We start from the raw sequence: 227,369 nt of genomic DNA, 5'->3' as shown, positions 1-227,369 counted from the left end.
AAATCAGGTCGCCACGCTGCAGACCCAGGTGGCTCAGAGTAAAGAGCAGGAACAGGAACTGCAGCGCCAGCTCGACGCGATAAGCGCTGCCTGGCAACGCCAGGGCGAAATCCTCAAGCCGTTGCCCGAGGACGAGCAGGCATTGGCTGCCGCGCAGACCCGACAGATCGCCGAGCGCGTCGAGGTCGACCGCACCCTGAGCCAGCTCGATAGCCTCAAGCAGGATCTGGAGCGTGCTCGCCAGGACACCAGTATTGCGACCCAGAAACACGTGGCCGCGCTGCAGCAGCAGGGCACCGTGGAGCGCGACCGCGATCTTGCCCAGGCCGCGCAACAGGCCCTGGACGAACAGCTCGGCGCCCAGCGTGAACACCGGCAGCAGGTCGAGGCCGAGCTGGCCGCGGAACTGGCTGCTTTCGGTCACTCCTTGCCCGATGATGGCACTGCCTGGCTGGCTGCACGCCGGGCCGATGCGCAGCGCTGGCATGAGGCGCAGCAGCGGCGTCAGACGTTGGCGCAACAACTGCCAGGCCTGCAGCACCAGGCCAGCGAGGCTGAGAAGCAGGCGCAGCAGTGGCTGTCGCGTTGGCAGGAGGCGGGTGGAGAGCCATTCGGCGCAGTGCGCGAAGATCAGGCTGACGTCCGCTTCGATTCGGCTCAGGCCGCCTGGCAAGCTGCCGAGCGCCGCGGCCTCGAGCTGCGCATCACCCTGGATGGCCTCGTGCAGCGCCAGGCCGTATTGCGCGAGGCTGAGCAGGCCGCTGCCGGAAAATGGCAGGAGGTTCTGGCGGACAGCCCCTTCAGTGATGAAAGCGGATTTCTCGCTGCCTTGCTCGACGATACCCAGCGCGAGCAGTTGCAGGCGCTCAAACGGCGTCTGGACAAGGCCCGAACCGAAGCCCAGGCGCTGTATGCCGCGGCGCAGGTTCAACTGGCCGCACTGCGTGCCGAACCGCAGACCGAGCACAGCATCGAGTATCTGGACGAGCATCTGCAGGCCTTGCAATCGACCTTGAGACAGCTTGGTCAGCGGCAGGGCGAGATTCGCGGACAGTTGCAGGGCGATGACCAGCGCCGGCTCAATCAGCAGGCACTATTCGAGACCATCGCCACGCAGCAGGGCGAGTACGACAGCTGGCAGCAGCTCAACAGCCTGGTCGGCTCGGCCGACGGCGCCAAATACCGGCGCTTCGCCCAGGGCCTGACCCTTGGACACCTGGTGCATTTGGCCAACCAGCAGTTGCAGCGCCTGCACGGTCGTTACCAATTGGCGCGCAAGGCACTTGGCGAGCTGGAGCTGGAAGTGATCGACACCTGGCAGGGCGATGTGGCCCGCGACACGCGCACGCTGTCCGGCGGGGAAAGTTTCCTGGTCAGTCTGGCTCTGGCCCTGGCGCTGTCCGATCTGGTCAGCCACAAGACCCGTATCGACTCGCTGTTTCTAGACGAAGGTTTCGGCACCCTGGATGGCGAGACGCTGGAAGTCGCTCTGGATGCTCTGGACAACCTCAATGCCAGCGGCAAGATGATTGGCGTGATCAGCCACGTCGAAGCGCTCAAGGAGCGCGTCGCGGTGCAGCTCAAGGTGAACAAGGGTGTGGGCATGGGCTATAGCAGCCTGGATAAACGCTATGCGCTATAAAGCACTGCTGCTGTGCATGCTGGCGGGGATCGCCCAGGCAGAGGATCTGCACCGTGACTTTGGTCTGCAGGCCATGGACGAGCGTGGTTGTGTGCTTGGCAACGCGGCCGTGCAGGCGCCGACCTTGACCTTGATGGCGGCTGCCTATGGCGAGTCCGAAGAGCGTAAGGAAATGGCGCTGGCGCAGATGAAAAAAGCGCTCGAGGCTGGCTGCCCGGTCGATGAACCCGACCAGGTGGGCCTGTCCGCTCTCAACGGCGCCATCCTTTATGGCGAGCCCGAGTTGGTGGCCATGCTGCTGGAACACGACGCCGATCCACGGCGCAAGATCGTCAGCCCGAAGACCACCATCAACGGCCTCGACTCCTTCGCCTTTCTCGATATGCTCGAGGCGCGTGATAGCAAGCGTGATCGCTCGGCCATTCGGGCGTTGCTCGAGGGCGAACGTTAAGGATGTCTTGGTGCTCCCGCCTGGCGGCTAGGTGGCGGAAGCGGACGGTCGGTGGCCCGCGTTGAACCATGGATCACGGCCTTCGGCCCCGGATTACGCCTGCGGCTAATCCAGGCTACATTCTAGGTGGCGGAAGCGGACGGTCACCACCCCGTAGGGTGGATGTCGCTCTTTTCATCCACCATTGCGATTGCAGAGCGGTGGACGGATCGGGCCGCGCAGGTGAAGCGTCGTCCACGAAGGGACGTTTCCGCCTTTTTGTAGCACTCTATGGATGAGCCATCGCGGTCAACGCGTTTTCCTGTGCACACCCCGTTGCAAATTCCGAGCGGAACCATCTGGGCGCCTGGGTCATCTGTTGTAGGTATTTTTTCATCGCCCTTGGCGGGCGGCGTGCAGATTCCTTCAAATTTCAGGGACGCCCATGCATAGACGTAACCTTCTGAAAGCCTCCATGATGATGGCCGCTTGTGCCGGTCTTCCTGCCGGGCTGTTCAGCCTGCGCAGCTTCGCTGAAACTGCCGATGGTGAGGCCGAAGCATTCGATTTCAAACAGTTGCAGGCTCGCGCCAAGCGCATGGCCGGTAGTGCCTACAAGAGCACCGCCGAGGTGTTGCCCAAGACCCTCGCCGAGCTGACCCCACAGCAGTTCAACGCCATCCAGTACGACCCGGCGCATTCGCTGTGGAACGAGCTGGGCGGTCAATTGGATGTGCAGTTCTTTCATGTCGGCATGGGTTTTCGTCAGCCGGTGCGCATGCATGCCGTCGACGCCAAGAGCCGGGTTGCCCGGGAAGTGCATTTCCGCCCGGAACTGTTCGAGTACGGCAAGAGCGGAGTGGATGTGGCGCAGCTCAAGGGTGACCTGGGCTTCGCCGGACTCAAGGTGTTCAAGCAGCCGAATATCGCCAAGTACGACATCCTGTCCTTCCTGGGTGCCAGTTACTTTCGCGCGGTGGACAACACCGGCCAGTATGGTCTGTCGGCCCGTGGCCTGGCGATCGATACCTTCACCGATACGCCGGAAGAGTTTCCCGATTTCACCGAGTTCTGGTTCGAGACGCCGGACAAGGACGCCACCCGTTTCGTCCTGTATGCGTTGCTCGATTCGCCGAGCGCCACCGGTGCCTTCCGCTTCGATATCGATTGCCAGGAAACTCAGGTGGTGATGGATATCGATGCTCACATCAACGCGCGCAAGGCGATCAAGCAGCTCGGTATCACGCCGATGACCAGCATGTTCGCCTGCGGCGGCCACGAGCGACGCATGTGCGATTTCATCGCCACCGCCATCCACGACAGTGATCGCCTGTCCATGTGGCGCGGTAACGGCGAGTGGGTCTGCCGGCCACTGAACAACCCGGAAAAGCTGCAGTTCAACGCGTTTGCCGATACCAACCCGAAAGGCTTCGGCCTGGTGCAGAACGATCACGACTTCAAGTCCTATCAGGACACCGTGGTCTGGTACAGCCGTCGGCCGAGCCTGTGGGTCGAGCCGACCACCCAGTGGGGAGAGGGCAGCATCGACCTGATGGAAATCCCCACCACCGGCGAGACCATGGACAACATCGTCTGCTTCTGGAACCCCAAGCAGGCCATCGAGCCCGGCACTTCGCTGAACTTCGGCTACAAGCTCTACTGGGCCGCACTGCCGCCGGTCAAACCGACCCTGGCGCAGGTGCTCGCCACCCGTTCCGGCATGGGTGGTTTCACCCTCGGCTGGGCGCCCGGCGAACACTGGCCAACGGTCTGGGCACGGCGTTTCGCCATCGATTTCACCGGTGGCCCGCTGGAGAAAATGGACTGGAAAGAGCGCATCGAAGTGGTGGTCGAGGCCTCCCACGGCGAAGCCAAGGATTTCAATATCCTCGCTTTGCATCCGGAGATCACCGGTTTCCGCGCCCAGTTCGACTGGTTCCCGACCAGCGACAGCGTCGAGCCGGTGAACATGCGCGCCTACCTGCGCCGGGTCGACAACAAGGAAGTGCTCAGCGAAACCTGGCTGTACCAGTACTTCCCGCCAGCGCCGGCAGAGCGTCGCTACCCGGATACGCCAAGCTGAGGCCGAACGCCCTCACGTGAAGCGAGGCGTGGCAGACGCTCCCTTTGGGCGGCGCTCTGCCCACGCTTCCGGCCGGCCTGATAGACTGGTGCACTTTCCCGAATTCCAAGAAGTGCGCCATGGCCCAGCCGTCCACGACCTACAAGATCGATCTGAACCTCACCGATATCGATCGCAGTATCTACGAGAGTCTGCGTTTCACCGTGGCCCGCCATCCCTCGGAAACCGAGGAACGTCTGGCGGCGCGGTTGATCGCGTATGCCCTGTTCTATCAGGAGCATCTGGCTTTCGGTCGCGGCCTGTCGGACGTCGACGAGCCGTCATTGTGGGAAAAGAGCCTGGACGGTCGCGTGCTGCACTGGATCGAGGTCGGTCAGCCGGACAGCGAGCGCATCACCTGGTGCTCGCGGCGTACCGAGAAGTTCAGTCTGGTGGCCTACGGTAACCTGCGCGTGTGGCAGACCAAGTGTCTCGACCCGGTGCGCACTCTGAAGAACATCAATGTGGTCGCCCTGGATCAGGAAGCGTTGGCCGATCTCTCCCTGGATCTGCCCCGTTCGCTGAGCTGGAGCGTGATGATCAGCGATGGCGAGCTGTTCGTGACCGATGAGCGCGGCCAGCACGAAATTCCTCTGGAGTGGCTGGTCGGCGAGCGAACGCTGAGCAACTGACCTGAGCCGCGCCGAAGGCGCGCGCCCTCCGTTTCAACCGCAAGAGTAGAATCCGACGTCCATGCGTATCGAGTCCCGCCCGCTTCCCGCTTCTCTGCCCGATCTGGGTAATCTGCCGCCTTTGTTGACCCGTCTTTACGCGGCCCGCGGGGTACTCTCGGCAGTGGAACTGGAAAAGGGCCTGGCACGGCTGATTCCGTTCACCCAGCTCAAGGGTATCGATGCGGCGGTGGCGCTGCTGGTCGAGGGGCTGCGCCAGCGGCAGCGCCTGCTGATCGTTGGTGATTTCGACGCCGATGGCGCCACCGCGAGCACCGTCGGCATGCTCGGTCTGCGCATGCTCGGTGCCGCCCATGTCGATTACCTGGTGCCGAACCGCTTCGAGTACGGCTACGGCCTGACCCCGGAAATCGTCGCGGTGGCGCTGACCCGCGAGCCGCAGTTGTTGATCACCGTGGACAACGGCATTTCCAGCATCGAAGGGGTGGCCGCTGCCAAGGCTGCCGGCCTGAAAGTGCTGGTCACCGACCATCACCTGCCGGGTAACGAACTGCCTGACGCCGATGCCATCGTCAATCCCAATCAGCCCGGCTGTACCTTCCCGAGCAAGTCGCTGGCCGGGGTCGGGGTGATTTTCTATGTGCTGCTGGCGCTGCGTGCGCGGCTGCGCGAGTTGGGCTGGTTCACCGCCGAACGTCCCGAGCCCAACCTGGGCGAGCTGCTCGATCTGGTCGCCCTGGGCAGCGTGGCCGACGTGGTGCCGCTGGACGCCAATAACCGCATTCTGGTGCACCAGGGCCTCGCGCGCATTCGTGCCGGCCGGGCGCGGCCGGGGTTGCGGGCGCTGCTGGAAGTCGCCGGAAAACAACATGGGCGTATTACCTCGACCGATCTGGGCTTCATTCTCGGCCCCCGCCTGAATGCCGCCGGACGCCTCGACGACATGAGCCTGGGTATCGAGTGCCTGCTCTGCGAGGACGAAGCACTGGCCCGCGACATGGCCGTGCAGCTCGATCAGTTCAACCAGGATCGCAAGGCCATCGAGCAGGGCATGCAGCGTGAGGCGCTGGCTCAGCTCAAGGATCTGCCGCTGGAAAACCTGCCCTTCGGGCTGTGCCTGTTCGAGGCCGATTGGCACCAGGGCGTGATCGGTATCCTCGCCTCGCGCCTGAAGGAACGCTATCACCGCCCGACCATCGCTTTCGCCGATGCCGGGGAGGGCATATACAAGGGATCCGCACGCTCGGTGCCGGGCTTCCATATCCGCGATGCACTGGATGCCGTGGCGTCTCGCCACCCGGGCCTGATCAGCAAGTTCGGCGGCCATGCCATGGCCGCCGGTCTGTCGCTGCCGGCAGAGCACTTCGAGACCTTCGCCGCGGCGTTCGACGAAGAAGTTCGTCGTCAGCTCTGCGAGGACGACCTGACCGGGCGGCTGTTGTCCGACGGCGTGCTGAGCATCGACGAATTCAATCTGCCGCTGGCCCGGGAACTGCGTAATGCCGGGCCCTGGGGCCAGCACTTTCCCGAGCCGCTGTTCCACGGCGCCTTCCAACTGGTGCAGCAGCGTATCGTCGGTGAACGCCACCTCAAGGTGGTGCTGAAGAGCGAGTGCGGCAGCCTGCAGTTGGACGGCATCGCCTTTGGCGTCGACCGTGAGGTGTGGCCCAATCCGACCGTGCGCTGGGTCGAGCTGGCGTACAAACTGGACGTCAACGAATTCCGCGGTCAGGAATCGGTGCAGTTGCTGATCTCCCACCTGGCGCCGCGCTGACAGGCCGTCGATCTCCCGCACCACCCATCTTGAACGTTGCCCACAGGTCGAGTGTCTATCGGCCTGTGCGTTGCGGCCGTTTGCGCAATATTCTGACGCAATCTGTAACCGACGGCACAGGGTCTGTTGCCATTTCAGCACGACCGCGCCGGAGCCCGTTTTGCCGCGAGGAAAGGCACGAGCCGCGAAGTTTGGCTGGCCAAATGAGTCGGCGAGAAACGCAGCATCGCGGCAAAACGGGCCCGGCCCTGTGGGTTGCGCGGGAAATCTCGCCATGCGTTGTTGGAGGACTTGGCAAGGGGGCAACCATTCCCTGCGTCCTCCGCCTAGCGGATCGCCGCCCGGCCTGGCGTGATTTCTCGCGGCAACGCGGCTTGCGCTGAAATGGCAACAGACCCTTAGGCTTCGCAGTAGATTCACCCATTACCCTGAACGTTTGGAGATATCCATGAATACGCGCGGCTTGCTCGACCAACTGCTGAAGTCCGGGCAGGAGTTGCTGCAACAGAATACCGGCGGCAAGTCCTCTTCGGGGCTGGGTGGCGCGCTGGGCGGATTGCTTGGCGGCAGCAGTGGCGGCGTCGGCAAGCGTGACAACGGCGGTATCGGCTCGATGCTCAAGGGTGCTGGTGGTGGCGCGGCGCTGGCCATGCTGTTGGGCAACAAGAGCGCCCGCAAACTCGGCGGCAAGGTCATCACCTATGGCGGCCTGGCCGCGCTCGGTGTGATCGCCTACAAGGCCTACGGCAACTGGCAGGCCAAGCAGGCCGGTGCGCCACAGGGCGAGCCACAGACCCTCGACCGTCTGCCGGCTCCCCAGGTGGAACTGCACAGCCAGGGCATTCTCAAGGCGCTGGTAGCCGCGGCCAAGGCCGACGGCCACGTCGACGAGCGTGAGCGCGAGTTGATCGAGGGCGAGTTCAGCAAACTGGCCAGCGACAGCGAAACCCAGCGCTGGCTGCAGGCCGAACTGAACAAGCCCTTGGATCCCGCCGATGTGGCGCGCTCGGCCAGCACGCCGGAAATGGCCGCGGAAATGTACGTGGCCAGCGTACTGATGGTCGATGAAGAGCACTTCATGGAACGCGCCTACCTGGAAGAACTGGCCCGCCAGCTGAAGCTCGACCCGGCGCTCAAGGCCGAGCTGGAAGCCCAGGTTCGTCAGGATCTGCAATAACCCCCCCTTCACTGTGCTGCCGACGGTTCCACGCCGTTCGGCAGCCATATCTTCCTTTTTCCTGACATGCGGCCCGATTGATACGCTCCATCGTGCTGCCAGAGAATTCTGAGTCAGGTATACTCCTCGGCTTTTCCGAAGTTTTACCTGCGAGTGCCTCCAGCCATGGAAATCAACCCGATCCTTAACAGCATCAAGGACCTGTCCGAGCGCACCCAGACTATTCGGGGGTATCTTTGACTACGATCACAAGCATGATCGTCTCGTCGAAGTAAACCGCGAACTCGAAGACCCGAACGTCTGGAACAAACCGGAATACGCCCAGAACCTGGGTCGTGAGCGTGCCACGCTGGCGCAGATCGTCGAGACCATCGACGACCTGACGGGTAGCCTGGCCGATTCGCGCGACCTGCTCGACATGGCCGTCGAAGAAGACGACCAGGGCGCGGTCGACGACGTCGCCGCGGAAATCGAGCGTCTGCGCGAAATCCTTGAGAAGCTGGAATTCCGCCGCATGTTCAGCGGTGAGATGGACCCGAACAACGCTTATCTGGACATCCAGGCCGGCTCCGGCGGTACCGAAGCGCAGGATTGGGCCAACATCCTGCTGCGCATGTACCTGCGCTGGGCCGACAAGCGAGGCTTCAGTGCCGAGATCGTCGAGCTGTCCGAAGGCGAAGTCGCCGGTATCAAGGGCGCCACCGTGCACATCAAGGGCGAGTACGCCTTTGGCTGGCTGCGCACCGAGATCGGCGTGCACCGCCTGGTACGCAAGAGCCCGTTCGACTCTGGCGCCCGTCGCCACACCTCGTTCTCGGCGGTGTTCGTGTCGCCCGAGATCGACGACAAGGTCGAGATCGAGATCAATCCGGCCGACCTGCGCATCGACACCTACCGCTCCTCCGGTGCCGGTGGCCAGCACGTCAACACCACAGACTCGGCGGTACGTATCACCCACGTGCCAACCAATACCGTGGTGGCGTGTCAGAACGAACGTTCCCAGCATGCCAACAAGGACACCGCCATGAAAATGCTGCGGGCCCGGTTGTACGAACAGGAAATGCAGAAGCGCAACGCTGCTTCTCAGGCGCTGGAAGACACCAAGTCCGATATTGGCTGGGGTCATCAGATCCGCTCCTACGTGCTCGATGACTCGCGCATCAAGGATCTGCGTACCGGCATCGAGCGTAGCGACTGCCAGAAGGTTCTGGATGGCGACCTCGATCAGTACCTCGAAGCCAGCTTGAAACAAGGCCTGTAATACCTTTTGGTTCCGCCCCGGTGGGGCGGCGACTACCCCGTGATGGAATCCCGACGAACATGAGCGACCAACAACCCGACCAGCAGCAACTGCAACAGGAAGAAAACAAGCTGATTGCCCAGCGCAAGGACAAGCTTGCTGTCATCCGTGAGCAGGGCAATGCCTTCCCCAACGACTTCCGTCGCGACAACCTCTGCGCCGACCTGCAGAAACAGTACGTCGACAAGACCAAGGAAGAGCTCGAAGCCGCTGCCATTCCAGTCAAGGTTGCCGGTCGCATCATGCTCAACCGTGGCTCTTTCATGGTCATCCAGGACATGAGTGGGCGCATCCAGGTCTACGTCAACCGCAAGACGCTGCCCGAGGAAACCCTGACAGCGGTCAAGACCTGGGACATGGGCGACATCATCGCCGCCGTTGGCACCTTGGCCCGTAGCGGCAAGGGCGACCTGTACGTCGAGATGACCGACGTGCGCCTGCTGACCAAGTCGCTGCGTCCGCTGCCGGACAAGCACCACGGCCTGACCGACACCGAACAGCGCTATCGCCAGCGCTACGTCGACCTGATCGTCAACGAAGAGGTTCGTGAAACCTTCCGCGTACGTTCCCAGGTGATCGCTCACATCCGTCGTTTCCTCGCCGAACGCAACTTCCTCGAAGTGGAAACGCCGATGCTGCAGACCATCCCTGGCGGTGCCGCGGCCAAGCCGTTCGAAACCCACCACAACGCGCTGGACATGGCCATGTTCCTGCGCATCGCGCCTGAGTTGTACCTCAAGCGCCTGGTGGTTGGCGGCTTCGAGAAGGTCTTCGAGATCAACCGCAACTTCCGTAACGAAGGCGTTTCGACCCGGCACAACCCCGAGTTCACCATGCTCGAGTTCTACCAGGCCTATGCCGATTACGAAGACAACATGGATCTGACCGAGGAATTGTTCCGCGAGCTGGCCCAGAGCGTGCTCGGTACCACCGACGTGCCATACGGCGACAAGGTGTTCCACTTCGGTGAGCCGTTCGTGCGCCTGTCGGTATTCGACTCGATCCTCAAGTACAACCCGGAAATCACCGCCGCCGACCTGCAGGATGTAGACAAGGCGCGTGAGATCGCCAAGAAAGCCGGTGCCAAGGTGCTTGGCTTCGAAGGCCTGGGCAAACTGCAGGTGATGATTTTCGAAGAGCTGGTCGAGCACAAGCTGGAGCAGCCGCATTTCATCACCCGTTATCCGTTCGAAGTGTCGCCGCTGGCCCGTCGCAGCGACGATGATCCGAGCGTCACCGACCGCTTCGAGCTGTTCATCGGTGGCCGCGAGATCGCCAACGCCTACTCCGAGTTGAACGACGCGGAAGATCAGGCCGAGCGCTTCCAGCAACAGGTGGCCGACAAGGACGCCGGCGACGATGAAGCCATGCACTTCGACGCCGACTTCGTCCGTGCGCTCGAATATGGCATGCCGCCGACCGCAGGTGAGGGCATCGGCATCGATCGTCTGGTGATGCTGCTGACCAATTCGCCGTCGATTCGCGACGTGATTCTGTTCCCGCACATGCGTCCGGAACTCTGAGCGTTCAAACAAGCCGCCCTCGGGCGGCTTTTTGTTGTCCGTGATTCAGCGCCTATCCTGTGAGTGGGTGCCCGGTCGGTGTGCTTGACGCGTTGCGTCAAGGGAACGGACTATGCTCGTGGCGGCCTCACGATCGTCTCAAGGAGAGCATGATGAAAGCCTGGCGTGCACTGGTGATGCTGTCGTTTCTATTGTTGGGTGGCTGTCTGGTGACCTTCAAGGAGCCGATTCCGGCCAATGAAGTGGCACCGATCCCGCTGCTCGGCGTCTGGTCGCGTACCGATGAATGGGGCGAACTGCGCTACCTGGATATCAGCCGCTCGGGCTCCAATCTGTACAAGGCCGATACCTATATCGACAGCACCGACAATGTCGCCAGCCTGCAGAGCTACAGCTTTACCGTCGCTCACCATGGGCGACGCTGGTACCTGTCGGCCGGGGTGCCCAAGCGCATGGGCGCGAATTTCGCCATCGGCGGTTTCGAACTGACCCACGACAATGAGCTGGTACTGTTCAACCTCGATGTCGAACGCATTCTTCAGGCCATCGATAACGGTGAGCTGAAAGGCAGCAGCGTGGAGATGCCGCAGGGCGACGGCGTATTGGTCACCAGCGGGCTGGAGCAGGTGTTCGCCTACCTCAATGACCCGGCCAACTCCGATGTGTTTGTCGAGGTGGCGCGCTATCAGCGAACCGGCCCGTAAGAGCCTTTTTACGATCTGCTGCGCGTCGGCCCTGCGGCGTTAAAAACAAGGTCGGCAAGCCGCTTGCGGCTAACGCACTTTCTATAGTGCGACCCCGAAGGGGCGAGCGAAGCGAGTCATGCTCATTTACAGCTAGTAAACTCGAATGCGAGCCCAGTCCGCTTCCTTGCTTGTTTTTGCCTTGCATGGCTCTAGCTCGCGAGTTCGGAAACAGGCTCTGAGCGCCGGTTCGGCAACTTCAGTAATCCAGCGGAGATTTCCATGAACAGCCACACAGGACTCGACGGTTACCAACTGGTCGTGCGCGCGCTGTCCGATCGTATCGTCGAGGCGCAGACGCCGATCCGCGTGCTCGACGCGGTGAAGTGGGACGACTCCATTCGCCAGACCTTTCTCAAGCACAAGGGCAGGGAACTGCCCGCCATCGACCGCGCCTACTACGATAGCCGCCCGCTGGCATTCGACCCGGCGGCGAAGAAGCTGGAGTTCCAGAACATCGAGCGCGACGTCACCCGCCAACTCGGCCAGTTCAACCCGGTAGGGCAGATCATGCGGCGCATGTGCCGCGAATACCGAATGGTCATTCGCATGCTGGAGGCCCGTGGTACCTCCGATTTCGGGCTGATTTCCCAGGAACTGTACGGTGCCGCGTCCGACGCCTTCCACGCCGGCGACCCGACCCTGGCGGATCTGGGGCTGATGTTTTCCGGTTACCTGAACAACATCGACAGCCGCGGCGATCTCAAGGACGAGCCCAAGACCCTCAGCGCCAAGGACACTGTCGCGCTGCTGCAGAGCCGGCTGAACCTGGTGTTCGGCGAGAGTGACAGCACCATTCGCGTGTTCGAGTCCGACGGCATTCTTGCCGATGCCGCCGCGGGCGCCGATTACATCAAAATTCGCGCTGACGCCATGTTCAACGAGCGTGACGTCAAGGCGCTTGAGGTGCACGAAGGCCTGGTTCACGTGGCGACCACGCTCAACGGCCAGAACCAGCCGATCTGCACCTTTCTGGCCAAGGGCCCGCCCTCGTCGACGGTCACCCAGGAGGGCCTGGCCATTCTGATGGAAGTGATCGCCTTCGCGTCCTATCCCAGCCGCCTGCGCAAACTCACCAACCGCACCCGCGCGATCCATATGGCCGAGCAGGGCGCGGATTTCCTGCAGGTCTGCGATTTCTACCGGGAGCAGGGCTTCAGCCTGGAGGACAGCTACAGCAACGCCAGTCGCGCCTTCCGCGGATCGGCTCCGAACGGGCTGCCCTTCACCAAGGATCTGTCCTACCTGAAGGGTTTCATCATGATCTACAACTACATCCAGCTCGCCGTGCGCAAAGGCAAGCTGGAACAGATCCCTTTATTGTTCTGTGGCAAGACCACGCTCGAAGATATGCGTACGCTACGCCAACTGGTCGATGAAGGCCTGGTGAGCCCGCCCAAATACCTGCCACAGCAATTCCGTGACCTCAATTCGCTGTCGGCCTGGATGTGCTTCTCCAACTTCCTCAACCACCTGAGCCTGGATCGGATCGAAGCCGACTACGCCAATATCCTGTAGCAGCCACGAGCTGCAAGCGATAAGCGGGAAGCGAAGGGTGACGTACCGGGATGCTTATTCCTATTGCCTTATCAGGTTCGAACTGGCCGGCTATTGCCGGCGCCGGATTCAGGGTAGTCGCCTTCGGCCTGGGCTCTAATCGTCACGGCGTTGAGCACTGATAGGGCGGCTGTTTTATCTTTACAGGTGCTTTGCAATGATCAATATCCGGGTCATGACGATGAGCGATTACGATGCGGTTCTCGCGTTGATGAGCATCACCCCCGGCATCTCCTTGCGCGACGCCGACTCTCGCGAATCAACCGCCCGATACCTCGAGCGCAATCCGGGCATGAGCTTCGTCGCAGAAACCGACTCGGGCCTGTGCGGCTGCGTGATGTGTGGCCACGACGGTCGTCGCGGATATCTGCAGCATCTGCTGGTATTGCCCGAATACCGGCGCCAGGGCATCGCCAATATGCTGGTGCAACGCTGCCTGTCCAGCCTTGAAGCGCTGGGTATCGGCAAGTGCCATCTCGATGTGATCAAAACCAACGATGCCGCCGCCCGTTACTGGAAGAATCAGGGCTGGCAGTTGCGTCAGGACATCGACCGCTATTCGTTCACCCGACCGGGCAACGAGAACGCGTAATGCAATCGCGGGTCATGACGCCATTTCGACGAGCCACTGCCTAAACCACGCTGCCGGGCCTGAGTCCACGCTTTATGCAGCTCAATCGAGAGACCCCATGAGTGACGTTCGCAACCCCATCCCCCTGATCCTTACCGCTATCGGCAGCATCTGTGCGACGGTGGCCGTGCTCGGCTACTACGGCTACCTGCATTTCGCCAAACCGGAGGATGCCTTGCTGCTGTCCGAATTCACCATGCTCAAGACCGTTCCTGGCGAGGACTACAAGGTGAGCCTGAAACCGGCCGATCAGGTTGCCCAATGCATCGACGGCGTCTTGGTGCTGTTCGACCTTCAGCAGAAGGGGCTCAGCGGTGTACTGGTGGACGACCGTAAACGGGCAGTGCGCTGTAACGATTGACGAGCCCAGAAACAACAAGCCCCGTAAAAACGGGGCTTGTTGGGTGGCGCATCTGCGTTCCCCGAGAGGAACGCAAATACGCCTGGGCAGGCTGGGGGCCTTTAGTTGTTAGCGGATGAACGCGGAGCAACCGGCTTGTTGTCGTTGGAAATGGTCACTTCCACACGACGGTTCTGAGCGCGGCCGGCAGAGTCGGCGTTGCTGGCAACCGGGTATTCCTTGCCGTAACCCTGGGCAACGATGCGCTCCGGGCCTACGCCCTGACGTACCAGTGCGGCACGTACGGAGTTGGCGCGACGCTCGGACAGGCCCTGGTTGTACTCGGCGGAACCGGTGCTGTCGGTATAGCCTTCGACGATCACCTTGCGATCCGGGTTTTCCTGCAGGAACTGGGCGAGCTTGGTGATGTTGTGCATGCCACCAGGCTTGAGCTCGGAGCGGTTCAGATCGAACAGCACATCACCGAAGGTGACCAGTGTGCCGCGTTCGGTCTGCTTGGCGTTGAGGCTGTCCTGCAACTGCTTGATCTGCGCGTCACGCGCTTCCAGGCGAGCCTGGGCACGCTGGGCGCCAGTCTTTTCCAGGTTCTGCTCGGTAGTGCGCAGAGCGATGGTCTGGCGTGCGACTTCGATACGCTGGTTGGCCAGGTAGGAGAGTTGGTCGACTTTCTTCTCGTTTTCCTTCTCGCGGTAAGCGCGCTCGGCTTTCTCCAGGGCTTCACCAGCATCCTTGGTTTCCAGCGCTGCGACTTTCACCGATTGCGGGTCGGTCTGCAGAGAGGAGTAGCTGCTGCGTGCCTGTTCCAGGTTCACGTTAGGCTGGGTCGAGCAGGCAGCCAGGCCAACGCTCAGAGCCAGCAGGGCGGGAATCATCACTTGATTACGCATGGTCGTTCATCCTTTATTCAATTGGCGAAGTCTGTCGAGGCTGTTACTGACCCTGGGTCGGAGCCGTCTGGGTTCCACGCAGACCTTCCTGACGCAGCTCCTCGATACCTTGTTGAGCATCCTGCAGCGCCTTCTCGGCCTTGGCCGCCTGGGTTTTACGAACGGCAACGCGTGCGTCCCACTCGGCTTGTTCGGCCAGACGCTTGGCTTCTTCGTAGTTCTTCTCGACGACTTCCAACTCGGCCTGCTTCAATTTGTCCTGAGCCGATTTGGTTTCGACTGCGGCGAACTCGGTACCGCCGGAACTCACGGCTTCATTGACCGCAGACTTGGTCACAGCCAGTTGCTCACTGGGCGGGTTGCCTGCGCAACCGACGAGTAGCAAGCTGCTGCCGATGGCCAATGCCGCGACTTTCCAGCCGGCCAGTTGAGTACGAGCGTTTGAAGCGGTTTTAGTGGACATGGTGTGCAACTCCATTGGTAAATTCCTGGCAAACAGTCGGTTCCCACAATGGTCACCTGCCGTCCGGATACTCATGAGCGGTAGCTGCTGAGTAAGTTGTTCTCCGGCGACCAGCGGTCATCACGGCATAACCCTGTGAGTTGGCTGAGACAGGAAACGTTCAGCAAAAAAATGCGTCTTGCCAGGATCGCGTCGCCAGAAAAACGTCGAAAGCCACGCCGTCCGGTGCTTTGGCGGTATCTGAGTGGTTAGCGTGAACAGGCTATTGATTGCCTGATTCATCCTTGTCGGGGCTCGTCTCCTGCAGGTAATGGCGTGCCAGTTCCAGAAAGCGCGGGGTCGGGCCGATGTCCTCGTAGACCGGATTGCCTTCCTCGTCGGTGGCCACCACATGTGTGCCCTGCACGTACGGCAGGCTGGCTTCGAGGTCTTCCAGGGCTGCACCCAGCAGTTCGGCCAGCAACTCTTCCGGTCGCCGTTTGGGGTACATGTGGCTGAGCGCGGCCAGGCGCGCAGCCGACTCCACATCCAGGTACACCTGATAGGGCGTACTGACCAGGCGGCCGGTAGCGTTCTGTTCCCATTGCTGGACGAGTTCGCGGATCTTCATAGGTACCTCGAGGTGGGGCGGTTCTCTGTTACAGACCTGAGCCCTCTGTCTGCGTTCCAGTTGGTACGCGAAGGCGTCGTTCTGCAGCTTTGCTCGCAGACCTGCTTGTCAGGCGCTGCCAGGCTGGGCAATCTGAACGCTCACGCAGCGGCGCAAGGGCACTGGTATGACGCAAATCGACGCACGTCTACGCGAGGACGTTCACCAGCTTGGTGAGTTACTCGGCACCACTATCCGCGAGCAGTACGGCGATGCCTTCCTCGACAAGATCGAGCGCATCCGCAAGGGCGCCAAGGCGGCGCGCCAGGGCTCGGCGGACGGCGCCCGGCAGCTCAGCGATACCCTTGACCAACTGAACGACGACGAACTGCTGCCGGTGGCTCGTGCGTTCAACCAATTCCTCAATCTGGCTAATATCGCCGAGCAGTACCATCGCGTGCGTCGGCGAGAGGTGGGCGAGGAGCAGCCCTTCGAGAACCGCATACTGGATGAGTTGCTGCAGCGTCTGCGCGCTGGTGGCCATGACCGCGAAGCCTTGGCACGCCAGGTCGGTCGGCTGGATATCGAGCTGGTACTCACCGCTCACCCGACCGAAGTCGCGCGACGCACCCTGATTCAAAAATACGACGCCATTGCCGCGCAACTGGCGGAGCAGGATCACCGCGATCTCTCCGACGCCGAGCGCGAAGCTATCGCTATCCGCCTGCAGCGGCTGATCGCCGAGGCTTGGCATACCGAGGAAATCCGTCGCGTGCGGCCAACCCCGGTGGACGAGGCCAAGTGGGGCTTCGCGGTCATTGAAAACTCGCTGTGGTATGCGCTGCCGACGGTGCTACGCAAGGCCGACCAGGCGCTGCAGCGGGAAACCGGGCTGCGTCTGCCGTTGGAAGCGGCACCGATCCGTTTTGCGTCGTGGATGGGCGGCGATCGTGACGGCAACCCCAACGTGACCGCCAAGGTGACCCGCGAAGTGCTGTTGTTGGCGCGCTGGATGGCAGCCGACCTGTACCTGCGCGACATCGACAGCCTGGCTGCCGAGCTGTCCATGCAGCAGGCCAGTGACGAATTGCGTTCGCGTGCCGGCGACAGCGCCGAGCCGTACCGTGCACTGCTCAAACAGGTACGCGAGCGCCTGCGGGCGACACGCGCCTGGGCCCATGAATCGCTCGCCGGTTCGGTCAGCCCGCCGGCCGCCGTATTGCAGGACAACGCCGAACTCTATGAGCCGCTGCACCTTTGCTATCGCTCGCTGCACGAATGCGGCATGGGTGTTATCGCCGACGGGCCGTTGCTCGACTTTCTGCGCCGGGTCAGCACCTTTGGCTTGTTCCTGGTGCGTCTCGACGTGCGCCAGGATGCAACCCGCCACGCAGCGGCGCTCGGTGAAATCACCGATTACCTGGGCCTCGGCCGTTACGAAGAGTGGGATGAAGAGCAGCGTCTGCACTTTCTGCAGAGCGAACTGAGCAGCCGTCGGCCGCTGCTGCCTACCGATTTCCATCCCGCAGGCGAGACTGCCGAGGTGCTGGCGACCTGCCGTGAAGTGGCGGCTGCACCAGCGGCGTCCCTCGGCTCCTACGTCATTTCCATGGCCGGTGCCGCCTCCGATGTGCTCGCGGTGCAACTGCTGCTCAAGGAATCCGGGCTGCGCCGGCCGATGCGCGTGGTGCCATTGTTCGAGACCCTGGCGGATCTGGACAACGCGGCAATCGTCATCGAACGGCTGCTTGGGCTGCCGGGTTATCGCGCCAACCTGCATGGCCCTCAGGAAGTGATGATCGGCTACTCCGATTCCGCCAAGGACGCTGGCACCACGGCCGCAGCCTGGGCGCAGTACCGCGCTCAGGAAAGCCTGGTGGATATCTGCCGACAGCATCAGGTCGAGCTGCTGCTGTTCCATGGCCGCGGCGGCACCGTAGGGCGCGGCGGCGGCCCTGCTCACGAGGCGATTCTGTCGCAACCGCCGGGTTCGGTGAACGGGCGCTTCCGCACCACCGAGCAGGGCGAGATGATCCGCTTCAAATTCGGCATGCCGGACATCGCCGAGCAGAACCTCAACCTCTATCTCGCCGCCGTGCTGGAAGCCACCCTGCTGCCGCCACCCGCGCCAGAGCCGGCCTGGCGCGCGCAGATGGATCGGCTGTCGGCCGATGGCGTGGTGGCCTACCGGGGCGTGGTGCGCGAGCATCCGCAATTCGTCGAGTACTTCCGCCAGGCGACACCGGAGCAGGAGCTTGGCCGTCTACCGCTGGGCAGTCGACCGGCCAAGCGGCGTGAGGGCGGTGTGGAAAGCCTGCGGGCGATCCCGTGGATTTTCGCCTGGACGCAGACGCGCCTGATGTTGCCGGCGTGGCTGGGCTGGGAAGCCGCCTTGAGCGGCGCTCTGGAGCGTGGTGAAGGTGAGCTGTTGCGAGATATGCGCGAGCACTGGCCGTTTTTCCGCACCCGCATCGACATGCTGGAAATGGTGCTGGCCAAGGCGGATGAGTCGATCGCCAGGCTGTACGACGAGCGCTTGGTCGACTCCGAACTGCATCCGTTGGGGGCGCACTTGCGCGACCTATTGTCGCAGGCTGGCGCTGTGGTTCTGGGTTTGACCGGGCAATCGCAGTTGCTTGTCCACAGCCCGGAGACCCTGGCGTTCATCACTGTGCGCAACACCTACCTGGATCCGTTGCATCTGCTGCAGGCCGAACTGCTGGCCCGCTCCCGGCAGCGTGAGCAGGAGGCGGGAAGTGCTCTGGAACAGGCGTTGCTGGTCAGCGTAGCCGGTATTGCGGCGGGTTTGCGCAATACGGGCTGAGGTGTTTGCGGGCTGTTCAGATGTATGGGGTAAGTATGCAGAAAATGTCGCAAACAGCAGCAAAAAAGCATACAAAAGCGGTGTTTTGAGTGGATATTGCTGATTTTGAAATCGGCTGTCTGGCAGTTCTCTGAAACTGTGGCAGCAAGCTGCGGGGCGTTGCCTGGAAATGAGGCCTTGGTCGCATTTGTCTGCGACTTTCGATGGCTTGTGCGGCATAGGGGTGCTGTGTATCTTGATCGACCTTCTGGCAGTTCGGCCTCTGGCTGGCCTGTCGAATTTTTTCGAGATTGGCCCCACGAGGCGAGTCCACCATCACTACCAAGAACTTGAGGAGCACATCGATGCGCGTGATTCTGTTGGGGGCGCCCGGTGCCGGCAAAGGTACTCAGGCTGGTTTCATCACCAAGAAATTCTCGATTCCACAGATCTCCACGGGTGACATGCTGCGTGCAGCGGTCAAGGCCGGCACCGAACTGGGCCTAGCCGCAAAAAGCGTGATGGATGCTGGCGGTCTGGTCTCCGATGAGCTGATCATCAATCTGGTCAAAGAGCGCATCGCTCAGCCCGATTGTGCCAATGGCTTTCTGTTCGACGGCTTCCCGCGCACCATTCCTCAGGCTCAGGCTCTCAAGGACGCCGGCGTACAGATCGACCACGTGGTCGAAATCGCCGTCGATGATGAAGAAATCGTCGGTCGCATCGCCGGTCGCCGTGTGCATCCGGGCTCTGGCCGCGTGTACCACACCGAGCACAATCCACCGAAGGTCGCCGGCAAGGACGACGAAACCGGTGAAGAGTTGATCCAGCGCGACGACGATAAGGAAGCTACCGTGCGTCATCGTCTGTCGGTCTACCATTCGCAGACCAAGCCGCTGGTGGATTTCTACCAGAAGCTTTCGGCCGCCGAAGGCACGCCGAAGTACAGCGCCGTCGCTGGTGTTGGCTCGGTCGAGCAGATCACCTCCAAGGTACTGGCGGCGCTCAGCTGAGCCATGCTTACCTGACATCAACGGCCCGCTTGCGGGCCGTTGTCGTTTTTGGGCATGTCGATGGCTTGGCGGGTTAAGCCAATGTCGTTCCTGGCCAGAGCCTTTCGAACATCAGGCCGCCACCTTTGGCATGCATCACTGTTCCAGGGTAAGCAGCGTAAGGCATCCGAGCTGCTCTCCTGGTTTCATCGACCGTCAATTACAGTTGAGGAAGGCGGCTTTACATCAACCACCCCCACAGAGTGCACTCCATGACCAAGAACAGAAGATTTGCCTGCTTGCCTATCGCCTTCGTGGCTTCGGCATTGAGCGCATCCGTCGCATTCGCCGACGGTGCCCCGGAAAAGAAGGGCGAGTGCTCGGTTGACCAATTCACCATGGCGCTGCGTTATCAGCAGCAATCAGCGGAAGTTCGGGCCTTGCAGATGCAGGCTTACAACATCGCCACCGAGAAGCTGGATGCAGCTGTGGCCGCGGCAGACGATCCTTCGAAACTGGCCATCGTCACCGACGTGGATGAAACGGTCATCGACAACTCCGCGCTGTTGGCACGTGACCTTGCCAATTGCCACACTTACGACGGCTGGGATACCTGGCTACCCTGGGAGCGTGATGGCAATCCCGTGCTGATTCCGGGCGCCAAGAAATTCCTCGAGCACGCCGACAGCCTTGGCGTCACCATCCGCTATGTGTCGGATCGTTCGGAAGAGCAGAAGGACTACACTTTGAAAGCTCTGGAGAAGCTCGATCTGCCTCAGGTCAGCGCAGAAAGCGTACTGCTGCTCGGGCCACCTAAGGTCGAGCGCCGGGCAATCGTCGCCAAGGATTACCGGATCGTGATGCTGCTGGGCGATACCCTGCACGATTTCGATGGGCGTTTCCGCAAGACACCGGTGGCGCAGCAGCGTGCGGGTGTCGAGGCAGAGGCCGAGAAGTGGGGCACCGAGTGGATCGTGTTCCCGAACGCCGGTTATGGCTCCTGGTCGGAAGAATCCCTGCAAGCCTGGGACGCAAAGCCCGTGATCGAGAAATGGTGAGTTAGAAGTAGCGACAAGCTTCAGCTTCAAGCGGCAGGCGTATCGCGAAACGCGGATTACGCCTGCGGCTGGCTCAGGCTACGGAGCCCACACGGGGGTAATGCTGAACCAGGTTGCCGCTGTGCTGGAAAAAAGCGCCTCAAACCGTTTTAATGCCCGCCCGCTCAGCCACCTCTACAGATCGCCATGACCACTCTGCTGGCCCTCGATACCGCCACCGAAGCCTGTTCCGTCGCCCTGTTGCACGACGGCCGGGTGACGAGTCACTACGAGGTGATCCCGCGCCTGCACGCGCAGCGGCTGTTACCCATGATCAAGGCGCTGCTCGACGGGCAGGGCGTCGCGTTATCGGCGCTGGACGCCATCGCCTTCGGTCGTGGCCCCGGTGCCTTCACTGGTGTACGCATCGCCATTGGCGTGGTGCAGGGCCTGGCGTTCGCCCTGGATCGCCCGGTGCTGCCGGTATCCAACCTGGCGGTGCTGGCGCAACGCTCCCTGCGTGAGCATGGCGCCAGTCAGGTCGCTGCGGCGATCGATGCGCGAATGGACGAGGTTTACTGGGGTTGTTACCGCGCCGAGCAGGACGAGATGCGCCTTGTTGGTCGTGAGGCCGTGCTGGCACCCGAACAAGCGCAACTGCCGACCGATGCCGCAGGCGAGTGGTTCGGTGCCGGCACCGGCTGGGGAACCTTCGCGCCGCGTATCGCCGCGCAGGTTTCTGCTCGGGATGACGGCCTGCTGCCCCACGCCGAAGACCTGCTCAGCCTCGCTCGTTTCGCCTGGGCGCGTGGTGAGGCGGTGGTTGCCGATCAGGCGCAGCCGATCTACTTGCGCGATCAGGTCGCTACGCCAAAGATGCCGCCGCCGGCCGGATTTTGAGACGCCGACAGGCGGCAGTATTTCGAGCCGTCCTTTTGTCGTCAACTTCTCGACATGCATTGCCAAGGGCGTGTGGTGCAGCTAAATTGCCAGCATTTCCGCACGCCTTTCTGCCGAGCCTCTCTTGATGCGTATCGACGGTAACATCGCGCCTTACTCACCGGATCGTGGCCCCCGCTCGGGGACTGCGGTCACGCCCTATCGTGAGGCGAACCGGGAAGAGGAAGTAAAGCGCGAGCAGCCGGCATCTACGGCCGCCACTCAAGGCTTCGAGCAGACCCCGCAGATTCGTCGCGTGCAGCAGACCAATGCCAGCACCGACAACTTCCCCGTGCGCTCGCTGGATAGCACTTACCAGCCAGCCATGAGCAACCGTGCTGCCCAGGCCATTGCCAGTTACAGCAGTACCGAGGCCTACGCTCGTGACATGGATGTCGAGCAGGTGCTGGGGCTCGACCTGTACGCCTGATCGATTTCCGATCTGCACCTCTCGCGCCACACAGGGCACAATAGCGGTCTTTGACTGATCAACGTCCTCTGATGCTTCCCTATTTCCTCGGCTGCCCTTCCTGGAGCGAAACCGCCTGGCGCGGCAGTTTCTACCCTGCGGATCTCAATCTGGCTGACAGCCTGGAGCACTACAGCCGTGTATTCAGCGCGGTGGAAGGCAACACCACCTTTTATGCCAGGCCTTCGCAAGACACTGTTGCGCGCTGGGCGCAGCGCATGCCCGCGCATTTTCGGTTTTGCGCCAAGGTGCCCAGGGATATCAGCCACGAAGGTGATCTACGGGATCAGCTCGATAACACCCAAGCGTTTCTCGACCTGCTGGCACCGCTGGGTGAGCGGGTGGCGCCCTTGTGGTTGCAGCTTCCGGCGATGTTCGGGCCGTCGCGCTTGAGTGAGCTGGCGGTGTGGCTGGATGAGTTCGCACATCGTCGATTGGCGGTGGAGGTGCGCCATCCGGCGTTCTTCGACAAGGGAGATGAGGAGCGCGCGCTCAACCGGCTGCTGCACGAGCGCGGTGTGGAGCGTATCTGCCTTGACTCCCGTGCGCTGTTCAGTTGCCGCTCCAGCGATCCGGCGGTGTTGCATGCGCAATCGAAGAAACCGCGCTTGCCGATTCGTCCGGCAGCATTCAGCGACAGCCCCCAGGTACGCTTTATCGGCGGGCCGGATCTCGACGCCAATCAGCCATTTCTCGAGCCCTGGCTGGACAAGGTCGCCGCCTGGATCGAGCAGGGTCTGACGCCCTACGTATTCCTGCACACGCCGGACAACCACCTTGCCGCCGCCCAGGCGCTGCGCTTCCATCAATTACTGAGCGAGCGGTTGCCGGGCTTGCCACCGCTGCCTGAGTACACCGACAGCGAGCCCAGGGCCGAGCAGCTCGGCTTGCTCTAAACGGCTAGGCAATCAGGCAGCGACAAGGCGCAAGCGGCCGGTCGATGATCCGCGTTGAACCATGGATCACGGCCTTCGGCCCCGGATTACGCCTGCGGCTAATCCAGGCTACGTTCTTGCTCTAAACGGCTAGGCAATCAGGCAGCGACAAGGCGCAAGCAGCCTGTCGTAGGGTGGACGACGCTTCACCCGTCCACCGCTCTGCAATCGCAATGGTGGATGAAAAGAGCGTCATCCACCCTACGGCTGCTTACGCCACTTTGTTGCCTGTCAGGCCAGGCGCAGGTGGTTGTCCCATAGCCCTGCCGGGAGTTCCAGCGGCTGCATGGCGATGCGCTCGCTGCGGCAGTCATACAGGCGGCAGCGGCCAATGCCGGCGCTGACCACGAAGCCGTTTTCCACGGCGCCGACGCCGGCACAGTCGGGCAGGGCGGCATCCAGGCGTACGGCGCCACTATCCAGATCCCAGATGAACAGGCGATTGCCTCGAGGTGCGGTCATCGCCAGCAGGCGCAGCTCGCTGTGCACCGCCACGCTGGCGGTGTACTGGTTCATCATCTGGCGCTGCGCATCGGCCATCGGGAAGTGCTGGAACGGCTGACCGGGGCGCTTGATCGCCACCAGTGGCACCGCATCCATGGCGTCGCCCATGTACTGCTGGCCGCTGACGATGGTGCCGTCGCTGGCCACGGCCAGGTGGCGCACGCTGTTCATCTGTTCGGGCAACTGCTCCTTGCTGTGCAGGGTGCCGTCGCGGGCCATCAGTACCAGGCTGGCTTCCATGGCATTCAGGTTCATCTCCACTCGGCTTTCCGCCTCGGTACGGATGCCGCCGTTGGCGACCACCAGGGTCTCGCCATCGGGCATCCACAGCACCTGATGCGGGCCGAGGCCATGGGTGGACAGCTCGTCGCGACGCAGCAGGCGCTCGCCTTCCAATCGATAGGCGCCGAGTACACCGCGGCCCGGATCGCGGGTGTCGTTCTCGGTGGCGTACAGCCACTCGCCAGCCTTGTGGAACACCGCGTGGCCGTAGAAATGCCGATCCTTTTCGCTGCGCAGCGTCTGCAGCAGGCGACCGTCGCGGGTGTCGATCAGGTAGCTCTCGGTGCTCGGTCGGCGACCGACGAACAATGCCATGGGCAAGCTGGGATGGGGCACCACATCATGGCAGCGCTCGGTGACTTGAGTGGCGAAGGCGCGCTCGCCATCGAGCCGGTAACCGACGGCGTAATGCTTACCGCCCTGGTCGTTACGGGCCGACAACAGCAGCGGCTGGCCGCCGGTGTGGCTCAGCTTCCAGCCGCCCAGCGCGCCGGCCGCCAGAACCGCTGCGCTCAGGCCGAGAAAGGCTCTGCGTTTGATGCTCATCGGTCAGTCCCCGTCGTTGGCGTTGAAGCCCAGTTGGATACCCAGTGCACGGGCCAGTTCTCCATCATGCAGGCGGTGCAATACGTTGAGGCTGTCGTAGAATTCGTTGAGGGCCTTGCTCCCGGCTTCATCGCCGAGCAGTTCGCCCAACGGGCGCTGCAGGCCGGTGAGCTTCTGCCGGGTATCGGCATAGGCTGCATCGATACGTTGCTTGAGGGCGTTCTGGTCGCTGCCGAGCAGGGCCTGGATGCCGTCCTTGTTCGCGCCCCGCCAGATTCGCTCGGCACCGGCCAGGCTGGCACCGATGTTGGCCAGACTGGCCTGGCTGCGCCAGGCTTCGGCCTGATAGGGCTGCGGTAGTCCCTTGCTCTGTCGGCCCATCGGCGCGCCGAGCTTCTTCTTCAGGCTGTCGATGGCGGTGATCTGGGTACGCAGGATGTCGGAGATCGCCTCGCCGGCCTCGGCATAGCGCTCGTTGGGGAAGGTCTTGAACTGGCTGAGCGCGCCATCCTTGGCCTGCCACTGCTCCAGTACCGTATTGGCCAGAGCCTGCTGATGTTCGCCGATGGCAACCAGCAGTGGGCAGTAGCGAGCTTTCTGCTCACTATCCTGCAGGTCGATCTCCGGGTCGTAGATCAGGTATTCGTAAGCGGTGAGCCCTTGGACGACGACGCTGGATTTCTCCAGGTCGGCAGGACTGAGCTGTGGCTTGCTTTTGACCAGTGCCTGCACCTGACGCGCCACCAGATTCTTCTTGTCCGGCCAGAACTGCACCTGCCAGGCGCGATTGCCCTCGGCCAGTGGCCCGACCACCAGGGGTTGCAGACCTGCCCAGGCGCTCTGGGTGGTGAGAAAGGCCTGGCGCGCCGCCGATAGATCCTGGTCGCCGGCGCAGAACGCCTTGGAACTGGTGGCCAGGCCTGCATTGGCCTCCCTCCAGGTGCTGTGGGCCGGCAGCAGCACACCTTCGGCCAGCGCAGCGCTGACCGTGGCCTGAGGGTCGGCGGGTGAGCAGGCGGCCAGGGTCATGCCCAGCAGGGCGATGGTCAGCGGAGAACGGATCATGCGCAGCTCCTTTACAGTGAGTTCAGAAAGGCCAGAAGCGCGGCGCGCTCCTCGCTGGAAAATGTCAGTACATGGCGCTTGGCCGCTTCGCCTTCGCCGCCGTGCCAGGCAATGGCTTCGAGCAGGTTGCGTGCGCGGCCGTCATGCAGGAACTGGGTGTGGCCGCTGACGTTTTCGGTCAGGCCAATGCCCCACAGCGGCGCGGTGCGCCATTGTCTGCCGCTGGCGCGGAATTCGCTGCGGCCATCGGCCAGGCCGTCGCCCATGTCGTGCAGCAACAGATCGGTATAGGGACGAATGGTCTGGTTGGCCAGTTCCGGCTCGGCGGCATCGGCGGCGGAGACGAACTGCGGTGTGTGGCAGCCCTGGCAGCCGGCGCGATGGAACAGGGTCTTGCCCGCCAGCACCTGGGCGTCGTCGGCCTTGCGGCGGGCCGGCACAGCGAGGTTACGGGTGTAGAACAACACCATGCTCATGATGTTGTCGCTGACTTCCGGCTCGCCGCCGTGGGGCGCCTGGCGGCAGGCTGTCTGCGCATCGGTACACTGATCGCGTGGCAGCAGGCTGCTGGTCAGGCCCATGTCATGGGCGAAGGCGTGAGCATTCTGCTGATTCAGGGTTGGCTGCCCGGCTTTCCAGCCGAAACGGCCAAGCACGGTCTTCTGCTGAGCGTCGTCCCATACCCAGTTGGGCTGCCCGGCGATGCCATCGCCATCACGATCCTCGGGATCGGCGTTGGCCAGAATGGCCGCATCCGGGATCGCCTCGAGCAGGCCGAGGCCGATCATCGGTGGCGCGACTCGCGCGGAGAACAGCGTATCGGGGTGCATCGGCCCGTAGCCGAGCTGGCTGATGTTCAACTGCGGTTTGCGCAACTCGAGGGTGTAGCCGTCATCGAACTGCACGCTGTGGGTGCTGTACTCGACGCGCACCTTGCCCTCGGGGGGCACGCCCGGGTTGGCCATGTCCTGCAACTGGGCACCGTACTTCGGCTCGGGTAGCACGCCCTGGCGCTCGATGATCCACTCGTCCGCGCTGCCGGCGGGAATCGACAGGCGCACCAGCATCGACACGGCATTCACGCTGCCGGGTTCGGGCGGATGGCCACGGCCATCGCGGATATGGCAGTTCTGGCAGGCGTTGGTATTGAACAGCGGGCCGAGGCCATCCCGTGCGGTGGTGGTGGACGGTGCGATCACCCAGGGGTTGCGGAAGAAACTGTTGCCCACGCTGAAGTCCAGGCGACGTTCGGCCTTCAGGTTGGCGGAGGGCAGGGAGAAGGCATTGTGGTCGCTGCGCGATACCGTGGCCGTACCGCCGGAGAGGGCTTCGCCGGGCTCGGCCTGGGTGAAGCGTGGCGACTGGTCGCAAGCCACCTGGGCGCCTGCCAGGATCAGGAGCAACAGCGGCAGCGGGCGACGGAGCGGCGCAAGCATCACAGGGGTTCGCGACAGAAAAATCAGGGCGGCAATATTAGCAGGCTAACTAGCTTTAAATAAGACAGATTTGCGTTAGGGTTCGTTGAAACCGCCCATGGCCGTGTACGTCGTAAGAGCAGGCGTCGCGATGCTACGGGCCGGTGCATTTGGATGAAGCTGCGGGGCCGCTCATACCGACTTCACGATGTGTTCGCGCAGCCACTGATGGGCCGGGTCGCGGTGGATACGTTCGTGCCAGAGCATGAGCATCTCGAAACCTGGTACCTCCAGGGGAGGTTCGACCACTTGCAGCGCGGCGTTGTCGCGTACCAGCCGCGACGGCACCACCGCCACCAGATCGGTGCTGGCCAGCACCGCGCCGAGGAACAGGAAGTGCGGAACGGACAGGGCGACCCGTCGGCTCATGCCCCGTTCTGCCAACTGCGTATCCGTCACCCCCTGAAAGCCGCCGCCGTCCGGCGACACGATTACCTGGTCGAGCTTGCAAAACTGCGCCAGTGTCGGGCGGCGCTGCAAGCGAGGATGTCCGGCGCGGCCGGCGAGTACGTAGCGCTCGCTGAACAGGAAGCGGTGGCGCAGGGACGCAGGCGCTTCGTCACGGGTACGCAACGCCAGGTCGATTTCTCCCCGTTCGGCTTGCCCGGCGATGTGCGATGGCGGCATGTCCAGCACGGCCAGGCGGGTGCCGGGCGCGGCTGAACGCAAGCCGGACAACGCCGGCAGCAGGATGGTCGACTCGCTATAGTCGGACGCGGCTACGCGCCAGGTGTTGTCGGCCTTGGCCGGATCGAAGGGGCTGGACGGCGACACCGCCCGTTGCAGCGACTCCAGCGCCTGGCGCAGCGGTTCGCGCAACTCCTCCGCCCGTGCCGTTGGCCGCATCCCCCGTGGCCCGGGCAACAGCAACGGGTCGCCAAGGGCCTCGCGCAGCTTGGCCAGATGCACGCTGACCGATGGCTGGGACAGGTGCAGGCGCTCGGCTGCCCGGGTGACATTGTGCTCGGCGAGCAGGGCATCCAGGGTGACCAGCAGATTCAGGTCGAGACGCCTCAAGGAATTGTGCATGGCAATACCTGGAATACTGGAAATCAATTTCAACTATATCTCAGGGGGGCTTAGGGTGTGCCCATCTATTTACTGGAGCAGCGTGCCATGAATGTCCTTCTCGTCTATGCCCACCCCGAGCCTCGATCCTTGAACGGTTCGTTCAAGGACTTCGCCATCCGACGCCTGGAGGCTGCCGGCAATACCGTGCAGGTGTCCGATCTGTACGCCATGCAGTGGAAGGCCATGCTGGACGCGAATGACAGCGGTACGCGGCACAGTGCTGCGCGCTTCGATCCGGCGCTGGATTTGCGGCGGGCACTGGAGAGCGGCACGCTGCGTGCCGACATCGCCAGCGAGCAGGAAAAGCTGCGCTGGGCGGATGCCGTCATCCTGCAGTTCCCGCTGTGGTGGTTCTCGATGCCAGCCATCCTCAAGGGCTGGGTCGATCGTGTGTATACGGATGGCTTCGGCTTCGGCGTGGGCGAACACTCGGATACGCACTGGGGCGATCGCTATGGCGAAGGCGTACTGGCGGGCAAGCGCGCCATGCTGGTGGTGACGATCGGAGGTTGGGCGCCGCACTACGGGCCCCGCGGAATCAACGGCCCGATCGACGACATTCTGTTCCCGATCCAGCATGGCGTCCTCTTCTACCCGGGCTTCGAGGTACTGCCGCCCCATGTGATCTACCGAGCCAACCGGATCGACGAAGCCGGTTTTGCGCAGGCCTGCACTGCGTTGGGAGAGCGCCTGGATGCACTCTGGACGACTGCGCCCCTGGCGTTCCGCAAGCAGAATGCCGGGGACTATCTCATTCCGGAGCTGACGCTACGGTCTGAGCTGGCGCCAGGACGATCCGGTTTCGAGGTTCATGTCGAGCGGGAACCACGCTGTTCTGGGCGTGAACCCGCCGAACAGGACGTCGTCAGCCTGGCGAAATGAAAAAAGCCGATGCGAATCGCTTCGCATCGGCCTGGTTTACCGCGTGTCGCGCCGGATCAGAACTCGTGGTCGGCGGTGTCCGGATTGAGGTCGCTGATGCCCAGCTTGGCGGCCGCTTGCTCGATGGCGCCGGTCTGCTTGACCAGGGCAGCGATGGCATCACGCACCAGTTGCTGGCCTTCGGCATTGTCGGCAGCGATCAGTTGGTCGAAGTGCTGACCGTTGTTGGCGCTGTCGACCAGGGCCTGCAGCTTGGCTTCGGTGGCCTCGAGGTCGGCCTTGAGGGTGCTGTCGGCAGTTGCATCGGCCTTGGCTACCAGCTCGGACAGGCTCGGCCCGTTCAGGGTGCTGCCGTCGGCTTTCTTGTACTCGCCCAGGTAGACGTTGCGGATGCCCTTGCCATTGTAGAAGTGCGAGTTGTGGGTGTTGTCGCTGAAGCAGTCGTGCTCGTCTTCGGTGGAGTTGGCTTCCAGCGCGACCTTCATGCGCTCGCCTGCCAGCTCGCCGAGGGACAGGCTTCCCATGCCGAACAGGATCTTGCGCAGACCGTTTTCGGCGGACTCGCCTTCCAGGGTGGCGCGGTAGTTGTCGGCAACACCGGCTTTCCACTGGCCGGCCATTTCGTCGAGGTCGGCAACCAGCAGTTCGGTGGCGGCCTTCAGGTAGGCGCGACGGCGCTCGTTGTGGCCTCCAGTGGCGCCGTCGCCGACCAGGTAGTCGCTGGCCGGACGCTCGCCAGCGCCCGGGCCGGTGCCGTTCAGATCCTGGCCCCAGAGGAGGAATTCGATGGCGTGGTAACCAGTGGCGACGTTGGCTTCGGAGCCGCCCAGCTCGTTCAGGCTGGCCAGCAGATCCGGGGTGATCTCGCTGACGTCGAGCTTGTCTTCGCCGACCTGGATCTCAGTGTTGGCGATGATGTTGGCGCTGGCGCCGGGGTTGCCCAGGGCGTGCTGGTAGTCTTCGGCGACATAGTCGATCAGGCCTTCGTCCAGCGGCCATGCGTTAACCTGGCCTTCCCAGTCGTCGACGATGGTGTTGCCGAAGCGGAACACTTCGCTCTGCATGTACGGCACGCGTGCGGCCAGCCAGGCTTCGCGTGCGGCTTTCAGGGTTTCGTCATTCGGTGTGGCGAGCAGGGCATCGATGGCGGTCTGCAGGGTCTTGGCGGTGCTGGCCGCATCGTCGAACACGGCGGAGGCGATGTCGGCGTAGTGCTTGACCACGGCTTTCGCTGCAGCTTCGTCGAAGGCACCGGCCGCTGCTGGAGCACTGCTGGTGCTGGCTTCTGGCGCCGGGGCGGCGGCTTGGTTGGCAGGCGCCTTGTCTTCGCCGCAACCGGCGAGGGCAATGGCGATGGCCAGCAGGCTGGCAGAAGCCAGGGGCATACGAATCATGACGAAATCCTTTGCGTGTTGATGGGGCGTACGTGGCGGTGCACGTTAACCGGCACATAATGCGAAAGATTTGCATTTTGCGCAAAGGGTCGTGTGACATATTTGGAAAAAGACAGCCGTACTACGCGCTTCCCTCCATACACGAACCATTGTCTGATCAGGCCGCATGGCCGCCTCCGTCGGGTTGCTCGGGAGCCGTCCAGCCCAGCTTGGCCAGCGTCCGATGAGCCTGCTGAATCAGGGGATCCGCTTGTGGGTGAAGGATTTCCAGTGCGCTCATGCCTCGATAATCGATGCTGGCGAGTGCCTGGCCAACGGCAGCGAAATCCACCGTACCGTGACCGAGCGGGTCGTGGCGCCAGGCCTGGCGGGTAGTGTCCGACAGATGCAGGTGATCCAGGCGCGGTGCGCACAAGTGCAGCGCGGCGGCCAGATCCTCGCCGATGAAGTGCCCGTTGGCGACGTCGTAGCACAGTGTCAGGGCCGGGCTGTCGAAGTCGTCTGCCCAGGCGAGCATGTCCTCTGCTCGCGGCAACACGCCCATGGGGATGTTTTCCAGCAGCAGTTTCACGCCGTGTGCTTCGGCGTAAGGCAGCAGGGCTTCGAGGCTGCTGCGCAACCAGCCTTCTAGCTGCTCGCGTGGCGGGGCGTTGAGCGGGTTGTAGCGGCCGCTGACGGTGACGATGCCGGTTATGCCAAGGTGGTAGGCGATATCAATGAGCGAGCGTTTGAAGGCGATACTCATCGCGCGGATTTCTTCACGCGGGCTGGCCAGGTTGTGATCCAGGCTCTGCGCGGTCAGGGCGAAGATGTGCAGATCGTGGGTTTCCAGCAAGCGCCGTAGCCGGGACAGCTCGGCGGGCGTCATGCGTTCGGTGTCCAGGTGGGTTGGACTGACCATGACATCGAAGGTGCGGTAGCCCAGGCTGGCCAGACGCTGCAGTGAGTCCTCCATGGGGATGTGCCAGGTGTCGCTGATGGTGTTGATGGCAAGGGGAAAGTGACTCATGGTTACTCCAGCCGGGGGCTCGCACCCCCGTACCTTGGTTATTGTTGGATGCGCCGGGGAGCGAGGAAGAACAGTGCGACCAGGGCGACGAAGTACATCGCCGGGATCATGGTGAACAGTACGGTGTAGTTGTTGTTCGTCACGGTCAGTACATGGCCGACGATCTGCGTCATGAACATGCCGCCAACCGCTGCACACATGCCGCCGAAACCGAATACGGTGCTCATCATGTGTTTGGGCGTGTAGTCCATCACCAGGCTCCAGATATTGGCGTTCCAGGCCTGGTGCGCGCCGACGGCGAGGGCGATGGCCAGCACCGCGACCCACAGGCCGCTGGCGTTGGCGGCGAAGATCACGCTGATGATGGTGGTGGCGAACACCAGCATCGACAGCAGGCGTGCCTTGACCGCCGCCATGCCCCTGCCGATCAGCCAGGACGAGAGCACGCCGCCGCCGACGCTGCCGACATCGGCGGTCAGCCAGATGATGATCAGCGGAATGCCCAGTTGAGTGACGCTGATCCCCAGCTCGTACTGCTGGTTGAGGAACGGCGGCAGCCAGTACAGGTAGAACCAGAACACCGGGGCGGTCAGGGTGTAGCCGATGGCGAAGGCCCAGGTGCCGCGCATGGTGAGGATGCGGCTGAACGGCACGCGCACCGGCTCGGGTTCCGGGTCGCGCAGGATGTAGGCGCGCTCGCTGTCCTTGAGGCTCGGGTGGTCTTCTGGGTTGTAATACTTGAGCCCCCAGAACAGCAGCCACACGAAGCCCAGGGCAGCCATGCCCATGAAAGCCGCCTGCCAGCCCCACAGGTGCAGGATCAGCGGCAGCAGCATGGGCGTGAGCATGGCGCCGACATTGGTGCCGGCATTGAAGATGCCCGTGGCGATGCCGCGTTCGCCGGCCGGGAACCAGGTGCGGGTGGTTTTCACGCAGGCCGGGTAGTTGGCGGCTTCGGTGAGGCCGAGGACGAAACGACAGAGCATGAAGCCGAATGCCGAAGTGGCCAGGCCGTGGGCACCGGTGGCCAGGCTCCAGAGCAGCACGGCGAGGAAGAACGCCTTCTTCACCCCGACCCGGTCGATGAAGCGCCCCTGCAGGACGAAGCCCACCGCGTAGCCGACCTGGAACCAGAAGTTGATGTTGGCGTAGTCCATCGCCGTCCAGTTCATTTCCTTGGCCAGCACCGGTTGCATCACGCCCAGTGCGGCGCGGTCGATGTAGTTCAACGTGGTGGCGAAGAACACCAGGGCGAGCATGCCCCAGCGGGTCTTGCCAACGGCAAGGGCGCTGCGCATCTTGCTGGCCATGGAGGCATGCGGCGAGGCGGCTCGGAGCCGCTCGGTGTGTGTCTGATTCATGATCGATTACCCGTTCTTGTTGAAATTGTTGGCGAGCGGTTGTGCTGCTTCGGGGCAGGCAAGGTGTGAATGGATGGCTACATGGTGGGGCTCTCCAGGCAGGTGTCGGTGTTGGTGGCTGGCACCGGGGGGTGAGGGTGCGCACCGGACAGTGCCAGGCCGGCCAGATAGCCGAACGTCATGCCAGGCCCGAGAGTGATACCGCCACTGGGGTAGTGGCCGGCCATCACGCTGTTCATGTCGTTGCCCACGGCGAACAATCCAGCAATGGGCCGGTTGCTGGCATCCAGAACGCGTGCTTCGGCATCCGTGTGCAGGCCGGCAAAGGTGCCAAGGCTTCCGGCTACCAGTTTCACGGCGTACAGATGCCCGCGCAGCGCACGCAGGGATGGGTTGGGCTGTTGCAGGGGGTCACCCTGGGCCTTGTTGTAGGCCGAGTTGCCGCGCTGGAAGTCCGGGTCTTCACCCCGTACCGCGAAGCGGTTGAAGCGTGCCAGGGTGGTCTTGAGGCCGTTGGCGTCGATGCCGCAGTGACTGGCCAGATCACCAGCATCGTTACCGCGCAGCAGATAGCCACAGCGCTGGTAGTAACGATTACTGAACGGCAAGGGTTTGGCCCAGCCGATGCCATAGCGCCAACGAGCGTGTGCATCGGCAATCAGCCAGGCTTCGACCGGCTCGCCGACAGGCGTCGCGGCGATCAGGGCATTCATGAAATCGTGGTAGCAATCGGCCTCGTTGGTGAAGCGGCGACCGTCACGGCGCACGGCGATGAAGCCGGGCTTGGCCCTGTCGATCAGGTGTGGGAAGTGGCCGATGCTGCCATCGCTGCGTGGCACCAGAGAGGTGGGTGCCCAGGCGCCGGCGTAGGGCAGGTTGGCGTCTACCCGAGCGCCAACGGTTTCACCCAGGCGCAAGCCATCGCCACTGTTTTCCGCAGGGGCGGCGCTATGGTGCTGGCTACCGTCTGGGGCATGGGCAATCAACTGGGCGATTCGTTGCCGATCATGGGGAAAGCCGCCGCACGCCAGTACCACACCGCGTCGTGCGTTGACCTGTAATTCGCCTTCCCTCTGATGCAGAACGGCACCGCTGACACGCCCGTTGCTGTACATCAGCCGTTGGGCGGGACTGCTGGTCAGCAGCCTTACCTTGCGGTCGAGGGCGCTACGCAGCAGGCGCGCGACCAGGGCATTGCCATTGACCAGGTGCTGACCGCGCCCGTACCGTAGACAATCACCCAAGTGACGCCACAGGCGGCTGGCAACGTGCATCGCAGCCTTGGGGGAACGGCGAGAATTGAAAAAGGCGTTCAGATCCGCACCACCAGCGATGCCCATGCCGAACAGGCTGACGATATCCAGTGGCGGGCGCAGGAGGGGCAACCAGTCACCCAGCAGCCGCCCATCGAAGGCTTGCGCGCACAGTGAGCGGCCGCCCGAAGAGGCACCGTCACCGGCATGCATGTCGGGCATGCGACTGCCGGAGTAGAACTGCACCGCAGTGCGGGTGTGTAAGAATTCGACCATCTCCGGGCCACGGGCGAGAAATGCACGCTGGCGCTCGTCGAGATGAGTGGTGCCGAGTTGTGCCATCAGGTAGCGCTCGGGGGCGTCATCCGCTTCGCTGATGTCTTCGGCTCGTGCCAGCGGATTGCGCGGTATCCACAACCAGCCGCCAGACCAGGCGCTGGTGCCACCCAGTTGTGCAGCCTTTTCCGCCACCAGTACGTCCAGGCCGTGCTCGGCAGCGGTTACCGCTGCAGCCAGGCCTGAGGCGCCGGAGCCGATCACCAGTACGTCGCAGTCGAGCTGTCGCATGGCCTGTCTCTCATTGTTCTTGTGTTTTTGGCCGAGCGAACCCGTACGACAGACCTGGGCCTGTCGTAGGCGTGGTTCGCTATCCGGTTTTCAGGCGCTCGGCAGCGTGCGCCCGGGTGGCATCACTGCAGTGGCGAGAAGCCGGTCGGGCGCAGGATTTGCGAGTCGAGCGTGACCACCGCATCCAGCTCCTTGTTCTTGCGTCCGAATGCTGCCCAGCGTGGGTCGGCGGCCATGGCGGCACGACGTCTCGCACGTTCGTCCAGGCTGTCGTAGGCCCAGATATGCACCACCTGGTTGGCCTCGCCGAACTCGGTGGTGAAGAAACCCACCAACTGCCCCAGGTGCTCGGTCTGTACCGCCAGTGCGTCGCTCTGGTACAGCGCCAGCCAGTCGGCCAGCCTGGTGGGCTTGAGGGTGTAGGTGCGCAGTTCGTAGTACATGTTCAGTTCTCCTGACGTTGCGAAACCACCGAGTGCAAGCGCTCGGCGATGTGGGTGGCGGCGATGTAGCCGAAGGTCAGTCCGGGGCCGAGGGTGATGCCCGGCCCCGGGTAGGTGCCGTCCATGATCGAGTTCATGTCGTTACCCACGGCGTACAGGCCGGGTATGGCGGTACCCGAGGTGTTCAACACGTTGGCATGGCTATCGGTAACCAGGCCGCGCGCCGAACCAAGGTCGCCGGTGTGGATGCGTATGGCGTAGAAGGGCGCGCGTAGCAGGGGCGCCAGGCAGGGGTTCGGCCGGTGCTGCGGATCGCCCATGTAGCGGTTGTAGCTGTTGCCGCCCTTGCCGAATTCCCGGTCGACGGCTGCGCGCGCATCGGTATTGAAATGCTCGAGTGTCTGTTGCAGAGCCTGGGGATCCATTCCCAGGTCGCGCGCCAGTTGTGCGGCGCTGTCGGCCTTGTACAGGTAGCCCGCTTCGATCAGGGCGCTGTTGTCCACCGGGCTCGGGCGGGCCAGGCCCATGCCGTACTTGCTCATGGCCGTGGCATCACAGATCAGCCAGCAGACAGGGTTGCCGGTGGCGAACATGGTCTGTACGAAGTGGTGATAGGAGTCGGATTCGTTGACGAAGCGCTGCCCAGCCGCGTTCACCGCGATCACGCCGGGTTTGGCGCGGTCGGTGACCAGATGCGGGAAGCGCTCATGCTCGCCATTGGCGTGCACCACCTCGGAAACCGGCGCCCAGAAGAAGTTGGCGGCCAGCGCCTCGCCATTGGCCGCCGCCACCGCTTCGCCCAGGCGCAGGCCATCGCCGCTGTTGGTGCCGGGCGACATGCTCAGGTGCGGCTGTTCGCTGGCAGGGCGGTAGACCGCAGCCAGCGGAGCCGCGGCGAAACCGCCCATGGCGCAGACCACGCCACCACGTGCGCGAACCTCTTCCACTCCATCGGCATGTTTGATGCGTGCCCCGAGCACTGCCCCGTTTTCGACGATCAGCGCCTGCGCTTCGCTTTCCAGCCATAGCGTGACGCCATTGGCGAAGGCCGTGGTGGCGAGCCGTGCGATCAGGGCGTTGCCAGTGGTCAGGCGCGTGCCGCGTGGATGCTGGAGGCGATCCCGTGCATAGCGGGCCATCAGTTTCAAGCAGTGCCAGAGCGACTTCGGCGAACGGCGGAAGCTCAAGAAATGCTGAATATCGACGCGGTTGACCATCATCGCGCCGAACAGCAGCATGCCGGCTGGCGGCATTTTCAGGTGTTTGAACTGCTCGCCGAGCTCGCTGCCATCGTATTCGAGCACTTCCAGGGCACGGCCATATTCGGTGCCGCCCGGAGCGTCCGGATAGTAGTCCGGCGAGAGCAGGCGCAGGCTGTATTTCAGTTGTGAATGCTGCTCCAGCCAGCGCAAGGCTTCATGCCCGCGTTCGATGAAGGTGTCCACCAGCGCTGCCTGGTAGCCACGGCCGATGATGCTCCGCAGATAACTGCGCATGGCCTCGGGACTGTCGTCGACGCCGGCCTCTCTGGCCTGGTCGGTACCGTGGATCCAGACCGCGCCACCGGAGATAGCCGAGGTACCGCCGAAGTGTTGCGCTTTCTCCACCAGCAGAACCTTGAGGCCTTTGCCGGAGGCGGTCACGGCCGCGGCAAAACCCGCGGCACCACTGCCGAGTACGATCAGGTCATAGTCGCTGGTGGGGTTCACCGGTTGTGTTGTAGCGGGTATCCGCGTCGCTATGTTCACGACAAGCTCCTCACAAATGCAGTGGCGTCACACCCATGAAGTGGCCGAGGTTGCCGAGCTGGGCCAGTGCCATCTGCGGGCCGGTCTGGATCGAACAGCCGCGGGCTTGAGCGCATGCCAGCAAGGGCGTGATTTCTGGCGAGGTGACGACATCGGCGACATGAGTGGATGGCGCCAGGGTGTCGAGCAATGCCTGCGACAGTGGCAGTTCGCCGCTGTCGCCCATGCCCACCGGAGAGGCATTGACGAGCAGCTCGAACGCGCTCAGCGAGCTGCTGGCGCTGATACCTACGGGTATGTTCGGGAAAGCGCTGCCGAGCAGTTCGACCAGGGCGCCGCAGCGCTCGCTGCTGGGATCGAGCAGATCGAGACTGCTGACACCGGCCTGGCACAGCGAATAGGCAATGGCACTGCCGACACCTCCGGCACCGATTACCAGTGCGCGTTTGCCTGTTGCCTCGAAACCCTGCTGGCGCGCGGCATTGAGAAAGCCGTCACCATCGACGTTGTCGCCAACCAGGCTGCCATCGGCTTCGCGGCGGATCACGTTGACCGAGCGCAAGGCATGGGCGCGTTCGCTGAGTGTGTCGAGGTGTTCGACGACCTGCTGCTTGTAGGGCACGGTGACAACGCAGCCGCGCAGGTTCTGCCAGCCACGCAGGGTGTCGATGAATGTCTCGAGCGACTGGCCACGTAGATCGATGGGTAGCATCGCCAGGTTCGCGCCTTGAGCGGCGAACCAGCTGTTGAAGTTTGCCGGGGATTTGACCTGGGCGATGGGCGAGCCAACGATGGCGATCAGTTCGGTGGAGCCGGTAATCATGGGCGGTACCTGCTAATTGGAGTTGTTGTTGGCACCGATGGTGTGTCGTGACCCAGGCAAGTACAACGCGCTTGATAGCTGTTCAGCTTGTTAATCGCACTGGCAGTGCGATAATCGCATCAATTTGATTAATGAGGTGCTGATGAAGACACCCGTGATCCATTCCCGCGACCTGATCGCCGGCCTGCAGAAGGGACTCGCGCTGATGCAGTTGTTCAGTGTCGATACGCCTCGCCTGACGGTGCCCCAGGCGGCCCGTGCAGCGGGCCTGACCAACAGCGCGGCGCGGCGCTTTCTGTTGACCCTGGTACACGATGGCTTTGCCGAGACCGACGGCAGGAGTTACTGGCTGACTGCCCGGGTGCTGCGCATTGGCCAGGCTTATGTGGACTCGGCGCAATTGCCACGCATGCTCAGGCCTATTGTCGAACAGGTGGCGCGAACTACGGGTGAGCACGTGTCGGTGGGCGTGCGCGATGGCGACGATATCGTGCATATCGTGCGTAGCCGCTATAGCCATATTTCCTCGTTGTCGATTCGGGCAGGATCACGGGTGCCCATGTACTGCACGGCCAGTGGCCGTATCTGGCTGGCCAGCCTGGAGGCCGAGGCTCTGGCAAGCTACCTCCAGCGAGTCGCGCTGCAACCGCTGACGCCCTATACACAGACAGGGCTGAAGGCGTTAGGGGACGAGGTGGCCAAGGTCGCACAGCAGGGCTACGCGACCATCGACGGCGAGTACGAAGTGGGCATGCGTGTTCTGGGGGTGCCCTTGTGCGATCGCCATGGCGACTTGAAGGCGACGCTGTCGATCACCACCCACGCGTCACGAGGCGACATCAAGGACATGTGCCAACGCCATCTGACCACGCTGTATGAGGCCCAGGCATTGCTCAGGCCGATACTGGACTGATTACAGTGCTGCCGGATTGACCCGGTGCAGGGTACGCCTGGAGTGCTTCAGGTACTGGGTCAGCTCCCGTGCCGGCAGCGGTTTGCTATAGAAGTAGCCCTGACCTTCATGGCAGCCCTGGGCGATGATGTAGGCTTCCTGGCTCGCGGTTTCCACGCCTTCGGCGATGACCTGCATGCCCAGGCTCTTGCCGAGCTGAATGATGGCGCGAACGATGGTGGCATCGTCTTCGTCTTCGAGCAGATCCTGCACGAAGCTCTTGTCGATCTTGATCTTGTCCAGCGGCAGGCTCTTCAGGTAACTGAGCGACGAGTAGCCGGTACCGAAGTCATCGATGGCTATCAGCGCTCCCGAGCGGCGCAGGCTGAGCAGGTGTTGGGCGGCGGTACTGATGTCTTCCATCAGGCCGGTTTCGGTCACTTCCAGTTCCAGGCTGCGGGGGGGCAGGCGGTACATCTGCATCAGGTTGTTGACCACCCGCGGTAGCTCGGCGTGATGCAACTGCACGGTGGACAGGTTGACTGCCATGCGCAGGTCGGCGTAGCCCTGATCATGCCATTCGCGCAACTGCCGGCAGGTCTGATCCAGCACCCATTCGCCAATCGCGATGATGCTGCCGTTCTGCTCGGCCAGTGGGATGAACAGATCCGGTGCGACCAGGCCGTGCTGCGGATGCTGCCAGCGCAGAAGGGCTTCGACGCCCACCACGCTGTGATCGCGGAAACTGATTTGCGGCTGATAGACCAGGTGCAGTTGATTCAGCGCCAGGGCGTCGCGCAGATCCTTTTCCAGTTCGCGGCGCCGACGCATCTCGCTGTCGACGCTGGCGATGTAGAACTGGTAGCGGTTGCGCGAGCGGCTCTTGGCCAGGGTCATGGTCTGTTCGGCTTTCTGCAGCAGCTTTTCGGGGCTGCCCCCGTCTTCCGGGAACAGGGTGATGCCGATGGTCGCGCGCAATTGCACCTGGTGGTCGTCGAAGGCGAACGGCGCTTCGAGATCGTCCAGCACGCTTTGCGCCAGTTCCGCGGCCTCGTAGGGTTGCTCGATATCGGCCTGCACCAGGGCGAACTGATCGCCACCGAGGCGCGCCAGGGCGCCCAGGCGGCCGCTGTGGCTGCGTAGGCGATCGGACAACGCCAGCAGCAACTGGTCGCCGGTCTGGTAGCTGAATTGTTCGTTGATGCCCTTGAAGTCATCCAGCCCGACACACAGCACGGCAACCCGGCGCTGCAGGCGCCCGGCGTCTTCGAGGATCTGCTCGAGCTGTTGTTGCAGTTGCTGGCGATTCGGCAACCCGGTGAGAAAGTCGTACTGGGACATGCGCTGCAAGCTGTTTTCGGCTTCGCGGCGCAGGTGAGTATTGCGTTCGATCGAGGCGAGCAACTGGTTGGCGGTGTTTATCCACAGCCCGAGCTCGTTCTTCTCGTTGCCGGGGAGCATGGGCAACTTGTTCTCGCTGGGGCGATCCGGGTTGATGCTGCTCAGGTGCTCGATGATCTTGGTCAGCGGCTTGGTCAGCAGCCAGTAATAGACGAGGTACAGCACCAGGCCCATGGCCAGCGCGCGCAGTACGCCGGAAATGAAGATGATCACCGAGTTGGTGATGAAGCTTTCACCATACAGGGCGGTGTCGAGCGTGATGTTCAGGTCGCCGTAGTATTCGTTGTAGGGCTCGCGGCCGACCAGGCGGGTGGTGAAGTGCTGTTCCTCGCCGAGGATCGGATCGGTCAGCCGGCGGATGGACGGTTCGGCCAGCGCTCGGCTTTTCTCGGCCAGCATCTGCTCACCGGGATGGCCGATGGAGGCCTGACGCACCGATTCATGTTGAAACAGGCCTTCGACGACCTGCATGCCCATCTCACGATCCAGGCTGTAAACCGCCTGAGTCGAGGGGTCGCGAAACATGTCGAGGATGCGCTGGGCATCGCTGGTGATCGCATGGCGGGTCTTGTAGATATCGAACACGATCTGCCCGAGGCTCAGCACCACGCCAACGGCAAGCGCGGATAACAGCACCACGCGAAGCAGTTTCACGGACAGACTGTGCTTGAGTTCCAGCTTCAAATGGCAGTTCCTTGTGCGATACCGATCGCCGGATAGGGATTGAGTATTGGCAAAGTCGTGGTGGCAGTCAAAGACCTGAGTTGCACGGCGTTTATCCAATCGTGTCGGTTGCCTGCGACACTGCGTTGTTTCGGAGACAGCCTCCAGGATTGAGTCACGCCTGTCGATCCTGACGCATCTGCCGCATGCTGCAATAGGCACCTGCAGATAAAAATGCCCCCCTGATTCGCATCAGGAGGGCATCTCTATGCAGCACCGTGCGCTTGCAGGCAAGCGTGGCGGCGGGGTCAGGCAGCGAAGTTTTTCGCCACGAAGTCCCAGTTGACCAGGTTCCAGAACGCCTCGACATACTTCGGACGGACGTTGCGGTAGTCGATGTAGTAGGCGTGCTCCCACACATCGCAGGTCAGCAGCGGGGTATCGCCTGCGGTCAGCGGGCAACCGGCGCCGATGGTGCTGGACAGTGCCAGGGAACCGTCGGCCTTCTTCACCAGCCAGCCCCAGCCGGAACCGAAGGTGCCGATGGTGACCTTGCTGAACTCTTCCTTGAACTTGTCGAAGGAGCCGAAGGCCTTGTCGATGGCCGCGGCCAGTTCACCAGTCGGTTGACCGCCGCCGTTGGGGCTCAGGCAGTTCCAGTAGAAGGTGTGGTTCCATACCTGGGCCGCGTTGTTGAAGATGCCGCCAGAGGAAGTCTTGACGATTTCTTCCAGGCTCTTGCCTTCGAACTCGGTACCGGGCACGAGGTTGTTCAGGTTCACGACATAGGTGTTGTGGTGCTTGTCGTGGTGGAACTCCAGAGTTTCCTTGGAGATATGCGGCTGCAGGGCATCGTGTGCGTAAGGCAGCGGCGGCAATTCGAAAGCCATGGTTATTCTCCTAATCAGGTCTGTTGCGATGAGCGCAAGGCCGATCACGGGCGGCCAAACATACGTCGGCGGATTTGTACCCTTTGCGACGCAGGGCAGGGATCATAGCACCGGGGCTACTGCATAACCACGCAGCAACTGTGCGGGAAAGCGGTGCTAGAGCCCTCGTCGGCGATCAAGCGGATCGCCAGTGAAACCACCTCAGGCCAGTTTCATCAACGCCACGCCAGCGAGAATGGTCAGGCAGGCCAGCAGGCGGATCGGCGGCAGGCTTTCCTTCAGCCACAGGCGGCCGATCAGCAGGGCGAACACCACACTGGTCTCGCGCAGGGCCGATATCAGCGCCACCGGTGCCAGGGTCATCGCCCAGATGACGATGCTGTAGGCGAACATCGACATGGCCCCACCCAGCAGCCCGGCACGCCAGTGTGGGCCCAGCTCGCGAACGATGCGCGGGCCGCGTTGGCCGAGAATCACCAGCGCCATCACCAGGCCGTTCACCGCGAACAGCCACAGCGAGTAGGACAACGGGTCGCCATTGGCACGGGCACCGCTGGCGTCGGACAGCGTGTAGCCAGCGATGAACAGGGCGGTCATCAGGGCGCTGAACAGCAGGCCTCCATTGGCTTTGGCGCTACCACCGCGTACCGCCATCAACCAGATGCCGGCGACCAGCACCGCCAACCCGAGCAATTGTCCGGCTGGCAGGACTTCACCCAGCAGCAGAACCGACAGTCCGGCCACCAATAGGGGAGAACTGCCCCGGGAAATGGGATAGACCTGGCCGAGGTCGCCGTATTGATAGGCGCGGCTGAGAAAGACGTTGTAGCCGATGTGCAGCAGGGCCGAGAGGATGATCCAGGGCCAGGCCGCGGCATTCGGCATGGCCACGAATGGCAGTGCCAGCAAGGCGACGGCCCCGGCGCCGATCTGGATCAACGAGGCGGTGAGAAACCGATCCAGGCCGATTTTCAGCAGCGCGTTCCAGCCCGCGTGCAGGGTCGCCGAGGCGATCACCATGAGAAAGACGCTGGTTTCCACAGAGGCTCCGGCAGGTTGCGACGAGGCACGCAGCATAGCACTGGGGCCTTGAGGCCCGACCAGGCTTAGAACCTGTTCATGATCTTTTGGCTCGACTGCACCACTTTTGACTGCAGAGCGGCGGAAGTAGACGCTCACTATGTAGGGTGGATGACGCTCTTTTCATCCACCATTGCGATTGCAGGGCGGTGGACGGGTCGGGCCGCGTAGGTGAAGCGTCGTCCACCCTTGTCATGAAGCCCACCAAATCGAGTGTCCGCTCTCGCCTTGTAGCATCCTTTTTGTTCTGTCTATAAAAGATCGTGAGCAGACGCTTACAGCGGGTTGACGATCAGTTGCCAGGCAATCGCGAACATCATCGCCGCCACGACCAGATCGATGATTCGCCAGGTCAGCGGACGAGCCAGCCACGGTGCCAGCCAGGCTGCGCCGAGCGCCAGGCACATGAACCATATCAGCGAAGCGCTGGCCGCTCCGGCTGCATAGGCCTCGGGTACTCTCTGCTGAGCGCCGAGCGAGCCGATCAGCAACACGGTATCCAGATAAACGTGGGGGTTGAGCAAGGTCACGGCCAGAGTCGCCAGCAACACTGCGCGCAGCGAGCGGGGCGTGCCGCCCTGTACCTCGAGTGCGTTCGGCCGGCAAGCGCGCAGCAGTGCCTGGGCACCGTACCAGAGCAGGAAGGCCGCGCCGCCCCAGCGGGCGATACTCAGCAGCAGTTCGCTTTGCAGCAGCAGGGTCGCCAGGCCGAAAACGCCTGCGCTGATCAGCAGGGCATCGCAGACGATGCACAGCAGCGCCACCGGCAGGTGGTGCTCGCGACGCAGGCTCTGAGCGAGGACGAAGGCGTTCTGCGCGCCAAGGGCGATGATCAGGCCGGCGGTGATCAGGAGACCGTTGCTGTAGCTTTGCCACATGACGAAAGCAATCCTTGAACGAGGGAGATGGCTATCAGTCTGCGGTGATTAGTTGTATAAGAAAAAACAATATTGCTGATCGCTCATTAGGAAAATCGATTGCTCGATTACAAGTTGCTGGCCGCTCTTGCCGCGGTCGTCGAACAGGCTGGCTTCGAACGTGGCGCCCAGGTGCTGGGACTGTCGCAATCGGCGGTGTCCCAGCGGATCAAACTGCTGGAAGCGCGCATCGGTCAGCCGGTACTGCTGCGGGCCATGCCGCCGACCCCCACCGATGTTGGCCGTCGGCTGCTCAACCATGTGCAGCAGGTGCGTCTGCTCGAACGCGATCTGCAGGAACAGGTACCGTCTCTGGAGGCGGATGGTGAAACCCAGCGGCTGCGCATCGCCGTCAATGCCGACAGCCTGGCGACTTGGTGGGCGAGGGCGGTGGCGGACTTCTGCGCCACTCATCGCGTGCTGCTGGAACTGGTCGTCGAGGATCAGGAGGTGGGCCTCAAGCGCATGCGCGCCGGCGATGTCGCTGCCTGTGTGTGCGCGGCGGAGCGGCCGGTATCCGGCGCCCGCAGCCTGCCGCTAGGTGCCATGCGCTATCGAGCCATGGCCAGCCCGGCATTCATCGCTCGACACTTTCCCGCTGGCGTCACGGCCGAGCGGCTGGCCCATGTACCGGCAATCGTGTTCGGCCCGGATGACCAATTGCAGCATCGCTACCTGAGCGAACTCGGCCTGTCGGGCAGCTTCCTGCATCACCTGTGCCCGTCCTCCGAAGGCTTCGTGCGCCTGACCGCCGAGGGTCTGGGCTGGGGCATGGTGCCCGAGCCGCAGATGCACGAGGCGCTGGCTAGTGGTGAGCTGGTCGAGCTGCTCGTCGACCGGCCGATCGATGTGCCCCTGTACTGGCACCACTGGCGCAATGGCGGCGAATTGCTCGACCGGCTCACCGGGCATCTGCAGCGGCACGCGGGCGATTATCTGGTGCCACTGGGGTAAGAACCTGTTCAAAGTCTGCTGCGCGTCGGCCATGCTGCGTTGAAGTCGGGCTCAGAATGCTCATTTACAGCAAGTAAACTGCGCTTCTTCACCCGACTTCGCCTTGCCTGGCTCTAGCTCGCGAGACTTTAAACAGGTTCTAAGTGGTCTGCTGCGACCCTGCGTCAGGCTTTATAGTGCGCCGACGAGCGAGCGGAGGACGTGATGAAGATTCTGGTCACCGGAGCAAGCGGTTTCATCGGTGGGCGCTTTGCCCGTTATGCCCTGGAGCAGGGCCTGGACGTGCGCGTGACTGGACGCCGGGAAGACGCGCTGGAGCATCTGGTACGCCGCGGCGCGCACTTCGTACTCGGTGATCTGAGCGATCCGCAGTTGGCGTTGTCACTGTGCAGCGATGTCGAGGCCGTGGTGCATTGCGCCGGCGCCGTGGGTGTCTGGGGGCGCTACGACACCTTTCATCGCGGTAACGTGCTGCTCACCGAAAACGTTATCGAGGCGTGCCTGAAACGCCGGGTTCGACGGCTCGTTCACCTGTCCTCGCCATCGATCTATTTCGATGGGCACGATCATGTCGGTCTGAGCGAAGAGCAGGTGCCGAAGCGCTTCTCCAGCCACTACGCGCGTACCAAGTTTCTCGCCGAGCAGCGCGTGTTCGGGGCCCAGGAGTTTGGCCTGGAGGTGCTGGCGCTACGCCCGCGCTTCGTCACCGGGGCGGGCGATGTGAGCATCTTTCCACGGTTGATCGCCATGCAGCGCAAGAAGCGTCTGGCGATCATCGGCAATGGCCTGAACAAGGTCGATTTCACCAGCGTGCACAACCTCAACGAGGCGTTGCTCAGCGCCTTGCTGGCCGCCGGGCCGGCGCTGGGCAAGGCTTACAACATCAGCAATGGGGCACCGGTGCCGCTCTGGGACGTGATCAATTACGTGCTGCGCCAACTGGAGTTGCCAGCGGTCACCCGGCATGTGCCGGTCGGCCTGGCGCGCAGCGTGGCGACGCTCAATGAAGGGATCTGCAGCCTCTTGCCGGGGCGCCCCGAACCGACGTTGTCACGCCTGAGCGTGGACGTGATGAGTCGCAACTTCTCTCTGGACATCAGCCAGGCGCAGCAGTATCTGGATTACGAAGCGAAAGCCGGCTTGTGGCCAGCGCTGGATGAGTTCTGTCGCTGGTGGCGGGCTCAGGCGTAGATTCTCTGGCCGCGATAAATCCGTATCGAGCTGCTTGCATGCGGCATACCGTTGTCGACGCGTGGCGTCGGCAGCTCCTCGACCATTGGTGTGTCGCTCAGTTGCGCGAGGCGCAGGCCCAGTTCGCGAGTTTCTCGGTCATTGGAGGTCAGGCAGGCGGCTAGCATGGCGGGTACTGCGTCCTGCTGGCTGAGGCGGATTTCCACCGAGAGCTCCTCACGCAAGCGGCGGCGCAGGTTCTTCATGCAGTCCAATATTTCTCGATTCAGTTCCATGTGCTACCCCGTGCTGGTGAAAAGAGGGCTGTCATTCAAGCCGGGTGATCACGACCGCCGATGTGCTGGCGGTCTTATTCGTTAGCAAGGTGTGTACCAGTTCACAGGCTGCGGAACTGGCCGGCTATACGCGGGTCTCTGTGCCCAATACGCCCCGCAGCGGTGCAACCGCTTCCAGGTGGCACGACACTGAAGCGCCACGTGCGAATCGGTATACTGCGAGGCATTCTGCCTCCACCGTGGTTTTCTCAAGGTTTTTCTACATGCGCAACGATGCCCACGACGAATTCGATGACGTGCCCAGCCTGACGCCGGATCGGCGTGATCAGGATGATTTCGACCCCGAGCCGCAGCCCTATGTGCGTGCTGGCGCGCCTGCCAAGGCTGCCGCCGCGCCGCGTGCTGCCAGTACCGGCCCGCTGTGGGCGCTGGTTGGCGCGTTGAGCATCGCCCTGGGCGGCGTGGGCTGGTGGAGCTTCCAGCAGATCAGCCTGATGGAGCAGCAATTGGTCGCGACCCAGGAAAGCTTCGCGCGTATCAGTGAAGAGGCGGCAGGCCGCATCCAGGATATTTCCGGCAAGGTGGTGGCGGCTGAATCCAGCGTCACCAGCGGCAGCGAGGCGCTGAAGCTGCAGGTACGCCAGTTGGAGAACAAGGTCGCCGAGCTGACCAAGCAGCAGCAGGCTGCTGGCGGCCAGCAGAGCGGGCAGGACAAGCGCATCGAGCAACTGGCCGCCGATCTCAAGGCTCAGCAGGGCGACAGTGGCAAGTACGCTGACGGGCTGAAGGCGCTGGGCGGCGAGCAGGGTACGCTGAAGAGCGAACTGGTTGCCGTGAAGAGCGAGCTGGCCACGCTGAAGAGCGGCCAGGCGGATGCCGGCAAGCTGGCAGCGCAGGTCAAGAGTCTGGCTGGTGACGTCGAGGCGCTGAAGAAGGCCGGCAACTCCAACCAGGCCATCGACCGCCTGGAGCAGGATCTGCTGGTGCTCAAGAGCCAGTTGGACAATCGTCCGGCTGCCAGCGGTAACAGTACCGCCGAGTTCGATGCGTTCCGCGCGCAGACCACGCGTAGCGTCAATACCCTGCAGGCGCAGATTCAGAACCTGCAGCAGCAGATCGACGCCCGCTAGGATGATCCATCGACGTGCCGGGTGACGTACCTGGTGCCGATACGAAAAGGCCCGCGTGAGAACGCGGGCCTTTTTCATGGTCATCCCTGGCGGCCACCCTTCGGGTCGTCGCAAGCGACGTTAAAAATGGCTCCCGACCATTTCTTATTGCGCAGCGGAAAATTACAGACGCGGGTAATCGATGTAACCAACGGGGCCGGATCCGTAGAAGGTTTCGTTGTGCGCCTCGTTCAGCGCTGCGCCCTGGCGCAGGCGTTCCGGCAGATCCGGGTTGGCGATGAAGGGCACGCCGAATGCCACGGCGTCGGCCTTGCCGCTGGCCAGCCAGGCATTCGCCTGATCCTTGGAGAAGCGTTCGTTGGCGATGAACACACCGCCGAAGGCTTCCTTCAGGCTTGGCGACAGGCTGTCATCGGCTTCCCGCTCGCGGGCGCAGAGGAAGGCGATGTTACGTTTGCCGAGCTCGCGGGCCACGTAGGTGAAGGTTTCCGTGCGGTTGGAATCCCCCATGTCATGGCTGTCCGCGCGGGGTGCCAGGTGCACGCCCACGCGGCCTGGTTCCCATACGCTCAGCACTGCATCGGTGACTTCCAGCAGCAGGCGTGCGCGGTTTTCCAGGGAGCCGCCATAGTTGTCGGTGCGCTGGTTGGTGCTGTCCTGCAGGAACTGATCGAGCAGGTAGCCGTTGGCCGCATGGATTTCCACGCCGTCGAAACCGGCAGCCTTGGCGTTTTCCGCGCCCAGACGGTAGGCGTCGACGACGTCGGCGATTTCTTCGGTTTCCAGGGCTCGTGGGGTGACGTAGTTCTTCGTCGGGCGAATCAGGCTGACGTGGCCGGCAGGCTTGATGGCGCTGGGAGCCACCGGCAGTTCGCCGTTCAGGTACGACGGATCGGAAATCCGTCCCACGTGCCACAGTTGCAGAACGATCTTGCCGCCGTTGGCGTGCACGGCCTTGGTCACTCCGCTCCAGCCACGTACCTGGTCATCGGACCAGATGCCCGGGGTGTTCGGGTAGCCCACGCCCATGGGGGTGACCGAAGTGGCTTCGCTGATGATCAGGCCGGCCGAGGCGCGCTGCACGTAGTACTCGGCCATCAGGGCGTTGGGTACGCGGCCCTCGTCGGCGCGGCAGCGGGTCAGGGGCGCCATGATGATGCGGTTGGCGAGTTGCAGATCGCCGATCTTGATGGGGTCGAACAGTGTGGTCATGGTCAGGATCCTCGGGTCATTCGCTGAATACGGGTTGAGGTGCGGGTGTACGGGTAGAAAAACTCAGCAGAGTGGCGATCAGTGCCAGACCGGCCAGCACGGCGGCCGCCAGCGGCACGCTGGTGAGGCCATAACCGCCAGCGATGACCAGCCCGCCGACCCAGGCGCCCAGGGCATTGCCCAGGTTGAAGGCGCCGATGTTCAGGGTCGAAACCAGGGTGGGTGCGGCGGCGCCGTAGGTCACCACGTTGACTTGCAGGGCAGGCACGGCGGCGAAGGCGGCCACGGCCCAGATAAACAGGGTGATTTCCGCCGGGATCAGCGCCTGGCTGCTCCAGCTGAACAGGGTGGAGACCACTGCCATGGCGACGAACACGCCGAGCAGGGTGCGCTTCAGGTTGCGGTCGGCGAGGCGTCCACCGAGTACGTTGCCCAGGGTCAGGCCGAGGCCGATCAGCAACAGCGTCCAGGTCACGCCTCTGGGCGAAACGCCAGTGACCTCGCCAAGCAGCGGGGCGATATAGGTGAACAGGGCGAACATCGAGGCAGCGAACAGCGCCGTGGTGCTCAGCGCCAGCCACAGGCCACCGCCACCCAGGGCGGCGATTTCACTGCGCAGGTTGGCGCGCGGTTCATCAGTGCGGCGCGGCAGTGCCATCCACAGGCCGATCAGTGCTATCACGCCGATCAGGGTCACCGCCCAGAAGGTCGAGCGCCAGCCAGCGGCTTGCCCCAGGGCGGTACCCAGGGGCACGCCCAGTACGTTGGCCAGGGTCAGACCGGTGAACATCATCGCCACTGCCGAGGCGCGGCGATTGGCCGGCACCAGGCTGGCCGCCACCACCGAACCGATGCCGAAGAACGCGCCGTGACACAGGGCGGTGATCACCCGGGCGATCATCAGCATGCTGTAGTCACTCGCCAGGGCGCAGAACAGGTTGCCGACGATGAAGATGCTCATCAGCGAGAGCAGGGCGGCCTTGCGTGGCCAGCTGGAAGTGACCAGCGCCATGAAGGGGGCGCCGAGGGCCACACCCAGGGCATAGCCAGTGACCAGCCAGCCGGCACCGGGAATCGAGACGCCGAGATCGGCGGCGACCTCGGGCAGCAGCCCCATGATGACGAATTCGGTGGTGCCGATGGCGAATGAGGATAAGGCGAGAACGAGTAAGGCTGCGGGCATGCCATCAGTTCCTGGAAAGAGGTTGTGGTTCAGAGTTCTTGGCCGATCAGGCGAAGGAAAGTGGCGATGGTTTCGTCGTTGCGCTTGAAGAAATGCCATTGACCGACCTTGCGGCTGGTCACCAGGCCGGCCCGCTGCAGAGTCGCCAGATGGGCAGATACCGTGGATTGCGACAGACCGGTGCGCTCGTCGAACTTGCCGGCACACACGCCGATGTCGAACGGGTGATCCTGCTCGGCGAAATGCGCCTCTGGCTCCTTGAGCCAGCGCAGTATGTCCCGGCGTACCGGGTGGGCCAGGGCCTTGATCACTTCGTCCAGATCGATGTCGTCGGTGCTCATCGGTTTTCCTGATGGGGGTGCAACGCTATATCGCGATGCAGCGAACTTTATATCGGGACTTGGCGATATACAGATCGTTCAGGCGGATAATGCATATCGACCGGCGTGATGGGAGGGGCCCTCGCTAGCGGCGTGCCGAGGCTCTAAGAACCTGTTCACGATCTTTCGAGCAATGACAGCAGAAAGGCGGGAGCGGACGCTCACTCCGTAGGGTGGATGACGCTCTTTTCATCCACCAGCCCGTAGGATGGGTGAAACCCATCAATTTCCGATGGGTTTCACCCATCCTACGACCGTCCGCTTGCGCCACATTGCCGCCGATCTATAGGGATACGGGTTCCTGTTTGCCAAGTGCACAAAGATCGTGAACAGGCTCTAACAGCTACCTGCGTTGCCATCGCGGCGTTAAAAACAGGCTGGATCGCCAGCCCGGTCAAAATGCTCATTTACAGCTTGTAAACTCCGCTTTCTCGCCTGTTTTTGCCTTGCGCTGACTGCCTCGCCGACGTTTTCAACAGCCTGTTAAGCTTTACGCCATGAACTACCTCGCACATTTGCACCTGGGCGGTAACGCGCCCGCCGAATTGCTCGGCAGCCTGTATGGCGATTTCGTCAAAGGGCCACTGAGCGGGCAATGGCCGGCGTCCATCGAGGCGGGTATTGCCCTGCATCGGCGTATCGACGCCTTTACCGACAGCCATCCGTTGCAGGCGCGGGCGCGGGCACGCTTTCCCGCCGAGCGGAGGCGGGTTGCCGGGATTCTCCTCGATCTGTTCTTCGATCACTGCCTGGCGCGAGACTGGCAGCGCTACAGCGAGCAACCTCTGCAGCAGTTCACGGCGCGCGTCTACGGGGTTCTGGCTGCCGAGCTGCGTTTACCTGGCAATCTGCAACGCATGGCACCGCGCATGGCGGCCCAGGACTGGTTAGGCAGCTACCGGGAATTCGAGGTGCTGGAGCAGGTGATCGCCGGTATGTCCCGGCGCCTTTCCCGGCCTGGCTTGTTGGACGGTGGCCTGGAGGATCTGCGTCGTCTGTACGAGCCGCTGAGCGAGGACTTCAGTGCTTTCTATCCGGCGCTGATGGTCTTCGCGCGCGAACAGCGCGAGCAGTTGTAGTCAGTCTTCGCTCTGCAGGCCGAGCCGTTCGAGCAATGCAGGATTGAGCTTGTTGCGTCTGGCGCCTTCGAGGTGCGCGCGCAGGCGATCGGCTGCACCGAGGCGGTCGCCGCGTTCGATCAGGTCGAGAATTTCCAGATGCTCCAGCACCTGCTTCTGCCGCAGTGGGCGGGGCAGATCCACGCTGTATTCGACCAGACGCCGCAAGCCATTGAGGCGTTTCAGCGATTGCAGCAGAAAGCGATTGCCCGAGAAGCCGGCGAGGATCTCGTGGAATTTGGAGTTGGCCTCGAACAGCTCCTGAGTGGTCATGCTCAGGTAGCCGCTGCTGGCGATGTATTCCTGTTGCTGGCGACACAGCGCCAGCACTTTCTGGTCGACCTGAAAGGTCGGTGAGAGCAGGCCGGCCGGCTCGATGGTCACCCTGAAGGTGAAACTTTCCTCGTAGGCCTCTACCGAGTCGATCACCGGCAGCATTCGCCAGCCCTGGCCCGTGCGCTGCTCGGCCCAGCCTTCCTGCTGCATGCGCAGCAACGCCGAGCGCAGTTCGGTGCGCGAGATGCCGAACTGGCGCATCAGGTCGATTTCGGTGAGGTGCTCGGGCAGTTGCCTAGACAGGCGCAGCTCGACGAATTTCATGTACACCGAATCCTCTTCGGCTTCGGCGATCTCCAGTACCAGATCATTGAGATCGTCGGCCGCCCGAGCAAGGAAGAAACCACGGTTACGGTCGTACTTGAGCATGCCGCGCTCGGTGAGATGGCTCAGTACGAATTTCACCGGTGTGCGCGAGGTGTTCAAGGTCTGCGCCAGCTGTGATTCCGCCAGGTGATGGCCAACGGGCAGGCGCTCGCGGCGAACGTAGGCGATGACCTCGCGGGCGACGCGTTTCTGTAGGGCAGTGAGAGCCATCGAGTGAGTGTTTTCCTGAGCCATGGCGGTGGCGTTGATTCTCCGTGGGGGCACTACCGGTCTGGCTGAACGTGCCAGTCAGGCACTGCATTCTGCTACGTAATCTGCCTCGCGCAAAGGTGCTGTAGCGAACCGTTACTTTAAACGTATATTGTTTTTTGTTTCGATTAAGATCAATATTGTCTTCCCTGATATACCGGTAAGGCCCGTTACAGAGCGCTATTTGTTGGTTTTTATCGGCTGTATGAGCTTTGTTGCGATAAAAGGCATGACCGCTTGCCGTGCTTCCACTTCTCTCCAATGCCCGGCGGGGTTCGATCGTCACTCGCATCGGCGCACCCGATCGAGACTCAGGCCAGCAGGCTCTTTTCTTGCGGGGCGCTCCTCCACCGGGGTTACCGCCGCACTGCAGTTGCATGTACCTAAGGGGAAACAATGTTCAAAGGCCACTGGCTGAATTACCTGGGAACGCCACTGGTCGGCGCTATCGGTGCCCTGATCGCCAGCGCCATCGGTTGGCCGCTGCCGTGGATGATCGGTTCGCTGGTCGCGGTAATCCTGGTGCGCTGCACCACCGCCTGGCAGTTGCAGGTACTCCCTGGAGGTCGCAAGTTCGGGCAATGGATCATCGGTATCGGCATCGGCCTGCACTTCACGCCGGCGCTGGTCGAGCAGATTGCCGGGCACCTGGTGCCGATCATCATCGGTGCGTTCATCACCGTACTGAGCAGCATCATCGGCGTATGGTTCATGCGCCGCACCGGGGAAACCGCAGCGACGGCCTACTTCTCCAGCATGCCTGGCGGTTCGACGGAGATGGTCAACCTCGGGGCTCGCAACGGCGCGGAGCTTACCCGGGTCGCCGCGGCGCAGAGCCTGCGGGTAGTCGCGGTCGTGCTGCTGGTACCCGCGCTGTTCAAGTTTCTGGTCGGTGACGGCGAGGCCTTCCCACACCCCATCCATGCCGACTGGCCCTGGCTGGCGCTGATCCTGCCACTGGCGGGGACGGCGGGCTGGTTGATGCAGCGTTTCAGGCAGCCGAATGCCTGGTTGTTCGGGCCGCTGCTGGTCAGTGCGGTTATCAGCATCGGCTTCGATCTGCACAGCACCCTGCCCGCAGGCGCCAGCCAGGCCGGGCAGTTGATGATCGGCAGCGCACTGGGTTGTTTCTTCAATCGCGCCTTCTTCCGCTACGCGCCTTCGTTTCTGGCCCGCACCCTGCTCACCACGCTGGCGATGATGCTGGTGGCGTTCCTGGCAGCGGTGCTGATCGGCTGGGGGAGCGGGTTGGGTTTCCAATCCCTGACCCTGGGCATGATGCCGGGCGGGATCGCCGAAATGAGTCTGACGGCGGAAACCCTGCAACTGGCGGTGCCGCTGGTTACCGCGATGCAGGTGGTTCGGCTGTTCGTGGTGTTGTTTCTCGCCGAGCCGATCTTCAGGCGTTGGCAGCGACAGAGCGAGCGCAGGTGCCCCTGATGGCGTTTCATCCTTCCGTTCTCGGCCGTCTGTAGCGCCGGATCAGTGCTTTCTCCAGTTCGGCGATGCAGAACAGCAGGGCGCCGGCCGCCAGTACCCGCAGCCATTCGCTGGCGCTCAGACCGGTAGCGCCGAACACCTGTTGCAGCGGCGGGGCGTAGGTGAACAGCAGCTGCAGCACCACGCAGGCGGCAATGGCGATCAGTACGGCGGGGTTGCCCAGCAGCCCTTCGCGGTTGAGCACCGAGTCGAAGATGTGGCGGCTGTTGAACAGGTAGAAGATCTCGCACATCACCACGGTGTTGACGGCGATGGTGCGCGCGCTTTCCAGGCTGGTGCCGCGTTCCAGCTCCCAGAGGAACAGGCCCAGGGCGCCGGCCATCATCAGCACCGAGACCATCAGCACGCGCCAGACGAAGAACCCCGACAGCAGCGGTTCGGCGGGATCGCGCGGGGCGCGCTTCATCAAGCCGCTCTCCGAGGGTTCGAAGGCCAGGGCCAGGCCCAGGGTGCTGGAGGTGACCATGTTGATCCACAGCACCTGCACCGGGGTCAGCGGCAGGGTCAGCTGGAACAGGATCGCGCTGATGATGATCAGCGCTTCGCCGCCGTTGGTGGGCAGCATGAACAGGATGAATTTCTTCAGGTTGTCGTAGATCGCCCGGCCTTCGCGCACCGCCCCGGCGATGCTGGCGAAGTTGTCGTCGGCCAGCACCACCTCGGCGGCTTCCTTGGCCGCTTCGGTGCCCTTGCGGCCCATGGCCACGCCGACGTCGGCGCGTTTCAGGGCGGGCGCGTCGTTGACCCCGTCGCCGGTCATCGCCACCACCTGGCCGCTGGCCTGCATGGCCTGCACCAGGCGCAGCTTGTGTTCCGGGCTGGCGCGGGCGAACACCTCGACGGTGGACAGCACCTGGGCCAGGCGCTGGTCGTCGAGCAGTTCGATCTCGGCACCGGTCATGGCCGGGCGGTCGATGCCGATGCCCAGTTGCGCGCCGATGGCGCGGGCGGTGTCGACATGGTCGCCGGTGATCATCCGTACCGAGATGCCGGCCCGGCGGCATTCGGCGACCGCGGCGATGGCTTCCTCGCGTGGCGGATCGATGATGCCGACCAGGGCCAGCAGGCTGAAACCCTGCTCGACGTCGGCGATGTTCAGGCTGCGTTGTTCGGCCGGCGCCGTACGCGCGGCGATGGCCAGCAGGCGCAGGCCGCGGGCGGCCAGGTCGGTGGCCTGGCGGCGCCAGTAATCGGCGTCGAGTGGCTGTTCACTGCCGTCGCCGCCGCGCTGGCTGGCGCACATCTCGAGAATGCGTTCCGGTGCGCCCTTGAGGTAGATGATGCCGTGGCCCTCATGGTCATGGTGCAGCGTGGCCATGAAACGGTGTTCGGACTCGAAGGGAATGACGTCGCTGCGCGGCAACTGGCCGTGCAGTTCGGCAACGTCCAGGCCGGTCTTGAGCGCCAGGGTCAGCAGGGCGCCCTCGGTCGGGTCGCCGTGCAGCAGCCAGTGGCCGTCGTTGTCCTGTTGCAGCCGGGCATCGTTGCACAGTAGGGCTGCACGACCGATTTCCTGCAGTTCGGCATCACCGTCGCCGACCGCCTGGCCGTGGCGCTGGAAGCCACCCTCGGGCGCGTAGCCGACGCCGCTGACATCGACGATGGAGGTGGCGCTGACCACACGCTGCACGGTCATTTCGTTGCGCGTCAGGGTGCCGGTCTTGTCCGAGCAGATCACCGTCACCGAGCCGAGGGTCTCCACCGCCGGCAGGCGCCGCACGATGGCGTTGCGCTTGGCCATGCGCTGCACGCCGAGGGCGAGGATCACGGTCATGATCGCCGGCAGGCCTTCGGGGATCGCCGAGGCGGTCAGCGCCACCACCATCATGAACATGTCCGCCGCCGGCTGGCCGCGCCACAGGGTGCCGAGGACGAAGGTCGCCGCGCCGAACAGGACGATGGCCAGGGCCAGCCAGCGGCTGAACCGGTCGATCTGCCGCAGCAGCGGCGTGGACAGGCTTTGCACCTGGCGCAGCAGGGTGCCGATACGCCCCAGTTCGGTGTCGACCCCGGTGGCGACCACCAGGCCGACGCCCTGGCCACTGCTGACCAGGGTGCCGGAATAGGCCATGCCGCGGCGGTCGCCGAGGGCGGCGTCGGGCGCCACGGCGTCGACGGATTTCTCCACCGGCACCGACTCCCCGGTGAGGGCGGCTTCCTCGACGTTGAAATTCTTCACGCTGAGCAGGCGCAGGTCGGCCGGCACCTTGTCGCCGGAGGCCAGCAGCACCACGTCGCCGGGCACCAGTTGCTCGGCGGGGATCTCCCGGCGTTCGCCGCCACGCAGCACCATGGCATGGGCCGAGAGCAGGTCGCGGATGGCATCCAGGGCGTTCTCGGCCTTGCCTTCCTGGATGAAGCCGATGACTGCGTTGACCAGCACCGCGACGAGGATCACCGTGGTATCCAGCCAGTGGCCCAGCAGTGCGGTGACCAGCGACGCGGCGAGCATCATATACAGCAGCACATTGTGGAATTGCGCCAGCAGGCGGCGCAGGGGGCCACGGCGTTTCGGCGGTGGCAGACGGTTGGCGCCGTGCTGGTGCAGGCGCCGGGTGGCTTCGTCCTGGCTCAGGCCATCGTTGCCGCTGGCCAGTTCGTCCAGCGCATGTTGTTTATCCAGGGCATGCCAGCGGTGCTCTGCAGCGGCGGGGTTTCGCTGGGGCATGTCGGTGTTCTCCATTGGTTTGCATGGGGGCAACGGTAGCCCGGCTGCCTGCCCGCGGTCTGACCTGGATCAAGATTCGACGCCGCGTTACGGCGTTCAATGGGTATGAACCCAGGGTCAGCGAGGTGACCAACAATGAAAAAACTACTGGTGGCAACCGACCTCTCGGAACGCTCCGCGCCAGCTGTGCAGCGTGCTGCACAGCTGATGCACAAGCAGGGCGGCGGCGAATGGACGTGGTTGCATGTGGTGGATGACGATGCGCCCGAAGACTTTGTAACGGCACATGTGCAGCGTGCCGAGGCGCTGTTGCAGGAGCAGGCACAGCAGGTCGCCGAGCAGGCAGGCAGCCGTCCGCGGGTTCTCGTCTTGCGGGGGCAGGTGGAGCAGGTCATCACCGAGATCGCCGAACAGTTGCAGCCCGATCTGATCCTGGTCGGCCAGCATCGGCCTGGTCGTCTGCTCGACCTGTTCAGAGGTACCACGGTGGCGCGCCTCATCCGTGCATGCCATGTGCCGGTATTGCGTGTGGCCAACGAGGTGCGGGGGGACTATGCGCATACCCTGCTGGCGCTGGATCTGTCGCCGGCTTCGCTGCAGGCCTTGCAGCGTGCCCGCGAGCTGGATCTGCTCGACCTCGAGCACTGCGACGCGGTCTATGCCATCACGCCGATCCCGGTGAGTGTGGTGGCCGAAGTGGGCAACGACCGACGCTTGCTGCAGGCCCAGGCCCGCGAGGCGCGCGAGCAACTGCTGCGCGGCCTGGAGGGGGTTGGCGTGAGCTTTCCCGAAGCACGTCTGCACTTACCTCTGGGCGAGCCGGGGCATGCCCTGGAGCTGGTGCGCAAGGAGACCGCGGCGGATCTTCTGGTGATGGGCACCCATGCCCGCCAGGGGATTCAGCGTTTTCTGCTCGGCAGCATTGCCAGTCGTATGCTGGCGGACAGCCACGGCGACGTGCTGGTGGTGCCACCGCACGCCTGACTCAGGCGGCCTGCTGCACAGTGGCTTCGCCATACAGCGCCTGAGCGACGGCCGCCTGGGCGCGACGGGCCAGTTCGTTGCGATTGCCTGACTGGCTGTCGATGGGCTCCAGCAACTGGATCTGCACCTCGGCGATATCGCTGCTCATCAGGCGCAGCAGGTGCGAGAGCATGTCGTCATCACCGATGAAGGGCGCCACAGGACACACCTGCCCATCACGCAGGTAACGGATGGCCACCGGCTGCAGATCGATGCCGCTTTCGATGGCGCTGCTCAGCAGGCGGCCGTGAAAGGTACGCAGCGCCGTTCCATCACAGGTGGTGCCCTCGGGAAAGATCAGCAGATGCCGACCGCTGTTCAGGTGCCGCCCCAGTTGCTGGTTCAGCAAGCCGCCATCGCCCGCGCCGCGCCGAATGAACAGCGTGCCGGCCCTGTGCGCCAGCCAGCCGGCTACCGGCCAGGTGCGCACCTCGGCCTTGGACAGGAACGACAGCGGTGCCAGCATGCCGATCAGCGGAATGTCCGTCCAGGAGATGTGATTGCTCAGCCACAGCATGGGCTTTTGTGGAAGTTGCCCGTGGACGCTGACGCGAAACGGCAGGGCGTTGCCGAGGCGGGCGAGGAGCCAGCGAGTCAGGCGCTGGCGCAACCCCATTAGGTCACGGCGGCTCAGGCGTTCGATGGGAGCCAGTAGGGCGGCGAGCAGAGTGGCTACAGCGATTACCGCCAGCAGGCGGGTCAGGCGCACATACAAACGCAGTTTGCTCATCGGTGTTTCTGACCTGCTAAGGCTAGTAGTCGGAGGGGCCCTGATCGAGAACTGGCAGCGACCGGCGCGGCATTATCTACCGCGCATGGCCGCCATCGACAAGCGTCTTCTCAGAGCCTGTCCATGATCTTTGTGTACTTGGGAACCCATATGCCTATGAATGACGGCAATAAGGCATAAGTAGGGTGGATGACGCTCTTTTCATCCACCAGCCCGTAGGATGGGTGAAACCCATCAATTTCCGATGGGCTTCACCCATCCTACGACCGTCCGCTTGCGCCACTTTGCTGTCATTGCACATGAAATTTCGTCGAAAGATCGTGAACAGGTTCTTAGACCGCTGCCTTGAAATGCCGCGCATAACGCGGGCACAGTTCGTCGCGCTTGAGCAGGATGAACACGTCGGCGACCTGGAAATCCTTGTCCCAGCACGGCTCGCCGCAGACTTTCGCACCCAGGCGCATGTAGGCTTTGAGCAGTGGTGGCATCTCGGCGATGACGTTACCTGACAGCTCCAGAGCAGGCAGTGGCGTTTTCGGTTCTGCGCGCAGATTTTCGGTGCACAGGTAGCGTTCGCGCAGACGCTGCATGATCGCCTGCGCCTGGATGCCGCCGTCCTGCATGGGAATGCTGGCGCAGCCCATCAGGTAGCGATAACCGCCCTCGTTGAGTACCTCGGCCAGCTCGGCCCAGAGCACGGCGATGGTACCGCCATTGCGGTAGGCGCTGTCCACGCAGGTGCGGCCGATCTCCAGCACCGGCCCTTGCAGGTGACGCAGGCCATGCAGGGCGAATTCCTCTTCGCTGTAGAAGCGCCCGAGGCCGGCGGCTGCCTGGTGGTCGAGCAGGCGCGTAGTCGCCACCAACTCGCCGCTGTTCAGGTCACGTACGCCGATGTGCCGGCAGTGCAGGTCATAGTCATCCATGTCCAGACCCAGTTCGGCGCCTTTCAGCTTGGCGTCGAACTCGGCGCTGAATACACGGAAGCGCAGGGCCTGTGCCTCGCGCAAGGCGCACGGAGTGGTCAGGCGCTCGGCCTGCAGACGACGGGAAGTGGTGCTGCGCGCGGGTGCCATGGCGTTCTGGGTCATGCCTTACCTCCGTTGCGGGTCGGGGCAGCGCTGCTGCTCACTCGAACCGGATTGGCCTGCTGACCTGAGTAAACTCAGGAAACAAACGCAGGCTAGGCAGGGCTGGTGTCACCACTGTGAAGCTTTGGTGATGCTTGTGTGACAGCCCCCGCGGAGGGCACATCGGTGCTGGCGAACGATCGGGTTCAGTCTTGCCGCAACCTTGCTTACCATGTGCGACCGATAGCCTTTGAGCGCACGCACCGAATGTTCTTCATCAGAAACCTGGGTTTGCCCTTCATCCTCATAGCCGGTGGCCTGGTCGCGCTGATGGGCCTGGTGTTGCTGTCCCAGCAGAGCGGCTCGTTCGCGTCCTGGGCGCAGACCGCGCGGGCGATTTTTCCCTGGATGATCCTGCTGCCGGCGTGCGGTGCGTTGTGGGCCACGCAGCGGTTGCTGCAGATCTGGCGCTGGCGCCGCGGCACCCTGGATGGCGGCTGTGAGCGCTGCACGGGCGTGATGGCAGGCGACCGCTGCCGGATGTGCGGCCAGCGGCGTTGATTTGCCATGCGCACCGCGCTTTGCAAGGCGTACCCGGACGGCTATCGTGGCGCATCCCCACCTCTCTGCCGAGATGCCATGTGCCCGTCGTCCCATTTTCCTTCTGTGCGTGATTGATGGCCGGTCAGGTATTTCCCTGGCGGGAAGGTAATCGCTTCACCCTGCTCAACGATGGGCCGGTCTTTTTCCCGCGGATGATCGCGTGCATCGACGCCGCCCTTGAGACGGTCGAGATCGAGCAGTATCTGGTGGTCAGTAGTGCCTGCACCGACGCCCTGTTACGTGCCCTGTGCGAGGCCGCGCGACGCGGCGTGACGGTGCGTTGCCTGTTCGATGCCTTCGGCTGCCAGGGCCTCAGTCTGCGCGACCGCCAATCGATGCTCGATGCCGGCGTACAACTGCGCTGGTACAACCCGCTGCGCTGGCGCCGTGGCATGCGCAACCTGTACCGCGATCACCGCAAATTACTGGTGATCGACGAGCGAACCGCCTTTGTAGGTGGAACCGGTTCCACCGATGAGTTCTGGACGCCCGGCGAGCCGGTGAGCGCCTGGCATGAAGTGATGGTGGAAATCGACGGGCCGCTGGTGGCCGACTGGCTGCAACTGTTCGACCGCCAGTGGCAGGCCAACAATGCCCGGTTCGCCTGGCGCCCGTACCTCACACCGCATCGCAAGCCGCTGCCCCATCTGCCGCCAGCCGGGCCGGGCTGGGGCAGGGTCGCCTATGCCGATGCCCGTCAGCATCGCGACATCCTGCAATCGCTGATCCGTGCACTGAACGGTGCGCAACGGCGCGTGTGGCTGGCCACCCCGTACTTTTTGCCCACCTGGAAAGTCCGCCGTGCGCTGCGCAAGGCAGCGGCGCGGGGCGTCGACGTTCGCCTGCTGCTCAGTGGCCGGCACACCGATAACCCGCCCGTGCGCTTTGCCGGGCAGCGTTACTACCCGCGGCTGCTCAAGGCGGGCGTGCGTATCTTCGAGTTTCGTCCGCGTTTCCTGCATCTGAAGATGGTGCTGGTGGACGACTGGAGCAGCGTCGGTTCCTGCAACTTCGACCACTGGAACCTGCGCTTCAACCTCGACGCCAACGTCGAGACCCTGGATGCGGACTTCACCCAGGCGGTGCTGCAGAGTTTCGAAACCGATTTCCCGCAGAGTCGCGAGGTCGATTTGCAGATGTGGCAGGCGCGGCCGTTCTGGAAACGTCTGCGTCAGCGCCTGTGGGGCTGGCTGGATCGCCTGGTGGTCAATCTGCTCGATCGGCGTCGTTGATACGAGCCAGCATGCGCAGGTAAAGGCGTATGGCCTGCGGGTTAATCTTCCGGTATCTGATCCGTATTCAACTCCCATAAGACATCGAGAACGTGCTGCGTCGAGCGTTCCAGATCTTTGCTTCGATGGGCGATCCCGAGTTGTCGCCACAGCGTAGGATGTATGGAGCGCATGAGGATTCTTGCGTCGGGTTGCGGTGTCGACGCTTCGTGGGGAAGCAGCGTTGCGCCATATCCCGCAGCGACGAGACTTTTGATCGCATCGTTGTAGTTCAACTGAATACGAGGTACCGGCTGCTTTTCAGCATGGACAAACCAGTCGGCAACCAGCCTCGATAGCTGAGTACTTTTGTCATTCAGAATCAGCGGTTGATCCACCATCCATTCTGGCGTCACCCTATCGGGGCAATCCCAGCGAGCGGGTACGAAAGCCATCACGGGATCACGTCTCCACGGCTCGATATGCAGGTTTTTAACGGCTGACTGCGGCAGTGCGACCAAGCCAATTTCCAATTGGCCCTCGGCAAGGTTCTTCAGTGTTTCCTGTGATGTCAGTACGGATACCTGAACATCTATTGCCGGGTGGCGCTCGCTCAATATCTCCAACGCCTGCGGCAACAGTTGGGCGAGTGCGCCTGTAGAGGCGCCTAGTCGTACACGTCCGGTCAGTCCTTGCACCTGTCGCTTTACTTCGTCCAGCGCTTGCTCGGCATCCGCCAGTAAGCGGCGTGCACGTTCAATCAATGTGTAGCCAATCGCAGAGGGCTGAATGTTTCCTCGAGTACGGGTGAGGAGCTTGCCGCCAACACGCGATTCCAGCTCCGATATATGCAGGCTGACGGTTGGCGGCGCGAGATTCAGCAGTGTGGCCGCTTCGGCAAACGAACCCAAGTCAGCGACGGCAACCAGTGTGCGCAGGCGATCCAGGCTGATTTCACGCATCAGTAGCTCGATTCAGAAAATATGAATTATAGGTTTTATAAATTCAACTTTTACAACTTTATTGGTTCTTGGAGGATGAGATTTCTTCTCCAAGAGTTGAAGACTCATGAAATATCCGACTGTATTTATCGACGGCGACCAAGGCACCACCGGCTTGCAGATTCACCAGCGTCTGCGTAATCGAAGCGATCTCAAGTTGATAACGCTGGCTCCCGAGCATCGTAAGGACTCCAGGCGTCGTGCCGAGGCCATCAATACCTGTGATTTTGCGATTCTTTGCTTGCCCGATCCGGCGTCCCGTGACGCTGTGGCAGCTATTGAAAACCCTGATGTCAGGGTCATTGATGCAAGTTCCGCGCATCGTACTCATCCAGATTGGATCTATGGCTTTGCCGAGATGGATTCCGGACAGCCTCGGCGAATCGCGATGGCGAACCGGGTCAGTAACCCAGGTTGCTACCCCACTGGCGCGATTGGATTGCTAAGACCATTGTTGAGAGCTGGCTTAGTGCGACGAGATTATCCCGCGGTCATCCATGCCGTATCCGGGTATTCCGGGAAAGGCCGAACCGGCATTGATGAGTACGAAGGAGAGCAGTCCATACTGGCTCCGGCATTTCAGGTCTATGGTCTTGGCCTCGCTCATAAGCATGTTCCGGAAATTCAGCAGCAAAGTGGGCTGACAGAGCGGCCTGTCTTCGTGCCTGCCTATGGGGCCTTTCGGCAGGGCATCGTGCTAACCGTTGCACTGCACAGCCGCTTTCTAGCCGAGGGCGTCAACGCCCGGCAGCTACATGAGTGCCTAGAAATGCACTACCGCGCTACGAAGCACGTTCAAGTAATGCCGAGGCATGAGGCGAATGAGCTGACTCATCTGGATCCTCAATCACTCAATGGAAGCGATGGAATGCGACTAGCCATCCTGGATAACGAGGGATCGGGACAGGTTTTACTGGCGGCAGTTTTCGACAATCTTGGGAAGGGAGCAGCCGGGGCTGCGGTGCAGAATTTAGATCTGATGATGAGTGGTGTGTGAGCGGAGTGATCTGCAGGTGTATCTGGGTATCGCTTTCTACAGACAGTGGGCATCTCCCAGTAGGGAGTTCGTGGGGATCAGATGTCCTCGATTGCTGCGTTCGCCCAGCTACTCCAGTAGCCGGGCGAACGGCGCTATCGCCGCTTAGCGGTAGCGTTCCAGCCAATGGGCGTAGGGGGCTGGCAGTGTCCAGGAGGCTTTGTCGACGCCCAGTTCCTTGGCGGCGAAGTATGGCCAGTGCGGGTCGGCCAGGTGGGCGCGGCCGATCGAGACCAGGTCGAGGTGGCCGGCTTTCAGCGCGTCTTCCGCCAACTGCGGCGCACCGAAGCCCCAGGCGGAGGTTACGGGCAGGTCGGCTTCGCGGCGCACGCGCTCGGCGATGGGGCCCATGAATGCCGGGCCCCATGGGATGTTGGTATCGGGGATGGTAAAGCCGACGCTGACGCTCAACAGATCCAGGCCGCCAGCCTTGAAGCGGCGAGCCAGTTCGATGGATTCGTCGAGGGTCTGCTCGTCACGGCCGTCGTACTCGAGCACTCCGAAGCGGGCGGTCAGCGGCAGGTGCTCCGGCCAGACTTCGCGGACGGCGGCGAGGGTTTCCAGCATGAAGCGGCTGCGGTTTTCGAAGCTGCCACCGTAGGCATCGGTGCGCTGGTTGGAGTGCTCGGAGAAGAAGCTCTGGCCCAGGTAGCCGTGGGCGAAGTGCAGCTCGATCCATTCGAAGCCGGCGTCACGGGCGCGGCGGGCGGCGTCGACGAAGTTCTGGCGCACACGGGCGATGTCTTCCAGGGTCATGGCGCGCGGCACTTTCGGCAGGTTGGCACCAAAGGCGATGGCGGACGGCGCGATGGTTTCCCATCCGCGCGAATCGTTGTCCGCGATGTGGTCATCACCTTCCCACGGGCGGTTGGCGCTGGCTTTGCGGCCGGCGTGGGCGATCTGGATGCCTGGCACGGAGCCGGCAGCCTTGATGGCTTTGACCACCGGGATGAATGCCTGGGCGTGCTCATCGCTCCAGATGCCGGCGCAACCCGGGGTAATGCGGCCTTCCGGCGCCACGGCGGTGGCCTCGACGACCAGCAGACCAGCGCCGCCACGGGCCAGGCTGGCCAGGTGAACGTGGTGCCAATCGTTGATGACGCCGTCTTCAGCCATGTACTGGCACATCGGCGGGATGGCGATGCGGTTGCGAAGGGTAACGTCTTTCAGCTTGAAGGGTTCGAACAGCGCAGACATGGACAGACTCCGGATGGTTCGTTCATTTACGTTTGTTCGATCATAATCGAACTATGGCAATTGTCGATAGCCTCGTTATCATGTGCAGCATGCGAGCCTTCAAACATCCCGATCCCAGCGACCTGACTCTCGAGCGTCTGCTTTACGCCCTGAGCGATCCTGTCCGCCTGGAAATCGTTCGCTGCCTGTCAGGTGTGCCGGAAGCCACCTGCGGTGAACTCGATGGCGGCCGCCCGAAGTCCAGCATGTCCCACCATTTCCGGGTGCTACGCGATGCCGGCCTGGTGCATACCCGCAATATCGGTACCACGCACATGAACTCGCTGCGCGCCGATGAGCTGAATACACGCTTCCCTGGACTGCTGGCCGCCATCCTGCTGCAGCAGTGATCGCGGGCTTTTGCGATACCTTTCATTCGAACTGATGATTTCTCCCTGCGGCCTCAGCTGAAAAGGTTGCCGCTGCACACGCTCATACCCGCTGCGTACGCACATCGATGGAGACCTCGATCTGGTTTTCCAGATGGGCCTCGACAGGCCACGGAGCCCTATGCACGTTTTCGCAGCGTCACGAGTGGATCGAGCGCCCTCATCGAGAGTGTGATTGGCCCAAGGGGGTCAGGAAGCGAGTGGCGTGACGAGCGGTATCCATACAGTGCGAACCGATTTACATGTCTTTGCCTCACAAGCTTATGGACAAATATATAAATAGATTCACTGCTGAAACAGGTTGTCAGCTCGACCTCGAAAGAGGCCCGACGGGCATATGTTTCAAAGCCATGTCTGCGAGCGGTCAATGCGTAGGGCGCAGGTATCTGAGCACCGCACAACTCGCCAACTGTGCACTGGTGCAAGCGGTGTTTCTCGACTTCATCGCCCAAACAAAAAGGGCGTTGGAGTCGGGGGACAAGGGAATCGCTGGCAATATCCATCCCTGTGACGATGAGGCCGATTCGACGTCGGGGTTATGACTGCGCCGTAATTGAAACGCCTGCAGTAGAGGGTTAGTGGATGGTTTGTTCGTTAGCAGGGTTTCGATGGGTAGCTTGACGGGTATGGCAGTGGCTTTTTGCGTAAACCCCATGGAGTAAGGCAGTTCTGCAGCTACCTTGCCTGACGCGCCCTGCTTACAGTGCAGCGTCGTTCGCTTACGCAGGCCTTTACCTCATGAATCTCTGGTTTCGTCTTTTTCTGATGCTCCTGCGCCGACCATGGCGCCGGCCGGTACCTGCTTTTGAAACCACTGTCGTACGCATGCGCGTCTGGCCGCTGGATCTGGATCTGAACCGCCATGTCACCAACGGTCGCTACTTCACTCTCTCCGATGTCGGGCGTATGGATTACGTGCTGCGCAGTGGCGCGTTTCAGGTTGCCCTGCGCCATCGTGCTCTGCCCATCGTCGGCGACGTGTGGGGCAAGTTCCGCCGCGAGCTGAAGCTGTTCGAAGCTTTCGAGATTCACACCCGTATGCTGGGTTGGGATGACAAGTGGAGTTTCGTCGAGCACCGTTTCGTCAAGGCTGGTCGGGTGGTGGGCGTGGTCATCATGCGTGGGTTGTTTCGGGGGCCGAAAGGCAACGTGCCGCCGGCAGAATATGCCCGCGAACTGGGTTTGCCGGAGCAATCCCCGGAACTGCCGTCCTGGCTGACGAACTGGTCTGAGAGTTGCGAGCAACTGAGCAACCAGTTGCGTAGCGAGCAGGAGTAAACAGGCTGAACATCGCGTAGCCATGGAGCCTTCAGGCTGCTCGGAGGGTTCAGATTACCCTCTAGACGTAAACCGGCTCTATCGATTGTGAGACCCCGTCTCCTGGGGCAAAGGGCAACATTCCCCGGAGCGTTGCCTGAGGCCCAACCGAGTGATCGGCAGGTTATCCCAGTGAAGCGAAACACCTTTCCACGCAGTATGATGGCGCATCGCTATTTCATGCGGTGCGCTTGTCACGCTCCGGCATGAGGCTTTGCATCGGAGAGGGCATGGGCACGGAACCGCTGAGCAAACCGCAACTCAAGGAGCTGGTGCGACGCGTCATCGTTGCCCAGGGAAATGCCTTCATCAAGGAGCTGCTGCGTGGCACCAGCGCCAGGATCGGGGCGACCAAGGAAGACTTTGCCGCCAACCTGGACGCCGCCATCGATGCCGATGAGCTTACCCAGGAAAACCTAGAAGCCTGGCTGGCGGAAGTCGAGGGTTGGGGCGATCAGCACCTTTACCTGATCGAGCCCCCGCAGATCGAGCCCGGCGCGCTCGCCGCCGGTATCGCGGCAAGCCCACATGCCGGTGCACTGAGTGCGAGCGCCAGTCTGGAGTTTCCCGAGACGCTGGAGCTGAAGCATATCGGTCTGGGCAACGGCGGTCTGTCGATGGTCTGGCATCAGTGCAAGGCCGGTTGGAATCGCTGGAAGCCAAAGGACTTCGTTGTTGAAGAAGGGCTGGAGCGTTATCGCTTCGATGCTTATCGGCAACGCCTCGACCGCAGTGTCGTCCGCTACGAATGGCGTTTCGGCGATCCCTATTGCGCGATTCTGATCCACCGCAACCCCGACATCGACCACAAGGCCGTCTTCCAGGATATCCGCGCGACGCTGGCGGCCATCGGCTGCTCGGATACTGCCCCGGTGCCGATTCCGCTCAACCAGGCGGTGAAGGTGGCAGCGGCGAAAGGAAAGGGCGTGCATTCGACCCGCTTCGAGCTCGATGGCGGCTATGTGGAAATGGCGTCGACCCTGGCAGAAGGCGGAATCGAAGCCGTGGAGCCGGTGCGCGTGGTGCTACAGGCCGTGGATACGGGCCAGTTCGACCGGGCGCAGGGCATGCTGCATTTTGCCGCCGAGGAGCATGGCACGAGTCGGCGAATCGCCGTTCAGGTCTATGGCCGCGAGGCCAGGTTGCGGATCTGGGCGCAGTGCAAGCGCGAGGACATCGTGCGCATCGTCGAGCTGCTCTGGGAGTACAACAACGCGCCATGAGTCCATCATCACTAAGCCGCTGGCAGGCGGAAATCAACCGGCGCCTGGAGCAGGGCGTTGACCTGGAATTCACCCTGGAGCAGTTCGCACAGGCGGTCGATGCTCTGGAAAGCGACAAAGCCCTGCAGGCCTTCTTCGACAGCCTCGTCGCATCCGCGGCGGCGCGCAGAATCGAGGCCTATCGTTGCCCCGTTCGCGAATGCGGCAGGGTTCTGCCGCCTGGTGTATGCCCGGTCTCCTGCCCGTATTGCCACACGGATTATCAGCAGGAGGGTTGCGAGGCCATCGTCGAGTATTTCTATCGGCTGGCGGGACAGAGCAGCCGCGATATCAGGTGGGTGATCGTCATCCATGGCATGAACAGCCGCGCCAAATGGCAGGAAGAATTCAGCTGGGAAATCGCCAATCGCCTCAGCTATTCAGCGCCTGTGCTCATCTACAAATACGGCTGGGCGACCATCGACGTATTCGCACGCTGGCTGCATCGCCGGCTGGCCAAGCGCCTGGGTGAGCGGATGAGGATCGCCATCGGGCAGGCAGAGAAAAGCCGGCATCCGTCGAGGCCGGACATCATTGCCCACAGTTTTGGCACGCTGCTTTTATCGCGCGTACTGGAAGACCCGGATTTCGCCGACCTGAAGTTCGGCCGCATCATCACCGCAGCGAGCATCGTACGCCCGGATTTCGATTGGGATCGCCTTGTCGCCGAGGGCCGCATCGAGGCCATTCTGAATCACGTCGGCGCCCAGGACGGCGCAGTGCCCTATGCGCAATACGCCATTCCCGGAGCGGGCCCTGGCGGAGTGGCGGGCTATGACGCAAAAGCGGTTCTCAATGTGCGTACCGAGGATTACCGTCATTCGGGGTTCTTCATCCCCGAGAATCTGCGCGTGCTGATTTCACGTGAAGGGTTGTGGCACGGTTTTCTGACCCGCCCGCTGACGCACTTTCGTCCGGTTGGTGCCTTCGTGCCCGGACGTGAGTGGCGACCGGCTCCCGTGCTGGCACGCATCCTCACACGGTCGATGGCGTATACGGTTTTTTGCCTGCTGGCGCCGTTCTCATGGCTGCGTCGGCGGCTGGATCCTTGAGACCGTTTGTACGGACGAATGGCGCGCGGCAGTGATGACGGCCGAACGCCAAGGGGCATCACGGCTCCTTGACGTTCGATAGGGAGTAGGGCGCCGCCTGCGCGCCCTGGTATCAGTTGCTTGGCCGCTGTTTGGTCGAATCCAGCTCGGCTTTACTGGCGGTGGTGATCTCGGTGATTTGCGCCGATTTGGCGATGGCGAAGTCGAAAGTGTCCTGCATCTTGGCAATGGCCTCGGTCGGTGTGCCCTTCAGCCCGCCACTGGCTGCCCAATCGAGGTTCCAGACGCCAGATAGATCATCGGCACCCGCCACGTCGTGGGTTTCGATGGCGGTGAATACATCCGGATGGCGCTGCATGTATTTGGCCGCCTCGACAACATCGCCAGGAACCTTGCCCGAGGTATCGTTGGCCAACTGCGAGATTTCTCGTCCGGTAATGGCAGACTTTCCGTTCTGGCGCATGTAGTCGGCGATGGTCTTGCTGGACTTGGCGATATCCAGCTTGGCATCGAATACCGAAGTCGAGGAATTTTGCGTATTCGGATTGCCGCCAGTGGGTGACACGGTAGTAGACATCGGCCCTGCTCCCTCAATGGATGTATGGCGCGTGGCAGTTGATGCTGCCGTCGTTCCGGACGTTAGCAGCAAGCAAATGGCTCGCGCGCATTGCATTCACAGCAATTCGCAAATCGCTGAATATTTCACAGCGTTTCACAGCTTTGGGAGCCGACCCTAGAGACGCGGAGCGCTTTTCACGGTCGAAAGCGCTCTTTCAATCGCCTCGTGTGGCGTCGAGGCATGGGGCTGCTCGACGTAGGTATATTTGCTGTTATCCAGAACCAGCACCTGAGCTTTTTGGGTCAACCTGTCGACGTCATAACCCAGGTCGATACAGGCACCCAGAACGGCCAGCATGGCCTGCTCCAGTACCATCTCACTATGCGTCGCCATATCTGCACCTCGGTCATGGCCTGTAGCCGGCCGGAAGAAAGGTCAAAAGAATCTGCTACCACTGGTGAGGTATGACTGTGTGGGAGCCAGAAGGATTCAGCTGATATGAGCGTGCGCCGCAGTTCACCGATGAAACGTCATCCCGGCAGCCTGTAGAGCTCGATACGGTCTTCTTCGGCCAGAACGTTTACGCCTCGCAAATCCTCGCCAACGTGTACGACCTGCATCAGCTTGCCCAGCAGGCCGGTTGATGAAGCGTCATCGTATTTTCATGCGCAGCGGTTTTCATGGAGCGCGTCCCGCTACCGATGCGTATTTACGTTCAGGGCGTGATCCGGACGGAGCGCAAGCGCTCCGTATCCACTTTTGCCAGTTCATCCAGTAGCGAGGCTTGCGAGCAGCCATGCAAGCACCGGCAGTCACTGCACTTTTCTGGTGTCCCGCAGAAGGATTAGACAATGACCGTCAAGGCTACGAGCAATGCAGGCGTCAACGCGGATGGAGATTCGAACTCCGTCAAAAACTGGGAGCAGGCTGCCGAGCAGGCCAAGCAAGCAGGCATACGTTGGGAGAAGCCCGAGGACGACAAGCGCTCCGCGAAGGAGATCATCGACGATAGCCCGCTGCTCAAGAATCTGGGTAACCAGAGCGGCGTGAAGGACATGCTCAAGGAGCGTGTCGGTGATTTCGAGAATGATCCTGACGCCGCCTTTCGGGCCGTTCAGGTGCTCGAACATATCGAGAAGATAGACGGCGGTGGCAATCGCATCGTCAGCGATAACATCGATAACGGCCGAGTGGATGGCTTCACCAAAGGTGGCGATGCCAAGCACGGCACCGAAGCCGGCCGGCTGCAGGACTTCGGTAAATATGGCTTCGGCCATCTCGAAGGCAAGCTCAACGACGTGAGCACCGCTGCCGATGACAAGGAAGCCCGTGAGCAGGCCGAGGCGCTTGGCATTCAGTGGGAGCGCCCGGAAGGCGACAAACGTTCGGCGCAGGAGATCATCGACGATAACCCGCTGCTCAAGAACCTGGGTAACCAGAGCGGCGTGAAGGACATGCTCAAGGAGCGTGTCGGTGATTTCGAGAACGATCCCGATGCCGCGTTCCGTGCGGCGCAGGTTCTCGAACACATCGAAACGCTCGACGGTTCGGGTGACAAGATTGCCGGCAAGGATGTCGGCAATGGCAGCGTCGATGGCTTCACCAAGGGCGGTGACGCCAAGAACGGCACCGAGGCGGGCCGCCTCCAGGACTTCGGCAAGTACGGTTTCTCGCACTTGCAGGGCGAGCTGCGTAATCCCAGTTCGGCTGCGGACAACAAGGAGGCCAGGGCGCAGGCCGAACAACTGGGCATCGTCTGGGAGCGGCCGAAGAACGACGAGCGCAGCGCACAGGAGATCATCGACGGCGATCCCCTGCTCAAGAACCTGGGCAACCAGAGCGGCATCAAGGACATGCTCAAGGAGCAGGTCGGTGATTTCGAAACCGACGCCGATGCCGCCTACCGCGCCTCCCAGGTGCTGGAGCACATCGAGACACACGATGCCGATGGCAAGGTGCTCACTGGCGGCGACATTGGTAACGGCAGTATCGACGGCGTCACCAAGAGCGGCGAGGCCAGGCATGGCACCGAGGCCGGGCGCCTGCAGGACTTCGGCAAGCATGGGTTTTCCGCCCTCAAGGGGCCTGAGCCGACTGAGGACAGCAAGATGGATTTCGCCCGTAAAGCTGCCGGGCTGCCACCGGCAAGCGAACTCGATATCGCCAATCTCGAGACCACCACTGTCGATCCCAACGACAAGAACCGCAAGCTCACGGTCAGCGAGATGACCTGGCAGAACCTGATGAAGGACTGGAAGGCCGGGATCGACAACGGCAGTATCGCCAGGGATGACGACCGCGCCAAACTGTACAACGCCTTACGCGCCCAGGTCGCTACTGAAAATGGTCTGGACATGGTGACGCTGGACATCTCCATGGGCAAAAACACCGCCAAGGCCAATGGCGATGATTTGTCCTCGATCATCGATCGGGACAAGGTCGACGAGCAGGTTGCCCAGCTGTTCGGCTCCGAAAGTGTCCAGAAGGATTTCCAGGCTCAGCAAGACAAGGCCGTGGACGCGCTGCCAGACAAAGACGGCGTGCGCGAGAAACTCGAAGACACGGCATTTTCCGAAGAGTATTCACGTTATATCGCTGACCTGAAGGAGAAGGGGCTGGGTGATCTGGCCGAAGCGGATATCGCCAAGACCTACGCTTCCATCGCGGCGTTCGATCCGGACAAGGCTGCACAGTTTTCGCAGCACATGATGATCGATGCCACCACCATGGATCTCGACAAGCTGATGGCGGATCCTTCGCTCATCAGCGATGACAACACCGCCCTGGCTACGCAGGACGCTATCAAGACGCTCCTCACCACGCTGAAGAAAGGCGGCGTCGACATGACCCGTCGTACCGTGGAAACGGAGCGTTTCGTTCAGGAGTTCCTGGGTAACAAGCAGACCGCCAAGGCCTTTGGCGAGGCGTTGAAGGAACTGGGCGCGACCTTCGCCAAGAATGGCACGGTGACCACTGCGGATATCGACAAGGTCATGGGCAAGGATATCTACAAAACCCTGGGCGAGGGCGCCCATGGCAGTATGCTCAAGACCATCACCGAACTGAACGCCAATGGTGCGCTGGGCTCCACGGGCGGTCTGATTTCCCTGGCGTCGGGCATCTACCAGCTTGCCGGCAAGGGCGGTACCTTGGCTGATACGCCGGAAGAGCGTCTGGCCATTGCCAAGGACTTCGTCAGCGTACTCGGCGCTGGCCAACATTTCGTCAACCTGGGCAGCAATATCTACGACAGCATCCGCGGCACCCAGGTCAATCAGATGCTCGGGCTGGACAAGTCGTTGCCACAGATCTTTGGCAAGGATGTACCGGAAGGCGCCGGGCGCAATATCAGCCTGGTCGAGGGGGAGGTGAAGAAGCTTTTCGAAGACTTCAACGCCGCCATCGATGCCGCCCCCATCGACAACAAGGAGAAGCTCGCGGAAAAGCTGAACATGTCCGACGAGCAGCTCAAGACGCTCAACGATGGTTTCCGCGATGGCTTCGCCAAGAATCCCGGACTCAATGGCAGCACACCGACCACCCGGGGTATTTCTGCATTCCTGCGGATCATGGATGCCGGCGCCAACACCTTCACCGGCATTGCCGATCTGGTGCTGGGCGGCTTGAAGATCAAGTCGGGAGTGAGCAGCAACGATCAGGTCGCTGTAGCGCAAGGTGCGATCACCGTCGCCGCCGGAGCATTCAATTTCGCGGGCGGTGGTGCACAGATGGCCGCCCTGATGGGTTCGAATGCCGCCAGGGCCATCGCCGGTCCGTTGTTATGGGTAGGTGCTGCATTGACCGTGGCGCTGACGCCGTTCCTGATCGTCGAGGACATCAAGCACAACAACCGCATGGATGCTCATCGTGCCGATCTCGATCAGTTGTTCAAGGATCTGGACGAGCAGGGCCTGCTGACCGAAAACGGCCTGCTTCGCTACGAGTTCCTGGATGACTACATGTACAACTACGCCCAGCGGGACGCGCCGGATGACCAGAGCATCTTCGAGTACCGCGAAGAAGAGTACGAGTTCTACCGTGAGGAAGGCCGCCTACCTGAAAACGGTTGGGATCACCTGGTGCACGACGACTACAAGGGGGATGGTGCCAACCTCGATACACAGATGGCGTAGGTCATGTAACCGCCTCTGATCACCTCGTGCTCGACCGGCCCAGGAGCAACTCCACCGGTCGAGCTCCCTGCGAGAGACCCTGGATCGACGACGCGATTGCCCACCTTATGGTCGCTCGAAAAGAGATGAATCCACTTCTGGCTGAAAACAGACGCTAGTCACCATCAGGATCCGGCGTAAGCCTCTCCAGTTGCGGACATGCCCATTCCACGAAGGCTCTGACGCGCGGCGAGAGCTGCAAGGAGTGCGGGTAGACCAGTTGAATTGGTAAATCCGCCGGTTCGAAATCCCTGAGGACTCTGACCAGGCGGCCGTCAGCCAGCTCGTCCGCCACCTGGTAATGCATCAGCCGGGTAATGCCTACGCCTTGTACGCTGGCCTGGCTGGCGGCACGAATCTGATTGCATACCAGCCTCGGCGTAATGTTTTCGACCAGCTCTTTGCCTTTGTGGCGGTAGTACCAGTGCCTGCCTTGCGAGGCCAATGTGATGCAGGCGTGCTCGCGCAGCGATTCCGGCGTATCGATGGCAGGGGCGGTGTGCAGGTAGTCCGGGCTTGCGCAGGTGACCAGTCGCGTGGTGCCGATCCTGCGCGCAATCATGGCCGAGTCGGGCAGGTGGCCGATGCGCAGCGCCAGGTCGAGGCGGTCATCGAGCAGGGGAACGATATGGTCGTTCAGGCTCAGCTCGACCGCTATTTCTCCGTGATCCTTGAGAAAGGCGTTTACCAGCGGTGCCACGTAGCGCTGCCCGAATTCCATGGGTGCGGTCACCCGAAGCAGGCCGCGAGCGACGCCATCACGCGCTTCCAGCCGCTGTTCCATGTCATCGAATTCGGCGAGCGTGCGGCGGCTCCAGGCCAGGTATTGCTCGCCTTCGTCGGTGAGGGCCATGCGCCGCGTGCTGCGGTTCAGCAAACGAACTCCCAGGTAGCGCTCCAGCGCAGCCAGCGAGCGTACCAGCGACGCGACGGACTGGCCCGTCGAATCGGCCGCTCCACTCAGGCTGCCGCTGTCGACGATCCGCACGAAATTGGCCATTGCCTTGAGCCTGTCCATTGTCACCCTTCGATTTGTGCGATTACCGCATAGGTCTTGTCAGGTTCACACCATAGGTGGAACACGGGCTTGGGCGGAAACTGCAGGGACTGATCTCACCCGGAGTTTCAATCATGAACCAGCGATCTAGCCCCGCCCGAATCATGGCATACGACCATATCGGAATTCGCGTCAGCGACAAGAACCGTGCGCTGTCTTTCTACCAGATGCTCGGCTTCGTGGAGAGTGCGAGCTTTCCGCAATTCGAGGCCAACGAGATGCTCACCGCGGATGGTGTGCGTATCAACCTGATCTTCAACGGCGTGCGCGTGCCCAAGGCCCACAACGCGTTGCTGGATGCGCCGATAAAGCTGCCCGGAATGACTCACCCGGCCTTCATTGTCGATGATCTCCAGGCCCTCCAGCTCTGGCTGGAGGCGCAGGGGATCGTCATCACCGAGGGACCGCATCACATCGGCCCTCGGCGTATCGCGCTGTTCATTCGTGACCCGGATGGCAACGTCCTTGAATTCAATCAACTGGTCGATGGAGATGCACAATGAAACTGTACGATCTGGACGGCTCTGGCAACTGTTACAAGGTCAGGCTTTTCGCCGCTCTGGCCAATATCGAGCTGGAAATAGAGGCAGTGGATTTTCTCAGCGGTGCGCACAAGAAGCCGCCGCTCGCCGACCTGAATCCGTTGGGCCAAGTGCCGATTCTGCAGGATGGGTCGCGGGTCTTCCGCGATTCGCAGGCCATTCTGGTTTACCTCGCGGGCACATACGGTGGCCTGGCGTGGTGGCCGGCTCATCCCCAAGGCCAGGCGGATATCGTTCAGTGGCTGTCTTTCGCCGCCAACGAGGTTCAGCACAGCCTGTGCACCGCACGGCTGGTGCAGAAGTTCGGCTATGACCTGGATCAGCCCGCTGCTCTGGCGAAGTCGCCAGGGGTTCTCTCGCTGCTCGACAAGCATCTGGAGCACCATGACTGGCTGGCGATCGGGCGGCCTTCGATTGCCGATTGCGCGGTCTATCCTTACGTGGCGCTGGCCCCGGAAGGCGGTGTGGATCTCGCCCCGTACCGCCACGTCGCACGCTGGATCGCACGACTGGAGGCCTTGCCGGGGTACTTGCCCAAGCCGCGATAGTGGGAGGGACAATGGTGGCGCGCAGGTTACGCCTTGCCCAGCATCATCGGCGGCGGAAGATCATGCCGCCATGGTGGAGGGTGTTCTGGTCGACGAATTCGCCATCGGCGGTGAAGCCCGTGTCGTCCCAATAATCGATGTGAGTGCCTTCCACTTCATAACGGCCTTGATAGGCGCTTTCCTGATTCCCCCTGGCTTCGTCATAGCGGCCATTGGGCAGCAGTTCATGGCGGATATGTCCATCATCTGTTACCCACATTCCGACATATGAGTGTTTGGGCATTGTTTTCTCCACGCTCCGCTGTCTGTGTTCGTCGCCCGTGGCGGTCGGGGTCGAGCCGAGCACCGGTGCTGGTGGGAACAGGTAAAGCGAGCCGAGCAACAGGCCGCTCATGATCGCTGGTCGATAAGTCATATCGCTCTCCGGTTACTGGCTGCGCCAGCGTCTGTAACGGCCGCCACGGGCAGTTCGCTCACTCGGCCGCAGGTGCAGGAATGCGCTGCAGCACGTCATCGTAGGGCACCAGATCGAGGAACGCGGTGACCTCCACCGCCTTGCCGTTCTGCATGTGGAAGATCCACGCATAGCTGTTCTCGTAGGCTTGGCCGTCGCGCGCAACCCCGGCGCCATCCCAGTTGATGATCACATGGTCTCCATCTGCCCAGACCTGTTTGCTGACCGGTTTGATTGAGGTGGATAGACGCGACACGAAGGGGCGAACGGCCTGCTCGACGAAATGCTCACGGCCTTGAAAGACGCCAGCACTGGGTCCGGATCCTTTTATCGTCCACGTCACGTCGGGCGTCAGCACGTCGCTGAAGAACGTCGTTCCGCCGGCAGCCCAGCGATCGAACGCCTCGGTGACGATTTGCTTGTTGCGTGTTTCGACATCACGTTCTACGGCCGCACTGGCGACGCTCGAACATAGAACCAGGCTGATCAGCAGCGTGGATGCCAGAGTGGCTGAGCGGATACTACGCGGGGGCGGTGGGTGCATGGTGGGGCTCCTTGGTCTCATCGTCGTTTCTAGGGGCGTGGCCGGGATGAGCCAATCGGTTTCATTCCGGGTGAAATGAGTCTGCCTCCATGGCGGTGCCTGCCCGTAGCCGCATCGTCCTGCTTCCTTGTACGATCGTCCGAGCGGATAGGGGAGCGCTACACACTGATCTTGCAAGGAGGAGGCATGAGCCCTGTTGAAACGCTGATCGATATCATCAGCCGCCATATGCCGTCCGACGGCATGCATCGAACACCGATTCCGGGTGTGAGCCTGGCTCGTTCGAGCATACCGACGGTGCCAATGCCCGTGGTCTATGAACCGACCCTGTGCCTCATCGTGCAGGGGCGCAAACGCGTGATGCTGGGTACCACGGCCTATGTGTACGACGCGGCCAACTACCTCATCGCATCCGTGCACCTACCGGTGTTCGGCGCGGTCATCGAGGCTAGTGAGGTGGCTCCCTATCTGTGCCTGGTGCTCAATCTGGATATGGCCACGTTGAGCGATCTGGCGCTGCGCTATCCCTCTGCGGACGCCAGCGATGCTGCGCCCGCCGCGGGCATTGTGCTCAACGATACGAGCCCCGAACTGCTGGATGCGGCGGCTCGGCTTGCCAGTTTGCTGGACAAACCCGGTGATATCGAAGCGTTGGCTCCGCTGGTGACGCGCGAGATGCTGTACCGACTTCTGACCGGGAGCGGCAACGGCGTCATACGGCAAATGGCGCAGGCCGACAGTCGTCTGAATCAGATCGCCAAGGCCATCGTCTGGTTACGCAGCCATTACAGCGAACCCTGCCGAATCGAGGAAATTGCCGATATCGCTGGCATGAGCCGCTCCACCTTCCATGCACATTTCAAGGCCGTTACCTCGCTGAGCCCGCTGGAATTCCGTAGCCAGCTGCGGCTGCAGGAAGCACGCCGGCTGATGGTCGCCGAAGCGGTCGATGCTGCTGGTGCCGGATACCGGGTGGGCTATGAAAGCCCCTCGCAGTTCAGCCGGCATTACGCCCGCATGTTCGGCCTGCCACCGGCCAAGGACGCCGGACGGCTGCGCAGGGCTGCGGAAATGTCTGCGGGATGATTGGGCTCGGAGTCGAGCCGCTTACGCTTTATTCCTGGCCTCTAAGAATAGGTGCAGTTCTAAGGACGGATCATCCACTCACCGAGATCGCATAGCACTTTGACGAGGTGTCGCGTTAACGCTGCATTGGCGGTGGCTATTACCCTACGACAAGAGCGTCGGGGGCATTTTTCAAGATGTTTCGCGCTGAAATGGAGGTGAACTAACGCTCCGGCAGCATGATCCTTTTCTATGCGCAGTCAGCGCGAGCCTGATGGGCCGATGCCCCCGCACAGAGCCTCCAGGATCGCTGAACGATAAGGAGCCGCCCGTGAACGTCACTGCCCACCCCGTCTACCGAAGCACACCAAGCCCGCTGCACGCGATCTTGCTTGCCGGAACCGTCCCCCTGTTTCTCGGCGCTTTGCTGAGTGACATCGCCTACTACAAGACCTTCCAGATTCAGTGGAGCAACTTCGCCGCCTGGCTTATTGCCGGTGGGCTGTTGTTCTGCGGGCTGGCACTGTTGTTCGCGCTGGCCAATCTGATCCGCGCTGACCGCAAGGCCGGGCGACCGGTCATGTATTTCCTGTTGCTGCTGATCACCTGGGTGCTCGGGCTGGTCAATGCCTTTGAACATGCGAAAGACGCATGGGCCGTCATGCCGGCGAGTCTGGTGCTGTCGGTCATCGTGACCCTGCTGATCAGCGTTACCGCGTGGATCGGTCTCAGCGGCCTGCGTTCGGGAGGTGTCGAATGAGAAATGTAAGCGCACTGACTGCCCTGAGCATGGCGCTGTTCCTGAGCGCATGTGGCGGCGAAGCGGAGACCACCATGGATCGCGGCCCGGATCCCAAGTTGCCGGAGCCACAACGCGGTCTGTTGCCGAGCATGAAGATTGCCGAACCGGAGGAGTGGGGCGATCAGAAGCCCACGGTGCCTGAGGGATTCAGCGTCACGGCGATCGCGACCGATCTGAAGATTCCTCGTCAGACCCTCGTCCTGCCCAATGGCGATATCCTCGTCGCGGAAGGCCGCGGGGGTAACGCCGCGAAGCTCAAACCGAAGGACGTGATCGCCGGCTACATCAAGGCCCAGGGCAATACCAAGGTCAAGGGTGGCAATCGCCTGACGTTGTTGCGTGACGCCGATGGCGACGGCACCTACGAGGTGCAGACGGTGTTCGCCGAAAACCTCAACGCGCCGTATGGTCTGGCCTTCGCCGATGGCAAGTTGTACGTGGCCAACCAGGATGCGCTGGTCAGCTTCGATTACGAAGAAGGCCAGACCGAAGCGGGTGGCCCGCCGACCAAGGTCACCGACCTGCCGTCCGAGATCAACCACCACTGGACCAAGGCGCTGACCATCAGTCCGGATGGGCGCTATCTCTACGTGGGTATCGGCTCCAACAGCAATATCGGCGAGCGCGGCATGGAGGTCGAAGCTGATCGAGCGCTGGTCTGGCAGGTCGATGCCGAGACCGGAGCCCACAGGCCTTACGCGACCGGTTTGCGTAACCCGACGGCGCTGACGATTCAGCCTGAGTCCGGGCAATTGTGGGCCGTGGTCAACGAGCGCGATGAACTGGGGCCTGACCTGGTTCCGGATTACCTGACCTCGGTGCGTGAAGGCGAGTTCTACGGCTGGCCCTACAGCTACTGGGGCCAGAACGCCGATACGCGCGTGAAGCCGGACAACCCGGACAAGGTAGCCGCAGCGATCAAGCCGGATTACAGCCTGGGCTCCCACGTCGCCGCACTGGGTGTCGACTTTTCCATACCGGAGATGGGCGAGCAGTTCGCCAACGGCGTTTTCGTCGGCGAGCATGGCAGCTGGAACCGCGACAATCCGGTGGGCTACAAGGTGATCTTCGTGCCGTTCGATGACGGACGTCCTGCCGGTGAGCCGATCGACTTCGCCACGGGCTTCCGGGATGACGAAGGGAAAACCCGCGGCCGGCCGGTTGGCGTCACCGTCGATCCAAGCGGCGCCCTGATCATCGCGGACGATCTTGCCAATACGGTGTGGAGGGTGACGCGTAATCAGTAAGTCGTGAGCCCCGGGGCGGGCAAGCCGCCCAGGGGGCTGGATTGAAGAGGCGGCTGCCGTCCATCGCGAAATCGCTTCGTGGTGGACGGTCGATTGTGCGTTACCAGCCCGTGCTGAAGCATGGGGCGGTCGGTAATGACATGGCTACCGCTGCAGGTATGCAAAGACTTCCAGTCCAAAGCGATTTACTGTTGCTGCGTCAGATAGCGCAGCGGCGGGGAGGTCGAGTCATGGGCACGCATACGAACGGGCGGGACTGGGTGCTACGCAGTCACGCGCCAGGTCGGGTGGAGCGCATAGAGGCCTATTTCAGCGGCCACGGTTACGACCCGCATCGCCACGACTCCTACGCCATTGGCCGCACGCTTTCCGGCGTGCAGAGTTTTCGTTACCGCCGCGCGATGCGCCACAGCCTTCCCGGCGGCACGCTGGTGCTGCATCCGGATGAGCTGCATGACGGCATGGCGGGTACCGAGGACGGCTTCCGCTATCGCATGCTCTATATCGATCCATTGCTAATCCAGCAGGTGCTGGGCGGCAAACCGCTGCCCTTTGTCGCGGGTGGGCTCAGCGACGACCTGCGCCTGCGCTGGGCAACCGAGTCGTTCATGCAGGCGATGGATCATCCTCTCGAGCCCCTGGAAGAAGACGATGCGATCTACGACCTCGCTCGTGCGCTGGAAGCGGTCGCCGGGAAAAACCGGGGGCGTCGCGCCTTCGACTATCCCGCTGCGCAGCGGGCGAGGGAGTACATCCATGGCCGCAACGGCGCCAGCATTACCCTGGATGAACTGGAGCATGTCAGCGGGCGGGATCGCTGGAGCCTGTCCCGGGATTTCCGTGCGTTGTTCGGCACCAGCCCCTATCGCTATGTGACGATGCGCCGGCTGGATCGCTGTCGAGAGTTGCTGTTGGCGGGTATCGGCCTGGCCGATGCGGCGCTGATCGCCGGTTTTTTCGACCAGAGCCACATGACACGTCATTTCGTCAAAAGCTTCGGCCTGTCCCCGGCCCGTTGGCTGAGCATGGTGAAGCCGCGTTAACAGACCCCGGCTTGCAGGATCGTACAAGAAGGCTTCCCGGTGCCTCGATAGATTGGTGAAAAACCAAACGAGGAGCCTCCCATGTTCAAGCAAACCCAAGCATCGCAACAGCCAGTCAACCTTGAGCAGAAGTTGGGCCTGATCACCGAGCAGTGGTCACCCCGGGTAGTCGCTGAAATGAATGACTACCAGTTCAAGGTGGTACGCCTGCAGGGCGATTTCATCTGGCACTCGCATGTCGAGACGGATGAAGCCTTTCTCGTCCTCGACGGCCAATTGCGCCTCGATTTCCGTGACGGGCAGGTAACGCTCGGCAGTGGCGAGCTGTACGTGGTGCCCAAGGGCGTCGAGCACAAGCCTTACGCCGAGAAGGAGGTGAAGCTGCTGCTCATCGAACCGCGAGGCGTCTTGAATACGGGCCATGAGGGGGGTGAGCGTACGGCGCAGAATGATCGCTGGATTTAGGGTCTGTTGACCCTGGAGTGCACACCTGAAGCGGCTGGCGCTCATGGCGAACGCCAGCCCATCGCTGCTGCGGCAGATTGCTGCCTCAGGTTCCGCTTTTCACCTTGGTCCAGATCCGTGTGCGGATGCGGTCGATGTTCAGTGGCATGGCTTCCAGCGCATAGAGTTTCTCCATGACGTCATCAGGCGGGTAAACAGTGGCGTCGGCCTTGAGTGCCGGGTCGACCAGGGCGTCGGCTTTGCTGTTGCCGTTGGCGTAGTGCACGTAGTCGCTGATGCCGGCGATCACCTCGGGTTCGAGCAGGTGGTTCATGAAGGCGTAGGCGGCTTTTTCGTTGGGCGCATCCTTGGGGATGGCGACCATGTCGAACCACATCGGCGCGCCTTCCTTGGGTATCACGTAGGCGACATCGACGCCGTTGCCGGCCTCCCTGGCGCGGGCGCTGGCCTGCATGATGTCGCCGGAGAAACCGACTGCCATGCAGATGTCGCCATTGGCCAGCTCACTCACGTATTTGGAGGAGTGGAAGTAGGCGACGTTGCGGCGCATCTCCATCAGCAACGCTTCGGCTTTCTTGTAATCCTCGGGCTCCTGGCTATGGTGCGGCAGGCTCAGGTAGTGCAGGGCGATGGGCAGCATTTCCGGGCCATTGTCGAGAATCGCCACGCCGCACTTGCTCAGCTTGGCCATCAGTTCGGGCTTGAAGATCAGATCCCAGGAGTCCAGTGGCACGTCGTCGCCGAGTACGGCTTTGACTTTCTCCACGTTGTAGCCGATGCCGGTGCTGCCCCACAGGTAGGGGAAGCCGTGCTGGTTGCCGGGGTCATTGCCTTCCAGCGCCTTGAGCAGCGTCGGGTTGAGGTTCTGCCAGTTGGGCAGTTGGCTCTTGTCCAGTTGCTTGAGCGCGCCGCCCTGGATCTGCCGGGCCATGAAATGGTTGGAGGGGAAGACCACGTCGTAGCCGGAGCGGCCGGCCATCAGTTTGGCGTCGAGGGTTTCGTTGCTGTCGTAGACGTCGTAATGGGGTGCGACGCCGCTGGCTTGCTGGAAGTTCTTCAGGGTGTCGGGGGCGATGTAGTCCGTCCAGTTGTAGATGCGCACGTCCTGCGCCGCCTGGCTGACCGAGGCGACGAGCATCAGCGGGATAAGCGATTTCAGCATGGGAGACCTCAACTGTTGTTGTCGATGTTTGTGGAGGCAGCAGTCAGAAAATCAGTACATAGGTTTTGTGCAGCGTTTCTTGTATGTCCCACGCCTAGGGGTTGTTCCCGTTTCAGCGCGCCCGCGGTCGTTCGTGCATGCATTCACAGATGCGGGTTTTCACGCCGCTTCCGTATTCTGCGTAAGTGACCGAGGCGATGTTCATGGCTCGAGCCAGCCTGGTGAAAGGGAAGAGTCATTTCATGAAACCTTCCATCAGTCCGGCCACGCGCTGCGCCATGTAGCGCTGCCACGGGCGACTGGACGGGTCGGCCAGCAGTCTGTCTTCGCGCACGAAGCTGCGGATGATGGCGTTGTAACCCAGCCAGCGGCAGGGCTCCGGCTCCCAGCGCGGCAGATCCTGCACACGGGTGTCGTGACGCACCCAGGGCTGGCGGGTGAGCAGGCTGTCGTTGTCGAGAATCAGGTCGGCCAGGGTGCGTCCGCCAAGATTGCTGGCGCCTACGCCTTCGCCCCCGTAACCGCCGGAAAGGGCGATGCCGTTGCTGCGGTCGCAGAGCATGTGCGGATGAAAGCGCCGCGCCATGCCCAGGTTGCCGCCCCAGGCGTGGGTGATGCGCACGGTGCGCAGTTGCGGAAACAGTTCGCTGAACAGGTAGCGGCGCAGGCCGCGCTCTTCGTCGTTGAGGTTGAAGTCGCTGCGCAGGCGGCTGCCGAAGCGATAGCCGCCGCGGGCGCCGAAGATCAGGCGGTCGTCGAGGCTGCGCTGGCCGTAGGTGACCTGGCGGCTGGTCTCGCTGAAGGCCTGGCCACGCTCCAGGCCAATCTCCGCCCAGGTCGAGGCCGGTAGCGGTTCGGTGGCGACGATCAGGCTTTGTACCGGTATCTGGTGGCGGCCGAGTGGTGGCAGGTTGGTTGCATAGCCTTCCACGGCAGGCACGATCCAGTCTGCGCGCACTTCGCCCGCTTCGCAGCGCACGCTGCCGGCCTGCCAGCTCAGGGCTGGGGTGCCTTCGTAGATGCTCACGCCCAGCGCTTCTACACAACGGGCTAGGCCGCGCACCAGCCGGGCCGGCTGAATGGTCGCGCAGTGTGGTGTATGGAGCGCGCCATAGGCGCCGGGGATACGCAGTTGCTGGGCGAGTTCCTCAGCGGGCAGCCAACGGTAGTCGTCGTCGCCCAGGCCTTCTTCACGATAGCCACGCAGGTATTCGCGCAGGCGCAGCTCCTGCTCCGGGTAGCGGGCCGCGCAGTACAGCACACCGCCTTTGCGGTAGTCGCAGTCGACTCCTTCGCGTTGCAGCACCTGGCCGACTTCATCGGGAATGCCGTGTAACAGGTCGTAGGATTCACGTCGGCTTTGCGGGGAGAGGCCGGCGAGCAGCCGATCTTCGCCGAGCAGGTTGCCCATCAGCCAGCCGCCGTTGCGACCGGAAGCACCGAAGCCGGCGATCTTCGCCTCGAGAATGACGATGCGCAGGTTGGGTGCCTGGCACTTGAGGTAATAGGCCGTCCACAGGCCGGTGTAACCCGCACCGATGATGGCCACATCGGCCTGGATATCGCCGGGCAGCGACGGGCGCGGCGTCAGCGGTTCATCCAGTTGATCCATCCACAGGCTGATGTTGCGCCAGTCGTTCATGCACCGCTTCCACGCAGAATGTCTGCAACAAGACTAGAAGCCTGTTCAGGCGTTGTCTTGCGCGCGTACCCGCGCGTACATGTCTTTCAGGTAGGCCTTGGGTGAGAGCCCAATGTGGCGGCGAAAGGTGCTGTAGAAGGCGGTCAGGGAATTGAAGCCGGCCTCGAAGGCCAGCTCGTCCATGCGCCGCAGGTCATTGCCTGACTGCAGGCGTTGCAGCAGATGCTGCAGGCGCGCCTGGTTGACGTAGCGGTAGAAGCTCTGGCCGAGCACCTGGTTGAGCAGGTAGGAAATCTGGTTGCGGCTGTAGCCGGTGGCCGTGGCAACCTGCTGCAGGCTCAGAGCCGGGTCGAGAAAGGGCTGCCGACGCAGGAAGTAATCCTGGATATCCTGCGCCATGAAGCCCAGTTGTCGGGTCGACAGTCCCAGTTTGCTGATCGCCACGCTGGTCTGGATCGGTGGCCGTGCGTCCTGGCCTTCATGCACCAGGGAGGCATATTCGTTGACCCGCCAGATCAGCCCGTCGCGCACGGTGATGGCTTCGGCGGTGCGAAACGACACCAGACCCTCACCACCATGCAGCGTGGTGCGGTACTGAATGAACGCCGTGTGGCCGTCGATGCGGATGCGATCGGTGTGTTCGAGCGCTTCGTCGGGATGGCGAGGCATGGTGCTGAGGACGTAGTCGCGCAGCTCGCCCAGCCCCATGCGGCGATTGAGGAAGAAGTCGTTGTACTCAATCTCGGGATGATAGAGCGCCATCACCGCATCCAGGTCGCGGTACTTCCAGCTGAAGTGGTAGCGCAGCACGATTTCGCGGGTGCGTTCGGTCTGGGCGGGGTCGTCGGGGAGATCGTCGAGCATGCCGGGTTCGTCCAGGAGGCAGGGCTCAGCTTGCCCGACTCCTGAAGCGGCCTCAAGTGGGCGGGTGAGGGCGATCAGGATAAGCTGTGTGCAATAAACGTGAGTAAAATTTGTTTTTAACGTTAATAGATTGAGTTTGTTTCACTTGGCATGGGCCTCGACAATGCACGCCATCATTTATGCATTGGAGATATCGCCATGGCCCTGGCACATAGCCTCGGATTCCCCCGAATCGGACGTGACCGCGAACTGAAGAAAGCCCAGGAGGCCTTCTGGAAGGGCGAGCTGGACGAAGCCGGCCTGCGGGCCGTGGGTCGTGAGCTGCGTGCGCGGCATTGGCAGGTACAGAAGGACGCCGGCATCGAGCTGCTGCCGGTCGGCGACTTCGCCTGGTACGACCAGGTGCTGGCCCATTCCCTGACTTTCGGCGTGATTCCCGAGCGTTTCCGCCCAGCCAGTGGCAAGCCGACCCTGGATACCTTGTTCGCCATGGCTCGTGGCGTGAGCGGGGATGCCTGCTGTGGCGGTGCCCATGCGCAAGAGATGACCAAATGGTTCGATACCAATTACCACTACCTGGTACCCGAGTTCACCGCTGACCAACAGTTCGCCCTCAGCTGGGAGCAACTGTTCGAGGAAGTGGATGAAGCCCGTGCCCTCGGCCATGACGTCAAGCCGGTGGTGATCGGCCCGCTGACCTACCTGTGGTTGGGCAAACTCAAGGGAGACGCCCAGGGTTTCGACAAACTGGAACTGCTCGAACGCCTGTTGCCGCTCTATGGACAAATCTTCCAGCGTCTGGCCGAGCAGGGCGTGGAGTGGGTGCAGATCGACGAGCCGATCCTGGTACTCGACCTGCCTCAGGACTGGAAGAACGCCTTCGAACGCGCCTACAACATCCTGCAGCGCGAGCCGCTGAAAAAACTGATCGCCACCTACTTCGGCGGCCTGGAAGAGAATCTCGGCCTGGCGGCCAATCTGCCGGTGGATGGTCTGCACATCGACCTGGTGCGCGCGCCGCAGCAGTACCCGACCATCCTCGACCGCCTGCCGGCTTACAAGGTGCTGTCCCTGGGCGTGGTCAACGGCCGCAACGTGTGGCGCTGCGATCTGGAAAGCGCCCTGGCGGTGATCGGCCATGCGCACAGCCGGCTCGGTGAGCGTCTGTGGATCGCGCCGTCCTGCTCGTTGCTGCACAGCCCGGTCGATCTGCAGCGTGAAGATCAACTGGATGCCGAACTGAAAAGCTGGCTGGCCTTCGCCACGCAGAAATGTGCCGAAGTGGCAGTGTTGGCGCGTGCCGTCAATCAGCCGGATGCCCCCGAAGTGCGCGCCGCGCTGGCCGAGAGCCGCGCCGTGCAGGCCAGCCGTGCGGCTTCACCGCGCATCCACAAGCCTCAGGTGCAGGCACGCCTGGCTGCGGTGACCGCCAACGATAGCCAGCGCGCGTCGCCGTTCGCCCAACGTATCGCCAAACAGCGTGCCGGCCTCGACCTGCCGCCGTTCCCGACTACCACCATCGGCTCGTTCCCGCAGACCTCGGCGATCCGCCTGGCACGCCAGGCCTTCAAGCAGGGCAAGCTATCGCTGGGGGATTACACCGATGCCATGCACAGCGAGATTCGCCATGCGGTAGAGATTCAGGAGCGCCTGGGGCTGGACGTGCTGGTGCACGGCGAGGCCGAGCGCAACGACATGGTCGAGTACTTCGCCGAGCAGTTGGATGGCTACCTGTTCACTCGTTTCGGCTGGGTACAGAGCTATGGTTCGCGCTGCGTGAAACCGGCGGTGATCTTTGGCGACCTGAGCCGGCCCCAGGCCATGACCGTGGAGTGGATTCGCTATGCGCAGAGCCTCACGGGCAAGGTGATGAAGGGCATGCTGACCGGCCCGGTGACCATGCTGATGTGGTCGTTCCCACGCGAAGACGTCAGCCGCGAAGTGCAGGCTCGGCAACTGGCCCTGGCGATTCGCGACGAGGTCGTCGACCTCGAGCAGGCTGGCATCCGTATCGTGCAGATCGACGAAGCCGCGTTCCGTGAGGGACTGCCGCTGCGCAAGGCCGACTGGCAGAACTATCTGGACTGGGCCACGGAATCCTTCCGGCTGTGTGCCAGTGGTGTGCGCGACGAGACGCAGATCCACACCCACATGTGCTACAGCGAGTTCAACGACGTGATCGAATCCATCGCCGCCATGGATGCGGACGTGATCACCATCGAGACCTCGCGTTCGGACATGGAGCTGTTGGAAGCCTTCGAGGCCTTCGAGTACCCCAACGAAATCGGCCCGGGCGTCTATGACATCCACTCGCCGCGGGTGCCGGACACCAGCGAGATGGTCAAGCTGATGCGCAAGGCGGTGCGCCGCATTCCTGCCGAACGTCTGTGGGTCAACCCGGATTGCGGCCTGAAAACTCGCGGCTGGCCGGAGACAGAAGCGGCGCTGGTCAATATGGTCGCCGCGGCCCGGCAACTGCGCACGGAACTGGCCTGAGCCAGGGTGGGAGGGGCTTCTGCGTCTTCGACGCAGCGCTGTCGCGCAGCAAACAGGCATGTAGGATGGGTGGCAACCCATCAATTTGCCGATGGGTTAGCACCCATCCTACAGACTAAAGCGCCTCCCACGAGCGAGTGTTCAGTCGGCCAGATACTGGTCGGCCGAGGTGACGGTCGCATAGGCGAACGCCAGTGCGGCCATGTAGGCAGCCTGCACCTGGGCTGCAGGGACGTGGCTGCCTTCGAATTCCTGATCGCGTGTCGCGCAGGCGTCGTGGATCACTGTGGTGGCATAGCCGAAATCCGCGCTGGCGCGGGCGGCGGCGTCGATGCACATATGGCTCATGGCGCCGACCAGGGTAACCTGTTCGATGCCAGCCTTGTCGAGCAGCGCCTTCAGGTTCGTGTCGCGAAATGCATTGACCTTGTGCTTGAGCACCACGTGTTCATCCGCCAGCGGCTGCACGCTGCCATGGATGTGCGCACCCTCGGAGCCGGCGGTGAAGAAGGGCGCGCCATCATTCTGGAATTCATGACGCACATGCACCACCGTATCGCCTGCCGCGCGAGCGGCCGCCAATACGCGTGCGGCGTTCTGCGCTGCCGCGTCGATGCCGTGCAGCGGCCATTTGCCGTCGGCGAAGTAGTCGTTCTGGATATCGATCAGAATCAGTGCGCGCTTGCTCATGGTGTTCTCCGTGGATGGATGCCATACACCTTAGCCGGTGCTCCAGCGATATGGGAGGCGGGTGACTGGCGAGCCTGAGGTGTTTTCCCGGGTATCGCTGCGCTCCACCCGGGCTATGCCCAGGTGCCGGTTTTCAGACCGAGTCTTCGGCCGCCTTGCCGGCGGGTTTTTCGCGGGTCGGCATGGCGAGAATTTCCGGCAGTACCTCGCGAGCGAATACACCATGCAGGCGCCACAGCTCGGCGACCGGATCAAGATGGTGATCGACGCGGATGTCCCACAACGGATACTCCTCGCGGTCGACGATATAGATCACCGCCGAAGATTCGCCATGGCGATCGCCTCCGCGTTCATCCCCTGCGGCGAGAGCGTCGATCAGGCGCTCGACCAGTGGGCGATGTTCACCGTGGCGAAAGGCATCGGCCACAGCGTCCAGCACCTGCGGCCCGACCAGGCGGTTGCCCTGTACGGAAAACTGTTCGCCAGATAGCGAACCGGCCCACGGGATGCATTGATCGCCCGTCCAGCACACGCTGTCGCCATGCCGGTCGATCAACGCCAACTGGCGCAGTTCCATGCACGGATCGGTGTCCATCAGACGTTTCAGGGCTGCGGGCGCCGAATGGCCCTGGCGTAACAGCGCCAGCCCGTCGAGGCCCAGGTACGGATTGACCTGGGCCTGGGTCGCTACCGCGCCAGCTCTGGCGGCGGCATGGCTGAGCAGTTTGCCCACGGCGGGCATGGCGGTAGCGGCGGCAACCCCGAACTGGCCGGTGCGCGGGCAGCGGGCAACGATGGAAAAGGTCATGGGCGACTCCTTTGTGCACGTGTGGCTTAGGCCACAGGCTGCCCGCTATCGTTCCGCTTGCCTCTCGTCGTAGAACTATCGGTATTTGTTGATAAGCATTATCATTCGCCGGATTGCCGCCACGCTTCTGGCGGTATCGTCACGAGCAGCCCCACCCCATGGTCGATCACCCGTCTTCGTCCGAGCCTCGCCAGCCCGACCCGTCCGCGACGGAGCCGGTGCAGCGCGATGCCTTTCTGCGCATCTTTCTCGCCCGTCGCGAACAGATGGAAGCGCTATTGCGGCGACGTGTCGGTTGTCGGGCGACTGCGGCGGATCTCGTGCAGGAGTTGTTTCTGCGCTTCTGGCGACGACCCAGTGCACCGCTCGAGGACATGGGCAGTTACCTGATCCGCAGCGCCCACAACCTGGCCATCGACCATTTGCGCAGCGAGGGCGCGCGCAGCCGTAACGAAGCGGGCCTGCTGCCCGAGCAGCGCGGCGACACCGGCATTTCGCCAGACGCAGCCCTGGAGGCGGGCAATGATCTGCGCCGCGTGGACGCGGCGTTGCGAGCATTGCCCGAGCGAACTCGGCATATCTTTCTGCTCAACCGTATTCACGGTCAGACCTATGGGCAGATCGCCCGCAGCATGGCGCTTTCCCAGAGTGCGGTGGAAAAACATATGATGCGCGCCCTGGAAGCCTGCAAGGCCAGCGTCATCGATACGCCGGCCAGCCATACATCTGGAAGCGCCGCGCCATGAGCCACGAGTCACACCTGCAGGAGGAATCACTGTCGGCCATCGAACAGGACGCCTGGCTGTGGCTCGGCCGTCTGCAGGGGCAGCCTGGCGACAAGGTGCAGATGGCTTTCGAGCAGTGGCTGGCCGCCTCGCCGGAGCATGTCGATGCCTTCGTGCAGATGCAGTCGCTCTGGCACCTCAGTCGCCCGGTTGCGCAGAATCTGGCCAATGAAGAGGCGCAGGCATTGCAGCAGTACCTGCGTCCGGCGCCACGGCGGCGACGCTATTGGGCAGCGGCGGCATTGAGTTTGGCAGCCAGCCTGGCGCTGATGGTCTGGGGTAGTGGCTGGCAGCCGCTGCATTGGGTCGATGACCTGGGCGCGGACTACGTATCGGCACCAGGGGAGGTGCGCAACCTGACCCTGGCGGATGGGTCGACCGTGGTGCTCGATGCGGACAGTGCCATCGCGGTGCGTTACGACGCCGGCGGGCGTCATGTCGAGTTGCGCCGTGGCACTGCCTACTTCCGCGTTACCCCAGCCGCCGTACCCTTCGCGGTAGCTGTGGCAGGCGGGGAAGCGCGGGTGCTGGGTACTCGTTTCGAAGTGCGCAAGTTGCAGGATGGTGGCCGTGTCACCGTCCTGCAGGGTCGCGTAGCGGTGCGCGGCAGTCCAGCCGAGGCGCCGCAGATTCTCACCGCCAACCAGCAACTGAGTTTCGCAGCCGGTTTCAGCGAGCACTTGCGCAGCGTGGATGCCGAGGCGACGACATCCTGGCGCGATGGACGTCTGAGTTTCTATCGGGTGCCGCTCGGCGAGGTGCTGAGCGAACTCGAGCGCTACTACCCCGGACGCATTCTGCTACTCGATAGCGAACTGGCCCAGCGCCGCGTCAGCGGCAGTTTCTCCAGTAACGATCCGCTGGAGGTGCTCGCCGCTCTGCAGAATGTGCTGGGTTTCGAGCAACATCAGTTGTTCGGGCGTCTGCTGATCCTGCGCTGAATTGGCCGGCAGGCAAAAAAATCGCGAACGCAACTGAGGTAAACCCATCCGGCATCCGTGTAGTGGTTTAAATGCGACTAGTTCGCAGACGAGAAGCCAATACAGCAAGGGTGAGCCAACCGATGAAATACCGTATGACGCGCCTGCAGGGTGCTACCTGGAAACGCCTGGGCATGACCGCTCTGCTACTGGGCGGCGGCGCCTTTGCGATGCCGCAACTGGCATTCGCGCAAACCCCGGCGGAGGTCGATGGGCAGGCGCAGCGCTATGAGTTCGCCATTGCCTCCCAGCCACTACCACGTGCGCTGGATGCCTTCAGCAAGGTCACCGGCCTCAACCTGGTCTACACCGATGAAGCGCCTTACGCCGTTCAGTCACCCGCCGTGCAAGGGCGCATGAGCGCCGATCAGGCGCTGGTGCAGTTGCTTGCCGGCTCCGGTTTCACCTATCGGCATGCCGGCGGGGGGACTCTCATGCTGCAGCCCGTGAGTGAGCCAAATGCGCTGAACCTCGATGCCGTGCAGATCCAGTCGCAACGTAATGCTGCACAGAGCTACCAGCCGCCAGCGACCACCCGCTTGATGCGTAGCGACACACCCTTGCTGGAGATCCCTCAGGCGGTCGCGGTAGTGACTTCCCAGGCGCTGCAGGATCAGCAGCCGCAGAATCTCGACGATGCCCTGGCCAATGTCAGCGGCATCACCCAGTCCAACACCTTGGGCAGCACGTTGGATGCGGTGATGAAGCGCGGCTTCGGTGACAACCGTGACGGCTCCATCCTGCGTGACGGCATGCGCACCATCCAGGGTCGCAACTTCACCGCCACCGCCGAGCGCGTCGAAGTCCTCAAGGGCCCATCGTCGATGCTCTACGGCATTCTCGATCCGGGTGGCGTGATCAACGTGGTCAGCAAGAAGCCGCAGCTCGAAAGTTACCGCGCCATCACCGGCCGTGCCTCGACCTTCGGCCATGGCAAGAACGGCAGTGGTGGCACCCTGGATCTCACTGGCCCGCTGGGTGAATCCGGCCTGGCCTACCGGCTGGTCGCCGATTATGACGATGCCGACTACTGGCGTGACTTCGGCCATAACCGCGACAAGACCTTCGCGCCGTCCCTGGCCTGGTACGGCGAAGACACCACCATCACCCTCAGCCATGAATACCGCGAGTATTCGGTGCCCTTCGATCGCGGCACGCTGTTCGTCAATGGCAAGCCATTGAACATTCCTGCCGAACGCCGTCTGGACGAGCCATACAACGTGACCGAAGGCCGATCCAACCTGAGCATCTTCGACCTGTCCCATCAGCTCAGTGATGATTGGAAGGCCCATTTCGCCTACAGCTACAACCGCGATACCTATGACGACTATCAGGCGCGAGTCACCAGTGTGGATACCACCACTGGCACCGTTGGACGCCGCCTGGACGGTACGCGCGGCGCGGTCAGCACCTCGCACTTCGCCACCGTCGATCTGGACGGCAAGGTGATGCTCGGCGGCATGCAGCACGACCTGCTGATGGGCGTGGATCACGAATACCGCAAGTTCTACCGCGCTGACCTGATCCGGCAGAGCACCAGTATCGTGTTCGATCCGTTCAACCCGGTTTATGGTCAGGTGCCTGTTCCTACCACCGTGGTGGCTTCGGACAGCGACCAGACCGACCGTGTGGTCACCCAATCAGCCTTTATCCAGGATTCGATTCACCTCAACGATCAATGGATCTTCGTAGCCGGCGCCCGCTACCAGCTCTACGACCAGCTCGCCGGGCGTGGCCGTCCGTTCACCAAGAACACCGATATCGACGGCCAGGTCTGGGTGCCGCGCGTCGGGCTGGTGTACAAGCTCAACGACGAACTATCGCTGTACGGCGGTTACACCGAGTCGTTCAAACCCAACTCGACCATTGCACCGCTGAGCAACGGTGCGACGATCAATGGCGTGCAGCCGGAGGAAGGCAAATCCTGGGAAATCGGCGCCAAGCTGGATATGCCGGGGCGCATCACCGGTACCCTGGCGCTGTTCGATATCGTCAAGGAAAACGTGCTGGTGACCGAGACCATTGGCGATGAGAGCTTTGCCCGAGGTGCGGGTGAGGTACGTTCGCGAGGCGTGGAACTGGACGTTACCGGTCAGCTGACCGACAACCTCAGCCTGATCGGTACCTTTGCACTGACCGATGCCGAGGTGACCAAGGATCCGGATCTCAAGGGCAACGGCTTGGTCAACGTTGCCAAGCATACGGCCTCGCTGTCCGCTGTATACGATTTCGGCGCGCTGTTCGGTGGTGATCGTCTGCGGGCTGGCGCCGGTGCTCGTTACGTCGGCGATCGCGAGGGCAACGAGGAAAACACCTTCACGTTGCCGTCCTACACGGTGGCCGATGCCTTCGCCAGCTACGATACCCGCCTGGGCGACAACAAGCTCAAGCTGCAGCTCAACGTCAAGAACCTGTTCGACAAGACCTACTACAGCTCTTCAGTGAACACCCTCAACGTCTCGGTTGGCGACCCGCGTCAGGTGCAGGTGTCCAGCACCCTGGAGTTCTGAACGCGTCCACAATCGCTTCGCTCCGGGGGAGTGGCTCCGGCAGAGTTGATGGCTTACGCGACCGTGTAGGAGCCGCGACCCCGCGGCGAATGGTAGCCATGACGCGTTATTGCGATATGGCCGCCATCGCATCGCCCGCAAGCGGGCTCCTACACGGTTTCTGATAATCACTCGACCGTGTAGGAGCCGGCTTGCCGGCGATTGCTTGAGCACGCACCCTAGAAACGCAGGGCGTAGGGTGGATCGGGGCGCGTAGCTGACGCTCTTTTCATCCACCATTGCGATCGCGTAGTGGTGGACGGATCGGGCCGCGTAGGCAAGCGTCGTCCACCCTACGGTCTAGGGAAGCCACAAGTTGCAAGGGAGAGCAGTGAACTGCTCTTGCTTGCCGCTTGCGGCTGCTTTATTGCACTTCCACCGCCAGGCTTTCGGCGATCTTCTTGCTCCAGATCGCCGGGCCGGTGATGTGTACCGACTCGCCATTGCTGTCGACGGCGACGGTCACCGGCATGTCCTTCACGTCGAACTCGTAGATCGCTTCCATGCCCAGTTCGGCGAACGCCAGCACCCTGGACTTCTTGATCGCCTGAGCTACCAGGTAGGCGGCACCGCCGACGGCCATCAGGTACACGGCCTTGTTGTCCTTGATCGCTTCGATGGCGGTCGGGCCACGTTCGGATTTACCGATCATGCCCAGCAAACCAGTCTGCTCGAGGATTTGACGGGTGAACTTGTCCATTCGCGTGGCGGTGGTCGGGCCGGCTGGGCCAACCACTTCGTCGCCGATCGGGTCGACCGGGCCAACGTAGTAGATGAAGCGGCCTTTCAGGTCGACCGGCAGTTCTTCGCCCTTGTTGAGCATCTCGACCATGCGCTTGTGCGCGGCGTCGCGACCGGTGAGCATCTTGCCGTTGAGCAGGATGGTTTCGCCCGGCTTCCAGCTCTGCACGTCTTCCGGGGTCAGGGTGTCGAGGTCGACGCGGCGGGCCGAAGGGCCAGCTTCCCAGACGATTTCCGGGTAGGCGTCCAAGGACGGCGCTTCCAGCTCGGCCGGGCCGCTGCCATCGAGCACGAAGTGGGCGTGGCGGGTGGCGGCGCAGTTGGGGATCATGCACACCGGCAGCGAGGCGGCGTGGGTCGGGTAATCCATGATCTTGACGTCGAGCACGGTGGTCAGGCCGCCCAGACCCTGGGCGCCGATGCCCAACTGGTTGACCTTCTCGAACAGCTCCAGACGTATTTCTTCGATCTTGTTCTGCGGGCCGCGGGCTTTCAGCTCATGGATGTCGATGGACTCCATCAGCACTTCCTTGGCCATTACCGCGGCCTTCTCGGCAGTACCGCCGATACCGATGCCGAGCATGCCCGGCGGGCACCAGCCAGCGCCCATGGTCGGTACGGTCTTCAGCACCCAGTCGACGATCGAGTCGGACGGGTTGAGCATGGCCATCTTCGACTTGTTCTCGGAGCCGCCACCCTTGGCGGCCACGTCCACTTCCACGGTGTTACCCGGGACGATGGAGTAGTGGATCACTGCCGGGGTGTTGTCCTTGGTGTTCTTACGGGCGCCGGCCGGATCGGCGAGGATCGAGGCGCGCAGGACGTTCTCCGGCAGGTTGTAGGCGCGGCGTACGCCTTCGTTGATCATGTCGTCGACGCCCATGGTGGCGCCGTCCCAGCGCACGTCCATGCCCACGCGGATGAACACGGTGACGATGCCGGTGTCCTGGCAGATCGGGCGGTGGCCGGTGGCACACATGCGCGAGTTGATCAGGATTTGCGCCATGGAGTCGCGGGCGGCAGGCGACTCTTCCTTCAGGTAGGCCTCGTGCATGGCCTGAATGAAGTCGACGGGATGGTAATAGGAAATGAACTGCAGGGCGTCGGCGACGCTCTGGATCAGATCGTCTTGCTTGATCACGGTCATGCGGGGCGCTCCCTTATAGGGCAGGAACTTGAGCGCCGGAACATGGCCGGCGCGTTCTAAAAGGCGCGGCAGTATACCGCGGGGTCGACGCCTGGGACACCCGTCAGGGCCCGGCGGTGATAACGCGAAGCGTTGCTAGGCTTTTTCACGGCGCGCGAGTAGAGTGGCGGCTAGTTGCCACTATGGGATGGAGCCCATGATCCCAAGCAACCGCCGATTGACTCAACGTACGTTACAGAATCTGCTGATAAAGCGTTTCGGCATGGCTGTGGCTACTTATCTGATGATCGCTGCGCTGGCGGGGATCGCCTGTTACCACGACCTTTTCGGCGTCCGTGGCAGCACGGTTGCGGGCTTGCTGGGCATCGCGGCCGCCAGTCAGTTGCTGTTTCTGGCCCTGTTTCTGTCCGGCCGCAACCTGACCTTTCGCGACCCCAGCCTGACCGAGGCGCAGGTGCTCGTCGCCCTGGGGTTGATCACGGCGATGGTCGCGATGCTCGACGAAGGGCGCGGCAGTCTGCTGCTTATCTATCCCATGGCGCTGCTTTTCGGTCTGTTCCAGCTGCCGCCGCGGGTATTCTTTCGCTGCGCCGGCCTGGCGTTCTTCGGTTTCGTCGTCATCAATCTGTACGAGGCCTACCAGATGCGCATGCGCGATCCCGGCCTGGCCACGCTGCAGGTCTGTGCGCTGGGGTTGGTGCTGTTCTGGCTGAGTCTGTTCGCCTCCTATATGCAGAGCATGCGCCAGCGTATGCGGCAGCGTCGTTTCGCGCTGCAGGCGCACCAGGAAACCCTGCGCGGCATGATGCGCCAGCTGGAAGACCTGGTGGCTACCGATGAGCTCACCGGGCTGTGCAACCGCCGGCATTTCCTGCGCATGGCGGCTCGCGAGCTCGAAGGGCTGGCACCCAAGCGGCGGCACGGCCTGGCGCTGATCGATCTCGATCACTTCAAGGGCATCAATGACCGGCATGGCCATGCCGCGGGCGATCGTGTGCTGCAGGCTTTTGCAGGCGTGGCCACGGCCTGCCTGCGTGAGGGCGACATCATCGCCCGTTACGGTGGAGAGGAGTTCGTGCTGCTGGTGCCCAATACCGACACCGATGCTTTCCTGTCCTGCTGCGAGCGTTTGCGGGTGGCGTTCAGCGAGGCCGAGCCGATCGGTGTTAAGGTGCAGAATCTCAGCTTGTCCGTGGGAATGACCCTGGTGTCCATGCACGATAACCTCGACGAAGCCCTTCATCGCGCCGACCAGGCGCTGTACCAGGCCAAGCGCACCGGGCGCAATCGCTGCGCCTCGACCTGGGAACAGGCGGATGCCTGATCTGCTGGTCGGTGACCGACGAGTGACCGTCGATACCGGAAGTAACCTGCTCGACTCGCTGTTGGACGCCGGCATCGCCGTGCCTTACAGCTGTCGCGCTGGTAGTTGCCAGGCCTGCATGGTGCGTTGCCTGGCGGGCGAACCGCTGGATGTGAAGCCCGAGGCCCTCGATCAGGCGCGTCGGGATCAGGGTTGGCGCCTGGCGTGCCAGTGCAGCATGGTCGAGGATCTGCAGATTCAGATATTCGACCCCAGAAGCGATGGGATTCCTGCGCAGATCCAGGCGTGCGACTGGTTGAGCGATCATGTATTGCGCTTGCGCCTGCTCCCGCAACGGGCCGTGCGCTACCGCGCAGGGCAGCATCTGCTGCTGTGGACGGCCGACGGAATCGCCCGGCCGTACTCGCTGGCCAGCCTGCCGCAGGAAGACACCTTTCTCGAATTTCATGTGGATTGTCGCCAGCCTGGTGCGTTCAGCGATGCCGCACGACAATTCAAGGTGGGAGAGCTGCTGCGTCTGGGCGCGCTGAGCGGCGGTGCGCTGCATTACGATCCGGACTGGCAGGCCCGGCCGCTCTGGTTGCTGGGTGCCGGAACCGGCCTCGCGCCGCTATACGCCATCCTGCGCGAGGCATTGCGCCAATCGCATCAGGGGCCGATCCGGGTCATGCATGTGGCGCGGTCGACTACCGAGCACTACCTGGCCGGCTCGTTGCTCGAACTGGCCGAGCTTCATCCACACATACAGCTCGACCTGATCGAGGCGGCAGCGTTGCCCGGTGCCCTGGCGGTGCTGCGTCCTGGCTCACGGCAGACCATCGCTCTGGCCTGCGGCGGGCCCGACACAGTGGACGCCATAGCTAGACGCCTCTATCTCGCCGGCCTGCCGCGCAGCCAGTTATTTACCGACCTGTTTCTGCCTCACGCATAGGAGGCTGCTCCCGTTTCAGCGCGACCGCGCCGATACGCCAATAGACGCTTGCGCCGCAAACGAAAAGGCCCGCATTGAATGCGGGCCTTTCTGCTGGTGCTGATGATCGTCAGACCAGTGCGTCACCGACATGCAGGATCTTCATGCCGTTGGTGCCACCGATGGTGTGGTAGCTGTCGCCCTTGGTCAGAATGACCCAGTCACCTTTTTCGACCAGGCCACGCTTGAGCAACTCGTCCACCGCTGCCTGGCTGACTTCGCCTGGTGGCAGTGCCGCCGGATCGAAGGGGATGGTGTACACGCCGCGGAACATCGCGGAGCGCGCCTGGGTGTCACGGTGCGGGGAGAACGAGTAGATCGGTACCGAGGAGCGGATACGCGACATGATCAGCGGTGTGTAACCACTTTCGGTGAGGGCGATGATGGCCTTCACGCCCGGGAAGTGGTTGGCCGTGTACATGGCGGCCAGGGCGATGCTCTCGTCGCAACGCTCGAAGGTCTTGCCGATACGGTGGCTGGAGCTCTTGCCGGTAGGGTGACGCTCTGCGCCGAGGCAGATGCGCGCCATGGCCTGCACGGCTTCCAGCGGATAGGCGCCAGCGGCGCTTTCTGCCGAAAGCATGACCGCGTCGGTGTAGTCGAGCACGGCGTTGGCCACGTCGGACACTTCGGCACGGGTCGGCATCGGGTTCTGGATCATCGACTCCATCATCTGGGTCGCAACGATCACTGCCTTGTTGTGGCGGCGTGCGTGCAGAATGATCTTCTTCTGAATACCTACCAGCTCGGCGTCGCCGATTTCCACACCCAGGTCGCCACGGGCAACCATCACCACATCGCTGGCCTTGATCAGGCCGTCCAGGGTTTCGTCGTTCGCGACCGCTTCGGCGCGTTCGATCTTGGCGACCAGCCACGCCTTGCCGCCGGATTCGTCACGCAGCTGGCGAGCGTATTCCATGTCCGCAGCGTCGCGTGGGAAGGATACGGCCAGGTAGTCCAGATCCATTTCTGCGGCGAGTTTGATGTCAGCCTTGTCTTTTTCAGTCAGGGCTGGCGCGGTCAGGCCACCGCCACGTCGGTTGATGCCTTTATGATCGGACAGCGGGCCGCCGATCAGCACCACGCAGTTGAGGGTGTCCGCGGTGGTGGTTTCGACACGCATGACCACCCTGCCATCGTCGAGCAGCAGTTCGTCACCGACGCCGCAATCCTTGACCAGATCCGGGTAGTCGATACCCACGACTTCCTGGTTGCCGTCAGTCAGCGGATGGCTGGTGGAGAAGGTGAAGCGATCACCGACCTTCAGCTCGATGCGCTTGTTGGCGAATTTGGCGATACGGATCTTCGGACCTTGCAGGTCGCCCAGCAGGGCAACATGGCGACCGTGCTTGGCTGCGATGTCACGTACCAGCTTGGCCCGCGCCTTGTGATCTTCCGGCGAACCGTGGGAAAAGTTCAGGCGGGCAACATCCAGCCCAGCGAGAATCAGTTGTTCGAGTACTTCCGGTGAGTTGCTGGCTGGGCCGAGGGTGGCAACGATTTTGGTGCGGCGAGCGGTCATGCGCGGACTCCTGAGTTGAAGCAGACCGCGAGGCTACTACGCCGCAACGCTGTAGTCATTGTTCCTCTGCACTACTTTTCGGCAGGCAGCTTGATCACCAGCAGGTCGCAGTCCACCGATTCGAGCAGTCGCTCGGCGGTGTGGCCGATGAGAATGGTGTCCAGACGACCGCGGGCGATGGCACCCATCACCAGCAGGTCGATTTCGTGCTTGTGTACGAATCGCGGCAGCATGTTTTCCGGTGCACCTTCGAGCAGGTGGGCCGAGTCGGGCTCGATGTTGTGCTGGCGGATCAACTCATCGAAGGCCTTGTGATGCTGTTGCGCTTCGTCGGCAACGAACTGCTGGTAGGAGGCCAGCAGCTCGGCGTTGTTGAGCAGCGTCCGTGGCAGAGGTGCGTGGCAATGCACGAAGTTGGCACGCAGGCCGAGGGCAGAGGAGAGCGCCTGGCTGATGTTGATCAAGTGGTGATCCAAGGTCGCGGGTTTGTCGTCCTTGTGCAGGGGATCGACTGCCGTACACAGATTGCGTCCGCGCCATTCGGCGTGATGCACCAGCCACAGAGGGAACGGAGAATGGCGCATCAACTGCCAGCAGCTATCAGTGAGCAACAGACGGCGCAGCAGGTTGTTGTGGGCGGCGGATTTCAGTACCAGATCCGGGTGCAACTCGGCAGCCACTTCGAGCACCGTTTCGTGCAGGCGCTTGCCCCAGCGTACTTCCTGTTGTAGTGGCAGGCCTTCATCGCACAGCGGGGCCAGCAGCTCTTCCAGCCATTTGCCGCGCTGCTCCAGCAACGCCTCGCGAGCTTTGTTCTGCAGGCTGTTTTCGAGCAGGCTGCCATCCAGCGCGGCGCTATACTCCACCACCAGAATGTGCAACCGGGCCTGAGTTCCGCGTGCCAGCCAGGTGGCGCGCTCCAGGGCAGGATGGCTAGGTTGGTTGGCGTCGATCACGACCAGTAGCTTCTCGAGTTTCATGGGGTCGACCTCGCTGGGTAAGTTAAGCCGCATTGCATCCCATCGTTCGATGACATGCGTTGACCTGTGTCAGCGTAGAAGATCGAGCCCGCTCGTTCCGGCCCAGTTGTCATGTAACGCGATGCAGCATGTTGCCACTGTTCAGTTTTTCCAGGCTTCGCCGATACGTTGCTCATTGGAGGAGAAACTCATGCGTATTCTGTTGCTGCTGAGCTGTGTGCTGGTCATCTGCGGATGTACCCGCATGTCGCTCGATCATCATCTGAACAAGGCCTATCGCGCCTACGAACTGGGCGAGTGCGACGATGCGATACGCGAGTTGTCCCAGGCCGAGCGTGCGAGTCGTTCGCGCAGTTACATCCAGCCGGAAATTTCCCTGCTGCGTGGCCATTGCCTGGAACGGCAGAGTCTGTACGTCGATGCGGCGCAGACCTATCAGTTCATCATCGGCCGCTACCCCACCAGTGAGTACGCGTTCCGTGCTCGGGCGCGGCTGGAAACCCTGCGTCAGCTCGGTCATCATGGTCTGCCGGAGCCCGCCAAGGTATCGCCTGCTGGAGCGCTTTGACGGCCTACACACGATCGAGCGGGGATTGCCGCGATGCGCGCCTGGATTGGTCTTCTTTTACTGCCTACGCTGGCCTTCGGGCAGGTTTATCGCTGGGTGGATGAGCAGGGCCAGGTGCATTACGGCCAACGGCCGCAAGCGACTGATGCCAAGGTCGTGGACATCCGCCCGCAGGTGATGGAGCGCGATGCCGCCACCCGGGAGCGAGAGCAGCGCAGCGAGCGCTTCTTTCAGGCCCGTCGTGAGGAGCAGGCCCAGGCCGCTCAGGTACGAAAACAGCAGCAAGCTGATAGAGCGAAGGAGTGCACGACACTGCGTAATCGTCTGGCCTCCATGCCCGAGGGGCGACGCTACTATCAGCCTGGCGACAATGGCGAGCGCCGCTATTACAGCGACCAGGAGCTGGATGCGGGGCGTGATTACCTGCGTAGCCAGTTATCCGAGCGGTGTAATTGAGGGCTGGTCAGCTCGATGCACTGCCGCCATACTTATCCGACACTCATAGCGCTTCGCCATTATGAATGCCAATCGCCATATAGAACGGCACCAGTTGCCGTACTACCTCAACGTTTTCAACGCCTTTACCGATAAACCAATCGGCCACTTGGGCAATGTCTCGTTGGATGGGTTGATGTTGATCAGCCAGTTGCCGGTGCTGGTAGGCGGCTGTTTCGACATGCGCCTGAAGATTCCGGGACAGAATGCCGTTCGGCATATCGACTTCAGTGCCACCTGCCTCTGGTGCCGAGAAGATGTCACGCCAGGCAGCTTCGACTCCGGTTTCGCCCTGACTGCACCGCCGACCGAATACGTCGAGATGGTCGAGGCCTTGCGCTACTACTTCAGCTTCCATCCGCTCGCCGCCTCGGTCTGATCATCGGCTGAACGTTCGCTGCAATCCTGTGTCTGTTTATACACGCGGCCCTAGTCTGCTCTGAGCCCCAATCTCGGCTTTTCTCCATTCGCGTGTCAGCATTTGCTTACATGTGCTGTAAGCATTAGTGGCGGTTTGCCGCTGGGAAGCTGACGGGGTTTCTTCGTTTTTTATTAAGTAACTGATATTGAAGGATTTTATATTTTCAGTCGGTGTAGATTTTAGGCCTGACGGAATATTCGTGCCGTTGTGATTAATCCCAGGGTCGCTAATATCTGAACCGTGCTTAGGGACAAGCGCAGGTTGTTAAGGAAAACGACCAGGACATCGCGGGATGCGATTCATCAGGATGATGAGCTGGGAATATCAGGGAATAGGGACAAAAGAGTGGGCGGGTAAAACCGCCCCTTTTTTTCGTCTGCAGAAAAGTGCCTGGCTGCTGGCGCCCAGGTAGCGCCCATAAAAAATGGTCGGGAGCCATTTTTAACGTCGCTTGCGACGGCCCGAAGGGGGCCGCCAAGGATGGCAGGCCATAAAAAATGCCGCGACCCTTTCAGATAGCGGCATCCTTAGCGACGGTCTACGCCGTCGAGCCCTGAGCTTAGCGCTCCAGGTGCTGCAGCTTGTCTTTTACGCCATCCCACTCTTCGGCATCGGCCAGTGCGTCTTTGCGCTCGGTGATGTTCGGCCAGACTTCCGCCAGTTCGGCGTTCAGCTCGATATATTCCTGCATGCCATCCGGTATCTCGTCTTCGGAGAAAATGGCCTGCGCCGGGCACTCTGGCTCGCAGAGCGCGCAGTCGATGCATTCATCCGGGTGGATCACCAGGAAGTTCGGGCCTTCGTAGAAGCAGTCCACCGGACAGACTTCCACGCAGTCGGTGTACTTGCACTTGATGCAGTTGTCGGTGACGACGAAGGTCATTTCTAGTTTTCTCCTCGGGCTACGGCAGCGAGCCGCTCCTTGATTCAGCAGCTCTCAGGCTCGGAATAGGGCTGTCAGGCCAGGCTAAAGGCTGCAGCGCTTCCGGAGCGCGCGGGATTCTAACAGCTTGTTGGCTTTGGCGTTAGACTCGCGCTTTCCATGCATATAACAGTTCGAGCGCCTTGCGCGGGCTGAGATCGTCCGGATCGACCTTTTGCAGCTCTTCCAGCACGGGGTGCGGCAGGCTGGCGAACAGATCGCTCTGCAGGGGCGCGGCCGGTTGTCCCAGGCCTTCTGTCGGCAGGTTGTGGGGCAGGCTGGTGGTTTCCAGGCGCGCGAGGTGTTCGCGGGCGCGCAGTATTACCGTATCCGGGACACCCGCCAGTTGCGCTACAGCAAGGCCATAACTCTGGCTGGCCGGACCGGGCAGCACGTGGTGCAGGAAGACGATGCGCTCGTTGTGTTCGGTGGCATTGAGGTGCACGTTGGCGACCACGGGCTGGCTTTCCGGCAATACGGTCAGCTCGAAGTAGTGGGTGGCGAACAGCGTATAGGCACGCAGGTTGGCCAACTGCTCGGCAGCCGCCCAGGCCAGCGACAGGCCATCGAAGGTGCTGGTACCGCGACCCACTTCATCCATCAGCACCAGGCTGCGTTCGCTGGCGTTGTGCAGGATGTTGGCGGTCTCGCTCATTTCCACCATGAAGGTCGAGCGCCCGCCGGCCAGGTCATCGCTGGAACCGATCCGGGTAAAAATGCGGTCGACCATCGACAGCTCACAGCGCGCTGCAGGCACGAAGCTGCCGATATGGGCGAGCAACACGATCAGCGCGGTCTGGCGCATATACGTCGATTTACCGCCCATGTTCGGGCCGGTGATGATCAGCATGCGCGTGGCGTCATCGAGCTTCAGATCGTTGGCGACGAACGGCGTGGTCAACACCTGCTCCACCACCGGATGGCGGCCTTGCTCGATCAACATGCATGGCTCGTCGACGAAGCGCGGACGGTTGAAATCCAGGTTCAGCGCGCGTTCGGCCAGGTTGCTCAGCACATCCAGTTCGGCCAGCGCAGCGGCGCTGTCCTGCAATGGGCCGAGGTGGCCGATCAGCCTTTCCAGCAGTTCGTCGTACAGTTGTTTCTCGCGGGCGAGGGCGCGGCTCTTGGCCGACAGTGCCTTGTCTTCGAACTCTTTGAGCTCGGGGGTGATGAAGCGCTCGGCGCCTTTCAGCGTCTGGCGGCGGATGTAGTCGGCAGGGGCCGATTCGGCCTGCTTGCTCGGCAGCTCGATGAAATAGCCGTGCACGCGGTTGTAGCCAACCTTGAGATTGGCCAGGCCGGTGCGGGCTTTCTCCCGGGTCTCCAGATCCATCAGGTACTGGCCGGCGTTCTCGCTCAGCGACTGCAGTTCGTCCAGCTCGGCGTCATAACCGGTCTTGAGCACGCCGCCATCGCGGATCACCGCCGGTGGATTGTCGATGATGGCCTTGGCCAGCAGCTCGGCCAGTTCCGGATAGGTGCTGACGGTGGTGGCCAGGGTGCCCAGATGCGGCGACTCCAGCTCGGCCATCGCACGTTGCAGTTCCGGCAGTGCGGCGAGGGCATCGCGCAGGCGGGCCAGATCCCGTGGGCGCGCGTTGCGCAGGCCGATCCGCGCGAGGATGCGCTCCAGGTCGCCGATTTCCTTGAGCTGTGGCTGCAGGTTTTCGAAGCGGTAGCGATCCAGCAGGCAGGCGATCGACTCCTGGCGCGCTTCCAGCACGGCGCGGTCACGCAGCGGGCGGTTCAGCCAGCGGCCGAGCAGGCGGCTGCCCATGGCGGTCTGGCTGCGATCCACAACGGACTGCAGGGTATTGTCGCGGCCGCCGGCCAGGTTGATATCCAGTTCCAGATTGCGGCGGCTGGCACCGTCGAGGATCACCGTGTCGTCGATGCGCTCGTGGCGCAGGCTGCGCAGGTGCGGCAGGGCGGTACGCTGGGTCTCTTTGGCGTAAGCCAGCAGGCAACCGGCAGCGCCAATGGCCAGGGTCAACGTCTCGCAACCGAATCCCTTGAGATCCTGGGTACCGAATTGCTGGCAGAGGCTCTTCTGGGCGGTATCGCGCTCGAAGTCCCAGGGCGCGCGGCGCCGCGAGCCGCGGCGTTTTTCGGCAGGCAAGCCTTGGGGCCAGTCATCGGGGATCAGCAGCTCGGCAGGGTTGAGGCGCTCGAGTTCGGCCAGCAGGTTTTCCCAGCCGCGGATTTCCATCACGCTGAAGCGTCCGCTGGTGATGTCCAGCACGGCCAGGCCGAACAGGCGCTCGTCCCCCAGCACGGCAGCCAGCAGGTTGTCGCGGTGTTCGTCGAGCAATGCCTCGTCGCTGACGGTGCCTGGAGTGATGATGCGCACCACCTGGCGTTCCACCGGGCCCTTGCTGGTGGCCGGGTCGCCGATCTGCTCGCAGATGACCACCGACTCACCGAGCTTGACCAGTTTGGCCAGATAGCCCTCGGCGGCGTGGTAAGGAATGCCGCACATCGGAATCGCCTGGCCGGCGGATTGGCCGCGGGCGGTCAGGGTGATGTCCAGAAGCTTGGCGGCTTTCTTCGCATCTTCGTAGAAGATTTCGTAGAAATCGCCCATGCGGTAGAACATCAGCTGATCGGGGTGCTGGTTCTTCAGTCTCCAGTATTGCTGCATCATCGGCGTGTGGGAACTGAGGTCGCTTTGGCTCATCGTGTCGAGTGTCCGGCTGAATAGCAAAACGTCTAGTGTACGGTATCGACCCCATTATCTTTAACCCCGGGGCGCAGATGAATCTCGATGATCAGCCCGTGATCAGGCTCGCCTGGCGCAGGCCATGGGTGAGGGCGTGGATTCTCGCTCGTTCTGAGGGTGCCTGTGTTCGGATTGAGCGGTTTCGAGGGCATTCGCGACGTTTGCAATACACGACAAGCATGGCGAAACTATTGCGCTCAAGGAGAACCATCTCTGATTCATAAAAGGAAACTTCGACATGCGCTTGCTGATTGCCCTGATCCTGCCGTGGCTGACATTTTTCACCATCGGTCGACCGATTGCAGGAATCATCTGCCTGATTCTTCAGATAACGCTGATTGGCTGGCTACCGGCGACGATATGGGCGGTGTATGCCTTGAGCCAATACAATACTGACAAGAAGATCGAAAAGGCCTTTGGCCAAAGAAATTGATCGCTGATGCGAGTGCTCAGCCTCTATTGAAGAGGCTGTTACACGAGCAGGAAATAGAGTAGCCAAAGCCGTGGAACTGAACGTTTCGCGGCTTTTTTGTTGCCTGCCATCCCTGGCAGCAACCCTGCGGGCCGTCGCGGAGCGACGTCAAAAATTGCTCCCGGCCATTTTTTGTTGGCGCAGGCAGGACACGTAGTTGTCTGTCGAAATGATCAGGATGCGCCTGTGGTGGTGGATGTGCTGATGTAGGGTAGTGAACCCTCTGGTTTATTTTGGAGAAACTCGTGAGCGCAGATGATTCATCCCCAACTCGCTTGGCCGCCCGCCTTGGTGAAACGCTGCTGGCGCAAGGTGCCCAGGTAACCACTGCCGAGTCCTGCACGGGCGGTGGGATTGCCGAAGCGATTACCCGCATTCCCGGCAGCTCGGCCTGGTTCGAAGCGGGTTTCGTTACCTACTCCAATGCCCAGAAAACTCGCCAGTTGGGCGTGCCCGAGGCGCTTTTCAGCACGGTGGGCGCGGTCAGTCGTGAGGTGGTCGAGGCCATGGTGCGTGGCGCCCAGATGCAGAGTGGTGCGCGCTATGCCACGGCGGTCAGCGGTGTGGCCGGCCCCGATGGCGGCAGCGCGGAAAAACCGGTCGGTACGGTGTGGATTGCCTGGGGGGATGGTGACCGCGTGTTCAGCAGGCGTTTCCAGTTTGCCGGCTCGCGTGACGCCGTGCGTCTGCAGACCGTGGAGGCGGCGCTGCATGGATTGTTGCGACTGCTGGCACAAGAAAATCCATCGGCGGGGTAGGCGAGTGACGAACCCTGTGGAATAATACTGTCTACTTATACAGTTATTGGCCGTCAGGCCCTTCTGATCACGTGAGGAATGTAATGGACGAGAATAAGAAGCGCGCGTTGGCGGCTGCACTGGGCCAGATCGAGAAACAGTTCGGCAAGGGCGCGGTCATGCGCATGGGCGATCATGATCGTCAGGCGATTCCCGCTATTTCCACCGGCTCTCTGGGCCTGGATATCGCGCTGGGCATTGGTGGCCTGCCGAAAGGTCGGATCGTCGAAATCTACGGTCCGGAATCCTCGGGCAAGACCACGCTGACCCTTTCGGTGATCGCCGAAGCGCAGCGCATGGGCGCCACCTGCGCCTTCGTCGATGCCGAGCACGCGCTGGATCCGGATTACGCTGGCAAGCTGGGCGTCAACGTCGACGACCTGCTGGTTTCGCAGCCTGATACCGGTGAGCAGGCTCTGGAAATCACCGACATGCTGGTGCGCTCCAACGCCATCGACGTGATCATCGTCGACTCCGTGGCAGCTCTGGTGCCCAAAGCGGAAATCGAAGGTGAAATGGGCGACATGCACGTCGGCCTGCAGGCTCGTCTGATGTCCCAGGCGCTGCGCAAGATCACCGGCAACATCAAGAACGCCAACTGCCTGGTGATCTTCATCAACCAGATCCGTATGAAGATCGGCGTGATGTTCGGCAGCCCGGAAACCACTACCGGCGGTAACGCCCTGAAGTTCTACGCTTCGGTTCGTCTCGACATCCGTCGTACCGGCGCTGTGAAGGAAGGCGATGAGGTAGTCGGCAGCGAAACCCGCGTCAAAGTAGTGAAGAACAAGGTGGCACCGCCTTTCCGTCAGGCCGAGTTCCAGATTCTCTACGGCAAGGGCATCTACCGTAACGGCGAGATCATCGATCTGGGCGTACAGCAGGGCTTGGTCGAGAAGTCGGGTGCCTGGTACAGCTATCAGGGCAACAAGATCGGTCAGGGCAAGGCCAACGCGGCCAAGTACCTGGAAGACAACCCGGAAGTGGGGCGTGCCATCGAAGGTCTGATCCGCGAGAAGTTGCTCGTTGTCAGCCCTACGGTCAAAGCCAATTCGGGTGCTGAAGTCGACGCTGAAGTCGACCTCTGATTCCAGTTAGTGGCCGTGATACTGGATAACCTGCAAGCGGTGCGCCATACCGCCATGGATTTGTTGGCGCGCCGCGAGCATGGCCGTGTCGAGCTGTCGCGCAAGCTGCGTCAGCGCGGGGCCAGTGATGAGCACATCGAGGCCGCCCTCGATCGCTTGAGCGAAGAAGGGCTGCTGTCCGAAGCACGTTATCTGGAAAGCTTCATCAGTTATCGGGCGCGCTCGGGTTTCGGCCCGCAGCGTATCCGTGACGATCTGTCCCAGCGTGGCCTGGCCCGTGCCGATATCGAACAGGCGCTGCGCGACAGCGGCATCGATTGGCGCGAAGGCCTGCAGGAAACCTGGCAACGCAAGTTTGCCGGGCAGTTACCGTCGGATGCTCGTGAGCGGGCCAGGCAGATGCGTTTTCTGGTTTATCGCGGATACCCAATGGATCTGGTCGGGCAGTTGATGCGCGGCGCCCTGGCGGACGACTGACCAGCCCCTTCTGCACCCTTCTTCGAAGTCACGCTCGCGCAGCGAATGATTCGGGGCGCGCTACAACCACCGTTTCGCACTCAAGCTCGCCAGTACCGTGGCTGATTGATCACGTCGAGCAATTCACGCAAACGCCCGGCACTACGTCCGCTGAACGCGAAGACTAGCCTTGGCAGGTCGCGCAATTTCGGCCCATCCGTTTCCATACTGCCACTAGGCTGCTGCTGGATGTCGCCGCTTTTGCACAGATCACTGAAGTGCAGATTCAGGTACTCGAGCGCTTCGGCCGTCAGGGCATGCTGCATACGAATCACGAACTGATCCTTCAGCCAGCGGCTGGAGTGGAAGTTGGCGTAGAAACGGGCGATTTCCTCGGCTGCCTCCTCGACGTCATAAACCAGGCGCATCAGATTCATGTCACTGGCGAGGATGTAGCCATTGCTGTCGAGGTTCTGCTGGATGTAGTCGAGCAGTCCCTGCCAGAACGTGCCGCCGGGCTCGTCGAGCAGAATCACCGGTACCAGCGGACTCTTGCCGGTCTGGATCAGCGTGATGACTTCCAAGGCTTCATCCAGGGTACCGAAGCCACCGGGGCAGAGCACCAGGGCGTCGGCTTCCTTGACGAAGAACAGCTTGCGCAAAAAGAAGAAGTGGAACGACAGCAGGTTATCGCTCCCCTTCATGGTCGCGTTGGCCGATTGCTCGAAGGGCAGGGTGATGTTGAAGCCCAGGCTATTGTCATGGCCCGCTCCCTCATGAGCCGCCGCCATGATGCCGCCACCAGCCCCCGTGATCACCATCAGATCATGGCGCGCCAGCGTGGCGCCCAGATCGCGTGCCAACGCGTAAACCGGGTGACCGGGTTGCGTACGGGCCGAGCCGAACACGGTGACCTTGCGGCGGTGCCTGAAGCGTTCCAGCACACTGAAGGCACGCTCCAGCTCGCGCAGAGTCTGCAACATGATCTTGGCGTCCCAGCGATTGCGGTCGGCCTGGGCCATGCGCGCCACGGTCGCGAGCATTTCCCGGTAAAGCGCGAGGTTGGGGCTGTTCGCTGGCGTTATCTGGGCGGCCAGCTCATCGAGGCTGTCCGCCAGTTCCGTGCCGGTGGTTTGCAGATGACGGGGACGGTGGGCGTTCGCATGATCATCCATTGCGCTTCTCCTTTTGCGTCAACGCGCCCTTGGTTACCTGCGGCGGGGGCTTCAAACCGTCTCGCTGTGTGCTTGGCTTACAGCCGGCAATCAGCCTTGCCGAACCGTTCAGTGGTGACTGGACGATTGCTCTGGATCTCACTGAATTCATAGCGAAGTACCGCGCCACTGACCAGCAGCTTTCGAAACCCCGGGTTGCTGCACACGCTATTGGTCAACTGCGCGCGCACGGTGTCCGGGTTGCCACGCATCTGCGAGGCGTGCCCTGGGCGGACGCTCAGGTGATTGATCAACTCGTTGCCTTCGACGGTGTAGCCCTGATCGAGGATATCTTCGTTGATGGCGCGTGGTGTGCCGACACTGCTTTCGCGCGCTACTTTTTCCAGCGTTTGCGTCAGCTCATGGCCTTTTAGCGAGGCAGCGTGCGCCGTCGGCAAAAACAGGCTGATGAGGAGGACGGAAAGGGCGAAACGCTGCATGGGCTGACTCCTGAAGACGGTGAGCGGTTATAGACCCGGTTCGTCTCTTTATGTTCGTTTTGGCGAAAGGCATCGACGGGCAGTGGGGATGTTACCAACCCCGGGCGTTGCATGGAGATTACCAGCGGCGAAACGGGAACAGACCCTCGAGCAATTGATAGACTACGCGCCCTTCGTTGCACGACCCCCTGGCGGCTATGTCCTTTTCTTTCGTCTGTCTAACGTCTCCGGCCTGGCAAGGCGCACGTTCATGAGCCACGCCGTTGCCGCACTGCGCGCCGCGCGCCTGGCCCGCAGCGTCAAGCCATTCCTGGCTAGAGGTTCGCGGGCCGAGCGCTGCCCGGCTTGTCGCCTGGCCCGCAGTCATTGCCTATGCGCCTGGCGCCCACTGGTGTCGGCGAACGCTGGGGTGTGCCTGCTGATGCACGACGTCGAGGCGTTGAAGCCAAGCAACACCGGCTGGCTGATTGCCGATGTGGTGGAGGATACCTCGGCCTTCGGCTGGTCGCGTACCGAGGTCGATCCGTTACTGCCCGCGTTGCTGGGCGAGCCCCAGTGGCAACCGTACCTGGTATTTCCCGGCGAATACGCCGAGGCGCAGCGCGTGGTGACTTCCGTGGAGGTAGGCGCGGGCAAGCGGCCGCTGTTCGTGATGCTCGATGCGACCTGGACACAGGCACGCAAGATGTTTCGCAAGAGCCCGTACCTGGATCAGTTACCGGTGCTCAGCCTGCAGCCGGAGGCGCTGTCACGCTACCGATTGCGACGCTCCAAGCGCGATGATCACCTGTGCACTGCCGAAGTCGCGGCGCTATGTCTGGAACTGGCTGGTGATGAGCGCGCCGCCGATGCGTTGAATGCCTATCTCGATGTATTCAGTGAGCATTACCTGGCTTCCAAGGCGCCGCGCGCCGTGAACCTGGAAAATGAGCTGCACCAGCGTCTCAAGGCCTTTCTGTAATTAATGGCGGTTTTGGCCAGAGCTGGGCCAGCAGCATACCGCCGAACATCAGTGCACAACCGAAATAGCCCCGCGCTGACAGGGATTCGCCCAGCAGCAGGGCACCGGCGATGGCGGCGAACACCGCCTCCAGGGAGAGGATGATCGCGGCGTGGGAGGCGATGGCGTGTTTCTGCGCCACCACCTGCAAGGTGAAGCCCACCGCGACGCCAAATATGCCGCCATAGAGAATCGCTGGCAGGGCCTGGACGATGTCGGCATCCGGCAGGTCTTCGAAGACCAGGGCCAGCGCCAGGCTGATGAGTGCGCAGGTGACGAATTGCACCAGCGCCAGCAGTAGCGCATCGTGACGTGCGGCGAAGACACCCACCAGCAGTACATGCACGCCCCAGACGAACGCGCCGGCCAGTTGCAGCCAGTCACCGGAGGCGACCTGAAAGCCCTCACCGACGCTCAGCAGGAACATGCCGACCACGGCCAGCGAGGCCCCCAGCCAGATGCCCATTCCGGTCTTGTGGCCCAGTAGCAGCCCGAGCAGTGGCACCACGATCACGTACAGGCCAGTGATGAAGCCCGAGTTGGTGACACTGGTGAACAGCAGGCCGACCTGCTGCAGATTGATGCCCAGCGCCAGAACCGCGCCCATCAGGCAACCGCCGAGCAGCAATGGGCGGCTCAAAGGCGAAGCAGGTTGCGTGCTGTGCCGGCGTAGCAGCATCAGCAGCGGTAACAGCACGATGATGGCCAGAGCGAAGCGCAGGCCGCTGTAGAGAAACGGGCCGATGGCATCCATCCCCAGGCGCTGGGCGACGAACGAAGACCCCCAGATCATGGCGGTCAGCAACATCAGCAGATCGGCGCGCAGCGCTTGGTTGGGCATCATCGGGCTCCTGGCGAGAAGGGCGCAGACTTTGCCGCAAAGCTTCGTGCTTGACCACCCCGCCCGCGCTGGGCATTCTGGTGGGTGCCGTACGCCACGCTGTAATCTGCGATACGGCCTGCCTATAAAAAGAACAGGATCTGCCATGGTCGCTTACGAAATCCTGATAGCTGATGATCACCCCCTGTTTCGCAGCGCGCTGCAACAGGCCCTGACAATGGGCCTCGGGGCTGGCGTGCGACTGGTCGAAGTGGCCAGCATCGCCGAACTTGAAGCCCGGCTGGCCGAAAAGACCGATTGGGATCTGGTGCTGCTCGACCTCAATATGCCCGGAGCCTATGGATTTTCCGGGCTGGTGCTGCTGCGTGGGCAATACCCGCAGATTCCCGTGATGATGATCTCTGCCCAGGAAGAGGCCGCCGTTGTGGTGCGCTCCCGTGAGTTCGGTGCCAGTGGTTTCATTCCCAAGTCCAGCTCGCTGGAAGTGATCCAGCAGGCCGTGCGCCAGGTGCTCGACGGCGAGGTCTGGTGGCCGCCGCAGAGCGAGGAAGCCATCAGCCTGTCTGCCGAGGCGAAGGCCGCCAGTGCCGGCCTGGCCAGCCTGACGCCGCAGCAGTTCCGTGTACTGACCATGGTCTGTGAAGGGTTGCTGAACAAGCAGATCGCATACGAACTGAGCGTTTCCGAGGCCACGGTAAAAGCCCATGTAACGGCGATCTTCCGCAAGCTTGGCGTGCGCACTCGTACCCAGGCGGCGTTGCTGCTGCAGCAGTTGGAGTCCGTGCCGGCCGCCTGATGGTGGTCTTTGGCAACCGATTGTGCGGGATTTTTTTCGGCCTCTGGCGTACCCTGCCGGCCTTTTCCGTCTCGCGGTTCGCTGTCTATGTCGCCATTCAAAGGACAAACCGGGTTCAAGCGCATTCTCAACGCCGCCGGCTATTCGCTGGATGGTCTGCGTGCCGCATTCGTTGGCGAAGCGGCGTTCCGCCAGTTGGTGTTGCTCAACGTTGTGCTGATCCCCCTGGCGCTGCTGCTCGACGTCAGCCGGGGCGAGCGTGCCGTGATGGTTGCCGTTTGCCTGCTGGCGCTGATCGTCGAGTTGCTCAACTCAGCCGTCGAGGCAGCCATCGACCGCATCTCCCTCGACCTGCACCCATTGTCCAAGAGCGCCAAGGACATGGGCAGCGCCGCCCAGCTGGTATCGCTGACGCTGATCGCCAGCGTTTGGGGCCTTGTTCTGTTGGGCTAGGGTCTGTTGCCGTTTCACGCACGGCCGCGCCGGAGCCCGTTTTGCCGCGAGGCAAGGCACGAGCCGCGAAGTTTAGTGGGCTAAATGAGCCGGCGAGAAACGCAGCATCGCGGCAAAACGGGCCCGGCCCTGCGGGTTGCGCGGGAAATCTCGCCATGCGTCGTTGGAGGACTTGAAAAGGGAATGCCATTCCCTGCGTCCTCCGCCTAGCCTGGCGAGATTTCTCGCGGCAACGCGGCTCGCGTTGAAACGGCAACAGACCCTAGCGTACTTCTGGTAGTACGATCTCATCGCTACGGTGGATACCTGCCGTCAGCGCGCGGCACATGTCGAGGAACTCGCGCATGGCAGCGGTCTGGTACTTCTGCCGATGCCAGATGAAATAGAATTGTCGGCGCAGATCGAGATCCGGAGTTTCCACTGGCACCAGGCTGCCGCGACGGAAGGCGTCGCGCAGTGCCAGGCGCGAGATGCAGCTGATGCCCAGGCCGGACTCCACGGCGCGCTTGATCGCCTCGGTATGCTCAAGCTCCAGGCGAATGTTCAGGGCGTCTGAGTGGTGACGCATGGCCTGATCGAATGTCAGGCGAGTGCCGGAACCCTGTTCGCGAAGAATCCAGGCCTCGCCGCTGAGTTCCCTGATGCCGGCGTGGCCTCGCTGGGCAAGGGGGTGCTGGGGGGCGCAGAAGACCACCAGCTCGTCTTCCACCCAGCTCTGCACCTCGATATCCGGGTGATTGCAGTCGCCTTCGATTAGACCCAGGTCAATTTCGTAATGCGCGACCTGCTGCACGATATGCGCGGTGTTCTGCACGTGCAGTTTTACCTGGCTTTCGGGGTGCACCTTCATGAAACCGCCGATCAGCAGGGTCGCCAGGTAATTGCCGATGGTCAGAGTCGCGCCCACTGCCAGCGAGCCGAAGCCTGATTTGCCGTTGAGCAGGTCTTCGATTTCCTTGGCTTGATCCAGCAGCGCGACCGCCTGGGGCAGCAGCTGGCGACCCAGGGCGTTGAGGCTCAGGCGCTTGCCGGCACGGTCGAACAACTGGCAGCTCGATTGCCGTTCCAGCTCGGTAATCGAGGTGCTGGCTGCCGATTGAGACAGGGCGAGGAGGGTAGCGGCTCTGGATACGCTCTCCTGCTGGGCGACGGCGACGAATACTTGGAGCTGACGGAGAGTAAATCGCATATCTATATAACCGATAACCTATATCTTGATAATTCATTTAACAGATATTGTGGCCGCGATTAGAATGCCGCGCAATTGCGCTTAAGAATCAGCGCGTCTGAAGTTTTTAGGAGCCCGTACATGAGCAACATGAACCACGAACGCGTTCTCAGTGTTCACCACTGGAATGACACGCTGTTCAGCTTCAAGTGTACCCGCGATCCGGGCCTGCGCTTCGAGAATGGCCAGTTCGTGATGATCGGCCTGCAGCAGGAAAGCGGTCGTCCGCTCATGCGCGCCTATTCCATTGCCAGCCCCAACTGGGAAGAGCATCTGGAGTTCTTCAGCATCAAGGTACCGGACGGCCCGCTGACCTCGCAATTGCAGCACCTCAAGGAAGGTGACGAAGTCATCATCAGCAAGAAGCCCACCGGCACGCTGGTACTGGATGACCTGAACCCAGGCAAGCACCTGTACCTGCTCAGCACCGGTACCGGCTTGGCACCGTTCATGAGTGTGATTCAGGATCCGGAAACCTACGAGCGTTTCGAGAAGGTGATCCTGGTTCACGGTGTACGCTACGTCAACGAAGTGGCTTACCGTGAGTTCATCACCGAGCACCTGCCGCAGAACGAATTCTTCGGCGACGCGCTGAAGGAAAAGCTGATCTATTACCCCACCGTGACCCGTGAACCGTTCGAGAATCAGGGCCGCCTGACCGACCTGATGCGTAGCGGCAAGCTGTTCGCGGACATCGGCCTGCCGCCGATCAACCCGCAGGACGACCGCGCGATGATCTGCGGTAGCCCGAGCATGCTCGATGAAACCAGCGAAGTACTCGACAGCTTCGGCCTGAAAATCTCCGCCCGTATGCGTGAGCCGGGTGACTATCTGATCGAGCGCGCTTTCGTCGAGAAGTGAGTTAGGAGCAGCTACGCGTCGGCCCTGCGGCGTTGAAAGCAAACTCAACAAGCCGCTTGCGGCTAACGCGCTTCAGCGCGGCCCGTAGGGCGAGTGAAGCGAGTAATGCTCACGTACAAAAGTACAGTCGCCCGCGACCCCGGCCGCTTTTTCGTTTGCTTTTGTGGGGGCGCCTAGCCCTTGCATGGCTCTAGCTCGCAAGCTCCTCGATTCAGTGTCTAAAAATCCGGAGCGCCTAAAGGCGTTCCGGATTTTTTATGCCTCTAATATTTAATTTGAGCACAAAAAACGGGAGCCTTGGCTCCCGTTCTTGTCTGCTGCTGATCTTTACTCTTCCATCTGCGACTGCAGGTAGTTCTGCAGGCCGACGGCCTGGATCAGGCTGAGCTGGGTTTCCAGCCAGTCGATGTGTTCTTCCTCGGATTCGAGGATGTCTTCGAGCAGTTCGCGGCTGGCATAGTCGCCAACGCTCTCGCAGTAGGCGATGGCTTCCTTCAGGTCGATGTGCGCCTTGTGTTCGATCTTCAGGTCGCATTCGAGCATTTCCTGCGTGTTCTCGCCGATCAGAATCTTGCCCAGGTCTTGCAGGTTGGGCAGGCCTTCAAGGAACAGGATGCGCTTGATGAGTTTGTCCGCGTGCTTCATCTCGTCGATGGACTCGTGGTACTCGTGCTTGCCCAGTTTGGTCAGGCCCCAATCCTCGTACATGCGGGCGTGCAAGAAGTATTGATTGATCGCGACCAGCTCGTTGCCGAGGATCTTGTTCAAATGCTGGATGACTTTCTTGTCGCCTTTCATGTGTGCTGTCCACCTTGCCTGGAATTGAGTAACCGATAGGGAATTCTGGGCTTGCAAAATAAGACTGTCAAACGTAAGTTATTGAAATATAAGTAAAAATAAATATAAATGAGAGTGTTTAAGTTGTGCGTCTTGGCGCTAACTCATTGAATTTCAGGCATAAAAAAACCGGATGCGAGATCCGGTTCTTTAAAAAATGCGATATTCAGGCTGCGACAAAATTTCCTGGGTAGGCCATTACTGCCTGACTTTGTTGCATTTCGCCCAGCGTTTGGCGAACCACCTGCTTGGCCAGGCATGCGCATTTACCGCATTGGCTGGCAACACTCAGGGTTTCACGAACTTCACGGTAGCTGCAGCAACCTTCATAGATTGCTTCGCGGATCTGACCGTCGGTGACACCTTCGCAAAGGCAGACGTACATGGCTTGGCCCGTCGCTTGGCTGAGACTGATGGCGAAGGATACTAATGTTAATGAGAATGCGTGTCAAAGATAAATTGGGTCTTGATTGGCGGAAGATCGCAACTTTGGATGAGCGGTAATCTGCCTGATCGGTCAGCTCGTTCGAGATGCTGCAGCACTAGTGCTCGGTAGCGCTTTCTCGCAGATCGTATCTCGATAAAAAATGGTCGGGAGCCATTTTTAACGTCGCTTGCGACGGCCTGAAGGGTGGCCGCCAGGGATGGCAGGCCATAAAAAAACCGGCTCGCGAGCCGGTTTTTATTCACAGGGCAGGGCTCAGTCAATCTGCGTGCACAGCCCTTCATCCAGGCCGAGCATGATATTGAGGTTCTGCACCGCGGCACCCGAAGCGCCTTTGCCGAGGTTATCGAGCTTGGCCACCAGCAGGGCCTGCTTGCCATTGCCGGCACCGTACACTTGCAGCTCGGCGCGATTGCTGCCGTTCAGGCCATGGGGCGTGATGAACGGTGCCGAATCGGCGGGAATTTCGTTGTAAGGCAGAACCTGCACGAACTGCTCGCCCTGGTAATAGTCGTTCAGGGCTTTTTGCAGCTCGATGCCGTTGCTGCCTTGCAGCGGAATCATCACCAGCATGCCCTGATCGTAGCTGCCGACCGCCGGCTGGAAGATGGGGCGTGCCTGCAGGCCACTCCAGTGCTGGATTTCCGGAATGTGCTTGTGATCGAAACCCAGGCCATAAGCGGCGTAGACCGGCGCGTCGTCCTGCTGGTAGCGCTCGACCATCTTGGTACCGCCACCGGTGTAGCCGGATACGGCGTTGATGCATAGCTCGCGATCCGAGCTCAGCAGACCGGCGTCGATCAGCGGGCGTAGCAACAGGATGGCACCGGTGGCATAGCAGCCCGGGTTGCTCACGGCGCTGGCCTTGGCAATGGCTTCGCGTTGGCCCTTGGCCAGCTCGGCCATACCGAATACCCAGTCATTGGCGGTACGGTGCGCTGAGCTGGCGTCCAGCACCCGGCAGCCGACTTCGCGGGCCTGAATGGCGGTTTCCTTGGCGGCATCGTCCGGCAGGCACAGCACGGTGACGTCTACCGAGCGCATCAGTTCGAGCTTGGCGTCTGCGTCGCGGCGTTTGTCGTGGTCGATGGTGACCACTTCGATCTGCGGATGGCTGGCCAGCCGCTGGCGAATCTGCAGGCCCGTGGTGCCGGCCTGTCCGTCGATGAAGATCTGATATTTTTTCATGGCATTCACTCGTCGAAATCTTCCCAGCCGCCCATTTCCTTCCAGCGATTGACGATGCCGCAGAACAGCTCCGCGGTCTTCTCGGTGTCGTAGCGGGCGGAGTGGGCTTCACGGCCGTCGAACTCGATGCCGGCGGCCTGGCACGCCTTGGCCAGTACGGTCTGGCCATAGGCGAGGCCGGCGAGGCTGGCAGTGTCGAAGCTGGAGAAGGGGTGAAAGGGATTGCGCTTGAGGTCACAGCGAGCGACCGCGGCGTTGAGAAAGCCCAGGTCGAAGCTGCTGTTGTGGCCGACCAGAATGGCGCGCTTGCAGCCATTGGCCTTCAGGGATTTGCGCAGGCCGCGGAAAATCTCGTTCAGCGCATGCTCTTCGCTCACCGCCATGCGCAGCGGGTGATCGAGCTTGATGCCGGTGAACTCCAGTGCCGCCTGTTCGATATTGGCGCCTTCGAACGGCTCGACACGGAAGAAATGCGTGTGATCCGGGTACAGGTAGCCGCTCTCGTCCATGCCGATGGTGGTGGCTGCGATTTCCAGCAGGGCATCGGTGGCGCTGTTGAAACCGCCGGTCTCGACATCCACTACCACGGGCAGGTAGCCACGAAAGCGCGCTGCCATGGGATGGCGCGGGCCGCTGCTGCTCGGCTGTTCCTGTTCGTCTTCGTACTGTTCTTCGCTCATTGACCAGCCTCCAGCAGGCGCCAGCGCAGCGATTCGCCGGCGCGCAAGGGGATTACCGTCTGCTCGCCGAAAGGCAGGCTGGCCGGTGCGTTCCACGATTCACGCACCAGAGTGATGGTGTCGGTGTTGCGTGGTAAACCGTAGAAATCCGGGCCGAAGTGGCTGGCGAAGGCTTCCAGCTTGTCCAGCGCGCCGCGCTGTTCGAAGGCCTCGGCATACAGCTCGATGGCCGCATAAGCGGTGTAGCAACCGGCGCAGCCGCAGGCGTTTTCCTTGGCATGGCGGGCATGGGGAGCGGAATCGGTGCCCAGGAAGAACTTCGGATTGCCGCTGGTGGCCGCGTCGAGCAGCGCTTCCTGGTGCGTGTTGCGCTTGAGGATCGGCAGGCAATAGAAATGCGGACGAATGCCGCCGACCAGCATGTGGTTGCGGTTGTACAAGAGGTGCTGGACGGTGATGGTGGCACCGACGTTGGCGGGCGCCTCCCTGACGAACTGGACAGCGTCGCCGGTGGTGATATGTTCGAACACCACTTTCAGGGTCGGGAAACGCTCGACCAGGCGGCGCATATGTTCGTCGATGAACGCCTTCTCGCGATCGAAAACGTCGACATCGGCGCGAGTGACCTCACCATGTACCAGCAGCGGCATGCCGGTTTCCGCCAGTGCTTCCAGGGCGCCGGTGATGTTGTCCAGGCTGGTTACGCCGGAATCGGAGTTGGTGGTCGCGCCCGCCGGGTACATCTTGGCCGCGTGGACGAAGCCACTGGCCTTGGCAGCGCGGATATCTTCACCCGTGGTACGGTCGGTGAGGTACAGCACCATCAACGGCTCGAACTGGCTGTCGGCCGGCCGCGCGGCGAGGATGCGCTGGCGATAGCCATCAGCCTCGGTGGCGTTGCGCACCGGCGGCACCAGGTTGGGCATGATGATCGCGCGGGCGAAGGTACGGGCGACATCGGCGACGGTGTGCGGCAGTACCGCGCCGTCGCGCAGATGAATGTGCCAGTCGTCAGGACGCAGCAGGGTGATGCGGTCGGTCATTGAGGCTTCCAGGCGGGGGCGAAACATGCTCGGAATGCTACCGGAAAAGGTTGGCGGGGGCACGCCGCAGATAGGCTATCGCGTAGCTCAAGTTTTTCCCGTGGTCACCGATACCCACAGGGAACGTTGTGTTTTCTTGTGGAGCTCGCTGTGCGTCAGCCTCTTTTCCTCATCGTCGGATTGCTCGCCGGCGCAGGCTTGAGTCTGCCTGCGGCCGCGATCAGTTTCCAGACTCGCCTGGAAAAGGTCGAATGGCAGGTAGCCGGCGACCAGTTCGAGTGCCGCCTGACGCAGCCGATCACCGATTTCGGCTCGGGCGAGTTCGTGCGCCGCGCTGGCGAACAGGCGACATTCCGCTTGCAGGCGAGGGAGCGCTGGCTAGGCAGCGGCTCGGCGACCCTGCTGGCAGCAGCCGCGCCGTGGCAGCCGGGGCGCGGTGATATCAACCTCGGTGTGGTCAGTGTCGGTAACGGCGAAATGCCGTTCAACAGCAGCCAGGAACAGGCCGGGCGCCTGCTTGCCGGGTTGCTGGAAGGGCGTAGCCCGCTGGTTCGCCACCGTACCTCGATGGGCAGTGAGAGTCTCGAAGTGCGGCTGTTACCGGTGCGCTTCCGCAAGGCCTATGACGATTACCTGAACTGTACGGCCAAGCTGCTGCCGGTCAACTTCGATCAGGTGCGCCAGTCCAACATCGGCTTTCCGGGCGGTGGTGTAGAGCTCGACCCCATGGCCAAGGCCAAGCTGGAAATCATCCTCGATTTCATGAAGGCCGACCCCGAAGTCAACCGTATCGAGCTGGATGGTCACTCCGACAGCAGCGGCAACCGTCTGACCAACCGTGACCTGTCCCGCCGCCGTGCTGTGGCGGTGATGGAGTACCTCAAGGCCCAGGGCGTGCCGGAAGAACGCATCGTCATGCGCTTCCATGGTGAGCGTTATCCCCTGGTGCCAAACACTACGGCTGCCAATCGCAACAAGAATCGACGGGTCTCGGTACGCCTGGAGAAAGTGCCCGAAACGCCCGTGCAGCCCACCGAGCAGGCGACACCTGCAGTAACTGCGGAGCCGGCGGCCACCTCCTGATCCTGTCGCCTTGACGCCATCGCCTGTCGCACCCCTGTAAATCGCGGCCCATGGGCAGTAGAATCACGGGTTTTCGAACAACCCGTGGAGTGGATGGCATGGCGGACGTCAAAAAGGTAGTTCTGGCCTATTCCGGTGGCCTGGACACCTCGGTGATCCTCAAGTGGCTGCAAGATACCTATAACTGTGAAGTGGTGACCTTCACCGCCGATCTCGGTCAGGGCGAAGAGGTCGAGCCGGCCCGCGCCAAGGCCCAGGCCATGGGCGTCAAGGAAATCTACATCGATGACCTGCGCGAAGAGTTCGTCCGCGATTTCGTCTACCCGATGTTCCGCGCCAACACCGTTTACGAAGGTGAGTACCTGCTGGGTACTTCCATCGCCCGTCCGCTGATCGCCAAGCGCCTGATCGAGATCGCCAACGAGACTGGCGCCGACGCCATCTCCCACGGCGCTACCGGCAAGGGCAACGACCAGGTTCGCTTCGAACTCGGCGCCTATGCGCTCAAGCCCGGTGTGAAAGTGATCGCGCCGTGGCGCGAGTGGGATCTGCTGTCCCGCGAGAAGCTGATGGATTACGCCGAGAAGCATGCGATCCCGATCGAGCGTCACGGCAAGAAGAAGTCGCCGTACTCCATGGATGCCAACCTGCTGCACATCTCCTACGAAGGCGGCGTGCTGGAAGACACCTGGACCGAGCATGAAGAAGACATGTGGCGTTGGACCAAGTCGCCTGAAGCGGCTCCGGATACTCCGACCTACATCGAGCTGACCTACCAGGCCGGTGACATCGTCGCCATCGATGGCAAGGCGCTGAGCCCGGCTAGCGTACTGGCTGAACTGAACCGTATCGGTGGCGAGAACGGCATCGGTCGTCTGGACATCGTCGAGAACCGTTTCGTCGGCATGAAGTCCCGTGGCTGCTACGAAACCCCCGGCGGCACCATCATGCTCAAGGGCCACCGCGCCATCGAGTCGATCACCCTCGACCGTGAAGTCGCGCACCTGAAAGACGAGCTGATGCCGAAGTACGCCAGCCTGATCTACAACGGTTTCTGGTGGAGCCCGGAGCGTCTGATGCTGCAACAGATGATCGACGCATCCCAGGCCAACGTGAACGGTGTGGTACGTCTGAAACTGTATAAAGGCAACGTCATCGTCGTTGGCCGCAAGTCGGATGACTCGCTGTTCGATGCCAACATCGCCACCTTCGAAGAGGACGGCGGTGCCTACAACCAGCAGGACGCAGCGGGCTTCATCAAGCTCAACGCCCTGCGCATGCGCATCGCGGCCAACAAAGGCCGTCAGCTGCTGTAACGGCAAGCATCCCAATCCGCGCCGGAGTCCTGCACTCGCAAGTGCTCCGGTGTGCGATTTCTCCAGCAACATCCACACGACTCGCCACCTTTATCCCCATAGCGATCCTGCTCCAGGGCGGTCGATGCGCGGGCGTGATAATCGTTGGGCGGAGGGATGCAGGGGAGGCGAGGGAGGGTGGGTAAGCTGGAGTTCGCACCGAGCCAGGCTCTCACCCAGCCTTCGGTGCGGGGAGGCTCAGGCCTTGCGGGACAGTGGTTGCTGTTCGAAATTGACGCCTGCCAGGCCGGTGCTTATCAGGGCGCGGATATTGGCGTGGTCGCTGCCCTCGGGGGTGGCCAGCACGCTGCGGTAATGTTCGCCAAAGCACTGCAAGGCCTCCTGATCGCTCAGGCCTTCGAGCAAGGCCAGGCCCAGGGTTTTGCACGAACCTTCGTTCTGCCCGGCGGCGTTGCTGACTTCGCCGTTGCGGAAGGCGCTGGGCTGATAGCCGTAATGTTCGGCGATAAAGGCCAGTGTCTCGGCAAAGGCGAAGTGCTCGCCGCTGAGGCGGGCGCGGAAGTCGTTCAGGTGGCTCATGCTGTTCCTTTGGGGTTCTTGGTGTTGAAGGCAGCCTGCTGTTCAGCGCTGGCCTCGGTCTGGTACTTGGCCTTCCACTCGGCGTAAGGCATGCCATACACCTCTTCGCGGGCCTGATCCGGTGTGACGGCGATGTTGAGGTCGTCGGCGGCGGCCTTGTACCACTTGGACAGACAGTTACGGCAGAAGCCGGCAAGGTTCATCAGGTCGATGTTCTGTACGTCCGGTCGTTCGCGCAGGTGCTGAACCAGGCGGCGATAGGCGGCGGCTTCCAGTTCGAGGCGTTCTTGATCGGTCATGGCGATTCTCTCTGGAGGGAATGGCGGCGATGATAAAAGCCGGCGGGCGGGTCGGCAACCGGGCCGCCTTGCGGTTCCAGTAGATCAGCGGTGGCCGGCGAGGGTAATGGATACCGACTCGGCAAAACGCAGGGCATGGGGTTTGTCGACCTCCACTTCAGCGTAGCGCACCGCTTCGTGAGCCATGACCAGGTCGAGAATTTCCTGGGTCAGACGCTCCAGCAGGGCGAAGCGATTGCCTTCGACATGGCCGATGATGGCCTTGGTGATGGTGCGGTAGTTGAGGGCGTGATCGATGTCGTTGTCACGCACCGCATCGACGGCCGGATAAAGGATGGTCAGGTTGATCAGCACGTCCTGCTTGTTGTTGATCTCTTCTTCCTTGATACCGATGAAAGTGCGCAGGCGCAGATCCTTGACGCGGATGCGCGCCATGCCGGGTTCCAGTCTGGGCATCGTTACTTGCTCCGTCCGATCAGTTGCAGGAATTCGTGGCGGGTATTGTAGGACTCACGGAAGGCGCCGAGCATTACCGAGGTGCTCATCACCGAGTTCTGTTTCTCCACGCCGCGCATCATCATGCACATGTGCTGGGCCTCGATCACCACGGCCACGCCAGCGGCCTGGGTGACTTCCTCGATGGCGCTGGCGATCTGCCGGGTGAGGTTTTCCTGAATCTGCAGGCGGCGGGCGTACATGTCGACGATGCGAGCGATCTTCGACAGGCCCAGCACCTTGCCGGTGGGAATGTACGCCACATGTGCCTTGCCAATGAAGGGCAGCAGGTGGTGTTCGCACAACGAGTAGAGCTCGACGTCCTTGACGATCACCATCTCGTCGCTGTCGGAGCTGAACAGCGCGCCGTTGACCACTTCTTCAAGGGTCTTGTCGTAGCCGTTGCACAGGTACTGCATGGCCTTGGCTGCACGCTTGGGGGTATCCAGCAAGCCTTCGCGTTCGGGGTTCTCACCGATACCGAGGAGGATTTCGCGGTAATGATTGGGCAGTAATGGGTTCATCTTCATTGTCCTCGCGGCGCCTCACTTGAGATGGCGGCCGCCGTTCACGGTCAGGGTGGTGCCGGTGATGTATGGGGTGTCCAGCAGGTAGCGCAGGCTCTGATAGATCACATGGGGGCCGGGCTCGAAGCCCAGTGCTGATTTGTTCAGGGCCCTGGTTCGGTATTCGGCGTCGTCGTCCGGATTGAACATCAGCAGGGCCGGAGCGATGCCGTTGACCTTGATAGCAGGTGCAAAGCGTGCGGCAAAGGACAGGGTGAGGCTGTCCAGCCCGGCCTTGCTGGCACAATAGGCCGGTCGATTGCCGCTGCCCTTGCGCACCACGTCATCGCTGATGTGGATGATGTCCGCCTGTTCGCTACGCTGTAGCAGCGCTGCGCAGTGCAGGTTGATCAGGTAGGGCGCGAGCATGTGCACGGTGAACAGCCGCTGAAAGGCCGCGGCTTCTTCGCCCGGCGTTTCGGCGAACCAGGCCGAGGCGTTGTGCACGATAGCGCGTAGAGCATCGGTATGGCTCTGTAGCTGTTCTATAAAGGCAAGAATACTGGCTTCGCTGGTGAAATCGGCGTGCAAGGTCAGCACGCCGCGCTCACGCAATTTCTCCAGCTCAGGCTTTTCGCTGCGGTAGGTGACGATCAGCGGATGGCCGTCATCGAGTAGCCGTTCGGCGCAATACAGGCCGACACGCTGGCTGGCGCCGGTGATCAGGATCGGGGCGTTGCTGACGCTCATGGGCAAAATTGGCCGAGAGTGGACGGGAAGGCGCCGCTATGGAGGTCGGTGGCCCTGGCTGTGCAAAGTTATAGCAGCCACGGAAGCTGTACAACCCTTCGTACAGTGTGGGAAAGCGAGACGCCACGGCCCCCGGCGGGCCATGGCGGTGCCAGCTCAGCGGCTGGTGGAGGGGCTTATGCGGCGCAGCAGGCCGACGGGGCGGCTGCCTTGTAGCCAAGGCGCGAGCAAGCGGGTGACCAGGGGAATGAACAGGTAGGTCATCAGCGGCGTCAGGGCCAGGGTGCTGAGCAGCACGCGGGTTATCAGCGGAACGTCCGCCAGCAGGTTGCCGAACAGCAGATTGAAGCCCAGCGACACCGGGAAGAAGGCCAGCCAGATGGCGATGGTCTGCTTCCAGCGCGGTGGCTGTCGGTGGCCGCTGCCGAACCAGGCATCGATACCCAGAGCGCGTTGTTCATGGGGCTGGGCGAATAGACCTTTACCGCGGCTTAGCCAGGCGCGGCGCGAGGCGGAATGCTCCCAGGCGGCCATGGTGTGCTCGTCGGTGAAGCGAAAAACCATCTGGAATTCGTCGTCGCCCGGTGGCGGGGCCAGAACGCCGGAGCCGAGATAGCCGGGGAAATCGGTAGCCAGTTGCTCGCCTTCACGCAGCCAGGCGATGAAATCGTGATAGCACTCGTTGGCAACGCGGCGCGCCACCATGAGGGTGACCGGTTCGGTAGACATCGTGTATCTCCTGCTGAGCACTTGGCCAGGGTAGGGCCAGGTGGATAGCGCGGCTCGGGGTGGTGAACCGCGTCTTGAACGCAGCAAGGATTATTCCTGTTTTGTGCAAATTATCCAGCGATGTTGTGCACACCTGCCGAAAGGTGGCTCGGTACCGCCATTTACAAGGGCTTCGAGGCTTTACCGTTTGTCGATAACCGCCGTTCAGGTTCCTGGAGCAAGCGGCTTCGATCCAGGCGTGCCCCGTTTCGGGGAGTCGGTGCACTGTGAGACGCCAGCATGATGCTTCCTGTTCTTTGTATAGGATTTGTACAACTAAAATGAAAGGCACCCCTAGCTGGAGTAGACTTATGAAATTCTGACCCTGCAGCGGTTTTTTCTATGTCCGATCTGGTTGGTCGCGCACCATTCAATTCCAACGCTTTCAAGGAAGAAGAGCTGTTCCCGATCCGTGAGGTGGCGCGGTTGACTGGTGTGAACCCTGTGACGCTACGTGCCTGGGAGCGGCGCTATGGGCTGATCCAGCCGGTACGTACCGATAGCGGTCATCGTTTGTACTCCTCCGTGGACGTCGAAACGGTACGTAGCATTCTGGCCTGGATCGAGCGTGGTGTTCCGGTCAGCAAGGTCGGCCGAATTCTTGCCCGGCATGGTGCGAGCGAAACCAGTAGTGCACCCATCTACGAGTCGGCCACTTCGGGTGAGTGGGCGCAGTGGCAGAGCCGCTTGCTGGAAGCCGTGCAGGCTTACGATGAAGCCGAACTGGATCGGGTCTACGGCCAGGTGTTTTCCAGCTACCCGCTTTCGGTGATCTTCCAGGACATCATCATGCCGCTCTGGCAGCGGCTGTTGCTGCGCTATGGCCGGCCCGGATACGGCAGCGAGTGGTTGTTCTTCGACACCTTTCTGCGTGGTCGCGTATTGCAGCGGCTGCATAACCTGCGGGATCAACCCGGCGGGCGTCTTTTGCTGGTTGCGCTGCCTGGCCGTTGTCGGGAGCTGGAATTGCTGGTGACCGGCCTGCTGTTGAATCCGATCGATGCTGCGGTTCACGTGCTCGGCATCGGTCAGGCACTGGAGGAGTTGCCCCAGGTGTGCAGCAAGATGCGGCCTCTGGCGGTGGTGGTGTTTTCCAACCAGGCGCCGCTGACGGATACACCGCAAGCTCTGGAGCGCCTGGCGCTGACGCTCGAGTGCCCGTTGGCACTCGTGGGCGAGGGCGCTGATCTGCTCGAGGAAAGTTTCCGTGGCTCGCCTGTCGCTTGCCTGGGCAGTGAGGGCCGCATGATACGGCGGCGATTACGGCAATTTCTGGCTGGCCGCCTCGATACCTGAGGCGGGGTACCTCAGAAACGGTGAAACTGGGGATACAGGCTGCGATGCTGCTGATACAGGTAGCGCTGCAGGCGTTCGCCGTTGTCTTCGTCCAGCGCCAGTTCATACGCCAGCAGGCCATCGTCGGTCATGCGCACCAGGCTACCTTGCAGGGTAATGGGTGCTTGCTCATCGACGTCCAGATCCAGGCTGAAACGGTCAGGCGGCGTGGCTCCTGCCGTTTGCGCCACCAGCAGGCCGCTCAGCGATAGCTCATGAACCCACAGGCTGCCCGGCTGGCCATTGCGCGCCAGCAAGGGGCGCGGCGGGTCGAGCGGCAGACGCCATGCGCGGTCGAAGGCGCCCTCTTCGAAAATCTGCGGCACCCCCAGTTCCAGATGCGGGGTGTTCTGATCGTCGGTAACCAGATGAGGCGTGAACGACAGGCGCTGATTGGCGATGTGCGCCTCGATGGTCAGTTGCTCCTGGGCGGCACAGCTGGCGAGAAGCTCGGCGGTTTGCCGCCCGGCATCGACCTGCAGGCCCGGATCGGCCTCGACCAGGGCAGGACTGTTTTCAGTAAGCTGTTGTATGAATTCCAGTTCCAGGGCGGTTAAGAGCGACGACTCTTGCATGGCGGCTTTCTGCGCGAGCTAGGGACGCACTTATGACAACGGATCGACCGTTTCGTTACCGTTACGTTCGTCGCTTCAATTCGGCCAGTTCGGTTTGCAAGGCTTCCACCTCGGCTTCCAGCTTCTTCACCCGTTCCTGATTGTGCACGTGCTCGCTGACGTCCTTCTGGATGCCGATGAAGTAGGTCAGTTGGTCGACCTCGTTGAATACGGGGGTGATCGACAATTCGTTCCAGAAGACGCTGCCGTCCTTGCGGTAATTGCGAATCACCTGGCGGCAGGATTGCTGAGTACGCACGGCTTCACGAATGAGCGTCAGGGTTGGCTGATCGCGATCATCGGCCTGGAGAAAGCGGCAATCCTGATAGAGGATTTCCTCGTTGCTGTAGCCAGTGAGGGCTTCGAATGCCGGGTTGGCGTAAATGAGGATGTTGTCCTCTCCTTCCTGTTCGGCGACCACGATGCCGTCGTTCGAGGCCTCGACCACCAATTGCAGCAGTTTGGCGTTGATCATCTGATACAGACCCTAACTATTTTCGCCAGTCTATCAGAGGCCCGTTCGGCTGCTGCTTTCTGCTCGTGGGGCTGAAAACGTCGGGTTGCGCAATGCGGCATAATACCGGGCGCAGCCCTCAACATACGGAGTTTTCATGAAAGTCGCGATTCTGTCCGGTTCGGTTTACGGCACCGCCGAAGAGGTGGCCCGGCACGCCGAGGGTCTGTTGAAGCAGGCTGGTTTCGACGTCTGGCACAACCCGCGGGCGAGCCTGGAGGATGTCCTGGCGTTCGGCCCCGAGGGCTTTCTGGTGGTGACCTCGACTACGGGCATGGGTGAATTGCCGGACAACCTGCAGCCGCTGTACTACGCCATCCGCGACAGGCTTCCCGCGTGGAGTGGTCTACCCGGCGGCGTGATCGCACTGGGCGATTCGAGCTACGGCGACACCTACTGCGGCGGCGGCGAGCAGGTGCGCGAGCTGTACGGCGAGCTGGGTATCCGCGAAGTGCTGCCCATGCTGCGCATAGATGCCAGCGAAAGCGTCACCCCGGCACAGGACGCCGAGCCCTGGTTAGCCGAACTTGCCGACGCACTGAGTGGCTAGTGACCGCCCATCCTGCTGGACGAACATTGTTGAACCACTGCCGGTCGGGTGTAAGGAGCGTTCGCTTTCTTTCATTGATGAAAGCGGGCGAGCTTCTCCCATCAACCTGGATGAAAGGTGACGACAATGAACAAGATGAAAATTTCCGCTCTCGTATTCAGTGGCCTGCTGGCCAGTGCCATGCTGCCTGCCATGGCGGATTCGACCGCCCCGGCGCCAACCGGGCCGACCGATCCGATATCTCCTCCGCCACCTAATGTGCCGCCTACGGACAATGGTCTGGGCAATGACAACGGTGCGATGACCCCCGGTGCTACCACTCCAGGCACCGATGGCAGCAGCACTGGCCCTGGCACCGGGACTGGAACCGGTACAGGCACCGGCACCGACACCATGCCTGGCGGCACCGACAATAGCGGTGGCACTGGCGGCGCAGGTTCTGGCACCGGGGATGGTACCGGCGGCGGTGCCGGCAGCGGCAGCCAGTAAGTCATGGCCGTAGCGCAGGTGTTCCCGGCGCACTGCTCGGGAGCCCTGCGCAGGTTCACGACAAGGGCGGGTTATCGATTGCCCTTGATGCCGTATTTGCGCAGCCGCGTGGCGATGGCGCTATGCGAGGTATGCAGCCGCGCTGCCAGTTGCCGGGTCGACGGATGGCTGGCGTAGAGTTTCTCCAGCAACTCCTTTTCGAATGCTGAAACAGCGGCCTCCAGGCTGCTGACTTCTCCCGCCGTATGCTGAGCGACGGCGGTGCCGGCGATATCCAGATCGCCGATCTGCACCAGATTGCTGTCACAGATCGCCGCCGCACGAAAGATCACGTTCTGCAACTGCCGCACATTGCCCGGCCAGCGATTGCCGAGCAGGGCCGGGTAGGTGTCGGGCGTCAGCCGGCACTGGGTGCGCTGAATCTGCGCACAGGCGTGTTGCATGAAGTGTCGTGCCAGCAGCAGGATATCCTGGCCGCGTTCACGTAACGGTGGCACCTGCAGGTTGAGCACGTTCAGGCGGTAGAACAGATCCTCGCGAAATTCCCCTTCGCTGACCATCCGCTCCAGGTTGCGGTGCGTGGCGCTGATGATGCGCACATCGACCCGTTCTTCACGATCACCGCCCACGCGGCGGAAGGTGCCGTCGCTGAGAAAGCGCAGCAGTTTGGCCTGCAGGTAAGGCGACATTTCGCCGATCTCATCGAGAAACACCGTGCCGTGGTTGGCCAACTCCAGCAAGCCCGGTTTACCGCCGCGTTGCGCGCCGGTGAAAGCGCCGGGCGCATAGCCGAAGAGCTCGCTCTCGGCGAGGCTCTCCGGCAGGGCTGCGCAGTTCAGGGCGAGAAAGGGCGCACTGTTACGCGTGCTGAGCGCGTGGCAGGCGCGTGCTACCAGCTCTTTGCCTGTGCCGGTTTCACCGTGGATCAGCAACGGCGCATCCAGCGTCGCCACACGTTGGGCACGGGCCTTGAGGGTGCGGATCGGCACCGAGTCGCCAAGTAACGAATCGAAGCCCTCGGCGTAGTCATGATGCAGCGCCGCCAGACGCGCGCCGATCCGGCTGGGTTCGTAAAGCGTCAGTAGAGCACCGGCCAGTTGATCCGTTTCGGCGGTTTCGCTGATGGGCGTGGCGTCCAGCAACAGCGCCTGACCGTTCAGCGTCACCTCACGTAACGGTAGGCGGAAATGTTGATCGAGCAGTGCCTGCTGCAGATCCGCCTCGGCGAACAGCTCGCCAAGCGCCGCCCCTTCGGGTTCTCGGCCGCACAGGGCGATCAGCGCCGGGTTGGCCAGCAACACCCGGCCGTGACCATCGACCGCCAGTACCGGATCGCTCATTGCCGCCAACAGCGCATCGAGCTGCAAGCGGCGACGCTGTCCGGGCAGGATGTCCACCACCGTCACCGCCTGCACGCCACGCACCTTGAACAGGGCTTCGCGCAACTCGTCGAGCACCGCCGCGCTAAGGGTCGGTGCGTCGATGTAGACATTGGGTGGCACCATTTCCACGGCATCCAGGTTGAGATTGCGCCCGCCCAGCAGGGCGAGCACTTCCTGAGTGATACCGACGCGGTCGATGAAGGTGACATGAATGCGCATGGTGAGCCGGGCAACGGGAGAACGGTGGCGCAGTATGCCCGGTCTGCCTCCCGGCGTTAACAGACCATTGAAAAACTACCTGCGTTGCCATCGCGGCGTTAAAAACAGGCTGGATTGCCAGCCCAGGCTAGGCGCCCCCATCAAAATGCTCATTTACAACACGTAAAGTCGAGCGCGACCCCGGTCGCTTTTGACTCACTACGCTAGCCCTGCGGGCCAGCCTTCGGCTGTTACTCCGCTGCGCTACGTTTCGCCGGGGGCGCCCAGCCTGTTTTTGCGGGGCCGCCATCGGTATTGCGCTGGCTACCTCGTCAACGTTTTTTCAATGGCCCGCTAGCTGATGCGCATCGTTAACCTGATCGTAACGATACGACGCTGCGCTTGATTGATGGGGTTAGCCCGCGCTCCTACTGTTGTGCCACGACAGCGGAACTCGTGGAGTCATCAATGACAACTACAATCGCCCCACCGCCGCAGTGGTCGAGACGTCGTGCCGAGAAGGCACGACGTCTCGACCAGGTGCGCGCCTTCGCCGATGGCGTGATCCTGCCCAGCGACAAGATCGTCGCCGCGCTCGAAGCCCTGATCGCCCCCGGTGATCGTGTGGTGCTCGAGGGCAACAACCAGAAACAGGCGGACTTCCTCTCTCGCTCGCTGGCCAGCGTCGACCCCGGCCGCTTGCATGACCTGCACATGATCATGCCGAGCGTCAGCCGCGCGGAGCACCTCGACCTGTTCGAGCGTGGCATCGCCCGCAAACTCGACTTCTCCTTCGCTGGCCCGCAAAGCCTGCGTATCAGCCAGTTGCTCGAAGATGGCCTGCTCGAAGTGGGCGCCATTCATACTTACATCGAGCTTTACTCGCGCCTGCTGGTCGACCTGATTCCCAATGTCGCCCTGGTTGCCGGCTTCCAGGCCGATCGCCACGGCAACATCTACACCGGGCCGAGCACCGAAGATACGCCGGCGCTGGTCGAGCCCACCGCGTTCAGCGATGGCATCGTCATCTTCCAGGTCAACGAGATCGTCGACGAGCTGCCGCGGGTGGACATTCCCGCCTCCTGGGTCGATTTCGTGGTGGTGGCGGACAAGCCGTTCTACATCGAACCGCTGTTCACCCGCGACCCGCGCCATATCAAGCCGGTGCACGTGCTGATGGCAATGATGGCGATCCGCGGCATCTACGAGAAACACAACGTGCAGTCGCTCAACCACGGCATCGGTTTCAACACTGCCGCCATCGAGCTGATCCTGCCGACCTACGGCGAGTCCCTCGGGCTGAAGGGCAAGATCTGCCGCAACTGGACGCTCAACCCGCATCCGACGCTGATCCCGGCCATCGAGACCGGTTGGGTCGAGAGCGTGCATTGCTTTGGTACCGAACTGGGCATGGAAGGCTACATCGCCCAGCGCCCGGACGTGTTCTTCACCGGCCGAGACGGCTCGATGCGTTCCAACCGGCTGATGTGCCAGTTGGCCGGACAGTACGCGGTCGACCTGTTCATAGGCGCGACCTTGCAGGTGGATGGCGATGGCCATTCCTCTACCGTTACCCGTGGTCGTCTGGCCGGTTTCGGCGGTGCGCCGAACATGGGGCACGACCCGCGTGGGCGTCGCCACAGCACGCCCGCCTGGCTGGATATGCGCCCGGCGCAGAGCGACTCGCCGCTGCTGGAACGTGGCAAGAAGCTGGTGGTGCAGATGGTCGAGACCTTCCAGGAGGGCGGCAAACCGACCTTCGTGGAAACCCTCGACGCCGTCGGGGTGGCGCAGAAGGCCGGTATGCCGCTGGCGCCGATCATGATCTACGGCGACGACGTCACTCACCTGCTCACCGAGGAAGGCATCGCCTACCTCTACAAGGCACGCTCGCTGGAAGAGCGCCAGGCGATGATCGCTGCCGTTGCCGGGATCACTTCCATCGGTTTGCGTCACGACCCGAAAGACACCGAGCGCATGCGCCGCGAAGGGCTTGTCGCACTGCCGGAAGACCTTGGCATCCGCCGCGCCGATGCCAGCCGCGAACTGCTGGCGGCCAAGAGCATCGCCGAACTGGTCGAGTGGTCCGGCGGGCTCTACAACCCGCCTGCCAAGTTCAGGAGCTGGTGATGAGCGCAATCCATTCAACGCAAGCGCAGCTGTCGCTCAGCGAGTACCTGGCGGATCTGGCGGTAGACGCGCTGATCGACGAAGCCGATCTGTCACCCAAGCCGGGTCTGGTCGACAAACGCGGCAGTGGCGCCCACTCCGATCTGCATCTGGGCCTGATGCACGCCTCGGCGCTGTCGCTGTGGCCCTGCTTCAAGGCGATGGCGGAGGTCGCGCTGGCCGAGGGCGAGGTCAACCAGGTTTTGCGCGAGGCACTCGGGCGGATAGGCCGGGAGGGTGAGCAGGAGATGCTGCGCATCACCGGCGGGGTCAACACCCATCGCGGCGCTATCTGGGCGCTTGGATTGCTGTGCGCCTCCGCAGCGCTGGATAGCCGGCAACTTGCCGCCAGCCCTGTGGTGATTCGCGCCGCCAGAATTGCGCTGCTTACAGATCGTGCATTGCCAGCCAGCCGTGACAGCCACGGTGCCGAGGTCTGCCGGCGTTATGGCGTTCATGGTGCCCGCGAGGAAGCGCAACTTGCCTTTCCGGCGGTGATTCACCATGCGCTGCCGCAGCTGGCCCGCAGCCGTGCAGCCGGTGCCGGGGAGCAGAACGCCCGGCTGGATGCCTTGCTGGCAATCATGAGCCAACTGACCGATACCTGCGTGCTGTACCGCGCGGGTCTGGAGGGGCTGCGCTGCATGCAGAGCGGCGCCCGCGCGGTGCTCGATGCCGGCGGCGTTGCCAGCCTGGCCGGGCGCCGGCGCCTGCGCGAGTTGGAGCACGACATGTTGAGGCTGCGCGCCTCGCCCGGCGGCGCGGCGGATCTGCTCGCTGCCTCCTTGTTTCTCGACCGCCTGCAGCACGGCTTGCCGGCACAGATTGGGAGTCTCTGAACATGGAAACCCTGTCCTTCGAATTTCCTGCCGGGCCACCGGCCCGTAACCGTGTCCAGGTCGGCTGCGTCGGTTCCGGTGATCTGGAAGTGTTGCTGGAGCCCGGTACCGACGGCACCCTGGCTATTCAGGTGTTGACCTCGGTAAGCGGGAGCGCGCCACGCTGGCAGCAACTGTTCGAACGCATGTTCCGCGAGCAGCAACTGCCTGCCCTGAACATCGCGATTCACGACTTCGGCGCCACGCCCGGCGTTGTACGCCTGCGCCTGGAGCAAGGGCTGGAGGAGCTGTTCCATGACTGATACGGCTCGCTTGCTGAAACACCGCAGTTTCGTCGAACTGGATGCCCGCCAGCGGGCCCGTCTGTTGCTGGATGCCGGCACCTTCCGCGAACTGCTCGACCCCTTCCAGCGCATCATGTCGCCGTGGCTGCCGAAACAGGGCGTGGTACCGCAGGCTGACGATGGTGTCGTCATCGCCAAGGGCATGCTGGCGGAGCAACCTGCCGTCATTGCCGCTATAGAAGGCAATTTTCAGGGCGGCAGCATGGGCGAGGTCGGGGCCGCGAAGATAGCCGGGGCGCTGGAGCTGGCGATAGAGGACAACCGTCAGGGTATTGCCACCCGCGCCGTGTTGCTGCTGGAAACCGGCGGGGTGCGCCTGCAGGAGGCCAATCTGGGGCTGGCGGGCATCGCCGAGATTCACTCGGCCATCGTCGAGTTGCGCCAATACCAGCCGGTTATCGGTCTGATCGCCGGCAGCGTGGGCTGTTTCGGCGGCATGGGCATCGCCGCCGGGCTGTGTAGCTACCTGGTCGTAACGCGTGAGGCGCGCCTGGGGCTCAATGGCCCGCAGGTTATCGAACAGGAAGCCGGTGTAGAGGAGTACGACTCTCGAGATCGACCCTTCATCTGGAGCCTGTCCGGTGGGCAGCAGCGTCAGCTCAGCGGGTTGGCCGATCGCTATGTCGAGGACGATGTCGAGGCCTTGCGCAGCGCCGTATTGGAACTGTTCGAACAGGGGCATCCAACTGCGCAACGCAGTCGCCAGTACGAGAATTACCTGGCGCGTTTGCAGCGGGTACCTGAAGCACAGATCGATGCCCATACCGCCTGCCGCGTATTGAAGGGGGAGTGACCATGAGCAATCACATCAACAGTCGTGGGGCGCTGTGGATTCGTGCCCTGACTGGCCAGGACGGTCTTCACGCCGGGCTGCCCGCATCGTTACGTGTGGTCGACGCGCTGCTGGGCGATCATCCGGCTCGTTTTCTGACCCTGGTACCTGATCCGCACAGCCGCTTTCCCCGGTCGCGTCAGGGGGAGGCTGGACTGCTCGAAGGTTGGGGCCTGGGCAGGGCTGTGGAGGAGGTGCTGCAGGCGGATGCCCACGTGGCAGCGAAGCGCGCGCTGGTGGCTATCGTCGATGTGCCAAGTCAGGCGTATGGGCGTCGTGAGGAGGCCCTCGGCATTCATCAGGCACTCGCTGCGGCGGTGGATGCATACGCTCGGGCACGGCTGGCCGGCCATCCGGTGATCGCGCTGCTGGTTGGCAAGGCCATGTCCGGCGGTTTTCTCGCCCATGGCTACCAGGCCAATCGGATGATCGCCCTGCGCGATCCGGGTGTGATGGTGCATGCCATGGGCAAGGAGTCTGCGGCACGTATCACTCTGCGAAGCGTCGAGGCACTCGAAGCGCTGGCCGCGGAAAATCCGCCCATGGCCTATGACGTCGACAGCTATGCCTCGCTGGGGCTGTTGTGGAAAACCCTTGAGATTGGCAGCGTGATCGAGCCCGATGCAGCCGACGTGGCACAGGTACAGGAGGTATTGCGCCAGGCGCTGGAAGACATCTACCACGGGCCGCGGGATCTTTCCGGGCGCCTGGGCGCGCCGCTTCGCGCCGCTTCGCAGCTAGTCAGGGAGCGGCTGCGCGAGCAGTGGTAGCCATCTTTCCAGATCCCCACGATCTCCTGTGGGGATTCACCGCCCAGCACCTGCCAGCCGATGCTCCCGCCTGGTGTACAGGCGCTATACAAGGCGGTTTTCCGGTAGTGGTGCGCCGCGCGCCGCTGCGCTCCGGTTGCATCGCCGTCGGCCTGCGCGGCAGACAGCGTGACGAACGCTTTGCGGGCTGGCTGCCTCTCTCGGCGATAACCCGCGTACTGCGCCCCGAAGCGCTCACCGATGAAGCGTCGATCATGCCGGCCAGCTTGCCTGTCTGGGAGGCACTGGCTATCGTCCGTCCGCTTCTCGATCGTTGCGGCTTGGTGTGGGGCGTCACCGGCAGTGCCGGTTTCCAATTGGCCTGCGGCCAGTCGGTGGTGCATGCCGGCAGTGACCTGGATCTTCTTCTGCGTACACCGCATCCTCTAGGTCGCGCTATGGCGCGGCAATTAATGGACGATCTCGGCCGTGCCCCTTGTCGTATCGATGTGCAATTGCAAACGCCTTGCGGTGGCGTGGCGCTGGCCGAATGGGCTCGCGACTGTGGACGGGTCATGGTGAAAACCACACACGAGCCGCTGCTGCTGGCCGACCCCTGGGAGGTAACCCCGTTATGAGCACCTTGCTGGTTTTTCCAGGTCAGGGCGCCCAGCGCGTCGGCATGCTGAAGGATCTGCCGGACGCATTTCTGCGCCGCTGCAGCGATGTACTCGGTGAATCCGCTGGCGAACTGGACAGCGCCGAGGCCCTGCGCTCCACCCGAGCGGTGCAGCTGTGCCTGCTGATTGCCGGTGTCGAGGCCTGGCAGCGCTTGCAGGCTCAGGGCGCGCGCGCCGATTACGTTGCCGGGTTGTCCATCGGTGCCTATGCGGCAGCGGTGGCAGCCGAAGCGCTGACATTCGAAGACGCCCTGCGCCTGGTGGCGTTGCGTGGGCAACTGATGCACGACGCCCATCCGGCAGGCTACGGCATGACCGCCATTCTGGGGCTGGAAGTCGCCGAGCTCGAACCTCTGCTTCTGCAGGCTCAAGCGCGCGGTGAGGAAGTTTATCTGGCCAATATCAATGCCCTGCGACAACTGGTGGTATCCGGTTCGGACCAGGCCATGGCGACTCTCGCCGAAGCGGCTCGCCTGCGTGGCGCAACCTGCTCGCGTCGACTGGCCGTCAGCACGCCGTCTCATTGCCCACTGCTCAGCGAGCAAGCGCATCGCTTGCATGAAGTATTCGCCGCTACCCCGCTGCAGGCTCCCCGGCTGCGTTACCTCAGCGGTAGCTCCGCACGCCTGATTCGTGATGCAGCAAGCCTGCGTGAGGATCTGGCCTTCAATATGTGCCGCCCCATCGACTGGGCCGGTACGGTGGCAGGGGCCTACGAGCGTGGCGTGCGTCTGCAGGTTGAGCTGCCACCGGGCACGGTGCTCACCGGTCTGTCCCGATCCGTCTTCGTCGAAGGCCGTGTGGCTGCCTTCGAGGGGACTCGCCTGGACAGCCTGGTTGCCTTGATCAAGCAGAACGACGTTTAGCGGGCTGTTGAAACCTACCTCGGCTTTGGCTTCCTGCGTCGCTCTACCTCCTGCCTCCATGCAGTCGTGCGTTGCCGCTGCTTCGTTAAAACACCGTTTTGACTCACTTCGTTCTGGGCCAGCCTTCGGCTGTTACTCCGCTGCGCTATGTTTCGCCTGGGCTGTCTCGCCTACGTTTTTCAACGGCCTGCCAGGTTTCTGCGCCTCAGCTTCTACTGCCTCCAGCCTCCCAAAAAACGAGCATAAAAAAGGCGGACTCAAGGCCCGCCAAGGACAGCATCACCTATGCGGTGTCAGATGGCGGGCCCCATTACGTAGTCCGGCAGGAAGGTGGCTATCTGTGGGAACAGGCACATGACGAAGATCGCCAGTACCATCACCAGCACATAGGGCAGCGCACCCCAGAGGATGTCCCGGGTCGGTATATCGGGCGCGATACCGTTGATGACGAACAGATTCAGCCCCACCGGCGGGGTGATCAGGCCGATTTCCATGTTGATGGTGAGGATCACCGCGAACCAGTAGGGGTCGAAGCCCGCCTGCACCACGATGGGAAACAGCAGCGGCGCCGACATGACGATCACCGCCACCGGCGGCAGGAATAGCCCGGCCACCAGCAGGAACACGTTGATCAGCCCCATCAGCACCCAGCGGTTGACCTCCAGGGCGGCGATCGCCTCGGCCACCGACTGGGTGATGTACAGCGAGGAGAGGGCGAAGGCGAACAGTTCGGCCGAGGCCAGGATCATCATGATCATGACGCTTTCGCGCATGCCGGCGCCGAAGATGTTGCCGAACGTGCGCATCTTGAACAGCCGGTAGACCACCACAACCACCAGCAGGGTCATCATGGCGCCGGCGCCAGCCGCTTCGGAAGGAGTCGCCACGCCGCCATAGAGCACATAGAGCACGGCCACGATGATCAGCATCAGCGGCAGCACCCTGGGCAATACGATCAGCTTGTCGCGCAGGGTGTAGACCACGTCGCCGGCGCCGAAGCGGAAGCCCTTGCGACGAGCATCGATCATCGCCCAGCACATGAACATGGCGGTCAGCATCAGCCCGGGCATCACCCCGGCGAGGAACAGACGGCCGATTGAAGTCTCGGTGGCGATGCCGTAGACGATCATGGTCACCGACGGCGGCAGCAGGATACCCAGGGTGCCACCGGCGGCAATCGAGCCGGTCGCCACCGAGGCGGGGTAGCCGCGGTTGATCATCTCGGGGATGCCCATCTTGCCGATCGCCGCGCAGGTCGCCGGGCTCGAGCCGGTCATGCCGGAGAACACCGCGCAGGCGCCGATATTGGACAGCACCAGGCCACCCGGAATCTTGTACATCCAGCGATCCAGCGCGCGGTAGAGATCCGCGCCCGCCGGTGTGCCGGCGACGATGGCGCCCATCAGCACGAACATCGGGATCGACACGAACGCCAGGTTGCCGATACCGGCGAACATGGTCTCGGCCACCACGCCGATGACGTCGGGGCCCATGGCCATGAACAGTCCGCCCATGGCTGCCAGCCCGAGGGCGAAGGCGATCGGCATGCCGGTGCCGAGGAACAGGAACAGCGTGCAGATCAGAAAGACGCCTGCCAGGGACGGGCTCATTTCACTTCTCCCAGCGGTTTTTGGGGTTTGAGCAGGGCGGGATCGATACTCGCGTCCGCCTGGGTCATGGTTGCGGGCACGAGCCGGGCGCTCCACAGCTTGATGATTTCCACCAGGTACTGCAGGCATAGCAGGCAGAAGCCGACGAGCATCGGCGTGGCGGGAATCCACAGCGGGATGGCGGCGATGGTCGAGGTGGTCCAGCCGCCTTCCCAGGCCTCAAAGACATAGATGGCGCAGGCCACGCTCATCAGGCAGCAGAAGGTCAGCCCGAGCACGGCGCCGAGCAGTTGCAAGCGTCGGCGATTGGCCGAGGACAGCAGCAGTTCCACCACGTCGACGCCGACATGGCCTTTCTTCATCAGCACGTAAGGGGCGCCGATGAAGATCGCCGCGGTGGCGGAGAACACCACCACTTCGGTCTGCCAGATGGTGGGAGACTTGAACAGGTAACGCATGAGGATCATCTGGCACATGACGGTCATGGCGATGATCAGCAAGAGGGCTGCGAAGGCACCGCACAGTCGTGACAATGCTTCGACGGCAGAGATGAATCGTCTGGACATGGTAGCTCCTTGAACCCCGCAACCACGCGGGCGTTGCCGCGCGGCGTCATGAACACGACCGGCCGCCCCGTGCAGGCGGCCGGATCAGGAGGTCACTGCACGGCCAGCGCCTTGTCGAGGAGCTCCTTGCCACCTTTCACCTTCTCGGAAAAGTGCTTGTAGGACGAAGCGCGCGCCACTTCCATCCAGGCGTCGTGATCCTCCTTGCTCAGGGTCACCACCTTCACCCCAGCCTTGCTGAAAGTTTCGCTCATGCGCTGCTCACCCTTGGGGCCTTCTTCGGCGAAGTAGGCTGCCGCTTTGCTGGCGCCGGCCAGGAGTGCGTCCTTCTGCGCCTGATTCAGGCGGTCAAAGGATTTTTTCGAGATCAGTACCGGCTCGTACATGAACCACAGGGCGTTGGTGCCCGGAGCGGTCAGGCATTTCACCTGCTCGTACAGGCGGTAGGAAACGAAGCTGTCGTTGGAGGTGTTGGCGGCGTCCAGCACACCGGTCTGCATGCCGGTGTAAATCTCCGAGGATGGCATCGAGGAAATGGACGCTCCGGCGGAGGCGAGCATCTGCTCGAAGGCCGGCCCTGCAGCACGAATCACCTGGCCCTTGATGGTTTCTGGCGAAGTGATGCAGGTTTCTTTCGAGGCGAAGCCACCGGCGAGCCAGGCATCGGCCAGGACGATCGCGCCATTCTTCTCGGTCAGGGCATGAATGTCCTTCATGAACTCCGATTCGTTGAGGCGCTGGGCGTGCTCGTAGTTGTGTACCAGGCCGGGCATCAGGGTGGCGGAGAACTGCGGCACGCGGCCCGAGGCGTAATCGAGGGGCAGGGCGGTCATGTCGAGCTGGCCGCGGGTCAGTGCGCCCCATTGTTCGTTGGCCTTGTACAGCGAAGAGGCGGGGAAGATCTGGATTTTCATACCGACGTTGGCGGCGGCTACTTCGCGAGCAATGATCTGTACCATTTCATCCCGTGGGTCGCCCGAGTTGCCGGGAAACTGGTGGGACGCGCGCAGGGTGACGTCGGCGAAGCTTAGGGTACTGGAGGCGAGCAGCAGCGCGGTCGCCGAGGAACGGAACAGGGCGTTCATGGAGTTTCTCCTAGTTGACACTCAGAACCGCCCGTGGCGATTCATTGTTGTTTTTATTTCTGGTCACCGGGTCTTTCTTGTTGTCACGCACGGGCTATTCACCCGAACTGGTTGTCAAGCTAGCCTGCAGGGAGGATCAGATCAATTAAGCGGCTACCCTGACCATTACGGCCAGGTTAACGGTCGCTTTGCGCAAGCAAGGCGGCGCGATGGTTGTTCTGGTACATGCGGCATTCGGCCACCAGCGCCAGCAAATTGGGGTCGCGTTCGCGCGACCTGAGAAACACCATGCCGATGTGCTGCTGCAGGCGATAGCGGGCCTGCAATGGGATCAGTCGCACGCGGTTCTCATACACCGCGGCGATGCGTCCCGGCAGCAGGGCATAGCCGACTCCCGAGCTGACCATGCTGAGCAAGGTGAAAATATCGTTCACCTGCATGGCCACCTTGGGGGTGAAGCCTGCCTGCTGAAACACGCGTTCGCCGTCACGGTGGGTGGCGAAGCCCTGTGTCAGGGTGATGAAGGTAGCCTCGCGCAAGTCGGCCAGGTCGACCTCGGCCACGTCAGCGAAGGACGAGTCGGTGGGCGCTGCTAGAAAGACATCATCGGAAAACAGCGGAAGGTGTTCGCAGTCGCTATCGATGGTGTTGTCGTCCAGCGAGACGAGGATGGCATCGAGCTCCATGTTCTTCATGCGATAGAACAGATCGACATTCGAGCCGAGGGTCAGATCGATATTCAGCTCGCTGCGCCGCATCTTCAGGCCCATGATCAACTGCGGCACGGTTTTCACTGTCAGCGAATACAGTGAACCGAGCTTGAAGCGCTCGGCTGAGAAGCCGGCCGCTTCACGGGTCAGGCGTACGGTATCGACGACATCCTGCACCAGCTTTTGCGCCTTTTCCTCCAGCACGTAGGCGCTTTCCAGGGGAATCAGGTTGCGCCCTTCGTGCTTGAACAGCGGGCAACGCAGGGCGCTTTCCAGCGAGTGGATGGCGCGGTGGACGCTGACGTTGCTGGTGTCCAGCTCGCTGGCCGCCCGTGAAAGGTTGCCGCTGCGCATGAAGGCCAGAAAGATTTCCAGTTTCTTCAGCGTCAGTTCTTCGTCTATCTGCATGGGCCGGATCCAGTCCTTGGCAGGGGAGTGGCCCGATTGTGCCGCAGATAGCTTGCACTGTGTCGACTCAGCCGCAGGCGATGCGTTCGATTACTTCCGCTTCGGTGATGTCGATATTCAGGCGCTGGGAATTGTATTCCAGGGTCACCATGTCGCCAGGCGAGAGCACGCGTGCGGTGCGTGCACCGGCCTGCTGGCGCGCCTGTTCGACGATTTCGGCAGTGGCTACCTGGCCGAGCAGGCTCTGCGCGCCTGCGGCATTGCAGGTGCCATCGCCGTGGGCGGGTTTCGAGGCCTGGGTGGGCGCTGTGTCGGTCGAACTGCAGCCGGCGAGCACGGCGAGCAGAGCGGCGCCGCCAATCAGGTGTTTGAAAGCCATTGCATGATCCTTGTGTGTGAAGGGTTCACTGTGAAGTACCAGAGTGTGCCGTGTATCGGACTGTCTTGTCGTGCCCGTGTTCCGAATTCAGCCTATCCAGACACTGTTGAGATGCATGAAGCACTAGTGATTGCTCATACTCCGCTGAGTGGGGCAGCGTGGTTTGTAGCATTTCTTTACAATGGCCGACTGTTTTCAGGATCAAGGCAATGCCGTGCAACCGGTCATTTCTATTCAGCAGCTGAACAAAACCTACGCGTCTGGCCATCCAGCGCTGAAATCCATCGATCTGGACATCCACAAGGGTGAGATCTTCGCGCTGCTCGGCCCCAATGGCGCCGGCAAGACCACGCTGATCAGCATCATCTGCGGCATCGTCAACCCCGGCAGCGGATCTGTGACGGTCGGCGGCCACGACATCCAGCGCGATTACCGGGCGGCCCGCTCGAAGATCGGCCTGGTGCCCCAGGAGCTGTTCAACGAAGGCTTCGAGAGCGTCTGGGCGGCGGTGCGTTTCAGCCGTGGCCTGTTCGGCAAGGCGCCGAACCCGGCCTATCTGGAGCAACTGCTGCGTGACCTGTCGTTGTGGGACAAGAAGGATGCGCGCATCTTCGAACTGTCCGGCGGCATGAAGCGCCGGGTGATGATCGCCAAGGCGCTGTCCCACGAGCCGGAGATCCTCTTTCTCGACGAGCCGACCGCCGGGGTCGACGTCGAGCTGCGCCGCAACATGTGGGAAATGGTGCGCAAGCTGCGCGAGCGCGGCGTGACCATCATCCTGACCACCCACTACATCGAGGAGGCCGAGGAGATGGCCGACCGCATCGGCGTGATTCGCAAGGGCGAGATCATTCTGGTGCAGGACAAGGACACCCTGATGCGTCAGCTCGGCAAGAAGCAATTGACCCTGCACCTGCAGCAGCCGCTGAGCGAGCTGCCGCCCGCGCTGCAGCGCGACGATCTGCAACTGCGCGACGACGGCTACGAGCTGGTCTACAGCTTCGACGGCCAGCAGGAGGAAACCGGTATCGCTGCGTTGCTGCAGGCGCTGGCGCAACACGGCATCGCCTTCAAGGATCTGCAGTCGAGCGAAAGCTCGCTGGAGGACATCTTCGTCAGTCTGGTGAGGGATCGGACATGAATTTCTACGCGATCCGCGCCATCTACCTGTTCGAGCTGGCCCGTACCTGGCGCACCCTGCTGCAGAGCATCGCCACTCCGGTGATCACCACCTCGCTGTATTTCGTGGTGTTCGGCTCGGCCATCGGTTCGAGCATGACCCAGGTGCACGGTGTCAGTTACGGCGCTTTCATCATCCCCGGCCTGATCATGCTGGCGCTGCTGACCGAGAGCATCTCCAATGCCTCGTTCGGCATCTACATGCCCAAGTATTCGGGCAGCATCTACGAGGTGCTGTCGGCGCCGATTTCCTATCTGGAAATTCTCCTTGGCTACGTTGGCGCGGCGGCTACCAAGTCCATCGCGCTCGGCCTGATCATCCTCGTCACGGCGCGGCTGTTCGTCGATTTCGAGATTCTCCACCCGTTCTGGATGCTGGCTTTCCTGGTGCTCACGGCGCTGACCTTCAGCCTGTTCGGCTTCATCATCGGCGTGTGGGCCGACGGCTGGGAGAAGCTGCAGATCGTCCCGGCGCTGATCGTCACGCCACTGACCTTTCTCGGTGGCAGCTTCTACTCGATCAGCATGCTGCCACCGGTCTGGCAGACGGTGACCCTGTTCAACCCGGTGGTCTACTTGATCAGTGCGTTCCGTTGGAGCTTTTACGGCGTGTCCGATGTCAACGTGTTGGTCAGCCTGGGGATGATCCTCGGCTTCCTGCTGGCATGCATCCTCACCGTCGGTTGGATATTCAAGACCGGCTATCGCCTGAAAAGCTGAAAAAGCTGCTGCGCGTCGGCCCTGCTGCGTTAAAAACAGGCTCGGAATGCTCATGTACAAAAGTACATTCCGCTTCCTCGCCTGTTTTTGCCTTGCATGATCCTAGCTCGCGAGCTTTTCCGTAGGATGTGAAAGGGTGGGTTCCAGGCTTTTTTCATGCCATTATCCGACGCAGAAGAATTCCGAGAATGGTCATGCTGGACGAGTTACTCCAACGCGTTCGTGGCTACAGCCCGCACTTCATGGAAGCCCAGGAGGGCTTCCCCGAGGCTGCGGTGCTGGTGCCCATCACCCGCAGCGATGAGCCGGAAGTGGTGCTTACCTTGCGCGCCAGTGGCCTGTCCACCCATGGCGGCGAAGTCGCCTTCCCCGGGGGCCGCCGCGACCCGGAAGACCACGACCTGATCGACACCGCCCTGCGCGAGGCCGAGGAAGAGATCGGTCTGCCGCCCGGGCTGGTCGAGGTCGTCGGGCCGCTCAGCACTCTGGTCTCCAGGCATGGCATCCAGGTCACGCCCTATGTTGGTGTGGTGCCGGATTTCGTCGATTACCAGGCCAACGATGGCGAGATTGCCGCGGTGTTTTCCGTGCCCCTGGCGTTCTTCCGTGACGACCCCCGTGAAGTCACCCACCGTATCGATTACCTCGGGCACAGCTGGTACGTGCCGAGCTACCGTTATGGCGAGTACAAGATCTGGGGGCTGACGGCGATCATGCTGGTGGAACTGGTCAATCTGGTTTACGACGCCGGCATCGATATGCAGCGCCCGCCCGAGTACTACATTCACCTCAAGTGAGCCTGGCTCCGAGACTTTCGCCATGAAATACCGCCTGGGCAATGCCCGCGTCGAGCAGCATCCGCAAAGCTGGATAGCACCCACCGCCACCCTGATCGGCAAAGTGCGCCTCGAGGCTGGCGCCAGCGTCTGGTTCGGCGCAGTGCTGCGTGGCGACAACGAGCTGATTCATATCGGCGAGGACAGCAACGTTCAGGATGGCGCGGTGATGCACACCGACATGGGCTCGCCGCTGACCTTGGGCAAGGGCGTGACCGTTGGCCACAACGCCATGCTGCACGGCTGTACGGTCGGCGATTACAGCCTGGTCGGCATCAATGCCGTGGTACTCAACGGCGCCCGTATCGGCAAGCACTGCATCATCGGCGCCAATGCGCTGATCGCCGAGGGCAAGGAAATTCCCGATGGTTCTCTGGTGGTGGGTTCGCCGGGCAAGGTGGTGCGTGAGCTCACCGAGCAGCAGAAGAAGCTGCTCGAAGCCAGTGCCGCTCACTACGTGCAGAACGCCAGGCGTTACGCCACTGATCTGGCCGGGCAGGAAGACTGATGCAAACCGTCGAACGTCCCGTCGCCTCGCCCTGCGTGCATGTCTGCGCGCTGGACGAAGAGGACATCTGCATCGGTTGCCAGCGCAATGTCGACGAGATCACCCGCTGGAGCCGCATGGACAACGACGAGCGCCGTCAGGTGCTGCAGTTCTGCCATGAGCGTGCCCGGGACAAAGGCATCCTGCTGTAGCGGGATGAGCCATCTGATTCAGACACATCCCACACCGGCAGCCGCTGCTTTATAGCTGCTGTCAGTCGTTACGCGCTCCGCCGAACGCGGCACAGCCGCGCATCAGTTGGTCATTGAGGCGCAGCTCGGCGCTCAGGTGCTGTACCGCGCCGCTCATGTCATTGACGCAACGCTGCGGCGCGATCCACAGCTCGACGCGCTGACCATTGGCTTCGCTGGTCAGATTGATGCGGCCGTCAGGCAACTGCTCTTCCATATAGGGCAGCGCCAGGGGTTCGTGATCCGGGCCGCTGAGCACCATGCCCTGGTTGCTCACGGTCACGCTCCAGAATGGCTCCTGGCCACTGGCGCGCAGCAGCGTGCGCTTGAAGTTGGGGTCGTCACAGCCATGGCCTTCACCCTGCAGCCGGTACACGCGGCTCAGCTCCAGCCCGCCGTCGGCGCCGCCGACCTTGGTCGAGCCCAGGCGCCCACGCAGGTCGGCGAACAGAACCGAATGGCCATCGCCCAGCAGCTCGCTGCTGTCCTGCGTGATGCTGGTATTACCCTCGGTGATCGCGAAGCGGCGTGGATCCTGGCAAGGTTTGAACCACAGCTGGTCGGCTTCGCGGGTCAACTCGCCCTGCAGGCGCGTCTGGGATTTTTCCGGATCCACGGGTTTGCCCTTGTACACCTGGCAACTGGCGAACAGCGGCAACAGGGTGAACACTAAGAGTTTGCGACTGATGTGCATGTGGCTCTCCGTCTGGCGAGCGGCCACGTTACCGAGGCCGCAGGGCAATCTCAAGGAAAGCTATCCGATGATCTGCTGCAAGCGCGTTTATGAATCCTGGGAAGAGGGCGACGGCTACCGTGTACTGGTCGACCGCCTATGGCCGCGAGGTTGCCGCAAGGATGCACTGCGCCACGATGAGTGGCTGCGTGACGTGGCGCCGTCAGCGCAATTACGCCGTAACTTCGGGCACCGAGCCGAAGCTTACGAAGCGTTTCGCGATGCCTATCGCCACGAGCTGGCCGCTCACCCGGAGTACTGGCAGGGCCTGCTGGCCCGGGCTGCGGCGGGAAATCTGACCTTGCTCTATGCCGCGCGGGATACCGAGCACAACAATGCCAGAGTGCTGCAGGACTTTCTCGAGGATGAGCTGGAGCGATGCACGGGAAGCAGCTCGCCAGTCTGTTATGCCGGTGAGTTCTAAAAGCCTGTTTGTAGCTGTCAACTAATCCCGGACAATTGCGTTAAGTTTTCCCTCGACCACCGCAGGCGATAGTCCACTGTTAACCTGATGTGACCGTTGGCAGTTGTACCGTTGCACCAGAAAACATCCGATATCTTGCTGAGCAAACGAGGCGCATAGGTAGCCCGTGATCGGAGTCCACTCAGTCCTCAGGCTGCGAAAAAGCCTCCCCATCGGCGCAACGCCGACTCAACCAGCCCAAGCGAACGGGCTGCTTCGACGTGGCTGTAGCCCTGGTCAAGCACCAAGCCAGTCTCTCGCTTGAACTCGGAAGTAAACGTGCGACCTTGCTTGGTCATCAGACACCTCTCTGTGGTGAGTTTTCACGCGGCCGGACACTCCGAGCGAGCGCGTATCCAGAAAGCCCCCGGCACCTGCATACCGTCAACCCGGCGGTAAGAAATTCAATCTTCCAGGCGGTTTTTTGAATTGGCGCCGTTGGCCGCTGCCACTAGAAAATAGCCTGTCGAGACTGCCGGCTGAAGTTATGTCTCGGATACTTCCCTCGCAGCGATAAAAAAATAAGAAGGAGACTGCCGATGACCCAGACATTCAACCCCCACCGCCGCCGCTTCTTGCGCAACTCCGCGCTTCTCGGGCTGGGTTTTACCGTAGGTGGAATTGTTGTCCCTTATATAGGGCGAGCCGCCGCTACCCAGATTAGGGTCGCAGTCAATCCGGGGCTGGAGAATGCCACGCTGACTGCACTGCTGAACCAGCAGGACTATTTCAAGCAATTCGGTGTCGATGCGCTTGTCGTCGAGGCTGGCGGCGCGACCGGTCCCTTCGATGCTATCGCCGCCGGAGCAGCGGACGTGTGCATGATCTCGGGCTATAACGGGCTGCTGTCGCGGATCGAGCAAGGCGCCAGGGTCAAAATTGTCGGAGCCGGAATGAAAAAGACCGCGCTGACGGTCTTTGCAAAGCCTGATGGGATCGAGACGCTCGCCGATCTGAAGGGCAAGACGGTTGCGGTCGGTCCGTCCCTGGGGCTACTACATGCCCTGATGCTGCAGCTGTTGAAAGAAAAGAGCATCGACGCTTCGCAGGTGAACTTCGTCGACAAGGGAAGCAATGATCAGTGCTATCAGGCAGTCGTAAGTGGCGAAGTCGACGCCTGCTGCTCAAGCATCTCGCACCTGAACGACAAAGACGGACTCGTGGCTATCCGCGAGGGCAACATGTGGCAGGAACTGCCCAAATACACTTTTCAGACCGCCTATGCATCCAATTCCGCGCTCAGGGACAAGCATGAGGGCATGGTCGCCGTAATGGCTGCTTACGGGGCGCTCTACGATTATTTGATGTCGCCAGCAGCGCATGACGCTTTCTTCGAAGCGCGCAGGCGCGCCGAAAAAAAATTCGACGCGGCATCGGCACAGGCCATGTGGGATTTCATCCAGGCACAGCGCCCTTATTCCAAGGACTTGTCGCTGACCGACGACGATATCGGTTACCAGCAGGACATGTACATCGGTTTGGGTGGCTTGAAGCAGAAGCAACCCTTCGCCGCAGTGGCCGACATGTCGGCGGCGACGGCCGCAGCGAAGCTGCTCGGTTGAAGCGATCGCAGCGGGGTAGGGCGGCCTTGCCTGATGAGTTTGCCTCGATCTTGAACTCATGACCGCAACGGGTCGCGTTGGATCTTTCGTCTGCGCGACAGCATCTGTTAGGCAAATAGCATTATTGGCGCCATGCCAAGGGAACTGGAAATGAATGTAGAAACTGAGAGTGCTGTAAACATCAATCTGAGCCGCGCTCAACTGATTGAAAAAGCGATTGAGCGTGGTGAGGGTCAGCTCGCTGACTCCGGCGCTCTGGTCGTGACCACGGGCAAGCGCACTGGGCGTTCGCCGCAGGATCGTTTCATCGTCGAAGAGCCGAGTACAAGCAATGCAATCGATTGGGGCAATGTCAACCGTCCGTTCGATGCCGACAAGTTCGATGCGCTCTGGGAACGGGTTGAAACCTATCTGACCGATCAGGAGCAGTTTGTCTCGACGGTTCATGTGGGCGCCGATCAGAACCACTACCTGCCGGTAATAATGACCACGCAAACTGCCTGGCAGAGTCTCTTTGGGCAGAACCTGTTCATTCGTCCCACGGACTATAATCCCAAGGGCAAGGAAGAGTGGCAGATCCTCAATGCTGCGGGCTTCCGTTGTGATCCTGAACGAGACGGCACCAAGACGGATGGCTGTGTGATCCTGAACTTTGCCCAGCGCAAGGTGCTGATCGCCGGTATGCAGTACGCCGGTGAAATGAAGAAAGCCATGTTCTCGGTGCAGAACTTCCTGTTGCCGCAGAATGACGTGCTGCCGATGCATTGCTCCGCCAACGTCGGCGACGATGGTAGCACCACGCTGTTCTTTGGCCTGTCCGGTACCGGCAAGACCACGCTGTCCGCGGATCCTGAACGCTACCTGATCGGTGACGACGAGCACGGCTGGGGCAAGGACGTAGTGTTCAACCTGGAGGGTGGTTGCTACGCCAAGACCATTAATCTGAGCCAGAAGAACGAACCCATCATTTGGGATGCGATACGTTTCGGTGCGATCGTTGAGAACGTCGTTTTGAACGAAACCCGTACAGCGGATTACGTCGACACCAGCCTGACGGAAAATGGCCGTTGCGCCTATCCGCTGGCGCACGTTAATAAACGTACCAGGCACAATCTGGGTGGCGAACCGCAGGCGATCATCTTTCTGACCTGCGACCTGGCCGGTGTGCTGCCACCGGTGTCGATTCTGAGCAAGGACGCGGCGGCGTACCACTTCCTGTCAGGTTACACCGCGCTGGTGGGTTCTACCGAAATGGGTTCAGGTGACGGTATCAAGTCGACCTTTTCCACCTGCTTTGGCGCAGCTTTCCTCCCGCGCCCGGCGCGTGAATACGCCGATCTGCTTATCAAGCGTATTGAAGCGTTCGGCTCTCGGATCTATCTGGTCAACACAGGCTGGACCGGCGGCTCCTACGGTACTGGTGAGCGCTTCAGCATCCCGACGACCCGCCGCATTATCGCCGCGATTCAGAGTGGCGCCCTCACCGACGTTGAGACCGAGCATCTGCCTGGCCTTAACCTGTCGGTTCCCAGAGCTGTTCCGGGAGTGGAGACCAGGCTGCTCAATCCACGCAACACCTGGGCGGACAAGGAAGCGTATGACGCCACGGCCAGGGATCTGGCCGGGCAGTTCACTGAGAACTTCAGCCAATTCAGCGGTATTGATGAACGCATCATAGCGGCGGGGCCGAGTCAGTCAGGATGGCCTCTGCAATAGAAGCCCAGTCGGCCACACCGCCAGGATCAGGCATTCATAGTGCCTGATCCTGCTGAAAACTCGGGCAGCCATTGCTCAAGCGATACGCGCCAGCCCGCTAGCCAGCCCCTTGATCGGTTAATACTGATGGACGAAGTGGCCGTTCAGACGCACCAACCGCTCTGTGCCCGATCCAATCGGGCCGTGCGGTGATTTCGCGCAAACCTTCGAGGAACGCTGTATGCGCCCGCGTCGGCATCCAGTCGCTGCGGGTCGTCACACCCTTGCACAGGACATCGTCGAGATAAGGGCAGTGAAGTTCGGTCAGAATGCCTAGGCCGAGATCGTATTGTGCCTCGGAACGCGTCATCAGCGTGATCGTGTCTGAACTGAGCAGCAGTGTGCGGCTCATGGTCTGCGAAGAGGTCTCGAGGTAAAAGCCCGGGCGCGTCTGTGTAGCATCGAAGGTGGCCTCGATCCGGGTGCGCCGCGGCGTGCCTACGGGCGGTACCACCCACTGGAAATGTGCAAGATCCGCGGGCGTGACCTCTTCGTATTCGGCGAGTGGATGACCAGGCCGCGCGACTACGCAGTAGCTGTCCCAGAAGAGGATTTCTTCACTGACATCGCCGGCCCTGTCGGGCTTGCGCAGTGTCCCGAAGATCATGTCGATCCGGCTGCTGGTCAAGTCCGCGAGCAGCTTGTGATATTCACCCGATACGATCCGCACCTTAACGGATGGATAAGAGGCCATGAACCGTCGCGTCGCCTCGGCCAGCTCGTGCGAGCCGGCCATCGGCAGCGTTCCGACGATGAGTTCAAGGCTCCAGGTTTGCGCTGCCGGAAGAGTCTCGTCGCGCGCCAGTTCGATCTCACACATTGCACGACGGAACTCGCGAGCGAGGAAAACGCCGGTCTTGTTGGGGATGGGGCCCTGCGCACTGCGGTCGAACAAGGGCTTGCCGAGCGTGCGTTCGAGCGTTCGAACCGAGCGGAATAGCGAGGTGGGGGAAAGGCCCAGGTTCTGGGCTATTTCACTCACCCGCCCCTGGTCGCTGGTGGCGATGAGCGAGCGCAGCTGCGTACCCGTTATCAGCCGGTCAACCTGCGGCAGATTGCGATCCTGTCCGCTCCTTGTCCGGTTCAGGACATGTGCGATCGCGCTGTCGAGAATCTCGAAGAAGCGGTCGATCCGCAGTAGGTATTGTTTGCCTATCGCCGTCGGATAGCTGCCCGTGGCGCGTCGCTCGAAAATCTGAGTGCCGATCTCCGCCTCAAGGTTGGCTACCGCCTGCGTGACTGTCGGTTGTGAGGTATAGAGTTCTCGCGAGGCGCTGCTCACCCCGCCTACCATGCCGACCACCTGCACCATCCGCAAATGGCGCAGGTTAGGAGTGTGTATGAACTGGAGCATGCTGTCGTCCCGGAGCTGAGGTGGCTCTCCGCCCGTTTCCGAGCGGGACTTGGGTGCTACCAGCATTGCGCCTCGACTTATCGGCAGATAGCCAACGAGTCCGTGACGCCGCGCCTGCGCAAAATATGCTCGAGAAGGGGGAGGCTCGTTCAGCCTCGCTCCAACGACACGTTAAGGCTCCCATGATGGTCGCAGCACCTCGCCACTACGCTCGTTCCGGTATCGTTCATCCAAGGCTGCCCGTCAGGTCGTCAAAGAGTTCGTCAACCGACAGGGCGCGCGGAATGATCTTCTGGTCGAGTGCCCAGTCGATCGCGGTCTGCAGCCCCTTGCGGTTGGCCTCCAGGCCCAGCGGCGGGAACACCTCTGGCACACCGCCTTCGGTAAACTCGCGACTCTCGGCGATCATGCGGTAGATCTCCCTCACGACCTCGGGGTGTTTCTTCGAGATGTCCTGATGGACGACGAACATATGATTGATCGGCACGAAGCCTTCGCGTTCGTACCAGGCCTTGGCGGCGTTATGTGCATCGGGCACCAGCATGCGTACGCGCGGATCTTTTGGCATATCCTCGCCAAGCAGGGCTGCGTCGAGCTCGCCATCGAGCATCATCTGCGGGATGCTGGAGCCAGCCGGTAGGCGGATGCAGTTTTCCGGGTCATGGTACTCGGCCAGGTGGCCGTCACCGAGTGTCATCCAGGTGACCTTGTCGAGGTTTACGCCGTACTCGTGGCGCAACACGCCGCGAATCCACAGGCCGGTGGTCTGGGCGTAGGTACGCACACCCACCCGCTTGCCCTCGATGTCCTTTGGATCGAGGTGGCCGAAGTCGATGTTGAACCCGGCACAGTGGTGTTGCAAGCGCCCCGAAATCGGCGCAGGAAGTAGCACGTAAGGTTTGCCATAGGCCTTGGCCTGCAGGAAAGTGAGGATGGCAAGTTCGCCGGCATCGAACTTGTTCTCGCGCACCATGGCTTTGAAGCCGTTGTGCGCCGGCGTGGGGCCGCAGTAGTCGAGTGTGACGAGGTCGGATTTCACTCGTCCATCCTTCATCGCCTTGGTGACCGGATAATCGGCCAGGTTCGTGCGCAGGGTCAGCGCCATGGGAGTCTCCTTTGGATTCAGGAACAGTTCAGAGTTTGACTTCGATCAGGCAAGGGCCCGGCTCTCGGGCCGAGTTGACCATGGCCTTGTAGAAGCCTTCGGCGGTATCCACGGCAACGCTGGGCACCCCCATGCTTTTGGCCATGGCCTGCCAGTCGATGCTTGGACGGTCGATGTCGATCATCGACAGCGCACGCTCCCCAGGCGTCCCGGCACCCATGTTGGCGTACTCGGCCTTGAGAATGGCGTAGGTGTTGTTCGCGAAGATGATCGTCGTGACGTTCAGGTTCTCGCGGGCTTGTGTCCACAGCGACTGGATCGTGTACATCGCGCTGCCGTCACCGACCATGCAGAACACTCGGCGATCCGGGCAGGCCAGCGCCGCGCCGGTTGCCACGGGCGTGGAATAGCCGATGGATCCGCCCATGTTGTTTATGAGGTCGTGCGGCTGCGCGCCGATGGTCAGTCCGATTGACTCGCGGCCCGTGGTCAGCGATTCGTCGACGAGAATGCAGTGTTCGGGCAGGGCCGCTGCCAGCGCATGGGCGATGCTCGTGGGGTTGAGCGCACCGGTTGGAATTGGCGTCTGGATACGCGGCTGGACTATCGCAGAAACACTAGTGGCGCCGAGCGCGTGGAGCAGCATGTCGAAGGCGAGTTCGCTGTCCTCGTCAGCCTCGACGAGCTCATGCACCATCGTTCCCTCGGCCTTGAGCAGGCTCGGCTTGTCCGGGTAGGCGAAGAAGGCCACGGGCTCTCGGGTCTCGACCGTGACGATGTGCTTGAAGTCCTTGAGGAAAGCCATGGCCTGCGGTACAGCATAGGGGATGCGCGAGATTGGGACGAAGCCTGCGCCGCGTTCGATACGTGCCGTGAAGAACTGCGAGCCCAACTGAGCGCCAGTGGCCGCGGCTACACGGCCGGCCTTCTCCAGCGCCGCACCGCGTGTAGCCTTGTTGGCGAGGATGATCAGTGTCGGCTCGCCCGAGCGCAGCACCCGGGCGACATGCTCGATACGTTCGACGCTCGGCGTCTTGCGTTTGGCCGCCACAGGCGGTGGCAGCACCGGAGCTGCGCCGGTCTGCTGCCAGGACGTGTCGCCGGGCAGAATCAAAGTGGCTATCTGCCCGGGATGCTCACTTGCCTTGGCCACGGCCTGGGCCGTGTCCCAGGCGATGGAGTCCGCCGATCCTGCGCGGCGCACCCAGTGACTCAGCGGACGCGCCAAGCCCTCGATGTCGGAAGTCAGCGGTGGGTCGTACTTGAGGTGCGACGCGGAATGCTCGCCGATGATATTGACCATGCCCGACGAGGCGCGCTTGGCGTTGTGGATGTTAGCCAGGCCGTTGGCCAGGCCAGGCCCCAGGTGCAGAAGCGTCGAGGCCGGCTTGTCCTTCATCCGGTACCAGCCGTCGGCAGCGCCGGTGGCTACACCCTCGAAGAGACACAGCACGCTACGCATCTTCGGGTTTTCACCCAGTGCTGCGAGGAAATGCATCTCCGAGGTGCCCGGGTTGGCAAAGCAAATGTCCACGTTCTGGTCGATCAGGGTCGCGACGAGACTTTCTGCGCCATTCATAGCCTCAGTACCCCGCCATTTCGCGAGCCTGACCGACCACACCATAAGAGCGTTTGGGGGCCGATAGCAGCATGCGGTAGCCTTCGTCGAGCAGGCGACGATGGTTGCTGGCGGTGACATGCGGATTGCCGACGACGACGTTGTGTTTCTGGCAGGTCTCGACGATACGGCGCATCGCGTCCTGAACCTCAGGATGTTCGTACTGGCGTGGCAAACCCAGCTCCTGGCTCAAGTCGCCCTCGCCGATCAGGATGAAACCGATGCCAGGCACGTTGGCGAGGATGTCGTCCAGGTTTTCGATGGCTTGAGTGCTCTCGCACATCAGGCCAACCAGGATTTCGCCCTGAGGGGCCAATGGCCAGACGTCGGCCTTCTGGTAGTACTCGGCCATCGACAGGCCCCAGTAGCGCGCCGCGTTGGCCGGGCCATCGCCGCGGACGCCCTTGGGCTCGTAAAGCGCCGCACTCTTCGGTCGTGCATAACGGCAGGATGCGACGGCGTTGTAGGCCTGTTCCACTGTTGCCACGTGCGGCCAGATCACGCCATAACAGCCACGATCCAATACCTGCTTGGCGAAGCTTTGGTTCATCTCGATGCCGTTGGCGGGGATACGGGCGATCGGCGTCACCTGCGGCGCCACCGAGCCCGATTCGGCGATCTGCTTGCGGCTCAGCATGTACTGCAACGCATCGCCGAGCGCGCTGACATCGTACGGGTTGTGTTCCATCTCATAGACAATGCCATCGTACGGGGAGTCGCTCATTTCTATGGCGGTCTGTTTGTCCAGCTTGGCAAAGGCCATGTAGGCGGGCTTGCCGGATTCGAGGGCGCCGATGATGCTGTTGAGACGTGTGGTGGTCATGTTCACTTCCTCATGAAATTGATTCAGCCTCAGCGCAATGCCGGGTACAGCTTTTGCGCGGTCTTGCCGAAGATCCAGGATCGATCCTCTTCGTTGAGGCAGGCCAGGCCCTTCTCGGCTATCGCTAGAATCTCCTTGAGGGTGCCGGGCGAGGTGGGGAAATTAGAGCCCCAGGCCATGCGCTGCGCACCGAACGCCTCGACCACTCGGGGAAAGAAGGTATCGGCGCTTGCTTTTTCCCTCTCCACGTCGCTGAAGATGCGCGGCGTAAGCTTCAAGTAGATGTTGGGCAGGTCGGCAAGCGCGAACAGGCTGGCGGCGTTGGCATAGGGCGGGCCATCGAGTACGTCGGGGCGCCCGAGGTGGTCGAGGATGATGTTCACGTCCGGAAATTTCTCGGCCAGCATACGCACCTGGGGTAGGCCGATCGGGCCGGTCTGGATGCACATTGGCAGCTTCAGCTCAGCCAGCGCCTCCCAAGCCTTGAAGGACTTGGGGTTGTCGAGTTCGCTGGGATCGAAATCCTTGGTCGAACCGCCGGTGAAGATGCGCAGGCCGGCGAGGCCCTTGTCGACCCAGCTCTTGATCACGGCGGGGACGTCGTCGGCCAGCATATCCACTGAGCCTACGGCCACGAGCCGATCCTTGTACTGGTTGCAGCCGTCGACGACGTAGTTGTTGTCGAAGCCGTAGGTCGTCGAGGAGTGCACGACGGCGGCTTTGCCGACGCCGGCCTCGTCCATGGCCTCGATCAGTGTCTCGACGGTGTTCGGCCGCTCCTGCGACCAGTCCGAACGCTTGCCGAACAGTGGCGCGGGCGGGTAGCGCTTCTCGTCGCCCGAGATGATGTGAGGGTGGATGTCGATAATGTTCATGCTCTGCCCCTGCCTTACTTGCCTTTGGCCTTCAGATGCTTGTCGAGACGCGGATAGACGCGCCGAACGTTGCCTTCGAAGATGGCATGGCGATCCGCATCGGAAAGCGCCGTGCAGGCATCCAGATACCGCTTGGTGTCGTCGAAGTACTGGTCGGTGTCTGGATCCTTGCCCCGTACGGCACCGACCATTTCCGAGCCGAACAGCACGTTGCTCGTCGGCACGACCTTGGTCAGCAGCTCCACGCCCGGGTGGTGGTAGACGCAGGTATCGAAGAAGATGTTTTCCAGCAGACCCTCCAGCGGACGCTTGGCCATCTCCAGCGACATGCCGCGATAGCGGCCCCAGTGGTAGGGCACGGCGCCGCCACCATGGGGGATGACCAGACGCAGCGTCGGGAAGTCCTTGAACAGGTCACTCTGCAGGAGCTGCATGAAAACCGAGGTGTCGGCGTTCAGGTAATGTGCGCCCGTACCGTGGTGGCAGGGGTTGCACGAGGCCGCGACGTGGATCATGGCAGGCACGTCGAGATCGCACAGTGCCTCGAACAGCGGGTACCACTCGCGATCAGTGATAGGCGTTCCGGTCCAGTAGCCGCCGCTTGGATCAGGGTTCAGGTTACAGCCGACGAAGCCCATCTCCTCGATACAGCGGCGCAACTCGGGAATGGAGTTCTTGGGTGGCGCCAGTGGCGACTGCGGTAGCTGGCAGACGGGCACGAAGTTGTCAGGGTAGATGTCGCAGACGCGGCGCACGAGGTTGTTGGAGACTTCGGCCCATTCCAGGCTCGTGCGTTCGTTGCCGAGGTGGTGACTCATCAAGCCGGCGATCGGCGAGAACAGGGTGAGGTCACCGCCGCGCTCTTTCTGCAGCCGCAACTGGCCGTTGCCGACGCCTTCGCGGATCTGATCGTCAGTCACATGGGCACCAGACAGCGACGGCGCGTTGAGCGGGTCGTCGGCGAATTCGATTTGTTTGGCGCGCCAGTCGCGGAACGAAGCGGGGACGGTCGTGAAGTGACCGTGGCAATCGATAATCATGATCTGCTCCGTCAAATTCAGGCTTGGGGATCCACGAACAGCTCGTTCATGGACATGCGACGAGGTGTCAGGCCTTGCTTGAACGCGGTCGCCTCGAGTGCCTCGATGGTCTTGCGGTTGGCTTCGATACCGTAGGGCAGCGGGTCATGGCCGACGATCTTGCGCAGTTCAAGGTACTTTTTGTCGGTCTTGTCGGTGGCCTCGCCGGCATCAAGTCGGGCGAGATAGTCCTTTTTGGCCTTGTCGAAGGCGTCATAGATGGACTTGGCTACCCAGGGGTGCTCGGCGAGTATCGAGTCTTTCACGACGATGGTGCCGTGCATGGGGTAGACGCCGGTGCGGGCGTAGTACTCGGCTTCCACTTCGGTCGCATTCGGGAAGAGGTCGGGATAGTCGGCCTCGACTTCTTTCCATCCGTCCGTGGGGTTGCCTGTACGGCCGATGCCTGCGTTTGCACCAAAACCTGCAACCAACTCGCCGTCGGCCATCATCTCGGCCAGGGGGCGGGAGGCATGAATGACATTAGGCGGCAGCTTGAGCTGCGTCACATGCTCCTCGTCGTCGACGACCCAGGTGACCTTGCTCGAGTCGAGACCGAACTCGTCGATGAGCACCTGGCGGGTCCACACGCCGGTAGTCACAGAGTAGGCGCGTACGCCGACCTTCTTGCCTTCCAGATCTTTCGGGGTCTTGATGCCCGCATCCGGACGAACCAGCAGGCCGGCATGATGGAAGCGGCGCACCACAAAGATGGGCAGTGCAACGAAAGGAGCGCCATAGGCGCGGGCGATAATATAGGTGGTCGGGGCAATTTCGCAGACATCGAATTCGACATCGCGCACCATGCGACGAAAAGCAGCGATCTGTGGTTTGACGGTGATGAATTCGGCATCCACGCCTTCGATGGGGATGGCGCCGCTGCGAATCGCTGCGGTATGCGGATGATCGGCGATAGCAATCTTAAGATGAACTGACATTTATTTTTCCTTGTTAGTGATCTTTATCAAACGACTACTTGCAGATTTGCGGGTCAGCCTTTGCGCGGCGGTAGCGCCAAGACTTCTGCAAACGGGGGCTGAATCGGTGCCTGCGCCGCCTGCTTGACTGTGGGATGCATTCGTATGCTGCCCACGAGTAGCCCCCCCGTCGATTGAGTAAAAATGGGTTAGGCTTAACGAAATGGTAAAGCTGCTGAGGTGCACGACGTGGCAGAGTTCGACTGGTACCTGCAGGTCAACCTGAAGGCGCGGCACTTGCGCCTGCTCGTGGCGATCGACACGTACCGCAATCTGACCCAAGTGGCCGAGGTCACTCATGTGACCGTGCCTGCCGTGTCGAAGTCATTGGCCGAGCTCGAGCGGGGGCTTGGGCTCGCCTTGTTTTCACGCACCGCGCAGGGCTTGATGCCTACGCCGTATGGCGATTGCCTCATTCGCCACGCGCGAGCAATGCTGGCGATCCTGCACCAGGCCCGCGATGAGCTGAAGTCCCTGAGGTCGGGAGCCGAGGGCAAGATCCGCATCGGCATGTTGCCTGCTTCCGCCTCGGCGTTACTGCCGCAGGCGCTGAGCATTCTGAAGCAGCGGTCGCCTGGTACCAATGTGACGGTGATCGAAGGTACGACAGAGTCGCTGCTGCCTGAACTCTGGCAAGGTCGCCTCGATTTGGTCGTGGGCCGCCTACCGGCCCCGGATACGCTCGGCAGCTTCGAGGAAAAGGAACTTCTCGAGGAGCCGGTGGTGCTTATGACGGGCCGTCACCATCCGTTGGCCCGCAGGAAAAAGCTGAAATGGTCGGATCTATGTCCCTATCCCTGGGTATTACCGCCGCCCGGCTCGATATTGCGTGATCCACTGGAGCGGGCGCTCGAGGCGAATGACGTGCCGTTGACCAACAATTATATCGAGACGCTCTCGATTCACGTCGTCCGTGCGCACTTACAGGTATCCGATTTTATTGCAGTAATGGCCGGATCGATCGCCAAGGACTTCGCGCAGCCTCTTCATACGCTTCCCTTGAGCCTGCCTCGATTGGTTCGCCCGGCCGGCGTGCTGTGGAATCGCAATCGGGGCCTGACAGCCAGTGCACAACTCATGGTTTTGTGCCTGGAAGAAGCTGCTCGTCAGCTGTCGACGGAGCTCGAGGCCGCATCGCACGGAGGTGTGCGCTTGGCCAAAGCGAAGCGAGTCCGCCACTCAACTGACGCGCTGTAACGCGCCGCCCGGGCGCTATTGTCTCGGCACGAATGATCTGTTGCCTGCCAGGGAGACTCTTCACCCGTGGCGCTTTCCGGTGACCAGTCAGATCCTGCCCCATCTCGCTACGTCAGGGTTAACCATTTGCTTAAAGCATGAGTGGCTTTTCTCAATAGACACTGGGATGGCGCACGGACAACATTTCGACACGCCTATTCAGCAAGGGAGATTGCCCGAAAGATCCGGGCATTCCGGACAAGCTGGATCGATCCTGGGATTTCGATGGCGTATTCCTATCCAACTAACAATTATTATTAGGAGACAAAGCCATGGGCATTACACGCAGAGCGGCCTTGTTCAGTTGTGCGCTCACAGCTGCGACGCTCGTTGCTGGGCCGGCTTTTGGTCAATCAGTCGAGGAATTCTATCGTGGCAAAGCGCTCACTCTTATCGTAAGCGCCGATGCAGGCACGCCGACGGACACTTTTGCGCGCCAGTTCGCGCGTTTTTTTGCAAAGCATATTCCTGGGCAGCCCATACCGGTGGTACAGAACGTCATCGGAGCAGGAGGGATGGTTGCGGCCGCTTCGCTCCAGACTTCGCAGCCTAAAGACGGAACCGTTGTTGGCTTTCTACAGCGCAACAACCTCTACACGCCGCTGCTGGAGCCGAAGCAGAGCAACTTCGATCCACGGAAAGTAACGTGGCTTGGCAGTCTCGACAAGGTCAACTATGCCCTGGTCGCGATGACCCGAACCGGGGTAACCACGGCAGATGATCTCTTCAAGGAGGAACTGATCATTGGTGCGACCGGCTTCTCTAACGAGAACCGGATCTTGCCAGCAATGCTCAACCAGTATGTTGGCACCAAGATGAAGATCGTTCCTGGCTATACGGGGCGCAGCGAAGTCTATCTGGCGATGCAGCGCGGCGAAGTCGATGGCTGGGCCTCGACCATTGACGGGGTGCAGGAGGGGGAGCCGGCACGGATGCTCGCCGATGGCGAGATGAAAGTGCTACTGCATCTGGCCTGGAAAAGCGATCCCGCCTTCTCTGATGTCCCGAACCTGAGTGCTTATGTCACCGACCCCGACGTAAAGGCTTTGTTTGACTTCTTCGTGTCTCCCTTCGAGGCCGGGCGGCCTATCGCGTTGCCGCAAGGCGTGCCTCAAGATCGACTGGATGCGCTGCGTGCGGCTTTCTCCGCGACGATCGCTGATCCCGAGTTCATCGCTGCGGTGGAAGGTGCGGGCTTTCCGGTCAATGCCATTGACGCGGTGGCGATGGAACGGATCATAAATAAAATTTATGACGCCCCCGTTTCGGTGATTGAAGAAGCACGCAAGTTTCGCAATCTTTAATCCTGAATTACATCTGGAAAGGCCACGGTGTCGGCCCTACGGCCTTCGTGCGCGCTTTGTAAGTCAGCTCTGATGCCAATAACAAAATGTCATGATCCTTTCGAGGGGAAATGACCGTAAATCGTCAAGAGGTTCGATCAACATGACACCCTCAATCATCGATATTCATCCCCATATCATTTCAACCGACACTGCCCTTTATCCCATTGCACCTCAGAGTGGACATCGTTCCAAGTGGTCGGCCACGCGTCCGGCCACATTCGAACAGTTGATCCGGGAGATGGATGAGGCCGGGGTTGCGAAGGCGGCGATCGTCCATTCCTCTACCACTTATGGCCACAATAATTCTTACGTGGCCGACTCCGTGGCGATACATCCGAAGCGATTCACCGGTGTTTATTCCTTCGATCTGTTGGCTCCCGATGCGCTGCAGACCTTCGATTACTGGCTGGCCCGTGGCATGGGCGGGATTCGGCTTTTCACCGGCGGGGCGACCCATCAGACCGATGGCAGCTGGTTGGTCAACCCGGCAACCTTCCCGATCTGGGAGCGCTGCGCCGAGATTGGCATGACCATCGTGATCCAGACCACTCCGGCCGGCCTGAGCATGGTGGCCGAACTTGCCGAGCGCTTCCCCACCGTCAGGATTGCGCTCGATCACTGCGGGCGCCCGCAGCTCGAGGACGGGCCTCCCTACGCTGCCTGTGCAGGGCTGTTCGACCTGGCGAAATACCCGAACATCTACCTCAAGATCACGCCCAAGACCTTCGAGTTGGCGCAGGCGGCGCCTGGAGGAAGCGAGGCGTTTTTCCCTCATCTGGTACAGATATTCGGGGCAGACCATCTGGCCTTCGGCTCGAACTATCCGGCCTCGGAGGGGCCGTTGAAGAAGTTGATCGATCAGGGGCACGCCTGCTTCGCATCCCTGAGCGAAGAGGAGCGTGTCTGGATCTGGGGCCGTACGGCGAAGATCCTTTATCCGACTCTTGCCGAGCAGAACGCAGAAGCGCTTTCGAATCTCTAGGTGGTGGGGTATGGCGCTGGCCGGATTGAACGCCCGGCAAGCGATGTGCCTGTCTTAAACCTAGCTGACTCACAAAGTGAGCTTGCCCACTAATCAGGACGAATCATGGATTTCCTTTTCGATTCATCAACACTGTCGGCAGCCAGTAACGCGCTGTCGCTCATCTTGTCATTCGATCGTCTGGTGTTTGTCATCCTCGGGGTTCTGGCCGGCATCGCCATAGGACTGGTGCCCGGGGTCGGTGGCCTAACCGGCTTTGCGCTACTGGTGCCGTTCACGTACACGATGGATCCCATCGCGGCCATTGGCATGTTGCTCGGTATGCATTCGGTTTCCACCACTTCGGATAGTATCGGGGCGGTGATTTTGGGCGTACCAGGAAGCTCGGCCTCGCAGGCGACAGTGCTCGACGGGCTGCCGATGGCCAAGCGCGGCGAGGCATCGCGCGCGCTGAGTGCGTGCTACACGTCATCGCTACTTGGGGGATTGGTCGGGGCAGTCATCCTGGCAGTCTCGCTGCCGTTGGTACGGCCGCTCGTCCTCTCCATCACCACACCCGAAATGTTGGCGCTGACAATTTTCGGGATCACGATGGTTGCGGTGCTGTCGGGCAATGCGCCGCTGAAGGGGGTGGTCGCAGCCTGCCTCGGCATTCTGGTGGGCATGATTGGCACCAATGTTCAGACCGGGCAAATGCGCTGGACGGGCGACTTCCTCTATCTGGCGGATGGTATCCCTCTCGTGCCGGTGCTACTTGGCCTTTTCGCGCTGCCTGAGTTGTGCGATCTCGCCATACAGCGCTCCGCGGTAAGCAACCACGCGGCCGTAGGGACTTTTAAAGGGATGGGCCAGGGCGTCAAGGACACTCTGCGAAACTGGTTCCTGGTGCTTCGTTGTTCCGGGATAGGCGCCTTCCTCGGGGCGGTTCCAGGTATTACCGGAGCGGTGATCGACTGGATCGCCTATGGTCATGCGCTGCAAACCGAGAAGGGTGCCAAGGAAACCTTCAGCAAGGGCGATGTGCGTGGGGTGATCGCTCCCGAATCGGCCACTAACGCGAAGGAGGGCGGAATGCTGGTGCCGCTGCTTGCTTTCGGGTTACCCGGCGGTGCGGCGCAGGCAATTCTGCTTGGGGCACTGATGGTGCACGGGTTCAACCCGGGGCCCGATATGCTGACCAAGCATCTCGACCTGACCTATTCCATGGTTTGGTCGATCGCTCTTGCCAATATCTTTGGCGCAGGCTTGTGTTTCCTGCTCAGCGGCCAGTTTGCCAAGCTCGCGACGCTACGCTACTCGCTTATTCTGCCGGTAATGATTCCCGTCGTCCTGATCGGCGCCTTCCAGGGATCGAGTAGCTGGGGAGATTTGTTCGTGCTAACGCTGGCCGGATCGATCGGCTGGATCATGAAACGCCAGAAATGGCCGCGCCCACCGTTGATCCTTGGCCTGGTGCTCGGTTTGCTAATCGAGCGTTACATGTCGATCTCTTTCATGCGCTATGGCACGGATTGGCTGACGCGCCCGGGTGTCCTGGTACTGCTCATCCTCTCTGCGATTATCCTGTTCACCCCGCTGTTCAAGCTGCTGAGAAAGGGCGGTGGAGCGCGGACGCTGCGGCTGCGGCCGAAGGGGACGGTTGTACTCAAGGCTGAAGACCTCACGTATGTGCTCTTCATCGGTGCCGGGCTCTTCATGTTGGTGACCGCTCAGGAGTGGAATTTCCTGGCCGCGATCGGTCCGACGGTGGTCGCAAGCATTCTTGTCATCGCCGGGACGATCAGTCTTGCATACAAAATCTTCGTCACCCCGATACGTGCTACGAGTGGCGGCAGCATTCACATGGATGCCGCGAGTGACCACGGCATACTGCCAGACAAGCTGGTTCTGGTGAGAGCAACAAGATTCTTTGGCTGGTTCCTCGCCTTCTTCGTCTCTACTGCGCTGATTGGCATGCTTCCGACGGTGCCGCTGCTGATCGTAGCTTTCATGCGCATCGAGGGCCGTGAGCCTTGGCGACTCAGTCTGATCCTTGCGGTCTGCGTGACGGCAATCCTGTATGGCATCTTCGACCGGCTCCTCCATATCGCTTGGCCGAGTAGCCTCCTCGGTTATTGAGTGGGGTAACCATTACACCGCGAAAAATACCGAGCGTTAGTACGGCAAAGCCGCGCACAAGGATGTGCTCAACGCTGTAGATGGATAGTTGCCATGCTGACGCATGGAGGTGTAGCGACACTGTCGTTCGCCGAGCAGAGCGTGACGCCTTTCCTGTCTTCAGGAAGTGCAAAAGTTCCAACCCTGGGGGTAAAAGTCCGAGAGGTTCGGGGCGCACCAAAGCGGGATTCTGCTCCGGCATCATTTTGTAGAAGGAGAGAGAAAGATGAATGGTCGATTGCAGCCTATTGAGCCTGAAAATACCTCCGACAAACAGAAGGAAGTCATCGCACGCCTGGGCGAAGGGCGGGGACGTATTCCCACCCCGTTCAACATCTGGCTACACAACCCGCATCTAGCCGAAGGGATGGAGATCATCGGCACGCATATCGACCGCTCGCCAGTGCTGAGCGAGGTGGAGAGCGAAGTGGCGATCCTCTCCACGGCGGTGTTCTGGAACGCACCCTATGTCATCGCCAACCACCGGCGGCATGCATTGAAGGCCGGAGTCCCAGAGACAATGGTCAGAACCATCCTCGAGAAGCAGCGACCCGAACCGGGGGATGGACGCCTTGGTGTGATCAGTGACGCGGTCTGCGACATCCTCGCAGGAGGCGTGATCGACGATGAGCGTTTTGCCCGTTACGAAGCCGATCTGGGCCGAGCGGTGATTGCCGAGTTGCTCATCGTCGTAGGGTATTTCACTTCTGTTTCGCTGGCCATGAGCCTGCATGCGCTTCAGCCAAAAGGCTGACGGTTCATTACGCTGCGGGACGCAGCGTTCAGACGCGTAATCGGGACGCGAGCGCGAGAGGGGAGAACCCAGGCACTTCGGGCTGCGTCTCATGCGCCACGTCCCATCCGGACTGCTTCTGTGGTCGGTCTGGGAGCGCTGGACGGCCATAGGCGTTGTCTCGGAGGCATAGGATCTCGTCCCCCGAAATGGTGGCTAACAGGTGAACCGCGCAAACTTCCAGGCACTGGCTGAACGTCTCACCAGCTCACGAGCGCGCCCGCAAAGACCTGACATCGGTGCAACGTAACTTCGCGCACCACATACCTAAATACAGACATGAATAAAAGGATGCCCCATGAGCGTCGTATCTCCTTTCGTCCCCCACGGCCAGCATTTCATCGCAGGTGTGCAGATTGCGACAGAAGCGCAGTTTCGTTCGGCCCCGGCCAATGGCCCTGCGCATTCCTTCTCGGTGGGCACGCCCGCACTCGTCGACCAGGCCTGCCGTGCCGCCGAAGAGGCTTTCTGGTCCTTCGGCTACAGCACACGCGAGGAGCGCGCTGTTTTTCTGGAGGCCATCGCGGATGAAATCGAGGCGCGTGCTGACGCTATCACCGAGATCGGCACCCAGGAAACCGGCCTGCCCGTGGCCCGGCTCGTCGGCGAGCGCGGCCGCACGGTGATGCAACTGCGTCTCTTCGCGGCCCATATCCGTCTTGGCGACTACCTTGAACGCCGCCACGACTCCAGCCTCACCGACCCTCAGCCCTTGTCGACTCCCACGCTACGGTTGATGCAGCGGCCGATCGGCCCGGTGGCGGTCTTCGGGGCCTCGAATTTCCCGCTCGCGTTCTCGGTGGCAGGAGGCGATACCGCCTCAGCGCTGGCCGCGGGCTGCCCGGTCGTGGTCAAGGGGCACTCTGCGCATCCCGGCACCTCCGAAATCGTCGCGCAAGCGGTGCTTGCCGCCATTACCCGCTGTGGTATGCATCCCGGTGTCTTCTCGCTCGTTCAAGGCGGGCGGCGCGACGTGGGCGAAGCGCTCGTCCAGCACCCGCTGATCCGTGCCGTGGGGTTCACCGGGTCGCTTGGCGGTGGCCGTGCCCTATTCGATCTCTGCGCGGCGCGTCCCGATCCAATCCCATTCTTCGGTGAACTGGGGTCGGTCAATCCGATGTTCCTGCTGCCTGCCGCTCTTGCCGCCCGCGGCGAGGCGATCGGCACGGGCTGGGCCGCCTCGCTTACCATGGGCGCGGGGCAGTTCTGCACCAATCCTGGTATCGCCGTGGTCATGCGTGGCCCCGAGGGCGAGGCCTTTGCCGAAGGCGCCCGTGCCGCGCTGCGTCAGACCCCGCCGCAGGTGATGCTTACCGACGGTATTGCGGCTGCATACCGCGTCGGCCGCGACCGCATTGCCGCCGAAACGGGAGTGCGGTCGCTGCTAACCTCTCCCTGCGATCTGCGTGACGCCACGCCGAATCTCTTCTGCATTGCCGCCAAGGACTGGCTCGGCAATCACCTGCTTGCCGAAGAGGTCTTCGGCCCGCTCGGCCTGATCATTACGGTGGAAAGCCCTGCAGAGATGCGCGACGTCGCCAAATCCCTCGCTGGCCAATTGACTGCCACGATTCACATGGAGGAGGCCGATACCGAGGCCGCGCACGGGCTGCTCCCGATCCTCGAGCGCAAGGCCGGCCGCATACTTGTCAATGGCTTCCCCACTGGTGTGGAAGTCTGCGATGCAATGGTTCATGGTGGCCCTTACCCCGCTTCCACCAACTTCGGCGCCACTTCGGTCGGCACGCTCTCCATTCGCCGCTGGTTGCGTCCCGTCTGTTACCAGAACCTCCCCAAAGGCGTATTGCCAAAGGATCTGCAGTGACATCGGTAAAGAAAACCATACCCGCCTCCTGACACCCTTCGGTGCCATCTCGCGTGCTCTTTGGCAGCCAGTTCGACCTGTTCTTTTGGGGCGATGGCCTGCCTTGGCCGGCATCCGGATGCAGCGCATCGCCTGGGCTTGGCCAGTCTGGGGGCGGTTCCGCCTTCTGGCCCGGTATCTCGTGGCCGGAGACCTGCTGCGGTCATTGTCATAGGCCCATTCGCCGGGGTTATTGATGACCGATGGAGCAGGTTAAGGCTGAACCTGTTTGCTCGTAGCCATGGATCACCTCAATCTGATTGACCGCGAGCTGCTCATAACTGCGCAGAGCACACTCGCGGTAGCCCAGCTCGCCTCGCCATGATCCGGCAGCTTGGTTCGGTGCGAGAGTACGGGCACAGTCGTGGCCTCTAATTCGATGAGCTGGCGCAGTGGCTGATCCTGCTCGTGATGTTGTGTGGCGGCTCCATCGGACAGGGATGTCCGCGAGCATCGGTACCAGGCATGGGCATCGTCGCTCGAAACGGTTTGGGCTTGACGCGGCGCGCCCATAGCACCCGGCTACCCGCCTATTCTGCGTGATACCAAGGCCATGCGCGGCCTTGGTTATAGCCTGCATGGCATCAATTATTTGCCGCACCGCCGCTGTGCGATATCCGCTTCGATAGCGTAGCCGCAGGGCTTGAATTCTTGATGGGATCCGCTCCCCGTCACGCTGAGTGCCTTAACCATGCAGTCAAGCGTAGAGCGGGGTTTCTCAATTGATTCTGCATAAGCATCTCCGCAATCTCTCGTTGCGTTTACTCAACAAATCTAATAACAAAAAAGAGAGTTTCAGAGATGACGAAATACAGGACTGCCATATTCGCCTGCTCTGCGTTTTTGAGTATTTCTCCGGCATGGGCTCAGCAAGGCACCGAACAGACCAAGCAATTGCAGGAGCTTACTGCGCGACTGGAGGAGCTGAACAAGCGGCTCGATCAGATGGGGGAGCAACTGAAGGCCGAGAAGTCGGCCGGCGCTGCCAGCGACGAGCATCGCAGAGCACTGGCGGCCAATCAGGACAAGCTGAAGGCCCTTGGACGCGATATAACCCTGTACGGCCAGATTGATCTTGGGGTCGAGCACGTCAGCAACGTAAGCGGCAGTGGCAATGTTTCGCGCTTGAGTTCGGGGATGGGGACTTCCTACGTGGGGGTTCGCGGCAAGGAGGATCTAGGCGGGAATCTTCGAGCCGTATGGAACCTGGAAGCCGGCTTTTCGCCAGACACTGGCACCTCGCTCCAGGGCGGACGCCTTTTTGGACGGCAGTCATACGTCGGCCTCGAAGGGGACTACGGCACTTTGACGTTCGGTCGCCAATACAACGTGCGGTTTTTGGCATGGCAGGAACTCAATCCGTTCGGCGCCGGTTCGCACGGCCTTACCACGCTGGACGAAGGCTATACAGGCTCTGCTCGCGCTGATAACTCCATTCGCTACCTCCTTCCCATCGGTAATTTCAACCTCGGTGTGAATTACAGCTTTGGCCGTGACGCCGTAAGTAATTGCGCGGGCGAGGTTGACGACGTCAACCAATGTCGAGAATGGGCGGGCATGATCAAGTACGACGCAAAGAGCTGGGGCTTGTCCAGCGCCTATGAGCGAATTTATGGCGGTACTGCAGCGACACCTGGCGGTCTCACTTCGCCGGATCGTACGGACAGCCGTTTCCTCTTGGGCGGCTACTTCATGGTACGTGATGCCAAGATAGCCGCGGGTTGGGTCAAGCGCGACAACGAAGGTATCGCTACACCGCAGAGCAACCTGGTGTGGCTGGCCGCCAAGGTACCGGTGGCCAAGAACTTTTCCATCGATGGCATGCTGGGGCAACTCAAATACAAAGGTTCGTCCGACAAGGGACAAGCGATCGTATTGCGCGGCGTCTACTCGCTGTCCAAGCAAACGGATCTGTATGTGTCGGCAGAACACATGAGTAACGGCGGCGACCTCTCTCTCGCAGCGACCAACTCTTCGCCCAAGGTCGCCCCTCCAAATGGTGACTCGCAGATATCCATCATCTCGGGTATCAAATATCGGTTCTGAGAAGCGATGCGAGATCCGCACCACCCGGCATTCCCGGCATGATCCGGGAGTGCCGATTGAGGAGCGCGTTACACGCAACACTGAGTCGCAGGTACATGGCGTGAACGATGAGGAGGCGTGCCGCGGTAGGTGCCTGCACCCGCCGCAGTAAGGCCCATGATGCACAGCAGGCCGAACAGGATGGTTCTTGCAGCCGATTCGCAGTCGCCCTAACGTGCCGGAAAGCCACCCAGAATGGTGATCAGGAGTCGCACTTCGTTGATGCCATCCTGATGACCACTCCATTCGTAACCTTCAATGCTGATGTGCTCGTCCGGCGCACCCCACATCCACGCATTGATCGTTCTGCATGATTCGCACGTGACCTTTACCTCCCGATCAGGCGGAGTGTGCTATGTGCACATCGCCTGACCGCTCAGCGCGTATTCGTTGATTGGCGATGGCGCTTCGCTTTACTCGAGGATGGTGTCTGCTGTGATGTGGCGGCGAGACCCGTCAGCAGATGCTGAGCAGCTTCTTCCAGGCACGAAACCATGAGTTGCGCACTGGGGCTCAGGCCACGGTTGCGATTCCACAGCACGCCGGTTGGGCGGAGCAGTCTAGGCAGGTTCAACGGAAGCTTATGAAAAGGCTGGACAGGGTCATTGGCAATCGATCCAGCCATTACCGCGATGAACTCGGAGACTTGCAGGTGTGCACGGACGACGTGAATCGAGAGCGTTTCGATATAATTGTTGGTCAGCGGCACGTCATTCGCCTCGAGCGCCCGCTCCAGTGGATCACGCAATATCGAGCCGGGCGGCGGTAAGATCCAGGGGTAGGGGCACAGATCCGACCAATTCAGGGTCTTCCTGCGGGCCAGTGGATGGTGACGGCCCGTCATAAGCACCACCGGCTCCTCGAGAAGTTCCTTTTCCTCGAAGCTGCTGAGCGTATCCGGAGGCGGCAGGCGGCCCACGACCAAGTCGAGGCGACCTTGCCAGAGTTCAGGCAACAGCGACTCTGTCGTACCTTCGATCACCGTCACATTGGTACCCGATGACTGCTGCTTCAGGAAGTTCAGCGCCTGCGGCAGCAGCACCGAGGCGGAAGCCGGCAACATGCCGATGCGAACCTTGCCCTCGGCCCCCGACCTCAGGGACTTCAGCTCATCGCGGGCCTGGTGCAGGATTGTCAGCATTGCCCGCGCGTGGCGAAGGAGGCAATCGCCATATGGCGTGGGCATCAAGCCTTGCGTGGTGCGTGAAAACAAGGCGAGCCCAAGCCCCCGCTCGAGTTCGGCCAATGATTTCGACACGGCAGGTACGGTCACATGAGTGACCTCGGCCACTTGGGTCAGATTGCGGTACGTGTCGATCGCCACGAGCAGGCGCAAGTGCCGCGCCTTCAGATTGATCTGCAGATACCAGTCGAGATGATTCACATTGTGTACCTCAGCCGCTTGAGCTTTCTTCGAGTCGGCGTATGGATTTGCCCGGTTTGGTCAATCATGCGGCGAGCCGCTGCTGTTGGTGTTCTTGATCCTTGCGCGGCTTGGGTAAAAGGCGAGGCCAGCCATCGTTCTGGATTTTCTGGGCGAACCCAGGCACTGACGAGTATCGGATGTCCGAAAGGTGTCCCAGGAAAAGATCGAAGCCCAGGTTCGAGTGCTCTTGGGCTCGCTCGAAACCGTTTATTTTTCTCGCAAGAAGACGTGCCCGGCGAAGTCTCCGGTGCTGGACTAATACGCTCAGGCAAGCGGGACGTATAGGGAGGTCGAACGTGGTGGGCGATTTGACGGAACAATCAACAAAGACAGGAGAGATGTCGGCGACGTGCTGAGTATCAGGATCGTCAGAGGCAGGGGAGAGTGCCCTGGTGGTATCGGGCTGGCCATAGGCAATTACTCGTCGCGCGCGCTTGAATATGGGCTGGCGAGCAATGAAGGCATCCTGTTGATTGTTGTCCACGACCATTTCCCTCTTTAACGGACGTGCCCGGTCTGACCATGAAACACGTCATAGGCATGGAAGAGTGTCGAGCGGGTGGATGCATAAGGGGCGATGCTTGGCCGGCTTCGCTTGTGCTTTGATTCCTCTTTCGTGGCTCTGCCCTGCGTGCGAGGGCCAAGTTGTTTGAACCGACTATGGGGTCGTGCTCTCGCAGATATTCGTGCGGCCCGATGCGCCTCTGTTCGCGTGCCAATAACTTATAAGACGCGCTAAAAATTTTGCCCGTCTATCGGTGCAGTATCCATTGAGAAAAATGGCGTTGCATTTGAGTGAATGGTTAAGGGAGGTCTATGCAACGTGATGAGCAGGCCGCACACGCAGGCATTGGCATTGATCTGAATCCGCCCCGTCCTGCCGATTGGAATTTGACCGAAGACGGATTGCTGCCCCCTGTATCTGATGGCTTGTAGTGAGGGAAGGTCAAATTGCAGCTAGGGTCTGTTGCCTTTCACAGACGTTCGCTTTCTTGGGATCACAGCCGTGGCACCTTGTTCCTCAATCTGCTCCCGTATCGCCTCGCTGTCATGGCCCTTGTCCGCGATGATGGTTTGTGCCGTGGGGAGCGGGCGTTAAAAAATCAGGCTGGTGCGGCCCGCGCGCGACTGAGGCGCAACGCCAGCAGTACGCTCTTGAGCGTGGACGCAGTTTGCAATTCATTCATCTGGCCTTCCTGGCTCTCCTGCTAAAAAGACGTTGAACAGGTTCTAAGCGCTATCGGGGCCCTACGCCCAGCGGGCGCATAAAGCTGCGCTCGTAACTGATGATGCAGCGATTCTGCTGGGCATAGGCGAAGGCTTCCAGGCATTCGGCATCCTGCATGGAACGCTCGCGGTACTCCTCGTAGGCGGCCAGGCTGGGGAAGCTGAACAACGCCAGGGCCACGTTGTTGCTGCCTTCCGAGGGCAGGAAGTAGCCATGGTGCTGGCCGCCGAATTTCTCCACCAGCGGTATCCACAGCTGGGCGTAATGCTCGAATTCGGCGAGTTGATAGGGGTCGATGATATAGCGCAGGTAGCAGGTGATCATGCTCATCTCCTTGACTGGGCTCGGCATGGCCAGGCCCTAGTATGAATTTGCTGGGGTGAAGGATGTAAGGAGCGCCGGCCTTGTGCAAATGACCCTGGTGCCACATCACAGATCAAATGTCGTATCCGAGCGAACGGGCTGAGTGGTTGCTCAAAGGCGGAAGCGGCCGGTCGGTGACCCGCGTTGAACCATGGATCATGGCCTTCGGCCCCGGATTACGCCTGCGGCTAATCCAGGCTACGTTCTACAGCCCGTAGGATGGGTGAAACCCATCAATTTCCGATGGGTTTCACCTGCGCGGCCCGACCCATCCTACGACCGTCCGCTTGCGCCACATGGCTGCCATACTCCATCTCGGGCACATCTACCACCCTGGCCGACACATGACCGTTGTCGCGACACTGGTGAGCGGCGGCAATGGTAATTGGCCCATTCCAGGGTGGACATGAAAGCCCCCTAGGCGAATGGTTCGAGCAGCAGGAAGGTACCGGGCTGGCGCTGGTAGCTGTCGATCCTGGGTACCAGTGTCTGGAAATGCTCGGTCTTGCAGTGAGTATCCAGCGCGGCTCTGTCCGGCCATTTTTCGATGAAAACGAAATGACCAGGATCCTTCTCGTCGATGTGCAGATCGTAAGACAGGCACAGCGGCTCTTCGCGGGTTCGGCGTACCAATTCGGCGTAGAGCGGCAGTACCTGCTCGATGAATTCTTCCTTGATGAAGTCCTGGGCAATGACCGTGAGCATCGGGTTGCGGTTCTCCTGAGTGGTGGCGTTCCTGCGTGAACAGGATATGGGCGTGCGTGAAAAGAGGTTCAGGCCGTTTCATCGCGTGCCCAGAAGGTTTCGAGCACACTGCCGAAACGGCTGGTATCAAGTGGATCGAGGCGCTCTGCGCAGATCACCATGCCGCTCTGGGTGATGATCCGCAGGCGCAGCTGCTGGTCTCTCCATTCATAGACCAGCCTGCCCCAGTCCCAATCGTCGCAAGGTGGCACACGGCCTATGTGCTCGAATACCTGTTCAATGGGCTGTCCGGCGTAACGCTCCGGCTGGGCGAAAAAGGCCAGCAACCTTTCGGCGTTGGCTACCGAGGGCACTGGCGGCCTTCTGTTGCGCGTATGGCGTATCCACAGGGCCAGCACGACCAGCAGGGCAAACAGCGCGATTACCATGCGTGGGTGATGCCGCTCGGCAGATGGATAGCGCAAAGGCGGGTATGAGGCCTGCGCCCGGTATTGATCGGGAGATGGATCTTCATCGGTGGATATCCTTGTGCGTTCCCATTTCAGCTATTCAAAAGCCGTTCGAGCAACCACGCCGCCGCCGGGCCCAGCGGCCGCTCACGTGACCAGACCACGTCCACTGAAACCTGCCTGGGCCAACCGTTGACTGCCAGTTCCTGCAGGCGCTCACCGCCATGGCCGATGACCAGTTGTCGTGGCAGTGCGGCCCAGCCAAAGCCCAGTGTGGCCATTTCCAGTAGCAGCAGATAGTCCGGTGCTGACCAGCAGCGTCCGCCGCTGCCTGGCAGATCGTCCAGCGCACCTTCCTGATCCGCCACGCTACTCAGGCGTAATACGCGCCAATGGGCCAGATCCTCCGGGTTGACCCGAGACGATCGGGTGAGCGGATGCCCCTTGGCAACGAAGAGACCGAAGTCCGCACAATCCGCCAGGCTCGCGTGTGCCAGTTCCGGTGGGTAGCTGGCCTGCGCGGCGAGCAGGCCCAGATTGGCGCGGCCCTGGCCGACAAGGTCGAGCACGTCAGCATGTTCGGCGAAGAAGCATTCGAACTCCAGATCCGGGTATCGCTGGTCGAGTTCGGCCAAGCGAGCCTGATATTGGCTGGCCTGGTAGGCGTCCGACAGCACCAGCGTCAGCTTGGGCTCCAGGCCCGCAGCCAATTGGCCGGCCTGGCGCAACAGGCGATCCGACGCTGCCAGTACATCCTGTACGCGGCTCAGAAGGCTGCAGCCGGCCTCGGTCAGAGTGAGCTGGCGTGCACCGCGTACGAACAGGCTGACGTTGAGGTCGATTTCCAGTCGCGAAATCGCTTCGCTGATCGTCGACTGGCTTTTACCCAGGCGCCTGGCCGCCGCACTGAACGAGCCGGTGGCGGCTGCCTGGGCGAACGCATGGAGAGATTCGGGAGATAGGTTCATATCGGTTTTGCCGATGGCTGGCAACTTTGCTCTGGCTGTTTTTCCGATGAGGATAGCCCCATCGACGTTACCTAGCGAGTCTGGACAATGAGTCAATCCAATCAGCTTGCCCGTCGCTCCTTCAAGGAGCGCGTGCTGCATGCAACCCTGTTCGAGGTGATCGCCGTGGCGGTGTGCGCGCCGCTGCTGGCCTGGGCGATGGGTAAATCCCTGGCGCACATGGGCGCCCTGACGCTGATGTTCTCGGCCATCGCCATGCTCTGGAACATGATCTTCAACGTCATGTTCGACGCTGCCCAGCGGCGCATGGGCTTCGAGCGCGGCCTGTGGGCGCGGATCAGCCATGCCTTGCTCTTCGAGGCTGGCCTGATTCTGGTGCTGGTACCGCTGGCGGCCTGGTGGTTGTCCATCAGTCTGGTCGCGGCATTCTTTCTGGATATCGGCCTGATCCTGTTCTTCCTGCCTTACACCCTGGGCTACAACTGGGCGTACGACAGCCTGCGCGAGCGCTACTTCAATCGCCGCGAGGCCTGCTCTCTGGCTTGCCGATAGCGACTGGCTTTCGCGACGATCTGCCAGGCTGCAGGTCGTCGGCCGAACGCCATGTAGCTTGGATTCGTTGCAGGCAACCCCTAAGCTGCGCGGATTTCCAATCCCCGAAGGCAAGGGTATGGCAACTCAGAGCATCGTCGTTCCGCGGATTTCCAGCTTTCCTGGCCATGAGCGCAAAGCGCAGCAGATCCTGCGCTGGCTGGCCAAGCGCGATATCGTCGCGGCGCTGCCCACCACCTGTGGGCGCAGTGGCATGGCCTACGCCATCGCGCCAGGGGCGAGTCGGGTCGTTGAATTTGCGGATCGGTTGCCGTTCGGCCAACCCATCAATGGCCTGGAAGTCATTTACCGGCGCTGCATCTATACGCCCATCGACGATTTTCTCGAGGAGGCCGGCTGCCCCGAGTGCCGTCGAGAAGTCGGCGAGGCGCTGTTCGAGAGCCTGGATGAGTGGACGCCGGGGGAAACCGACAACTTCATGTGCCCCGAATGTCGGCACGAAGATGACATCAACGGCTTCCTGTTTCTGCAACCCTGCGGTTTTTCCAACCTGGGTTTCATCTTCAACGGCTGGGCCGGGGCGCGCTTCACGCCAGCCTTTCTCGAAGAGTTCGCCGAACGGCTGGGCTACCCGGTTGCATGGGTGCAGGCCTGAGAGCCTGAGCAGTCACCGTAGGGTGGATGACGCTCTTTTCATCCACCATTGAGACCGCAGAGTGGTGAACGGATCGGGCCGCGTAGGTGAAGCGTCGTCCATCCTACGGCAGGCCGCTACTGCCACTTTGCTGTCATTGCACGTGCAATCTTGTCGAAAGATCTTGAGCCGGCTCTGGAAGGAGGCTTATTGCTGCTCTCGGCCTGGCAGCCTGGAGACCAGCCTCTGGCGCGGTTCTGCATATAAAAGGGGGGAGCTCTTCCCTGAGCCTGAATAGATCAGGCTGCATGAATCCGCTTCGGTTCCCTGCCGGCTGAGAATCATTGATATTAATTGCCGAACGGTCGAACCTATTCTTTACATTGAGTGACGGGGGCTGACTCGGTATAATGGCGCGCTTCCAATTTTCCCGTCTGGGAGCCCCCGCCATGCTGCGTATCAGTCAAGAAGCTCTTACCTTCGACGACGTTTTACTTATCCCCGGTTTCTCCGATGTTCTGCCGAAGGACGTCAGCCTCAAGACTCGCCTCACCCGTGGCATCGAGTTGAATATTCCGCTGCTGTCCGCCGCCATGGATACCGTGACCGAAGCCCGCCTGGCCATCGCCATGGCGCAGGAAGGTGGCATCGGCATCATCCACAAGAACATGACCATCGAGCAGCAGGCTGTCGAAGTCCGCAAGGTCAAGAAATTCGAATCCGGTGTGGTCAAGGATCCGATCACCATCGAGGCCGACGCCACCGTGCGCGACCTGTTCGAACTGACCCGCCAACACAACATCTCCGGCGTACCGGTGCTGAGCAACGGTGATCTGGTCGGCATCGTCACTTCCCGTGACGTGCGCTTCGAGAACCGCCTGGACGCTACCGTGCGTGAAGTGATGACGCCCAAAGAGCGTCTCGTCACGGTCAAGGAAGGCGCTACCAAGGAAGTGGTTCGCGAGCTGCTGCACAAGCACCGCATCGAGAAAGTCCTGATCGTCGACGACGCTTTCACCCTCAAGGGCATGATGACCGTCAAGGACATCGAGAAAGCCAAGGCCTACCCGCTGGCCAGCAAGGACGACCAAGGTCGTCTGCGCGTCGGTGCCGCCGTAGGAACTGGCGCCGATACCGGTGACCGAGTTGCCGCGCTGGCCAATGCCGGCGTCGATGTGATCATCGTCGATACTGCTCACGGTCACTCCAAGGGCGTGATCGAGCGCGTGCGCTGGGTCAAGCAGAACTTCCCGGACATCCAGGTGATCGGCGGCAACATCGCCACCGGCGCTGCTGCACTGGCCCTGGCCGAAGCGGGCGCCGATGCGGTCAAGGTCGGTATCGGCCCTGGCTCGATCTGCACCACCCGTATCGTCGCCGGTGTCGGCGTGCCGCAGATCTCCGCCGTGGCCAATGTCGCTGCGGCGCTGGAAGGCACTGGCATTCCGCTGATCGCCGATGGCGGCATCCGCTTCTCCGGTGACCTGTCCAAGGCCATCGTTGCCGGCGCTTCGGCGGTAATGATCGGTTCCATGCTGGCCGGTACCGAGGAGGCACCGGGCGAGATCGAACTGTTCCAGGGGCGTTCCTACAAGGCTTACCGTGGCATGGGCTCGCTGGGCGCCATGTCCCAGGCTCAGGGTTCCTCGGATCGCTACTTCCAGGATTCCTCCGCCGGTGCCGAGAAGCTGGTGCCCGAGGGCATCGAAGGCCGCGTGGCCTACAAGGGCGCCATGGGCTCCATCGTCCATCAGTTGATGGGCGGCCTGCGTGCCTCCATGGGTTACACCGGTTGCGCGACCATCGAAGAGATGCGCACCAAGCCCGAGTTCGTGCGTATCACCGGTGCCGGCATGGCCGAATCCCACGTTCACGACGTGCAGATCACCAAGGAAGCGCCGAACTACCGGGTAGGCTGAAGCAGCCCCAAGCGACAAGCTGCAAGCGCCAAGCTGTTAGGATGAGCCTGATAGCCTGGCTTACAGCTCCCCAATTACTTGCAGCTTGAAGCTTGCAGCTTGAAGCTGCCTCGTAGAGGCACCCATGGCCCATCAAGACATTCACGCTCACCGCATCCTGATCCTCGATTTCGGTTCCCAGTACACCCAGTTGATCGCCCGCCGCGTGCGCGAGATCGGCGTGTATTGCGAACTGCACCCGTTCGACATGGACGATGACGCGATTCGCGAATTCGCACCGCGCGGCGTCATCCTCGCCGGTGGTCCGGAGTCGGTACACGAAGCCAACAGCCCGCGCTGCCCGCAAGCGGTGTTCGACCTCGGCGTGCCGGTGTTCGGCATCTGCTACGGCATGCAGACCATGGCCGAGCAGCTTGGCGGTCGAGTGGCCGGTTCCGACCTGCGCGAATTCGGCTATGCCCGTGTCGACGTGGTCGGCAAGAGCCGCATCCTCGATGGCATCGAAGACCACGTCGATGCCGACGGCGTATTCGGCCTGGACGTATGGATGAGCCACGGCGACAAGGTCACCGAGATCCCGGCTGGCTTCCACGTGCTGGCCAGCACGCCGAGCTGCCCGATCGCCGGCATGTTCGACGACGACCGTCACTACTACGGCGTGCAGTTCCACCCGGAAGTGACCCACACCAAGCAGGGCGAACGCATCCTGTCGCGCTTCATCCTCGACATCTGCGGCTGTGAAGCCCTGTGGACGCCGTCGAAGATCGCCGAAGACGCCATCGCTCAGGTACGCGCCCAGGTCGGCGACGCCAACGTGCTGCTCGGCCTATCCGGCGGCGTGGACTCCTCGGTGGTGGCAGCGCTGCTGCACAAGGCCATCGGCGATCAACTGACCTGCGTATTCGTCGACAACGGCCTGCTGCGCCTGCACGAAGGCGAGCAGGTGATGGCCATGTTCGCCGAGAACATGGGCGTCAAGGTAATCCGCGCCAACGCCGAAGCGCAGTTCCTCGACAACCTGGCCGGCGAAGCCGATCCGGAGAAGAAGCGCAAGATCATCGGTCGCACCTTCATCGACGTGTTCGATGCCCAGGCCAGCCAGCTCGACAACATCCAGTTCCTGGCGCAAGGCACCATCTACCCGGACGTGATCGAGTCCGCTGGCGCCAAGAGCGGCAAGGCCCACGTGATCAAGTCGCACCACAACGTCGGCGGCCTGCCCGAGGAAATGAACCTCAAGCTGGTCGAACCGCTGCGCGAACTGTTCAAGGATGAAGTGCGTCGCCTCGGTCTCGAACTGGGCCTGCCGTACGATATGGTCTACCGCCACCCGTTCCCGGGCCCGGGTTTGGGCGTGCGCATCCTCGGTGAAGTGAAGAAGGAATACGCCGACCTGCTGCGCCGTGCCGACCACATCTTCATCGAAGAACTGCGCAAGGCCGACTGGTACCACAAGGTCAGCCAGGCGTTCGTGGTGTTCCAGCCGGTGAAATCGGTTGGCGTGGTCGGTGACGGTCGCCGTTACGCCTGGGTCGTGGCCCTGCGTGCAGTGGAAACCATCGACTTCATGACCGCCCGCTGGGCGCACCTGCCTTACGAACTGCTGGAAACCGTCAGCGGTCGCATCATCAACGAAATCGACGGCATCTCCCGCGTCACCTACGACGTGTCGAGCAAGCCGCCAGCGACCATCGAGTGGGAATGATCCCACGTCCAGCACTGTCCGGCACGATCTAGCAAAAAATGCCAAGAAGCCCGCGTAATTGCGGGCTTCTTGCATTTTGCGTCTGGCATTTTCTGGCAGGGTTTGGCAGCGCCAAGCAGCTCTTTTACATGGCACAGATGATGGTAGTATCGAGAGGAAATACCATGTGCTGCGCTCGGTACCATGATGATGGTCAAGCTGAGCTCATGGTATCGATTTTGATCTAAGCATTGATTTCTAAGGGTTTTAGCCATTTTGGGTCGATGTTTTTCATCATGGTATTTTTACATGGAGATTTGCCGGGGCGATGCTGACCGATACCAAGCTGCGCAACCTCAAGCCGCAAGAGAAGCTGTACAAAGCCAACGACCGGGATGGCCTGTACGTAGCGGTCACACCCGCAGGCTTAATCTCGTTCCGCTACAACTACTCGATCCATGGCAGGCAGGAGACCATTACCTTCGGCCGCTACGGTGTCGGCGGAATCACGCTGGCAGAGGCACGAGAGCGCTTGGGCGAAGCGAAGAGGATGATTGCCGCAGGTAAGTCGCCAGCGAAGGAGAAGGCCAGGGACAAGGCTCGTACCAAAGGGGCGGAGACCTTCGACGCTTGGGCCGAAAAGTGGCTGCGCGGTTATCAGATGGCCGACTCGACCCGCGACATGCGCCGCTCAGTTTACGAGCGCGAGTTGAAGCCGAAATTCGGTAGTCAGAAACTCTCTGAAATCACCCACGAAGACCTGCGTAGCCTGACCGATGCCATCGTGGCGAGAAACGCACCGGCGACGGCAGTGCATTCCTGAGAAATCGTATTGCAGGTCTACCGCTGGGCCATCGAGAGCGGTCAGAAGGTAGAGAACCCTGCTGATTTGGTGCGCCCGGCAAGCATCGCCAAATTCGAGCCGCGGGATCGCGCGTTGCTGCCCGACGAGATCGCGCTGATGTATCAGTACATGGATCGAATCGGCACGGCATCGTCTGTACGCGCTGCGGCCAAGTTGCTGCTACTCACCATGGTGCGTAAGAGTGAGCTGACCAATGCTACGTGGAGCGAAATCAACTTCACCGAGGCGCTATGGACGATCCCCAAGGAGCGCATGAAGCGCCGTAATCCCCATTTGGTGTTCCTGTCGAACCAGGCCCTGGATTTCTTCATTGCACTGAAGACCTTTGCAGGCGGTTCGGACTACGTGTTCCCGTCTCGATACGATTCCGATCAACCGATGAGTGCTGCTACGATCAATCAGGTGCTGACGCTGACGTATCGGCTTGCGCAGAAGGAAGGCAAATCACTAGGCAAGTTTGGCCCGCATGACCTGAGGCGCACGGCCAGCACGCTATTGCATGAGGCAGGCTATAACAACGACTGGATCGAGAAGTGCCTTGCGCATGAGCAGAAGGGCGTCAGGGCGGTTTATAACAAGGCTGAATACCGCGATCAGCGTCGAGCCATGTTGCAGGACTGGGCAGACATGATGTTGGTATGCCGTTGTCGGTGCGGCGTATTTCTGTCCGTCTTGCGGGGCAAACGCTGCGGAACTTGTCTTCGATCTCACAGCCCAGGGCATCCGGCAGTCGCTTGCAGCCGTTGACGCCATCAGAGCCGCCATTGCAGATGCAGATACTGCTGAGAACACGTGCCGTCTGATCGTTGAGAGCGCTTTACAGAACGTGGTGACGGCATTCCAGAGGATTGCAGAAGCGCTCCACGCGCGCGTAGCCCCGACAACCAAGATTCGGCGCAACGCATTTCAGAATCTTACCGAAGGGTCAGCTCTTTGGGCTGCCGCGACAGGGGGAGGTTACGATAAGCATCTTACGAGAGTCGAGATGGAATACCTGACAAAGGCCTTCCAACAGCGTCATCTGCTCGCTCATACGCAGGGTGTAGTTGATGATGATTACATCCAGGAAACCGCCGACATACGGTATAAGTCTGGGCAGCGATTAGTGATCAAACGTGAGGCTGTGACTGAAGCTCTTAATCTAGTCGAGCAACTGACTAACGGCATTCGCCAGGACGCCAAGGAGAAAGGTTGAGTTTATGAACGGATTGTTTGGTTAAAAGCGGTTGTTTGATCTATAAATAAATGCTTCCCCTTCTTGAAAAAGGATAAAAAATTGGAAAAAATTATTGCAACCGAAGTGTCGCCTCACGGTTTAGACAATGAAATACTTACATATCTCACCGCCAGATCCAATGACCTAAAGCTTGATGATGCAGTAGTGTACTACGGATTTCCGGTATTCAAGGACTATGAGCATGAAACAATAAAGTCTAAGATTTTGATTTTGTCTAAAGTTCATGGCTTGGTTCTAATCCAGACATCTAGCAAATCTAACGCTGAGACCGATGACGAAAATCTGAGTCAGATCTTTAGTTTTATTGACTCTGCTATCCGGAAAAGCAAGTTACTGAGGAAAAGCAAAAAAGAGCTGCATGTTCAATTTGAGAGCGCTATTTTTTGTGCCGAGCAATTTGATAGTGAAGATCTAGAAAATGAAACGATAACGTCAATCAATGGGATAGAAGTATATCTTGACGAATTATGCCACGACGATTCTCCGCTAAGTAATGAAATATTTGACGAGGCCCGGGCGATAATTGAGGGCTCTAAAGCTCTTTCAAAACCCTCCCGAAGGATCAAGGTGTCGGATGACCCATCTACAAAGCTAAATATTTTAATTGAGTTGGAAAAAGAAATATCAAATTTCGACATCGACCAAAGAAAGATTGCGATTAGTCTAATTAATGGTCCTCAGCGCATTCGGGGTCTTGCTGGATCAGGGAAAACTGTAGTCCTAGCAATGAAAGCTGCGCACATTCACTTGCAGCACCCTGACAAAAAAATATTATTTACTTTTTACACAAAAAGTCTATACGAGTTGATCAAGGAATCGATTGCTCGATTCTATAGGCACTTCGCCGGAGACGAGCCTAATTGGGAGAAAATTGACATTCTACATGCTTGGGGTGGGCGAAAAATCGACGGAGTGTATTTCAACGCATGCATGGAGAATTCGCTGACACCAATTGCGTTTCAAGTGGCAAAAAGCAACAACCCTAATGATCCATTTAGCTTTATTTGCGAGAAGCTTGAAGAGCGAAAATTAAAGCAGAAATATGATTATATTTTGATCGACGAAGCACAAGACTTGCCCAATGACTTTTTTAAAATATGCTATCAGCTCGCGAAAGGGGACGCGGGAAGTGATAAAAATATTGTCTGGGCATATGACGACTTACAGTCAATATTCAATGTCTACCAGCGTACACCTGAAGAATTGTTTGGTAATGCGAGTGACGGAAGCCCAAAAATTGATCTTAGGAGGTTTAAGGCGAATCTAAGCTATGGTCAAAGTAATGACCTTGTGCTTTACAAATGCTATCGAAACCCGCTGGAAATCTTGGTGACGGCTCACGCTGTAGGCTTTGGGCTTTATTCGGAGAAGCCCGTTCAGATGCTTGAAAACGAAGAGCACTGGGAGGACGTCGGCTATACAGTTGAATCGGGATCATTGACCGCTGGTACGCAGGTTAAAATTACGCGAAGCCGAGAAAATAGCCCTTTATCGATTTATCACCAACAAAGCAAGAATGACTTGGTGAAGCTATATGGTGCGGATTCAATAGATGAAGAGTGCTTGTGGATTACAGAGGGAATTTCCGCAGCTCTGGCAGAAGGCTTAAAGCCCCATGATATTCTCGTGATTTCATTGGATGATTTAAATGCGAGAACATACTTTGCTAAAATCTCTCGTGCGCTGGCACAGAACGGAATAAGATCGAATAATCTCCTAACCTCAATTTCTGCGGCACCACCTTTTACTCTTGATGATATGGTGACACTTTCTACTGTACATAGAGCGAAGGGTAACGAAGCCCCCCTAGTTTTCGCAGCTGGTATAGATGCAATATATCAATACAAAAACCACAGAAGTGGAAGAAACAAGTTATTCACCGCATTCACGAGAACCAAAGCTTGGTTGCGGGTTAGCGGGTGGGGTGAAAAGGCTAATTATTTCTTTCGTGAGATTGAGCAAAGCCTCCATAACGCTCCAAGCTTGATATTCGAAGTGCCAAACATCGAAGAGATTGAAACAATTCAGCGTGATCTCGATAGTAAAAGTTCAGAAATATACAAGCTTCATCAAATGGTAGGCGAACTACGCGATCAAGGTTTCACTGAGGAAGAGATTCAAATGGAATTGAACCTGGCGTTTGGGAAGGGAGAATGATGAGTGCAGCCTTCGATAGAAGTGTGAGAAGAACTGTAGATTTTGCCTATGAAGCTGGTATCGCTCTGCAATGCGGCCCCATCAGCTCACTAAAAGCTTCATCGGACTTCAAGAGAGCAGCAAGGCAGTCCAGTAGTTATAGTCAGGTTTATGATGTCGGTGCGAAAAATCAAGACTTTAACTTAATGCTTAAGGATCACTCATTTTTCCAATTCACAGAAACCACCGAGCGAGAGGATATTCGTCTAGCATATTATCCAAACCCCTATTCCTTTATTGAATATCAGAATGACCGTCAAACAGCGGAAAGCATGCTTGCAAATGGTGATATTACTTTGCAGGAGTTTGAACAGCTAATAAGCGAGGGGAATATGACGTTCGATATCCCAATTATAAGATACGATCTTTCAACGAATCAGTACTGCGCTAAATATCATCCGGCTGCCCACTTTCATATCGGGTTTAAAGCTGAAAACAGATGGCCTGTAAATAGAGTGCTTTCCCCATTTGCCTTTTTTCTGAAAATAATATTCCTCTATCATTCCTTGACTTGGAAGGAGAAGGGTGAGTACGAAAAAGAAAGTAAAATAGAAAATTACTTTGAGGAGGAATACATTCGCGAACTTGCATCTTGTTCTCAGTTGGACGATGATTTCTTCCAAGAAACCGAGGCTCGCAGATTACATTTTCGATAACAAAGTGCTGCCTTCGCTCTTTCGTGTAGCACTAAAAAGTTGCTGCACGAGAGAACGCTCATCTGTCCAAGATAATCAAGCATGTAAGTGGTGACTCATAGTCAAACAAAACGTGCTTCCCCCAATATAGTGAGATACTAGCTACGCCAGCGTTATGGATGACTGTTGGCGATTTTTCGCTAGCAGCGAAAAAGCTTGTGAACCAATGCCATTGGTCGCTCCTTGAGTCGGTGCAAAAAAGGAACAAGAGCTAGCTCTGTTAATTTCCGGTTGCGCTCGCTATATGCACGGTTTGCGGCACGTCAGCTTGTGTAATCTCCTCTAAGCTATACTTGAGTCCACTCTTAATTTTCTATACGACTTAAATCTATGTGGCCGCTAATGGGGAAGGGAACAAATGGCATCCGAAGTCGCGGCGCTTCTTGGTGCGATCGCGTCACCCTCTACTCCACCTTCAACATAGAGGATGGCACCAGATGAAAGGCCGTCCACACGACGAGGCAATGGCCGAACAGCTCTATGCTGATCCGGTCTACGCCGCTGAACTGTTGGCCGAAGTGCGCCGTAACGGCGACCCGGCCGAGCTTGCTATCTTATTGCGGCAGCTGACCAAGGTGGTCGGGCAGGGCAGCGGGGGGAGCTCTGTCGAGGTGGAGCGCGTGCTACCGCCTTCATAGCAAAAAATGGCATTTTTCATGGTATTGGTGATGCTTTATTCTGTAATTTATTGATATTGCTTATATATTTTTTGTAGAAAATAATAGAGTGGAATGATTGGACGTCCGGCACTGACCGGCGCCAACTAGCAAGAAACACTCTGAAGCCCGCGTAATTGCGGGCTTTTTCTATTCTGCGCCTGGCATTTTTCAACTGCGCTCGGCATCGCCAGGCAGCGTTTTTCCGTGGCACGTTCGGCACTAGAGGGCGAGGTCGTGGCCGTGCATCGCTGCAGTGGGACGGCAGTTCGGTGTTTATGTGAGGTTTTCGAGGTTGCAGATGCGAATATTTATCGTTATGAGATGATTTTAGAATTATAGTTCCCGCCGAAAAAACGTATGGCTTCGTCACAATAGAAATTCATAGGGCTCTAGCGGCTGAAACTGAATCATCAAGGATCTTGAGCATGGCTGATAATAAAACCGGGTTTATCAACACACGTGTATCAAGGCAACGCACCGCTGTTGCCGTCCTGTTCTGCGCCCCAATGGTTGCTACTCCCCTGGGCGCGAATGCCCAAGAAGCAGGCAGCGCCAATGAGGAGGAGACCTACCGCCTCGCGCCGATCATCGTCAATTCCCAGGTCGCGGCCAGTGATGATGCGAACTCGGTGGTCGCTCAGGAGCTCTGGGTTGGCGGTAAGGTCGCCACCAGCATCCTCAATACGCCTGCTTCCGTTTCCGTGATCACGCAGAAGGAAATAGAGCAGCGCAGTGCCAGCACCACTGAAGAAGTTCTGAAATACACGCCGGGCGTCATTGCCGACTACTACAGCACCGATGATCGCAACGATTACTTCCAGATTCGAGGCTTCAACGCCACGACTTATCGCGACGGCCTGACCCTGGGCTCGATGCGCGGCGTGCGTGAAGATTCATTCGCTTATGAGCGTGTCGAGGTGTTGCGTGGTGCCAACTCCACGCTGTTCGGCCCGGCCGACCCGGGTGGTTCGGTGAACTTCGTGACCAAGAAGCCGCGCTTCGAAAATTCGGTCAGGTTTACGGCTCTTACGGCTCCTTCAATCACAAGGAAACCGGCATCGATGTTGGTGACTCGTTGAACGCGGATCAGACCCTGGCGTATCGTTTCACCGGCAAGTTCCAGGACAGCGATCGTGAGTACGACCATTCTCGTGACGATAATCAGTTCGTCATGGGTGGCCTGACTTGGGCACCGACTGCCTTTACCTCGGCAACTCTGGTCGTCGATCATCTTAAGACCAAGAGCACGCCGAACAGTGGCGGTTACCCTATGGACAGGGAATATGACCGTGATGAGTTCTTCGGCGAGCCCGGCTACAACTTCCACGATGTCGAACGCACCAATATCAGTGGCAGCCTCAGCCACGACTTCGACAATGGCTTTGTGCTACGTAGCAACTTGCGTTACAGCGAATTACACGATGATTATGGTTTTGCCTATCTGACTGGAGTCCGTACCGGAGACATGCTGGGCCGTGCTGTTCTGGGTGCAGACAATGAGGCCGAGCAGCTCAACGGCAATCTGATGCTGCAGTACGACGCCCGTTTTGGGAATATCGACAGCAGCACTACGGTCGGCGTGGAGTACGGCGACTCGTCGACCGACGAAAGCGCTATATATCAGGGAATAGATCCCATCAGCGTTACCAATCCCGTGTACACGGGTGTTGCGTCAGGACTTTTGCCCTATCTTTCCAGGAAACAGGACTACACCAGCAAATCGGTATTCCTGCAGCAGAACCTGTCGTTCTACGAGCGTTTTATCGTCACTGCCGGTGTGCGTAACGACTCCATGGATTTGTCCAGTAAGGGATTCAACAACTTCAACGTTGTCCCTGAGTTTGACGACAGCGACAGCTTCTCAGAGACCTCTTACCGGGGGGCGCTGACTTATATCGTTAACGATGAGGTTTCCACCTACGTCAGCATGGTGGAGTCCGTCTCCGTGCCAGAGATCGGCACCACCCCGGAGCGCGGCATACAGTACGAAGTGGGCGTGAAGTATTCGCCAATGGCGATGAATGCGCTGTTCTCTGCCGCCATCTATGAGTTGACTCAGGAAGATGTCGCCACGGCGGTTGTGCAGCCGAATGGCAATATCGAGCAGCAGACCGTGGGCGAGCAGCGCGTGCGTGGCCTCGATCTGGAAGCCAAAGCTGAGCTGACCGAGAACCTGACCCTAGTTGGTGGTTACACCTATATGGACACCGAGGTTCTTCGTGGTGCGCTGCAAGTATGGAATGGGGCGAGCTATGATGCCGTATCGATCAAGGGTAACAAGCTCGTTACCGCTCCCAAGCATTCGGCCTCGCTCTGGACTTATTACAGCGTGCCTAGAACGGATGTTAGTGTCGGTTTGGGTGCCCGTTATGTTGGGGCCTACCATTTCAACGATCTCAACGATACTGGCGAGAGCGATGGCACCACGCTGTTCGATGCCGCGTTCAACTACCAGATCGTCAAGGGCACAGACCTAGCCATCAACGTCAGCAACCTGTTCGACGAGCAGCATGTGGTCGGTCGCGGTACCGCGAACTACTACAACTCGGGTCGCGAAGTCACTGCCAAGGTGAGTTACAACTGGTAAGCCGGTGTCATCACCTGTGCTGTTTCTTGCCGCACAGGTGATTCTCCATAGTTGCTGTTCGCCGATACCGTCGCCTTTTGCTGCGATTACCGTCTCAAGGGTCGTTGCGGGACGCAAACCATCAGCACTTCGTCCACGCGGTCATCCGGCAAGCCGGATTGATTAAGCGCTGCGCGGATGACATGCGTGCCGAGCGAAGTGGCTGATCCCGGCGCCAATCGCCAAGGAGGCGTCCCGGCGGTATGCGCGTTGCCGCGACGGTGACGATGGAGCCGGGGGAGGGTGGCTATAGCGGTGTTTTCTTCACGCGATGCCTGCGTCTACGGCGCCGCAGGCGCGGGTGGCGCGGGTGGCTGGCGCATGCCGGTTGCGAAAACGATCAGGGACAGTGCCGTGCAGCCCGCCAGAACGGCGCCCAGCGCGGTGTAGGCAGGCAGATCGAGGCTGCTGGCGATGCTGATGGCCAGCGCCGCGCTGCCCATCTGGAGGAAGCCGAGCAGAGCCGAGGCCGTACCCGCCTGATGGCCGAACGGCTGCAGGGTGATCGCGGTGCCGAGTGGATTCACCATGCCCATGCCAAGCAGGAACACCGCCAGCGACACGCTGAACATCGTGACGGTCTGCGATCCGGTCAGCAGTAGAGCGCCGCCAGTGAGTGCGAGGGCGACACCTGCGAGCATGACCGGCCGTGCTCCCCAGCGATGGGCCAGCCGTGGCGCGAGCAGGCCGGCGGCGAATACCACGAACACGGTCGTGGCGAAGAACAGCCCAAGATCCAGCGACGAGAAACCCAGGCCATCCATCAGGATGGCCGGTGCCGTCGCGAAGACGGTGTAGAGCCCGCCAAGGATGAGGCTGACCGACGCCGCCGGTACGATGAAGCGGGGATCGACGAGCAGCCGGGCGTAGCCCTTCACGATGGCCGCGGCCGAGATCGCTGCGCGTCGATCTGCCGGATGGGTCTCGCCTGTGCCGATCACGTAGTGCACTGCGAGCACCAGCCCCAGCATGCCGACCAGCACGAAGGCGCCGCGCCAGCCGAACAGGTGATTCAACGCGCCGCCGAGCAGCGGCGAGAAGCCCGGCGCCGCTGCCATCGCCACCATGATGAGTGCCAGAGTTCGCGCGAGCGCTTCGCCCTCGAAGAGATCGCGCGCGATGGCGCGTGACAGCACGGAGGCCGCGCACACGCCCAGGGCCTGTACGACGCGGCCGGCAACCAGCCAGGGCAAGTTCGTCGCCAGCGCACACAGCGTGCTGCCGGCCAGGAACACGGCCAGCCCGCCCAGCACCAGCCACCGCCTGCCGAAGCGATCGGACAGCGGCCCTGCCAGGAGCTGGCCCACCGCGAACGCGATGAAGAAGCTGCTGAGCGTGACGCCGAGATCCTTGGTCGACACGCCCAGGTCGCTGCCCATGTCCGGGAAAGCGGGCAGGATGATGTTGGTCGACAGTGCCCCGAGCGCAGCCAGGCCGGCCAGCAGGAAGAGCAACGAACCTGTCAGGCGACGTGGCACCGGCAGGAGATCCGTGTCGAGCGCCGCGCTGCCCGGCACTGCCTGCAGGTCTGTTCGTTCCGTGGTTGGTCTGGTCATGGGCGTCTCTTTAGCCGGCAAGGATGTCAGTGAGGTAGACGCCGTGCGACAGGCCCTGTTTGACCTGGTGCGACGGTTCATCGACGGCGACTTCTTCCTTGCCGGCTTCCAGCGCATCCAGCGTGCGGCGTACGACGTCTTCGGGCGTGGCCTTGGGCACGTCGAAGGCCCGCACCAGATCGGTGTCGATGAAGCCACCATGGAAGCCCAGAACCTGGGTGCCCTGGGCACGCAGCTCGTGGCGCAGGCCATTGGTCAACGACCAAGCCGCTGCTTTGGAGACGCTATAGGCGGCGATTGCCGGTGTGTTGATCCAGCTCACGATGGAGAGAATGTTCACCAGCGCACCGCCACCGTTACGACCCAGGGTGCTGGCGAATGCTCTGCTGGTGTTCAGCACGCCGAAGAGGTTGGTATCCAGTTGTTCGCGTAGCAGCGCATCGGCATCCTCGGTGAGGAATCCGCCCAGCCGGGCGATGCCTGCGTTGTTGATCAGCACGGTGACATCACCACAGACGCGCGCAGCTTCCGCGACCTCTTCGGGCTTGGTCACGTCCAACTGGATCGGCACCACGCCGGGAAGCGTGACGGAGGCCGGATTGCGTGCCGCGGCGTAGACCTTCGCGGTACCGCGTGCCAGCAGTTGTTTGGAGAATTCAAGACCGAGACCACGATTGGCCCCGGTGACCAGGACAACAGAACCTTCGAGTTTCATGGGACATCCTTCTGCTCTGAGCGCTCTTCGTTTATATGACGGTTGTAATATAAAAGGCCGTAAGAAAAGCCGGTCATGCCAATGACGCCCCGGCCGGAGTGTTCGCCTTATGGGTACCGTGAGGTGACAAGCAACGTATTCATGCCTGTCCCCAGCGACGAAAAATCACGCTGGCATTGACCCCGCCAAAGCCGAAGCCATTGGAGAGCGCGTATTCGATGGGCATCTGCCGTGCGCTGGGGCCAACCAGATCGAGTCCTTCGGCCAACGCGTCGGGTGTGGTCAGGTTCAGTGTGGGCGGAACGACCTGATCGCGCAGGGCAAGTACCGTGAAAATGGCCTCGATGCCACCAGCGGCGCCCAGTAGATGGCCGGTCGACGATTTGGTCGAGGTGATCGTTGGACACGACGTGGTTCCGAACACTGCCCGAATAGCCGCCAGTTCGCCCTTGTCGCCCACCGATGTCGAGGTCGCATGCGCATTGATGTGCTGGATCTGGCTCGGAGAGAGCCCCGCCTGCCGCAAGGCTTGCTCCATGGATCGGCGGGCACCATCGCCATCCTCGGGGCCTGCAGTCAAATGATAGGCGTCGGCGCTCGTGCCATAGCCGACCAATTCGGCGAGGGGATGCGCGCCCCTTGCCAGCGCATGCTCCAACGACTCGATCACCAGCAAGCCTGCGCCTTCGCCCATGACAAAGCCATCGCGCTCCTGGTCGAAAGGACGCGACGCCTGTTCCGGTCGATCATTGAAGCGGGTCGCCAGCGCCCGCGCGGCGGCAAAACCGCCAAGGCTGGCGCGATGGATGGCCGCTTCGGAACCGCCGCACAAGGCGACATCCGCTTCGCCGGAGCGGATCAGCCGCGCTGCATCGCCAATCGCCTGAACGCTGGCGGCACAGGCCGTCACTGGAGTGCCGATGGGGCCTTTGAAGCCATGGCGTATCGAGACATGCCCCGCCGCGAGGTTGGCCAGAAAGGATGGCACGGTGAAGGGCGACAAACGGCGCGGCCCTCGGTCATCGGTGATGCGCACTGCCTCTGCAATCGCACCAAAACCACCGATGCCGGTTGCAATGATCGTGGCGGTTCGCTGTTGCTGCTCGGCATCCTGGGGCGTCCACCCCGCTTGCGTCAGCGCTTCCTGAGCCGCTACAAGCGAGAACTCGATGAAGCGATCCATTTTCTTGCGATCCTTGGCCGCTGCCGCCAGTTCGGGATCAAAGCCGGCAACCGGGTCTTCGGCCAGCGAAGGAACCTGCCCACCCACGGTGCAGGGTACGCCATCGGTCAATTCGGCGGACAACGATCGGATTCCCGACTGCCCGGCAAGCAATCTGCGCCATACCTCCTCGGTGCCACACCCCAGCGGTCCGACGATGCCGACGCCTGTCACGACGATACGCTTGCTTTGCTTGACCATCGGGGACTTCCTCTTTCAGTTCAATGCAAGGTACTGGCTCAGCCGAGCGCCGGTTTCGGGGGGCGTTCCATTACCAGCAAGGTCGAGGTCGCGCTTGCGTAGATGCGCCCATTGGCGTCCTTCAGCATCGCCTCGGCAAAGGCGGCACGACGGCCGACGGATATGACGCGACCTTCCGCCCGAAGGGGGCCGGTGTCAGTCGTAATCGGGCGGAGATATGAGACCTTCAGTTCCAGGGTCGTGTAGGCTTGATTCGCTGACAGCTTGGAATGAACGGCGCACCCACACGCGGAATCGAGTAGCGTTGCGGCATATCCCCCATGGACTGTGCCGATCGGGTTGTAGGCGTGTATGCCGGGCGTACCGGTGAAAACGGCCCATCCATCGCCCGCTTCAACAAGGGTGAAGTCGAGCGAATCGCCGATTGGCGGTCGGCCTCCGGCAGCAATCAACGCCTGTACGGTTTCAAGCCCGGAAAGGCCGGGGGCGATGTTGTCAACGAGATTCATTGGCATGCCTCCAATGTGAGCCGACGCAAGATCGCCAATCGACTTCGGGTAAGAATGGCGTCCGAGCGCGATCGGTTTGGCTCGGCGCGCGCAAGAACCATCGCACCGATGATTTCAGCCACGCATGACGACGCCTCGCTTTCAGCATCAAGGTGACCGAGTGTCGCAAGATGCTGTGCGATATGCCTCGTCAGCGTGCTTGCTCCTCCCGCCAGGCGCTCCTGAATATCTGCTGGAAGCCTCGACGCATCTGCCGTAAGAAAGGGCAGTGGGCATCCCCCTTCGCGGGTGTCCCGATGATCGGGCGAGAGGTAGAAGTTCACGAACCTCGCCAACGCTTCGCGCGGGGGCTGACCCTCGTCGCGCAACATGGCGAACGGACTGTCGGCGAACATTTGCTCGACCGTGGCACGCAGGAAATCATCCTTGGACTCGAAGTGGGCGTAGAAGCCCCCGTGGGTCAGGCCGGCATCCGACATGACGCTCGCGAGCGCTATGCGCCCCGGGCCACGTTCGCGCAGTTGCCTCGCCGCCGCTTTCAGTACCCGATCGCGGGTAATTTGCTTTTGATCTGTGCTGTATCGCATGGGGGTTCCTCTTTATATGATGAGCATAATATAAAGATTCGACGAGCGTCAACGACGCGCTAGATGCGGCGGAATGACCCTGGCCCAGGTTCCGGAGTGCGACTGAGGCGTCAGCCGCCGACAGCGGATGAGCGCGCCTCGATTCCTGCAGGCTGCGCCGTATCGAGCGAACGGGATGCCGACAACCACCCGGGCAGCTCAGTCTTCATCCAACTCCCGAAAGCGTTCCGCCAGAAAATCCACCAGCGCCCGGATCGACGGCAACAGCCCCCGGCGCGAAGCGAACACGGCGTGAATGATTTCGTGCCGCGGCGCCCAGCCCGGAATCACATGCACCAGTTCGCCGCGCGCGATCTGTTCGCGCACCATCATCGAAGGCAGTTGCACGACGCCCACGCCAGCGACCGCAGCCGTGCGCAGTGCGAACATGCCGCGGGTAATCAGGCGGGGCTGGTGGCGGATGGCGGCCTGCGTACCGTCGGGGCCGATCAGGTTCCACACATGCTCGTGCTGGGGCAGGCCCAGATCCATGCTCGGCAGACCCGCCAGGTCGGCAGGCACGCTGGGAATGCCGTCTTTCAGCAACTGCGGACAAGCCACCAGACACTGCCTGCGATCGGCGAGCACGCGCATTACCAGATCGCTGTCTTCGATCGGCGGCGGCCGCACGCGGATGGCAATGTCGATGCCTTCGCCCACCACGTCCACGCGCCGGTTGGTTTCCTCCAGATGGATCTGCACGCGCGGGTACGCGACCATGAACGCCGCCAGCATGTCGGCGATGCGCGTATCGAGCAGCGCCACCGGGCAGGTCATGCGCACGGTGCCGCAGGGCTCGGCATGGGTCAGTGCGATGGCCTCGTCGGCGGCGTCGGCTTCCACCAGCATGGCCTTGCAGTGGTCGTAGTAGGTCAGGCCGCTGTCAGTGACCGCGAAGCGCCGCGTGGAGCGTTGGATCAGGCGTGTGCCCAGGCGCTCTTCGAGCAGGGCGATGCGCCGGCTCAGCTTGGACTTGGGCATGCCCAGCGCGCGCCCGGCCGGGGCGAAGCCGCCGTGATCCACCACCTGCACGTAGTAGTAGAGGTCGTTCAGGTCTCGCATGGCTGCATCGTTCATTCAATAGGACTCTGAGGTCAAATAATAGCGACTACCGGGCTCATCGTCCTACTTCTATGCTCTCTTCATCGCCAACGCATCCCGCCGCGGCACACGCAGGAGATCGGCATGAAGAAGATCCTCGGTGTCTACAGCGCCCCCCGTCCGCATTGGGTAGGGGATGGCTTTCCGGTGCGCTCGCTGTTCGGCTATGACGGCCTCGGCAAGCACCTGAGCCCGTTCCTGCTGCTCGACCATGCGGCGCCCACGCACTTCGAGCCGGCCGCACGCCCGCGTGGCGTCGGCCAGCATCCGCACCGCGGTTTCGAGACCGTAACCATCGTCTACCAAGGCGAGCTGGAGCATAAGGATTCCACCGGTGCCGGCGGGCTGATCGGCCCCGGCGACGTGCAGTGGATGACCGCCGGCGGCGGCATCCTGCACGAGGAATTCCATTCGCGGGCTTTCACCGAACGCGGTGGCACCATCGAGATGGTGCAGCTCTGGGTCAACCTGCCCGCCAAGGACAAGATGGCCGAGCCGGGCTACCAGACCCTGCTGGATGCGCAGATCCCGTCGGTGAACCTGCCTGACGGCGCGGGCCGGGTGCGGGTGATCGCCGGCGAGTTCGACGGCCATCGCGGCCCGGCGCGCACTTTCACGCCGATGGACGTGTGGGACGTGCGCCTCGGCCAGGGCAGCATCGGTCGCTTCGAGGCGCAGGACGGCCATACGCTGGCGCTGGTGGTGCTGCACGGCACGCTGCTGATCAACGGCAACGTTGTCGCCGGTGAAGGGCAACTGGTGCATCTCGACCGCGCCGGCAGCGGCGTGGAGATCGAGGCCAGCAGCGATGCAACCGTACTGTGGCTGTCCGGCGAGCCGATCGACGAGCCCGTGGTGGGCTACGGCCCGTTCGTGATGAACAGCGAGGCCGAAATCCGCCAGGCCATGGCCGACTTCAGCGGCGGCCGCTTCGGCCATATGGCGAACTGAGTCTGGGAGGCCCCGGTATCCGGAGCCTCCTTTTGCGCCCATCCCGGGCAATCCTGCAACCCGAAGGAGACACACCATGAGCAAACCCTATGTTCGACTCGACAAGAACGATGCCGCCGTGCTGCTGGTGGATCATCAGACCGGCCTGCTGTCCCTGGTGCGCGACATCGATCCCGACAAGTTCAAGAACAGTGTGCTGGCGCTGGCCGACATCGCCAGCTATTTCAAGCTGCCGACCATCCTCACCACCAGTTTCGAGGAAGGCCCGAACGGCCCGCTGGTTGCGGAATTGAAGAGCCAGTTCCCCGACGCGCCCTATATCGCCCGGCCCGGCAATATCAACGCCTGGGACAACGAGGATTTCGTCAAGGCGGTGAAAGCCACCGGCAAGAAGCAGCTCATCATCGCCGGCGTGGTGACCGAGGTGTGCGTGGCCTTCCCGGCACTGTCCGCCATCGAGGAAGGCTTCGAGGTATTCGTGATCACCGATGCCTCCGGCACTTTCAACGAGATCACCCGTAATGCGGCGTGGGATCGTATGTCGCAGGCCGGTGTACAGCTGATGAGCTGGTTCGGTGCGGCCTGCGAGCTGCACCGTGATTGGCGCAACGATGTGGAGGGGCTGGGCACCCTGTTCTCCAATCACATCCCCGACTACCGCAACCTGATCACCAGCCACACCGTGCTGACCCAGGGGAAATGAACGAGGCCTGTCGATGAGGGAGCGGGCATGATCGATCCCGCCCGCTGACAGGAAAATCCCGACCATCTGGCCGGGGGCGTCCTGCCCGTGTCGGGGCAGGACGGTACCCCACCCTCAGTGAATGATCTTCGACAGAAATTGCCGTGCCCGTTCGCTCTGCGCATGCGCGAAAAAGTGTTCGGGGACGGCGCTTTCCACAATCGCACCACCATCCATGAATACCACACGATCGGCGACCTGGCGGGCGAAGCCCATCTCGTGGGTGACCACCAGCATGGTCATGCCCGACTCGGCCAGCGCCACCATGGAATCGAGCACTTCGCCGACCATCTCCGGGTCGAGTGCTGAAGTGGGTTCGTCGAACAGCATGATCTTCGGTTCCAGGCACAGCGCGCGGGCGATGGCGGCGCGTTGTTGTTGGCCGCCGGAAAGCTGGGCCGGATAACGGTCGGCCTTGTCGGCGATACGCAGTTTCTCCAACTGTTGCATGGCTCGCTCACGGGCCTTGCGCTTATCCAGGCCGAGCACGTGAACGGGCGCCAGGGCGCAGTTCTCGGCGATGCTCAGGTGCGGGAAAAGGTGAAAGTTCTGAAACACCATGCCCACCTGCTCGCGCACGCGGGTAATGGTTTTCGTGGTGGCATCCAGAGCAATGCTCGCCACCTCGAGGCGGCCACGCTGGAAAGGCTCCAGGGCATTGATGCAACGTATCAGTGTCGATTTGCCCGAGCCACTGGGGCCGCAGATCACCAGCCGTTCTCCGGCGGCAACCTGCAGATTCACATCCTTGAGGACATGGAAGGGGCCGTACCACTTGTTCAGGTCGTCGATCTGGATGATGGGCGTGTCTGGCATGGGATATCCGCTGTCTTGGGTCACTTCAGGACGTGGGCGAGAAACTGTTGGGTGCGCGCCTCGCGAGGTGCGGCAAACAGTTGAGCGGGGGGCGCGCACTCGACGATTTGCCCGCCGTCGAAGACGATCACCCGGTCGGCTACTTCCCTGGCAAAGCCCATCTCATGGGTCACCACCACCATGGTCATGCCTTCGGCGGCGAGCTCTTTCATCACCAGCAATACTTCGTTGACGGTTTCCGGATCGAGCGCCGAGGTCGGCTCGTCGAACAGCATCAGCCTGGGCTGCATGGCCAGCGCCCTGACGATGGCCACGCGCTGCTGCTGGCCGCCGGACAATTCGCCAGGACATGCCTGTGCCTTGTGCGCCAGGCCGACCCGTTCGAGCAGCTTCATCGCCTGGGCTTCGGCATCGGCACGCGATAGGCCGCGGAGTTTCATCGGTGCCAGGGTCATGTTGCGCAGGATGCTCAGGTGCGGGAACAGCGTGTAGTCCTGGAACACCATGCCGACCTCGTCACGCAGGCGGGCATTGGATTCACGGCTGCTGCGCGCGCCAGTCAGCACGATCTCTCCAGACGTTGCCGGTTCGAGGTTGTTGAGGCAGCGGATCAGGGTGGATTTGCCCGAGCCGCTGGGGCCGATCACGACCACCACCTCGCCCTCGTGGATGTCCAGGTCGACACCCCTGATGACTTCGCTGTCGCCGAAGCGTTTGCGCAGGCCACGTACTGTCATCAGAGTGCTCATGACTGCGCGAGCCTCTCGGTGGCCGCCTGCAGGGATTGTTTCGCCTGGATCTGGCGTTGACGGCGATTGGCCTGGACGCTGCGTTCCTTCTCCAGACGGATGCGTGCCGCGTCGATCTGTTGCTGCACTGCGCCGGTTGCCGGGCCCCCGGGCAGACTACGTGAGTTGACGTTGGTTATCGGATCCAGGGCCTGGCGAACCTGTTGCTCGTCCAGGCCGAGAGAGCGGCCGAGTTGCTCCTGGGCGGCCTGCTCGACCATGGCGTTGTCGATGCGATTGGCAGGCAGGCCATTGTCCATGGCCTGGCGCACCACGGCACCGACCACATGGTGAGCCTCGCGGAAGGACAGGTTGGCCGAGCTGACCATCAGATCGGCCAGGCCGGTTGCGGTGGAAAAGTCTTCCGTAGCTTTGCGCAGCCCCGCCTCCAGGTTGGGGCGTGCGGTACGCAGTACCAGATCCAGCAGGGTCAGGCACTGCTGGCATTCCTGCGCCGACTCCCAGAAGCCGCGCATGCTTTCTCGGTTGCCGTCGCCGGTATGGGTAAAGTTGCTGCCCTTGATGCTGACCGCCGAGGCGACCAGAGAACCGAGTACCTGGCCGGTGCGGCCCTTGAGATACTCGAGTACCACCGGGTTCTTCTTCTGCGGCATGATGCTGGAGGTACCGGCGACGCTGTCCGGGAAGTCGACGAGGGCGAACTCGTGGGTCGACCAGACGAAGAAGTCCTGCGCCACACGGCTCCAGAACACCGCCAGCAGGGTCATCTGCGCCATGCTCTCCAGAGCGAAGTCCCGCGAGCCGACGGCATCCAGAGTGTTTTCCAGAAAACCGTCGAAGCCCAGCAATTCGGCAGTACGAGCACGGTCGATGGCAAAGGGCGTACCTGCGAAGGCCGCGGCGCCCATGGGGCTTTGGTTCATGCTGTCCAGTGTGGCTGCCAGACGTTTGCAGTCGCGTTCCAGTGCTTGTGCCACGCCAGACAGATAAAAGCCGTAGGTGATCGGCTGTGCTGGCTGCAAATGGGTGTAGCCCGGCATGATCGCCTCGGCATGCTGCGCAGCGCCGTCCAGTGCGCTCTGGCGGACGGTGTAAAGAGCATCGAGCAGGTTCATCAGCACGTCACGACCGCGCAGGCGATCCAGGGTCGCGAGCAGATCGTTGCGACTGCGACCGATGTGCAGCCGCCCGCCAACGTCGGTGCCAACCTGTTCGATCAGGTGCGCTTCGTAGTTGAAATAGGCATCTTCGCGCAGCGGATCCAGGGGCACGGCCTGGGGGCCGACCCGCTCCATCTCGAGCACGCCGCGGGCCAGGGCGACGGCCACCGCAGGATCGATAAGATTGCATTCGGCGAGCATGACGATATGCGCTTTATTGACGTCGCCAAGATAGCCGAACCCCTCGGCGAAACCGGCGAGACGCGGGGTGTAGATGAGCTCGCAGACTTGCGCTGCGGTGGGTTCCTTGAGTCGACGGCTGACTTTGGATTCGAGCATGGGAATAGGCCTTCTGAGCATCAGGGCTGAGGTTGGGTGATCCGGGACGCGGTGCGGCCCAGGCGGCGTTCGAGGTAGCGGCTAAGCCAGGTCAGCGCGCTGCAGATGACGAAGTAAACGAGCAGCACCACGCTGTAGACGGTGAAGGCGGGGTTCTCTCCGCCCATCATGGTGCTGCGTTCGACGATGATCTGGCCGACCTTGAGGAATTCGCCGACGCCGACCAGAGCCCCCAATGAGGTGGCCTGAACCAGCAGCGTCAGCAGGCCTGTGTAGGCTGGCAAAATCGCCTTGAGCGATTGCGGCACGACGATGTACACATAGATGTGCCAGGGGCGCAGGCCCAGCGCCCAGGCGCTTTTCCACTGGTGCCGGGGTACCGAGAGCAGGCCGCCACGGACGATCTCGATGCCGTTGGCGCTGCCCCATAGGGTCAGGCCGAGAGTGACCGCCGCGAACGGGCTCAGATCGATGCCGAGCAGCGGCGCACCGAAAAAAATGAAGAACACGTTGACGATCAGCGGGATCGAGCGAAACAGCTCGACGTAAGCGTGGATCAGCCAGCGTAGCGGGCGGCTTTGCAGGGTCGCCAGGGTGCCGAGCGACACTGAAATCAGGGTGGTGAACAACAGGATCACCAGCGCCAGTTTCAGGGTCATGAGCAGGCCCTTGGAGATGAAGCCCCAGTTCTCGATCACGAATTCCATGACCACCTCATTGTTGGAAAGGACGTTGCAAGCGGGCTTCCAGGCGCCCCGCGAGCAGGGCCAGCACGGCTACCAGGGCGAGGTAGATCACGCAGATGGCGGTGAACATCTCGATGGCGCGGAAATCCGTGGCGATGCGATCCACCGCTACGAAGGTCAGCTCGGCCAGGCCGATGGTCTGCAGGTACGCCGAGTTCTTCAGCAGCGAGATGGCCGTGTTGAGCATGGCCGGCAGGCTGATGCGAAAGGCGATGGGGATGGCGATCAAACGGAAGAACTGTCGTGATTGCAGATTCAGCGCCATGCCGGCTTCACGCAGCCCCTTGTCGATGGTCGCCAGGCCACCGCGCAGGTTCTCGATCTGATAGGCCCCTGCCCATAGCGACAGGCACAGCACGCCCGACCAGTACAGCGACAGCTTCATGCCAACCGCGGGCAGGCCGTAGAAGATGAAGAACAGCTGTACTAGGATCGGCGTGTTGCGGATCAGCTCGACGTAGAGCGCGACCAGCTGTGACAACAGCGGCAGCCTGAACAGCCGGATACCGGCGCCCAGTACGCCGACCAGCAGGGACAGCACGATGCTCAGCGCGGAAACCTGCAGGGTCATCCATAACCCTTCGAGCAGGGCTGGCCACTGCATGAGCAGATAGTCGAAATCGAAACTCATGGGAAACCGCCGATCAGTGGGATTCTTCGGGCTTGGGCTGCTCGAACACGCTCAGGTAATAGGCACGGGTGGCTTCGGGCACGTATTGCTCGATCCAGGGACGGAAGCGTTTTTCCTCGTGCATGCGCACCACGGCGGCGGACAGATAGGTACGCCATTCATCCTCGCCCTTGCGCAGCCCGATGGCGGCATCGGATATCTGGAACGGCTCCTCGATCAGGCGCAGGGCATCGTCGTTGCCAGTGATCACCACCAGGGTCGCCGCGTCATGCGTGTAGGCGTCGGCACGGCCTTGGCGAAAGCTCTGCAAGGCATCGGCGGCACTGTTCAGGCGCAGGGTCTTGACCTCGGGCATGTGCTCTTCGAACCACTTCGCCTGCACCGAGCCCTTGAGCGTCGCCAGGGTCTTGCCCTTGAGGTCGGCGATTTTCTCGATGCCGCTGTCCTTGCGAACCAGCACGTCACTGGCGCCCCAGCGGTAGGGCTGGGTGAAGGCGATTACGCGCTCGCGCTCAGGAGTGACCCCCAGGGTGGCGATCAGTATGTCGACCTTGCGGCCCAGCAACTGGGGCACGCGGTTTTCCGCCGTCACGCAGGTGAAGGTCACCTTGTCGGGCGAGCCGAGCGCCCATTCGGCGATCAGGCGGGACATTTCCACCTCGACCCCGGCGAAATCGCCGTTGTTGTCCTGGTAGCCGTAAGGCGGTTGATCACAACGCACGCCTGCGCGCAGCACGCTCTGTTCGCTGATGGAAGATGGAACGGGCGGCATGCTTTCTGCGGCCATCGCCTGTGCGGCGAAAGCGAACGACGTGGCGGCGATCAGGGCGAGCGGTATCTTGTTGAACGATGACATGGGTGTCTCCTGTTTGTTGTTATCGCAATGGGCGAGCCGGAACTCGTGCATGACCATGGCAGTTAGGAGTATCGGAACCTTGGTATAGGAGGCTCGCCGTGGGTTCCGATCACGATGGCGAGTGCTTGGCTGCAGTTTTAAAGGGATTGGCTCATACTGACAAATGCCAATATGCTAGTAGTCCATGCGTAAATGATATGGGGATGTCATGAACTTCAAGCAGGTAGAGGCCTTTCGGACAGTCATGTTGTCGGGCTCGATGACCGCCGCCGCGGAAGCCCTGCACACCTCCCAGCCCAATATCAGCCGGCTGATCGGGCAGTTGGAGCGGCTCAACGGCTTTGCCCTGTTCGAACGCATCGGCAGTCGTCTTGTCCCCACGGACGAGGGCACGGCGTTCTTCAACGAAGTCGACAGGGCTTTCATCGGTTTGCGCAATCTCGAGCATTCAGCCCGGCATATTCGTCAACTGGGCACTGGCCAGATACGCATCGCCGCCGTGCCGTCCCTGTCCCTGACCTTGTTGCCGCGCGCCATCCAGCGCTTTCGTCAGGATCATGAGCAGGTCGCCATATCACTGCATACCAGCGGCTCGACAACGATCGCTCGATGGGTCGCTTCGCAATACTGCGATTTTGGCCTGGTGTCCTTCATCGGCGAGGAAACCCCGGGAGTGAATGCGCAGTTGATTGGCGACCTGGCGGGAGTGTGCATTCTTCCCAGAGGTCACCGCCTGACCGCATTGGAGCAGGTCGGCATTGACGATCTGGCTGGCGAGGAGTTCATCTCGTTGGCTCACGACGATGGCACGCGACAACGTATCGACCGGCTGTTTCAGCAGCATGGCGACCGTCGCAAACTGAGCCTGGAAGCGCGTTATGCAGCGAGCATCTGCAGCATGGTGGGCGCCGGTCTGGGTGTCAGCATCGTCAGCCCGCTGGTGGCCCGCGATTATTTGCATGCTGGCATCGAAGTACGGCCTTTTGCGGGTGATATGCGCTTCACCAGCTACCTGCTACACCCGGATTACCGCCCGCAGAACAGTCTCGGTTCACGTTTCGCCATGCTGTTGCAGGCAATGTTTAGTGAGGATTCAGAGACTGCCCGCTAGCAACGAATGCCCCTGGTGTCGCGACAACGGTCATACATCGGCCAGGGTGGTCGATGTGCCCGAGGCGGCGAGCGGGATATCGTAATGTGGGATGGCAGCCATAAGGCGTAAGCAGCAGCCCGTAGGATGGGTGAAACCCATCAATATTGCCGATGGGTTTCACCCATCCTACGGGGCCATGGCACGAATGTAGCCTGGATTAGCCGCAGGCGTAATCCGGGGCCGAAGGCCTTATCCTTCGGTTAACGCGGATCATCGACCGGCCGCTTGCTACACTAGGACGCGTTCGAGGAAATGCCAAAGGCTTTACCGGCTGCGCTCGACCATCCCGAGAATGATCGACTGCAGTTCGTCCTGGGCCTGCTCTTCGCTGATATCGCCGGCAACGGCGGCGTCCGAAACTGAGTCGGCGGCGCCGAGCATGGCCCACATGCTGGCTGATGAGATGCCGCTGGGTGCGGCGAAGGGGGCCAGGATCGCTGCGCACTTTTCGATGAAGGCGTGCTGGTAGCGTTTCTTCACCGCGGCCAGTTCCGGGGAGCCGTTGAGGGCTGCCACGACATCGGATATTTCACGGCCCTGGGTCAGCACGCAATTGACGTAGCTGGAGGCGATGACGCGGGCCTTGTCCTGCAGGTTCGCAGCAGCGGCTTCGACGGCGGCGTCGAAGATCAGGGTCTGGCGCTCGTCGTAGTCCTGATAGAGCGCTGCCAAGAGCCCGTTGCGGGTGCCGAAGTGGTCGTACACCACTGGCTTGGTCACGCCCGCTGCTTCGGCCAGTCTGCCCAGCGTCAGGGCATTCGTGCCTTCATCGCCGATCAACTGCCACGCCACTTCCAGAAGCTGACGTGTGCGTTCCTCCCGTGGCAGGCGGCGACGTGGCGATGCGGGGGGCTGCGAACTCATCGATACTCCAGGGCGTTTCAGGATTGCTCGGCGAACAGCTTACGGCCAATCGCCTGCGCCGTCTCGAGGTGTGCCTCCGGGAAGCCAGGATCGGAGGCCAGCAGAAACCGCGATGTCGCTACCGATGCGCCACAGTAATCGAAGATGCCGTGGTCGATCTGCGTCTTCATCGCCTCGGCATAGCCGTGGCGGGTGAAGGTGCCTTCGTCCGCACCGCCGATGGCCACCAGGTGTACCTGCAGGCGCTGCAGTTTCTTGACGACCTTGCCGTTCTCGGCATCCTCATAGGCCCAACCCTGGGTGAACACACGGTCGATCCAGCCCTTGAGCAGGGCAGGGAAAGACCACCAGTAGATGGGGTAGACCAGCACCAGCGTATCCGCACGGTCGAGGCGCGCGTGTTCCGCCGCGACGTCTGCCGGTGCCTGGGCCTTCTTCTGGAACAGGGCGATGTCGGCTTCGTTGAAGCGTGGGTCGAAGCCTTCCGCCGCCAGGTCGGCGATCTCGGCCGAGTGCCTGGCCTCGGTTGTGGCGACCCCGTCGGCGATCTGTGCGGCAACCGCATGGGTGAGAGAGTGTTGATCCGGGTGTGCAACAACGATAAGGGCGTGCATGTTCGGTACCTCCATTGGTCAATTACCTACTATTAGTAACTTACTTTTGGTAGGTTGTCGAGCGGGTCGATGACCTTACAGCGCTTGTTTGACCCGTCATTGCATGGATTTCTTGAGAATCAGCTGCAATTGGCCCGTATAATCATCGGTAACTTTTTGTGTCCGCCGTCCCTGGCGGCCACTCTGCAGGCCGTCGGGAGCGATGTCGAAAATCGCTCCCGACGATTTTTTTGTTTCAGAGGGAAGTGGCTTATGTCGGCACATCGAGTAACCGGTCTGGCGCGTGCGATTGGCGCTGGTGTTCTGTCCTTTGGCCTGCTGTTCGCCAGTGCTGTGCGCGCCGATGATGCGGTGACCCTGACGCTGTACAACGGCCAGCACGAGGCGACCGGCAAGGCTGTGGCGGCTGCTTTCGAGAAGAAGACCGGGATCAAGGTGCTGATCCGCAAGGGCGGTGGCGGCCAGTTGGCCAACCAGATCGCTGAAGAGGGCGAGCGCTCGCCGGCAGACATCATCTACACCGAAGAAGCACCGCCGCTGATCAAGCTCGGCAGCCAGGGCCTGCTGGCCAAGGTGGATGAGAGCACCCTGGCGCAGATCGACGCGAAGTTCTCCGACGACAGCGGCAACTGGATCGGCATCACTTCGCGTGTGCGTGTGCTGGCCTACAACCCGGATCTGGTCAGCGAGGCCGAACTGCCGAAAAGCGTGCTGGAAGTGGCTGACCCGGAGTGGGCGGGCAAGATCGCCTTCGTGCCGAGCAGCGGCGAGTTCCTCGGTCAGACGGCTGCGGTCATCCGCATCAATGGCCGTGAGGCTGCCGAGGAATGGCTGACCGGTCTCAAGGCCTTCGGTGGCACCTACACCAACAACGTCATCGCCATGAAGGCCGTGGAAAATGGCGAGGTCGGTGCCGCACTGGTGAACAGTTACTACTGGACGGCGCTGAAGAAAGAGAAGGGCGAGCTCAAGTCCAGGCTGCACTACTTCGCCGATGGCGACGCGGGCGGCCTGTCGAGCGTGTCCGGCGCGGCCGTGGTCAAGGCCAGCAAGCACCCGAAAGAGGCCCAGCAGTTCCTTGCCTTCATGATCAGCGAGGAAGGGCAGCAGGCCGTGCTGAGCAAATCCGCCGAGTACCCGGTCAACCCGAAGGTGCAGGCCGATCCGCTGCTCAAGCCCTATGATCAGCTCAAGCCGCCGGCGATCACCGCCGCGCAGATTGGCCTGGCCGAAGATGCGCTGGAACTGCAACGCGAAGTTGGAATGAACTGATCATGCAGCCCCAGGCAGTAAACCCCGAACTGCCGCTACCCCCGGTAACCGTCACCACGCGGCGGCGCAAGGCACCACCGATCTGGCTGCAGATTCCGGTACTGGCCTTGCTGCTGCTCGCCGCGTTGCCGTTGTTCTTCGTGGTCGCTCGCGCGGCGCAAACCGGCTTGCACGAAGCCTTTGCGCTGCTGTGGCGGCCATTCGTTTTCGGCCTGCTGGCCAATACCATGAAGCTGATGGTGCTGGTCACCCTCGGCTGCGCGCTGATCGGCCTGGCGCTGGCCTGGCTGGTGGAGCGTAGCGACCTGCGCTGGCGCCGGCACTGGAACGTGCTGTTGTGCCTGCCGTTCGCTATTCCCTCGTTCGTCAGTGGTTTCACCTGGGTGTCGATCAGCCCGATGTTCGAAGGCCTGGGTGGCACGGTGCTGGTGATGATTCTGTCGAAATACCCGCTGATCTACCTGCCGGTGGTCGCGGTATTGCGCAATCTCGACCCTGCGCTGGAAGAGTCGGCACGGATGCTCGGTTGCAGCCGCCGCCAGGTGTTCTGGCGGGTCACGCTGCCGCTGTTGCGCCCGGTGCTGATGGCAACCAGCCTGCTGGTGGCCGTGCACATGCTGGTCGAGTTCGGCGCGCCGTCGATCATGCGTTACCAGACCTTCACCACCGCCATCTACCAGCAGTTCGAGCTGGAGTTCAGTGGCAGCAACGCCGCCATGCTCTCTGCGCTGCTGCTGGCGCTGTGCATGATGCTGCTGTGGGGCGAGTTTCGCCTGCGCGGGCGCGGCTATGCACGTACCGGCCAGGGTGTGGCACGCAGTGCGGCGCGGGTGCGCCTGGGTCGCTGGGGCGTGCTGGCTCAGATGCTGTTGCTGGCTCTGGTGGCCATCGGCTGCGGTGTACCGCTGGTGATGCTGGGTTTCTGGATCGTCGAAGGCAGTTCGGCCAGCTTTCCGGTCGTGGAAATCGCCCAGACGTTGTGGTCGTCGCTGTCCTACTCCTTCGGCGGTGCCTTGCTCAGTTGCCTGCTGGCGCTGCCGGTGTGCCTGGTGGTGGTGCGCTACTACGGGCGCATGGCCGCGCTGGCAGACAAACTACCGTACTTGCTGCATGCCTTGCCGGGGCTGGTGATCGCGCTGTCGCTGGTGTTCTTCGCCCTCGGCTACGTGCCCGCGCTGTACCAGACCAGCATTCTGTTGCTGGTGGCCTATGCGCTGCTGTTCATGCCGATGGCCCAGGGGCCGATCCGCGTGGCGCTGGAAAAAGCTTCGCCGCAGTTGGAAGAGGCTGCTCGCACCCTGGGGCATACGCCAATCGCCACCTTCCTCAGGGTAACCCTACCGATCATCTCGCCAGCCATCGGTGCCGGTTTCGTGCTGGTCTTCCTCGACTGCATGAAGGAATTGACGGCCACTTTGATTCTCGGCCCAACCGGCCTGGAGACCCTGGCGACCAAGGTCTGGTCGCATACCGGAAACCTGGAGTACGCCGGCGCCGCGCCCTATGCCGCGTTGATCGTGCTGGTGTCGGGGTTGCCGGTTTACCTGCTGACTACGCGCGCTTATCGGCATACGTAAACGAGGCGAGAGGTACAGGGTGGACGACGCTTTATCCGTCCACCGTCACCGTCCTGCGATCACAATGGTGGATGAAAAGAGCGTCATCCACCCTACGCGGCTGCCATCCCGACATGCCTGATCATACGAAGTCATTTGGTTCCGTTATCCAGCACATAACAGAGGCGCAGCCTTAACGCCCCCGCTTTCAAGGTGTATCGTTCGCACCCCGTAGGGTGGGTTAGCGGCGCCATACATCGGCCTTACCGACGATGCTCATTTCGCGCGGCGCGTAACCCACCGAGCGATAGTTGCCGACAAGACCCTGCCAGGTTATGCCTCGACGGCGGTCTGTAATGGCCATTCCCGCTTCAGGAGCAGGCTTCATGAGTTTCACCCGTAGACAGGTATTGGGCGGTCTGGTCGGTCTTGGCGTCGTTGGCCTGGGCGCTGGCGGCGCGCGTTATTGGCTGGGGCGCCCGTTCGACCGCAAGACCCACGACTACGAGCTGATCGCCGCGCCCCACGACATCGAGCTGGTGCCCGGCCATGTCACGCCTGCCTGGACGTTCGGCGGCCAGGCACCCGGCGTCGAGCTGCGTTGCCGCCAGGGCGATGAACTGCGGGTGCGATTCATCAATCGTCTGCCCGAGCCGACCACCATTCACTGGCACGGCATCCGCCTGCCGCTGGAGATGGATGGCGTACCCTACGTATCCCAGTTGCCGGTATTGCCGGGCGAGTACTTCGACTACCGCTTCGTCACCCCGGATGCCGGCAGCTACTGGTATCACCCTCACGAGTCGAGCGCGGTGCAACTGGGCCGAGGCCTGGTCGGCCCGCTGATCATCGAGGAACGCGAACCCACCGGTTTCCTGCACGAGCGCACTCTGTGCCTGAAGAGCTGGCACGTGGACGAGCAGGGCGCTTTCACTGCATTCAGCGTGCCTCGCGAAGCGGCACGCGAGGGCACCCGCGGGCGCCTGTCGACCATCAATGGCGTATCGCTGCCGACCCTGGAACTGCCGGCCGGGCAGGTGGTGCGCCTGCGTCTGATCAACGTCGACAGCACCATCACCTACCGCCTCAACCTGCCCAAGGGCGATGCCCGCATCTATGCCCTGGACGGCAACCCGATCCAGCCGCGCCCGCTGGGCAAGGAATACTGGCTGGGGCCGGGCATGCGCATCGACCTGGCGCTCAAGGTGCCAGACGTCGGCAGCGACGAACTGTCGCTGCGTAACGGGCCGCTGCGCCTGGCTACCATCAAGCCGCTGGCCAGCAGCGAGCCGGCCGGTGAATGGCCGCCCGCTCTGCCGGCCAACCCAGTGGCCGAGCCGGATCTGCAGCGCGCCGAAACCCTGCGCTTCAACTTCGAATGGGCAGCCGCACTGGCATCACCCGCCGATGAAGCCGCCGGCCGCTACAAGTACTGGCAGATCAACGGCCAGGCCTGGGACATCAACGACAAGACCTGCGCCGATCGCCCCATCGCCAGCTTGAAGAAAGACGGCCACTACATCTTCGTGCTGCGCAACATGGCCCAGTACCAACACCCGATCCACCTGCACGGGCTGATCTTCAAGGTGCTGGACTCCAACCGTCGCAAGATCGAACCGTACTACACCGACACCTTCCTGCTCGGCAAGAACGAGACCGCGCGTATCGCCTTCGTTGCCGATAACCCTGGCGTATGGATGTTCCACTGCCACGTCATCGACCATATGGAAACCGGCCTCATGGCCGCCATCGAGATCGCCTGACATGAGAGCCCCGCTGATCATCGACCGCAGCCACGACGAACGCTTTATGCGCGAAGCGCTGGTGCTTGCTGGTAAAGGTGCCGAACTTGGCGAAGTGCCGGTTGGCGCCGTGCTGGTGCAGAACGGCGAGGTGATCGGCCGTGGCTTCAACTGCCCGATCTCCACCAACGATCCCAGCGCCCACGCCGAAATGGTCGCCATCCGCGCCGCCGCCCAGGCCGTCAGCAACTACCGCCTGCCCGGCAGCACCCTGTACGTGACCCTGGAACCCTGCGCCATGTGTGCCGGACTGATCGTCCACTCGCGGGTGCAGCGCGTGGTATTCGGCGCCAGCGAACCACGGGCGGGCATGGCGGTGAGCCGTGGGCAGTTTTTCGAGCAGGGCTTTCTCAACCATCGGGTGCTGGTCGAGGGTGGAGTGCTGGCGGAGGAGTGTGGGGCGGTGTTGAAGGCGTTTTTCAAGGCGCGGCGGGGCTAAAGTACGCTGGTGTCTGTGAACGGTGTCTGAGGTTTGGCGTGTCTGGTGGCTAATCCATTGTCTTGGTGATCTAGCCCGGATACGCTTTGGCCCTATGCTGTTTTTATCGGGCAAAAGGACTTGCGATATTGGTGCATAGCTCCCCGTAATTTTTATGCCATCCGCTTTTCGTGGGGCTTTGCGCCATTTTGCGAAAAGATTATCCGACAGTCCTGTTTGGCAGGTGATGCACCATTGATGTCTATTTATAGTTAGGCCTTCTGGAAGTACGTAATCTCCCAACAGAGCTCGGAAGCACAATTGTTGGCCCAAGCGCTTTATCAGATCAGGGTCTTTTATCCGATCACTTGAGTAGCAATAGCCATAGTCCAATGAAGTGCGGCTTGCCGCGCATCTAGCATACGCGCTGCACAATGAGGCTTTGGCCATTGGTAGAGGGCAAAGGCTTCGATGTTGAAGCAGTCTTGGCTAAAGTCGAAGCCATAGATCAAATCCTAAAAACGGCGGGTGGCACAGGTTTTTTCAGCTAATGCGTACCGAGAACCCCTGACAAAATATGCAAGGTCGCTCGCTTCGCTCACTCGAGATGGGCTAAAACCCACCATTTAACCAAAGGTTAGGCGTTACCAGAATCGACATGAAAAAATACATTCCGATACTTATCGTTCCCGTCATAAACGGCTGCTCAATGTTCCCTGAGACAAAAGAGGAATTGATCAGAACAGGAAATCAAAGCCAAAAATATTGTATTTCGGCAGAGCGAAGTGTTGTTGAGCCACGTATTGAGGCCTATTTGTCTAAATGCTTTCGCCCTAGTTATGTAAGTGTTGGAAATGGCACGGGCTTTATTAACAACCAAACTCTATCAAAATCTCAAGAAAATGATAAAACCGAATTCTCAGTATCAGTTCCATCCGGTACAGGAGCAGGATATTTTTTGAATGTGGTTGTCACCGATGGTGAAGCCAACTGCAAAACAGAAATGTCGGCCACTGCCTATAACTTTATGTGGGAGCGGAATTTCAGCAAGCTGCTTGAGAGTGCAAACGGCGGACATCCTTGGTGCCCCATGTAGGCCTGACCAGCTCGTAGGGTGGATAACGCTTCATCTATCCACCGTGTCGTTCGGACGTCACGTAGTAGCAGGTAAACAGCCGGTAATCTGTAACTGCCAGAGTGGATGAAAAAATATCATCCACCCTACGCAGAGCAAGCCAGTGATATGCGGGAGTCTCGGAACACTCAGGGAAATTTGGTGCATGGGTTTAATTATTGATAGGTAGGTGGTTTTAGAGGGGCAGAGAGGCTTCAGGAGATAATCGTGATCTATCCCAGAATACTGATTTTGCGTTAGTAGTGAATAGGAGATACCAAAAATTGAAGAGGTTTATATTGGTCGGATTTGCCGCTTTAGTTTTGCCAGGTTGCACCTGGACTGCTGCAACTGAGATTGCACCAGGCCAGTATGCAATTACAAGTCACGGCAGCGCCTTTAATTCTCGTGCGGGATTGCTGGAGAAGATAAATAGAAAAGCGAGCAAGGTATGCAATGGACAGTCATACCGGCTGGAGGGCGACGCTGATGCCAATATGCTGATCGCTACGAAAACCCAGTTTGGTGACACACCCACTACAGTGCTTGGGCTCACTGCGATTTGTGATGAGGATCGCCAGTAGGTTGGTTGTGCGCTGAGTTCGTCGGATAATGGTGGGGCCACTTAAAGCCCCTGCCACTCGCCAGAGTCAGCTGCACGGTTGGGATTCATCGAGTCATCAGGCGAACAGCCAGAATACTTTCAGGAGCAACGCGGTAAGGCGGATCAATCCTTGTAGGATGGACTACGAAGCGTAATCCGTCGTTTACCGCGTGCCTGTTGAACTCGTTGCTTAACCAACACCTCTCTTTCTACCTGTAACGTTCGGTGTGGTTTCGTGCGGCGGATTACGCCTTCGGCTAATACGCCCTACGGTTCTATGTGCAGGCGGTTGGGGAGCTCTATCGGGTCGAGCGCTGGCCGTAAGCTGTCGTTTTTAGATCGCCCCCACGCTTTTCGTAGGAGCGATCAAGTGTTTAGCGCTCAGATCACCCTGAACCCGTGCGTGCCATCCCGGCCCAGTTGTTCGACCAGGCCGAACTCCCAATCCAGATAACCCTGCATCGCTTCGCGTGGATTGTCCGTGCCCTCGTAGGGGCGGCGGTAGCGGTCGCTGCGTGGGACGGCCAGGTGCTGTTCGCCGGATTCGTCGGGTAGGCCTGCGGCGAACCAGGCGGCGTTGCCACCGGCGAGCAGGAACACCGGTTTGCCGGTCAGGGTGTGCAGTTCGCTGACCACGAAGCGAGCCAGCAGGCTGCTGCCGCAGGTGAGTACGTAGCGCTCGGCCACTGGCAGGTTTTCCAGGGCTTGCGGCAGTTGTGCGCGGATGGCCCAGTGGGCTCCGGCGATATGGCGTTTGACGTGGTTGGCGCTGGTGGTGAAATCGATCACCACGGTGTCGCCTGCCGCTAGCCAGGTTTGCAGGGTGTGCGGGCTGATTTCCTCGGCCTGTGGCAGGGCGGGCAGGGGAGCGGGCCAGGCGCCGGTTTCGCTGAAGGCGCTCGGCGGCAGATTGTCCAGCACATGCACGTCCCAGCCCAGTTGAGCCAGCCAGGAGGCGCTCATGTTGGCGCGCACGCCGTCGTCGTCGGCCAGGACGATGCGCGCACCGCGTACGCTGGCGAAGTGATCGGTTTCCTGTACCAACTGGCCGCCCGGCGTGGAGCGCGAGCCGGGCAGGTGGCCGGCTTCGTATTCTTCCGGGGTGCGCACGTCGAACAGGTAGGTGGTGCGTGCCGGTTGTGCCTGCCAGCTCGCCAAGTGTTCGAGCGTGGCACGGCCGACACCGGCCTTGTCGGCCACGGCGCGGGCAGATTGTACGGCCTGTTCGTGGTTGCTCGCGCTGACCTCGCCAAAGCGGCGGCTCTGGCCGTGTTCCAGTTGCTGACCGGCCAGCGTCCAGCCGATGGTGCCGTTGCGCAGCGCGGCGACCGGGTTGGGCACGCCGGCATTCACCAGCGACTGGGTGCCGATAATGCTGCGGGTACGGCCGGCACAGTTGACGATGATCTGCGTGGCTGGATTCGGCGCCAGTTCGCGGGCACGCAGCACCAGTTCGGCACCGGGCACGCTGATCCCGGTGGGGATGCTCATGGTCTGGTATTCGTCGAAGCGGCGGGCGTCGAGCACCACCACGTCGGCCTTGGCATCGAGCAGGGCCTGTACCTCTTCGGCGGCCAGCGACGGGGTGTGGCGCTGACTTTCCACCAGCTCGCCAAAGGCCTTGCTCGGTACGTTGACATCGCGGAACAGCTCGCCACCGGCGTTGCGCCAGCCGGCCAGTTGGCCTGCCAGCAGGGCTACGTTGCTGTAACCGAGTTTCAGCAGACGCTCGGCGGCGACCTGGGCCAGGCCTTCGCCATCGTCATAGACGGTGATCGTGGTGTCGCGGCGCGGCACCCGTGCGTAGATTTCCAGCTCCAGTTTCGACAGTGGGATGTTGGCGGCGAACAGCGGGTGTTCTTCGGCGAAGGGCGCTTCTTCGCGCACATCGATCAAGGCGACTTCCTGCTGTTGCAGCAGGGCGGTGCGGATGTCGGCGAAAGAGCGGGTTACGACATGGCTCATAGTTCAGGACTCGTGTTGGGCAGGCTGCCGTTGGGCAATGGAGGGAGGCGTGGAGTAGCCGGAGATGAACAGTTTCTCGCTGCCGTCTTCACGGTACACGGCGCGATTCACCGCGCCGATGTCGGCACCGTAGACGTGGATGCTGATCGACACGCGATCGTCGAAGGCATTGCTGACCTGATGGATATCGCCGATGCGTGGCGACACCGCTTCGACCTGGCCGGGCTGCAGACGCACGGCGTCGCCATCGGCTTCCAGGCGTCCATCTGCGTGGCGGGTGAAACTCTGGGAGTCCTCTGCGCCACGTAGCATGCCGATCAGCCCCCAGACGCGGTGGTCGTGTACGGGGGTGCTTTGCCCCGGGCCCCAGACGAAGCTGACCACCGAGAAACGTTGCGCCGGGTCGAGATGCAGCAGGTATTGCTGGTAGCGCTCGGTGCTGGGTTGCGCGAGTTCATCCGGCAGCCAGTCATCGTGGCTGATCAGTTGCTGCAGCAGCTCGCCGCCTTGTTCGATCAGAGTGGCTTCATCGGGGGCACGGTTTAGCAGTTCTGAGAGGCCGTGAACGAAGGCGTTCAGGCGTTGCGGGGTGGCGGGGGGGCTCATGGCAGGTAATCCGTAGCGGTTTAGCGCTAAGGTAGCAATCCGTTATTGATTATAAAAATTCAATTTATGCATAAGCTAATATGCGGATTGAGTAATTTCAGGTGTGTCGTTCGAACCCGCCTTTCGTGTTGCCAGCGTTTTTTCTCCCTCTGCTTCCTGCCTCGGATCATTTCTGCTTCCGGCCTTTTATGGGCTTGTGGCGCACGCTTGAGCCTGTCTCACGATTTTTAATTATTTTGCATATTAGGATATTCCTAAAATGAATTTCATTTTCTGCTCGTCTCTCTATAAATTTTATAAGAACTAGCCAGTAAAGACGTTTTTATTATAAGTGAGGCGTCCGCAATAGCTTGGCTCCCGGACATGACCACGTGACAGGAAATTGCGACATGAGCATCGAAATCATCGGCATGATCACGGCCGCGCCGGCTTCGGAAGTGGATCAGCCACTGGGTGATGCGGTGGATCCGGCGTTCGTCGCCCGGTTCGCCCAGGCCCATGAAGAGGCGGGCTTCGACCGCGTACTGGTCGGCTATTTCTCCAACGGCCCGGAAGGCGCGGTGGTCAGCTCCTTCGCTGCCGCCGCGACACGCAAGCTGGGCATTCTGCTGGCTTACCGGCCGGGCATGATCGCGCCGTCGCTGGCCGCCCGACAGCTCGCCACCCTGGATCAGTTCAGCGGCGGACGCCTGGCACTCAATGTGGTCAGTGGCGGCAATGATGAGGATCTGCAGCGTGACGGCGATTACCTCAATCACACGCAACGTTACGCTCGCACCGAAGAATACCTGCAGGCACTGAAGGCGATCTGGACGGCCGAGCAGCCGGTGGATTTCAGTGGTGATTTCTATCGCTTCCAGGGCGCCTCGCCGGCGGTGCGTTGCACCCAACGGCCACACATCCCGATCTATTTCAGCGGTGCATCGGCTGCGGCGGTGCAGGTCGCGGCGCAGCATGCGGACACCTACATGCTCTGGGGCGAGCCGCTGGCTTCGGTGGCTGATCAGGTCGCCAGCGTAAGGGCTGCGGCCGCGGCGCGAGGCCGCACGCCCAGGTTCTCGGTGTCGTTCCGGCCCATCGTTGCCGACACCGAAGAGGCGGCCTGGAAACGTGCTGCCGAGATACTCGAACAGATTCGCGAAAACCGTACCCGTCTGGGGCTGCCCCTCACCGAGCACGCACCCGAGAACGTCGGTTCCCAGCGCCTGCTGGCGGCAGCGGGGCAGGGCGAGGTGCTGGACAGTCGTTTGTGGATGGGCGTTGCCCGTTTGACCGGTGCCCGCTGGAATTCCACCTCGCTGGTCGGCACGCCGGAACAGGTCGCCGCCGCATTGGGCGAGTACTACAAACTCGGTGTTTCCACCTTTCTGATTCGCGGTTTCGACCCATTGGGCGATGCCATCACTTACGGGCAGGGGCTGATTCCCGCCATTCACGAGCAGGTCGCCCGCTTGGCGCCCGGCAATTCCGAGGATCCATCGCAATGAAACTGTCCGCACTGTTGCGCACCGCACTGGCCGGCGCGTTCCTGGCTGCACCTCTGGTTCAGGCTGCCGAGCAGATCACCCTGCGCGTGGGTGACCAGAACTACTACAACGTCCGCGCTTCGGTGGAGGCATCCGGTGTGCTGGAGGGCGCGCCCTACAAGGTCGACTGGAAACATTTCCAATCCGCCGCACCAGTCGCTGAAGGTCTGGATGCCGGCGCGCTGGATCTCGGCTTTCTCGGTGATTCGGGTTTTATCTTCCTGGCTGCCAAGGGCGCGCCGGTGAAGCTGATCGGCGTGTCGCGGCAGAATCCGGACACCATTGCCCTGCTGGTGCCCAAGGATTCGCCGGCCAAGACCATCGCCGACCTGAAAGGCAAGAAGGTCGCTTACTGGCCGGGTGCCTGGAGCCAGCAGTTGACCCTGCGCGCCCTGGAGAAAGCCGGGTTGCCTCGCGACTACGTGGAGTTCGTCAAGCTGATGCCCATCGACGCCGCCGCGGCCTTGCCGCAAGGCAGCATCGACGCGTTTCCGGTGTGGGAACCCTACATTTCCCAGCAGATCGTGTTCTCCGGCGCCAAACCAATCATCACCGCACGTGACCTGATGCCGGGGCTGTCGAGCATCGCGGCCAACGCCGACACCCTGGATGAGAAACGTGCTGCGATCAGCGATTTCCTCGGCCGCCTGCAGAAAGCCCGAGCCTGGGTCGAAGCGAACAAGGAAACCTACGCCGACCTGTGGGCGAAGAAAGCCAGCCTCGATCAGGCCGTATCCCGCCACTGGATTGGCCAGGCCAACATGAGCGTCGGCCCGGTGGATGAGCAGGCGGCTCGCGACTATCAGGACACTGCCGATTTCCTCGTCGAAACCGGCGCACTGCCCAAGGCGTTCGACACCAAGGGCGTTATCGATACCTCGTTCGGCGACGCCTTCAAATAAGCCAGGGTCTGCCACCGCACCGGCGGAGCAGGCAGCGTCAACATCATTTTCTTTCGAGTCTTGTGAGCGTACCCACGCAGCAGCTCTTGTGCGTAATCGCCATTGGAGTCTGTCGCATGTCCCGTTCCCGTTTTATCGTCACAGCGGTTCTCGCTGCCCTGTCGTTCAGCAGCCTGTTGCAGGCAGCCGAGCCCGTCACCATCCGCCTCGGCTACGTGAAGGGCGACCGCTACGCCTCGCTGCGTGCTTCGGGCGAGCTGGAAAATCTCGATTACAAGGTCGAGCTGACGCCATTCGCCGCGGGTGCCCCGGTGCTCGAAGCGCTGAATGCCAATGCCCTGGATGTCGGCTTCACTGGCGATATTCCGTTCCTGTTCGTGCATGCCGCTGGCGCCCAGCTGAAGGCGGTTGGCGCCTGGCGCTACAACACCGCGACCGTGGCTCTGGTGGTGCCGAAGGATTCGGCGGCGCAGAACGTGTCCGATCTCAAGGGTAAGCGTATCGCCGTCAACCGTGGCGGCTGGGGGCATTTTCTGGCGCTTGGCCTGCTGGAGAAGAACGGCCTGACCGACAAGGACGTGACCTTCTCCTTCCTCGGCCCGGTCGATGGCCGTGCAGCGCTGGTACGTGGCTCGGTGGATGCCTGGGTGCCATGGGAACCCTACACCTCCAACGCCATCCTGATCGATGGCGCGCGAGTGATCGGTGACGGGCGCGGCATCATGAGTGGCTACTCCTACGCCCTGGCCAGCGAAAAGGCCCTGGCCGATGCCGACAAGAAGGCCGCTATCGGCGACCTGCTGATCCGCCTGGCCAAGGCGCAGCAATGGGCGCTGGCCCATCCGCAGCAAATGGCTGACGCGCTGTCCGAAGACCTCAACATTCCCCAGAACGTGGCCCGTCGCTGGGTAGAAGAAGCCCGTATCCAGCCCGCCGCATTGGACGAGGAAGTGGCGACCAGCCTGCAGAAAGCCGCGGATTTCTTCCACCGCCATGGCGTGCTGCCGAAACAGCTGGACGTGCAGCAGGCGTTCGATTTCAGCCTGGCGGGGGATGTGCGCAAAGCGATCGCGGAGGATCAGCACACGCAAGCGGCGCGATAAAGAAAAGAATCGCCGGCAAGCCGGCTCCTACATGCACCCGGTAGGAGCCGGCTTGCCGGCGATCATCCGTGATATCACAGCCAGACGGCATCCCAAAAGGGATAGTCCCCGATATGGCGAACCAGCCCTGCACGCAGAGGATTGGCCACGACATAGCGTGCCGTGTGCAGAAGTTCATCCTCATTGCGCAGGGCATGGTCGTGGAAGCCTTTCTGCCAGAGGCGGCCACTGCGGCCGCGGCTGTTATTGACGCTGATGGCGCTGCGCGACTTCAGTTGCCGCATCAGTTTTTCCAGCGGCATGTTTTCCAGTTGAATCAGCCAGTGCAGATGATCTGGCATGACCACCCAGGCTAACGAGCACAAATGCTTGTCATCGTGTAGTCGCCGCATCTCCGCCACCAATAGGCGAGCGAGGTTCCAGTCATGGAAAAATGGCTGTCGGTTCAAAGTGACAGTAGTCAGCAGGTAGATACGTCCCTGCTCGGAAAAACGCCCCGAACGCAGAGCATGCCCTCGTCGGGCAAAGTGGCTGGAATCCATTCCAGTGCCTCTCCATGTGAAAAACCATCGTTATCACACTGTAGGAGCTGCGGGGGCGCCTAGCCTTGCCAGCGATGCGGTCTGGCAATCGATATCGCCCGCAAGCGGGCCTTTCAGGTCGGATGCTTTAAAGCTTGTCCTGCTGCTCGGGGTGATCCTTGGCGACGCCGGGTACGTGCAGGCCGCTCTCGGCGACCTGGCTGCCTTCCAGTTGCGGTTGGGTTACCCAGGTGAGGATGTCGTAGTAGCGGCGGATGTTACGCACGAAGTGCACCGGCTCACCGCCGCGGGCGTAGCCGTAGCGGGTTTTGCTGTACCACTGCTTTTGCGACAGCCGCGGCAGGATCTTCTGCACGTCGAGCCATTTGTTGGGATCCATCCCTTCGGCTTCGGTCAGCTTGCGGGCGTCTTCCAGGTGCCCACCGCCGATGTTGTAGGAGGCGAGGGCGAACCAGGTGCGATCCGGTTCCTGAATGCTGTCCGGCAGCTGTTCCTTGACGTGCACCAGGTACTTGGCGCCACCCTGGATGCTCTGCTGCGGGTTGAGACGGTCGGACACACCCATTGCCTGGGCGGTGCGCAGGGTCAGCATCATCAGACCGCGCACACCGGTCTTGGAGGTGGCGCCGGGTTGCCAGAGGGACTCCTGATAACCCACTGCGGCGAGCATTCGCCAGTCCAGGCCATTGGCCTGGGCAGCCTTGCGGAAATCTTTTTCGTAACGTGGCAGGCGCTGCTGCAGGTGCTGGGCGAAGGTATAGGCGCCAACGTAGCCGAGCACATCGACGTGGCCGTAATAGCGTTCCTTCAGGCGTTGCAGGCTGCCGTTATCCTGAGAGCGGCGCAGGAAACCATCGACCTGCTCGAGCAGGCTGGTGTCTTCGCCGGGCGCCACGGCCCAACCCAGATTGCGCGAGTCGCCAAGGTCGAAGCCGACGCGCACGTTGGGGAAATACACCTGATTCATGGCCAGTTCGTTGGAGTCGACCAGGGTCAGGTCGATCTGCCCTTCATCGACCATACGCAGCAGGTCGACTACCTCGATATCGGCCGATTCCTCGTACTGCAATTCCGGCTCTTCTGCCTTCAGTGCGGCCAGCTGTTCGGCATGGCTGCTGCCCTTGAGCACCAGAATGCGTTTGCCGACCAGATCCGCGGGGCGGCTGGGGCGGCGCTGGCCGTTGCGGTAGACGATCTGCGGGGTCACTTCCAGATAGGGCACGGAGAAGCGGGCGCTTTGCTGGCGACCTTGGCTTTCCACCAGGCCGGCGGCAGCGAGCACCGGGCCGTTGGGTTGGCCGAGGCGGGAAAACAGGTCATCGAGGTTGTCGGCGGTCTGGATTTCCAGCTTGACGTCGAGGTCGTCGGCGAAGCGCTTGACCAGCTCGTACTCGAAGCCGGTTTCGCCGTTACGATCCTGGAAATAGGTCGCCGGGCTGTTGCGGGTTATCACGCGCAGCACGCCTTCCTCCTTGATGCGTTCAAGGCTGCTGGGAGGTTCCGCGCAGCCGCTGAGCATTAGGAGTAATCCGATCGCCGAGAGCCAGCCGGCGTAGCGCTTGCCAATCAGGTTGGGGGAGGGCATCGGAGCAGTATACGACAACGTCGTGCCGTTCCATATCTGGACAGCAGCGCTGCGCTCTGCTAGGCAGACACACTTTTTCGGCGCATTTCAGGCGATGCAGGAGGGTGACTTGGCCGATGACCGCACGGCGCGAGCGGGCGTGCCGCGAACGACGCTTTAGGCTAGAATGCACGGCCTCAAAGTACACCCCTTCCCAGAGGCTGTCCCCGATGTTGATCCTGCGCGGCGCTCCCGCCCTTTCTGCTTTTCGCCACGGTAAATTGCTCGAGCAACTGACCAGCAAGGTGCCTGCTGTGACCGGCCTTTACGCCGAGTTCGCACACTTTGCCGATGTCGACGGTGCGCTCCGTGCCGACGAAGAGCAAGTGCTGGCCCGTTTGCTGAAGTACGGCCCGAGTGTTCCGGTGCAGGAGCCCAGCGGTCGCCTGCTGCTGACCATCCCGCGTTTCGGCACCATTTCGCCATGGTCGAGCAAGGCCAGCGACATTGCCCGCAACTGCGGCCTGGGCAAGATTCGCCGCCTGGAGCGGGGCATCGCCTATTACGTCTCGGGCGAACTGAGCGACGCCGATGTGCAGCAGGCTGCCGCCGTATTGCACGACCGCATGACCCAGCTGGTGCTGAGCAACCTGCAGGATGCCGACAAGCTGTTCAGCCATGCCGAACCCAAGCCGCTGACCGCCGTGGACATCCTCGGTGGCGGCCGCGCCGCGCTGGAGAAGGCCAACATCGAGTTGGGCCTGGCCCTGGCCGAAGACGAAATCGATTACCTGGTCAGCGCCTTCCAGAATCTTTCGCGCAACCCGCACGACATCGAACTGATGATGTTCGCCCAGGCCAACTCCGAGCATTGTCGTCACAAGATCTTCAATGCCAGCTGGGATATCGACGGCCAGAACCAGGAAAAATCCCTGTTCGGCATGATCAAGAACACCTACCAGATGCACAGTGAAGGCGTGCTGTCCGCTTATAAGGACAACGCCTCGGTGATCAAAGGCCACACCGCCGGGCGTTTCTTCCCCAATCCTGAAACCCGCCAGTACGGCGCGGTGCAGGAGCCGGTGCACATCCTGATGAAGGTGGAAACCCACAACCACCCGACCGCCATCGCCCCGTTCCCCGGTGCATCCACTGGTTCCGGCGGCGAGATTCGCGACGAAGGCGCCACCGGCCGTGGTGCCAAGCCGAAAGCCGGCCTGACCGGTTTCACCGTCTCCAACCTGAACATCCCCGGCTTCGAACAGCCCTGGGAACAGGCCTACGGCAAGCCCGAGCGTATCGTCACCCCGCTGGATATCATGATCGAAGGCCCGCTGGGCGGCGCCGCGTTCAACAACGAATTCGGTCGTCCGGCCCTGACCGGTTACTTCCGCACCTTCGAACAATCGATCAACACGCCCCACGGCGAAGAAGTGCGTGGCTACCACAAGCCGATCATGCTCGCTGGCGGCATGGGCAACATCCGTGAAGATCATGTGCAGAAGGGCGAGATCACCGTTGGCGCCAAGCTGATCGTGCTCGGCGGCCCGGCCATGCTGATCGGTCTGGGCGGCGGCGCCGCTTCGTCGATGGCCACCGGCGCCAGCTCCGCCGATCTGGATTTCGCCTCGGTACAGCGCGAGAACCCGGAAATGGAGCGCCGCTGCCAGGAGGTCATCGACCGCTGCTGGCAACTGGGCGACAAGAACCCCATCGCCTTCATCCATGACGTCGGCGCCGGTGGCATCTCCAATGCCTTCCCGGAGCTGGTCAACGATGGTGGTCGTGGTGGCCGCTTCGAACTGCGCAACGTGCCCAACGACGAGCCGGGCATGGCCCCGCACGAGATCTGGAGCAACGAATCCCAGGAACGTTACGTGCTGGCCGTCAGCGCCGTCGATTTCGAGCGTTTCCAGGCCATCTGCGAGCGTGAGCGCTGCCCGTTCGCCGTGGTCGGCGAGGCCACCGCAGAGCCGCAACTGACCGTCACCGACAGCCATTTCGGCAACACTCCGGTGGACATGCCGCTGGAAGTGCTGCTCGGCAAGCCGCCGCGCATGCACCGTTCGGTGACCCGTGAAGCCGAGCTGGGCGATGATTTCGACCCGAGCACCCTGGACATCGGCGAAGCCGCCGAGCGCGTGCTGCATCACCCGGCCGTGGCCAGCAAGAGCTTCCTGATCACCATCGGCGACCGCACCATCACCGGCCTGGTCGCCCGCGATCAGATGGTCGGCCCGTGGCAGGTTCCGGTGGCCGACGTCGCCGTTACCGCCACCAGCTTCGACGTCTATACCGGTGAAGCCATGGCCATGGGCGAGCGCACGCCGCTGGCGCTGCTCGACGCCCCGGCGTCCGGGCGGATGGCGATCGGTGAGACGCTGACCAACATCGCGGCTTCGCGCATCGACAAGCTGTCCGACATCAAACTGTCGGCCAACTGGATGTCCGCGGCCGGTCACCCGGGTGAAGACGCGCGCCTGTACGACACGGTGAAAGCCGTCGGTATGGAGCTGTGCCCCGAGCTGGGCCTGACCATTCCGGTGGGCAAGGACTCGATGTCGATGAAGACCAAGTGGAGCGAAGAGGGCCTTGATAAGAGCGTCACCTCGCCGCTGTCGCTGATCGTCACCGGTTTCGCGCCGGTCGCCGATGTGCGCAAGACCCTGACCCCCGAACTGCGCATGGACAAGGGCGAGACCGATCTGATCCTGATCGACCTCGGTCGTGGCCAGAACCGTATGGGCGCCTCGATCCTCGCTCAGGTCTACAGCAAGCTCGGCCGCCAAGCGCCGGATGTCGATGACGCCGAAGACCTCAAGGCGTTCTTCGCGGTGATCCAGGGCCTCAACGCCGATGGTCACCTGCTGGCCTACCACGACCGTTCCGACGGCGGCCTGCTGGTCAGCGCCCTGGAAATGGCCTTCGCCGGTCATTGCGGCCTGAACCTGCAGCTCGACGGCCTGGCCGAGAGCCGTGAGGAACTGGCTGCCATCCTGTTCAACGAAGAGCTGGGGGCGCTGATCCAGGTACGCCAGGACGCCACCCCGGACGTGCTGGCGCAGTTCAGCGCTGCCGGCCTCGGCGACTGCGTCGCGGTGATCGGCCAGCCGGTCAACAACGGCGACGTGGCCATCAGTTTCAACGACCAGCCTGTATTCGCAGGCCAGCGTCGTCTGCTGCAACGTCAGTGGGCTGAAACCAGCCATCGCATCCAGCGTCTGCGTGACAACGCCGACTGCGCGGATCAGGAATTCGATGCGCTGCTGGAAGAAGACAACCCCGGCCTGAGCGTCAAGCTTGGCTTCGACGTCAACGACAACATCGCCGCGCCTTACATCAAGAAGGGCGTGCGTCCGCAGGTCGCCGTTCTGCGTGAGCAGGGCGTCAACGGTCAGGTGGAAATGGCCGCAGCCTTCGACCGCGCCGGCTTTACATCGGTTGATGTGCATATGAGCGACATCCTCGCCGGTCGTGTCGATCTGAATGACTTCAAGGGCCTGGTCGCCTGCGGTGGCTTCTCCTACGGCGACGTACTCGGCGCCGGTGAAGGCTGGGCCAAGTCGGCGCTGTTCAACGCCCGTGCCCGCGATGCTTTCCAGGGCTTCTTCGAACGCAAGGACAGCTTCACCCTCGGTGTGTGCAACGGTTGCCAGATGCTCTCCAACCTGCACGAGTTGATTCCGGGCAGTGAGTTCTGGCCACACTTCGTGCGCAACCGCTCCGAGCAGTTCGAGGCCCGTGTGGCCATGGTGCAGGTGCAGGAATCGGCGTCGATCTTCCTGCGCGGCATGGCCGGTTCGCGCCTGCCGATCGCCATCGCCCATGGTGAAGGTCATGCCGAGTTCGGAAGCGAAGAGGCGCTGCTGGAAGCCGACCTGTCCGGCACCATCGCGCTGCGTTTCGTCGACAACCACGGCAAGGTCACCGAAGCTTACCCGGCCAACCCCAACGGCTCGCCGCGCGGGATCACCGGCCTGACCAGCCGCGACGGTCGCGTCACCATCATGATGCCGCACCCGGAGCGCGTGTTCCGCGCCGTGCAGAACTCCTGGCGTCCGGATGACTGGCAGGAAGATGGTGGCTGGCTGCGCATGTTCCGCAACGCCCGGGTATGGGTCGACTGATCACCGACTTGCAGTGAAAAAATAGCCGGGAGTTATTTTTAACGTCGCTTGCGACGGCCCGAAGAGTGGCCACCAGGGATGGCAGGCCATAAAAAACGTCAGGCATTGCCTGGCGTTTTTCGTTTTGCAGCACGAGTAGCGCAGTACCTGTAGGGTGGGTGAAACGCCTGTAAGATCGCTAGAAACCCACCATCGTCGCACTACATAACACCGCCTGGCGAGGTGTGCGCCACGCCATGATTGCCAGAGCCACCCCAATCCCATTACAGCGCCTTTCCGCTAGGGAACGGCGCTCGCTGAGGCGAGTCGATATGTCAGCAGTGTCGGCTGCATCACGAACCCGGCACGGCAATGGGCCATTATGCTGTGGCATGATTAGCTCATTGTTTTCAGCGACTTGCAGCGGAGTAGTTGATGTACAAATTTTGTTTCTACGTTCCGGAGAGTCATCTGGAAAGCGTGAAGTCGGCCGTATTCGTGGCTGGCGCCGGACGCATCGGCGATTACGAGCAATGCTGCTGGCAAACCCTTGGCCGCGGCCAGTTCCGCCCTCTGGAAGGCAGCACGCCGTTTCTTGGTCAGAGCGGTGAGCTGGAAACGATCGCCGAATGGAAGGTCGAAATGGTGGTCGCCGATGAGCTGATCCACAACGCGGTCAAGGCCCTGAAGAATACCCATCCCTACGAAATGCCTGCCTTCGAGGTGTGGCGTCTGTCCGACCTGCAGTTCTGATCCGCTTCCTCACGCTGATACCGAGCCTTGTGATCCTTGTCAGGGCCTGATTTCGATCAGCGTCCCATCTTTCACCAGTGCCCAGACCTCGCGCATGTCGGCATTCTTCATGGCGATGCAGCCTTCGGTCCAGTCCAGGGTGTGGAAGAACCACTCGGGGTATTCATCGTCCAGCGGTGTGCCGTGGATCATGATCATGCTGCCCGGTTTTGCGCCGGCGGCTTTCGCCTGGGCCTGGTCGCGAGCGTTGGGGTAGGAGATGTGCATGGACAACTGGTAGTTCTCACTCTTGCGGCGCCAGTCTATCCAGTAGAAACCTTCCGGCGTGCGCAGGTCGCCTTCGCGCTGTTTGGCGCCGATTGGCTGCTTGCCCAGGGAAATCCGGTACGACTTGAGGGTTTCACCCTGGCCAATCAGATGCAGCCGGCGCTCGGATTTTTCCACCAGGATCTTGTCGACGGTCACTGCGGTCGAGGCGGGTGCTGTGGCGGCATGACTCGCGAAGGACAGCGTGAAGCAGAGAAGGGCGAGTAACCAGCGCATGGTGTTTCCGACTGATCAGATGGCCGGCAGGCGGCGGATGCTCATTCTAAGGCACGGGTATTGGGGCGCCTAGAGGCCGCTGGGGCAGCCTTGAAAATCAGGTGCCTTGTACCGCTTAAAAGCGTGATGACTCAACTGACGCATGATCGGAGGCTTATTTGTTTCTGGCAGGTTGGGCAGCAGGGGCGGGAGCCACGCATTGCACCGGCAATCTCCTTCAGCGATAGAGCTGCGTGGCTGAAGAGCCATTCTTTGCGACTCATGAGTGTAGTGCTTATGAGAATAATTAAGTTTTATATTTGATTCCAAGTTGTTAGCATCTCATGCGCCAACAACAGGTGATGCTTTCCTGCTGCTCATACGGACTGGGCAAATGTCAGCAAAACCACTATCCGTATTTAGGAATCAAACGATGCTTCGCCCAGTCTATCCTGCTCTGGCCAGTGCCTTGTCATTGTGCCTGTCTACCTATGTGCTCGCTGCCCCAGTCAATTTCGACCTGCCGGCGCAGCCCTTATCCAGTGCCTTGACTCAATTGAGCGCCGCCAGTGGCATGCGCGTTATCTTCGACGCGCAAGCGGTAGCGGGTAAGCAGGCCCCGGCAGTACGCGGTAGCCTGGAGCCAGCCCAGGCCCTGAACCAGGTGCTGGCGGGTAGTGGGCTTAGTGCATCGGTCAACGGTAATACCGCGCAGGTATCTCTGCTGGGCAGCAACGATGGCACGCTGACGCTCGGTGAGGTGAACATCAATGCGCAGAGTAGCCTCGCTGGAGCGGCAACCACCGAAGGTACGCAGTCCTACACCACCGGTTCGATGAGCACCGCGACCAAGCTGCCGATGTCGATTCGCGAAACGCCGCAGTCGGTCAGTGTGATCACCCGCCAACGTATCGAAGATCAGGGCATCAACGATCTGCAGGATCTGGTGCGCTCTGCCCCAGGCCTCACCTTGAACAAGATCGGCTCTGATCGTCAGTCGTTCCAGGCCCGTGGTTTCGATATCGACAACATCATGTATGACGGTCTGCCGACCACCACGAGTACCTTCACACAGGACACCATTGCCTCGGCCGACATGGCGATCTTCGACCGTGTCGAAGTCGTACGTGGCGCTACCGGCCTGATGACGGGAGCGGGCAACCCCTCTGCAACTATCAACTTGGTGCGCAAGCGCCCGACTGCTACTCCGCAACTGAGTATCAGCGCCAGTGCTGGTAGCTGGGATCGCTACCGCACCGAGGTCGATGCCTCCAACAAGCTGAACGAATCGGGCACCTTGCGTGGCCGCGTAGTGGCGGCTTATGAAGACAACAACAGCTTCGTCGATGTGCGCGAAACCAAGCGCCAGACCTTTTACGGCGTTCTTGAGGCTGATCTGACCGACGCGACCACCTGGACAATAGGTGCTTCCAAACAGCGTGAAGACAAGACTTCTGACTGGGGCAGCCTGCCGAGCGGCCCCAATGGTGAGGATCTGCACCTTTCACGCTCTACGTTTATATCCAACGACTGGTCATATTGGGATCAGGAAAATTACACGCTGTTTTCCGATATCACCCATCGCTTCGCCAATGGTTGGACCGCAAAGTTGGCTGCCGCGAAGATGTGGTCTGACGCTGATACCTTTTCCAGTTACTTGTATTACTCGCCCAGTGAGCTTGTTCAATCTTCAGGGCAGTATGCGAACAAAGATATCCAGACTAATTTGGATGCCACGCTATCTGGCCCGATCCAGCTGTTTGGCAGGGAGCATGAACTCTTTGTAGGTGCTAGCCGTCGAGAGGAACAGTTTCGTTCGGTAGGCGGATATTGGGGCGCTACCCCAATCAATATTTACAACTTCAACCATGATATCGCCAAACCTTCACTTGCTGATCGCCAATACTATGGGTCGCATAATACTCAAACGGAAGAAGCCGTTTATGCAGGTGCACGTTTTAACCCGATTGATCCGCTGCGTGTGATCATTGGCGGGCGAGTAAGTTGGTATGAGTATGAAGGGCGTTTGGTTAACAATGCCTATGTAGAGACTCCTCAAGAGCAAAAGGTTACTCGAGAGGTAACGCCTTATGCCGGAGTGATCTACGACCTTAATGACACTTATTCGGTCTATGCGAGCTACACGGAGATATTTAAGCCTCAAAGCGTTCAGAGCGTAGCCTCTGCTATTTTGGATCCCATGACAGGGGAAAGCTACGAAATTGGCCTGAAAGGCGAGTATTTTGACGGCGACCTCAATGCTTCTGTGGCGCTGTTTGACATGACCCAAGAAGGGCGTGCTTATGCGCTAGATCGCAGCCTTTGCCCAAACCCTAACATAGCCTGTTCTGCAGCTGCTGGCGAAGTCCGCAGTCAAGGTATCGATGCAGAGCTGAGTGGTGCACTGACAGCCAACTGGCAGTTCTCGGCTTCCTATGTCTATCTCCTTAGCGAGTACGTCAAAGATGCAAACGTTGCAAATGAAGGCAAACTGTTTGCCCCAGAGCAGCCCAAGCACCTGTTCAAGGCAGCGACCAGCTATCAGCTGACCGGTGATCTGAGCAAGTGGCGTGTTGGCGCTGATGTTTACGCGCAGAGCGATACCTACAAGCGCGTTGGTACCGGGCATTCGGAACAGGACGCCTATTCGGTGGTTGGGCTGATGGCCGGCTATCGTTTCGACGAGCACTGGGATGCCCGTGTCAACCTCAACAACGTCTTCGACACCAAGTATTGGGCGGGTATTCCATCAGGGGGCGGCACCGGTGTGTACGGCGATCCTCGCAACCTGATGTTCTCGGTGAAGTGGTCGCTCTGATGACCTCCATCGGAAGATGAAAAAACGCCCCGGCTTTGTCCGGGGCGTTTTCGTATGTACCAGCCGCAGCCTGCGGTTGAGGTACGCGTCAGTACAGCGACGGCAGCTCGTTGGGGCGCAGGTCGAACACCAGCACTTCGGCCTGCTCGCCATTGCTCAGGTGGATATCCCGCACATCGCGCAGCCGTGCACCATCGCCCGCCTGCAGCGGCTGGCCGTTCAATTCGACGCTGCCGCGAGCCACATGGACGTAGGCGTAACGGTTTTCGTCCAACTGCAAGTGAGCCTGCTCGGCGCCGTCGAACAGCCCGGCATAGACTCGCGCGTTCTGGCGCACCGACAGCGAGCCGTCGGCGCCGTCCGGTGAGATGATCAATTGCAGGCGTCCGCGTTTCTGCGCTTCGCTGAAGTGCTCCTGCTGGTAGCGTGGCTTGGCCTGACGCTCGCTCGGCACGATCCAGATCTGCAGGAAGTGCACCGAGTCGCGGGGCGAGTGGTTGAACTCGCTGTGCGAGACACCGGTGCCGGCACTCATCAGTTGCACGTCGCCAGGGCGGATCACCGAGCCGGTGCCCATGCTGTCCTTGTGCTCCAGTGCGCCTTCCAGCACGTAGGAGAAAATCTCCATGTTGCGATGCGGGTGTTCGCCGAAGCCCTGGCCGGCGGCCACGGTGTCGTCATTGATCACCAGCAGGTCGGAGAAACCTCTTTCTTTCGGGTTGTTGTAACTGGCGAAAGAGAAGGTGTGGAAGGAGTTGAGCCAGCCATGGTTGGCGTGGCCACGATCGGTCGATTTACGGATAGCCAGCATGATGATTCTCCTGTTGATGGTCGCGGCCTTATATCGGCGGCATGGAAGAGATCTTACTGACTATCAGTGGATTGATTAACTGGCTGTAAATTGAATTATTGTCTCTTTCGGGTTGACAGTTTCCCGGAGCTCAGCGGCCCATATGCTGAATCTGTTCCTTGATGAAATCCGAGAACACCTGCACCGCCCGCGCGGATTGCCGGTGTTGTGGGTACACCGCGTAGACCGCCGCCGGAGCCGGCCAATGCTCCTCGAGTATCGGAACCAGTGCGCCGCTTTCCAGAGCCTGGCCGATGATGAAGGTGGGCAGGTAGGCGATGCCCATGCCGGCGATGGCGGCATCGCGGATCAGTTCGCCGTTGTTGGCGCGCAACTGACCGCGCATGGTCAGGTTGCGGGCCTTGCCCTGATCGCGCAGGCGCCATTCGACATGCCGGCTATGGCCGTAGAGCAGGCAGGCATGCTGCTGCAGGTCATCGAGGTTTTCCGGTGTGCCGTGCTCGTCGAGATAGGCCGAGCTGGCGCAGAGAATGGTCTGCATGTCGGTCAGGCGCTTGGCGATCAGGCTGGAGTCTTCCAGCGTGCCGATGCGGATAGACATGTCGTAACCGTCGGCGAGCAGGTCGACGGCGCGGTCATTGAGGTCGATTTCCAGATTGATGTGCGGGTGCTGCTGCATGAACAGCGGCAGCAGGTGGCTCAGGTGCAGGGTGGCGAAGGTCATCGGCGCGCTGACCCGCAGGGTGCCGCGTAGCGAAGCACCCTGGGCCGACACCAGTTCCTGGGCGTCACGCAGATCGGCCAGGATGGTGGTGGCCTTGTCGTACAGCAGCAGACCCAGCTCGGTGGCCTGCAGGCGGCGCGTGGTGCGGTTGAGCAGACGTACCCCGAGCAGTTCCTCCAGCACGGCGATACGTCGGCTGACGTACTGCTTGGACACACCGAGGGCGTCGGCGGCTGCGGTGAAACTGCCGGTGTCCAGGGTAGTGACGAACAGGCGCAGGTCTTCGACGTTCATGGGCTTCTCATCGGTTGGCCTACGATTATTACCGGGTGCGTATGCTTCGCGCCATCGGCTATCCTCGGCGTCTGCCTCAACTGCCCCAGGACGCTTCGATGTTCGCCAGCAAGTTGCCGTCGATCGGCACCACGATTTTTACCACCATGTCCCAGCTCGCCGCCCAGACCGGCGCCATCAACCTGTCCCAGGGCTTCCCTGACTACGATGGGCCCGAGGCGCTGCGCGAGGCTGTCAACCGGCACATCGCCGCCGGGCACAACCAATACGCGCCGATGACCGGTCTGCCGGCGCTGCGCGAGCAGATCGCCCTGAAGATCGAGCGTCTCTATGGTCGCCAGGTCGGCGTGGACAGTGAAGTGACCGTAACCCCAGGCGCGACCCAGGCGATCTTCTGTGCGATCCAGGCACTGATCCACCCCGGCGACGAGGTGATCGTCTTCGACCCGAGCTATGACAGTTACGACCCGGGCGTCACCCTGGCCGGTGGCCGCTGCGTTCATGTCCCGCTGGCCAGCGGCGCTTTCGCCATCGACTGGCAGCGCCTGGAAGCAGCGTTGAGCCCGCGTACCCGGCTGATCATCCTCAATACGCCGCACAACCCCAGCGGCGCGCTGATCAGCCGTGACGAACTGGATCGCCTGGCGGCGCTGATTCGCGACCGCGACATCTACCTGATCAGCGACGAAGTCTATGAGCATCTGGTGTTCGATGGCCGCCAGCACGCCAGCGTACTGGCCCATGACGAACTCTATGCGCGGGCCTTCGTGGTCAGCTCGTTCGGCAAGACCTACCACGTCACCGGCTGGAAGACTGGCTACGTGGTGGCGCCACCGACGCTGAGCGCCGAACTGCGCAAGATCCACCAGTACGTCAGCTTCTGTGGCGTGACACCGTTGCAGTGGGCGCTGGCGGACTTCATGGCGGCTTGCCCCGAGCACGTGGACGAACTGCCCGGTTTCTATCAGGCCAAGCGCGATCTGTTCTGCGACCTGCTGGCGGATTCACGCTTCACCTTCAGCCGCACGCCGGGCACCTATTTCCAGCTGGCCGACTATTCGGCGATCCGTCCGGATCTGGACGACGTGGCAATGGCTCAGTGGCTGACCCGTGAACATGGCGTGGCGGCAATTCCCGTGTCGGTGTTCTGCCAGACGCCGGATCCCGCGCAACGCCTGGTGCGCTTCTGCTTCGCCAAGCGTGAAGACACTTTGCGCCAGGCGGCGGAAAAACTGCAGGCCGTGTAGGGTGGACAACCGCGAAGCGTTGTCCACCACGTAGCATGCCGAGATCACTCGAGAGGGCTATTGATGACCAAGCAAGACAACCTCGAACTGGCGCTGATCCAGAGCGAACTGGCCTGGCACGATCCTGAGGCCAATCGCGCGCATTTCGAAAAGCAGCTGCAGCAGGCCGCTGGCGCCGATCTGGTGATACTGCCCGAGATGTTCAGCACCGGTTTTTCCATGCAGTCGGCCGAGCTGGCCGAGCCGGAAGACGGGCCCACCAGCCGTTGGCTCAGTGAGCAGGCACGGCAAGTCGGCGCGGTGATCACCGGCAGCCTGATCATCCAGGCCGCCGACGGCAGTTATCGCAATCGCCTGCTGTGGGCGCGACCGGATGGTTCGGTGGAGCACTACGACAAGCGCCACCTGTTTCGTATGGCGGGCGAACACCAGCACTACGCGGCGGGTGACCGGCAGGTGGTGTTCGAGGTCAAGGGATGGCGGGTACGTCCGCTGATCTGCTACGACCTGCGTTTCCCGGTCTGGAGCCGTGATCCACAGGGCACCGATCTGCTGCTCTACACCGCCAACTGGCCAGCGGCGCGGCGCTCGCACTGGAATCGTCTGTTGCCCGCCCGGGCCATCGAGAACCTGTGCTACGTGGCGGCGGTGAATCGAATCGGTGTGGATGGCAAGGGGCACCCTTACAGCGGTGACTCCCAGGTGCTGGATTTCCAGGGTGAAAGCCTGCTCGATGCGCATGACAAGCCCGGCGTGTTCCACCAGCGCCTCGACGGCGCAGCATTGGCTGCCTACCGCGAGCGCTTTCCGGCGCACCAGGATGCCGATCCGTTCGAGCTTCGCTGAGCCTGCCCATGCTCTTTCAAGGCAGGCTTCTAGCGTTAAAGTAACAGTGGCAAAGTGGTGGAGCGCTATTCACCCCGTAGGGTGGACAACGCTCTTTTTGTCCACCATTGCGATGGTAGAGCGGTGGACGGATCGGGCCGCGCAGGTGAAGCGTCGTCCACCCTTGTATCTCGACTACAGCCTTTCAGTGAGGTTATGGTTCCCGACTGATCATCGGGGGAGGAGCTGCAAGCCGTGTCCACCCTTAAGCCTTGAGCTTGCAACGTAGATTGCGC

The 227,369-nt window shown here is 61.4% G+C and carries 210 protein-coding genes and 4 pseudogenes (1 of these 214 running past the window's edge); 111 read left to right on the top strand and 103 right to left on the bottom strand.

The window, feature by feature from the left end; genetic code table 11:
* The 12 genes from sbcC to DNK10_RS21325 form a co-directional block, all read left to right on the top strand.
* On the top strand, positions 1–1,642 hold the 3' end of the coding sequence (sbcC, locus tag DNK10_RS21380; RefSeq protein ID WP_131192923.1) for an exonuclease subunit SbcC. The gene continues 1,772 nt to the left of window position 1, outside the view; 1,642 of the gene's 3,414 nt are visible here — the last part of the coding sequence; its start codon lies off the left edge, out of view; it ends in the stop codon at positions 1,640–1,642.
* Positions 1,632–2,093 (top strand): hypothetical protein, encoded by a 462-nt coding sequence (locus DNK10_RS21375; protein ID WP_131179872.1) that lies wholly within the window; start codon positions 1,632–1,634, stop codon positions 2,091–2,093. Before sbcC ends, DNK10_RS21375 begins: the two co-directional genes overlap by 11 nt.
* 424 nt (positions 2,094–2,517) lie before the next feature.
* A complete protein-coding gene (locus DNK10_RS21370; RefSeq protein WP_131192922.1) occupies positions 2,518–4,155 on the top strand; it encodes a glucan biosynthesis protein D in 1,638 nt (545 codons plus the stop codon).
* Between the two features lie 119 nt (positions 4,156–4,274).
* Entirely contained in the window at positions 4,275–4,826 is a 552-nt protein-coding gene (locus DNK10_RS21365) for a YaeQ family protein (protein ID WP_131192921.1), read from the top strand.
* A gap of 61 nt (positions 4,827–4,887) precedes the next feature.
* Positions 4,888–6,600 carry a single-stranded-DNA-specific exonuclease RecJ gene (gene recJ / locus DNK10_RS21360; protein WP_131179875.1) on the top strand — a complete coding sequence of 571 codons (1,713 nt, stop codon included), beginning with the start codon at positions 4,888–4,890 and terminating at the stop codon, positions 6,598–6,600.
* Between the two features lie 448 nt (positions 6,601–7,048).
* On the top strand, positions 7,049–7,777 hold the full coding sequence (locus DNK10_RS21355; protein WP_131179876.1) for a tellurite resistance TerB family protein: 729 nt from the start codon (positions 7,049–7,051) through the stop codon (positions 7,775–7,777).
* Positions 7,778–7,942: 165 nt separating this feature from the next.
* Positions 7,943–9,038 (top strand): peptide chain release factor 2 gene (prfB, locus tag DNK10_RS21350; RefSeq protein ID WP_131179877.1). Its coding sequence is split into 2 segments (ribosomal slippage): positions 7,943–8,014 and positions 8,016–9,038, totalling 1,095 coding nucleotides; the frame shifts between segments, so codons are not numbered across the junction.
* A 59-nt stretch (positions 9,039–9,097) separates the two neighbouring features.
* Positions 9,098–10,600, top strand: coding sequence for a lysine--tRNA ligase (lysS, locus tag DNK10_RS21345; RefSeq protein WP_131192920.1), 1,503 nt, complete (start codon positions 9,098–9,100; stop codon positions 10,598–10,600).
* 152 nt (positions 10,601–10,752) lie between these two features.
* Positions 10,753–11,304 (top strand): hypothetical protein, encoded by a 552-nt coding sequence (locus tag DNK10_RS21340; protein WP_131179879.1) that lies wholly within the window; start codon positions 10,753–10,755, stop codon positions 11,302–11,304.
* 261 nt (positions 11,305–11,565) lie between these two features.
* Positions 11,566–12,861: a flavohemoglobin expression-modulating QEGLA motif protein gene (locus tag DNK10_RS21335; RefSeq protein ID WP_131179880.1), complete on the top strand. Its 1,296-nt coding sequence runs from the start codon at positions 11,566–11,568 to the stop codon at positions 12,859–12,861.
* Between the two features lie 196 nt (positions 12,862–13,057).
* Positions 13,058–13,492 (top strand): GNAT family N-acetyltransferase, encoded by a 435-nt coding sequence (locus tag DNK10_RS21330; RefSeq protein ID WP_131192919.1) that lies wholly within the window; start codon positions 13,058–13,060, stop codon positions 13,490–13,492.
* Between the two features lie 97 nt (positions 13,493–13,589).
* A complete protein-coding gene (locus tag DNK10_RS21325) occupies positions 13,590–13,892 on the top strand; it encodes a PA3694 family proteiin (protein WP_131179882.1) in 303 nt (100 codons plus the stop codon).
* A 101-nt stretch (positions 13,893–13,993) separates the two neighbouring features.
* Here the strand turns inward: DNK10_RS21325 and lptF are convergent, their stop codons facing one another.
* The 3 genes from lptF to DNK10_RS21310 form a co-directional block, all read right to left on the bottom strand.
* Complete coding sequence (lptF, locus tag DNK10_RS21320) at positions 13,994–14,779, bottom strand: lipotoxin F family OmpA-related lipoprotein LptF (RefSeq protein ID WP_131179883.1); 786 nt, start codon at positions 14,777–14,779, stop codon at positions 13,994–13,996.
* Positions 14,780–14,822: 43 nt separating this feature from the next.
* A complete protein-coding gene (locus DNK10_RS21315) occupies positions 14,823–15,257 on the bottom strand; it encodes a DUF4398 domain-containing protein (RefSeq protein WP_131179884.1) in 435 nt (144 codons plus the stop codon).
* Between the two features lie 247 nt (positions 15,258–15,504).
* Entirely contained in the window at positions 15,505–15,852 is a 348-nt protein-coding gene (locus tag DNK10_RS21310) for a pilin assembly protein (RefSeq protein WP_131192918.1), read from the bottom strand.
* 166 nt (positions 15,853–16,018) lie between these two features.
* On the opposite strand from DNK10_RS21310, the gene ppc reads away from it, so the two are divergent.
* From ppc to DNK10_RS21280, 6 genes are all read left to right on the top strand, one after another.
* On the top strand, positions 16,019–18,655 hold the full coding sequence (ppc, locus tag DNK10_RS21305; RefSeq protein ID WP_131192917.1) for a phosphoenolpyruvate carboxylase: 2,637 nt from the start codon (positions 16,019–16,021) through the stop codon (positions 18,653–18,655).
* Between the two features lie 344 nt (positions 18,656–18,999).
* Positions 19,000–19,647: an adenylate kinase gene (gene adk / locus DNK10_RS21300; RefSeq protein WP_131179887.1), complete on the top strand. Its 648-nt coding sequence runs from the start codon at positions 19,000–19,002 to the stop codon at positions 19,645–19,647.
* 251 nt (positions 19,648–19,898) lie between these two features.
* Positions 19,899–20,684 (top strand): 5'-nucleotidase, lipoprotein e(P4) family, encoded by a 786-nt coding sequence (locus DNK10_RS21295; RefSeq protein ID WP_131192916.1) that lies wholly within the window; start codon positions 19,899–19,901, stop codon positions 20,682–20,684.
* A 186-nt stretch (positions 20,685–20,870) separates the two neighbouring features.
* On the top strand, positions 20,871–21,563 hold the full coding sequence (gene tsaB, locus DNK10_RS21290) for a tRNA (adenosine(37)-N6)-threonylcarbamoyltransferase complex dimerization subunit type 1 TsaB (RefSeq protein WP_131192915.1): 693 nt from the start codon (positions 20,871–20,873) through the stop codon (positions 21,561–21,563).
* A gap of 127 nt (positions 21,564–21,690) precedes the next feature.
* Positions 21,691–22,032 (top strand): hypothetical protein, encoded by a 342-nt coding sequence (locus DNK10_RS21285; protein WP_131192914.1) that lies wholly within the window; start codon positions 21,691–21,693, stop codon positions 22,030–22,032.
* A 71-nt stretch (positions 22,033–22,103) separates the two neighbouring features.
* Positions 22,104–22,967: a DUF72 domain-containing protein gene (locus DNK10_RS21280; protein ID WP_131192913.1), complete on the top strand. Its 864-nt coding sequence runs from the start codon at positions 22,104–22,106 to the stop codon at positions 22,965–22,967.
* Positions 22,968–23,237: 270 nt separating this feature from the next.
* Here the strand turns inward: DNK10_RS21280 and DNK10_RS21275 are convergent, their stop codons facing one another.
* The 4 genes from DNK10_RS21275 to DNK10_RS21260 form a co-directional block, all read right to left on the bottom strand.
* Positions 23,238–24,332 carry a DUF1513 domain-containing protein gene (locus DNK10_RS21275; RefSeq protein ID WP_131192951.1) on the bottom strand — a complete coding sequence of 365 codons (1,095 nt, stop codon included), beginning with the start codon at positions 24,330–24,332 and terminating at the stop codon, positions 23,238–23,240.
* Positions 24,333–24,341: 9 nt separating this feature from the next.
* On the bottom strand, positions 24,342–25,403 hold the full coding sequence (locus DNK10_RS21270; protein ID WP_131192912.1) for an imelysin family protein: 1,062 nt from the start codon (positions 25,401–25,403) through the stop codon (positions 24,342–24,344).
* Between the two features lie 11 nt (positions 25,404–25,414).
* Complete coding sequence (locus DNK10_RS21265) at positions 25,415–26,839, bottom strand: di-heme oxidoreductase family protein (protein ID WP_131192911.1); 1,425 nt, start codon at positions 26,837–26,839, stop codon at positions 25,415–25,417.
* Positions 26,840–27,010: 171 nt separating this feature from the next.
* Positions 27,011–27,907: a LysR family transcriptional regulator gene (locus tag DNK10_RS21260; protein ID WP_131192910.1), complete on the bottom strand. Its 897-nt coding sequence runs from the start codon at positions 27,905–27,907 to the stop codon at positions 27,011–27,013.
* Between the two features lie 87 nt (positions 27,908–27,994).
* Here DNK10_RS21260 and DNK10_RS21255 point away from each other — a divergent pair, with 87 nt between their 5' ends.
* Positions 27,995–28,831 (top strand): NAD(P)H-dependent oxidoreductase, encoded by an 837-nt coding sequence (locus DNK10_RS21255; protein ID WP_208738850.1) that lies wholly within the window; start codon positions 27,995–27,997, stop codon positions 28,829–28,831.
* A gap of 56 nt (positions 28,832–28,887) precedes the next feature.
* Here DNK10_RS21255 and DNK10_RS21250 read toward each other — a convergent pair whose 3' ends face one another.
* The 7 genes from DNK10_RS21250 to DNK10_RS21220 form a co-directional block, all read right to left on the bottom strand.
* Positions 28,888–30,225, bottom strand: a complete 1,338-nt coding sequence (locus DNK10_RS21250) for an imelysin family protein (RefSeq protein ID WP_131192909.1) — start codon at positions 30,223–30,225, stop codon at positions 28,888–28,890.
* Positions 30,226–30,382: 157 nt separating this feature from the next.
* Entirely contained in the window at positions 30,383–31,234 is an 852-nt protein-coding gene (locus DNK10_RS21245) for a sugar phosphate isomerase/epimerase family protein (RefSeq protein WP_131179896.1), read from the bottom strand.
* A 38-nt stretch (positions 31,235–31,272) separates the two neighbouring features.
* Positions 31,273–32,595, bottom strand: a complete 1,323-nt coding sequence (locus DNK10_RS21240; protein ID WP_165496021.1) for an MFS transporter — start codon at positions 32,593–32,595, stop codon at positions 31,273–31,275.
* A gap of 77 nt (positions 32,596–32,672) precedes the next feature.
* Positions 32,673–34,415 (bottom strand): FAD-dependent oxidoreductase, encoded by a 1,743-nt coding sequence (locus DNK10_RS21235; protein WP_131192908.1) that lies wholly within the window; start codon positions 34,413–34,415, stop codon positions 32,673–32,675.
* 122 nt (positions 34,416–34,537) lie between these two features.
* On the bottom strand, positions 34,538–34,858 hold the full coding sequence (locus DNK10_RS21230; RefSeq protein WP_131192907.1) for an NIPSNAP family protein: 321 nt from the start codon (positions 34,856–34,858) through the stop codon (positions 34,538–34,540).
* Between the two features lie 2 nt (positions 34,859–34,860).
* On the bottom strand, positions 34,861–36,606 hold the full coding sequence (locus DNK10_RS21225; RefSeq protein WP_279635867.1) for an FAD-dependent oxidoreductase: 1,746 nt from the start codon (positions 36,604–36,606) through the stop codon (positions 34,861–34,863).
* A 10-nt stretch (positions 36,607–36,616) separates the two neighbouring features.
* Positions 36,617–37,429, bottom strand: a complete 813-nt coding sequence (locus DNK10_RS21220) for a shikimate dehydrogenase family protein (protein ID WP_131179899.1) — start codon at positions 37,427–37,429, stop codon at positions 36,617–36,619.
* A 142-nt stretch (positions 37,430–37,571) separates the two neighbouring features.
* Between DNK10_RS21220 and DNK10_RS21215 the strand changes: the two genes are divergently transcribed.
* Positions 37,572–38,342, top strand: coding sequence for an IclR family transcriptional regulator domain-containing protein (locus tag DNK10_RS21215; protein WP_131192906.1), 771 nt, complete (start codon positions 37,572–37,574; stop codon positions 38,340–38,342).
* On the opposite strand, the gene DNK10_RS21210 is transcribed toward DNK10_RS21215, so the two are convergent.
* From DNK10_RS21210 to DNK10_RS21195, 4 genes are all read right to left on the bottom strand, one after another.
* Complete coding sequence (locus DNK10_RS21210) at positions 38,343–40,406, bottom strand: putative bifunctional diguanylate cyclase/phosphodiesterase (protein WP_131179901.1); 2,064 nt, start codon at positions 40,404–40,406, stop codon at positions 38,343–38,345.
* Between the two features lie 287 nt (positions 40,407–40,693).
* Positions 40,694–41,275, bottom strand: a complete 582-nt coding sequence (locus tag DNK10_RS21205; RefSeq protein WP_131179902.1) for a superoxide dismutase — start codon at positions 41,273–41,275, stop codon at positions 40,694–40,696.
* 201 nt (positions 41,276–41,476) lie between these two features.
* Complete coding sequence (locus DNK10_RS21200; RefSeq protein WP_131192905.1) at positions 41,477–42,316, bottom strand: EamA family transporter; 840 nt, start codon at positions 42,314–42,316, stop codon at positions 41,477–41,479.
* A 314-nt stretch (positions 42,317–42,630) separates the two neighbouring features.
* Positions 42,631–43,233 carry a LysE/ArgO family amino acid transporter gene (locus DNK10_RS21195; protein WP_131192904.1) on the bottom strand — a complete coding sequence of 201 codons (603 nt, stop codon included), beginning with the start codon at positions 43,231–43,233 and terminating at the stop codon, positions 42,631–42,633.
* Positions 43,234–43,332: 99 nt separating this feature from the next.
* Between DNK10_RS21195 and DNK10_RS21190 the strand changes: the two genes are divergently transcribed.
* Positions 43,333–44,226, top strand: a complete 894-nt coding sequence (locus tag DNK10_RS21190; protein ID WP_131192903.1) for a LysR family transcriptional regulator ArgP — start codon at positions 43,333–43,335, stop codon at positions 44,224–44,226.
* Between the two features lie 204 nt (positions 44,227–44,430).
* The gene (locus DNK10_RS21185) at positions 44,431–45,417 is read left to right on the top strand and encodes an NAD-dependent epimerase/dehydratase family protein (RefSeq protein WP_131192902.1); all 987 of its coding nucleotides are present in this window, start codon (positions 44,431–44,433) and stop codon (positions 45,415–45,417) included.
* Here the strand turns inward: DNK10_RS21185 and DNK10_RS21180 are convergent.
* Positions 45,408–45,692: a hypothetical protein gene (locus tag DNK10_RS21180; protein ID WP_131192901.1), complete on the bottom strand. Its 285-nt coding sequence runs from the start codon at positions 45,690–45,692 to the stop codon at positions 45,408–45,410. The genes DNK10_RS21185 and DNK10_RS21180 overlap by 10 nt on opposite strands.
* A gap of 263 nt (positions 45,693–45,955) precedes the next feature.
* Here DNK10_RS21180 and DNK10_RS21175 point away from each other — a divergent pair, with 263 nt between their 5' ends.
* On the top strand, positions 45,956–46,822 hold the full coding sequence (locus tag DNK10_RS21175) for an ATPase (RefSeq protein WP_131192900.1): 867 nt from the start codon (positions 45,956–45,958) through the stop codon (positions 46,820–46,822).
* A 162-nt stretch (positions 46,823–46,984) separates the two neighbouring features.
* On the opposite strand, the gene DNK10_RS21170 is transcribed toward DNK10_RS21175, so the two are convergent.
* The 3 genes from DNK10_RS21170 to DNK10_RS21160 are packed head-to-tail and all read right to left on the bottom strand — an operon-like array spanning position 46,985 to position 49,558.
* A complete protein-coding gene (locus tag DNK10_RS21170) occupies positions 46,985–48,034 on the bottom strand; it encodes an alkene reductase (RefSeq protein ID WP_131192899.1) in 1,050 nt (349 codons plus the stop codon).
* Between the two features lie 16 nt (positions 48,035–48,050).
* Entirely contained in the window at positions 48,051–49,217 is a 1,167-nt protein-coding gene (locus DNK10_RS21165; RefSeq protein WP_131192898.1) for an MFS transporter, read from the bottom strand.
* A gap of 29 nt (positions 49,218–49,246) precedes the next feature.
* Entirely contained in the window at positions 49,247–49,558 is a 312-nt protein-coding gene (locus DNK10_RS21160; protein ID WP_131192897.1) for an ArsR/SmtB family transcription factor, read from the bottom strand.
* A 536-nt stretch (positions 49,559–50,094) separates the two neighbouring features.
* Here DNK10_RS21160 and DNK10_RS21155 point away from each other — a divergent pair.
* Positions 50,095–50,676 (top strand): acyl carrier protein phosphodiesterase, encoded by a 582-nt coding sequence (locus DNK10_RS21155; RefSeq protein ID WP_131192896.1) that lies wholly within the window; start codon positions 50,095–50,097, stop codon positions 50,674–50,676.
* Here DNK10_RS21155 and DNK10_RS21150 read toward each other — a convergent pair whose 3' ends face one another.
* A complete protein-coding gene (locus DNK10_RS21150; protein ID WP_165496020.1) occupies positions 50,677–51,588 on the bottom strand; it encodes a GntR family transcriptional regulator in 912 nt (303 codons plus the stop codon).
* Positions 51,589–52,023: 435 nt separating this feature from the next.
* On the opposite strand from DNK10_RS21150, the gene DNK10_RS21145 reads away from it, so the two are divergent.
* On the top strand, positions 52,024–53,067 hold the full coding sequence (locus tag DNK10_RS21145; protein ID WP_131192895.1) for an AbrB family transcriptional regulator: 1,044 nt from the start codon (positions 52,024–52,026) through the stop codon (positions 53,065–53,067).
* A 7-nt stretch (positions 53,068–53,074) separates the two neighbouring features.
* On the opposite strand, the gene DNK10_RS21140 is transcribed toward DNK10_RS21145, so the two are convergent.
* A complete protein-coding gene (locus DNK10_RS21140; RefSeq protein ID WP_131192894.1) occupies positions 53,075–55,795 on the bottom strand; it encodes a cation-transporting P-type ATPase in 2,721 nt (906 codons plus the stop codon).
* Between the two features lie 135 nt (positions 55,796–55,930).
* Between DNK10_RS21140 and DNK10_RS21135 the strand changes: the two genes are divergently transcribed.
* Entirely contained in the window at positions 55,931–56,779 is an 849-nt protein-coding gene (locus tag DNK10_RS21135; RefSeq protein ID WP_131182049.1) for a universal stress protein, read from the top strand.
* A 1-nt stretch (position 56,780) separates the two neighbouring features.
* On the opposite strand, the gene DNK10_RS21130 is transcribed toward DNK10_RS21135, so the two are convergent.
* Positions 56,781–57,548 carry a lysophospholipid acyltransferase family protein gene (locus DNK10_RS21130; RefSeq protein WP_131192893.1) on the bottom strand — a complete coding sequence of 256 codons (768 nt, stop codon included), beginning with the start codon at positions 57,546–57,548 and terminating at the stop codon, positions 56,781–56,783.
* Between the two features lie 332 nt (positions 57,549–57,880).
* Positions 57,881–58,639, bottom strand: coding sequence for an L-ornithine N(alpha)-acyltransferase (olsB, locus tag DNK10_RS21125; RefSeq protein ID WP_131182051.1), 759 nt, complete (start codon positions 58,637–58,639; stop codon positions 57,881–57,883).
* A gap of 246 nt (positions 58,640–58,885) precedes the next feature.
* Here olsB and DNK10_RS21120 point away from each other — a divergent pair, with 246 nt between their 5' ends.
* Entirely contained in the window at positions 58,886–59,179 is a 294-nt protein-coding gene (locus DNK10_RS21120; protein ID WP_131182052.1) for a hypothetical protein, read from the top strand.
* A 116-nt stretch (positions 59,180–59,295) separates the two neighbouring features.
* Positions 59,296–60,453 carry a phospholipase D-like domain-containing protein gene (locus DNK10_RS21115; protein ID WP_131182053.1) on the top strand — a complete coding sequence of 386 codons (1,158 nt, stop codon included), beginning with the start codon at positions 59,296–59,298 and terminating at the stop codon, positions 60,451–60,453.
* Between the two features lie 41 nt (positions 60,454–60,494).
* Here the strand turns inward: DNK10_RS21115 and DNK10_RS21110 are convergent, their stop codons facing one another.
* Entirely contained in the window at positions 60,495–61,394 is a 900-nt protein-coding gene (locus DNK10_RS21110; RefSeq protein ID WP_131182054.1) for a LysR family transcriptional regulator, read from the bottom strand.
* 106 nt (positions 61,395–61,500) lie between these two features.
* Here DNK10_RS21110 and argC (DNK10_RS21105) point away from each other — a divergent pair, with 106 nt between their 5' ends.
* A complete protein-coding gene (gene argC / locus DNK10_RS21105; RefSeq protein ID WP_131192892.1) occupies positions 61,501–62,430 on the top strand; it encodes an N-acetyl-gamma-glutamyl-phosphate reductase in 930 nt (309 codons plus the stop codon).
* A 144-nt stretch (positions 62,431–62,574) separates the two neighbouring features.
* Here argC (DNK10_RS21105) and DNK10_RS21100 read toward each other — a convergent pair whose 3' ends face one another.
* Entirely contained in the window at positions 62,575–63,666 is a 1,092-nt protein-coding gene (locus tag DNK10_RS21100) for an NADH:flavin oxidoreductase/NADH oxidase (RefSeq protein ID WP_131182056.1), read from the bottom strand.
* A 53-nt stretch (positions 63,667–63,719) separates the two neighbouring features.
* Here DNK10_RS21100 and DNK10_RS21095 point away from each other — a divergent pair, with 53 nt between their 5' ends.
* The 4 genes from DNK10_RS21095 (at position 63,720) to DNK10_RS21080 (ending at position 67,725) form a co-directional block, all read left to right on the top strand.
* The gene (locus DNK10_RS21095; RefSeq protein ID WP_131182057.1) at positions 63,720–64,055 is read left to right on the top strand and encodes an ArsR/SmtB family transcription factor; all 336 of its coding nucleotides are present in this window, start codon (positions 63,720–63,722) and stop codon (positions 64,053–64,055) included.
* 777 nt (positions 64,056–64,832) lie between these two features.
* Positions 64,833–65,372 carry a thioesterase family protein gene (locus DNK10_RS21090; RefSeq protein WP_131182058.1) on the top strand — a complete coding sequence of 180 codons (540 nt, stop codon included), beginning with the start codon at positions 64,833–64,835 and terminating at the stop codon, positions 65,370–65,372.
* 269 nt (positions 65,373–65,641) lie between these two features.
* Positions 65,642–66,634, top strand: a complete 993-nt coding sequence (locus DNK10_RS21085; RefSeq protein ID WP_131182059.1) for a hypothetical protein — start codon at positions 65,642–65,644, stop codon at positions 66,632–66,634.
* The gene (locus DNK10_RS21080) at positions 66,631–67,725 is read left to right on the top strand and encodes a hypothetical protein (protein ID WP_131192891.1); all 1,095 of its coding nucleotides are present in this window, start codon (positions 66,631–66,633) and stop codon (positions 67,723–67,725) included. The genes DNK10_RS21085 and DNK10_RS21080 overlap by 4 nt, the downstream gene beginning before the upstream one ends.
* A gap of 112 nt (positions 67,726–67,837) precedes the next feature.
* Here the strand turns inward: DNK10_RS21080 and DNK10_RS21075 are convergent, their stop codons facing one another.
* The gene (locus tag DNK10_RS21075) at positions 67,838–68,302 is read right to left on the bottom strand and encodes a hypothetical protein (protein ID WP_131192890.1); all 465 of its coding nucleotides are present in this window, start codon (positions 68,300–68,302) and stop codon (positions 67,838–67,840) included.
* Between the two features lie 156 nt (positions 68,303–68,458).
* Positions 68,459–68,641, bottom strand: a complete 183-nt coding sequence (locus DNK10_RS21070; RefSeq protein ID WP_131182062.1) for a hypothetical protein — start codon at positions 68,639–68,641, stop codon at positions 68,459–68,461.
* 494 nt (positions 68,642–69,135) lie between these two features.
* On the opposite strand from DNK10_RS21070, the gene DNK10_RS26205 reads away from it, so the two are divergent.
* Entirely contained in the window at positions 69,136–72,417 is a 3,282-nt protein-coding gene (locus DNK10_RS26205) for a hypothetical protein (RefSeq protein ID WP_244216295.1), read from the top strand.
* A 154-nt stretch (positions 72,418–72,571) separates the two neighbouring features.
* Here the strand turns inward: DNK10_RS26205 and DNK10_RS21060 are convergent, their stop codons facing one another.
* Positions 72,572–73,474: a LysR family transcriptional regulator gene (locus tag DNK10_RS21060; RefSeq protein ID WP_131192888.1), complete on the bottom strand. Its 903-nt coding sequence runs from the start codon at positions 73,472–73,474 to the stop codon at positions 72,572–72,574.
* 113 nt (positions 73,475–73,587) lie between these two features.
* Here DNK10_RS21060 and DNK10_RS21055 point away from each other — a divergent pair, with 113 nt between their 5' ends.
* Together DNK10_RS21055 and DNK10_RS21050 are read left to right on the top strand one after the other, a co-directional pair.
* The gene (locus DNK10_RS21055) at positions 73,588–74,016 is read left to right on the top strand and encodes a VOC family protein (RefSeq protein WP_131182064.1); all 429 of its coding nucleotides are present in this window, start codon (positions 73,588–73,590) and stop codon (positions 74,014–74,016) included.
* The gene (locus tag DNK10_RS21050) at positions 74,013–74,603 is read left to right on the top strand and encodes a glutathione S-transferase family protein (RefSeq protein ID WP_131182065.1); all 591 of its coding nucleotides are present in this window, start codon (positions 74,013–74,015) and stop codon (positions 74,601–74,603) included. Before DNK10_RS21055 ends, DNK10_RS21050 begins: the two co-directional genes overlap by 4 nt.
* A 43-nt stretch (positions 74,604–74,646) precedes the next feature.
* On the opposite strand, the gene DNK10_RS21045 is transcribed toward DNK10_RS21050, so the two are convergent.
* Together DNK10_RS21045 and DNK10_RS21040 are read right to left on the bottom strand one after the other, a co-directional pair.
* Positions 74,647–74,886, bottom strand: a complete 240-nt coding sequence (locus DNK10_RS21045; RefSeq protein ID WP_131182104.1) for an Atu4866 domain-containing protein — start codon at positions 74,884–74,886, stop codon at positions 74,647–74,649.
* A 190-nt stretch (positions 74,887–75,076) separates the two neighbouring features.
* Complete coding sequence (locus DNK10_RS21040; RefSeq protein ID WP_131182066.1) at positions 75,077–75,601, bottom strand: nuclear transport factor 2 family protein; 525 nt, start codon at positions 75,599–75,601, stop codon at positions 75,077–75,079.
* 186 nt (positions 75,602–75,787) lie between these two features.
* On the opposite strand from DNK10_RS21040, the gene DNK10_RS21035 reads away from it, so the two are divergent.
* The 5 genes from DNK10_RS21035 (at position 75,788) to DNK10_RS21015 (ending at position 80,223) form a co-directional block, all read left to right on the top strand.
* Complete coding sequence (locus DNK10_RS21035; protein ID WP_131192886.1) at positions 75,788–76,687, top strand: AraC family transcriptional regulator; 900 nt, start codon at positions 75,788–75,790, stop codon at positions 76,685–76,687.
* A gap of 310 nt (positions 76,688–76,997) precedes the next feature.
* Positions 76,998–77,426 carry a DUF2231 domain-containing protein gene (locus DNK10_RS21030; protein WP_131182068.1) on the top strand — a complete coding sequence of 143 codons (429 nt, stop codon included), beginning with the start codon at positions 76,998–77,000 and terminating at the stop codon, positions 77,424–77,426.
* Complete coding sequence (locus DNK10_RS21025; RefSeq protein ID WP_131192885.1) at positions 77,423–78,715, top strand: PQQ-dependent sugar dehydrogenase; 1,293 nt, start codon at positions 77,423–77,425, stop codon at positions 78,713–78,715. Before DNK10_RS21030 ends, DNK10_RS21025 begins: the two co-directional genes overlap by 4 nt.
* A gap of 230 nt (positions 78,716–78,945) precedes the next feature.
* On the top strand, positions 78,946–79,758 hold the full coding sequence (locus tag DNK10_RS21020) for an AraC family transcriptional regulator (RefSeq protein WP_131182070.1): 813 nt from the start codon (positions 78,946–78,948) through the stop codon (positions 79,756–79,758).
* An 81-nt stretch (positions 79,759–79,839) separates the two neighbouring features.
* Positions 79,840–80,223 carry a cupin domain-containing protein gene (locus DNK10_RS21015; RefSeq protein ID WP_131182071.1) on the top strand — a complete coding sequence of 128 codons (384 nt, stop codon included), beginning with the start codon at positions 79,840–79,842 and terminating at the stop codon, positions 80,221–80,223.
* Between the two features lie 85 nt (positions 80,224–80,308).
* Here DNK10_RS21015 and DNK10_RS21010 read toward each other — a convergent pair whose 3' ends face one another.
* The 3 genes from DNK10_RS21010 to DNK10_RS21000 all read right to left on the bottom strand — a co-directional run bounded on the left by DNK10_RS21010 (position 80,309) and on the right by DNK10_RS21000 (position 83,891).
* Positions 80,309–81,385 carry a polyamine ABC transporter substrate-binding protein gene (locus DNK10_RS21010; protein ID WP_131192884.1) on the bottom strand — a complete coding sequence of 359 codons (1,077 nt, stop codon included), beginning with the start codon at positions 81,383–81,385 and terminating at the stop codon, positions 80,309–80,311.
* A 235-nt stretch (positions 81,386–81,620) separates the two neighbouring features.
* On the bottom strand, positions 81,621–83,027 hold the full coding sequence (locus tag DNK10_RS21005; RefSeq protein ID WP_131192883.1) for an NAD(P)/FAD-dependent oxidoreductase: 1,407 nt from the start codon (positions 83,025–83,027) through the stop codon (positions 81,621–81,623).
* A gap of 45 nt (positions 83,028–83,072) precedes the next feature.
* Positions 83,073–83,891 carry an AraC family transcriptional regulator gene (locus tag DNK10_RS21000; protein ID WP_131192882.1) on the bottom strand — a complete coding sequence of 273 codons (819 nt, stop codon included), beginning with the start codon at positions 83,889–83,891 and terminating at the stop codon, positions 83,073–83,075.
* 198 nt (positions 83,892–84,089) lie between these two features.
* Here DNK10_RS21000 and metE point away from each other — a divergent pair, with 198 nt between their 5' ends.
* Positions 84,090–86,387, top strand: a complete 2,298-nt coding sequence (gene metE, locus DNK10_RS20995) for a 5-methyltetrahydropteroyltriglutamate--homocysteine S-methyltransferase (protein WP_131192881.1) — start codon at positions 84,090–84,092, stop codon at positions 86,385–86,387.
* Between the two features lie 141 nt (positions 86,388–86,528).
* Here the strand turns inward: metE and DNK10_RS20990 are convergent, their stop codons facing one another.
* Positions 86,529–87,077 (bottom strand): cysteine hydrolase family protein, encoded by a 549-nt coding sequence (locus tag DNK10_RS20990; RefSeq protein ID WP_131192880.1) that lies wholly within the window; start codon positions 87,075–87,077, stop codon positions 86,529–86,531.
* A 133-nt stretch (positions 87,078–87,210) separates the two neighbouring features.
* Complete coding sequence (locus DNK10_RS20985) at positions 87,211–87,885, bottom strand: DUF1028 domain-containing protein (protein ID WP_131192879.1); 675 nt, start codon at positions 87,883–87,885, stop codon at positions 87,211–87,213.
* Between the two features lie 158 nt (positions 87,886–88,043).
* On the opposite strand from DNK10_RS20985, the gene DNK10_RS20980 reads away from it, so the two are divergent.
* The 3 genes from DNK10_RS20980 (at position 88,044) to DNK10_RS20970 (ending at position 92,160) form a co-directional block, all read left to right on the top strand.
* On the top strand, positions 88,044–88,631 hold the full coding sequence (locus tag DNK10_RS20980; RefSeq protein WP_131192878.1) for an RNA polymerase sigma factor: 588 nt from the start codon (positions 88,044–88,046) through the stop codon (positions 88,629–88,631).
* Positions 88,628–89,611, top strand: coding sequence for a FecR family protein (locus tag DNK10_RS20975; protein ID WP_131192877.1), 984 nt, complete (start codon positions 88,628–88,630; stop codon positions 89,609–89,611). The genes DNK10_RS20980 and DNK10_RS20975 overlap by 4 nt, the downstream gene beginning before the upstream one ends.
* Positions 89,612–89,820: 209 nt before the next feature.
* On the top strand, positions 89,821–92,160 hold the full coding sequence (locus DNK10_RS20970) for a TonB-dependent siderophore receptor (RefSeq protein WP_244216297.1): 2,340 nt from the start codon (positions 89,821–89,823) through the stop codon (positions 92,158–92,160).
* A gap of 403 nt (positions 92,161–92,563) precedes the next feature.
* Here DNK10_RS20970 and DNK10_RS20965 read toward each other — a convergent pair whose 3' ends face one another.
* A complete protein-coding gene (locus tag DNK10_RS20965; protein WP_131192875.1) occupies positions 92,564–94,087 on the bottom strand; it encodes a fumarate hydratase in 1,524 nt (507 codons plus the stop codon).
* Between the two features lie 196 nt (positions 94,088–94,283).
* Here DNK10_RS20965 and DNK10_RS20960 point away from each other — a divergent pair, with 196 nt between their 5' ends.
* Positions 94,284–95,411 (top strand): GGDEF domain-containing protein, encoded by a 1,128-nt coding sequence (locus DNK10_RS20960; protein ID WP_131182082.1) that lies wholly within the window; start codon positions 94,284–94,286, stop codon positions 95,409–95,411.
* Positions 95,404–96,342, top strand: coding sequence for an iron-sulfur-binding ferredoxin reductase (locus DNK10_RS20955; RefSeq protein WP_131192874.1), 939 nt, complete (start codon positions 95,404–95,406; stop codon positions 96,340–96,342). Before DNK10_RS20960 ends, DNK10_RS20955 begins: the two co-directional genes overlap by 8 nt.
* A gap of 109 nt (positions 96,343–96,451) precedes the next feature.
* Here DNK10_RS20955 and pyk read toward each other — a convergent pair whose 3' ends face one another.
* On the bottom strand, positions 96,452–97,903 hold the full coding sequence (gene pyk / locus DNK10_RS20950) for a pyruvate kinase (RefSeq protein WP_131182084.1): 1,452 nt from the start codon (positions 97,901–97,903) through the stop codon (positions 96,452–96,454).
* 71 nt (positions 97,904–97,974) lie between these two features.
* Positions 97,975–98,883 carry a universal stress protein gene (locus tag DNK10_RS20945; protein ID WP_131192873.1) on the bottom strand — a complete coding sequence of 303 codons (909 nt, stop codon included), beginning with the start codon at positions 98,881–98,883 and terminating at the stop codon, positions 97,975–97,977.
* Between the two features lie 190 nt (positions 98,884–99,073).
* Between DNK10_RS20945 and DNK10_RS20940 the strand changes: the two genes are divergently transcribed.
* The 3 genes from DNK10_RS20940 to DNK10_RS20930 all read left to right on the top strand — a co-directional run bounded on the left by DNK10_RS20940 (position 99,074) and on the right by DNK10_RS20930 (position 100,325).
* Positions 99,074–99,451 (top strand): tetratricopeptide repeat protein, encoded by a 378-nt coding sequence (locus DNK10_RS20940; RefSeq protein ID WP_131192872.1) that lies wholly within the window; start codon positions 99,074–99,076, stop codon positions 99,449–99,451.
* Between the two features lie 33 nt (positions 99,452–99,484).
* Complete coding sequence (locus DNK10_RS20935) at positions 99,485–99,907, top strand: DUF4124 domain-containing protein (RefSeq protein ID WP_131192871.1); 423 nt, start codon at positions 99,485–99,487, stop codon at positions 99,905–99,907.
* Positions 99,908–99,968: 61 nt separating this feature from the next.
* Complete coding sequence (locus DNK10_RS20930; RefSeq protein ID WP_131182088.1) at positions 99,969–100,325, top strand: PilZ domain-containing protein; 357 nt, start codon at positions 99,969–99,971, stop codon at positions 100,323–100,325.
* A 601-nt stretch (positions 100,326–100,926) separates the two neighbouring features.
* On the opposite strand, the gene fdxA is transcribed toward DNK10_RS20930, so the two are convergent.
* Both fdxA and mutS read right to left on the bottom strand, forming a co-directional pair.
* Positions 100,927–101,250, bottom strand: a complete 324-nt coding sequence (gene fdxA / locus DNK10_RS20925; RefSeq protein WP_131182090.1) for a ferredoxin FdxA — start codon at positions 101,248–101,250, stop codon at positions 100,927–100,929.
* Positions 101,251–101,392: 142 nt separating this feature from the next.
* A complete protein-coding gene (gene mutS / locus DNK10_RS20920; RefSeq protein ID WP_131192870.1) occupies positions 101,393–103,966 on the bottom strand; it encodes a DNA mismatch repair protein MutS in 2,574 nt (857 codons plus the stop codon).
* A gap of 280 nt (positions 103,967–104,246) precedes the next feature.
* Here mutS and DNK10_RS20915 point away from each other — a divergent pair, with 280 nt between their 5' ends.
* The 4 genes from DNK10_RS20915 (at position 104,247) to recX (ending at position 106,842) form a co-directional block, all read left to right on the top strand.
* On the top strand, positions 104,247–104,441 hold the full coding sequence (locus tag DNK10_RS20915) for a YqaE/Pmp3 family membrane protein (RefSeq protein WP_131182092.1): 195 nt from the start codon (positions 104,247–104,249) through the stop codon (positions 104,439–104,441).
* Between the two features lie 284 nt (positions 104,442–104,725).
* On the top strand, positions 104,726–105,238 hold the full coding sequence (locus DNK10_RS20910; RefSeq protein WP_131182093.1) for a CinA family protein: 513 nt from the start codon (positions 104,726–104,728) through the stop codon (positions 105,236–105,238).
* A gap of 83 nt (positions 105,239–105,321) precedes the next feature.
* Entirely contained in the window at positions 105,322–106,365 is a 1,044-nt protein-coding gene (recA, locus tag DNK10_RS20905) for a recombinase RecA (RefSeq protein ID WP_131182094.1), read from the top strand.
* Positions 106,366–106,374: 9 nt separating this feature from the next.
* A complete protein-coding gene (gene recX / locus DNK10_RS20900; protein ID WP_131192869.1) occupies positions 106,375–106,842 on the top strand; it encodes a recombination regulator RecX in 468 nt (155 codons plus the stop codon).
* A gap of 80 nt (positions 106,843–106,922) precedes the next feature.
* Here the strand turns inward: recX and DNK10_RS20895 are convergent, their stop codons facing one another.
* Positions 106,923–107,996, bottom strand: coding sequence for an LOG family protein (locus tag DNK10_RS20895; protein ID WP_131182096.1), 1,074 nt, complete (start codon positions 107,994–107,996; stop codon positions 106,923–106,925).
* Positions 107,997–108,073: 77 nt separating this feature from the next.
* Positions 108,074–108,475 (bottom strand): quorum-sensing-regulated virulence factor family protein, encoded by a 402-nt coding sequence (locus DNK10_RS20890; protein ID WP_131182097.1) that lies wholly within the window; start codon positions 108,473–108,475, stop codon positions 108,074–108,076.
* 250 nt (positions 108,476–108,725) lie between these two features.
* Here DNK10_RS20890 and DNK10_RS20885 point away from each other — a divergent pair, with 250 nt between their 5' ends.
* Entirely contained in the window at positions 108,726–109,436 is a 711-nt protein-coding gene (locus tag DNK10_RS20885; RefSeq protein ID WP_131182098.1) for a tRNA-uridine aminocarboxypropyltransferase, read from the top strand.
* On the opposite strand, the gene DNK10_RS20880 is transcribed toward DNK10_RS20885, so the two are convergent.
* Entirely contained in the window at positions 109,420–110,316 is an 897-nt protein-coding gene (locus DNK10_RS20880) for a DMT family transporter (protein ID WP_131192868.1), read from the bottom strand. The two genes, DNK10_RS20885 and DNK10_RS20880, sit on opposite strands and share 17 nt — an antisense overlap.
* A 145-nt stretch (positions 110,317–110,461) precedes the next feature.
* Between DNK10_RS20880 and erdR the strand changes: the two genes are divergently transcribed.
* Complete coding sequence (gene erdR / locus DNK10_RS20875; RefSeq protein WP_131182100.1) at positions 110,462–111,112, top strand: response regulator transcription factor ErdR; 651 nt, start codon at positions 110,462–110,464, stop codon at positions 111,110–111,112.
* Between the two features lie 87 nt (positions 111,113–111,199).
* A complete protein-coding gene (locus DNK10_RS20870; RefSeq protein WP_131182101.1) occupies positions 111,200–111,565 on the top strand; it encodes a diacylglycerol kinase in 366 nt (121 codons plus the stop codon).
* A gap of 262 nt (positions 111,566–111,827) precedes the next feature.
* Here the strand turns inward: DNK10_RS20870 and DNK10_RS20865 are convergent, their stop codons facing one another.
* The gene (locus DNK10_RS20865; protein ID WP_131182102.1) at positions 111,828–112,754 is read right to left on the bottom strand and encodes a LysR family transcriptional regulator; all 927 of its coding nucleotides are present in this window, start codon (positions 112,752–112,754) and stop codon (positions 111,828–111,830) included.
* A 120-nt stretch (positions 112,755–112,874) separates the two neighbouring features.
* Here DNK10_RS20865 and fpr point away from each other — a divergent pair, with 120 nt between their 5' ends.
* Positions 112,875–113,654, top strand: coding sequence for a ferredoxin-NADP reductase (fpr, locus tag DNK10_RS20860; RefSeq protein WP_070883857.1), 780 nt, complete (start codon positions 112,875–112,877; stop codon positions 113,652–113,654).
* A 327-nt stretch (positions 113,655–113,981) separates the two neighbouring features.
* On the opposite strand, the gene bfr is transcribed toward fpr, so the two are convergent.
* From bfr to pyrC, 5 genes are all read right to left on the bottom strand, one after another.
* Positions 113,982–114,452, bottom strand: a complete 471-nt coding sequence (bfr, locus tag DNK10_RS20855) for a bacterioferritin (RefSeq protein ID WP_131182499.1) — start codon at positions 114,450–114,452, stop codon at positions 113,982–113,984.
* A gap of 205 nt (positions 114,453–114,657) precedes the next feature.
* Positions 114,658–114,876, bottom strand: a complete 219-nt coding sequence (locus tag DNK10_RS20850) for a bacterioferritin-associated ferredoxin (protein ID WP_131182500.1) — start codon at positions 114,874–114,876, stop codon at positions 114,658–114,660.
* 315 nt (positions 114,877–115,191) lie between these two features.
* Positions 115,192–116,124 carry an N-acetyl-gamma-glutamyl-phosphate reductase gene (argC, locus tag DNK10_RS20845; protein WP_131192867.1) on the bottom strand — a complete coding sequence of 311 codons (933 nt, stop codon included), beginning with the start codon at positions 116,122–116,124 and terminating at the stop codon, positions 115,192–115,194.
* 5 nt (positions 116,125–116,129) lie between these two features.
* Positions 116,130–116,804, bottom strand: a complete 675-nt coding sequence (rnt, locus tag DNK10_RS20840) for a ribonuclease T (protein ID WP_131192866.1) — start codon at positions 116,802–116,804, stop codon at positions 116,130–116,132.
* Entirely contained in the window at positions 116,801–117,847 is a 1,047-nt protein-coding gene (gene pyrC / locus DNK10_RS20835; protein WP_131192865.1) for a dihydroorotase, read from the bottom strand. The genes rnt and pyrC overlap by 4 nt, the downstream gene beginning before the upstream one ends.
* A 150-nt stretch (positions 117,848–117,997) precedes the next feature.
* On the opposite strand from pyrC, the gene DNK10_RS20830 reads away from it, so the two are divergent.
* Together DNK10_RS20830 and DNK10_RS20825 are read left to right on the top strand one after the other, a co-directional pair.
* Positions 117,998–118,930, top strand: coding sequence for a flagellar protein MotY (locus DNK10_RS20830; protein ID WP_131182504.1), 933 nt, complete (start codon positions 117,998–118,000; stop codon positions 118,928–118,930).
* Between the two features lie 98 nt (positions 118,931–119,028).
* Entirely contained in the window at positions 119,029–120,246 is a 1,218-nt protein-coding gene (locus DNK10_RS20825) for an argininosuccinate synthase (RefSeq protein ID WP_131192864.1), read from the top strand.
* A gap of 237 nt (positions 120,247–120,483) precedes the next feature.
* Here the strand turns inward: DNK10_RS20825 and DNK10_RS20820 are convergent, their stop codons facing one another.
* The 6 genes from DNK10_RS20820 to DNK10_RS20795 all read right to left on the bottom strand — a co-directional run bounded on the left by DNK10_RS20820 (position 120,484) and on the right by DNK10_RS20795 (position 123,604).
* A complete protein-coding gene (locus DNK10_RS20820) occupies positions 120,484–120,825 on the bottom strand; it encodes a HopJ type III effector protein (RefSeq protein ID WP_131182506.1) in 342 nt (113 codons plus the stop codon).
* Entirely contained in the window at positions 120,822–121,124 is a 303-nt protein-coding gene (locus DNK10_RS20815) for a DUF1244 domain-containing protein (RefSeq protein WP_131182507.1), read from the bottom strand. The genes DNK10_RS20820 and DNK10_RS20815 overlap by 4 nt, the downstream gene beginning before the upstream one ends.
* Before the next feature lie 84 nt (positions 121,125–121,208).
* Positions 121,209–121,580: a dihydroneopterin triphosphate 2'-epimerase gene (gene folX / locus DNK10_RS20810; protein ID WP_131182508.1), complete on the bottom strand. Its 372-nt coding sequence runs from the start codon at positions 121,578–121,580 to the stop codon at positions 121,209–121,211.
* A 2-nt stretch (positions 121,581–121,582) separates the two neighbouring features.
* A complete protein-coding gene (gene folE, locus DNK10_RS20805) occupies positions 121,583–122,143 on the bottom strand; it encodes a GTP cyclohydrolase I FolE (RefSeq protein WP_131182509.1) in 561 nt (186 codons plus the stop codon).
* A gap of 21 nt (positions 122,144–122,164) precedes the next feature.
* Positions 122,165–122,875, bottom strand: a complete 711-nt coding sequence (folM, locus tag DNK10_RS20800; protein ID WP_131182510.1) for a dihydromonapterin reductase — start codon at positions 122,873–122,875, stop codon at positions 122,165–122,167.
* A 156-nt stretch (positions 122,876–123,031) separates the two neighbouring features.
* On the bottom strand, positions 123,032–123,604 hold the full coding sequence (locus DNK10_RS20795) for an antibiotic biosynthesis monooxygenase (RefSeq protein ID WP_131182511.1): 573 nt from the start codon (positions 123,602–123,604) through the stop codon (positions 123,032–123,034).
* Positions 123,605–123,985: 381 nt separating this feature from the next.
* Here DNK10_RS20795 and DNK10_RS20790 point away from each other — a divergent pair, with 381 nt between their 5' ends.
* Positions 123,986–124,939: a MerR family transcriptional regulator gene (locus tag DNK10_RS20790; RefSeq protein ID WP_131182512.1), complete on the top strand. Its 954-nt coding sequence runs from the start codon at positions 123,986–123,988 to the stop codon at positions 124,937–124,939.
* A gap of 11 nt (positions 124,940–124,950) precedes the next feature.
* Here the strand turns inward: DNK10_RS20790 and DNK10_RS20785 are convergent, their stop codons facing one another.
* Together DNK10_RS20785 and DNK10_RS20780 are read right to left on the bottom strand one after the other, a co-directional pair.
* Entirely contained in the window at positions 124,951–125,553 is a 603-nt protein-coding gene (locus DNK10_RS20785; RefSeq protein WP_131192863.1) for a PilZ domain-containing protein, read from the bottom strand.
* Positions 125,554–125,614: 61 nt separating this feature from the next.
* Positions 125,615–126,067, bottom strand: a complete 453-nt coding sequence (locus DNK10_RS20780) for a PAS domain-containing protein (protein WP_131192862.1) — start codon at positions 126,065–126,067, stop codon at positions 125,615–125,617.
* A 136-nt stretch (positions 126,068–126,203) separates the two neighbouring features.
* Here DNK10_RS20780 and DNK10_RS20775 point away from each other — a divergent pair, with 136 nt between their 5' ends.
* Positions 126,204–126,656 (top strand): flavodoxin, encoded by a 453-nt coding sequence (locus DNK10_RS20775; protein ID WP_131192861.1) that lies wholly within the window; start codon positions 126,204–126,206, stop codon positions 126,654–126,656.
* Between the two features lie 126 nt (positions 126,657–126,782).
* Complete coding sequence (locus DNK10_RS20770; RefSeq protein ID WP_207390044.1) at positions 126,783–127,145, top strand: hypothetical protein; 363 nt, start codon at positions 126,783–126,785, stop codon at positions 127,143–127,145.
* Between the two features lie 71 nt (positions 127,146–127,216).
* On the opposite strand, the gene DNK10_RS20765 is transcribed toward DNK10_RS20770, so the two are convergent.
* Entirely contained in the window at positions 127,217–128,746 is a 1,530-nt protein-coding gene (locus tag DNK10_RS20765) for a sigma-54-dependent transcriptional regulator (protein ID WP_131182518.1), read from the bottom strand.
* 447 nt (positions 128,747–129,193) lie between these two features.
* On the opposite strand from DNK10_RS20765, the gene mdcA reads away from it, so the two are divergent.
* Genes mdcA through mdcH form a run of 7 tightly spaced genes read left to right on the top strand, consistent with a single transcriptional unit; the run spans position 129,194 to position 135,204 of the window.
* Positions 129,194–130,855 carry a malonate decarboxylase subunit alpha gene (mdcA, locus tag DNK10_RS20760; RefSeq protein ID WP_131182519.1) on the top strand — a complete coding sequence of 554 codons (1,662 nt, stop codon included), beginning with the start codon at positions 129,194–129,196 and terminating at the stop codon, positions 130,853–130,855.
* Positions 130,855–131,733 carry a triphosphoribosyl-dephospho-CoA synthase gene (locus DNK10_RS20755; RefSeq protein WP_131182520.1) on the top strand — a complete coding sequence of 293 codons (879 nt, stop codon included), beginning with the start codon at positions 130,855–130,857 and terminating at the stop codon, positions 131,731–131,733. Before mdcA ends, DNK10_RS20755 begins: the two co-directional genes overlap by 1 nt.
* Positions 131,734–131,735: 2 nt before the next feature.
* Positions 131,736–132,035, top strand: a complete 300-nt coding sequence (locus tag DNK10_RS20750) for a malonate decarboxylase subunit delta (protein ID WP_131182521.1) — start codon at positions 131,736–131,738, stop codon at positions 132,033–132,035.
* Positions 132,028–132,870, top strand: a complete 843-nt coding sequence (locus DNK10_RS20745; protein ID WP_131192860.1) for a biotin-independent malonate decarboxylase subunit beta — start codon at positions 132,028–132,030, stop codon at positions 132,868–132,870. Before DNK10_RS20750 ends, DNK10_RS20745 begins: the two co-directional genes overlap by 8 nt.
* Before the next feature lie 2 nt (positions 132,871–132,872).
* Positions 132,873–133,679, top strand: coding sequence for a biotin-independent malonate decarboxylase subunit gamma (gene mdcE, locus DNK10_RS20740; protein WP_131192859.1), 807 nt, complete (start codon positions 132,873–132,875; stop codon positions 133,677–133,679).
* On the top strand, positions 133,673–134,296 hold the full coding sequence (locus DNK10_RS20735; protein ID WP_131192858.1) for a malonate decarboxylase holo-ACP synthase: 624 nt from the start codon (positions 133,673–133,675) through the stop codon (positions 134,294–134,296). The genes mdcE and DNK10_RS20735 overlap by 7 nt, the downstream gene beginning before the upstream one ends.
* Positions 134,293–135,204, top strand: coding sequence for a malonate decarboxylase subunit epsilon (gene mdcH, locus DNK10_RS20730; RefSeq protein WP_131192857.1), 912 nt, complete (start codon positions 134,293–134,295; stop codon positions 135,202–135,204). The genes DNK10_RS20735 and mdcH overlap by 4 nt, the downstream gene beginning before the upstream one ends.
* Before the next feature lie 293 nt (positions 135,205–135,497).
* Here mdcH and DNK10_RS20725 read toward each other — a convergent pair whose 3' ends face one another.
* From DNK10_RS20725 to DNK10_RS20705, 5 genes are all read right to left on the bottom strand, one after another.
* The gene (locus tag DNK10_RS20725) at positions 135,498–136,814 is read right to left on the bottom strand and encodes a TRAP transporter large permease (RefSeq protein WP_131192856.1); all 1,317 of its coding nucleotides are present in this window, start codon (positions 136,812–136,814) and stop codon (positions 135,498–135,500) included.
* Positions 136,811–137,380, bottom strand: a complete 570-nt coding sequence (locus DNK10_RS20720) for a TRAP transporter small permease subunit (RefSeq protein ID WP_131182527.1) — start codon at positions 137,378–137,380, stop codon at positions 136,811–136,813. The genes DNK10_RS20725 and DNK10_RS20720 overlap by 4 nt, the downstream gene beginning before the upstream one ends.
* A gap of 92 nt (positions 137,381–137,472) precedes the next feature.
* Positions 137,473–138,465, bottom strand: a complete 993-nt coding sequence (locus tag DNK10_RS20715; RefSeq protein WP_131182528.1) for a TRAP transporter substrate-binding protein — start codon at positions 138,463–138,465, stop codon at positions 137,473–137,475.
* Between the two features lie 176 nt (positions 138,466–138,641).
* A complete protein-coding gene (locus DNK10_RS20710; protein ID WP_131192855.1) occupies positions 138,642–139,583 on the bottom strand; it encodes a LysR family transcriptional regulator in 942 nt (313 codons plus the stop codon).
* Positions 139,584–139,650: 67 nt separating this feature from the next.
* Complete coding sequence (locus tag DNK10_RS20705; protein WP_131192854.1) at positions 139,651–139,962, bottom strand: I78 family peptidase inhibitor; 312 nt, start codon at positions 139,960–139,962, stop codon at positions 139,651–139,653.
* Positions 139,963–140,176: 214 nt separating this feature from the next.
* Here DNK10_RS20705 and DNK10_RS20700 point away from each other — a divergent pair, with 214 nt between their 5' ends.
* The 5 genes from DNK10_RS20700 (at position 140,177) to DNK10_RS20680 (ending at position 143,396) form a co-directional block, all read left to right on the top strand.
* Positions 140,177–141,103, top strand: a complete 927-nt coding sequence (locus DNK10_RS20700) for an ABC transporter ATP-binding protein (RefSeq protein ID WP_131192853.1) — start codon at positions 140,177–140,179, stop codon at positions 141,101–141,103.
* Complete coding sequence (locus DNK10_RS20695; RefSeq protein ID WP_131192852.1) at positions 141,100–141,861, top strand: ABC transporter permease; 762 nt, start codon at positions 141,100–141,102, stop codon at positions 141,859–141,861. Before DNK10_RS20700 ends, DNK10_RS20695 begins: the two co-directional genes overlap by 4 nt.
* Before the next feature lie 194 nt (positions 141,862–142,055).
* Positions 142,056–142,658 (top strand): CoA pyrophosphatase, encoded by a 603-nt coding sequence (locus DNK10_RS20690; protein WP_131181778.1) that lies wholly within the window; start codon positions 142,056–142,058, stop codon positions 142,656–142,658.
* A gap of 22 nt (positions 142,659–142,680) precedes the next feature.
* A complete protein-coding gene (locus DNK10_RS20685) occupies positions 142,681–143,205 on the top strand; it encodes a gamma carbonic anhydrase family protein (protein WP_131181779.1) in 525 nt (174 codons plus the stop codon).
* On the top strand, positions 143,205–143,396 hold the full coding sequence (locus tag DNK10_RS20680) for a DUF1289 domain-containing protein (RefSeq protein ID WP_131192851.1): 192 nt from the start codon (positions 143,205–143,207) through the stop codon (positions 143,394–143,396). Before DNK10_RS20685 ends, DNK10_RS20680 begins: the two co-directional genes overlap by 1 nt.
* Before the next feature lie 61 nt (positions 143,397–143,457).
* Here DNK10_RS20680 and DNK10_RS20675 read toward each other — a convergent pair whose 3' ends face one another.
* Entirely contained in the window at positions 143,458–144,129 is a 672-nt protein-coding gene (locus DNK10_RS20675; protein ID WP_131181781.1) for a COG3650 family protein, read from the bottom strand.
* A gap of 67 nt (positions 144,130–144,196) precedes the next feature.
* Between DNK10_RS20675 and DNK10_RS20670 the strand changes: the two genes are divergently transcribed.
* Positions 144,197–144,592 carry a DUF488 domain-containing protein gene (locus tag DNK10_RS20670; protein WP_131192946.1) on the top strand — a complete coding sequence of 132 codons (396 nt, stop codon included), beginning with the start codon at positions 144,197–144,199 and terminating at the stop codon, positions 144,590–144,592.
* Between the two features lie 209 nt (positions 144,593–144,801).
* Here the strand turns inward: DNK10_RS20670 and DNK10_RS20665 are convergent.
* Positions 144,802–144,930 (bottom strand): annotated as a pseudogene (locus DNK10_RS20665) (transposase); the annotation flags it as partial.
* 240 nt (positions 144,931–145,170) lie between these two features.
* Between DNK10_RS20665 and DNK10_RS20660 the strand changes: the two are divergent.
* A complete protein-coding gene (locus DNK10_RS20660; RefSeq protein ID WP_131192850.1) occupies positions 145,171–146,193 on the top strand; it encodes an ABC transporter substrate-binding protein in 1,023 nt (340 codons plus the stop codon).
* Positions 146,194–146,343: 150 nt separating this feature from the next.
* A complete protein-coding gene (locus DNK10_RS20655) occupies positions 146,344–147,909 on the top strand; it encodes a phosphoenolpyruvate carboxykinase (RefSeq protein WP_131192849.1) in 1,566 nt (521 codons plus the stop codon).
* Between the two features lie 97 nt (positions 147,910–148,006).
* On the opposite strand, the gene DNK10_RS20650 is transcribed toward DNK10_RS20655, so the two are convergent.
* The 7 genes from DNK10_RS20650 to DNK10_RS20620 form a co-directional block, all read right to left on the bottom strand.
* Positions 148,007–149,302 (bottom strand): LysR family transcriptional regulator, encoded by a 1,296-nt coding sequence (locus tag DNK10_RS20650; protein ID WP_165496019.1) that lies wholly within the window; start codon positions 149,300–149,302, stop codon positions 148,007–148,009.
* A 226-nt stretch (positions 149,303–149,528) separates the two neighbouring features.
* A complete protein-coding gene (locus DNK10_RS20645) occupies positions 149,529–150,407 on the bottom strand; it encodes a substrate-binding domain-containing protein (RefSeq protein ID WP_131192847.1) in 879 nt (292 codons plus the stop codon).
* Between the two features lie 28 nt (positions 150,408–150,435).
* Positions 150,436–151,986 (bottom strand): acetolactate synthase large subunit, encoded by a 1,551-nt coding sequence (locus DNK10_RS20640; RefSeq protein ID WP_131192846.1) that lies wholly within the window; start codon positions 151,984–151,986, stop codon positions 150,436–150,438.
* Between the two features lie 4 nt (positions 151,987–151,990).
* On the bottom strand, positions 151,991–152,848 hold the full coding sequence (locus DNK10_RS20635) for an HpcH/HpaI aldolase family protein (protein WP_131181787.1): 858 nt from the start codon (positions 152,846–152,848) through the stop codon (positions 151,991–151,993).
* Positions 152,849–152,877: 29 nt separating this feature from the next.
* Positions 152,878–153,723, bottom strand: a complete 846-nt coding sequence (locus DNK10_RS20630) for an amidohydrolase family protein (RefSeq protein WP_131192845.1) — start codon at positions 153,721–153,723, stop codon at positions 152,878–152,880.
* 14 nt (positions 153,724–153,737) lie between these two features.
* Positions 153,738–154,763 carry an amidohydrolase family protein gene (locus tag DNK10_RS20625; RefSeq protein ID WP_131181789.1) on the bottom strand — a complete coding sequence of 342 codons (1,026 nt, stop codon included), beginning with the start codon at positions 154,761–154,763 and terminating at the stop codon, positions 153,738–153,740.
* Positions 154,764–154,780: 17 nt separating this feature from the next.
* Positions 154,781–155,740 (bottom strand): ABC transporter substrate-binding protein, encoded by a 960-nt coding sequence (locus tag DNK10_RS20620; RefSeq protein ID WP_131181790.1) that lies wholly within the window; start codon positions 155,738–155,740, stop codon positions 154,781–154,783.
* A 228-nt stretch (positions 155,741–155,968) separates the two neighbouring features.
* On the opposite strand from DNK10_RS20620, the gene DNK10_RS20615 reads away from it, so the two are divergent.
* From DNK10_RS20615 to DNK10_RS20585, 7 genes are all read left to right on the top strand, one after another.
* Complete coding sequence (locus DNK10_RS20615) at positions 155,969–156,976, top strand: LysR substrate-binding domain-containing protein (RefSeq protein ID WP_131192844.1); 1,008 nt, start codon at positions 155,969–155,971, stop codon at positions 156,974–156,976.
* Positions 156,977–157,287: 311 nt separating this feature from the next.
* A complete protein-coding gene (locus tag DNK10_RS20610) occupies positions 157,288–158,319 on the top strand; it encodes a Bug family tripartite tricarboxylate transporter substrate binding protein (RefSeq protein ID WP_208738849.1) in 1,032 nt (343 codons plus the stop codon).
* Between the two features lie 142 nt (positions 158,320–158,461).
* Complete coding sequence (locus DNK10_RS20605; protein WP_131192843.1) at positions 158,462–159,343, top strand: amidohydrolase family protein; 882 nt, start codon at positions 158,462–158,464, stop codon at positions 159,341–159,343.
* Positions 159,344–159,448: 105 nt separating this feature from the next.
* On the top strand, positions 159,449–161,461 hold the full coding sequence (locus DNK10_RS20600; protein ID WP_131181793.1) for a tripartite tricarboxylate transporter permease: 2,013 nt from the start codon (positions 159,449–159,451) through the stop codon (positions 161,459–161,461).
* A gap of 265 nt (positions 161,462–161,726) precedes the next feature.
* Complete coding sequence (locus DNK10_RS20595; protein WP_131192842.1) at positions 161,727–162,254, top strand: carboxymuconolactone decarboxylase family protein; 528 nt, start codon at positions 161,727–161,729, stop codon at positions 162,252–162,254.
* Between the two features lie 337 nt (positions 162,255–162,591).
* Positions 162,592–164,118 (top strand): aldehyde dehydrogenase (NADP(+)), encoded by a 1,527-nt coding sequence (locus DNK10_RS20590; protein WP_131192841.1) that lies wholly within the window; start codon positions 162,592–162,594, stop codon positions 164,116–164,118.
* Between the two features lie 840 nt (positions 164,119–164,958).
* Positions 164,959–166,203 carry a porin gene (locus tag DNK10_RS20585; RefSeq protein WP_208738847.1) on the top strand — a complete coding sequence of 415 codons (1,245 nt, stop codon included), beginning with the start codon at positions 164,959–164,961 and terminating at the stop codon, positions 166,201–166,203.
* A 415-nt stretch (positions 166,204–166,618) separates the two neighbouring features.
* Here DNK10_RS20585 and DNK10_RS20580 read toward each other — a convergent pair whose 3' ends face one another.
* The 7 genes and pseudogenes from DNK10_RS20580 to DNK10_RS20550 all read right to left on the bottom strand — a co-directional run bounded on the left by DNK10_RS20580 (position 166,619) and on the right by DNK10_RS20550 (position 171,381).
* On the bottom strand, positions 166,619–167,626 hold the full coding sequence (locus DNK10_RS20580; RefSeq protein WP_131181796.1) for a LysR substrate-binding domain-containing protein: 1,008 nt from the start codon (positions 167,624–167,626) through the stop codon (positions 166,619–166,621).
* 64 nt (positions 167,627–167,690) lie between these two features.
* A complete protein-coding gene (locus DNK10_RS20575) occupies positions 167,691–168,152 on the bottom strand; it encodes a hypothetical protein (protein WP_131192840.1) in 462 nt (153 codons plus the stop codon).
* 482 nt (positions 168,153–168,634) lie between these two features.
* Positions 168,635–168,757, bottom strand: a pseudogene (locus tag DNK10_RS20570) (IS5/IS1182 family transposase); the annotation flags it as partial.
* Between the two features lie 148 nt (positions 168,758–168,905).
* Positions 168,906–169,220, bottom strand: coding sequence for an NIPSNAP family protein (locus tag DNK10_RS20565; RefSeq protein WP_131192839.1), 315 nt, complete (start codon positions 169,218–169,220; stop codon positions 168,906–168,908).
* Positions 169,221–169,676: 456 nt separating this feature from the next.
* On the bottom strand, positions 169,677–169,964 hold the full coding sequence (locus DNK10_RS20560) for a putative quinol monooxygenase (RefSeq protein ID WP_131181800.1): 288 nt from the start codon (positions 169,962–169,964) through the stop codon (positions 169,677–169,679).
* Between the two features lie 68 nt (positions 169,965–170,032).
* Complete coding sequence (locus tag DNK10_RS20555; protein ID WP_131192838.1) at positions 170,033–170,392, bottom strand: hypothetical protein; 360 nt, start codon at positions 170,390–170,392, stop codon at positions 170,033–170,035.
* 113 nt (positions 170,393–170,505) lie between these two features.
* Complete coding sequence (locus tag DNK10_RS20550) at positions 170,506–171,381, bottom strand: LysR family transcriptional regulator (RefSeq protein WP_208738846.1); 876 nt, start codon at positions 171,379–171,381, stop codon at positions 170,506–170,508.
* Positions 171,382–171,468: 87 nt separating this feature from the next.
* Between DNK10_RS20550 and DNK10_RS20545 the strand changes: the two genes are divergently transcribed.
* The 10 genes and pseudogenes from DNK10_RS20545 to DNK10_RS20495 all read left to right on the top strand — a co-directional run bounded on the left by DNK10_RS20545 (position 171,469) and on the right by DNK10_RS20495 (position 184,409).
* Positions 171,469–171,933 (top strand): multidrug/biocide efflux PACE transporter, encoded by a 465-nt coding sequence (locus DNK10_RS20545; RefSeq protein ID WP_131181802.1) that lies wholly within the window; start codon positions 171,469–171,471, stop codon positions 171,931–171,933.
* 118 nt (positions 171,934–172,051) lie between these two features.
* A complete protein-coding gene (locus tag DNK10_RS20540; RefSeq protein WP_131192837.1) occupies positions 172,052–172,588 on the top strand; it encodes a sugar ABC transporter ATPase in 537 nt (178 codons plus the stop codon).
* A 428-nt stretch (positions 172,589–173,016) separates the two neighbouring features.
* A complete protein-coding gene (gene guaB, locus DNK10_RS20535) occupies positions 173,017–174,486 on the top strand; it encodes an IMP dehydrogenase (RefSeq protein WP_131181804.1) in 1,470 nt (489 codons plus the stop codon).
* A 124-nt stretch (positions 174,487–174,610) separates the two neighbouring features.
* Positions 174,611–176,191: a glutamine-hydrolyzing GMP synthase gene (gene guaA, locus DNK10_RS20530; RefSeq protein WP_131181805.1), complete on the top strand. Its 1,581-nt coding sequence runs from the start codon at positions 174,611–174,613 to the stop codon at positions 176,189–176,191.
* Between the two features lie 307 nt (positions 176,192–176,498).
* A pseudogene (locus DNK10_RS20520) lies at positions 176,499–177,668 on the top strand (tyrosine-type recombinase/integrase); the annotation flags it as partial.
* A 352-nt stretch (positions 177,669–178,020) separates the two neighbouring features.
* Entirely contained in the window at positions 178,021–178,230 is a 210-nt protein-coding gene (locus DNK10_RS20515; RefSeq protein ID WP_131181806.1) for a hypothetical protein, read from the top strand.
* A gap of 81 nt (positions 178,231–178,311) precedes the next feature.
* Positions 178,312–180,429: a DEAD/DEAH box helicase gene (locus tag DNK10_RS20510; protein WP_131181807.1), complete on the top strand. Its 2,118-nt coding sequence runs from the start codon at positions 178,312–178,314 to the stop codon at positions 180,427–180,429.
* The gene (locus DNK10_RS20505; protein ID WP_165493680.1) at positions 180,429–181,124 is read left to right on the top strand and encodes a DUF2290 domain-containing protein; all 696 of its coding nucleotides are present in this window, start codon (positions 180,429–180,431) and stop codon (positions 181,122–181,124) included. Before DNK10_RS20510 ends, DNK10_RS20505 begins: the two co-directional genes overlap by 1 nt.
* Positions 181,125–181,600: 476 nt before the next feature.
* On the top strand, positions 181,601–181,801 hold the full coding sequence (locus DNK10_RS20500; protein ID WP_131181809.1) for a transcriptional regulator: 201 nt from the start codon (positions 181,601–181,603) through the stop codon (positions 181,799–181,801).
* A 527-nt stretch (positions 181,802–182,328) separates the two neighbouring features.
* Positions 182,329–184,409, top strand: a pseudogene (locus DNK10_RS20495) (TonB-dependent siderophore receptor).
* Between the two features lie 320 nt (positions 184,410–184,729).
* Here the strand turns inward: DNK10_RS20495 and DNK10_RS20490 are convergent.
* The 6 genes from DNK10_RS20490 to DNK10_RS20465 form a co-directional block, all read right to left on the bottom strand.
* Positions 184,730–186,004 carry a multidrug effflux MFS transporter gene (locus DNK10_RS20490; protein ID WP_131181810.1) on the bottom strand — a complete coding sequence of 425 codons (1,275 nt, stop codon included), beginning with the start codon at positions 186,002–186,004 and terminating at the stop codon, positions 184,730–184,732.
* A gap of 10 nt (positions 186,005–186,014) precedes the next feature.
* On the bottom strand, positions 186,015–186,719 hold the full coding sequence (locus DNK10_RS20485) for an SDR family oxidoreductase (protein ID WP_131181811.1): 705 nt from the start codon (positions 186,717–186,719) through the stop codon (positions 186,015–186,017).
* A 139-nt stretch (positions 186,720–186,858) separates the two neighbouring features.
* On the bottom strand, positions 186,859–188,142 hold the full coding sequence (gene fabF, locus DNK10_RS20480) for a beta-ketoacyl-ACP synthase II (RefSeq protein WP_131181812.1): 1,284 nt from the start codon (positions 188,140–188,142) through the stop codon (positions 186,859–186,861).
* A gap of 38 nt (positions 188,143–188,180) precedes the next feature.
* Positions 188,181–188,651, bottom strand: a complete 471-nt coding sequence (locus DNK10_RS20475; RefSeq protein WP_131181813.1) for a PaaI family thioesterase — start codon at positions 188,649–188,651, stop codon at positions 188,181–188,183.
* Positions 188,648–189,238: a TetR/AcrR family transcriptional regulator gene (locus DNK10_RS20470; protein ID WP_131181814.1), complete on the bottom strand. Its 591-nt coding sequence runs from the start codon at positions 189,236–189,238 to the stop codon at positions 188,648–188,650. Before DNK10_RS20470 ends, DNK10_RS20475 begins: the two co-directional genes overlap by 4 nt.
* Positions 189,239–189,436: 198 nt before the next feature.
* The gene (locus DNK10_RS20465; RefSeq protein WP_131181815.1) at positions 189,437–190,339 is read right to left on the bottom strand and encodes a LysR family transcriptional regulator; all 903 of its coding nucleotides are present in this window, start codon (positions 190,337–190,339) and stop codon (positions 189,437–189,439) included.
* Between the two features lie 123 nt (positions 190,340–190,462).
* On the opposite strand from DNK10_RS20465, the gene DNK10_RS20460 reads away from it, so the two are divergent.
* Together DNK10_RS20460 and ycaC are read left to right on the top strand one after the other, a co-directional pair.
* The gene (locus DNK10_RS20460) at positions 190,463–191,329 is read left to right on the top strand and encodes a pirin family protein (protein ID WP_131181816.1); all 867 of its coding nucleotides are present in this window, start codon (positions 190,463–190,465) and stop codon (positions 191,327–191,329) included.
* 76 nt (positions 191,330–191,405) lie between these two features.
* A complete protein-coding gene (gene ycaC, locus DNK10_RS20455) occupies positions 191,406–192,032 on the top strand; it encodes an isochorismate family cysteine hydrolase YcaC (RefSeq protein WP_131192836.1) in 627 nt (208 codons plus the stop codon).
* 114 nt (positions 192,033–192,146) lie between these two features.
* On the opposite strand, the gene DNK10_RS20450 is transcribed toward ycaC, so the two are convergent.
* The 6 genes from DNK10_RS20450 to DNK10_RS20425 are packed head-to-tail and all read right to left on the bottom strand — an operon-like array spanning position 192,147 to position 197,368.
* Positions 192,147–192,911 (bottom strand): amino acid ABC transporter ATP-binding protein, encoded by a 765-nt coding sequence (locus DNK10_RS20450; RefSeq protein ID WP_425273874.1) that lies wholly within the window; start codon positions 192,909–192,911, stop codon positions 192,147–192,149.
* Positions 192,908–193,636 carry an amino acid ABC transporter ATP-binding protein gene (locus tag DNK10_RS20445; protein ID WP_131192834.1) on the bottom strand — a complete coding sequence of 243 codons (729 nt, stop codon included), beginning with the start codon at positions 193,634–193,636 and terminating at the stop codon, positions 192,908–192,910. Before DNK10_RS20445 ends, DNK10_RS20450 begins: the two co-directional genes overlap by 4 nt.
* Positions 193,633–195,135: an argininosuccinate lyase gene (gene argH, locus DNK10_RS20440; RefSeq protein ID WP_131192833.1), complete on the bottom strand. Its 1,503-nt coding sequence runs from the start codon at positions 195,133–195,135 to the stop codon at positions 193,633–193,635. The genes DNK10_RS20445 and argH overlap by 4 nt, the downstream gene beginning before the upstream one ends.
* A 20-nt stretch (positions 195,136–195,155) precedes the next feature.
* A complete protein-coding gene (locus DNK10_RS20435; RefSeq protein WP_131192832.1) occupies positions 195,156–195,842 on the bottom strand; it encodes an amino acid ABC transporter permease in 687 nt (228 codons plus the stop codon).
* Between the two features lie 7 nt (positions 195,843–195,849).
* Positions 195,850–196,512: an amino acid ABC transporter permease gene (locus DNK10_RS20430; RefSeq protein WP_131192831.1), complete on the bottom strand. Its 663-nt coding sequence runs from the start codon at positions 196,510–196,512 to the stop codon at positions 195,850–195,852.
* A 13-nt stretch (positions 196,513–196,525) separates the two neighbouring features.
* Positions 196,526–197,368, bottom strand: coding sequence for a transporter substrate-binding domain-containing protein (locus DNK10_RS20425; RefSeq protein WP_131192830.1), 843 nt, complete (start codon positions 197,366–197,368; stop codon positions 196,526–196,528).
* A gap of 208 nt (positions 197,369–197,576) precedes the next feature.
* Here DNK10_RS20425 and DNK10_RS20420 point away from each other — a divergent pair, with 208 nt between their 5' ends.
* Entirely contained in the window at positions 197,577–198,479 is a 903-nt protein-coding gene (locus DNK10_RS20420; protein ID WP_131192829.1) for a LysR substrate-binding domain-containing protein, read from the top strand.
* 306 nt (positions 198,480–198,785) lie between these two features.
* On the opposite strand, the gene DNK10_RS20415 is transcribed toward DNK10_RS20420, so the two are convergent.
* Both DNK10_RS20415 and DNK10_RS20410 read right to left on the bottom strand, forming a co-directional pair.
* On the bottom strand, positions 198,786–199,385 hold the full coding sequence (locus tag DNK10_RS20415) for a TetR/AcrR family transcriptional regulator (RefSeq protein ID WP_131192828.1): 600 nt from the start codon (positions 199,383–199,385) through the stop codon (positions 198,786–198,788).
* A 17-nt stretch (positions 199,386–199,402) separates the two neighbouring features.
* Positions 199,403–199,999, bottom strand: a complete 597-nt coding sequence (locus tag DNK10_RS20410; RefSeq protein WP_131192827.1) for an NAD(P)H-dependent oxidoreductase — start codon at positions 199,997–199,999, stop codon at positions 199,403–199,405.
* 252 nt (positions 200,000–200,251) lie between these two features.
* Here DNK10_RS20410 and DNK10_RS20405 point away from each other — a divergent pair, with 252 nt between their 5' ends.
* The 5 genes from DNK10_RS20405 to DNK10_RS20385 all read left to right on the top strand — a co-directional run bounded on the left by DNK10_RS20405 (position 200,252) and on the right by DNK10_RS20385 (position 206,143).
* Positions 200,252–201,271, top strand: coding sequence for an extracellular solute-binding protein (locus DNK10_RS20405; RefSeq protein WP_131192826.1), 1,020 nt, complete (start codon positions 200,252–200,254; stop codon positions 201,269–201,271).
* Positions 201,272–201,273: 2 nt separating this feature from the next.
* On the top strand, positions 201,274–202,848 hold the full coding sequence (locus DNK10_RS20400) for an ABC transporter permease (protein ID WP_131192825.1): 1,575 nt from the start codon (positions 201,274–201,276) through the stop codon (positions 202,846–202,848).
* A gap of 365 nt (positions 202,849–203,213) precedes the next feature.
* Entirely contained in the window at positions 203,214–204,590 is a 1,377-nt protein-coding gene (locus DNK10_RS20395) for a multicopper oxidase family protein (RefSeq protein ID WP_131192824.1), read from the top strand.
* A gap of 1 nt (position 204,591) precedes the next feature.
* Positions 204,592–205,068: a tRNA adenosine(34) deaminase TadA gene (gene tadA, locus DNK10_RS20390; protein WP_131192823.1), complete on the top strand. Its 477-nt coding sequence runs from the start codon at positions 204,592–204,594 to the stop codon at positions 205,066–205,068.
* A gap of 637 nt (positions 205,069–205,705) precedes the next feature.
* On the top strand, positions 205,706–206,143 hold the full coding sequence (locus DNK10_RS20385; protein WP_131181824.1) for a hypothetical protein: 438 nt from the start codon (positions 205,706–205,708) through the stop codon (positions 206,141–206,143).
* 1,003 nt (positions 206,144–207,146) lie between these two features.
* Here DNK10_RS20385 and DNK10_RS20375 read toward each other — a convergent pair.
* Both DNK10_RS20375 and DNK10_RS20370 read right to left on the bottom strand, forming a co-directional pair.
* On the bottom strand, positions 207,147–208,730 hold the full coding sequence (locus tag DNK10_RS20375; protein WP_131192821.1) for a rhodanese-related sulfurtransferase: 1,584 nt from the start codon (positions 208,728–208,730) through the stop codon (positions 207,147–207,149).
* 3 nt (positions 208,731–208,733) lie between these two features.
* The gene (locus DNK10_RS20370) at positions 208,734–209,336 is read right to left on the bottom strand and encodes a cysteine dioxygenase family protein (RefSeq protein WP_131192820.1); all 603 of its coding nucleotides are present in this window, start codon (positions 209,334–209,336) and stop codon (positions 208,734–208,736) included.
* A gap of 410 nt (positions 209,337–209,746) precedes the next feature.
* Between DNK10_RS20370 and DNK10_RS20365 the strand changes: the two genes are divergently transcribed.
* The 3 genes from DNK10_RS20365 to DNK10_RS20355 all read left to right on the top strand — a co-directional run bounded on the left by DNK10_RS20365 (position 209,747) and on the right by DNK10_RS20355 (position 212,867).
* A complete protein-coding gene (locus tag DNK10_RS20365) occupies positions 209,747–210,823 on the top strand; it encodes an LLM class flavin-dependent oxidoreductase (protein WP_131192943.1) in 1,077 nt (358 codons plus the stop codon).
* Positions 210,820–211,764 carry an ABC transporter substrate-binding protein gene (locus tag DNK10_RS20360; RefSeq protein ID WP_131192819.1) on the top strand — a complete coding sequence of 315 codons (945 nt, stop codon included), beginning with the start codon at positions 210,820–210,822 and terminating at the stop codon, positions 211,762–211,764. Before DNK10_RS20365 ends, DNK10_RS20360 begins: the two co-directional genes overlap by 4 nt.
* 116 nt (positions 211,765–211,880) lie before the next feature.
* Complete coding sequence (locus tag DNK10_RS20355) at positions 211,881–212,867, top strand: ABC transporter substrate-binding protein (protein WP_131192818.1); 987 nt, start codon at positions 211,881–211,883, stop codon at positions 212,865–212,867.
* Positions 212,868–212,941: 74 nt separating this feature from the next.
* Here the strand turns inward: DNK10_RS20355 and DNK10_RS20350 are convergent, their stop codons facing one another.
* Together DNK10_RS20350 and mltF are read right to left on the bottom strand one after the other, a co-directional pair.
* A complete protein-coding gene (locus DNK10_RS20350; protein ID WP_131192817.1) occupies positions 212,942–213,409 on the bottom strand; it encodes an REP-associated tyrosine transposase in 468 nt (155 codons plus the stop codon).
* 127 nt (positions 213,410–213,536) lie between these two features.
* On the bottom strand, positions 213,537–214,994 hold the full coding sequence (mltF, locus tag DNK10_RS20345) for a membrane-bound lytic murein transglycosylase MltF (protein WP_131181831.1): 1,458 nt from the start codon (positions 214,992–214,994) through the stop codon (positions 213,537–213,539).
* Between the two features lie 209 nt (positions 214,995–215,203).
* Here mltF and purL point away from each other — a divergent pair, with 209 nt between their 5' ends.
* Together purL and DNK10_RS20335 are read left to right on the top strand one after the other, a co-directional pair.
* The gene (gene purL / locus DNK10_RS20340) at positions 215,204–219,100 is read left to right on the top strand and encodes a phosphoribosylformylglycinamidine synthase (RefSeq protein ID WP_131192816.1); all 3,897 of its coding nucleotides are present in this window, start codon (positions 215,204–215,206) and stop codon (positions 219,098–219,100) included.
* 414 nt (positions 219,101–219,514) lie between these two features.
* Positions 219,515–219,832 (top strand): YqfO family protein, encoded by a 318-nt coding sequence (locus tag DNK10_RS20335; RefSeq protein WP_131181833.1) that lies wholly within the window; start codon positions 219,515–219,517, stop codon positions 219,830–219,832.
* A gap of 39 nt (positions 219,833–219,871) precedes the next feature.
* On the opposite strand, the gene DNK10_RS20330 is transcribed toward DNK10_RS20335, so the two are convergent.
* The gene (locus DNK10_RS20330; RefSeq protein ID WP_131192815.1) at positions 219,872–220,375 is read right to left on the bottom strand and encodes a L,D-transpeptidase family protein; all 504 of its coding nucleotides are present in this window, start codon (positions 220,373–220,375) and stop codon (positions 219,872–219,874) included.
* A gap of 412 nt (positions 220,376–220,787) precedes the next feature.
* Here DNK10_RS20330 and DNK10_RS20325 point away from each other — a divergent pair, with 412 nt between their 5' ends.
* Positions 220,788–223,172: a TonB-dependent siderophore receptor gene (locus tag DNK10_RS20325; RefSeq protein WP_131192814.1), complete on the top strand. Its 2,385-nt coding sequence runs from the start codon at positions 220,788–220,790 to the stop codon at positions 223,170–223,172.
* 88 nt (positions 223,173–223,260) lie between these two features.
* On the opposite strand, the gene DNK10_RS20320 is transcribed toward DNK10_RS20325, so the two are convergent.
* Positions 223,261–223,983 carry a pirin family protein gene (locus tag DNK10_RS20320; protein ID WP_131192813.1) on the bottom strand — a complete coding sequence of 241 codons (723 nt, stop codon included), beginning with the start codon at positions 223,981–223,983 and terminating at the stop codon, positions 223,261–223,263.
* Positions 223,984–224,113: 130 nt separating this feature from the next.
* Positions 224,114–225,001, bottom strand: a complete 888-nt coding sequence (locus tag DNK10_RS20315) for a LysR family transcriptional regulator (RefSeq protein WP_131192812.1) — start codon at positions 224,999–225,001, stop codon at positions 224,114–224,116.
* Positions 225,002–225,099: 98 nt separating this feature from the next.
* Here DNK10_RS20315 and DNK10_RS20310 point away from each other — a divergent pair, with 98 nt between their 5' ends.
* Positions 225,100–226,248: a pyridoxal phosphate-dependent aminotransferase gene (locus tag DNK10_RS20310; RefSeq protein ID WP_131192942.1), complete on the top strand. Its 1,149-nt coding sequence runs from the start codon at positions 225,100–225,102 to the stop codon at positions 226,246–226,248.
* A 63-nt stretch (positions 226,249–226,311) separates the two neighbouring features.
* Complete coding sequence (locus DNK10_RS20305) at positions 226,312–227,094, top strand: amidohydrolase (RefSeq protein WP_131192811.1); 783 nt, start codon at positions 226,312–226,314, stop codon at positions 227,092–227,094.
* Positions 227,095–227,369 lie beyond the last annotated feature (275 nt).

This window comes from Phytopseudomonas daroniae, assembly GCF_004327275.1.
GTDB classification, from domain to species: Bacteria; Pseudomonadota; Gammaproteobacteria; order Pseudomonadales; family Pseudomonadaceae; genus Aquipseudomonas; species Aquipseudomonas daroniae.
The sequence above is the reverse complement of the archived record's forward strand: the minus strand, read 5'-3'. Positions and strand labels throughout refer to the sequence as shown.

Bases quoted from the DNA above. Each gene is read 5' to 3' on its own strand.
- DNK10_RS20930 (WP_131182088.1), top strand. From the start codon at position 99,969: ATGAATGCCAATCGCCATATAGAACGGCACCAGTTGCCGTACTACCTC.
- DNK10_RS21050 (WP_131182065.1), top strand. From the start codon at position 74,013: ATGAAACTGTACGATCTGGACGGCTCTGGCAACTGTTACAAGGTCAGG.
- DNK10_RS20695 (WP_131192852.1), top strand. From the start codon at position 141,100: ATGAATTTCTACGCGATCCGCGCCATCTACCTGTTCGAGCTGGCCCGT.
- pyrC (WP_131192865.1), bottom strand. From the start codon at position 117,847: ATGACCGACCGCATCACCCTGCTGCGTCCTGACGACTGGCACATTCAT.
- DNK10_RS20825 (WP_131192864.1), top strand. From the start codon at position 119,029: ATGGCGGACGTCAAAAAGGTAGTTCTGGCCTATTCCGGTGGCCTGGAC.
- DNK10_RS20555 (WP_131192838.1), bottom strand. From the start codon at position 170,392: ATGGTAATCGCGCTGTTTGCCCTGCTGGTCGTGCTGGCCCTGTGGATA.
- pyk (WP_131182084.1), bottom strand. From the start codon at position 97,903: ATGACCGCTCGCCGCACCAAAATCGTTGCCACCCTCGGCCCAGCCAGC.
- DNK10_RS21170 (WP_131192899.1), bottom strand. From the start codon at position 48,034: ATGACCACACTGTTCGACCCCATCAAGATCGGCGATCTGCAACTCGCC.
- DNK10_RS20895 (WP_131182096.1), bottom strand. From the start codon at position 107,996: ATGGATGATCATGCGAACGCCCACCGTCCCCGTCATCTGCAAACCACC.
- DNK10_RS20500 (WP_131181809.1), top strand. From the start codon at position 181,601: ATGAAAGGCCGTCCACACGACGAGGCAATGGCCGAACAGCTCTATGCT.
- DNK10_RS20770 (WP_207390044.1), top strand. From the start codon at position 126,783: ATGAACAAGATGAAAATTTCCGCTCTCGTATTCAGTGGCCTGCTGGCC.
- fdxA (WP_131182090.1), bottom strand. From the start codon at position 101,250: ATGACCTTCGTCGTCACCGACAACTGCATCAAGTGCAAGTACACCGAC.
- DNK10_RS20590 (WP_131192841.1), top strand. From the start codon at position 162,592: ATGAGCGTCGTATCTCCTTTCGTCCCCCACGGCCAGCATTTCATCGCA.
- recJ (WP_131179875.1), top strand. From the start codon at position 4,888: ATGCGTATCGAGTCCCGCCCGCTTCCCGCTTCTCTGCCCGATCTGGGT.
- DNK10_RS20350 (WP_131192817.1), bottom strand. From the start codon at position 213,409: ATGGATTCCAGCCACTTTGCCCGACGAGGGCATGCTCTGCGTTCGGGG.
- DNK10_RS21115 (WP_131182053.1), top strand. From the start codon at position 59,296: ATGGCCGGTCAGGTATTTCCCTGGCGGGAAGGTAATCGCTTCACCCTG.
- adk (WP_131179887.1), top strand. From the start codon at position 19,000: ATGCGCGTGATTCTGTTGGGGGCGCCCGGTGCCGGCAAAGGTACTCAG.
- DNK10_RS20610 (WP_208738849.1), top strand. From the start codon at position 157,288: ATGGGCATTACACGCAGAGCGGCCTTGTTCAGTTGTGCGCTCACAGCT.
- DNK10_RS20755 (WP_131182520.1), top strand. From the start codon at position 130,855: ATGAGCGCAATCCATTCAACGCAAGCGCAGCTGTCGCTCAGCGAGTAC.
- DNK10_RS20490 (WP_131181810.1), bottom strand. From the start codon at position 186,004: ATGACCAGACCAACCACGGAACGAACAGACCTGCAGGCAGTGCCGGGC.
- bfr (WP_131182499.1), bottom strand. From the start codon at position 114,452: ATGAAAGGCGACAAGAAAGTCATCCAGCATTTGAACAAGATCCTCGGC.
- DNK10_RS21145 (WP_131192895.1), top strand. From the start codon at position 52,024: ATGTTCAAAGGCCACTGGCTGAATTACCTGGGAACGCCACTGGTCGGC.
- DNK10_RS21085 (WP_131182059.1), top strand. From the start codon at position 65,642: ATGGGCACGGAACCGCTGAGCAAACCGCAACTCAAGGAGCTGGTGCGA.
- DNK10_RS20890 (WP_131182097.1), bottom strand. From the start codon at position 108,475: ATGCAGCGTTTCGCCCTTTCCGTCCTCCTCATCAGCCTGTTTTTGCCG.
- DNK10_RS20795 (WP_131182511.1), bottom strand. From the start codon at position 123,604: ATGTCTACCGAACCGGTCACCCTCATGGTGGCGCGCCGCGTTGCCAAC.
- DNK10_RS21075 (WP_131192890.1), bottom strand. From the start codon at position 68,302: ATGTCTACTACCGTGTCACCCACTGGCGGCAATCCGAATACGCAAAAT.
- DNK10_RS20445 (WP_131192834.1), bottom strand. From the start codon at position 193,636: ATGAGCACTCTGATGACAGTACGTGGCCTGCGCAAACGCTTCGGCGAC.
- DNK10_RS20325 (WP_131192814.1), top strand. From the start codon at position 220,788: ATGCTTCGCCCAGTCTATCCTGCTCTGGCCAGTGCCTTGTCATTGTGC.
- DNK10_RS20475 (WP_131181813.1), bottom strand. From the start codon at position 188,651: ATGAATCTCGTTGACAACATCGCCCCCGGCCTTTCCGGGCTTGAAACC.
- DNK10_RS21280 (WP_131192913.1), top strand. From the start codon at position 22,104: ATGCTTCCCTATTTCCTCGGCTGCCCTTCCTGGAGCGAAACCGCCTGG.
- DNK10_RS21045 (WP_131182104.1), bottom strand. From the start codon at position 74,886: ATGCCCAAACACTCATATGTCGGAATGTGGGTAACAGATGATGGACAT.
- DNK10_RS20620 (WP_131181790.1), bottom strand. From the start codon at position 155,740: ATGTCAGTTCATCTTAAGATTGCTATCGCCGATCATCCGCATACCGCA.
- DNK10_RS20560 (WP_131181800.1), bottom strand. From the start codon at position 169,964: ATGCTCACGGTCATTGCCCAGGACTTCATCAAGGAAGAATTCATCGAG.
- DNK10_RS20690 (WP_131181778.1), top strand. From the start codon at position 142,056: ATGCTGGACGAGTTACTCCAACGCGTTCGTGGCTACAGCCCGCACTTC.
- DNK10_RS21340 (WP_131179879.1), top strand. From the start codon at position 10,753: ATGAAAGCCTGGCGTGCACTGGTGATGCTGTCGTTTCTATTGTTGGGT.
- DNK10_RS20585 (WP_208738847.1), top strand. From the start codon at position 164,959: ATGACGAAATACAGGACTGCCATATTCGCCTGCTCTGCGTTTTTGAGT.
- DNK10_RS21010 (WP_131192884.1), bottom strand. From the start codon at position 81,385: ATGCTGAAATCGCTTATCCCGCTGATGCTCGTCGCCTCGGTCAGCCAG.
- DNK10_RS20605 (WP_131192843.1), top strand. From the start codon at position 158,462: ATGACACCCTCAATCATCGATATTCATCCCCATATCATTTCAACCGAC.
- DNK10_RS20780 (WP_131192862.1), bottom strand. From the start codon at position 126,067: ATGATCAACGCCAAACTGCTGCAATTGGTGGTCGAGGCCTCGAACGAC.
- recA (WP_131182094.1), top strand. From the start codon at position 105,322: ATGGACGAGAATAAGAAGCGCGCGTTGGCGGCTGCACTGGGCCAGATC.
- DNK10_RS21370 (WP_131192922.1), top strand. From the start codon at position 2,518: ATGCATAGACGTAACCTTCTGAAAGCCTCCATGATGATGGCCGCTTGT.
- DNK10_RS21175 (WP_131192900.1), top strand. From the start codon at position 45,956: ATGCGCAACGATGCCCACGACGAATTCGATGACGTGCCCAGCCTGACG.
- DNK10_RS20505 (WP_165493680.1), top strand. From the start codon at position 180,429: ATGAGTGCAGCCTTCGATAGAAGTGTGAGAAGAACTGTAGATTTTGCC.
- folM (WP_131182510.1), bottom strand. From the start codon at position 122,875: ATGAGCGTCAGCAACGCCCCGATCCTGATCACCGGCGCCAGCCAGCGT.
- DNK10_RS20410 (WP_131192827.1), bottom strand. From the start codon at position 199,999: ATGCACGCCCTTATCGTTGTTGCACACCCGGATCAACACTCTCTCACC.
- lptF (WP_131179883.1), bottom strand. From the start codon at position 14,779: ATGCGTAATCAAGTGATGATTCCCGCCCTGCTGGCTCTGAGCGTTGGC.
- DNK10_RS21095 (WP_131182057.1), top strand. From the start codon at position 63,720: ATGGCAATTGTCGATAGCCTCGTTATCATGTGCAGCATGCGAGCCTTC.
- DNK10_RS21180 (WP_131192901.1), bottom strand. From the start codon at position 45,692: ATGGAACTGAATCGAGAAATATTGGACTGCATGAAGAACCTGCGCCGC.
- DNK10_RS20970 (WP_244216297.1), top strand. From the start codon at position 89,821: ATGCCGCAACTGGCATTCGCGCAAACCCCGGCGGAGGTCGATGGGCAG.
- mdcH (WP_131192857.1), top strand. From the start codon at position 134,293: ATGAGCACCTTGCTGGTTTTTCCAGGTCAGGGCGCCCAGCGCGTCGGC.
- DNK10_RS20980 (WP_131192878.1), top strand. From the start codon at position 88,044: ATGGTCGATCACCCGTCTTCGTCCGAGCCTCGCCAGCCCGACCCGTCC.
- DNK10_RS20705 (WP_131192854.1), bottom strand. From the start codon at position 139,962: ATGGCTTTCAAACACCTGATTGGCGGCGCCGCTCTGCTCGCCGTGCTC.
- DNK10_RS20820 (WP_131182506.1), bottom strand. From the start codon at position 120,825: ATGAGCCACCTGAACGACTTCCGCGCCCGCCTCAGCGGCGAGCACTTC.
- DNK10_RS20715 (WP_131182528.1), bottom strand. From the start codon at position 138,465: ATGAACGCCCTGTTCCGTTCCTCGGCGACCGCGCTGCTGCTCGCCTCC.
- metE (WP_131192881.1), top strand. From the start codon at position 84,090: ATGGCCCTGGCACATAGCCTCGGATTCCCCCGAATCGGACGTGACCGC.
- DNK10_RS20355 (WP_131192818.1), top strand. From the start codon at position 211,881: ATGTCCCGTTCCCGTTTTATCGTCACAGCGGTTCTCGCTGCCCTGTCG.
- rnt (WP_131192866.1), bottom strand. From the start codon at position 116,804: ATGAGCGAAGAACAGTACGAAGACGAACAGGAACAGCCGAGCAGCAGC.
- DNK10_RS21335 (WP_131179880.1), top strand. From the start codon at position 11,566: ATGAACAGCCACACAGGACTCGACGGTTACCAACTGGTCGTGCGCGCG.
- DNK10_RS20725 (WP_131192856.1), bottom strand. From the start codon at position 136,814: ATGAGCCCGTCCCTGGCAGGCGTCTTTCTGATCTGCACGCTGTTCCTG.
- DNK10_RS21355 (WP_131179876.1), top strand. From the start codon at position 7,049: ATGAATACGCGCGGCTTGCTCGACCAACTGCTGAAGTCCGGGCAGGAG.
- argC (WP_131192867.1), bottom strand. From the start codon at position 116,124: ATGAAAAAATATCAGATCTTCATCGACGGACAGGCCGGCACCACGGGC.
- DNK10_RS20385 (WP_131181824.1), top strand. From the start codon at position 205,706: ATGAAAAAATACATTCCGATACTTATCGTTCCCGTCATAAACGGCTGC.
- DNK10_RS20315 (WP_131192812.1), bottom strand. From the start codon at position 225,001: ATGAACGTCGAAGACCTGCGCCTGTTCGTCACTACCCTGGACACCGGC.
- guaB (WP_131181804.1), top strand. From the start codon at position 173,017: ATGCTGCGTATCAGTCAAGAAGCTCTTACCTTCGACGACGTTTTACTT.
- DNK10_RS21140 (WP_131192894.1), bottom strand. From the start codon at position 55,795: ATGCCCCAGCGAAACCCCGCCGCTGCAGAGCACCGCTGGCATGCCCTG.
- DNK10_RS21155 (WP_131192896.1), top strand. From the start codon at position 50,095: ATGAACTACCTCGCACATTTGCACCTGGGCGGTAACGCGCCCGCCGAA.
- DNK10_RS21245 (WP_131179896.1), bottom strand. From the start codon at position 31,234: ATGAGTCACTTTCCCCTTGCCATCAACACCATCAGCGACACCTGGCAC.
- mltF (WP_131181831.1), bottom strand. From the start codon at position 214,994: ATGCCCTCCCCCAACCTGATTGGCAAGCGCTACGCCGGCTGGCTCTCG.
- DNK10_RS21040 (WP_131182066.1), bottom strand. From the start codon at position 75,601: ATGCACCCACCGCCCCCGCGTAGTATCCGCTCAGCCACTCTGGCATCC.
- DNK10_RS20940 (WP_131192872.1), top strand. From the start codon at position 99,074: ATGCGTATTCTGTTGCTGCTGAGCTGTGTGCTGGTCATCTGCGGATGT.
- fabF (WP_131181812.1), bottom strand. From the start codon at position 188,142: ATGGTCAAGCAAAGCAAGCGTATCGTCGTGACAGGCGTCGGCATCGTC.
- DNK10_RS20465 (WP_131181815.1), bottom strand. From the start codon at position 190,339: ATGCGAGACCTGAACGACCTCTACTACTACGTGCAGGTGGTGGATCAC.
- DNK10_RS20595 (WP_131192842.1), top strand. From the start codon at position 161,727: ATGAATGGTCGATTGCAGCCTATTGAGCCTGAAAATACCTCCGACAAA.
- DNK10_RS20670 (WP_131192946.1), top strand. From the start codon at position 144,197: ATGATCTGCTGCAAGCGCGTTTATGAATCCTGGGAAGAGGGCGACGGC.
- mdcE (WP_131192859.1), top strand. From the start codon at position 132,873: ATGAGCAATCACATCAACAGTCGTGGGGCGCTGTGGATTCGTGCCCTG.
- folX (WP_131182508.1), bottom strand. From the start codon at position 121,580: ATGCCCAGACTGGAACCCGGCATGGCGCGCATCCGCGTCAAGGATCTG.
- DNK10_RS21185 (WP_131192902.1), top strand. From the start codon at position 44,431: ATGAAGATTCTGGTCACCGGAGCAAGCGGTTTCATCGGTGGGCGCTTT.
- DNK10_RS21260 (WP_131192910.1), bottom strand. From the start codon at position 27,907: ATGCACAATTCCTTGAGGCGTCTCGACCTGAATCTGCTGGTCACCCTG.
- DNK10_RS21250 (WP_131192909.1), bottom strand. From the start codon at position 30,225: ATGATTCGTATGCCCCTGGCTTCTGCCAGCCTGCTGGCCATCGCCATT.
- argH (WP_131192833.1), bottom strand. From the start codon at position 195,135: ATGCTCGAATCCAAAGTCAGCCGTCGACTCAAGGAACCCACCGCAGCG.
- folE (WP_131182509.1), bottom strand. From the start codon at position 122,143: ATGAACCCATTACTGCCCAATCATTACCGCGAAATCCTCCTCGGTATC.
- DNK10_RS21080 (WP_131192891.1), top strand. From the start codon at position 66,631: ATGAGTCCATCATCACTAAGCCGCTGGCAGGCGGAAATCAACCGGCGC.
- DNK10_RS20515 (WP_131181806.1), top strand. From the start codon at position 178,021: ATGGAATACCTGACAAAGGCCTTCCAACAGCGTCATCTGCTCGCTCAT.
- DNK10_RS20545 (WP_131181802.1), top strand. From the start codon at position 171,469: ATGAGTCAATCCAATCAGCTTGCCCGTCGCTCCTTCAAGGAGCGCGTG.
- DNK10_RS20870 (WP_131182101.1), top strand. From the start codon at position 111,200: ATGTCGCCATTCAAAGGACAAACCGGGTTCAAGCGCATTCTCAACGCC.
- DNK10_RS21235 (WP_131192908.1), bottom strand. From the start codon at position 34,415: ATGCGACAGCTCGACTGCGACGTACTGGTGATCGGCTCCGGCGCCTCA.
- DNK10_RS20955 (WP_131192874.1), top strand. From the start codon at position 95,404: ATGCCTGATCTGCTGGTCGGTGACCGACGAGTGACCGTCGATACCGGA.
- DNK10_RS21000 (WP_131192882.1), bottom strand. From the start codon at position 83,891: ATGCTCGACGATCTCCCCGACGACCCCGCCCAGACCGAACGCACCCGC.
- DNK10_RS21270 (WP_131192912.1), bottom strand. From the start codon at position 25,403: ATGATCCGTTCTCCGCTGACCATCGCCCTGCTGGGCATGACCCTGGCC.
- DNK10_RS20395 (WP_131192824.1), top strand. From the start codon at position 203,214: ATGAGTTTCACCCGTAGACAGGTATTGGGCGGTCTGGTCGGTCTTGGC.
- DNK10_RS20305 (WP_131192811.1), top strand. From the start codon at position 226,312: ATGACCAAGCAAGACAACCTCGAACTGGCGCTGATCCAGAGCGAACTG.
- DNK10_RS20600 (WP_131181793.1), top strand. From the start codon at position 159,449: ATGGATTTCCTTTTCGATTCATCAACACTGTCGGCAGCCAGTAACGCG.
- DNK10_RS20470 (WP_131181814.1), bottom strand. From the start codon at position 189,238: ATGCGATACAGCACAGATCAAAAGCAAATTACCCGCGATCGGGTACTG.
- DNK10_RS20485 (WP_131181811.1), bottom strand. From the start codon at position 186,719: ATGAAACTCGAAGGTTCTGTTGTCCTGGTCACCGGGGCCAATCGTGGT.
- DNK10_RS20990 (WP_131192880.1), bottom strand. From the start codon at position 87,077: ATGAGCAAGCGCGCACTGATTCTGATCGATATCCAGAACGACTACTTC.
- DNK10_RS21375 (WP_131179872.1), top strand. From the start codon at position 1,632: ATGCGCTATAAAGCACTGCTGCTGTGCATGCTGGCGGGGATCGCCCAG.
- mdcA (WP_131182519.1), top strand. From the start codon at position 129,194: ATGACAACTACAATCGCCCCACCGCCGCAGTGGTCGAGACGTCGTGCC.
- DNK10_RS21205 (WP_131179902.1), bottom strand. From the start codon at position 41,275: ATGGCTTTCGAATTGCCGCCGCTGCCTTACGCACACGATGCCCTGCAG.
- DNK10_RS21165 (WP_131192898.1), bottom strand. From the start codon at position 49,217: ATGCCCGCAGCCTTACTCGTTCTCGCCTTATCCTCATTCGCCATCGGC.
- DNK10_RS20775 (WP_131192861.1), top strand. From the start codon at position 126,204: ATGAAAGTCGCGATTCTGTCCGGTTCGGTTTACGGCACCGCCGAAGAG.
- DNK10_RS20975 (WP_131192877.1), top strand. From the start codon at position 88,628: ATGAGCCACGAGTCACACCTGCAGGAGGAATCACTGTCGGCCATCGAA.
- DNK10_RS21100 (WP_131182056.1), bottom strand. From the start codon at position 63,666: ATGTCTGCGCTGTTCGAACCCTTCAAGCTGAAAGACGTTACCCTTCGC.
- DNK10_RS20680 (WP_131192851.1), top strand. From the start codon at position 143,205: ATGCAAACCGTCGAACGTCCCGTCGCCTCGCCCTGCGTGCATGTCTGC.
- mutS (WP_131192870.1), bottom strand. From the start codon at position 103,966: ATGAGCCAAAGCGACCTCAGTTCCCACACGCCGATGATGCAGCAATAC.
- argC (WP_131192892.1), top strand. From the start codon at position 61,501: ATGAAATATCCGACTGTATTTATCGACGGCGACCAAGGCACCACCGGC.
- DNK10_RS20880 (WP_131192868.1), bottom strand. From the start codon at position 110,316: ATGCCCAACCAAGCGCTGCGCGCCGATCTGCTGATGTTGCTGACCGCC.
- DNK10_RS20865 (WP_131182102.1), bottom strand. From the start codon at position 112,754: ATGCGATTTACTCTCCGTCAGCTCCAAGTATTCGTCGCCGTCGCCCAG.
- DNK10_RS20460 (WP_131181816.1), top strand. From the start codon at position 190,463: ATGAAGAAGATCCTCGGTGTCTACAGCGCCCCCCGTCCGCATTGGGTA.
- DNK10_RS21295 (WP_131192916.1), top strand. From the start codon at position 19,899: ATGACCAAGAACAGAAGATTTGCCTGCTTGCCTATCGCCTTCGTGGCT.
- DNK10_RS20915 (WP_131182092.1), top strand. From the start codon at position 104,247: ATGCGCTTGCTGATTGCCCTGATCCTGCCGTGGCTGACATTTTTCACC.
- DNK10_RS21285 (WP_131192914.1), top strand. From the start codon at position 21,691: ATGCGTATCGACGGTAACATCGCGCCTTACTCACCGGATCGTGGCCCC.
- DNK10_RS20550 (WP_208738846.1), bottom strand. From the start codon at position 171,381: ATGAACCTATCTCCCGAATCTCTCCATGCGTTCGCCCAGGCAGCCGCC.
- DNK10_RS20675 (WP_131181781.1), bottom strand. From the start codon at position 144,129: ATGCACATCAGTCGCAAACTCTTAGTGTTCACCCTGTTGCCGCTGTTC.
- DNK10_RS20660 (WP_131192850.1), top strand. From the start codon at position 145,171: ATGACCCAGACATTCAACCCCCACCGCCGCCGCTTCTTGCGCAACTCC.
- DNK10_RS21110 (WP_131182054.1), bottom strand. From the start codon at position 61,394: ATGCGTGAAATCAGCCTGGATCGCCTGCGCACACTGGTTGCCGTCGCT.
- DNK10_RS21315 (WP_131179884.1), bottom strand. From the start codon at position 15,257: ATGGAGTTGCACACCATGTCCACTAAAACCGCTTCAAACGCTCGTACT.
- DNK10_RS20815 (WP_131182507.1), bottom strand. From the start codon at position 121,124: ATGACCGATCAAGAACGCCTCGAACTGGAAGCCGCCGCCTATCGCCGC.
- DNK10_RS21310 (WP_131192918.1), bottom strand. From the start codon at position 15,852: ATGAAGATCCGCGAACTCGTCCAGCAATGGGAACAGAACGCTACCGGC.
- olsB (WP_131182051.1), bottom strand. From the start codon at position 58,639: ATGACCCAGAACGCCATGGCACCCGCGCGCAGCACCACTTCCCGTCGT.
- DNK10_RS21215 (WP_131192906.1), top strand. From the start codon at position 37,572: ATGAAGACACCCGTGATCCATTCCCGCGACCTGATCGCCGGCCTGCAG.
- DNK10_RS20365 (WP_131192943.1), top strand. From the start codon at position 209,747: ATGATCACGGCCGCGCCGGCTTCGGAAGTGGATCAGCCACTGGGTGAT.
- DNK10_RS20645 (WP_131192847.1), bottom strand. From the start codon at position 150,407: ATGGCGCTGACCCTGCGCACGAACCTGGCCGATTATCCGGTCACCAAG.
- DNK10_RS20720 (WP_131182527.1), bottom strand. From the start codon at position 137,380: ATGTCCAGACGATTCATCTCTGCCGTCGAAGCATTGTCACGACTGTGC.
- DNK10_RS20850 (WP_131182500.1), bottom strand. From the start codon at position 114,876: ATGTACGTCTGCCTTTGCGAAGGTGTCACCGACGGTCAGATCCGCGAA.
- DNK10_RS20400 (WP_131192825.1), top strand. From the start codon at position 201,274: ATGCAGCCCCAGGCAGTAAACCCCGAACTGCCGCTACCCCCGGTAACC.
- DNK10_RS20945 (WP_131192873.1), bottom strand. From the start codon at position 98,883: ATGAAACTCGAGAAGCTACTGGTCGTGATCGACGCCAACCAACCTAGC.
- DNK10_RS20425 (WP_131192830.1), bottom strand. From the start codon at position 197,368: ATGTCATCGTTCAACAAGATACCGCTCGCCCTGATCGCCGCCACGTCG.
- ppc (WP_131192917.1), top strand. From the start codon at position 16,019: ATGACGCAAATCGACGCACGTCTACGCGAGGACGTTCACCAGCTTGGT.
- DNK10_RS21265 (WP_131192911.1), bottom strand. From the start codon at position 26,839: ATGCTTGCGCCGCTCCGTCGCCCGCTGCCGCTGTTGCTCCTGATCCTG.
- DNK10_RS21005 (WP_131192883.1), bottom strand. From the start codon at position 83,027: ATGAACGACTGGCGCAACATCAGCCTGTGGATGGATCAACTGGATGAA.
- DNK10_RS20965 (WP_131192875.1), bottom strand. From the start codon at position 94,087: ATGACCGTGATCAAGCAAGACGATCTGATCCAGAGCGTCGCCGACGCC.
- DNK10_RS21150 (WP_165496020.1), bottom strand. From the start codon at position 51,588: ATGGCTCTCACTGCCCTACAGAAACGCGTCGCCCGCGAGGTCATCGCC.
- ycaC (WP_131192836.1), top strand. From the start codon at position 191,406: ATGAGCAAACCCTATGTTCGACTCGACAAGAACGATGCCGCCGTGCTG.
- DNK10_RS21240 (WP_165496021.1), bottom strand. From the start codon at position 32,595: ATGAATCAGACACACACCGAGCGGCTCCGAGCCGCCTCGCCGCATGCC.
- DNK10_RS21035 (WP_131192886.1), top strand. From the start codon at position 75,788: ATGAGCCCTGTTGAAACGCTGATCGATATCATCAGCCGCCATATGCCG.
- DNK10_RS20370 (WP_131192820.1), bottom strand. From the start codon at position 209,336: ATGAGCCCCCCCGCCACCCCGCAACGCCTGAACGCCTTCGTTCACGGC.
- DNK10_RS20685 (WP_131181779.1), top strand. From the start codon at position 142,681: ATGAAATACCGCCTGGGCAATGCCCGCGTCGAGCAGCATCCGCAAAGC.
- DNK10_RS20330 (WP_131192815.1), bottom strand. From the start codon at position 220,375: ATGCGCTGGTTACTCGCCCTTCTCTGCTTCACGCTGTCCTTCGCGAGT.
- DNK10_RS20635 (WP_131181787.1), bottom strand. From the start codon at position 152,848: ATGACCACCACACGTCTCAACAGCATCATCGGCGCCCTCGAATCCGGC.
- DNK10_RS20640 (WP_131192846.1), bottom strand. From the start codon at position 151,986: ATGAATGGCGCAGAAAGTCTCGTCGCGACCCTGATCGACCAGAACGTG.
- DNK10_RS20650 (WP_165496019.1), bottom strand. From the start codon at position 149,302: ATGCTCCAGTTCATACACACTCCTAACCTGCGCCATTTGCGGATGGTG.
- tadA (WP_131192823.1), top strand. From the start codon at position 204,592: ATGAGAGCCCCGCTGATCATCGACCGCAGCCACGACGAACGCTTTATG.
- DNK10_RS20630 (WP_131192845.1), bottom strand. From the start codon at position 153,723: ATGAACATTATCGACATCCACCCTCACATCATCTCGGGCGACGAGAAG.
- fpr (WP_070883857.1), top strand. From the start codon at position 112,875: ATGAGCAACATGAACCACGAACGCGTTCTCAGTGTTCACCACTGGAAT.
- DNK10_RS20960 (WP_131182082.1), top strand. From the start codon at position 94,284: ATGATCCCAAGCAACCGCCGATTGACTCAACGTACGTTACAGAATCTG.
- purL (WP_131192816.1), top strand. From the start codon at position 215,204: ATGTTGATCCTGCGCGGCGCTCCCGCCCTTTCTGCTTTTCGCCACGGT.
- DNK10_RS21090 (WP_131182058.1), top strand. From the start codon at position 64,833: ATGAATCTCTGGTTTCGTCTTTTTCTGATGCTCCTGCGCCGACCATGG.
- DNK10_RS20625 (WP_131181789.1), bottom strand. From the start codon at position 154,763: ATGATTATCGATTGCCACGGTCACTTCACGACCGTCCCCGCTTCGTTC.
- DNK10_RS21120 (WP_131182052.1), top strand. From the start codon at position 58,886: ATGTTCTTCATCAGAAACCTGGGTTTGCCCTTCATCCTCATAGCCGGT.
- DNK10_RS21130 (WP_131192893.1), bottom strand. From the start codon at position 57,548: ATGAGCAAACTGCGTTTGTATGTGCGCCTGACCCGCCTGCTGGCGGTA.
- DNK10_RS20375 (WP_131192821.1), bottom strand. From the start codon at position 208,730: ATGAGCCATGTCGTAACCCGCTCTTTCGCCGACATCCGCACCGCCCTG.
- DNK10_RS21195 (WP_131192904.1), bottom strand. From the start codon at position 43,233: ATGTGGCAAAGCTACAGCAACGGTCTCCTGATCACCGCCGGCCTGATC.
- DNK10_RS20655 (WP_131192849.1), top strand. From the start codon at position 146,344: ATGAATGTAGAAACTGAGAGTGCTGTAAACATCAATCTGAGCCGCGCT.
- DNK10_RS21365 (WP_131192921.1), top strand. From the start codon at position 4,275: ATGGCCCAGCCGTCCACGACCTACAAGATCGATCTGAACCTCACCGAT.
- DNK10_RS20310 (WP_131192942.1), top strand. From the start codon at position 225,100: ATGTTCGCCAGCAAGTTGCCGTCGATCGGCACCACGATTTTTACCACC.
- DNK10_RS20565 (WP_131192839.1), bottom strand. From the start codon at position 169,220: ATGATCACCTGCTACCTGCGCTATATCATCGACCCCTATCAACTCGCC.
- DNK10_RS20420 (WP_131192829.1), top strand. From the start codon at position 197,577: ATGAACTTCAAGCAGGTAGAGGCCTTTCGGACAGTCATGTTGTCGGGC.
- DNK10_RS21025 (WP_131192885.1), top strand. From the start codon at position 77,423: ATGAGAAATGTAAGCGCACTGACTGCCCTGAGCATGGCGCTGTTCCTG.
- DNK10_RS20985 (WP_131192879.1), bottom strand. From the start codon at position 87,885: ATGACCTTTTCCATCGTTGCCCGCTGCCCGCGCACCGGCCAGTTCGGG.
- DNK10_RS20435 (WP_131192832.1), bottom strand. From the start codon at position 195,842: ATGGAATTCGTGATCGAGAACTGGGGCTTCATCTCCAAGGGCCTGCTC.
- DNK10_RS20790 (WP_131182512.1), top strand. From the start codon at position 123,986: ATGTCCGATCTGGTTGGTCGCGCACCATTCAATTCCAACGCTTTCAAG.
- lysS (WP_131192920.1), top strand. From the start codon at position 9,098: ATGAGCGACCAACAACCCGACCAGCAGCAACTGCAACAGGAAGAAAAC.
- DNK10_RS20415 (WP_131192828.1), bottom strand. From the start codon at position 199,385: ATGAGTTCGCAGCCCCCCGCATCGCCACGTCGCCGCCTGCCACGGGAG.
- DNK10_RS21255 (WP_208738850.1), top strand. From the start codon at position 27,995: ATGAATGTCCTTCTCGTCTATGCCCACCCCGAGCCTCGATCCTTGAAC.
- DNK10_RS21230 (WP_131192907.1), bottom strand. From the start codon at position 34,858: ATGTACTACGAACTGCGCACCTACACCCTCAAGCCCACCAGGCTGGCC.
- DNK10_RS20710 (WP_131192855.1), bottom strand. From the start codon at position 139,583: ATGCAGATAGACGAAGAACTGACGCTGAAGAAACTGGAAATCTTTCTG.
- DNK10_RS20540 (WP_131192837.1), top strand. From the start codon at position 172,052: ATGGCAACTCAGAGCATCGTCGTTCCGCGGATTTCCAGCTTTCCTGGC.
- DNK10_RS20885 (WP_131182098.1), top strand. From the start codon at position 108,726: ATGAGCCACGCCGTTGCCGCACTGCGCGCCGCGCGCCTGGCCCGCAGC.
- DNK10_RS20335 (WP_131181833.1), top strand. From the start codon at position 219,515: ATGTACAAATTTTGTTTCTACGTTCCGGAGAGTCATCTGGAAAGCGTG.
- DNK10_RS21015 (WP_131182071.1), top strand. From the start codon at position 79,840: ATGTTCAAGCAAACCCAAGCATCGCAACAGCCAGTCAACCTTGAGCAG.
- DNK10_RS20765 (WP_131182518.1), bottom strand. From the start codon at position 128,746: ATGCGCATTCATGTCACCTTCATCGACCGCGTCGGTATCACTCAGGAA.
- DNK10_RS20320 (WP_131192813.1), bottom strand. From the start codon at position 223,983: ATGCTGGCTATCCGTAAATCGACCGATCGTGGCCACGCCAACCATGGC.
- DNK10_RS21220 (WP_131179899.1), bottom strand. From the start codon at position 37,429: ATGATTACCGGCTCCACCGAACTGATCGCCATCGTTGGCTCGCCCATC.
- guaA (WP_131181805.1), top strand. From the start codon at position 174,611: ATGGCCCATCAAGACATTCACGCTCACCGCATCCTGATCCTCGATTTC.
- DNK10_RS20785 (WP_131192863.1), bottom strand. From the start codon at position 125,553: ATGCAAGAGTCGTCGCTCTTAACCGCCCTGGAACTGGAATTCATACAA.
- tsaB (WP_131192915.1), top strand. From the start codon at position 20,871: ATGACCACTCTGCTGGCCCTCGATACCGCCACCGAAGCCTGTTCCGTC.
- DNK10_RS20935 (WP_131192871.1), top strand. From the start codon at position 99,485: ATGCGCGCCTGGATTGGTCTTCTTTTACTGCCTACGCTGGCCTTCGGG.
- DNK10_RS21020 (WP_131182070.1), top strand. From the start codon at position 78,946: ATGGGCACGCATACGAACGGGCGGGACTGGGTGCTACGCAGTCACGCG.
- DNK10_RS21160 (WP_131192897.1), bottom strand. From the start codon at position 49,558: ATGAGCACCGACGACATCGATCTGGACGAAGTGATCAAGGCCCTGGCC.
- DNK10_RS20405 (WP_131192826.1), top strand. From the start codon at position 200,252: ATGTCGGCACATCGAGTAACCGGTCTGGCGCGTGCGATTGGCGCTGGT.
- DNK10_RS21135 (WP_131182049.1), top strand. From the start codon at position 55,931: ATGAAAAAACTACTGGTGGCAACCGACCTCTCGGAACGCTCCGCGCCA.
- DNK10_RS20750 (WP_131182521.1), top strand. From the start codon at position 131,736: ATGGAAACCCTGTCCTTCGAATTTCCTGCCGGGCCACCGGCCCGTAAC.
- DNK10_RS21055 (WP_131182064.1), top strand. From the start codon at position 73,588: ATGAACCAGCGATCTAGCCCCGCCCGAATCATGGCATACGACCATATC.
- DNK10_RS21325 (WP_131179882.1), top strand. From the start codon at position 13,590: ATGAGTGACGTTCGCAACCCCATCCCCCTGATCCTTACCGCTATCGGC.
- DNK10_RS21330 (WP_131192919.1), top strand. From the start codon at position 13,058: ATGATCAATATCCGGGTCATGACGATGAGCGATTACGATGCGGTTCTC.
- DNK10_RS21070 (WP_131182062.1), bottom strand. From the start codon at position 68,641: ATGCTGGCCGTTCTGGGTGCCTGTATCGACCTGGGTTATGACGTCGAC.
- DNK10_RS20745 (WP_131192860.1), top strand. From the start codon at position 132,028: ATGACTGATACGGCTCGCTTGCTGAAACACCGCAGTTTCGTCGAACTG.
- DNK10_RS20360 (WP_131192819.1), top strand. From the start codon at position 210,820: ATGAAACTGTCCGCACTGTTGCGCACCGCACTGGCCGGCGCGTTCCTG.
- DNK10_RS26205 (WP_244216295.1), top strand. From the start codon at position 69,136: ATGACCGTCAAGGCTACGAGCAATGCAGGCGTCAACGCGGATGGAGAT.
- erdR (WP_131182100.1), top strand. From the start codon at position 110,462: ATGGTCGCTTACGAAATCCTGATAGCTGATGATCACCCCCTGTTTCGC.
- DNK10_RS20430 (WP_131192831.1), bottom strand. From the start codon at position 196,512: ATGAGTTTCGATTTCGACTATCTGCTCATGCAGTGGCCAGCCCTGCTC.
- DNK10_RS21060 (WP_131192888.1), bottom strand. From the start codon at position 73,474: ATGGACAGGCTCAAGGCAATGGCCAATTTCGTGCGGATCGTCGACAGC.